220 protein-coding genes, 3 pseudogenes and 2 riboswitches (2 of these 225 cut by a window edge) are annotated in these 230,686 nt (G+C 45.0%); of the genes and pseudogenes, 178 read left to right on the top strand and 45 right to left on the bottom strand.

The features are described from left to right. The 4 genes from D8877_RS02340 to D8877_RS02325 form a co-directional block, all read left to right on the top strand. Nucleotides 1–458 carry the final stretch of a C69 family dipeptidase gene (locus D8877_RS02340; protein ID WP_125341125.1) on the top strand. It extends 961 nt beyond the left edge of the window, so the window shows 458 of its 1,419 coding nt (coding positions 962–1,419); its start codon lies beyond the left edge, outside the window; it ends in the stop codon at nucleotides 456–458. A 50-nt stretch (nucleotides 459–508) separates the two neighbouring features. Next, nucleotides 509–1,468, top strand: a complete 960-nt coding sequence (locus D8877_RS02335; RefSeq protein ID WP_260468640.1) for a hypothetical protein — start codon at nucleotides 509–511, stop codon at nucleotides 1,466–1,468. A 110-nt stretch (nucleotides 1,469–1,578) separates the two neighbouring features. Beyond that, nucleotides 1,579–1,893, top strand: coding sequence for a thioredoxin (gene trxA, locus D8877_RS02330; protein WP_002898369.1), 315 nt, complete (start codon nucleotides 1,579–1,581; stop codon nucleotides 1,891–1,893). Between the two features lie 166 nt (nucleotides 1,894–2,059). After that, nucleotides 2,060–2,152, top strand: a riboswitch (glycine riboswitch). Between the two features lie 85 nt (nucleotides 2,153–2,237). Next, nucleotides 2,238–3,575 carry an alanine/glycine:cation symporter family protein gene (locus tag D8877_RS02325; RefSeq protein ID WP_125341124.1) on the top strand — a complete coding sequence of 446 codons (1,338 nt, stop codon included), beginning with the start codon at nucleotides 2,238–2,240 and terminating at the stop codon, nucleotides 3,573–3,575. A gap of 64 nt (nucleotides 3,576–3,639) precedes the next feature. Here D8877_RS02325 and sstT read toward each other — a convergent pair whose 3' ends face one another. Then, nucleotides 3,640–4,539: a serine/threonine transporter SstT gene (gene sstT, locus D8877_RS02320; RefSeq protein ID WP_125352331.1), complete on the bottom strand. Its 900-nt coding sequence runs from the start codon at nucleotides 4,537–4,539 to the stop codon at nucleotides 3,640–3,642. A 146-nt stretch (nucleotides 4,540–4,685) separates the two neighbouring features. On the opposite strand from sstT, the gene D8877_RS02315 reads away from it, so the two are divergent. The 4 genes from D8877_RS02315 to D8877_RS02300 all read left to right on the top strand — a co-directional run bounded on the left by D8877_RS02315 (nucleotide 4,686) and on the right by D8877_RS02300 (nucleotide 7,710). Next, nucleotides 4,686–5,549: a mechanosensitive ion channel family protein gene (locus tag D8877_RS02315; RefSeq protein WP_002896584.1), complete on the top strand. Its 864-nt coding sequence runs from the start codon at nucleotides 4,686–4,688 to the stop codon at nucleotides 5,547–5,549. A gap of 21 nt (nucleotides 5,550–5,570) precedes the next feature. Further along, nucleotides 5,571–6,200, top strand: a complete 630-nt coding sequence (locus D8877_RS02310) for a DUF4352 domain-containing protein (RefSeq protein ID WP_125352329.1) — start codon at nucleotides 5,571–5,573, stop codon at nucleotides 6,198–6,200. Between the two features lie 174 nt (nucleotides 6,201–6,374). Beyond that, nucleotides 6,375–7,277: a DUF2268 domain-containing putative Zn-dependent protease gene (locus D8877_RS02305; protein WP_125352327.1), complete on the top strand. Its 903-nt coding sequence runs from the start codon at nucleotides 6,375–6,377 to the stop codon at nucleotides 7,275–7,277. A gap of 64 nt (nucleotides 7,278–7,341) precedes the next feature. Continuing rightward, on the top strand, nucleotides 7,342–7,710 hold the full coding sequence (locus tag D8877_RS02300) for an EXLDI protein (protein WP_002929172.1): 369 nt from the start codon (nucleotides 7,342–7,344) through the stop codon (nucleotides 7,708–7,710). Nucleotides 7,711–7,760: 50 nt separating this feature from the next. Here D8877_RS02300 and D8877_RS02295 read toward each other — a convergent pair. The 3 genes and pseudogenes from D8877_RS02295 to gdhA form a co-directional block, all read right to left on the bottom strand. Beyond that, nucleotides 7,761–7,910, bottom strand: a pseudogene (locus tag D8877_RS02295) (NADP oxidoreductase); the annotation flags it as partial. Between the two features lie 15 nt (nucleotides 7,911–7,925). After that, entirely contained in the window at nucleotides 7,926–8,411 is a 486-nt protein-coding gene (locus D8877_RS02290; RefSeq protein WP_125352343.1) for a GNAT family N-acetyltransferase, read from the bottom strand. A gap of 31 nt (nucleotides 8,412–8,442) precedes the next feature. Continuing rightward, nucleotides 8,443–9,789 carry an NADP-specific glutamate dehydrogenase gene (gdhA, locus tag D8877_RS02285; RefSeq protein WP_125352323.1) on the bottom strand — a complete coding sequence of 449 codons (1,347 nt, stop codon included), beginning with the start codon at nucleotides 9,787–9,789 and terminating at the stop codon, nucleotides 8,443–8,445. A 352-nt stretch (nucleotides 9,790–10,141) separates the two neighbouring features. Here gdhA and D8877_RS02280 point away from each other — a divergent pair, with 352 nt between their 5' ends. The 11 genes and pseudogenes from D8877_RS02280 to D8877_RS02230 all read left to right on the top strand — a co-directional run bounded on the left by D8877_RS02280 (nucleotide 10,142) and on the right by D8877_RS02230 (nucleotide 21,672). Next, on the top strand, nucleotides 10,142–11,080 hold the full coding sequence (locus D8877_RS02280; protein ID WP_125352321.1) for a dihydroorotate oxidase: 939 nt from the start codon (nucleotides 10,142–10,144) through the stop codon (nucleotides 11,078–11,080). 164 nt (nucleotides 11,081–11,244) lie between these two features. Beyond that, entirely contained in the window at nucleotides 11,245–11,634 is a 390-nt protein-coding gene (locus tag D8877_RS02275; protein ID WP_125352319.1) for a DUF1310 family protein, read from the top strand. 255 nt (nucleotides 11,635–11,889) lie between these two features. After that, nucleotides 11,890–12,825 (top strand): peptide-methionine (R)-S-oxide reductase MsrB, encoded by a 936-nt coding sequence (msrB, locus tag D8877_RS02270; RefSeq protein WP_125352317.1) that lies wholly within the window; start codon nucleotides 11,890–11,892, stop codon nucleotides 12,823–12,825. Between the two features lie 158 nt (nucleotides 12,826–12,983). Next, nucleotides 12,984–13,823 (top strand): MetQ/NlpA family ABC transporter substrate-binding protein, encoded by an 840-nt coding sequence (locus D8877_RS02265; protein WP_376739358.1) that lies wholly within the window; start codon nucleotides 12,984–12,986, stop codon nucleotides 13,821–13,823. 154 nt (nucleotides 13,824–13,977) lie between these two features. Then, entirely contained in the window at nucleotides 13,978–15,006 is a 1,029-nt protein-coding gene (locus tag D8877_RS02260; protein ID WP_260468639.1) for a methionine ABC transporter ATP-binding protein, read from the top strand. After that, on the top strand, nucleotides 14,996–15,706 hold the full coding sequence (locus D8877_RS02255; protein WP_002910662.1) for a methionine ABC transporter permease: 711 nt from the start codon (nucleotides 14,996–14,998) through the stop codon (nucleotides 15,704–15,706). Before D8877_RS02260 ends, D8877_RS02255 begins: the two co-directional genes overlap by 11 nt. Before the next feature lie 166 nt (nucleotides 15,707–15,872). Beyond that, on the top strand, nucleotides 15,873–17,507 hold the full coding sequence (locus tag D8877_RS02250; RefSeq protein WP_125352313.1) for a hypothetical protein: 1,635 nt from the start codon (nucleotides 15,873–15,875) through the stop codon (nucleotides 17,505–17,507). A 186-nt stretch (nucleotides 17,508–17,693) separates the two neighbouring features. Beyond that, complete coding sequence (locus D8877_RS02245; protein WP_125352311.1) at nucleotides 17,694–18,965, top strand: TRZ/ATZ family protein; 1,272 nt, start codon at nucleotides 17,694–17,696, stop codon at nucleotides 18,963–18,965. Between the two features lie 214 nt (nucleotides 18,966–19,179). Then, a complete protein-coding gene (locus D8877_RS02240) occupies nucleotides 19,180–20,562 on the top strand; it encodes a CapA family protein (RefSeq protein WP_125352309.1) in 1,383 nt (460 codons plus the stop codon). A 174-nt stretch (nucleotides 20,563–20,736) separates the two neighbouring features. Further along, a pseudogene (locus D8877_RS12495) lies at nucleotides 20,737–20,934 on the top strand (RhtB family transporter). Between the two features lie 66 nt (nucleotides 20,935–21,000). After that, complete coding sequence (locus tag D8877_RS02230; RefSeq protein WP_125341230.1) at nucleotides 21,001–21,672, top strand: hypothetical protein; 672 nt, start codon at nucleotides 21,001–21,003, stop codon at nucleotides 21,670–21,672. Nucleotides 21,673–21,788: 116 nt separating this feature from the next. Here the strand turns inward: D8877_RS02230 and D8877_RS02225 are convergent, their stop codons facing one another. Continuing rightward, complete coding sequence (locus D8877_RS02225) at nucleotides 21,789–22,661, bottom strand: AraC family transcriptional regulator (protein ID WP_002932053.1); 873 nt, start codon at nucleotides 22,659–22,661, stop codon at nucleotides 21,789–21,791. A 105-nt stretch (nucleotides 22,662–22,766) separates the two neighbouring features. Between D8877_RS02225 and D8877_RS02220 the strand changes: the two genes are divergently transcribed. Together D8877_RS02220 and D8877_RS02215 are read left to right on the top strand one after the other, a co-directional pair. Then, nucleotides 22,767–24,212, top strand: a complete 1,446-nt coding sequence (locus D8877_RS02220) for a glycoside hydrolase family 1 protein (RefSeq protein WP_312023221.1) — start codon at nucleotides 22,767–22,769, stop codon at nucleotides 24,210–24,212. A gap of 275 nt (nucleotides 24,213–24,487) precedes the next feature. Further along, the gene (locus tag D8877_RS02215) at nucleotides 24,488–26,617 is read left to right on the top strand and encodes a transglutaminase domain-containing protein (protein WP_032909599.1); all 2,130 of its coding nucleotides are present in this window, start codon (nucleotides 24,488–24,490) and stop codon (nucleotides 26,615–26,617) included. A gap of 107 nt (nucleotides 26,618–26,724) precedes the next feature. On the opposite strand, the gene D8877_RS02210 is transcribed toward D8877_RS02215, so the two are convergent. The 3 genes from D8877_RS02210 to D8877_RS02195 all read right to left on the bottom strand — a co-directional run bounded on the left by D8877_RS02210 (nucleotide 26,725) and on the right by D8877_RS02195 (nucleotide 30,544). Then, a complete protein-coding gene (locus D8877_RS02210; RefSeq protein ID WP_125352307.1) occupies nucleotides 26,725–28,449 on the bottom strand; it encodes an ABC transporter permease/substrate binding protein in 1,725 nt (574 codons plus the stop codon). A 14-nt stretch (nucleotides 28,450–28,463) separates the two neighbouring features. Beyond that, on the bottom strand, nucleotides 28,464–29,654 hold the full coding sequence (locus tag D8877_RS02205; protein ID WP_125352305.1) for a quaternary amine ABC transporter ATP-binding protein: 1,191 nt from the start codon (nucleotides 29,652–29,654) through the stop codon (nucleotides 28,464–28,466). A 248-nt stretch (nucleotides 29,655–29,902) separates the two neighbouring features. Continuing rightward, nucleotides 29,903–30,544 carry a GntR family transcriptional regulator gene (locus D8877_RS02195; protein WP_125352301.1) on the bottom strand — a complete coding sequence of 214 codons (642 nt, stop codon included), beginning with the start codon at nucleotides 30,542–30,544 and terminating at the stop codon, nucleotides 29,903–29,905. A 180-nt stretch (nucleotides 30,545–30,724) separates the two neighbouring features. Here D8877_RS02195 and D8877_RS02190 point away from each other — a divergent pair, with 180 nt between their 5' ends. From D8877_RS02190 to D8877_RS02160, 7 genes are all read left to right on the top strand, one after another. Next, nucleotides 30,725–32,419, top strand: a complete 1,695-nt coding sequence (locus D8877_RS02190) for a MutS-related protein (protein WP_125352299.1) — start codon at nucleotides 30,725–30,727, stop codon at nucleotides 32,417–32,419. Continuing rightward, the gene (locus tag D8877_RS02185) at nucleotides 32,397–33,254 is read left to right on the top strand and encodes a Cof-type HAD-IIB family hydrolase (RefSeq protein WP_185760142.1); all 858 of its coding nucleotides are present in this window, start codon (nucleotides 32,397–32,399) and stop codon (nucleotides 33,252–33,254) included. Before D8877_RS02190 ends, D8877_RS02185 begins: the two co-directional genes overlap by 23 nt. After that, a complete protein-coding gene (locus D8877_RS02180; RefSeq protein WP_125352295.1) occupies nucleotides 33,254–33,886 on the top strand; it encodes an SGNH/GDSL hydrolase family protein in 633 nt (210 codons plus the stop codon). The genes D8877_RS02185 and D8877_RS02180 overlap by 1 nt, the downstream gene beginning before the upstream one ends. Before the next feature lie 313 nt (nucleotides 33,887–34,199). Beyond that, nucleotides 34,200–35,975, top strand: a complete 1,776-nt coding sequence (gene spxB / locus D8877_RS02175) for a pyruvate oxidase (protein ID WP_125352293.1) — start codon at nucleotides 34,200–34,202, stop codon at nucleotides 35,973–35,975. Between the two features lie 110 nt (nucleotides 35,976–36,085). After that, a complete protein-coding gene (locus D8877_RS02170; protein ID WP_125352291.1) occupies nucleotides 36,086–36,433 on the top strand; it encodes a VOC family protein in 348 nt (115 codons plus the stop codon). A 60-nt stretch (nucleotides 36,434–36,493) separates the two neighbouring features. Continuing rightward, nucleotides 36,494–37,735, top strand: coding sequence for a DUF3592 domain-containing protein (locus D8877_RS02165; RefSeq protein WP_125352289.1), 1,242 nt, complete (start codon nucleotides 36,494–36,496; stop codon nucleotides 37,733–37,735). 229 nt (nucleotides 37,736–37,964) lie between these two features. Continuing rightward, nucleotides 37,965–39,404: a 6-phospho-beta-glucosidase gene (locus D8877_RS02160; RefSeq protein ID WP_125352287.1), complete on the top strand. Its 1,440-nt coding sequence runs from the start codon at nucleotides 37,965–37,967 to the stop codon at nucleotides 39,402–39,404. Nucleotides 39,405–39,476: 72 nt separating this feature from the next. On the opposite strand, the gene D8877_RS02155 is transcribed toward D8877_RS02160, so the two are convergent. The 4 genes from D8877_RS02155 to D8877_RS02140 all read right to left on the bottom strand — a co-directional run bounded on the left by D8877_RS02155 (nucleotide 39,477) and on the right by D8877_RS02140 (nucleotide 42,636). Continuing rightward, a complete protein-coding gene (locus tag D8877_RS02155) occupies nucleotides 39,477–40,424 on the bottom strand; it encodes an alpha/beta fold hydrolase (RefSeq protein ID WP_125352285.1) in 948 nt (315 codons plus the stop codon). Nucleotides 40,425–40,466: 42 nt separating this feature from the next. Continuing rightward, nucleotides 40,467–41,030 (bottom strand): hypothetical protein, encoded by a 564-nt coding sequence (locus tag D8877_RS02150; protein WP_125341094.1) that lies wholly within the window; start codon nucleotides 41,028–41,030, stop codon nucleotides 40,467–40,469. After that, the gene (locus D8877_RS02145; RefSeq protein WP_125341093.1) at nucleotides 41,027–41,626 is read right to left on the bottom strand and encodes a TetR/AcrR family transcriptional regulator; all 600 of its coding nucleotides are present in this window, start codon (nucleotides 41,624–41,626) and stop codon (nucleotides 41,027–41,029) included. Before D8877_RS02145 ends, D8877_RS02150 begins: the two co-directional genes overlap by 4 nt. 344 nt (nucleotides 41,627–41,970) lie before the next feature. Further along, nucleotides 41,971–42,636, bottom strand: a complete 666-nt coding sequence (locus D8877_RS02140; protein WP_125341092.1) for an HXXEE domain-containing protein — start codon at nucleotides 42,634–42,636, stop codon at nucleotides 41,971–41,973. 95 nt (nucleotides 42,637–42,731) lie between these two features. Here D8877_RS02140 and D8877_RS02135 point away from each other — a divergent pair, with 95 nt between their 5' ends. Further along, entirely contained in the window at nucleotides 42,732–43,292 is a 561-nt protein-coding gene (locus D8877_RS02135) for a TetR/AcrR family transcriptional regulator (protein WP_208447622.1), read from the top strand. A gap of 213 nt (nucleotides 43,293–43,505) precedes the next feature. Here D8877_RS02135 and D8877_RS02130 read toward each other — a convergent pair whose 3' ends face one another. The 3 genes from D8877_RS02130 to D8877_RS02120 all read right to left on the bottom strand — a co-directional run bounded on the left by D8877_RS02130 (nucleotide 43,506) and on the right by D8877_RS02120 (nucleotide 47,997). Continuing rightward, complete coding sequence (locus tag D8877_RS02130; RefSeq protein WP_125341089.1) at nucleotides 43,506–45,284, bottom strand: serine hydrolase domain-containing protein; 1,779 nt, start codon at nucleotides 45,282–45,284, stop codon at nucleotides 43,506–43,508. Nucleotides 45,285–45,301: 17 nt separating this feature from the next. Then, nucleotides 45,302–47,083 (bottom strand): serine hydrolase domain-containing protein, encoded by a 1,782-nt coding sequence (locus D8877_RS02125; RefSeq protein ID WP_125341088.1) that lies wholly within the window; start codon nucleotides 47,081–47,083, stop codon nucleotides 45,302–45,304. A gap of 101 nt (nucleotides 47,084–47,184) precedes the next feature. Next, nucleotides 47,185–47,997: a CPBP family intramembrane glutamic endopeptidase gene (locus tag D8877_RS02120; RefSeq protein WP_125341086.1), complete on the bottom strand. Its 813-nt coding sequence runs from the start codon at nucleotides 47,995–47,997 to the stop codon at nucleotides 47,185–47,187. 427 nt (nucleotides 47,998–48,424) lie between these two features. Between D8877_RS02120 and D8877_RS02110 the strand changes: the two genes are divergently transcribed. The 4 genes from D8877_RS02110 (at nucleotide 48,425) to relB (ending at nucleotide 51,995) form a co-directional block, all read left to right on the top strand. Continuing rightward, nucleotides 48,425–49,105 (top strand): response regulator transcription factor, encoded by a 681-nt coding sequence (locus D8877_RS02110; protein WP_004188707.1) that lies wholly within the window; start codon nucleotides 48,425–48,427, stop codon nucleotides 49,103–49,105. 1 nt (nucleotide 49,106) lies between these two features. Next, entirely contained in the window at nucleotides 49,107–49,982 is an 876-nt protein-coding gene (locus tag D8877_RS02105; protein ID WP_125352281.1) for a sensor histidine kinase, read from the top strand. Nucleotides 49,983–50,437: 455 nt separating this feature from the next. Continuing rightward, nucleotides 50,438–51,268 carry a CPBP family intramembrane glutamic endopeptidase gene (locus tag D8877_RS02100; RefSeq protein WP_125336395.1) on the top strand — a complete coding sequence of 277 codons (831 nt, stop codon included), beginning with the start codon at nucleotides 50,438–50,440 and terminating at the stop codon, nucleotides 51,266–51,268. Between the two features lie 109 nt (nucleotides 51,269–51,377). After that, entirely contained in the window at nucleotides 51,378–51,995 is a 618-nt protein-coding gene (gene relB / locus D8877_RS02095; protein WP_125352279.1) for a type II toxin-antitoxin system RelB family anti-toxin, read from the top strand. Between the two features lie 88 nt (nucleotides 51,996–52,083). On the opposite strand, the gene D8877_RS02090 is transcribed toward relB, so the two are convergent. From D8877_RS02090 to pabB, 9 genes are all read right to left on the bottom strand, one after another. After that, nucleotides 52,084–52,806: a lantibiotic ABC transporter permease gene (locus D8877_RS02090; RefSeq protein ID WP_125352277.1), complete on the bottom strand. Its 723-nt coding sequence runs from the start codon at nucleotides 52,804–52,806 to the stop codon at nucleotides 52,084–52,086. After that, entirely contained in the window at nucleotides 52,799–53,731 is a 933-nt protein-coding gene (locus D8877_RS02085; RefSeq protein ID WP_002910625.1) for an ABC transporter ATP-binding protein, read from the bottom strand. Before D8877_RS02085 ends, D8877_RS02090 begins: the two co-directional genes overlap by 8 nt. Nucleotides 53,732–53,876: 145 nt before the next feature. After that, entirely contained in the window at nucleotides 53,877–54,572 is a 696-nt protein-coding gene (locus D8877_RS02080; RefSeq protein ID WP_002910624.1) for an ABC transporter permease, read from the bottom strand. A gap of 11 nt (nucleotides 54,573–54,583) precedes the next feature. Continuing rightward, nucleotides 54,584–55,492, bottom strand: a complete 909-nt coding sequence (locus D8877_RS02075) for an ATP-binding cassette domain-containing protein (protein WP_125352275.1) — start codon at nucleotides 55,490–55,492, stop codon at nucleotides 54,584–54,586. 144 nt (nucleotides 55,493–55,636) lie between these two features. Continuing rightward, on the bottom strand, nucleotides 55,637–56,329 hold the full coding sequence (locus tag D8877_RS02070) for an ABC transporter permease (protein ID WP_125352273.1): 693 nt from the start codon (nucleotides 56,327–56,329) through the stop codon (nucleotides 55,637–55,639). A 37-nt stretch (nucleotides 56,330–56,366) separates the two neighbouring features. Further along, a complete protein-coding gene (locus D8877_RS02065) occupies nucleotides 56,367–57,119 on the bottom strand; it encodes an ABC transporter permease (protein WP_125352271.1) in 753 nt (250 codons plus the stop codon). A gap of 16 nt (nucleotides 57,120–57,135) precedes the next feature. After that, entirely contained in the window at nucleotides 57,136–58,044 is a 909-nt protein-coding gene (locus D8877_RS02060) for an ABC transporter ATP-binding protein (protein ID WP_002910618.1), read from the bottom strand. 133 nt (nucleotides 58,045–58,177) lie between these two features. Then, nucleotides 58,178–58,792 carry an alpha/beta fold hydrolase gene (locus tag D8877_RS02055; protein WP_002910617.1) on the bottom strand — a complete coding sequence of 205 codons (615 nt, stop codon included), beginning with the start codon at nucleotides 58,790–58,792 and terminating at the stop codon, nucleotides 58,178–58,180. Nucleotide 58,793: 1 nt separating this feature from the next. Then, nucleotides 58,794–60,524, bottom strand: a complete 1,731-nt coding sequence (pabB, locus tag D8877_RS02050; RefSeq protein ID WP_125352269.1) for an aminodeoxychorismate synthase component I — start codon at nucleotides 60,522–60,524, stop codon at nucleotides 58,794–58,796. 131 nt (nucleotides 60,525–60,655) lie between these two features. On the opposite strand from pabB, the gene D8877_RS02045 reads away from it, so the two are divergent. The 7 genes from D8877_RS02045 to D8877_RS02015 all read left to right on the top strand — a co-directional run bounded on the left by D8877_RS02045 (nucleotide 60,656) and on the right by D8877_RS02015 (nucleotide 70,028). Next, nucleotides 60,656–61,027, top strand: a complete 372-nt coding sequence (locus D8877_RS02045; RefSeq protein WP_002910615.1) for a hypothetical protein — start codon at nucleotides 60,656–60,658, stop codon at nucleotides 61,025–61,027. 76 nt (nucleotides 61,028–61,103) lie between these two features. Next, nucleotides 61,104–62,201: an AI-2E family transporter gene (locus D8877_RS02040; protein WP_125352267.1), complete on the top strand. Its 1,098-nt coding sequence runs from the start codon at nucleotides 61,104–61,106 to the stop codon at nucleotides 62,199–62,201. A gap of 38 nt (nucleotides 62,202–62,239) precedes the next feature. Next, nucleotides 62,240–63,223, top strand: coding sequence for a hypothetical protein (locus tag D8877_RS02035; protein WP_125352265.1), 984 nt, complete (start codon nucleotides 62,240–62,242; stop codon nucleotides 63,221–63,223). A 244-nt stretch (nucleotides 63,224–63,467) separates the two neighbouring features. Further along, nucleotides 63,468–65,720, top strand: coding sequence for a 5-methyltetrahydropteroyltriglutamate--homocysteine S-methyltransferase (metE, locus tag D8877_RS02030; protein ID WP_125352263.1), 2,253 nt, complete (start codon nucleotides 63,468–63,470; stop codon nucleotides 65,718–65,720). Between the two features lie 137 nt (nucleotides 65,721–65,857). Further along, nucleotides 65,858–66,736, top strand: a complete 879-nt coding sequence (metF, locus tag D8877_RS02025) for a methylenetetrahydrofolate reductase [NAD(P)H] (RefSeq protein ID WP_125352261.1) — start codon at nucleotides 65,858–65,860, stop codon at nucleotides 66,734–66,736. 1 nt (nucleotide 66,737) lies between these two features. Continuing rightward, on the top strand, nucleotides 66,738–67,682 hold the full coding sequence (locus D8877_RS02020) for an AraC family transcriptional regulator (protein ID WP_164549607.1): 945 nt from the start codon (nucleotides 66,738–66,740) through the stop codon (nucleotides 67,680–67,682). A 108-nt stretch (nucleotides 67,683–67,790) separates the two neighbouring features. Continuing rightward, nucleotides 67,791–70,028, top strand: coding sequence for an alpha-galactosidase (locus D8877_RS02015; RefSeq protein WP_125352259.1), 2,238 nt, complete (start codon nucleotides 67,791–67,793; stop codon nucleotides 70,026–70,028). Between the two features lie 49 nt (nucleotides 70,029–70,077). Here D8877_RS02015 and D8877_RS02010 read toward each other — a convergent pair whose 3' ends face one another. From D8877_RS02010 to D8877_RS01995, 4 genes are all read right to left on the bottom strand, one after another. Continuing rightward, entirely contained in the window at nucleotides 70,078–70,551 is a 474-nt protein-coding gene (locus D8877_RS02010; RefSeq protein ID WP_185760141.1) for a hypothetical protein, read from the bottom strand. Further along, entirely contained in the window at nucleotides 70,532–71,443 is a 912-nt protein-coding gene (locus tag D8877_RS02005; RefSeq protein ID WP_125352255.1) for a phosphodiester glycosidase family protein, read from the bottom strand. The genes D8877_RS02010 and D8877_RS02005 overlap by 20 nt, the downstream gene beginning before the upstream one ends. After that, on the bottom strand, nucleotides 71,440–72,489 hold the full coding sequence (locus D8877_RS02000) for a bifunctional glycosyltransferase family 2/GtrA family protein (RefSeq protein ID WP_125352253.1): 1,050 nt from the start codon (nucleotides 72,487–72,489) through the stop codon (nucleotides 71,440–71,442). The genes D8877_RS02005 and D8877_RS02000 overlap by 4 nt, the downstream gene beginning before the upstream one ends. Nucleotides 72,490–72,782: 293 nt before the next feature. Next, nucleotides 72,783–73,604, bottom strand: a complete 822-nt coding sequence (locus D8877_RS01995) for a PrsW family intramembrane metalloprotease (RefSeq protein ID WP_002907231.1) — start codon at nucleotides 73,602–73,604, stop codon at nucleotides 72,783–72,785. 160 nt (nucleotides 73,605–73,764) lie between these two features. Between D8877_RS01995 and D8877_RS01990 the strand changes: the two genes are divergently transcribed. Further along, nucleotides 73,765–76,821, top strand: a complete 3,057-nt coding sequence (locus D8877_RS01990) for an ATP-binding protein (RefSeq protein ID WP_125352251.1) — start codon at nucleotides 73,765–73,767, stop codon at nucleotides 76,819–76,821. 61 nt (nucleotides 76,822–76,882) lie between these two features. On the opposite strand, the gene hutG is transcribed toward D8877_RS01990, so the two are convergent. The 8 genes from hutG to hutU all read right to left on the bottom strand — a co-directional run bounded on the left by hutG (nucleotide 76,883) and on the right by hutU (nucleotide 87,032). Beyond that, nucleotides 76,883–77,872, bottom strand: a complete 990-nt coding sequence (hutG, locus tag D8877_RS01985) for a formimidoylglutamase (protein ID WP_125336415.1) — start codon at nucleotides 77,870–77,872, stop codon at nucleotides 76,883–76,885. A gap of 142 nt (nucleotides 77,873–78,014) precedes the next feature. Beyond that, nucleotides 78,015–79,556 (bottom strand): histidine ammonia-lyase, encoded by a 1,542-nt coding sequence (gene hutH / locus D8877_RS01980; protein WP_032909643.1) that lies wholly within the window; start codon nucleotides 79,554–79,556, stop codon nucleotides 78,015–78,017. A 5-nt stretch (nucleotides 79,557–79,561) separates the two neighbouring features. Beyond that, nucleotides 79,562–80,914: an APC family permease gene (locus tag D8877_RS01975; RefSeq protein WP_002898305.1), complete on the bottom strand. Its 1,353-nt coding sequence runs from the start codon at nucleotides 80,912–80,914 to the stop codon at nucleotides 79,562–79,564. A 75-nt stretch (nucleotides 80,915–80,989) separates the two neighbouring features. Beyond that, nucleotides 80,990–81,589, bottom strand: coding sequence for a HutD/Ves family protein (locus D8877_RS01970; RefSeq protein WP_011836508.1), 600 nt, complete (start codon nucleotides 81,587–81,589; stop codon nucleotides 80,990–80,992). Nucleotides 81,590–81,601: 12 nt separating this feature from the next. Next, nucleotides 81,602–83,275 carry a formate--tetrahydrofolate ligase gene (locus D8877_RS01965; RefSeq protein ID WP_032909767.1) on the bottom strand — a complete coding sequence of 558 codons (1,674 nt, stop codon included), beginning with the start codon at nucleotides 83,273–83,275 and terminating at the stop codon, nucleotides 81,602–81,604. A gap of 66 nt (nucleotides 83,276–83,341) precedes the next feature. Continuing rightward, entirely contained in the window at nucleotides 83,342–83,968 is a 627-nt protein-coding gene (locus D8877_RS01960) for a cyclodeaminase/cyclohydrolase family protein (RefSeq protein WP_125352249.1), read from the bottom strand. Nucleotides 83,969–83,982: 14 nt separating this feature from the next. Next, a complete protein-coding gene (gene ftcD / locus D8877_RS01955; protein WP_002903832.1) occupies nucleotides 83,983–84,882 on the bottom strand; it encodes a glutamate formimidoyltransferase in 900 nt (299 codons plus the stop codon). A 119-nt stretch (nucleotides 84,883–85,001) separates the two neighbouring features. Beyond that, nucleotides 85,002–87,032: a urocanate hydratase gene (gene hutU / locus D8877_RS01950; protein WP_002907221.1), complete on the bottom strand. Its 2,031-nt coding sequence runs from the start codon at nucleotides 87,030–87,032 to the stop codon at nucleotides 85,002–85,004. 199 nt (nucleotides 87,033–87,231) lie between these two features. Here hutU and hutI point away from each other — a divergent pair, with 199 nt between their 5' ends. The 8 genes from hutI (at nucleotide 87,232) to D8877_RS01910 (ending at nucleotide 93,059) form a co-directional block, all read left to right on the top strand. Continuing rightward, complete coding sequence (gene hutI / locus D8877_RS01945) at nucleotides 87,232–88,497, top strand: imidazolonepropionase (protein WP_002907220.1); 1,266 nt, start codon at nucleotides 87,232–87,234, stop codon at nucleotides 88,495–88,497. A gap of 178 nt (nucleotides 88,498–88,675) precedes the next feature. Beyond that, nucleotides 88,676–88,966: a 30S ribosomal protein S6 gene (rpsF, locus tag D8877_RS01940; RefSeq protein ID WP_002896497.1), complete on the top strand. Its 291-nt coding sequence runs from the start codon at nucleotides 88,676–88,678 to the stop codon at nucleotides 88,964–88,966. Between the two features lie 11 nt (nucleotides 88,967–88,977). Beyond that, nucleotides 88,978–89,472, top strand: coding sequence for a single-stranded DNA-binding protein (locus D8877_RS01935; protein ID WP_002896496.1), 495 nt, complete (start codon nucleotides 88,978–88,980; stop codon nucleotides 89,470–89,472). A gap of 36 nt (nucleotides 89,473–89,508) precedes the next feature. Continuing rightward, on the top strand, nucleotides 89,509–89,748 hold the full coding sequence (rpsR, locus tag D8877_RS01930) for a 30S ribosomal protein S18 (RefSeq protein ID WP_000068664.1): 240 nt from the start codon (nucleotides 89,509–89,511) through the stop codon (nucleotides 89,746–89,748). 53 nt (nucleotides 89,749–89,801) lie between these two features. Further along, nucleotides 89,802–90,458: a TetR/AcrR family transcriptional regulator gene (locus D8877_RS01925; protein ID WP_002907217.1), complete on the top strand. Its 657-nt coding sequence runs from the start codon at nucleotides 89,802–89,804 to the stop codon at nucleotides 90,456–90,458. 141 nt (nucleotides 90,459–90,599) lie between these two features. Next, on the top strand, nucleotides 90,600–91,313 hold the full coding sequence (locus D8877_RS01920) for an ABC transporter ATP-binding protein (protein WP_002907216.1): 714 nt from the start codon (nucleotides 90,600–90,602) through the stop codon (nucleotides 91,311–91,313). Then, nucleotides 91,240–92,850 (top strand): permease-like membrane multi-spanning protein, encoded by a 1,611-nt coding sequence (locus D8877_RS01915; protein WP_125336417.1) that lies wholly within the window; start codon nucleotides 91,240–91,242, stop codon nucleotides 92,848–92,850. The genes D8877_RS01920 and D8877_RS01915 overlap by 74 nt, the downstream gene beginning before the upstream one ends. Beyond that, nucleotides 92,850–93,059 carry a DUF1648 domain-containing protein gene (locus D8877_RS01910; protein WP_125336418.1) on the top strand — a complete coding sequence of 70 codons (210 nt, stop codon included), beginning with the start codon at nucleotides 92,850–92,852 and terminating at the stop codon, nucleotides 93,057–93,059. The genes D8877_RS01915 and D8877_RS01910 overlap by 1 nt, the downstream gene beginning before the upstream one ends. 17 nt (nucleotides 93,060–93,076) lie before the next feature. Here the strand turns inward: D8877_RS01910 and D8877_RS01905 are convergent, their stop codons facing one another. Together D8877_RS01905 and D8877_RS01900 are read right to left on the bottom strand one after the other, a co-directional pair. Then, on the bottom strand, nucleotides 93,077–93,751 hold the full coding sequence (locus D8877_RS01905) for a DUF1129 domain-containing protein (RefSeq protein WP_125336419.1): 675 nt from the start codon (nucleotides 93,749–93,751) through the stop codon (nucleotides 93,077–93,079). A gap of 18 nt (nucleotides 93,752–93,769) precedes the next feature. Continuing rightward, entirely contained in the window at nucleotides 93,770–94,714 is a 945-nt protein-coding gene (locus D8877_RS01900; RefSeq protein WP_125336420.1) for a magnesium transporter CorA family protein, read from the bottom strand. A 127-nt stretch (nucleotides 94,715–94,841) separates the two neighbouring features. On the opposite strand from D8877_RS01900, the gene uvrA reads away from it, so the two are divergent. The 8 genes from uvrA to D8877_RS01860 all read left to right on the top strand — a co-directional run bounded on the left by uvrA (nucleotide 94,842) and on the right by D8877_RS01860 (nucleotide 106,475). After that, complete coding sequence (gene uvrA / locus D8877_RS01895; RefSeq protein ID WP_125336421.1) at nucleotides 94,842–97,673, top strand: excinuclease ABC subunit UvrA; 2,832 nt, start codon at nucleotides 94,842–94,844, stop codon at nucleotides 97,671–97,673. A 151-nt stretch (nucleotides 97,674–97,824) separates the two neighbouring features. Then, nucleotides 97,825–98,886, top strand: coding sequence for a M24 family metallopeptidase (locus D8877_RS01890; protein WP_125352247.1), 1,062 nt, complete (start codon nucleotides 97,825–97,827; stop codon nucleotides 98,884–98,886). Between the two features lie 54 nt (nucleotides 98,887–98,940). Further along, on the top strand, nucleotides 98,941–99,912 hold the full coding sequence (locus tag D8877_RS12530) for a TIM44-like domain-containing protein (protein WP_125340408.1): 972 nt from the start codon (nucleotides 98,941–98,943) through the stop codon (nucleotides 99,910–99,912). An 8-nt stretch (nucleotides 99,913–99,920) separates the two neighbouring features. Next, a complete protein-coding gene (locus tag D8877_RS01880) occupies nucleotides 99,921–101,024 on the top strand; it encodes an SPFH domain-containing protein (protein ID WP_125340409.1) in 1,104 nt (367 codons plus the stop codon). 139 nt (nucleotides 101,025–101,163) lie between these two features. Beyond that, nucleotides 101,164–101,724 (top strand): elongation factor P, encoded by a 561-nt coding sequence (efp, locus tag D8877_RS01875; protein WP_002910568.1) that lies wholly within the window; start codon nucleotides 101,164–101,166, stop codon nucleotides 101,722–101,724. A 19-nt stretch (nucleotides 101,725–101,743) separates the two neighbouring features. After that, complete coding sequence (locus D8877_RS01870; RefSeq protein WP_002896484.1) at nucleotides 101,744–102,133, top strand: Asp23/Gls24 family envelope stress response protein; 390 nt, start codon at nucleotides 101,744–101,746, stop codon at nucleotides 102,131–102,133. After that, nucleotides 102,126–102,557, top strand: a complete 432-nt coding sequence (gene nusB / locus D8877_RS01865) for a transcription antitermination factor NusB (RefSeq protein ID WP_185756505.1) — start codon at nucleotides 102,126–102,128, stop codon at nucleotides 102,555–102,557. Before D8877_RS01870 ends, nusB begins: the two co-directional genes overlap by 8 nt. Nucleotides 102,558–102,776: 219 nt before the next feature. Further along, the gene (locus D8877_RS01860; RefSeq protein WP_125352245.1) at nucleotides 102,777–106,475 is read left to right on the top strand and encodes a pullulanase; all 3,699 of its coding nucleotides are present in this window, start codon (nucleotides 102,777–102,779) and stop codon (nucleotides 106,473–106,475) included. A gap of 95 nt (nucleotides 106,476–106,570) precedes the next feature. On the opposite strand, the gene D8877_RS01855 is transcribed toward D8877_RS01860, so the two are convergent. Both D8877_RS01855 and D8877_RS01850 read right to left on the bottom strand, forming a co-directional pair. Next, on the bottom strand, nucleotides 106,571–107,536 hold the full coding sequence (locus tag D8877_RS01855) for a LacI family DNA-binding transcriptional regulator (protein ID WP_002910565.1): 966 nt from the start codon (nucleotides 107,534–107,536) through the stop codon (nucleotides 106,571–106,573). Further along, complete coding sequence (locus D8877_RS01850) at nucleotides 107,517–108,971, bottom strand: sucrose-6-phosphate hydrolase (protein WP_125340413.1); 1,455 nt, start codon at nucleotides 108,969–108,971, stop codon at nucleotides 107,517–107,519. Before D8877_RS01850 ends, D8877_RS01855 begins: the two co-directional genes overlap by 20 nt. Before the next feature lie 196 nt (nucleotides 108,972–109,167). Between D8877_RS01850 and D8877_RS01840 the strand changes: the two genes are divergently transcribed. The 49 genes from D8877_RS01840 (at nucleotide 109,168) to D8877_RS01600 (ending at nucleotide 154,949) form a co-directional block, all read left to right on the top strand. Then, nucleotides 109,168–111,105: a sucrose-specific PTS transporter subunit IIBC gene (locus D8877_RS01840; RefSeq protein ID WP_125340414.1), complete on the top strand. Its 1,938-nt coding sequence runs from the start codon at nucleotides 109,168–109,170 to the stop codon at nucleotides 111,103–111,105. A gap of 157 nt (nucleotides 111,106–111,262) precedes the next feature. Continuing rightward, nucleotides 111,263–112,162, top strand: coding sequence for a fructokinase ScrK (gene scrK / locus D8877_RS01835; RefSeq protein ID WP_125340415.1), 900 nt, complete (start codon nucleotides 111,263–111,265; stop codon nucleotides 112,160–112,162). 46 nt (nucleotides 112,163–112,208) lie between these two features. Continuing rightward, nucleotides 112,209–112,619, top strand: coding sequence for a peptide deformylase (locus D8877_RS01830; RefSeq protein ID WP_125340416.1), 411 nt, complete (start codon nucleotides 112,209–112,211; stop codon nucleotides 112,617–112,619). A gap of 78 nt (nucleotides 112,620–112,697) precedes the next feature. Beyond that, complete coding sequence (locus D8877_RS01825) at nucleotides 112,698–113,033, top strand: hypothetical protein (protein WP_002907198.1); 336 nt, start codon at nucleotides 112,698–112,700, stop codon at nucleotides 113,031–113,033. A 174-nt stretch (nucleotides 113,034–113,207) separates the two neighbouring features. Further along, nucleotides 113,208–113,666 carry a MarR family winged helix-turn-helix transcriptional regulator gene (locus D8877_RS01820; protein WP_002913878.1) on the top strand — a complete coding sequence of 153 codons (459 nt, stop codon included), beginning with the start codon at nucleotides 113,208–113,210 and terminating at the stop codon, nucleotides 113,664–113,666. Then, the gene (locus D8877_RS01815) at nucleotides 113,659–115,425 is read left to right on the top strand and encodes an ABC transporter ATP-binding protein (protein ID WP_125352243.1); all 1,767 of its coding nucleotides are present in this window, start codon (nucleotides 113,659–113,661) and stop codon (nucleotides 115,423–115,425) included. Before D8877_RS01820 ends, D8877_RS01815 begins: the two co-directional genes overlap by 8 nt. After that, complete coding sequence (locus D8877_RS01810; protein WP_125352241.1) at nucleotides 115,415–117,172, top strand: ABC transporter ATP-binding protein; 1,758 nt, start codon at nucleotides 115,415–115,417, stop codon at nucleotides 117,170–117,172. Before D8877_RS01815 ends, D8877_RS01810 begins: the two co-directional genes overlap by 11 nt. A 297-nt stretch (nucleotides 117,173–117,469) precedes the next feature. Next, nucleotides 117,470–118,828, top strand: a complete 1,359-nt coding sequence (locus D8877_RS01805; RefSeq protein WP_125352239.1) for a cobyrinic acid a,c-diamide synthase CobB — start codon at nucleotides 117,470–117,472, stop codon at nucleotides 118,826–118,828. A 1-nt stretch (nucleotide 118,829) separates the two neighbouring features. Next, nucleotides 118,830–119,780: an adenosylcobinamide-phosphate synthase CbiB gene (gene cbiB / locus D8877_RS01800; protein ID WP_125352236.1), complete on the top strand. Its 951-nt coding sequence runs from the start codon at nucleotides 118,830–118,832 to the stop codon at nucleotides 119,778–119,780. 9 nt (nucleotides 119,781–119,789) lie between these two features. Continuing rightward, a complete protein-coding gene (locus D8877_RS01795) occupies nucleotides 119,790–120,488 on the top strand; it encodes a cobalt-precorrin-8 methylmutase (RefSeq protein WP_125352234.1) in 699 nt (232 codons plus the stop codon). Then, nucleotides 120,489–121,193, top strand: coding sequence for a cobalt-precorrin-8 methylmutase (locus D8877_RS01790; protein ID WP_125352232.1), 705 nt, complete (start codon nucleotides 120,489–120,491; stop codon nucleotides 121,191–121,193). Then, complete coding sequence (gene cbiD, locus D8877_RS01785; RefSeq protein WP_125352230.1) at nucleotides 121,193–122,320, top strand: cobalt-precorrin-5B (C(1))-methyltransferase CbiD; 1,128 nt, start codon at nucleotides 121,193–121,195, stop codon at nucleotides 122,318–122,320. The genes D8877_RS01790 and cbiD overlap by 1 nt, the downstream gene beginning before the upstream one ends. Next, nucleotides 122,311–122,943: a cobalt-precorrin-7 (C(5))-methyltransferase gene (locus D8877_RS01780; protein ID WP_125352228.1), complete on the top strand. Its 633-nt coding sequence runs from the start codon at nucleotides 122,311–122,313 to the stop codon at nucleotides 122,941–122,943. Before cbiD ends, D8877_RS01780 begins: the two co-directional genes overlap by 10 nt. Next, nucleotides 122,915–123,484, top strand: coding sequence for a decarboxylating cobalt-precorrin-6B (C(15))-methyltransferase (locus D8877_RS01775; RefSeq protein ID WP_004188187.1), 570 nt, complete (start codon nucleotides 122,915–122,917; stop codon nucleotides 123,482–123,484). The genes D8877_RS01780 and D8877_RS01775 overlap by 29 nt, the downstream gene beginning before the upstream one ends. Beyond that, the gene (locus tag D8877_RS01770; protein WP_002896463.1) at nucleotides 123,484–124,257 is read left to right on the top strand and encodes a cobalt-precorrin-4 methyltransferase; all 774 of its coding nucleotides are present in this window, start codon (nucleotides 123,484–123,486) and stop codon (nucleotides 124,255–124,257) included. The genes D8877_RS01775 and D8877_RS01770 overlap by 1 nt, the downstream gene beginning before the upstream one ends. Continuing rightward, entirely contained in the window at nucleotides 124,247–125,308 is a 1,062-nt protein-coding gene (gene cbiG, locus D8877_RS01765; protein WP_185760140.1) for a cobalt-precorrin 5A hydrolase, read from the top strand. Before D8877_RS01770 ends, cbiG begins: the two co-directional genes overlap by 11 nt. A gap of 76 nt (nucleotides 125,309–125,384) precedes the next feature. Further along, complete coding sequence (gene cobJ, locus D8877_RS01760; RefSeq protein WP_125352225.1) at nucleotides 125,385–126,110, top strand: precorrin-3B C(17)-methyltransferase; 726 nt, start codon at nucleotides 125,385–125,387, stop codon at nucleotides 126,108–126,110. Next, a complete protein-coding gene (cobK, locus tag D8877_RS01755; protein ID WP_002925783.1) occupies nucleotides 126,107–126,856 on the top strand; it encodes a precorrin-6A reductase in 750 nt (249 codons plus the stop codon). Before cobJ ends, cobK begins: the two co-directional genes overlap by 4 nt. A gap of 18 nt (nucleotides 126,857–126,874) precedes the next feature. Then, entirely contained in the window at nucleotides 126,875–128,314 is a 1,440-nt protein-coding gene (cobA, locus tag D8877_RS01750; protein WP_002925781.1) for a uroporphyrinogen-III C-methyltransferase, read from the top strand. 13 nt (nucleotides 128,315–128,327) lie between these two features. Then, nucleotides 128,328–129,092 (top strand): sirohydrochlorin cobaltochelatase, encoded by a 765-nt coding sequence (locus D8877_RS01745; RefSeq protein ID WP_125352223.1) that lies wholly within the window; start codon nucleotides 128,328–128,330, stop codon nucleotides 129,090–129,092. Nucleotides 129,093–129,101: 9 nt separating this feature from the next. After that, the gene (locus tag D8877_RS01740; RefSeq protein WP_125340424.1) at nucleotides 129,102–129,803 is read left to right on the top strand and encodes a cobalt-factor II C(20)-methyltransferase; all 702 of its coding nucleotides are present in this window, start codon (nucleotides 129,102–129,104) and stop codon (nucleotides 129,801–129,803) included. Between the two features lie 69 nt (nucleotides 129,804–129,872). Then, nucleotides 129,873–130,607 carry an energy-coupling factor ABC transporter permease gene (locus D8877_RS01735; RefSeq protein ID WP_002901131.1) on the top strand — a complete coding sequence of 245 codons (735 nt, stop codon included), beginning with the start codon at nucleotides 129,873–129,875 and terminating at the stop codon, nucleotides 130,605–130,607. Next, nucleotides 130,604–130,909 carry an energy-coupling factor ABC transporter substrate-binding protein gene (locus D8877_RS01730; protein WP_002896451.1) on the top strand — a complete coding sequence of 102 codons (306 nt, stop codon included), beginning with the start codon at nucleotides 130,604–130,606 and terminating at the stop codon, nucleotides 130,907–130,909. The genes D8877_RS01735 and D8877_RS01730 overlap by 4 nt, the downstream gene beginning before the upstream one ends. Before the next feature lie 116 nt (nucleotides 130,910–131,025). After that, nucleotides 131,026–131,700 (top strand): CbiQ family ECF transporter T component, encoded by a 675-nt coding sequence (locus D8877_RS01725; RefSeq protein WP_002932250.1) that lies wholly within the window; start codon nucleotides 131,026–131,028, stop codon nucleotides 131,698–131,700. Between the two features lie 62 nt (nucleotides 131,701–131,762). Next, nucleotides 131,763–132,578 (top strand): energy-coupling factor ABC transporter ATP-binding protein, encoded by an 816-nt coding sequence (locus tag D8877_RS01720; RefSeq protein ID WP_002896446.1) that lies wholly within the window; start codon nucleotides 131,763–131,765, stop codon nucleotides 132,576–132,578. Next, nucleotides 132,563–134,062: a cobyric acid synthase gene (locus D8877_RS01715; RefSeq protein ID WP_125352221.1), complete on the top strand. Its 1,500-nt coding sequence runs from the start codon at nucleotides 132,563–132,565 to the stop codon at nucleotides 134,060–134,062. The genes D8877_RS01720 and D8877_RS01715 overlap by 16 nt, the downstream gene beginning before the upstream one ends. Beyond that, a complete protein-coding gene (locus tag D8877_RS01710) occupies nucleotides 134,059–134,634 on the top strand; it encodes a cob(I)yrinic acid a,c-diamide adenosyltransferase (protein ID WP_002898252.1) in 576 nt (191 codons plus the stop codon). Before D8877_RS01715 ends, D8877_RS01710 begins: the two co-directional genes overlap by 4 nt. Before the next feature lie 11 nt (nucleotides 134,635–134,645). After that, nucleotides 134,646–135,077: a precorrin-2 dehydrogenase/sirohydrochlorin ferrochelatase family protein gene (locus D8877_RS01705; protein ID WP_002903866.1), complete on the top strand. Its 432-nt coding sequence runs from the start codon at nucleotides 134,646–134,648 to the stop codon at nucleotides 135,075–135,077. Between the two features lie 15 nt (nucleotides 135,078–135,092). After that, the gene (gene hemA / locus D8877_RS01700; protein ID WP_125340426.1) at nucleotides 135,093–136,346 is read left to right on the top strand and encodes a glutamyl-tRNA reductase; all 1,254 of its coding nucleotides are present in this window, start codon (nucleotides 135,093–135,095) and stop codon (nucleotides 136,344–136,346) included. Next, the gene (gene hemC / locus D8877_RS01695; protein WP_125340427.1) at nucleotides 136,333–137,253 is read left to right on the top strand and encodes a hydroxymethylbilane synthase; all 921 of its coding nucleotides are present in this window, start codon (nucleotides 136,333–136,335) and stop codon (nucleotides 137,251–137,253) included. The genes hemA and hemC overlap by 14 nt, the downstream gene beginning before the upstream one ends. After that, nucleotides 137,238–137,963: a uroporphyrinogen-III synthase gene (locus D8877_RS01690; RefSeq protein WP_125340428.1), complete on the top strand. Its 726-nt coding sequence runs from the start codon at nucleotides 137,238–137,240 to the stop codon at nucleotides 137,961–137,963. Before hemC ends, D8877_RS01690 begins: the two co-directional genes overlap by 16 nt. Next, nucleotides 137,950–138,921: a porphobilinogen synthase gene (gene hemB / locus D8877_RS01685; RefSeq protein ID WP_125340429.1), complete on the top strand. Its 972-nt coding sequence runs from the start codon at nucleotides 137,950–137,952 to the stop codon at nucleotides 138,919–138,921. The genes D8877_RS01690 and hemB overlap by 14 nt, the downstream gene beginning before the upstream one ends. A gap of 43 nt (nucleotides 138,922–138,964) precedes the next feature. After that, on the top strand, nucleotides 138,965–140,263 hold the full coding sequence (gene hemL, locus D8877_RS01680) for a glutamate-1-semialdehyde 2,1-aminomutase (RefSeq protein WP_125340430.1): 1,299 nt from the start codon (nucleotides 138,965–138,967) through the stop codon (nucleotides 140,261–140,263). Then, a complete protein-coding gene (cobU, locus tag D8877_RS01675; protein ID WP_125340431.1) occupies nucleotides 140,256–140,840 on the top strand; it encodes a bifunctional adenosylcobinamide kinase/adenosylcobinamide-phosphate guanylyltransferase in 585 nt (194 codons plus the stop codon). The genes hemL and cobU overlap by 8 nt, the downstream gene beginning before the upstream one ends. Continuing rightward, nucleotides 140,837–141,565 (top strand): adenosylcobinamide-GDP ribazoletransferase, encoded by a 729-nt coding sequence (cobS, locus tag D8877_RS01670; protein ID WP_125340432.1) that lies wholly within the window; start codon nucleotides 140,837–140,839, stop codon nucleotides 141,563–141,565. Before cobU ends, cobS begins: the two co-directional genes overlap by 4 nt. Continuing rightward, entirely contained in the window at nucleotides 141,562–142,134 is a 573-nt protein-coding gene (locus D8877_RS01665; protein WP_125340433.1) for a histidine phosphatase family protein, read from the top strand. Before cobS ends, D8877_RS01665 begins: the two co-directional genes overlap by 4 nt. A gap of 55 nt (nucleotides 142,135–142,189) precedes the next feature. Then, nucleotides 142,190–143,293, top strand: a complete 1,104-nt coding sequence (locus tag D8877_RS01660) for an NADH-dependent flavin oxidoreductase (RefSeq protein ID WP_125352219.1) — start codon at nucleotides 142,190–142,192, stop codon at nucleotides 143,291–143,293. A 115-nt stretch (nucleotides 143,294–143,408) separates the two neighbouring features. Beyond that, nucleotides 143,409–145,004 (top strand): ABC transporter substrate-binding protein, encoded by a 1,596-nt coding sequence (locus D8877_RS01655; RefSeq protein ID WP_185760027.1) that lies wholly within the window; start codon nucleotides 143,409–143,411, stop codon nucleotides 145,002–145,004. A gap of 3 nt (nucleotides 145,005–145,007) precedes the next feature. After that, nucleotides 145,008–145,790, top strand: coding sequence for an ATP-binding cassette domain-containing protein (locus tag D8877_RS01650; RefSeq protein WP_125352216.1), 783 nt, complete (start codon nucleotides 145,008–145,010; stop codon nucleotides 145,788–145,790). After that, nucleotides 145,787–146,557 carry an ABC transporter ATP-binding protein gene (locus D8877_RS01645; RefSeq protein ID WP_125352214.1) on the top strand — a complete coding sequence of 257 codons (771 nt, stop codon included), beginning with the start codon at nucleotides 145,787–145,789 and terminating at the stop codon, nucleotides 146,555–146,557. Before D8877_RS01650 ends, D8877_RS01645 begins: the two co-directional genes overlap by 4 nt. Further along, on the top strand, nucleotides 146,547–147,530 hold the full coding sequence (locus tag D8877_RS01640) for a M14 family metallopeptidase (protein ID WP_125352212.1): 984 nt from the start codon (nucleotides 146,547–146,549) through the stop codon (nucleotides 147,528–147,530). The genes D8877_RS01645 and D8877_RS01640 overlap by 11 nt, the downstream gene beginning before the upstream one ends. After that, on the top strand, nucleotides 147,523–148,518 hold the full coding sequence (locus tag D8877_RS01635) for an ABC transporter permease (RefSeq protein WP_111676356.1): 996 nt from the start codon (nucleotides 147,523–147,525) through the stop codon (nucleotides 148,516–148,518). Before D8877_RS01640 ends, D8877_RS01635 begins: the two co-directional genes overlap by 8 nt. Then, entirely contained in the window at nucleotides 148,511–149,320 is an 810-nt protein-coding gene (locus tag D8877_RS01630; protein ID WP_125352210.1) for an ABC transporter permease, read from the top strand. Before D8877_RS01635 ends, D8877_RS01630 begins: the two co-directional genes overlap by 8 nt. Nucleotides 149,321–149,405: 85 nt before the next feature. Then, nucleotides 149,406–151,013 (top strand): nickel ABC transporter substrate-binding protein, encoded by a 1,608-nt coding sequence (nikA, locus tag D8877_RS01625; protein ID WP_125352208.1) that lies wholly within the window; start codon nucleotides 149,406–149,408, stop codon nucleotides 151,011–151,013. Nucleotides 151,014–151,104: 91 nt separating this feature from the next. Continuing rightward, on the top strand, nucleotides 151,105–152,046 hold the full coding sequence (locus D8877_RS01620) for an ABC transporter permease (protein ID WP_125352207.1): 942 nt from the start codon (nucleotides 151,105–151,107) through the stop codon (nucleotides 152,044–152,046). Further along, nucleotides 152,039–152,845: an ABC transporter permease gene (locus D8877_RS01615; RefSeq protein ID WP_125352205.1), complete on the top strand. Its 807-nt coding sequence runs from the start codon at nucleotides 152,039–152,041 to the stop codon at nucleotides 152,843–152,845. Before D8877_RS01620 ends, D8877_RS01615 begins: the two co-directional genes overlap by 8 nt. Next, nucleotides 152,833–153,624 (top strand): ATP-binding cassette domain-containing protein, encoded by a 792-nt coding sequence (locus D8877_RS01610; protein ID WP_125352203.1) that lies wholly within the window; start codon nucleotides 152,833–152,835, stop codon nucleotides 153,622–153,624. The genes D8877_RS01615 and D8877_RS01610 overlap by 13 nt, the downstream gene beginning before the upstream one ends. Then, complete coding sequence (locus tag D8877_RS01605) at nucleotides 153,611–154,321, top strand: ABC transporter ATP-binding protein (protein WP_125352200.1); 711 nt, start codon at nucleotides 153,611–153,613, stop codon at nucleotides 154,319–154,321. Before D8877_RS01610 ends, D8877_RS01605 begins: the two co-directional genes overlap by 14 nt. 52 nt (nucleotides 154,322–154,373) lie before the next feature. Further along, nucleotides 154,374–154,949: a flavin reductase family protein gene (locus D8877_RS01600; protein WP_002901082.1), complete on the top strand. Its 576-nt coding sequence runs from the start codon at nucleotides 154,374–154,376 to the stop codon at nucleotides 154,947–154,949. A gap of 33 nt (nucleotides 154,950–154,982) precedes the next feature. Here the strand turns inward: D8877_RS01600 and queG are convergent, their stop codons facing one another. Beyond that, on the bottom strand, nucleotides 154,983–156,125 hold the full coding sequence (gene queG, locus D8877_RS01595; RefSeq protein ID WP_002907153.1) for a tRNA epoxyqueuosine(34) reductase QueG: 1,143 nt from the start codon (nucleotides 156,123–156,125) through the stop codon (nucleotides 154,983–154,985). A gap of 183 nt (nucleotides 156,126–156,308) precedes the next feature. On the opposite strand from queG, the gene D8877_RS01590 reads away from it, so the two are divergent. From D8877_RS01590 to recG, 40 genes are all read left to right on the top strand, one after another. Continuing rightward, nucleotides 156,309–156,965, top strand: coding sequence for a lantibiotic ABC transporter permease (locus D8877_RS01590; protein ID WP_161543461.1), 657 nt, complete (start codon nucleotides 156,309–156,311; stop codon nucleotides 156,963–156,965). A gap of 303 nt (nucleotides 156,966–157,268) precedes the next feature. Then, nucleotides 157,269–158,585, top strand: coding sequence for an HAD family hydrolase (locus tag D8877_RS01585; protein WP_125352196.1), 1,317 nt, complete (start codon nucleotides 157,269–157,271; stop codon nucleotides 158,583–158,585). Between the two features lie 39 nt (nucleotides 158,586–158,624). Then, nucleotides 158,625–159,059, top strand: coding sequence for a EutP/PduV family microcompartment system protein (locus D8877_RS01580; protein ID WP_011836561.1), 435 nt, complete (start codon nucleotides 158,625–158,627; stop codon nucleotides 159,057–159,059). A gap of 64 nt (nucleotides 159,060–159,123) precedes the next feature. Next, entirely contained in the window at nucleotides 159,124–160,218 is a 1,095-nt protein-coding gene (cobD, locus tag D8877_RS01575) for a threonine-phosphate decarboxylase CobD (RefSeq protein ID WP_002896402.1), read from the top strand. Next, a complete protein-coding gene (locus tag D8877_RS01570) occupies nucleotides 160,211–161,077 on the top strand; it encodes a GHMP family kinase ATP-binding protein (protein WP_002903895.1) in 867 nt (288 codons plus the stop codon). Before cobD ends, D8877_RS01570 begins: the two co-directional genes overlap by 8 nt. Nucleotide 161,078: 1 nt before the next feature. Then, on the top strand, nucleotides 161,079–162,146 hold the full coding sequence (gene cobT / locus D8877_RS01565) for a nicotinate-nucleotide--dimethylbenzimidazole phosphoribosyltransferase (RefSeq protein ID WP_185760139.1): 1,068 nt from the start codon (nucleotides 161,079–161,081) through the stop codon (nucleotides 162,144–162,146). A gap of 12 nt (nucleotides 162,147–162,158) precedes the next feature. After that, nucleotides 162,159–162,758, top strand: coding sequence for a cob(I)yrinic acid a,c-diamide adenosyltransferase (locus D8877_RS01560; RefSeq protein ID WP_002896396.1), 600 nt, complete (start codon nucleotides 162,159–162,161; stop codon nucleotides 162,756–162,758). A 260-nt stretch (nucleotides 162,759–163,018) separates the two neighbouring features. Next, nucleotides 163,019–163,167, bottom strand: a riboswitch (adenosylcobalamin (AdoCbl) riboswitch). A 310-nt stretch (nucleotides 163,168–163,477) separates the two neighbouring features. Then, nucleotides 163,478–164,620 (top strand): 1-propanol dehydrogenase PduQ, encoded by a 1,143-nt coding sequence (locus D8877_RS01555; RefSeq protein WP_002903897.1) that lies wholly within the window; start codon nucleotides 163,478–163,480, stop codon nucleotides 164,618–164,620. Between the two features lie 96 nt (nucleotides 164,621–164,716). Beyond that, nucleotides 164,717–165,061: a BMC domain-containing protein gene (locus D8877_RS01550; RefSeq protein ID WP_002898216.1), complete on the top strand. Its 345-nt coding sequence runs from the start codon at nucleotides 164,717–164,719 to the stop codon at nucleotides 165,059–165,061. A 24-nt stretch (nucleotides 165,062–165,085) separates the two neighbouring features. Beyond that, the gene (locus D8877_RS01545) at nucleotides 165,086–165,661 is read left to right on the top strand and encodes an ANTAR domain-containing response regulator (RefSeq protein ID WP_002910490.1); all 576 of its coding nucleotides are present in this window, start codon (nucleotides 165,086–165,088) and stop codon (nucleotides 165,659–165,661) included. After that, nucleotides 165,661–167,097 (top strand): sensor histidine kinase, encoded by a 1,437-nt coding sequence (locus D8877_RS01540; protein ID WP_125352192.1) that lies wholly within the window; start codon nucleotides 165,661–165,663, stop codon nucleotides 167,095–167,097. The genes D8877_RS01545 and D8877_RS01540 overlap by 1 nt, the downstream gene beginning before the upstream one ends. Nucleotides 167,098–167,210: 113 nt before the next feature. Beyond that, nucleotides 167,211–168,644 carry an ethanolamine ammonia-lyase reactivating factor EutA gene (eutA, locus tag D8877_RS01535; protein WP_111676323.1) on the top strand — a complete coding sequence of 478 codons (1,434 nt, stop codon included), beginning with the start codon at nucleotides 167,211–167,213 and terminating at the stop codon, nucleotides 168,642–168,644. Nucleotides 168,645–168,675: 31 nt separating this feature from the next. Beyond that, nucleotides 168,676–170,046, top strand: a complete 1,371-nt coding sequence (locus D8877_RS01530) for an ethanolamine ammonia-lyase subunit EutB (RefSeq protein WP_002903902.1) — start codon at nucleotides 168,676–168,678, stop codon at nucleotides 170,044–170,046. A gap of 16 nt (nucleotides 170,047–170,062) precedes the next feature. Then, nucleotides 170,063–170,983 carry an ethanolamine ammonia-lyase subunit EutC gene (gene eutC, locus D8877_RS01525; RefSeq protein ID WP_004192040.1) on the top strand — a complete coding sequence of 307 codons (921 nt, stop codon included), beginning with the start codon at nucleotides 170,063–170,065 and terminating at the stop codon, nucleotides 170,981–170,983. 15 nt (nucleotides 170,984–170,998) lie between these two features. Next, nucleotides 170,999–171,652, top strand: coding sequence for an ethanolamine utilization microcompartment protein EutL (eutL, locus tag D8877_RS01520; protein WP_032913438.1), 654 nt, complete (start codon nucleotides 170,999–171,001; stop codon nucleotides 171,650–171,652). A 15-nt stretch (nucleotides 171,653–171,667) separates the two neighbouring features. Then, nucleotides 171,668–172,231 (top strand): BMC domain-containing protein, encoded by a 564-nt coding sequence (locus D8877_RS01515; RefSeq protein WP_125352190.1) that lies wholly within the window; start codon nucleotides 171,668–171,670, stop codon nucleotides 172,229–172,231. A 6-nt stretch (nucleotides 172,232–172,237) separates the two neighbouring features. After that, nucleotides 172,238–173,716: an acetaldehyde dehydrogenase (acetylating) gene (locus D8877_RS01510; RefSeq protein ID WP_125352188.1), complete on the top strand. Its 1,479-nt coding sequence runs from the start codon at nucleotides 172,238–172,240 to the stop codon at nucleotides 173,714–173,716. Between the two features lie 34 nt (nucleotides 173,717–173,750). After that, a complete protein-coding gene (pduA, locus tag D8877_RS01505) occupies nucleotides 173,751–174,032 on the top strand; it encodes a propanediol utilization microcompartment protein PduA (RefSeq protein WP_125352186.1) in 282 nt (93 codons plus the stop codon). Nucleotides 174,033–174,087: 55 nt separating this feature from the next. Beyond that, complete coding sequence (gene pduA, locus D8877_RS01500; protein ID WP_002896373.1) at nucleotides 174,088–174,363, top strand: propanediol utilization microcompartment protein PduA; 276 nt, start codon at nucleotides 174,088–174,090, stop codon at nucleotides 174,361–174,363. Nucleotides 174,364–174,559: 196 nt separating this feature from the next. Continuing rightward, on the top strand, nucleotides 174,560–175,201 hold the full coding sequence (locus D8877_RS01495; protein WP_125352184.1) for a hypothetical protein: 642 nt from the start codon (nucleotides 174,560–174,562) through the stop codon (nucleotides 175,199–175,201). Nucleotides 175,202–175,224: 23 nt separating this feature from the next. Then, nucleotides 175,225–175,851: an ethanolamine utilization phosphate acetyltransferase EutD gene (eutD, locus tag D8877_RS01490; RefSeq protein ID WP_002896361.1), complete on the top strand. Its 627-nt coding sequence runs from the start codon at nucleotides 175,225–175,227 to the stop codon at nucleotides 175,849–175,851. A gap of 31 nt (nucleotides 175,852–175,882) precedes the next feature. Next, entirely contained in the window at nucleotides 175,883–176,530 is a 648-nt protein-coding gene (locus D8877_RS01485) for an ethanolamine utilization protein (protein ID WP_002910475.1), read from the top strand. Nucleotides 176,531–176,544: 14 nt separating this feature from the next. Further along, complete coding sequence (locus D8877_RS01480; RefSeq protein WP_011836570.1) at nucleotides 176,545–176,826, top strand: EutN/CcmL family microcompartment protein; 282 nt, start codon at nucleotides 176,545–176,547, stop codon at nucleotides 176,824–176,826. 16 nt (nucleotides 176,827–176,842) lie between these two features. Further along, complete coding sequence (locus tag D8877_RS01475; RefSeq protein WP_125352182.1) at nucleotides 176,843–177,937, top strand: ethanolamine utilization protein EutH; 1,095 nt, start codon at nucleotides 176,843–176,845, stop codon at nucleotides 177,935–177,937. 17 nt (nucleotides 177,938–177,954) lie between these two features. Further along, nucleotides 177,955–178,404, top strand: a complete 450-nt coding sequence (locus tag D8877_RS01470) for a EutQ-related cupin domain-containing protein (protein WP_002898196.1) — start codon at nucleotides 177,955–177,957, stop codon at nucleotides 178,402–178,404. Between the two features lie 413 nt (nucleotides 178,405–178,817). Then, entirely contained in the window at nucleotides 178,818–179,549 is a 732-nt protein-coding gene (gene pduB, locus D8877_RS01465) for a propanediol utilization microcompartment protein PduB (RefSeq protein WP_260468642.1), read from the top strand. 21 nt (nucleotides 179,550–179,570) lie between these two features. After that, nucleotides 179,571–181,232 (top strand): propanediol/glycerol family dehydratase large subunit, encoded by a 1,662-nt coding sequence (locus tag D8877_RS01460; RefSeq protein ID WP_125352178.1) that lies wholly within the window; start codon nucleotides 179,571–179,573, stop codon nucleotides 181,230–181,232. 11 nt (nucleotides 181,233–181,243) lie between these two features. Further along, nucleotides 181,244–181,912 (top strand): propanediol/glycerol family dehydratase medium subunit, encoded by a 669-nt coding sequence (locus tag D8877_RS01455; protein ID WP_125352176.1) that lies wholly within the window; start codon nucleotides 181,244–181,246, stop codon nucleotides 181,910–181,912. A 30-nt stretch (nucleotides 181,913–181,942) separates the two neighbouring features. Beyond that, complete coding sequence (locus D8877_RS01450) at nucleotides 181,943–182,458, top strand: diol dehydratase small subunit (protein WP_125352174.1); 516 nt, start codon at nucleotides 181,943–181,945, stop codon at nucleotides 182,456–182,458. 98 nt (nucleotides 182,459–182,556) lie between these two features. Then, entirely contained in the window at nucleotides 182,557–184,413 is a 1,857-nt protein-coding gene (locus tag D8877_RS01445) for a diol dehydratase reactivase subunit alpha (RefSeq protein WP_125352172.1), read from the top strand. Next, nucleotides 184,394–184,774: a glycerol dehydratase reactivase beta/small subunit family protein gene (locus D8877_RS01440; RefSeq protein ID WP_002896342.1), complete on the top strand. Its 381-nt coding sequence runs from the start codon at nucleotides 184,394–184,396 to the stop codon at nucleotides 184,772–184,774. The genes D8877_RS01445 and D8877_RS01440 overlap by 20 nt, the downstream gene beginning before the upstream one ends. Nucleotides 184,775–184,832: 58 nt before the next feature. Further along, the gene (locus D8877_RS01435) at nucleotides 184,833–185,366 is read left to right on the top strand and encodes a GlcG/HbpS family heme-binding protein (RefSeq protein WP_125352170.1); all 534 of its coding nucleotides are present in this window, start codon (nucleotides 184,833–184,835) and stop codon (nucleotides 185,364–185,366) included. Nucleotides 185,367–185,554: 188 nt separating this feature from the next. Beyond that, nucleotides 185,555–186,268, top strand: coding sequence for an MIP/aquaporin family protein (locus D8877_RS01430; protein WP_125352167.1), 714 nt, complete (start codon nucleotides 185,555–185,557; stop codon nucleotides 186,266–186,268). 133 nt (nucleotides 186,269–186,401) lie between these two features. Further along, a complete protein-coding gene (locus D8877_RS01425) occupies nucleotides 186,402–187,601 on the top strand; it encodes an acetate/propionate family kinase (protein ID WP_125340464.1) in 1,200 nt (399 codons plus the stop codon). Nucleotides 187,602–187,891: 290 nt separating this feature from the next. Next, complete coding sequence (gene secA, locus D8877_RS01420) at nucleotides 187,892–190,411, top strand: preprotein translocase subunit SecA (protein WP_125340466.1); 2,520 nt, start codon at nucleotides 187,892–187,894, stop codon at nucleotides 190,409–190,411. Nucleotides 190,412–190,432: 21 nt separating this feature from the next. After that, on the top strand, nucleotides 190,433–191,464 hold the full coding sequence (locus D8877_RS01415; protein WP_125340468.1) for a 3-deoxy-7-phosphoheptulonate synthase: 1,032 nt from the start codon (nucleotides 190,433–190,435) through the stop codon (nucleotides 191,462–191,464). A gap of 1 nt (nucleotide 191,465) precedes the next feature. After that, complete coding sequence (locus tag D8877_RS01410) at nucleotides 191,466–192,497, top strand: 3-deoxy-7-phosphoheptulonate synthase (protein WP_125340470.1); 1,032 nt, start codon at nucleotides 191,466–191,468, stop codon at nucleotides 192,495–192,497. A gap of 107 nt (nucleotides 192,498–192,604) precedes the next feature. Then, nucleotides 192,605–192,967 (top strand): holo-ACP synthase, encoded by a 363-nt coding sequence (acpS, locus tag D8877_RS01405; RefSeq protein ID WP_125340472.1) that lies wholly within the window; start codon nucleotides 192,605–192,607, stop codon nucleotides 192,965–192,967. Then, nucleotides 192,957–194,063 (top strand): alanine racemase, encoded by a 1,107-nt coding sequence (gene alr, locus D8877_RS01400; RefSeq protein WP_312023220.1) that lies wholly within the window; start codon nucleotides 192,957–192,959, stop codon nucleotides 194,061–194,063. Before acpS ends, alr begins: the two co-directional genes overlap by 11 nt. A 102-nt stretch (nucleotides 194,064–194,165) precedes the next feature. After that, a complete protein-coding gene (gene recG, locus D8877_RS01395) occupies nucleotides 194,166–196,181 on the top strand; it encodes an ATP-dependent DNA helicase RecG (protein WP_049544245.1) in 2,016 nt (671 codons plus the stop codon). A 713-nt stretch (nucleotides 196,182–196,894) separates the two neighbouring features. Here recG and D8877_RS01390 read toward each other — a convergent pair. Continuing rightward, nucleotides 196,895–197,857, bottom strand: a complete 963-nt coding sequence (locus tag D8877_RS01390; protein ID WP_002901048.1) for an asparaginase — start codon at nucleotides 197,855–197,857, stop codon at nucleotides 196,895–196,897. A gap of 180 nt (nucleotides 197,858–198,037) precedes the next feature. Here D8877_RS01390 and D8877_RS01385 point away from each other — a divergent pair, with 180 nt between their 5' ends. After that, nucleotides 198,038–199,429: a Cof-type HAD-IIB family hydrolase gene (locus D8877_RS01385; protein ID WP_032912072.1), complete on the top strand. Its 1,392-nt coding sequence runs from the start codon at nucleotides 198,038–198,040 to the stop codon at nucleotides 199,427–199,429. 21 nt (nucleotides 199,430–199,450) lie between these two features. On the opposite strand, the gene D8877_RS01380 is transcribed toward D8877_RS01385, so the two are convergent. After that, nucleotides 199,451–199,903 (bottom strand): universal stress protein, encoded by a 453-nt coding sequence (locus tag D8877_RS01380; RefSeq protein ID WP_002911873.1) that lies wholly within the window; start codon nucleotides 199,901–199,903, stop codon nucleotides 199,451–199,453. Nucleotides 199,904–200,246: 343 nt separating this feature from the next. Here D8877_RS01380 and D8877_RS01370 point away from each other — a divergent pair, with 343 nt between their 5' ends. From D8877_RS01370 to D8877_RS12375, 11 genes and pseudogenes are all read left to right on the top strand, one after another. Beyond that, nucleotides 200,247–201,461, top strand: coding sequence for a pyridoxal phosphate-dependent aminotransferase (locus D8877_RS01370; RefSeq protein ID WP_009659361.1), 1,215 nt, complete (start codon nucleotides 200,247–200,249; stop codon nucleotides 201,459–201,461). A 321-nt stretch (nucleotides 201,462–201,782) separates the two neighbouring features. Further along, on the top strand, nucleotides 201,783–204,368 hold the full coding sequence (locus D8877_RS01365) for an SEC10/PgrA surface exclusion domain-containing protein (RefSeq protein WP_080555587.1): 2,586 nt from the start codon (nucleotides 201,783–201,785) through the stop codon (nucleotides 204,366–204,368). Between the two features lie 201 nt (nucleotides 204,369–204,569). Next, a complete protein-coding gene (gene codY / locus D8877_RS01360; protein WP_002896308.1) occupies nucleotides 204,570–205,358 on the top strand; it encodes a GTP-sensing pleiotropic transcriptional regulator CodY in 789 nt (262 codons plus the stop codon). Next, the gene (locus D8877_RS01355) at nucleotides 205,358–205,915 is read left to right on the top strand and encodes a cysteine hydrolase family protein (protein ID WP_002911884.1); all 558 of its coding nucleotides are present in this window, start codon (nucleotides 205,358–205,360) and stop codon (nucleotides 205,913–205,915) included. The genes codY and D8877_RS01355 overlap by 1 nt, the downstream gene beginning before the upstream one ends. Before the next feature lie 311 nt (nucleotides 205,916–206,226). After that, the gene (gene aspS / locus D8877_RS01350; protein WP_002911886.1) at nucleotides 206,227–207,963 is read left to right on the top strand and encodes an aspartate--tRNA ligase; all 1,737 of its coding nucleotides are present in this window, start codon (nucleotides 206,227–206,229) and stop codon (nucleotides 207,961–207,963) included. Nucleotides 207,964–208,166: 203 nt separating this feature from the next. After that, nucleotides 208,167–208,469, top strand: coding sequence for an Asp-tRNA(Asn)/Glu-tRNA(Gln) amidotransferase subunit GatC (gatC, locus tag D8877_RS01345; protein ID WP_002896305.1), 303 nt, complete (start codon nucleotides 208,167–208,169; stop codon nucleotides 208,467–208,469). Further along, nucleotides 208,469–209,935 (top strand): Asp-tRNA(Asn)/Glu-tRNA(Gln) amidotransferase subunit GatA, encoded by a 1,467-nt coding sequence (gene gatA / locus D8877_RS01340; RefSeq protein ID WP_002911890.1) that lies wholly within the window; start codon nucleotides 208,469–208,471, stop codon nucleotides 209,933–209,935. The genes gatC and gatA overlap by 1 nt, the downstream gene beginning before the upstream one ends. Beyond that, on the top strand, nucleotides 209,935–211,368 hold the full coding sequence (gene gatB / locus D8877_RS01335; RefSeq protein ID WP_002903948.1) for an Asp-tRNA(Asn)/Glu-tRNA(Gln) amidotransferase subunit GatB: 1,434 nt from the start codon (nucleotides 209,935–209,937) through the stop codon (nucleotides 211,366–211,368). Before gatA ends, gatB begins: the two co-directional genes overlap by 1 nt. A 92-nt stretch (nucleotides 211,369–211,460) precedes the next feature. Then, a complete protein-coding gene (locus tag D8877_RS01330) occupies nucleotides 211,461–211,817 on the top strand; it encodes a hypothetical protein (protein ID WP_125352163.1) in 357 nt (118 codons plus the stop codon). A gap of 121 nt (nucleotides 211,818–211,938) precedes the next feature. Then, nucleotides 211,939–212,985: a 2,3-butanediol dehydrogenase gene (locus D8877_RS01325; RefSeq protein WP_125352161.1), complete on the top strand. Its 1,047-nt coding sequence runs from the start codon at nucleotides 211,939–211,941 to the stop codon at nucleotides 212,983–212,985. A 107-nt stretch (nucleotides 212,986–213,092) separates the two neighbouring features. Next, nucleotides 213,093–213,342, top strand: a pseudogene (locus D8877_RS12375) (EamA family transporter); the annotation flags it as partial. 65 nt (nucleotides 213,343–213,407) lie between these two features. Here the strand turns inward: D8877_RS12375 and D8877_RS01315 are convergent. Next, the gene (locus D8877_RS01315) at nucleotides 213,408–214,034 is read right to left on the bottom strand and encodes a TVP38/TMEM64 family protein (RefSeq protein WP_002907112.1); all 627 of its coding nucleotides are present in this window, start codon (nucleotides 214,032–214,034) and stop codon (nucleotides 213,408–213,410) included. Nucleotides 214,035–214,168: 134 nt separating this feature from the next. Here D8877_RS01315 and D8877_RS01310 point away from each other — a divergent pair, with 134 nt between their 5' ends. The 10 genes from D8877_RS01310 (at nucleotide 214,169) to D8877_RS01265 (ending at nucleotide 221,270) form a co-directional block, all read left to right on the top strand. Continuing rightward, nucleotides 214,169–214,696, top strand: a complete 528-nt coding sequence (locus tag D8877_RS01310) for a YqeG family HAD IIIA-type phosphatase (protein ID WP_185760138.1) — start codon at nucleotides 214,169–214,171, stop codon at nucleotides 214,694–214,696. Nucleotides 214,697–214,698: 2 nt separating this feature from the next. Further along, nucleotides 214,699–215,805: a ribosome biogenesis GTPase YqeH gene (gene yqeH, locus D8877_RS01305; RefSeq protein ID WP_125352158.1), complete on the top strand. Its 1,107-nt coding sequence runs from the start codon at nucleotides 214,699–214,701 to the stop codon at nucleotides 215,803–215,805. Between the two features lie 107 nt (nucleotides 215,806–215,912). Then, the gene (gene yhbY / locus D8877_RS01300; RefSeq protein ID WP_002896287.1) at nucleotides 215,913–216,224 is read left to right on the top strand and encodes a ribosome assembly RNA-binding protein YhbY; all 312 of its coding nucleotides are present in this window, start codon (nucleotides 215,913–215,915) and stop codon (nucleotides 216,222–216,224) included. A 28-nt stretch (nucleotides 216,225–216,252) separates the two neighbouring features. Further along, nucleotides 216,253–216,885 carry a nicotinate-nucleotide adenylyltransferase gene (locus D8877_RS01295; protein WP_125340502.1) on the top strand — a complete coding sequence of 211 codons (633 nt, stop codon included), beginning with the start codon at nucleotides 216,253–216,255 and terminating at the stop codon, nucleotides 216,883–216,885. After that, nucleotides 216,882–217,481 (top strand): bis(5'-nucleosyl)-tetraphosphatase (symmetrical) YqeK, encoded by a 600-nt coding sequence (gene yqeK, locus D8877_RS01290; RefSeq protein WP_125340504.1) that lies wholly within the window; start codon nucleotides 216,882–216,884, stop codon nucleotides 217,479–217,481. Before D8877_RS01295 ends, yqeK begins: the two co-directional genes overlap by 4 nt. Further along, nucleotides 217,478–217,981, top strand: coding sequence for a cysteine hydrolase family protein (locus tag D8877_RS01285; protein ID WP_125340507.1), 504 nt, complete (start codon nucleotides 217,478–217,480; stop codon nucleotides 217,979–217,981). Before yqeK ends, D8877_RS01285 begins: the two co-directional genes overlap by 4 nt. Nucleotides 217,982–217,990: 9 nt before the next feature. Further along, the gene (gene rsfS / locus D8877_RS01280) at nucleotides 217,991–218,356 is read left to right on the top strand and encodes a ribosome silencing factor (RefSeq protein ID WP_002898109.1); all 366 of its coding nucleotides are present in this window, start codon (nucleotides 217,991–217,993) and stop codon (nucleotides 218,354–218,356) included. 74 nt (nucleotides 218,357–218,430) lie between these two features. Then, on the top strand, nucleotides 218,431–219,165 hold the full coding sequence (locus tag D8877_RS01275; protein WP_125340509.1) for a class I SAM-dependent DNA methyltransferase: 735 nt from the start codon (nucleotides 218,431–218,433) through the stop codon (nucleotides 219,163–219,165). A gap of 1 nt (nucleotide 219,166) precedes the next feature. Beyond that, on the top strand, nucleotides 219,167–220,261 hold the full coding sequence (locus D8877_RS01270) for a nucleotidyltransferase (RefSeq protein WP_125352156.1): 1,095 nt from the start codon (nucleotides 219,167–219,169) through the stop codon (nucleotides 220,259–220,261). 205 nt (nucleotides 220,262–220,466) lie between these two features. Then, complete coding sequence (locus D8877_RS01265) at nucleotides 220,467–221,270, top strand: DUF6612 family protein (protein WP_002911901.1); 804 nt, start codon at nucleotides 220,467–220,469, stop codon at nucleotides 221,268–221,270. Nucleotides 221,271–221,349: 79 nt separating this feature from the next. On the opposite strand, the gene D8877_RS12260 is transcribed toward D8877_RS01265, so the two are convergent. Then, a complete protein-coding gene (locus D8877_RS12260) occupies nucleotides 221,350–221,502 on the bottom strand; it encodes a hypothetical protein (RefSeq protein WP_002901012.1) in 153 nt (50 codons plus the stop codon). Here D8877_RS12260 and D8877_RS01260 point away from each other — a divergent pair. The 10 genes from D8877_RS01260 to fsa form a co-directional block, all read left to right on the top strand. Beyond that, on the top strand, nucleotides 221,501–221,866 hold the full coding sequence (locus D8877_RS01260; RefSeq protein WP_002901011.1) for a hypothetical protein: 366 nt from the start codon (nucleotides 221,501–221,503) through the stop codon (nucleotides 221,864–221,866). The two genes, D8877_RS12260 and D8877_RS01260, sit on opposite strands and share 2 nt — an antisense overlap. 268 nt (nucleotides 221,867–222,134) lie before the next feature. Beyond that, on the top strand, nucleotides 222,135–222,851 hold the full coding sequence (locus D8877_RS01255) for a YebC/PmpR family DNA-binding transcriptional regulator (RefSeq protein ID WP_002901009.1): 717 nt from the start codon (nucleotides 222,135–222,137) through the stop codon (nucleotides 222,849–222,851). A 123-nt stretch (nucleotides 222,852–222,974) separates the two neighbouring features. Further along, nucleotides 222,975–224,081, top strand: coding sequence for a DUF4352 domain-containing protein (locus tag D8877_RS01250; protein WP_185760137.1), 1,107 nt, complete (start codon nucleotides 222,975–222,977; stop codon nucleotides 224,079–224,081). A 112-nt stretch (nucleotides 224,082–224,193) separates the two neighbouring features. Next, complete coding sequence (locus D8877_RS01245) at nucleotides 224,194–225,339, top strand: M20 peptidase aminoacylase family protein (protein WP_125340519.1); 1,146 nt, start codon at nucleotides 224,194–224,196, stop codon at nucleotides 225,337–225,339. A 115-nt stretch (nucleotides 225,340–225,454) separates the two neighbouring features. Continuing rightward, entirely contained in the window at nucleotides 225,455–226,282 is an 828-nt protein-coding gene (locus D8877_RS01240; protein ID WP_125340521.1) for an amino acid ABC transporter substrate-binding protein, read from the top strand. A gap of 117 nt (nucleotides 226,283–226,399) precedes the next feature. Further along, nucleotides 226,400–227,782 (top strand): M20/M25/M40 family metallo-hydrolase, encoded by a 1,383-nt coding sequence (locus D8877_RS01235; protein WP_125340523.1) that lies wholly within the window; start codon nucleotides 226,400–226,402, stop codon nucleotides 227,780–227,782. A gap of 16 nt (nucleotides 227,783–227,798) precedes the next feature. Further along, nucleotides 227,799–228,392: an MptD family putative ECF transporter S component gene (locus tag D8877_RS01230; RefSeq protein WP_125340525.1), complete on the top strand. Its 594-nt coding sequence runs from the start codon at nucleotides 227,799–227,801 to the stop codon at nucleotides 228,390–228,392. 31 nt (nucleotides 228,393–228,423) lie between these two features. Then, complete coding sequence (locus D8877_RS01225; RefSeq protein ID WP_125340527.1) at nucleotides 228,424–229,269, top strand: SAM hydrolase/SAM-dependent halogenase family protein; 846 nt, start codon at nucleotides 228,424–228,426, stop codon at nucleotides 229,267–229,269. Between the two features lie 11 nt (nucleotides 229,270–229,280). After that, the gene (locus D8877_RS01220; RefSeq protein ID WP_125340529.1) at nucleotides 229,281–229,823 is read left to right on the top strand and encodes an ECF-type riboflavin transporter substrate-binding protein; all 543 of its coding nucleotides are present in this window, start codon (nucleotides 229,281–229,283) and stop codon (nucleotides 229,821–229,823) included. Nucleotides 229,824–230,520: 697 nt separating this feature from the next. Continuing rightward, nucleotides 230,521–230,686: the 5' end (the start) of a fructose-6-phosphate aldolase gene (gene fsa / locus D8877_RS01215; RefSeq protein WP_125340531.1), read on the top strand. Its footprint extends 479 nt past the window's final position; 166 of the gene's 645 nt are visible here — the first part of the coding sequence; it begins with the start codon at nucleotides 230,521–230,523; its stop codon lies beyond the right edge, outside the window.

Genomic DNA, 230,686 nt, shown 5'->3' with positions numbered 1-230,686 from the left:
TCAATCGGACCAGTCAGACAGCCATCTTGCAGCTGCGCCCTAATCAACCGCAGGAAACGACTGGGATCCAATGGCTATCCTACGGCTCCATGCCTTACAATACAGCCGTTCCTTTCTTTACTCAAGTCTCGACAACGCCAGATTACTTTGCCAACACGACAGACAAGGTTTCGACGGATTCTTTCTACTGGGCTAATCGACTCATTGCTGGGTTGGCTGATGCTCATTTTAGCAGTCATGTCGGAGACTTGGATGATTATCAGGAAAAGACCATGGCCTGGGGTAATGAAATGATTGGTCGGGTAGACCGAGCTCTGGCCAAGGGCGAGGATGTGGACTTTGAAGCTGAAAATCAAGCCATGAGCGACAAGGTGCAAGAAGCGACAGACCAACTCTTGGAGAAAGTTCTCTTGGATGCCAGCAATCTCATGACCAACCATTTCTCACTGAGTGATTGATAGGCATTGGTTGTTAAACTATGATGTTGTTCTAGAGGGAAAGGTTTATTATGGAAGAACTATTTAAACAATTGCTAACTCCTGCTATTATTACAGCTTTTACAGCACTAATTTCAGGAATATATGCATACTTTCAAAAGAAAAAAGAAGAATACAGAAAATATGTCTACGAAAATAAGCAAGAGGATTTTAAAAAACTAACAGTCTATGCTGAAGAAATTGCAGAACTTAGTCCAGAAAGTTCTGAGAAGATCAAGAAACTCTTATTTAAAATTTCTCAAAGGATAAACCCTTATGGCCGAAGGATTAAAACATTTGGATTATATCAATGGGTAAGAGATGATGGTTATATTTGGTTTAAAATAGATGATATTGGTAAGAAAATAAAGGAAGGGGGCGTTGAGTCTGAGGATTTAGAAGAATTAGCACATCGTATACAAGTGTCGAAGAGACTATTAGATGTGAAAATAGAGAAAGATGTCTCGTCAATTAGTAGTTCGCAACTTTGGTTCTATTTTTTACAGTACTCTATGTTGCTGCTTCAATTTTTATTAGGCTATTTTCTATTTCAACAATGGTCTAATACAAGTGATGAAAATCTGATAACGTCCATCCTTATTCTATCATACTGCTTACTTATTTCTATTTTCATTCTCCTAATTCTTCCAGAACGAATAGTTGGTAGTGGAGATAATGATAAAAAAATGATTATGTTGGAATATCTATTAATTCCTGCTGTTGATGCTTGGAGTATTGTAACTCTTTCTAGTGATAGAATTAATTTTGTAAAAAGTATTTCTTTGAGCGTAGTATTATTTTTATTATTTTCGTTTATAATTTTGCTGATTGTGGTTTTGAAATCTACAATCTTTGGAAAAAGTGAAGTTGGAAAAGTTTCCACAATATATAAATTTGAATATGCTTCTTTACAGTCTACCAAAGAAAAAGGAGTGTGGAAAAGTTTTATAGAAAATAACAAATTTTGTAAAAAGGGAAATAGGGTGGAATAAGATATAAACAGGAATTTCAATCTATATGTAGTGGCCGTAGCAAATATTTTTCTTTCTCTTGCTTTTGGTGTAAAATGTTATCAAAAGTAAGCTATTAAAGGAGAAGATTTATGGTAGCAGCAGTTACAGATGCAACATTCGCAGAAGAAACAAAAGACGGATTGGTTCTGATTGATTTTTGGGCAACTTGGTGTGGTCCATGCCGCATGCAGGCGCCTATCTTGGAGCAGTTGGCAGGGGAAGTTCATGAGGACGAATTAAAAATCCTTAAAATGGATGTGGATGAAAATCCAAATACTGCCCGCGAATTTGGCATTATGTCCATTCCGACCCTTTTGTTCAAGAAAGACGGTCAAGTCGTTAAGCAAGTCGCAGGTGTTCATACCAAAGACCAGCTCAAGGCTATTATCGCCGAATTAAGCTAAGCAAGAAGCCTCTGGGCTTCTTTTTTGTATCAAAAAACGTTTACATCCTTAAAAATTTTCACAAAATATTGACAAAAGGCGAATGTTCTTTTAGAATAATAGAAAATTAATAATCAACACCGAACGAAGTTTTTCAGAAAGAGGCGGGCGCTTCTGACTGTGAAATGGACGGAACTCTGGAGAGACCAGGAATGGCACCGAAGGGGCAAGGCGGTTTAGAACCGCTCAAACTCTCAGGTAAAAGGACAGAGCTAAGAGGCAGGGATTTCCCTACTCCAGCACATCCAGAGTACATGTTTTGCATGTGCTCTTTCTTTTTCTCGGTGTGAAAAGGAGCTTATATCATGTTGGAAATATTGAATCGTCTGGATTCTTTTGTTTGGGGTCCGCCCCTGCTCATTTTGCTGGTTGGTACCGGTATCTATCTCAGTCTGCGTCTGGGCTTGCTGCAGATTTTTCGACTTCCGCGTGCCTTTCGGCTAATCTTTGTATCGGACGAGGAGCATCAGGGCGATGTCTCGAGCTTTGCGGCTCTCTGTACGGCTCTGGCCGCGACTGTGGGAACGGGAAATATCATTGGAGTGGCAACTGCCATTAAAACCGGTGGACCGGGGGCACTCTTCTGGATGTGGGTGGCTGCTTTCTTTGGAATGGCGACGAAGTATGCCGAAGGCCTCTTGGCTATCAAGTACCGCCGCAAGGATGCTCATGGTGCTATGGCGGGCGGTCCCATGCACTATATCTTACTAGGGATGGGCGAGAAGTGGCGCCCGCTGGCCATCTTTTTCGCGATAGCTGGTATCTTGGTGGCTCTCTTGGGGATTGGGACCTTTACGCAGGTCAATTCCATCACAGAGGCCATGCAGAATACCATTCAGCTGCCTCCAGCTGTGACAGCTTCTATCTTGGCTATTTTGGTGGCTCTGGTTGTTTTCAGCGGCATCCAGTCTATTGCCCGAGTATCGACCAAGGTTGTGCCCTTTATGGCAGCTATTTATATTCTGGGGACTGTGACTGTCTTAGCGGTTAATCTCGATCGTCTGCTGCCGACTCTCCAGCTGGTCTTTAGCTCAGCATTTAGCCAGACGGCTGCTGTCGGCGGTTTTGCCGGTGCAACCATTCAGATGGCAATTCAAAACGGGGTCGCGCGTGGAGTTTTCTCCAATGAATCTGGTTTGGGGTCAGCGCCCATTGCAGCGGCGGCAGCTCGGACTAAGGAACCGGTAGAACAAGGCTTGATTTCCATGACCGGAACCTTTATCGACACCCTGATTATCTGTAGTCTGACAGGCTTGACGATTTTAATCACAGGAGTCTGGGATGGCAATCTCAACGGCGTGTCCTTGACTCAGGCAGCCTTTGCGAGTGTTTTTGCTAATTTTGGTCCGGTCTTGCTTTCAGTCTTTCTAGTTCTGTTTGCCTTTACGACTATCTTGGGCTGGAATTACTATGGTGAACGCTGTTTTGAATTTCTCTTTGGGGTGCGCTATATCCGCGTTTATCGCCTGCTATTTGTCCTGATGATTGTACTCGGTGGTTTTGTAGGTCTAGAGGCGGTCTGGATTCTTGCAGATATTGTCAACGCCCTCATGGCTTTGCCAAATTTAATCGCTCTTCTGGTGCTTTCTCCTATTGTTATCAGTGAAACGAATAAATATTTTGACAAGCATCGAAAGAACTAATTTTTGCACATAAAAAAGCCTCTAGCTTTCCGTAATGATGGAAGTCTAGAGGTTTTTGTTGAAATTAATAGCGTTTTTCTTTCGGCCAGCTGCTCATCTCGGCCACAGCTGTAAAGAGAACGTCAGTAGAAGAGTTGAGGGCTGTCTCGCAGGAGTCCTGAATGACACCGATAACGAAGCCGACGCTGACTACCTGCATGGCCAAATCATTGGAAATTCCAAAGAGGCTGCAAGCGACCGGAATGAGCAGGAGAGAACCGCCAGCTACGCTGGAGGCCCCGCAGGCAGAAGTTGCCGCTACAATACTGAGAACTAGAGCCGTTCCAAAGTCAACCCGGATACCCAGCGTGTTGACAGCAGCCAAGGTCAGGGTGTTTATAGTGATGGCAGCTCCTGCCATGTTGATAGTGGCTCCCAGAGGAATAGAGACCGAGTAGGTCTCTGGATTGAGCCCCAGATCCCGACAGAGTTTCATATTGACGGGGATGTTTGCCGCAGAGCTGCGCGTGAAAAAGACAGTCACACCACTGACTCGCAAGCAGCGCCAGACCAAGGGATAGGGATTGTCCACCAGCTGAAGCAGAAGATTGCTGAGGACTTGTCCGATTCCATCTGGCGGAGAAACCTTTTGGGAGGACGAAGCCAACTCTATACTAATGGGAAAGAAGAAGTTGACTAGAACCGCTACCAAGGCCGCCGCAAAGGTTCCCAGAAGATAGAGCAAGATGACAGTTTTCATATTGCTCTTTTGCCCTTTCTGCTGTTGAGACAGGGCATTTGCCACCAGAGCAAAGACGAGGAGCGGAGCGATGGCCTTGAGGCCGCCAACGAAGATTTGGCCTAGAAGTCTGATGGCCTGTGCTTGGGGGAAGATGACAGCCAGCAGGACACCAATGCCAATACCGATGGAAATCCGCTTGATTAGATTGGTTTTATTCCAAATGGTGATGAAGCGATGGAGCATGTAAGTTCCTTTCTTGTCTTAGATACTTATTTTATTATACGATAGAAAGGGGGGGGTGAAAGCAACGCTAGGTCGGACTAACCATTCTATGTCCGCGCTGATTGGTCTTTGTGGTATAATGGTAGTAATCTTTTTGGAGGTAGCCTATGTCTAAGACCGGAAATGTCTTTTCCCGCTATATCCAGCAGTTTGACTGGAGCAAGATTGCAGATGACCTCTTTTCCAAGCTGGTCTCTTTACTTCTGCTTTTTATCTTATTTTACATCGTTAAGAAAATCCTGCATTTGTCAGTGACCAAGATCATTGCTCCCTCTCTCAAGCTATCCAAACAGGATGTAGCCAGACAGAAAACCATTACTCGTCTGATTGAGAATCTGCTTAATTATGTCTTGTATTTTCTCTTAATTTACTGGGTTTTATCTATCTTGGGACTGCCGGTTTCCAGCCTTTTAGCTGGTGCCGGAATTGCCGGGGTGGCCATCGGAATGGGAGCCCAGGGCTTCCTGTCGGATCTGGTCAATGGCTTCTTTATTCTTCTCGAGCGACAGTTAGATGTCGGTGACAATGTCCGCCTGACTAACGGTCCTATCAACATCGCTGGAACAGTAATCAGTGTCGGGATTCGGACGACGCAGGTACGGGACGCGGACGGAACGCTTCATTTTGTACCCAACCGCAATATCATGGTTGTCAGTAATCTTTCCCGTGGAGATATGCGGGTTCTGATTGATATCCCCATTTATGCCCAGACGGATTTGGACGAGATTTACCGCATTATTGCCAAGGTCAATGAAGAAGCAGTGCCAGAACATCCAGAGATTCTTAAAGAGCCGAATATCTTGGGGCCGCAGATGGCTTCAAATGGTCAGTTTAACTTCCGTATCAGCATGATAGTGCAGGGAGGCATGCAGATTTCTATTTACCATATTTTCTACCGTCTTTACCATGAGGCGCTTTTGCGAGAGGGGATTGAGCTTCCGACGCTTGGCCCTCTTTCAAAAGGCAAGTAATTATTGATTAGAAAGGTCCATATGAATCAGCGAATTCAGCAGGAGATTGTCAGTGAGGACAATCTTGTTTACCGTTTAAAACGTCCTCTCCACAAGCAGGGGCTCTTTTGGGCAGCTCTGGTGTCTGGTATTATCATCTTTCTTCTGGCCTTGCTCAGCATTCTCCTCGTCATCACCACGATTGGCCTTATGGAGGAAAATGACCATCTCAAGTCTCTCACGGGCTACCATAACTCACCTCTTGATTCCTATTCCAGTCATGCTTTTGAGAAAACAGTTGAATTTTCCAGCGGACTCAAGGTGACAGTTCATTCGGCAGTGGAAGATAGCAAGAGAGCTATGAGCGATGAGTCAACAGGAGTAGCTGTCGTTGCGACTATCACGGTTGAAAATACTTCTAAAAAGCCCATTCTGGTCAGTCCTTATGACTTTGGACTTTATGACAAGAAGGAGAATGTCTATATTTTGGACGGCTCAACCTTTGACAATACACAAATCGGCACCAATCTGGCGCCAGGCAAGTCTATACGCTTTGACTTGGTATTTGACGGGGAAGGCGGCGATGAGGATACCTATACCGTGACCTACGAAAATGCTAAGTGGCAAAAGGAGAAAAGCAAGCCAAAGCAAGAGAAAAAGAAGGAGCAATAGGGAAAATTATCCCATTACTCTAATGTCTTTGCTATTTTCCGCACCCAGATTTGAAAGTGGAGGCATCAAATTGAATAGATAAAAGAAGATTTGAGGCAAAAGTTTCAAATCTTTTTCTTGACCCTGACCTTAGAGGAGGGTGTATACTGGTGAAAATTAGAAAAGGAGATTACCATGAAAATCAATATGATTCGTTCGGATAAAGTTTATCAAGAGATGCTAGAGCTGCCTTTAGAAAAGAGAGAAGGCTGTTTTCGGGCTAATATTTTAGCACCTTTTGCAACAAAATATCAAACGCAACACATTCCTCTGAAAGCGAAGTATCCCGGAGGCTTTGATGCTCTTTTCCTACTTGGCTTTATGAATCAGCTACCCGGCACTCTGTCAGAAAAGGATAGACCGGCTATTGATGCTCTGAGCTCTGATCAACTCTGGCAAAATTGTCAAGATACCATCAAGAGGAGTATCGGTCTTTTTGAGCAAGCTGGCTATGATTTAGAGGTTGAGGATTACTATTTTACTATTTTGTTAGGCAATCCAGAAAAGCCCATGTTACAGATCAATAAGGGTTACAGCGGAGATGGAGGAATTCCAGGCTACCTCATGCTTAGTCTGCTGCCAAATGACTATACTTTACCACGTGTGCAGGCGGCGTTAGCCCACGAGTGCAACCATAATGTCCGCTTCCAATTTATCAAATGGAACCAGCAGACGACACTAGCAGACTGGGTAGTTAGTGAAGGATTGGCAGAGTCTTTTGCTGCTGAGCTCTATGGCAAAGATCTCATTGGGCCTTGGGTTACTTCAACCAGTCCAGAGCAGTTAGAAGAGATTAAGCCCATCATCTCCAGTCAGCTTCAGCTAACGGGGATGGCGGAAATGGCTCCTTACCTCTATGGTGATGAAATTGCAGAGATACAGGGTCAAATACCGGTTGGTATGCCTTATGCTGCGGGCTATGCTTATGGCTATCATCTGATACAAGCTTATCTGAAAAAGACTGGCAAGAGCATTACTGAGGCTACGGTGTCACCGACAGAAGAAATTTTAGAAGCGACTAAAGACTTTTGGAAATGACACATTTTTGCTTGAAAATCTACCAGAACCTGATATAATGTAGGTGATTTCTGGAGGTATCAGTATGCATTACAAAAGAATTGAGTTAAAAGTCACAAATCAAGGTATCCATGAGCGCAAGATTTTTCAGGGTGTTAAGATTTTCAGCCGCAGCAAGCTGTCCAAAGATCAGAAAAGCATTCTGACGCAGAAGATTTACCTGACACCGAAGCAAAACATTGTTTACTATCAACGGACAGATGTCAACTATGACCAGAACTGGCATCATAAGAAGGATTATTATGAACTAGCTTATGGTCAGTTGGACAGAGAGACTGTTTTTAAGGTTTGCCAAGATTTTGACGAACTAAGTCCTTTCCTGGAGAATAAGCTGTTAGAGAAGCTAAAAGAAAAGCAGGTAGCAGGCAAATTTTTTGAAAAATTAGATATATAAAAATCCGGCTGCTTTGATAAGCAGTCGGATTTATTCTAGTTTGATAGTTCTTAGACAATACCTTGGGGAATCATAGCATTTGCTACGTTTTCGAAGGCAGCGATATTAGAACCAGCCAGATAGTCTTTACTAAGTCCGTAAGTTTCAACGGTAGTTTTATCTGTGTTGGGGATGCTGGTCATGATGTTCTTGAGACAGCCAGAGTATACTGACATCTATTCATCTGATAAGAGGGATTTTATCATCCAGATATTCATAGCTGGGTGGCCAGCAGCGTTAGAAATTGGTTGTTGCAGTGATGTAAAACCATAGTGTTGATAGACGGCCACGGCCGTAGCAAGTTCAGTAGTGGTTTCTAGATAAAGCTGTTCATAACCTGCTAGGCGGGCTTCTTGGAATATCTGCTTTATCAGCCGACTGGAATAACCTTTGCCACGACTGTTTTTAGTGACATACAGTTTTTGTAATTCAGCAATTTTATCAGACACAGGTGCAAAGCCACCGCAGCCAACGAGATGACCTTCATCTTCCATAACAAAGTAAGCTGCCCTCTCTTGATGTTGATAATAGTCGGCCAAATGATCTAGATGAGAATCAAAGTAGACAGTTCCTGGTTTGTCAAGTCCGAATTCTTCTAGGCTGGCTCGAATGAGCTGCGCTACAGCTGGATTGTCTCTCACTTCCATTGGCCGTAAGTTCATCATTTGTCCTCCGATAGGATGTATCAACTAGTTAAACAATACCTTGCGCAATCATAGCATTGGCTACGTTTTCGAAGGCAGCAATGTTAGCACCAGCCAGGTAGTCTTTGCCAAGTCCGTAAGTTTCAGCGGTAGTCTTAGCTGTGTTGAAGATGTTTGTCATGATATCCTTGAGACGGCCGTCAACTTCTTCGCGAGTCCATGACAGACGAAGGCTGTTTTGGCTCATTTCCAGAGCAGATACAGCTACACCACCAGCATTAGCTGCTTTAGCAGGTCCGTAGAAGATACCATTTTCTTTGTAGACTGCGATAGCATCCAGGTCACTCGGCATGTTGGCACCTTCAGATACACAGATAACGCCTTGAGCAACCAAACGTTTAGCTGCGTCACCATTGATTTCATTTTGTGTCGCACATGGCAGAGCGATGTCATATTTCTCAGCGTAAGTCCAGACAGAACCTTCATGGTAAGTAGCAGTTGCTTTTTCAGCAGCATATTCTGTCAAGCGAGCGCGGCGTTTTTCTTTAACATCAACCAAAAGATCAAAGTCAATACCGTTTTCATCGATAACATAACCGTTTGAGTCAGAAACAGAGATAACAGTTGCACCAAGCTCAGTTGCTTTTTGAAGAGCGTATTGGGCTACGTTACCAGAACCGGAAATAACCACCTTCTTGCCAGCAAAGCTTTGACCATTAGCTTTAAGCATTTCTTCGGTGTAGTAAACCAAGCCATAACCAGTAGCTTCTGGACGAATCAAGCTGCCGCCAAATCCAAGGGGTTTACCAGTCAAGACACCAGCGTCGAATTGGTTAAGGCGTTTGTATTGACCATAGAGATAGCCGATTTCACGTCCACCGACACCAATATCACCAGCTGGAACGTCAAGAGACGGGCCGATGTGCTTTTGCAATTCTGTCATAAAGCTTTGGCAGAAGCGCATCACTTCAGCATCAGTCTTACCTTTTGGATCAAAGTCAGATCCGCCTTTACCACCGCCGATTGGCAGGCCAGTCAATACATTTTTAAAGATTTGCTCAAATCCGAGGAATTTCAAGATACCTTGGTTTACAGTTGGGTGGAAACGAAGTCCGCCTTTATAAGGACCAACTGCTGAGTTAAATTGTACGCGGTAACCACGGTTGACTTGTACGTTACCTTCGCGGTCTACCCAAGGAACACGGAAGCTGATCACGCGCTCAGGCTCAGTAATACGCGCTAGGATGTTTTCTTCGATGTATTCTGGGTGTTTTTCAAAAACGGGCTCCAAAGTATTGAGAAACTCTTCAACAGCTTGGAGGAATTCTGCCTCGTGTCCGTTGCGGGCTTTTACGGTCTCGAAAGTGCTTTGGATATATTCTTTAGCAGTTGTCATCTGTCATTCTCCTTTAAATAAAATAGTAAACCATCCTGTCGAAAGCTGCTTGCAACTTATGTGACGAGGATGTGTTTAAATTTTTAAAACAGGCATCTTTTAGATGTCATATTTTATTACATGGAACATTATAGCAGACTTTTTTTCTCTTGTAAAGAAAAAAGTTGAATTTTCTAAAAATTCCTACAATTTGTTTTCTGAAATATTCCAGAAAATAGCTGAGCGAACTGGATGTTTTCCGAACGTTAGTCAGGAATTGCTGGTTTAAAAAACGAAAAAGCGGAGTTTGGTGATATAATAGAGGAAATGAGCTAAAGGCACTCGCCTTCAGAAGAAAAAGGAGCGTTTTACTATGGTTTCGACATCTACACAGATTGCTGGTTTTGCATTTGACAACTGCCTGATGAATGCAGCTGGGGTTGCCTGCATGACAAAAGAGGAACTGGAGGAAGTCAAAGATTCTGCTGCGGGAACATTTGTGACCAAGACGGCGACACTGGAATTTCGTCAGGGAAACCCAGAACCGCGCTATCAGGATGTTCCGCTGGGGTCTATCAACTCCATGGGCCTGCCCAACAATGGTTTGGACTACTATCTTGACTACCTGCTGGAACTCCAGGAAAGCGAAGCAAATCGGACTTTCTTCCTCTCTTTGGTCGGTATGTCGCCAGAAGAAACCCACACTATTCTTAAGAAAGTGCAGGCAAGTGACTTTAAAGGCATTACTGAGCTCAATCTCTCCTGTCCCAATGTCCCTGGCAAGCCACAGATTGCCTATGACTTTGAAACGACGGAAAAAATCTTGGCAGAGGCTTTTGCTTATTTCACCAAGCCGCTGGGTATCAAGCTGCCTCCTTATTTTGACATCGTGCATTTTGATCAAGCCGCTACGATTTTTAACAAATATCCGCTCAAGTTTGTCAATTGTGTAAACTCAATCGGAAACGGCCTTTACATAGAAGATGAGTCAGTGGTCATTCGTCCGAAAAATGGTTTTGGAGGTATCGGAGGTCAGTATATCAAGCCGACTGCTCTGGCCAATGTCCATGCCTTTTACCAACGTCTGAAACCGGAAATCCAAATCATTGGAACTGGTGGTGTCCTGACGGGGCGCGATGCCTTTGAGCATATCCTCTGTGGTGCCAGTATGGTGCAAGTAGGAACAACCCTTCATAAAGAAGGAGTGGCCGCCTTCGAGCGCATTACCGCAGAACTCAAGGTTATTATGGAAGAAAAAGGCTATGAAAGCTTAGAAGATTTTCGAGGAAAATTGAAGTATATTGAGGAGTAATTAAAATACGGCTGTTTCAGATTGAAGAAATCTCCATATTAGAAGACTTTTAAGGCAACGGTAATATCTGAGAACTACTGACCTCCACCTTTTAAAGGATACCCTAAAACTGTGTTATACTACAAATAAAATAAATTGATAAGATATTTGAAGGGGAAATTACGATGAATAAAACATTCTTATGGAGTGGGCTTAGTATTCTAGTAGTTACGGGACTGATTATCATAGGATTTAGTATGTATCAAAACCAGAAGAAGCAAAAGATGATACGCATTGCGACTAGTAGAGAAGCAAGGAAGGTTTATGAAGAACATATGAGAGCGAATGATCCTAATGCTCTAACAAGAGAAGGAGTTATTCAATCTTATGAAATTGATACTGAGACATTAGAATATAATCCGATGGGAGGTCTGATGGTTCGATTGTATTTTAATAACAATAAAGAATTAGACTTTCATTTTGGATTGATAAAAAATGACAATGGAGACTATGAAACATATGGATATACCGTATCTCCTAAATTATCAGCTTTGTTAAAGGAAAATGTTAAATGAGCAAAAAATATGTAAATGAATAAAATCTTCAGACGGCTATGACTGAATATAACGATAATTCTCTTAATGGTGAAGTAAAAGATCAATATGGCTAAAAAAATGAGACCGGTTGTCGGCGAGCAAAAAAATAAATATGATGAGATTCTGCCTGTATAATAGTAGTTATAGTCAGTAGCAGAAATCATTTTTGAGTTGAATCACTATAAAATTTACTCCTTTTATGAGAAAATAGTCGCAAAGAAATGAGGTGTTATTATGGCTGAAATTTATTTAGCAGGTGGATGCTTCTGGGGATTGGAAGAGTACTTTTCTCGCATTGAGGGTGTGGAGGAAACGACAGTGGGATATGCCAATGGACAGGTGGAATCAACCAACTACCAGCTGATTCACCAGACGAATCATGCAGAGACGGTTCATCTAGTCTATGACGAAAAGCGGGTTAGCCTGCGGGAAATCCTGCTCTATTATTTCCGAGTCATTGATCCTCTGTCAGTCAATAAGCAGGGAAATGATGTAGGACGTCAGTATCGGACGGGCGTTTACTATACCAATCAAGCCGATAAGACAGTCATTGAGCAGGTCTTTGCTGAACAGGAAAAACAACTGGGACAAAAGATTGCTGTTGAGCTAGAACCTTTGCGCCATTATGTTCTAGCTGAGGACTATCATCAGGATTATCTCAAGAAAAATCCTGGTGGCTACTGCCATATCAATGTCAATGATGCCTATCAGCCCTTGGTCGATCCAGGCCAATACGAGAAGCCTACAGATGTGGAACTAAAAGAGCAGCTGACGGAAGAGCAGTATCAGGTGACCCAGTATAGTGCGACAGAGCGCCCTTTCCATAATGCCTACAATGCCACTTTTGAAGAAGGAATTTATGTAGATGTGACGACTGGTGAGCCCCTCTTTTTTGCTGGAGACAAGTTTGAATCTGGCTGCGGCTGGCCTAGCTTTAGCCGGCCGATTGCCAGAGATGTTCTAAAATACTATGAAGACAAGAGTCATGGCATGGAGCGGATTGAAGTGCGCAGCCGTTCTGGTAATGCCCATCTGGGCCATGTCTTCACTGACGGTCCAGAAGCAGCAGGCGGCTTGCGCTACTGTATCAACTCAGCAGCTCTGCGATTTATTCCAAAAGAGAAAATGGAAGCAGAAGGATACGGCTATCTGCTGACCTTCATGCAGTAAAAGGGTATAAAATCAACTCAAATGCTTCAAACAGTCATATAATTTTTTTATCACGGCGATAAATTATTTATATAAGCCAAGTCTCCTTTAACATGGTAAAATGAGAAGTAATCTTATAAAATAGAAGATTTAGAATTTTATCCATTAAAGGAGAATAAATGATGAATTTGAAAAAAATCTTTTCAGTAGGCTTAGTTGGCCTTGCAGCCTTGGGTTTGGCAGCTTGCGGCGGAGGTGCAAAAAATAAAGATGCTGCTAGTGATGATAAAAAAATCTTGGTAGTTGCTTCGCCAGCACCTCATGCTGAGATTTTGGAAGCGGCTAAACCGATTTTGAAAAAAGAGGGCTATGATTTAGAAGTTAAAATTGTCAATGATTATGTGACACCTAATAAACTAGTCTTTGATGGTGACGCAGATGCAAACTTCTTCCAGCATACTCCCTACTTGGATAAATTTAACAAAGAGAATAATGAAAATTTGGTAAGTGTGGGGAATGTTCATATTGAGCCAATGGCGTTATATTCTAAGAAATACAAGTCTATCAAAGATTTGCCAAACGATGCTGTAGTATATGCTTCAACCAATCCTGCTGAAGTAGGTCGCTTTATTGATCTTTTTGTCAAAAATGGTTTGATGAAGATTAAAGATGGGGTAGATCCAGTCGATGCTCAGTTGAAAGATATTGTTGAAAATCCAAAGAATATCCAGATCAAAACAGAGATTGCTCCAGAATTGTTGGTACAAACCTATAACAATGATGAAGGAGATGCAGTTATTATCAACTCAAACTTTGCTATTGATGCGAAGCTTTCTCCAGTCAAGGACTCTATTGCTCTTGAGGATAGTGAATCACCATATGCAAATTTGATTGCTGTTAGACCAGCTGACAAAGATTCCGAAAAAATCAAAGCGTTGATTAAGGTATTGCAAGGTGATGAGATTCAAAAATTCATCAAGGATAAATACAAGGACGGATCAGTTATTCCAGCAAAATAATGAGATATAAAAGACGAACGCTTGGAGGCGACTCTGACTTACATCAAGCACAGATTTCCTCCTAAGTTCGTTTTTTTCATAGAATAAGCTATTTTATCCACTCTATGTAAGAAAATGAATGATTGCGCATCATGAAAAAATGAAAGGACTAATAATGATTCGTATTGAGAATGTATCTAAGTATTACCATACCAAGCAAGGTTTGGTAAAGGCTGTTGATGATGTTTCACTAGATATCCAAACAGGTGAGATTTATGGGATTATAGGCTTTTCTGGCGCAGGAAAGAGCACTTTAGTTCGCTTGCTGAATGGTCTTGAAACGGTTAGCAAAGGTACTGTAACCATTAACGATAAAAATATTAGCAGCCTGAAACGGAAAGACTTGTTAGAAGCACGTAAAAAGATTGCGATGATTTTCCAGCATTTCAATTTGCTCTGGTCTCGAACAGTGGAGCAAAACATTGCCTTTCCGCTGGAAGTTGCGGGAGTTCCTAAGGATGATCGTCTTAAACGTGTCAATGAGTTGATCGAGTTAGTAGGTTTAAAAGGGCGAGAAAAATCATATCCAGCTCAATTATCTGGTGGTCAGAAACAGCGTGTAGGGATCGCTCGTGCATTAGCTAATAACCCAGAAGTTCTTCTTTGTGATGAGGCAACGAGTGCATTAGATCCTAAAACAACCGATGATATACTGAGACTTCTAGTGGATATCAATAAGAAACTTGGACTGACTATTATTATGATTACCCATGAGATGCATGTGGTCAGTCAGATTTGCCATAAGGTTGCCGTTATGGAGAATGGGCGTGTAGTCGAAGAAGGGCAAGTCATTGATGTCTTTAAGAATCCTCAGCAGGAAATCACCAAACAGTTTGTCGGAGAAGAATTTGCGGAAGATGACCTGACACATGTCTATCATCATCTAGAAAAATCGCTAAAATCTGGAACTCTGGTTCGCATCCAATATCTGGGAGATAAGACAGCAGAAGGCATGCTTTCGAACGTTATTCGGGATTTGGATGCTACGATTACGATTCTGCAAGCCAAAGTCAATGTAACCCAAAAAGGCCCGTTGGGCTCCATGGTTATTGTGGTCGAAGAAAATGAAGAAAAGACACACGAAGTTCTGGATCGTTTCCGTCAGGCTGGTGTCAGTGTGGAGGTGTTAGATAATGTTCGCTAGTGTAGAACAAAGAGGGTTCTTGGCTCTCCTGAACGAAATGTTGAGTTTTAAAAATGTTGTTTGGGAAAATTTAATTGTTGCTATTCAAGAGACCTTGTATATGACTCTGGTATCAACATTTTATGTCTTTGTTATAGGATTGATTTTAGGATTATTTCTCTATCTTACAGGTCCTAACAAAGTTCTAGCCAACAGGTTTGTTAATTTTTTACTGGCAGGGATCATTAACGTATTTCGTTCCATTCCTTTTATCATCCTTTTGGTTTTATTGATTCCTTTTACTCGTTCAATCATGGGAACAATTATTGGTCCGGAAGGCGCCATTCCAACTCTAGTTATCAGCGCGGCTCCATTTTATGCTCGCTTAGTTTCTATTGCTCTAAATGAAATACCGTCTGGTGTCATTGAGGCTGCAGAATCTATGGGAGCTAATACTTTTCAGGTCATTTGGAAAGTGCTAATACCAGAATCTTTACCTGCACTTGTTTCTGGTATTACTGTAACTGCTATTGCTCTAGTAGGATCAACTGCTATTGCTGGGGTAATTGGTGCAGGCGGTCTTGGTAACCTTGCTTATCAAGTTGGTTTTACTCGGAATATGCAAGATGTTATTTTTGTATCAACAGTTTGTATTTTGATATTGGTATTTATTATTCAAATTCTTGGTGACTTCGTTACTAAGAAAGTTGATAAACGTTAAGTTGGTTTTGGAGAGCTCCATATGGGGCTCTTTTTAATGCCGTAATTGTATTAAAAGACTTGCGCAATTAGATTAGGCTTGTTATAATAGCTAAAATCTCCTAGTGAGGAGATAGGATTTTGATAAACAATGCACCAGACTTAGTACGACTAGAGAAGGGGATAGAATGACAGAGAAAATTAAAAAGTTTGTAGGTAACTTGTGGGCTTTTATTAAAAAGCATGGTCTCATTTCAGCACTTGTTTTGATTATAGGAATCTTGATTTTGGCCAATATTTATTCTGGTGACAAGCATCCGCAAAATCAGAATCATTTAGTTGGTGAAAGTACAACAATGAACCCTGGTGAAAAAGGCTATTTTCTGAAATCTAAGATTGAGAATTTGTCTTTTATTTATCAAGGAAATCTTCTCTACGGATTTGTTCTCAAAGGCGAGGACTACTGGGTTACGGATGATGATGTTATTGAAGTGGAAATTTCCTTGAAGAACTATGTTAGTCAAGAATCTTTTCAGAAAGATGATTCTGATAAATTTAAGTTAACCATTCACCGTATGGACGAAGAGCTAGATGGTGAGACAGGCAAACATAAGACAATTCAGGTAGATGTGTTTGAAGACTTTGCTGAAGAAGATGAGAATCTCCTACCTGTTGGAATTGATCGTAGGATTTATACAGAAACTTCAAGTGCTAACGGCTACGTTTCCCATCACCTCTTAATTCATGCAATAAATCGGAAAACAGGAGAAGAATCAGATTGGCTCTATGGTGTTGATATTCCTGGACTTTTGACAGATGTCTCAGATGGTAAATCAAGCTATAAATCTTATAGTCTAGCAACTACTTCCGACTTGTTACCTATGTTTTCTAACAGTATAGAATCTCCTTATAAATTTTCTTCTAATCATATTGTAGGGTTACTAAATTATGAAGCAGGGACTTCTGAATACAATTCAAAAACGAAAAAGACAGAATATATTAGTGCCCTGGCTAGAGCTTTGAAGGAACAACCAGATAGGCTTGATAATTTGCGCTTAACACAGCAATTCCCGAAAGCAACGGAAAATTTGAAAAAGGGTGGTAAATTTTATTGGATCAATACCAACCTTTCAGGAATGACTTACCTGACTCGTTTGCTAGCACCTATTGAACAGGATAATATTTTGGAAGGCTGGCAAGTCCCGGCAAATCAAACTCGTGATCTACAAAGTCATACAGTAGGGAGTTACAGTGATTATGTAAATCTTGCCTATGATGAAGGAAATTTTTCAATAGGAGTGAAAAATGAATTAGCACCTTTTATTGGACAGAATAGAGCTGATGAAACTGCTTTTTATTGGCAAATCAAAAAAGGGAACTTATCTATAGTAGATTCCCCATATAAAGTTGGAGAACTCTATTATTCTCGCTGGGTTAAGTATCTATGGGCGTCCAATACATTGGGAAAAGCTATCTACGCGGATGACGAAGAATATACCGAAAAAGAGATAAATAATCTGGAAGCAACTTTCGCTGCTCGCCAGAAGGGAGAACTGGCAGCAGAATCACCGGTTGTAGTAGCGATTCACAGTTATGGTTATAAGTCATCAGGTTTGAAGGTAGATTATACTAGTAACCAACTGGAGCGGATTAAGAAATTAACTGCTGAAGGTCCAAATCAAAATATTTATTTTGTTTTTGTAACAGCAGCTAATTCAAGCAATCTATCTCAATCTCAAGCAATTCTTGATTTGGCCAAGGAACAGCCTCAAAAACTGATTGCAACTAAGTTTGATGATCAAATTATTGCTAATAACATTTAATCCAAGGCGGATTCATCTCTCTTGGGGGACCAGAATATTCTCTTTATGGATGGGGAGTCTGAATATTTAGTCTACAATCCAGTCAATACACCTGTTTATGATCTCCAAAAAGAAGCAAACCGTCAGCTTATTGATAAAGTAAATAAGGTAAATTAGAATTTTGATTTAAAATGGAAAGGAGTTGAAATGAAAGCTTATACAAATGTCAATCTGGTGACCTGTGACAGCGCATTTCATGTTTACCGGGACGGGCTGCTAGTGGTTGAGGACGACCGCATTGCCTACTGCGGTCCCTATGATGAAAACTGGCTAGGAAAATGCAGTGAAACAGTGGATTATGAAGATGCTTGGATCATGCCAGGGCTGGTCAACTGTCATACTCACTCGGCCATGACCTTGCTGCGCGGGATTCGTGATGACAGCAATCTGCATGAATGGCTGGAGGACTATATCTGGCCAGCAGAAAGTCAATTCACAGCGGATCTAACGACCCAGGCTGTCCAGCTGGCTCTAGCTGAAATGTTACAGTCAGGAACAACGACTTTTAACGACATGTATAATCCTCAGGGAGTGGATGTTGACCGGATTTATCAGACTGTGCGGCAGTCTGGTATGCGTTGCTATTTCTCACCAACACTCTTTAGCTCAGAGTCGGAAACAGCAGAAGAGACTCTGGCACGTACTCGGGCCATTATTGAGAAAATCCGCTTCTATGATGATGAAGATTTTCAGGTTATGGTGGCGCCTCACTCGCCCTATGCCTGTGACGAAGATCTGCTAAAGGGTAGTCTTGAGCTAGCGCGTGAGCTGGATTTGAAGCTTCATATCCATGTGGCGGAGACACAGGAAGAAAATAAAATCATTCTGGAGCGCTATGGTAAACGGCCTCTGGCTTTCTTAAAAGACCTAGGCTACTTGGATCAGCCAGCAATTTTTGCTCACGGAGTTGAATTGAATCCGTCAGAGATTGCGGATTTAGCGGCTTCACCAGTCAGCATCGCCCACAATCCTATCAGCAACCTCAAGCTGGCTTCTGGAGTAGCTCCGGTGACGGACTTATTAGCCGCTGGAGTGACCGTTGGCTTAGCGACAGACTCTGTCGCTTCCAATAATAATCTGGATATGTTTGAAGAAGGTCGGACAGCTGCTCTCCTTCAGAAGATGCGGGCAGGCGATGCGACCCAGTTTACAATTGAGCAGGCTTTAAAAGCTTTGACCATTGAAGGAGCCAAAGCTCTGGGATTAGAGAAGAAAATCGGCAGTCTGGAAATGGGCAAACAAGCCGATTTCATTGTCATTCAACCTAAGGGACGACTTCACCTCTATCCTTTGGAAAATATGCTATCGCACCTAGTGTACGCAGTCAAAGGCAGCGATGTTCAGGATGTCTACATTGCAGGGCGACAGGTTGTCCGAGACGGCCAAGTGCTGACCGTTGATGTAGGAAGTTTGGGGTAAGAATGAAAGCCGATTTTCAGCTCGTTGATCAGCTCTTAGAATTGAAAAAATAGAAAATGAAGCAGGAGAATGGGAGAGATTGCCGCAATTTGAAGATTGTAGCATGCTTCTCCCTCCTCTGCTTTTTGCTTTCCTTTTCTTTTGGCAGTAAAAATAGTACAATATAGTAAAGATTGATGCGTTATTATCAAGCAAGAAAAAGCGGAGAGATGTGATGGATAAAAAAAATCTTTGGGAGAAAATTCAGACTTTTTTTCAGGAACTTTGGAAAAAGATATCGGGTTTTGCTGTGGAGTATACTCTCCTGACAGATGCCTACCAAGCTTGGCGGGGTTGGATTAAGAAGTTGCCGCTTTCTCTTCCTAAGTTCTTTAAAAAACAGCTTAGCAATCGCCAGTTTGTCGGTGCGCTTTTGACAGTTGTTGGGATGTCAGCCGGATTAATTCTGCTGTCGGAGCATGTGCAGGATTTCACCTTTCTGTCTCCTAGTAAGAAAGAGCAGCAGTCGGATTCCTCTCAGAATCAAACGGTTCGTATCATGGCGACTGGGGATTTGCTTTATCACGACGGCCTTTATCTGAGCGCCCAGAAAGAAGATGGAACTTATGATTTTTCTGAGAATTTCCAATATGCTAAGGAATGGCTTCGGCAGGGAGATTTGGTCTTAGGGGACTTTGAAGGCACGATTCGGCCGGACTATCCCTTGAATGGCTATCCACTTTTTAATGCTCCAGAAGCCGTAGTTCCAGCAATCAAGGATGCTGGCTATCAGGTGATGGACCTGGCTCATAATCACATTTTAGACTCTGGCTTAGAGGGAGTTTTCACTACAGCTCAGGCTTTTGAAAAAGAGGGAATCACTCCCATCGGTGTTTATCCGCATGAAAAACGCAGTCAGGCACCGATTTTGATAAAGGAAGTCAAAGGCATTAAGATTGCACTGCTGGCTTACTCCTATGGCTACAATGGAATGGAAGGGCTTCTCAGTCAGGAAGACTATGATAATCGCCTGTCCGATCTGGATGAAGAAAAGATGCGGGCGGAGATTGAACGGGCAGAAAAGGAAGCTGACATCACAGTCGTCATGCCTCAGATGGGGATAGAGTACCAGCTGGAGCCAACAGAGGAGCAGATGACCCTCTACCATAAAATGGTTGACTGGGGAGCAGATATCGTCTTTGGAGGCCATCCTCATGTGGTTCAGCCGGCGGAGATTTTAGAGAAAGACGGCCAGAAGAAGCTGATTATGTATTCTATGGGGAATTTTATTTCCAATCAGCGCATCGAAACCATGGAGGAAATTGAAAATGCTCATTGGACTGAGCGCGGAGTGCTGATGGATGTTACCATTGAAAAGACAGCATCAGGCACGCTGATAAAAAGTGCTCAGGCTCATCCGAGCTGGGTCAGCCGAGTTGAAAAGGGCGCTACTTCGGCAGACGGTCTACCTTTATACACTTACCAGACCTGGATTTTGGACGACTTTGTCGAAGGTGGCAAGTATCGAGACAAACTGGATCAAGAAACCAGAGCACGGATTGATACCGCCTATCAGGAAATGAATTCTCATGTTGGACTGAATTGGCCGGGGCAATAAATTGCTTGAATATGATTTTAGCCAGATTGGATTTACCAATCTGGCTTTTGCTGTTTTGAAATTTAAGATTTTGTTATAATTAAAAAGGATTATAGAACTGTTAATGAATGAAACTGACCGCTTTCGAGCTCGTCTATTATGTTATTGGAAAGAAAATGAAATGTATTTTGGTTTGTGGTTGCTTTTGTATCTTATACCTATGTTTATCTTGTTTTTGTTGCTAGTGTGCTCCCTGGTCTTGTTGATTTTCTGCCTGTTTCTGAGAAGAAATCTCTTTAAGGAAAAGCAGGGGCGCAATTTGCTGCTAGCTATCTTTTGGCTGGGACTCTTCAATCTTCTGCTGAACTTGCTAGTATAGAAATGATTGGATGATAGGAACTAGCTTTATCCTTGTTGGTTGAAACTAAATATTGATTGAAAATTAAAGAAAGGCGAAATATGAATTTTTTTGAACAACTTTTTCTTTTAATAGACTTTTTAATTCACTTTTTACCACTCTTATTTATCTTTGTTGTTTTTATCGTTTCATGGATAGTTTATATCTGTATAAAGAAACCTTTCTACAAAAGCATTTATGGGAAAGTGATTAGTCTACTCTTTTTGGGAACCTTGATTTGGAATCTGGTTTATTTTGGCGGAGAAGATCATGGTGGCTCTTACCAATTAGTAAAATTAAAGCCAGGTGAAGCTGTTTATGTAAAGATTAAAAAGCCTTATCTTGACCTAATAAAGGGTTCAGGAGTCAGTGTTTTAAAATTTAAAGATAAAACAGATGGGAAAATTAGAATATACGATTCTTATTTGAGAGAGCAGATAGGTGAAAATGAGTATATCTATGATGCAGAAAAAAAGTCTGTTCACTACTATAATGAAAAGGATGGGGGGATAACAATCCCAAACGAACAGGCTTTATCCGATTTAGGTGTTGAGTTTAACGAAAACTATAGCATTGATGTCAACTTTACCCAAAATAGAACGTTTGTTTTTAGTGTAAGCGACAGTGATCAAGATATCACTGTCCAAAACGAATCAGATAAACCCATATCTTTTTATGTCAAAGCCTATCACAGAGTCTATGGCTCAGAAGGCAGGGACCGAGATCTAGAATAATATCTTACAAACATGTTGCTGTTTCTATCCTTCTTATAATATTAGCATTACAAAAAACGAATACCCTCAGCATATTTTGTCAGCAGGTATTCGTTTTTATTTTCTATTTTAGAGCTTCATTTCTTCCGATACTGGCTTGGTGTCATTTGGTAGTATTTTTTGAACTGGCGGTTGAAGTTGGACAGGTTATTAAAGCCAGCCTGGCTGGAGATTTCCAGTACAGAGAGATTGGAGTGCTGCAGGAGTTCGGCTGCCTTGCGAAGGCGGAATTGAATCAGGTACTCAATGCAGGAAACGCCCAGATGCTTCTTGAAGAAGTTCATGAAATGGGTGGAGCTGTAGCCACAGATGCCAGCCAATTGGTCAATATTCAGGTCTTCTTGGTAATGGGCATTGATGTAGTCAATGATGGAGCGAATCTTTTCTTCCTTGCGATAGCCTTCTGGTGACAGGTCTTTGGAAATGACATAGCCGTTCTCAAAGAGCAGGTAGAAGAGCTGGTTGAGCTGGGCTTTGAGCTGAAATTCGTAGTGAGATTTGCGGAAATAGCCTGTTTCCATAGCTGCTAAGAGGCACTGGCGAATCTCCGCATAGGCTGTATCATTGGGCTTGATCACATGAGTCAAGTCCAGCTGACCATTGTAGAGGGGCTGCAGATAGTTGATGCTGGCCTGATCCATGGCAGAGTAGCCCATCAGATCCAGATGGAAATTAATAGCGTCCATATAATGGCGCTCGTCGTTGATGGGGTGGATGGAGTGCAGGGCATTGGGGCGAATCAGGATAATATCACCTTTTTCACTGTTAAAGTAGTCGTCGTCAATATGAAATTGTGCTTTTCCTTCATGGACATAAATCATTTCAACATCGGTATGCCAGTGGAAAAGAATATCTGGATGACCATTCTCAGTGATGGTGCGGGTCAGAGAATAAGGGGTTCCTTGGTTTTTAAAAACGGTATTTTTATGTAGTTGGCCTAAATCAATCATGGGGACACTCTTTCATAGAATAGTACAATTTATTAAGATAATTGTGTTAGAAAATATGTTTGACAACTATTATAATATAAATATAAAAAAAACGAAAGCGAGAAAATGCAAATGGGTAAATTTCCGCAGAATTTCCTCTGGGGCGGTGCAACTGCAGCCAACCAGTATGAAGGCGCCTATAATCTGGATGGAAAAGGCCTGTCTGTTCAGGATGTGACTCCAAAAGGCGGAGTGCCAGCCAAGCCAGGTGACCGCAATCCTTTGATTACCGATGGTCCGACACCAGATAATCTCAAGCTGGAAGGGATTGATTTCTACCATCGCTACAAGGAGGACATTGCCCTCTTTGCAGAGATGGGCTTCAAGGTCTACCGAACTTCTATTGCCTGGTCTCGGATTTTTCCAAATGGAGACGAGCTGGAGCCCAATGAAGCTGGTCTGCAATTCTACGACAATCTCTTTGACGAGCTGGCCAAATATGGCATTGAGCCGCTGATTACCCTGTCTCACTATGAAACGCCCCTGCATTTAGCGCGTCAGTACAATGGCTGGGCCAACCGTGATTTGATTGGCTTCTACGAGCGCTATGTTCGCACGGTTTTTACCCGCTACAGGGACAAGGTCAAGTATTGGCTGACCTTTAATGAAATCAACTCTGTTCTCCATGCGCCCTTTATGAGTGGCGGCATTGCCACGCCAGCTGAAGAGTTATCCAAGCAGGACCTCTATCAAGCGGTCCATCATGAGCTGGTGGCGTCTGCCTTAGCAACGAAGATTGGTCATGAGATCAATCCTGATTTTAAGATTGGCTGTATGGTTCTCGCCATGCCGGCCTATCCCATGACACCTAAACCTGAAGATGTTCTGGCAGCTCGGGAATTTGAAAATCAAAACTACCTCTTCTCTGATATCCATGCGCGTGGAAAATATCCAGCCTATATCAATCGTTTCTTCAAGGAGAATGGGATTGAGATTCAGTTTGCGCCGGGAGACAAAGAGCTTTTGGCTGAAAATACTGTAGACTTTATTTCCTTCTCCTACTACATGAGTGTGGTTGCGGCCCATGATCCGGAAAATTATTCTTCCGGCCGAGGCAATCTTTTAGGTGGTATTATGAATCCTCATCTGGCTAGCTCAGAATGGGGCTGGCAGATTGACCCAGTCGGTCTGCGCTTGGTGCTAAATAGCTTTTATGATCGCTATCAGTTGCCTCTCTTTATCGTGGAAAATGGTCTCGGTGCCAAGGATGTCTTGGTGGATGGTCCAAATGGCCCAACGGTTGAAGATGACTACCGTATTGATTATCTTAAACAGCATTTGCAGCAGGTTGGAGAAGCGCTGGAAGATGGCGTAGAACTGCTAGGTTACACGACTTGGGGCTGTATTGACCTGGTCTCAGCCAGCACGGCAGAACTCAGTAAGCGTTACGGCTTTATCTACGTTGACCGCAACGATGATGGTAGCGGAACTCTAGCCCGCTATAAGAAAAAATCTTTTGATTGGTACAAAGAAGTCATTGCGACGAATGGAGATAGTCTCTATCAGGATTGAATGACTTAAATCAAAATAAAATGGCTCCTTATAAAATAAACCAAGTCCTATCTGGCTTGGTTTTTCTATGTTTTAAGGAGGTAATTGGCTGAAGCCTCTTGATTTTAAAAGCAAGAGGAGAAAATGCAGTAGTTTGAGGGAAGCTGTCTCTATAAAAAAATTAAGAGTTTATTCGCAAAATTGCAGATATTTGAATCCGTTTACAAAAAAACAAAGACACCTCAAATAAAATATGGTATAATATATTAAGAATATTTACTTCAGGAGGGAAAATCATGAGTAGGAAAATCCGTTTCATTTCTCTGCTTACTCTATTGATTTGTTTTCTGATGGGCTGCAGTCTTTTTCAAAAGAACGGTGGAGGTCCGGGAGAGCAAGGCAGCCAATTTTCGGAAAGTGTTCGTAAGCTGAGAGAAAAATACAGCAAAAATACTCCTTATGATGTCCAAGAAAAGGTCATTCAGATCAAGGAAAATGAGCCTATTACATTTCCGACAGAGGTACAAAAGCCTAACGATTTTGAGACACTGCCACATGAAGGACAGACTGAGTTGATTTCTTCCTTTGAAATTTATGGAGACAGCAACTTACGAGCTATTTTAGGGGGTGACTTTAAGATGAATGATAAGCGGCAGATAGTGATTGAGCCAGCTTATCATTTCTCTGCGACTAGAGTGGAGGCAAATGGAGAGCATACGGAATATGGTCTAGCCAAGCAAGGTGAGAGCTGGGGTGTTTTTGATACGCTCTATTTGCTGCAACGGGATGATGAGCGAACAGGTAAAAAACTTAAAAAGCCAAAACTTTGGATCGTTAAGATAGATAAGAAAGGGCGCGACAAGCTAGCTCTGAAAACCAAGAGCAGTCTGCTCGGAGATGGACGCTTGCAGCTGGAATGGACGGAAGTACCGGGAGCGGACTCTTATTCCATTATAAAAAGAGAGTATGTGACCATGCCTGGCAGTGATGCTAAGACAGGTCTTTATAACTATAAAGAGGTCGATCGGGTCACTTCGACAGTGTATCGGACAGATTTGCCTACTCACTATGATAGCCGCAACGGCGGCCGTTCTGGTGATGATCCAATTCTTGCCAGACAACGGTTGCTGCAGGCTTACGACCAGGATTACAGTAAGAAAACAGTTGAGAAAAAGCCTTATGAACTCCTTGTTGTTCCCCTCAAAGACAAAGAAGCTTTAGGAACTATCAGCAATCCTATCTCATCTGATAGCTTTGCGAAATTGATGCCGAATCAAATCGATTTTCGGACTTTTTCTGACCAGGTTTCCGCTCTGCGGCAGAAGGGAAATATTCCTGAAGAAGCACCACTGCAGATGATGGATGGCCAGATTCAGAACTTTCCAATCGTCTATGAAAAAATTGAAAAAGAAGGCCGGGATGTCAGATGTTTGGTCTCTATCAAGGGCATGCCTACTGTCAAAACGGACTTTTTCATTGAACAGGCCAGTGTAGAAGAAGTGCAGCCTGTTGTAGATAAGCATAATGAAAAGGTCAATAAAGAGGAAAGCAAGTCGGGTGTTTCAGAGAAATATATCAGCGTAGAGCAGGCTGACTTGGATCTCAAGGGTAAAACAGTCGTTCATGATGTTAGTGATATTGAGGAAAGAGTGGCAGCCAGAAGTGCAGCGCAGGAATATTTTGCCAAGGCTCTTTTGTCCGATGCAGAATATGTTGATTACAGTGAGTTTCCGGAGCTGAGTGAAGGAGATGTCAGTGAATTGCTTCACGATGTTTTAGAGCAAAATCCAGTCATTCAGCAGGGAGTGGTTCCTGCCATTGATGCTAAGCAACATGTGGTAAGTTTTAAATACGATGCTGATGAAACTGCCAAATATAAGAAGGCCCGCAAAAAAGTCAAAGAGATTGTCAAAGACATCATCAAAGACCAGATGAGCGACCGAGAAAAGATTGAGGCAATTAATCAGTATATGATTGAGCATATTAGCTATGATAAGGCTGCTTACCAAGGCTTTTTGAATTACAAAACATCTATTGAGAATAAAGAATCAGAAGAGGCTATTTCAAAAGCGTTTAAAGATATGCAAGACGGTATTCGCAAGTATGAATCTAGTTTTGATATTACTGGTCCGCTATTTGAGGGTAAGGGAGTCTGTCAAGCTTATGCTGTAACCTTCCAGGCTCTTGCTCAGGAAGCTGGTCTCGAAACCATGTATGTGAGTGGAAATACAGATGATTTTGACCCGCATGCTTGGAACTTCGCAAAAGTAGATGGTCAGTGGCTGGCCTTAGATGTTACCTGGAATGACTCTGATGGAGATAGCGCTAAAAAAGAAAACGAATACTTGCTATTGGCCATGGATAATCCACTCTACGCACAGAGCCACTATGCCTTTGACAGATACGAAGATGCTATTAAAGAATGATGATCCAAATAGAAGCAATCTTTAAAAGATGCCTAAGTCTTGTAAGGCAAGGAAGAAGCCAATCAAAAACCCTGAGATAACAGTATCTCAGGGTTTTTTCTATGCTTTTATTTCTTCCAACTTTCGACTTCTTTCTGGTGGTTTTTGATCCACTCTTTGGCTGCGGCTTCTGGTGAGCTGCCTTCGTTAATCTTAAGCATGACTTCTTCCATGTCCTTTTGGGTCCAGTTGAAGTTGTCTAGGACCTTATTGACTTCTGGTAAGTCCTTGTCTAGATTTTTCCGAGTCATAGTGTGGATAGCTTCCTTGCCACCCATAGTTCCCTTAGGATCCTTGAGGTATTTGAGGTCGTATTTGGAGAACATCCAGTGAGGTGACCAACCAGTTACGATGATATCTTCTTTATTCTTAATAGCTTGATCCAGAGCAGTGGTCATGGCTCCTGTTGAGGAAGAAGAAAGATTCCAGCCACTGAGATTGCTGTATTCTTGCATAGTCTTCTCAGTGGCGGTCATGATACCAGCGCCGGGCTCAATACCTGTGATAGTTTTCTTGGCTTGGTCTGACAGGTCTTCGATAGAATCAGCGTCCATATAGCTTGGTACGACTAGCCCTGTCTTAACGCCCTCAAGGTTTGGCCCCAAGTCTACTAGTTTGTCCTTGTACTCTTCATAGAGAGCAGCGTGGGTGGTCGGCAACCAGGCAGAAACCATGGCATCTGCTTCGCTATTAGCAACGGACTTCCACATAACGGCATTGTCCAGCGGTGTGATGGTGACATCGTAACCCATTTCCTTGAGAGCTTCCGCTACGACATTGGTTGAGGCAACTTCGGAGTCCCATTCAACATAGGCAAGGTTGACCTTTTCTTTTTTGCTTTGCTGAAGCTTGGTCACTTGATTTCCGACAAAGGCTGTCAGGATGACAGCAGCCAGAGCAGACCAGAGCATAATCTTGTTGCGTTTTTCCTTGGCAGTGACCGGTGATTTTTTAGCCAGAGGCTGGTTGAGCTTCTGGGTCAGGCGGTCAATGATAATGGCCAGGATAACCAGAGATACCCCATTGACAAATCCGGAACCGATGTCGGCATGCTGGAGGGCAGAGAGAACGCCGCGGCCCAGTCCTGGCGCCCCAATCATAGAGGCGGTAACGACCATAGACAGAGCCAGCATGATGGTCTGATTGACCCCGGCTAGGATGGTGTTTTTAGCCAGAGGCAGCTCAACTTTGAAGAGTTTCTGCTTGCCTGTGCCCCCGAAGGAGTCTGATGCTTCAATCAGCTCGGTCGGAATCTGACGAATGGCTAGATTGGTAAAGCGGACAGTCGGTGGCAGGGCAAAGATGACAGAGGCAAAGACTCCAGGCACCATACCAATACCGAAGAAGGCCACGGCCGGTATCAGGTAGACAAAGGCCGGCATGGTCTGCATAAAGTCCAGCAAGGGCTTGATAACGGCTTCGACACGGTTGCTCTTAGCCATCCAAATCCCCAGTGGAATACCGATGATAATGGAAATGGCACTGGAGACGATGACCAAGGTCACAGTGTTCATGAGATTTTCCCAGAGGCCTTGGTTGTAAACAAAGAGCAGGCCCAGGAAGGTGAGCAGGGGCAGCCCCAGCTTACGCTTGGAAATCAAATAGGTAAAGATAGTGATGACTGCGATAAAGAGCAGGGGCGGAATGAAGAGCAGGGTATCTGTCATTCCATTCATGATGGCATTTCCGATAGCCTGAAGGACCGAGAAAAGTCCGGAGAAGGTATCGGTTACCCAGTTAGTAAAGGCCTCAACCCATTGAGAAACGGGGATTGGCTGTTGTAAAATATTCAAAATGCGAACCTCCCTTATTCTTCAGATTCAGTAGTATTGGCCAAGGCTTCGATGACTCGACCTTTGATAATAACGCCGACTAATTTGTCCTTATCATCTACAACGGCCAGAGGCGCTGGTGAATCGTAAATCAGCGGGAAAATATCGGTAATTAGGGTTTCCTGAGTGATTTTGCGGACATTCTTATCAATCACTTCAGCCAGTGCTTGATGCTCCTTACGGGCATCGCGGGCGGATTCGGCAGTCAGACTTCCCTTGAGGTGGCGCTTCCTATCCACAGCCAGCAGCATACTGACCTCTTCTTTTTTCATCCGATTAAGAGCCACGGTTGGTCCGTCGATGTCAATGTTGGTGGTCAGTGGCGTTGTCATGATATTCTGGGCGGTCAGGACCTTAGAGCGGTCCACATCCTCAACGAACTCTCGAACGAAGTCGTTGGCTGGATTGGTCAGGATTTCCTCACCAGTTCCAATTTGCATAATCTGACCGTCAGCCATGATGGCAATGCGGTCACCGATACGCAGGGCCTCATTGAGATCGTGGGTGATAAAGATAATGGTACGCTCATGCTCTGCCTGCAGATCCAGCAGTTCATCCTGCATTTCGCGTCGGATGAGAGGGTCTAGAGCTGAGAAGGCCTCGTCCATGAGCAGAATGTCAGGATTGTTGGCCAAAGCTCGAGCTAGGCCGACCCGCTGCTGCATTCCACCAGAGAGCTGATCAGGGTATTGATCCTTGAAGGACAGGAGACCGGCATTGTCCAGAGCTTGTTCAGCTAGGCGCGTGCGCTCCTCTTTATCAACACCTCGGACTTCCAAGCCGAACTCAGTATTTTCTAGAATAGTCCGATGCGGGAAGAGTCCGAAGTTCTGGAAGACCATGTTGAGCTTGTGGCGCCGAACCTCACGCAGCTCCTCTTCGTTCATCTTAGCCACATCTTGGCCGTCGATGTAAATGTCGCCTGATGTCGGGTCAATCAATCGGTTGAGCAGGCGGATAAGGGTTGACTTCCCACTACCGGACAGTCCCATGATGACAAAAATTTCTCCGGTCTGAACCTCAAAGTTTACATCGTAAACTCCGACAGTAGCACCGGTTTTTTCTAAAATTTCCGTTTTGCTTTTGGCTTGCTGGACCATTTCTAGTGCCTGCTTTTGCCTTTTGCCGAAAATTTTAGTCAAATGTTTTACTTCTAGTTTATTCAACGTATTTCTCCTTTTGCACAAGTGACTACATGTTTGTTTTGATAAGTTGTCACTTAAAAGACCATCACAGTATAACATCGTGTGGTCACTTTGTCAAACCCAAAAGACTGTCAGGCCGGCCTTTTTCGGCTATTATAAAAAAGGGAGGGTGATTTTCTGGAATATTTTTGAAAGCCGCAAAAACCTTGTCAGACAGCGGATTTGCCTGTCTATTCTGTTTTTTAGACAAAGAAAAAACAAGCGCTGTTTCACTTGTTTGTTTCAATTTCATTAAAAAATAAATTATGCATCAAACCGACTGATAATTCGTTGCCAACAAAGTAGATGGTATTGCCGGCTTCCAGCTTGGTATACGGACCAGGCGAGATTAGGAGTTGGTCGCCCTGCTGGACTGCGACAATGGTAGCGCCAGTCGAGTGCCAGATATTGAGTTCATTGATAGATTTTCCTAGGTTGATGGCGTCTGTTGAGAGCTGGAGCTCGTAGGGATTGAAAGGGAAGCGCTGCTGGACATCTTTAGTTCGACTGAGAAGCTGATTAAGGAGTTGGGAAAAGTTGGCAAATTCTTCCTCTTGGCGCTGGATGCTCTGGTGAAGCTTGCTTTTGAGGTCCTGCAGAGAGTTGACATCTTTATAAGTCTCGAGAAACTGCTGAGCTTTTTCCTTGGAGGAAATGAAGGCTCCACTGCCATGGCGGACTTCCATGATTTCCAGATCTACTAGCACATTGATAGCCTTGCGGGCTGTCTCAGGGGAGACATTGAAGTTGCTGGCTAGGGTAGAGCGGGCATAGATCTTGCTGCCGATGGGATATTTGCCGTCAACGATTCGCTCGGCAATGGCGACGGCAATCTGCTGGTAGCGTGGGAATGCGACTTCTTTTTTGCTCATGAGGACCTCCAATTTTACGACAGGAATATAGCTATGATTATAATATAAAACTGGAAGATTGAAAAGTGTCCTTCGTAAAATCGACTGTCTTATTCGCCTCTTCTCGCCTTTCTTTTTACTTTTTTAAGTAGTATAATATGTCTAAAAGTTAGAGGTCTTCTGGAAAGGGTGAGGGCATTTATGTCGCAATTTATCGTGGTATTACTGGGCTTTTTGGCGGTGCTAGTGCTTGTCATAGTCTTCGCTATTCGGAGAAAGATTCGCTTTAAGAAGCGTTTAGCTGCTGCTTGGGGAAGTCGTGAGCGGGTGGATTGCCGGCCAGACAGTGAGTCCAGTCTATATGAGTCCTTTTTGTTAGACGAAGAAGCTGGAACCTATGATAGTCTGGTGGACGACCAGACTTGGGGAGATTTGGACTTTTTTGATGTTTTTCAGGATATTGATACAGCATCCCAATCCAGTCTAGGTTCAGAGTACCTTTACAGCAAACTCCGCCTGTTGCATTTCGAGGCAGATCAGGAATTTGATGATTTGCAGGCATATTTAGCCCAACATCCAGAGGTGCGCATTCAGCTGCAGTTGCTTTTTTCTGAGATTGGCAAGAAAAACCACAATCAAGCCAAGAAACTAATCTATAAACCAGCTCAGGCTAATCACAGGGGAAGTTTTTACCTGCTTTTGGCTGGGATTCCGCTAGTTTCCCCTTTACTCTATTTTATCAATCCTAGTCTGGGATATATAATTCCCATCATCAGCATGGCCTTTAATATCGTTTACTCCATGGCCACGCGCTGGTCTCTCGAGATGAAGTTGGATAGCATGGGCTATCTGGTACGGATCTTCTATATTGGTGAAAAGATCGCCCGCCTGCCCTTGCCCCAGCAAGCTGCTCTGAAAGAAGCGGTGGCTTCTTTTAGCCGAACACGGCTTTTTGGAGAAGTCTTTCGGCCCCAGTCGGGTGCCTCTGAGTTGGAGATTTTCTATCTCTATATCAACTCCGTCTTGCTGATACCTCAGTTAGCTCAGGCCTATATCTCCAATCGTCTGGTCAAGGCCAATCAACAGGCTAGGCAAGTGCTGGAGATTCTAGGTCGCTTAGAGGCAGCGATTGCTGTACTTAACTACAAGGAAAGCCTGCCAATTTATACGAAGCCTAGCTTTACAAGCTCAGCTGGGATGAAAGGCAAGGGTCTCTATCACCCACTCTTAGAGCGGCCTGTCAGCAATGATTTGGACTTTTCTAAGAATATGATGATTAGTGGCGATAATGCTTCTGGGAAATCGACTTACCTGAGAATAGCAGCTATCAATGCTATCTTGGCTCAGGGGCTAGGCTTTGCCTGCGCAGAGAGCTTAACCTTGCAGCATGGTCATGTCTTGAGCTCAATGGATGTGACCGATGATATTGGCTCTGGGGATAGTTACTTTATCGCTGAGAGCAGGGCTATTGAGCGCATGATAGATTCCTTGGAAGAAGAGGGCTTGCACTACTTTTTCATTGATGAGCTTTTTAAGGGAACCAATACTGTTGAGCGGATTGGTGCAGGACTGGCAATCATTGATTGGCTAGCCCAGAAGCCCTGTCTTTATATGATTTCGAGCCATGATGTGGAGTTGGTAGCAGCCTCTGGTCAGCTCAATGCTCAATATCACTTTGACAGTCAATATATAGCAGGAGAGATTGTCTTTGACTATAAGATTAAGCAAGGCAGCGCTTTGACCAAGAATGCGGTTAATACACTAGAGAGCCTGAACTATCCAGAAGAGATTACGGATACAGCTAGGGAGATTATCACAGCCTACGAAGCCAGCGGCAACTGGAGCTTGCTGGAAAAGGGGCGGTCCAAATTGGATGATAAAGATAGGAATGGATAAAAAGATGACTGTAAAGATGATAGCGACAGACATGGATGGAACCTTGCTAGACGGACAGGGCCAGCTGGATTTGCCGCGTCTGGCTACTATTTTAGAGGAGCTGGAGAAGAGAGACATTCGCTTTGTGGTGGCTACTGGTAATGAAATTCTACGAATGCGTCTGCTATTGGGAGATTTGGTAGAACGAATGACCTTGGTAGTCGCCAACGGAGCCCGGATTTTTGAAAAGAACCAGCTAAGCATGAGTAGCTTCTGGGAACCTGGATTGATTAGGGATGCGCTGGCTTACTTTGCTGGGCGTGAAAGGGAGCTTCAGCTGGTTGTGACCTCCGAAAGAGGCGGCTTTGTCCAGGAAGGGACAGAGTTTCCCTTGATTGAAAAAGTCATGACCAAGGAAATGGCTCAGCTTTTCTATAAGCGTATGAATTTTGTTCCTAGTCTTCAGGATTATCCCTTTGATAAGGTATTGAAAATGAGTATGATGGTAGAAGAGGCTGCAGCAGCAGAGCATGCTCGTCTGATTAATCAGCATTTTGCAGGCCGATTGAGCGCTGTGGCCAGCGGTTATGGAGCCATTGACATCCTCCAAGATGGGATGCACAAGGCTTGGGGCTTGCAGCAGCTGATGGCTAAGTGGCAGATTCAAAGCTCGGAAATCATGGCTTTTGGCGATAGTGAAAATGATGTAGAAATGCTTGAATTAGCTGGTATTTCTTACGCTATGGAGAATGGCGATGAGCGGGTCAAAAAGGTAGCAGATTACCTAGCGCCGGCCAATACAGAAGCCGGTGTTCTACAGGTGATTGAGCAATACTTAGAAGAGGAAAAAGAATAATGGCAGTACAATTATTAGAAGAATGGCTTCTCAAGGAGCAGGCAAAATTGCAGCAAAACTACAGAGAGCTCAATCAACTCTCTGTCAAGGAGCCAGATATCATCTTTATCGGAGACTCCATCGTGGAATACTATCCGCTCCAGGAGCTCTTGCAGACGGATAAAAGACTAGTCAACCGGGGCATTCGGGGCTATAAGACTGATTTGCTTTTAGAAAACCTAGATGCCCATCTCTTTGGTCAGGCTTTGGATAAGGTCTTTATCCTGATAGGTACCAACGATATTGGCAAGGAGATGCCTCAGACAGAAACGCTGGCCAATTTAGAAGCCATTATTCAGGAGATTTCTCGTGATTATCCTCTGGCTCAGATCCAGTTGCTGTCTGTCCTTCCCGTCAATGAAGCTCCGGCCTACAAGAGCACGGTCTATGTCCGCAGCAATGAAAAGATTCAGGCCCTCAATCAAGCCTATCGCCAGCTGGCTAGCGCCTACATGAATGTCCAGTTTATTGATCTCTACGATGCTTTTCTGGACGAGGGAGGCCAGCTGCGCCCAGACTACACAAGGGACGGCCTCCATCTGACCATTGCTGGCTATGCAGCCCTGTCCAAGGCTTTGCAGGAATATTTGTAGTTTCTTCGAAAAAATACAGCTCTGTTTTTCCAGAACAGAGCTTTTTTATTTTCCTTTACTTACAAAGTTTTTCTGTGAATGATGCTTGATTTCAAAGGGATTATGAAAATTATTATAAAACACATTGGACTTTGTGAAAAAATTTAGGGCTTTGTGTTATGTAATAGTTCTATATCATCTTTGAGCATATTCTTATACAAGAGCGGAAAAACATGATAAATTGATAGAGTAAAGTTTCTTGAAGCGTTTTCATTCACAAGTGGAAATGTTTTCAATAACTGAAAATTTATTTTATTGAAGGGGAGTTATTATTATGACTCAAGGAAAAATTACTGCATCAGCAGCAATGCTCAACGTATTGAAAACATGGGGCGTAGACACCATCTACGGTATCCCATCAGGAACACTCAGCTCACTCATGGATGCTTTGGCTGAAGACAAAGATATCCGTTTCTTGCAAGTTCGACACGAAGAAACTGGTGCTCTTGCTGCGGTGATGCAAGCTAAATTCGGCGGCTCAATCGGGGTTGCAGTTGGTTCAGGTGGTCCAGGTGCGACTCACTTGATTAACGGTGTTTACGATGCAGCTATGGATAACACTCCATTCCTTGCTATCCTTGGATCACGTCCAGTTAACGAACTCAACATGGATGCCTTCCAAGAATTGAACCAAAACCCAATGTACAACGGTATCGCTGTATACAACAAACGTGTCGCTTATGCTGAGCAATTGCCAAAAGTAATTGACGAAGCTTGCCGTGCTGCAGTTTCTAAAAAAGGTCCAGCTGTTGTTGAAATTCCAGTAAACTTCGGTTTCCAAGAAATCGACGAAAACTCATACTATGGTTCAGGTTCTTACGAGCGCTCATTCATCGCTCCTGCCTTGAACGAAGTTGAAATTGACAAAGCAGTTGAAATCTTGAACAATGCTGAACGCCCAGTTATCTACGCTGGATTTGGTGGTGTTAAAGCTGGTGAAGTGATTACTGAATTGTCACGTAAAATCAAAGCACCAATCATCACAACTGGTAAAAACTTTGAAGCCTTTGAATGGAACTATGAAGGTTTGACAGGTTCTGCTTACCGTGTTGGTTGGAAACCAGCCAACGAAGTGGTCTTTGAAGCAGACACAGTTCTTTTCCTTGGTTCAAACTTCCCATTTGCTGAAGTTTACGAAGCCTTCAAGAACACTGAAAAATTCATCCAAGTTGACATCGACCCATACAAACTTGGTAAACGTCATGCCCTTGATGCTTCTATCCTTGGTGACGCAGGCCAAGCAGCTAAAGCAATCCTTGACAAAGTAAACCCAGTTGAATCAACTCCATGGTGGCGTGCAAACGTTAAGAACAACCAAAACTGGCGTGATTACATGAACAAACTCGAAGGTAAAACTGAGGGTGAGTTGCAGTTGTACCAAGTTTACAATGCAGTTAACAAATACGCTGACCAAGACGCTATCTACTCAATTGACGTAGGTAACACAACTCAAACATCTACTCGTCACCTTCACATGACACCTAAGAACATGTGGCGTACATCTCCACTCTTTGCGACAATGGGGATCGCCCTTCCTGGTGGTATCGCTGCTAAGAAAGACAATCCAGATCGCCAAGTATGGAACATCATGGGTGACGGTGCATTTAACATGTGCTACCCAGACGTCATTACAAATGTTCAATACGACCTTCCAGTTATTAACCTTGTCTTCTCAAATGCTGAGTACGGCTTCATCAAGAACAAATACGAAGATACAAACAAACACTTGTTTGGTGTAGACTTCACTAACGCTGACTACGCGAAAATCGCTGAAGCTCAAGGAGCTGTTGGATTTACAGTAGACCGCATCGAAGACATTGACGCAGTCGTTGCAGAAGCTGTAAAACTCAACAAAGAAGGTAAGACTGTTGTCATCGATGCCCGCATCACGCAACACCGTCCGCTTCCAGTAGAAGTACTTGAACTCGATCCAAAACTTCACTCAGAAGAAGCGATCAAAGCCTTCAAGGAAAAATACGAAGCAGAAGAACTCGTACCATTCCGCCTCTTCTTGGAAGAAGAAGGTTTGCAATCACGCGCAATTAAATAATTCCTCTTGTTGAAAATCAAGTGTAAACTTTGTAGACTTTATTCTTTGATTTTCTTAGAGTGGAACTTGAAAAGATCGGAGTAATCCGGTCTTTTTCTGGAGGATAGTAAATGAATTTAAATCAATTAGATATTATTGTTTCAAATGTTCCCCAAGTCTGTGCTGACTTGGAGCGTATTTTGGATAAAAAGACAGACTATGTTGACGACAGTTTTGCACAGTTCACGATTGGCAGTCACTGTCTCATGTTGTCCCAAAATCATTTGATTCCTTTGGAAAATTTCCAGACAGGAATCATTCTTCATATCGAGATTGAGGATGTAGACCAGAACTACCAGCGGTTGAAAGAGCTTGGTGCTGAGATTTTACACGGCCCAGCTGTAACTGATTGGGGTACGGAATCGCTGCTAGTTAAAGGCCCTGCTGGTCTAGTGATTGATTTTTATCGAATGAAATAGGTCTGTTTAACATAGAAAAAAAAGGCTAAAAATCCCTGACCTATGGTATAATAGGATGATATGACAAAAGACAATACTAGTTCAAACAAATTATACAAACTACTCTTAGCTTTATTAGGCTGTGTCTTGGGGCTATCGTTTCTGTTCATGATGCTGAAAGATGTCTCGTCCACTAACTGGTACAAGAGTCGATTTCAGGGGTGGCAGACCATAACGGCTGAGGTGAGCGGGTTTACGACCAGTCCGGAAAAACGATCTACACCCGCTTACTACCCTATTTATCACTACATTGTTGATGGCCAAACCTACCAGGGATTTTCAGACCTCTATCAAGATGAAGTGCCTAAGTCTGGGGAAACCATTAGCATTCTCTATAATCCCAAGTCGCCTGAGCAGAGCCAATATAAGAATGACATCCCAATCCCTGTCCTTGTACTCATGCCATTGCTGGGATTCTTATTATTTATGACATTGGCTGTCCTCTCTCTCTATCAGGCCTTTAATCCCCCACAGGGGCCAAAGTCGCAACCCAAGGCTGCAAAAAGCATCAGCATTGTTGAGGGAACGGTCCGTAAAAAGAATCCCATTGTGACCTTTGTTAGCCTAAGCATGGTTATGATAGTCCTTACTTATATTTGTATTACTGAAACAGGGCAATTCAAAGTTGTATTTTATGGTTGGAAAACTACATCCGCTCAAGTCCTTGACTATGATGTGTATGAAACTGGAGGAAGAAGAGGAGGAGGTGGTGGAGGATTAAGTCTTTATAGTAGCATCTACCAATATCAAGTAGACGGCGTGGCTTATGAAGGCCATTCTGTTCTCGGTAGATTTACACAACCCAAAATTCAAAGTCAAATCTCTATTGCCTATAACCCTGAGTATCCCTATCAGAGTGCTTCTAGTGAAAACCATCATTTCTTTTATATAGTCTTCTTGCCTGGCTTTAGTCTATTGCTAGTCGGCAAGATTCTCTCTCTAATCATTGCTGCTTGGATAAAGAAGGCTAGACTCGCTCAAGCCAGAAGACTAGGGCCTGTCTATGACGGTTATATTATCGATGTTATTCCCGCTGAACAGTTTAGAGAGTATAATCCGTTGCATGAGATTTGGCTTGAATTTGATATTAACCAAGTGCCCTATCAAACCAGCATTTGCCTGCCCTTAAGAGAGCATCATTTTATCTCTTACAGCCAGAATCCTAGACCTATCCCAGTCTATGTGGATCCTCATGATGATAGCCAGTTCCTGATAGATGACAATGATATCTATGCCATCACAAATCAAATACAGATTAGTTAATTCCCCTCCTAATTCCAGCTCCCTCATCATTGACTAGCAACTGGACGTCCTACCGTCTTGACCTCCTTTGAGGTGCCTCCACATGAGCTGAAGAGTATCGGGAATGCTGAACCTCACAGACACCATAGAACTTGGAATAGTATCAATTTTCCGTAGGATGTTAGAAGTTTATTTGCTGATTGTTTATTATAATATAAGAAAAACGTTTAATTGATAAGGAGGCAAAAAGATGACTGAAAAACTGACTTTTCCAGATGGTTTCTTGTGGGGTGGAGCGACAGCTGCCAACCAGTGCGAGGGCGCTTATGATGCGGATGGTCGCGGGCTGGCCAATGTAGATGTGGTGCCGATTGGTGAGGACCGTTTGGCCATCATCACGGGTAAGAAAAAGATGTTTGACTTTGCGGAAGGCTATTTCTACCCAGCCAAGGAAGCTATTGACATGTACCATCGCTTTAAGGAGGACATTGCCCTTTTTGGCGAGATGGGTTTTAAGACCTATCGTCTGTCCATTGCTTGGAGCCGGATTTTCCCTAAGGGGGATGAGCTGGAGCCCAATGAAGCTGGCTTGAAATTTTACGAAGACCTCTTTAAGGAATGCCACAAGTACGGCATTGAGCCCTTGGTGACCATTACTCACTTTGACTGTCCCATGCACTTGATTGAGCAATATGGTGGTTGGCGGAGTCGTCTCATGCTTGAATTTTACGAGCGTCTCTGCCGCACTCTCTTTACTCGCTACAAGGGCTTGGTCAAGTACTGGCTGACCTTCAATGAGATTAACATGATCCTCCATGCACCATTTATGGGGGCGGGGCTCTGCTTTGAAGAAGGCGAAAATGAAGAGCAGGTCAAATACCAAGCAGCCCATCATGAGCTGGTCGCGTCAGCCATTGCCACCAAGCTGGCTCATGAGATTGATCCGGAAAATAAGGTCGGCTGTATGTTAGCGGCGGGTCAAAATTATCCTAATACCTGTCATCCACGCGATATATGGGCTGGTATGGAGGAAGACAGGAAAAACTATTTCTTCATCGACGTGCAGGCGCGTGGAGAATATCCTAACTATGCCAAGAAAGCTTGGGAGCGCGAGGGTATCACTGTCGAGATGACAGAAGAAGACCTGCAGCTGCTCAAGGAGCATACGGTGGACTTCATTTCCTTCTCATACTACTCTAGCCGGGTAGCTTCGGGAGATCCTAAGGTTAATGAGCTGACCGAGGGCAATATCTTTGCTTCTCTCAAAAACCCTTATTTGGAAGCTTCTGAGTGGGGCTGGCAGATTGATCCGCTGGGCTTGCGCATTACGCTAAATACCATCTGGGATCGCTATCAAAAGCCCATGTTTATTGTGGAAAATGGTCTGGGTGCAGTGGATACTCCGGATGAAAATGGCTATGTGGCTGATGACTACCGGATTGACTACTTGGCGGCCCATGTCAAGGCCATGCGTGAAGCCATCAATGAGGACGGCGTGGTGCTTTGGGGCTACACGACCTGGGGCTGTATCGACCTAGTATCAGCCGGCACTGGCGAGATGAAGAAGCGCTATGGCTTTATCTACGTGGACCGGGACAATGAAGGAAAGGGAACACTCAAACGTTCCAAGAAAAAATCCTTTGACTGGTACAAGGAAGTCATCGCGACTAACGGAGAATCTGTGAAATAGAAAAAAGGCTGAGATATGAATGTCTCAGCTTTTTTCAAGGATGTATTTTTATTAAATATTTTACAAGATTCATTAATTCAAGAATTCTTTTATTTGCTGGGCGATTTCCTCTGGCTTTTCATCATGGATATAGTGGGAGCCTTCTAATGTCACAAGTTTGGCTTGGGCATTCTGCGCGGCAAACTCTTCCTCTAACTTGGGAGCTTCTCCGCCTTTCTGGACAGCCGCAAAGATAAGAGTCGGAATCTGAGGCACGGGTTCTTTGTTAATCGTTTCAACATTTTTCTTCCGATTCTTGACTTCGTTCATGACCGCCTGGGTGACTGACCGCTGGTGGAACAAGGCTTTAAAGACAGCTTTTTCCTGATCATTGAGAGCCCCAGACTTTATGGCTGGGCTGCTATTTTCATCAAAGAAAATCGGTAGGCGGGCTAAGCCTAACATTCTCCCCAGCTGGATAGTCTGATAAGAACCATAAAATTTCTGCTGGTCGGCCACCTCTGTATGAGGCATGGTCATATCCAGCCCGATAATAGTTTCTACTTCTTCTGGGTAATGATTGGCCCAGTGAATCATTTCTAAACCAGCAATCGAATGCGGAACCAAAACATAGGGACCGGATATCTTAGCAGCTTTGAGGGCCTTACGTGTCTGCTCCACTTGTCTATCCAATGAGCGGTCATCGTTTCCATCATCGCTGTAACCATAGCCTAGACGTTCTACCACGACGATGCGATAATCATCCTCCAGCTTGGAATAAAGAGCCTTGAAATCCAGAACCGGAGCATTGGTGCCTAGACCTGCTAGAAAAACCAAGGTCTTCTTGCCCTTGCCGGCAGTGTAGACATTAAGCTTCTTACCCTCTACCTCGACTAGCTGGCCAATCGGCTTCTCAATGAGTTTGCTTTCCTGAGCTATTTGAAAGCGGTGATAGAGAAAGATAGCCAATAAGGCCAGAGCTAAGAGTCCTACCAGCCAAGTGATTGTTTTAAGGATAAATATAAAGATTCTTTTCAACATAGGGATTCCTTTCTGTTCATCGTATTTTAGACTCGCATACTTTTATTTATAATCTTTACTCCAAGCGGTCATATCGTGATTTACACTAAAAGCGAATAGAAGTTTAATCAGGTAAAGTGATAAAAGAGCTGTCATACTGATTGGCAATTTACTGTAACTAATAAGAAGAATGCAACCCAACCCCGCCATAGAAGCACCAGTTAATGCTTGCTCCCTGCAATCTTTCAGTAGTTCGCTAACAAACAGAGCGCCTATCATCGCACCAAGCCAGACCATAGTACAGGTTAGTAAAGATTGATTAAAAAGTAGAGCTAGAAGTAAGGGCTGAATATGAATCAGGAGGAAAATACATCGTCGTTTTACAGACTCCCGATAATAATGATTAGTCCCTTGAGATAAATTAGCGATCACTCCTCCGCTGATATCTACAGATAAGAGGCAAAAAGTGATGATTTGCCATAATGGCCAATTCTGATCTGGCAAGGAAAGACGCCAGAGTAATCCAGTTACCAGAAAAGAGAAGGTCATCGTGATAACTATGGTCATCAGACTTGTTTTCCGTCCAAATAGTTCCTGTAAAAACTTAGGTGTGCAAATATCTCTCAATATTTTTTTCCTCCCTGCCCCATGATAAATTCTATCTGTTCCAATCCTTTTTCCATTAAAAGTGATGATGGCATATCCGTATAAAGATATCGGATTACCAAAAGCCCTAAACTGTTATAAAGTATTTCCAGCAGGAGGTCGATTGGGTAGTTTTCTGGCAGTAGATGGGCCTTGCTTTCCAAGTAAGTCTTAATTGATTGAAGATATTGGCTGTCAAGATACAGCAAATTGCTCAAATATTGACTTGAATCAGTATCAGAGGTGAGGATTTGAAAAATGCTCTGCCAGTCGGACTTTTCAACTTCAGTTATAGTGCCAACATCAGATATAATCTGCTTTTTAATACTTGCCACAAGCTCTGTATAAGTCTCAGCATTTTCATCAAATTTTGTAGTCAACTTAAACTGCTTCTGGATAACTATTTCAATAAAAATTTGCCCCTTGCTTTTAAAATAATTATATAGAGTTCCAGTAGCTATATCACAGACTTCTGCAATCTCTCGCATAGAAACTGCTCCAAAGCCCTTAGAGCGAAACAACTCCCCTGCCACTTCTAAAATAGCTTGACGATTTTTTTCTTTTTTACTTACTTTCATTTTTAAATCCCTTTTTAATATGAATGTGTTCATTTTATGAACTTGTTCATATTATAGTAAATAAAAGATAAAAAATCAAGAAAAAACTAAATACAATTTAGTGGTCAAAAAATAGAAAGCCAGAGAGACTGGTCAGGTGTGTCTATATTATTGTTTCTGTCGCGACAGAGTTGGAAATAGCAGCTAACAAACATTAGATATGTCTGATTGAGTCGCAAGGCCAAACTTAAAATAGCAGAATAAAACTAGGTCACTTTTTGATTTTCGGTGAGTATTAGTCGCTCAGTTATGCCTTCGACTTCTCATAGAATTTTTAAAGAAGATTATGAAATAGGGAAGGGAATTCAGATTTTTTCTCTTGCAATATATTTTTCATAATAACGATTGCTATCAAAAGGATAAGGGGTCTCTTTTGATTTGAACAGTTGCTCAGGGATAAGAACGACACTACTTACAAGAACTGTTCCACTGATAATAGCTAAAATGATTATTGACAAGCTGGGGAGATTTGTAGGATACTGGTTCAGAACATAGTAGAGAGCATGAAGCGTAAAGACAACCGCTGTCGCAAAACCTGGGTTATAAATGGTTCTTTTTCCTACTGTACGAAAACGTCGGTACATACTGAACCCAAAAATCAGGTGGCCAATCATTTCAAAAAAGCAAAAGATAAGATTCCAGATGACAATGATCTGATTGACACCGTAGAAGAGACAGACAATACCAATTAATTCAGCTAACATGATAGTCAGCATATCAGAAAATTGATTCATAGGATAGCGATCGGGCTGTTGAGAGCGCCGAAGCATGTTGTAGTTATAATGAAAACCGCCAGGAAATCTCCATTCCTCTAGACAGTGTAAAGGGAGCATGACATAGATTATAGCGACAAATCTGCTTCCAGCATCTAGTGTAGTCCAATGTGTGATAAGATATAAGAGAATACCGATTCCCATAACAAAAAGAATGGGAATCCAGATTTTTAACCAAACAGAAATCAGTTTGGACATAACAATACCTCATTTGTATAAGATAAGTCTAGTATAGACAAAATCTGCCATGAATGATACCAACAATTTTGCCCAAAGTGTCCGAAAGGAAAGTCATGAGTTTGTTATTTGCATTAGAAGAAACCAGAGAATTTTTTATGGAAGCTTTTCTCAAGGCTTTACGCGAAAAGCCTTTAAATAAAATATCAGTAAAAGAACTTTGTCAAAGGACGGGTTATAATAGGTCGACATTTTACTACTATTTTGAGGATGTTTATGATCTCAGGAAGCAAGTGGAAACCAATTTGATTCACTCTATCATTTCTGAAATCAGTCTGCAACCAAATCTGACAGACGAGAAATTTATAAAATCGTTGATTACTGTTCATAAAGTCTATGGTGAAATAATCGTATTTCTAAACAGAGATTCTTCCTTTTATGAATCTTACAAACAAGCCTTGCAACCTCATTTGCTGGCATTTTTAAAAGTTGAAAAACTAAATACAGAATTAGACTTGATTTTTGATTTTGTAATGGGAGGGATTTTCGCGCTGCTAGAAAAATATGCCAGACAGGATATTCCCTTAACAGTTGAGGAACTAACCCTCTTTATTCAAGAACAAATTAACAAATTATCAGTTTGGCATTCATACTCAAATAATGAAAATTCACACTAGGCAGGAATAACTTGAGTATGAATCAAAAAACGTATGACATGTTACTATTTGATAGCTAAGCATATGTTTTCTCTTTCTCGCCTATCTATTCTGTCAACCTGACACTGCTTCTCTACATCTTTCCCTCGTACCTCTAAGCAGCTAATATGGAGGACATCATATTTTTCCAAAAAGCCAAAGCCCACCTTCCCAAAGGAAGGCAGGCAACTTATATCACAGCACCCACCACTGGTAAAGAGACCAGTAAAGGATATTAGCGACCACTGCCAAAGCAGATAGACTGGTCATGAACGTCAGGAAGAGACGGCCCTTGCTGAGCTTTTTCCTGGATTTTCTGAACAGCGGCAGCAGAGCAGTAGCGGTTAGCAGGAGCCCCAAGGCAGCAAAGAGCATGTAGCGCCAATGAGCTAGAGAATCAAGGTCATCTGACATCAAAGGTATCATAATCATTAGTAGGTTTAGGGGAACAGCCAGAATACCAAGAGAAGTCAGTAGATTCCAGACCTTCCAAGTGCGGTCTGTGCGCTCAACCGTTTTTCGGGAAATCAAGCGATAAGCTCCTAATAAAAGGCTGATAATGAGCGTTCCAAAACTATAGACAATTCCAAGGATGCCTAATCCTAAGATGATATAGTCCTTATAGAAGTCAAAAGCAGAGATTTTCTCATAGTCCACCACAGCGACGGGGATTGTAATCTTTCCCTTGCTCTTATAGATGGTCCAAAAATTGGTACTCAAGATTCGGTTTTGAGCAGGATTGTCAATCTTTTCTATTGAGGGCATCATGAGTCTTAGAAAGGACAAGGGACCATGGAGATAGGTGCGCGGAGAACGGTAGTAGCCTGGTTTAAACTGCTTTTGAGTCTCTTCGTCAGCTGTTTTGCGTCTTCCGAAAACCAGTTCGGGCATTTGGTAGTTGTAATTCTCTTCCATGCTTTGATTGGTCATGACTATGTAGCCGATGCCACTTTCCAAGTCTAGCATGAGACGAGAGCTGAAACCATCAGTATTGCCGCCGTGGCCAATGATGCTGACTCCGTATTCGTTGATCCAAAAACCGTGGGCATTACGGGCTATGTTTGTACCTGGATAAGTCGAAGTGGGATTGTAGAGGGTATTCCAAGTTTCTGGACGTTCAAAGAGAGCCTTGCGCCCCAGCAGAGCCTGAGCAAATTTCTGTAAATCCTCCAAGGTACCGGCTGCTTGGCCAATTGAGTAGAGACCATATTCATAAAAAGCTGTCCCTAGTGAATTTCCCTTTGTATCATAGGCCTTAGACTCTTGGCGTTTTTTCTGAACATAGGGATTATCAGATAAGTCCGGTAGGAGAGCTGTCTTGTCCATGCCAAGCGGCTGGAAGATATGCTCGTGGGTATAGTCAGCAAAGGTCTGGCCGGAAATCCGTTCGACAATCAGAGAAGCGAGCCCAGCACCATAGTTAGAATAAGAGGTTACTGTTCCAGGTTCAAAGGATTGGACAGGCTGGAGCATGCGTAGATTTTCCTCTATATTTTTGTCACCTTTTGTGTAAGACAGAGATTCATCAAATCCCGTCTGATGATTCATGAGATCCAGCATCGTGATAGCTTTGTCAAAGTGCAGATTTTTAAGAAAATTCTCTGGCAGGTAGGTCTTGATATCTTCCTCTAGGTCAATCTTTCCTTGTTCCCAGAGTTGCATGACAGCTATCCAGACGGTCAGCTTGGTCACAGAGCCCCAATCAAAGACGCTGCTGTTGTCAGCTTTAATGCCTTTTTCTTTATCCATATAACCGAAGTTGCCTTGGTAAATGGTGCTATCCTTGTCAAATACTGCTGTTTCCATAGCGGCAGTCGTCTTTTCATGCTCCTTGGCATAGTCTTGGATTTTCTGGCCAACTTGGTTGCGGTCAATGCCAGATGGGAGTTTCTGCTCTTCAGCCAGTGCGGTAATTGTTCGAAAGAGTCCTAAAGTCAGAAAAGTTAAAAGGATTAGGGAAAATGTTTTTTTCATAGCTGGCTCCTTTCATATTAGAATACCCACCACTGATAGAGGGACCAATAGAGGATATTAGCGGTCACTGCTAAGGCAGATAGACTAGTCATGGCCGTCAGGAAGAGGCGGCCTTTGCTGAGCTTTTCTCTGGACTTTCTGAAGAGAGGTAACAGAGCGGCTGCGGTTAGCAGGAGTCCCAAAGCAGCAAAGAGCATGTAGCGCCACTGAGCGATTTCGCTGAAATCTCCTGAAGTTGCTGACATGAATAGCAGAAAGAGATTGATTGGGACAGCCAAAATACCAACAGCTGTTAGGAGGTTCCAGACCTTCCAAGTGCGGTCTGGCTGGTCTTGTTTCTTGCGAAAGATAAGCCGATAGACTCCTAGAAGCGGGCTGATGATGAGCAGGCCGAGGGCGTAGATGATACCAAGTCCGGCAAAGCCTAGAACAACATAGTCTTTAAAGAAATCAAAGTCAGAGACTTTCTCATAGTCTGCGACAGCCACTGCGATACGGGTCTTGCCTTGGCTCTGATAAATGGTCCAGAAGTTGTTTGGCAATCGCTGATCGTCAGATGGTTCCTGTAAGTAGTCTGCGGAGGCTGGAATCATTTTAAAGATAGCCAGAGGCCCTTGATTAAAGTTACGCAGAGTGCGATAATAGCCTGGACTGAACTGCTCTTTGGTTTCCTTGCTGGCCGTTTTGCGCGGTCCAAAGACGAGCTCTGGCATTTGGAAATTATAATTTTGCTCTGTACCTTGATTGGTCATGACGACATAGCCGATACCGTGTTCCAAGTCCAAGATTATCCGTGAAGTAGCGCCAGCTGTATTTCCGCCGTGGCCTAACACAGTAGTACCGTATTCGTTGGCCCAAAAGCCATGAGCATTGCGGATGATATCCGTGTCAGGATAGGTGGAACTGGCAGTATAGAGGGTGTTCCAGGTCTCTGGGCGCTCAAAGAGCGTCTTGCGAGCCAGCAGGGCTTGGGCGAACTTCTCCAAGTCTTTCAAGGTGCCAGTAGCCGCTCCGATAGGATAGATGCTAGTGATGAAATGGTCCTTGCTCAGTAAGTTTCCTTTAGTGTCGTAACCTTTGGTTTCTTGATGCTTTTTCTGAACGTAGGAATTGTCTGATAGATCCGGCAAAATAGCCGTTTTATCCATGCCCAGTGGTTGGAAAATATGCTCATGGGCATAGTCGGCAAAAGTCTGACCAGAGATCCGCTCGACAATCAGAGCAGCCAAGCCAGCACCGTAATTTGAATAAGCTGTGACTGTACCGGGTTCAAAAGACTGAATAGGTTGTTGTTCTTTAAGGATTTCTTCGATACTTTTATCTTCTTGTAGGTACATGGTTACCTCATCGAATCCTGCCTGATGACTCATCAGATCCAACATGGTGATAGGTTTGTCATAGCGGAGATTCTTAAGAAAGCCCTCTGGCAGATAGGTGCGGATGTCTTCTTCTAGGTTAATCTTACCTTGCTCCCAGAGCTGCATGACAGAGACCCAGATGGTTAATTTGGTTACGGAGCCCCATTCAAAAACGCTATCATCATCAGCCTTAATGCCTTTTTCCTTATCCATGTATCCAAAGTTGCCTTGATAAATGGTACCATTCTTGTCAAAGATAGCAGTTTCCATGCCAGCTGTTGTTTTTTCATGTTCCTTGACATAGTCTTGGATTTTCTGGCTGATCAGGTCACGTTCGATACCAGATGGCAGCTTTTGAGACTCCTCAGCCGATGCAGTAATTGGCCGGAAGAGTCCTAGAGTTATAATCGTTAGAAGCGTTAGAATAAATGTTTTTTTCATAGCATTTCCTTTCTGTTCAACTTAAGTATTCACATAAGCTGAGTTCAGATAGTCGGCGCAGTCTCCTTTTAATTTAGAATTAGGTTATTCTTATTTTTTTATCATGCGTTTTTCTCTTCCTTATCCGCCCGATACCAGAGATAAATACTGTAAAGGGTCAGAATACCCAAGCCGCCAAGGTAAATGAGGGAGTTAACCTGAGAGAAATCAAACTTATCAGCTAGGTTGATGCCGACAAACGTTGCTATCAGAATATCTAGTAGGGCATGGAAAATCATACAGGCAAGGACAGATTTCGTCTTCTTATGCAGTGCAGCAAACCAGATGGACTGGACTATACTTACAATGATAAAGACTAGAAAGGGATCCTGACTTCGATCATAAAAGCGGTCATAAAACCAGAGAGGAATATGCCAGCAAGCCCAAGCTAGTCCGGTTATCGAGGAGGCGATAAACATAGAGAACTTCTTTTCCAAAGCCGGCTGCAGAAAGCCTCGCCAGCCAGGCTCTTCCATGCCACCAGCCAAGGTCATAAGGTAGATAAAGGATCCAATAAATGAAAGCAGAGCTCCGTCTACTAGCTTGCCTCCGGAAGCTAATGCAAAAGTCACAGCCAGACCTCCACTGAAGAATAGGAGATAGAGCCAAGTCCCTTTCTTGCTTGAGAAGATAAAGGAACAGATGGCTTTGAAGCCTTTTATTTTCAGCACGATTAGGCTTGCTATCACCGGTCCGAACATACTGAAACTCGTTAGGAGGCCTTCCAGAGCCAGATAGAGTATAGGTGGATTTTCCGGCCAGAGATTTTTGAGAATGATAGCTAGCAACATAAATCCCCAAGTCCAGCCGAAGTTCCAGGCTAGGAACGGCCAGACTAGTTTTGGTTGTGGTTCTATTCTTGTTTTATTAGTCATAGGATTTTCTCCTTTAAATGGTTTGATTTTTGTACTCTGATAAGGTCATTGATTTTTTGCTTCGTTTAGCTGTACTCTGTATAAAAGACGGCATTTGCACTTCAGCTCTTGTTGAAAAATCCTTGACCTTAAGCTTGATAAAAGAATCAGTCAAATCAATTTTTTCATGCGAGTCTCCTTTTTCTTTAGCCCTCAAGGGCGAAAGTGATACTTCTAAAAATGATTTTGCAAAAAATTTTAAACATATTAAGCCTCCTTTTTATAGCACATACATTTCTTATTTCTTTCTATTTTAAAGTCCGATTCTCAAATATCCTTCAAGTAATTCTAAAATATTTCTAAAGTTTTTCGAATAGTCCATCTTTTATTGACTTAGCCTCTTATCCTTGCTACACTAGTGATAGGAAATTTCTGGAGGCGAGTGTTTATGGCTCATATTTTACTCATCGAAGACAATAGTGATATTCATGAAATTCTAAAAGAACTTTTTCAGAAGGAACACACGGTTTATTCTGCCTATTCGGGGACAGAGGGCATTTCGCTGTTTGAGCGGGAGGAGATTGATTTGGTCCTTTTGGATATCATGCTGCCGGGGAAGAATGGCGATGAAGTGTTGAGGGAAATTCGCAGCAGCAATGCTACGGTGCCAGTGGTTATGCTGACAGCCCTTGGTGAGAAAGCGCTGGTTAGCCAGTACCTGCTGAATGGTGCTAATGATTATATCGTCAAACCTTTCAATCTGGATGAGGTTTTTGCCCGTATCACCGTGCAGCTGCGCAGCCAGCAGACTTTGGCTGGCGAAGAAGAAGGCCAGTCCTTTAAAAATATTCGTCTGCTCAAGGCTACCTTTGAGGCGGCCTGCGGTGAGAAAAGCGTCCGTCTGAGCAAGAAAGAATATCATATCCTCCAGCTCTTGCTTCGTCATCCCAAGAAGATCTACACCAAGGAAGAGCTCTTTGAGCAGGTCTGGGAAGAGAGCTATCTGCCTGGGGATAATACCCTGAATACTCACCTCAGCAACCTACGTAAGAAACTGGCTCAGTTGGACCCAACAGAGGAATACATAGAGACTGTTTGGGGACTGGGTGTCCGGCTCAAGGAGGACTGATATGTTGGTGTTAGTCATTTTATTTGCCCTTATCAGTCTGTTTCTGGCTATTGGTTTCATACGCTATCATCTGGCGGTCAAGGATGTGGCACAGCAGATTCGTCGGAAGCGACAGACAGGGAGCCAGAATCGTCTGGCTCCTGCTGCTCATGCCCCCAGTATTTTGGAGTTGACAGAGGAAGCAGAGTTGCTCTTTCGGGAGCTAGATAAGACGACCTTTGTTGTCCAGCAGGAAAAGAAGACGCTGGATATGGCTATCAGTAATATTGCCCATGATATCCGCACCCCTCTGACCATTGCTAGCGGCTATACCCAGCAGCTGCTGAAGGATGATAGTCAGGAAAGTCAGCAGTTAATCAAAATTGCAGATAGTCTGGGAATGGTATCCAAACGGCTGGAAGCCTTGATGGAGTACCGCCGGCTGATGGAGGGGGCCATAAGGGCCAATGTCCAGCCGACAGATATATCTCAGCTGGTAACCCAGCAGCTTTTTACCTATTATGACGCCTTCCAGAAAGCCCAGATTGACTTGCAGGTAGAGTTAGCTGAAGGTCTAGAGTTAGAGACAGACCCAGAAATTCTTGAGCGTATTGTCCAAAATATGATAAGCAATGTCCTCAAGCACGGTCGTAAGGCCGCTAGCATTTCGCTGAAAAAAGACGGCGAGCACTGTATCTTTACCGTCAAAAATATCGTCCAGCAGCCTATCCAATATCTGGATAAGCTGACCAATCGCTTTTACTCAGAAAATCTATCCAGCAGCGAGGAGTCTTCAGGGCTGGGGCTCTACATCACCCAGCAGTTAGTCGAAATCCTAGGCGGAGACTTGACAATGAAAGCCGAGGACGACTGGTTTGAACTAGCTGTGACTTTGTAAAAAAGACTTGAAAAAGCAAAATAAGGAAGGCTCAGCTCTATCAGCTAGTCTCAAAATCCGCTCAAAAAACCTAAGCTAATTTTTGAATTGGCGGAGGTTTGTTTTTAGATTAAGTCGAAGAAAGGCATGATAAAGATGCCTTTTTGTTTTGTGATTTGAAAAGCAAGTCATATCAGCGAGGTCATTTTAACAGTCAAAGTGAAAAATCAGCCAACTGCTCTAAACCCTTGATATAACTGACTTGCAACTGACAGTTGACAATGATTCCAAGTTCAATCACTCAAAAAGCAACTAGATTTTTTCTTTATTCCAAGTCCAGTCGCTAGAAAGGCAACTGGTTTTTTTGTTAATCTGAAAGCAGAAGCCAAGTTTTTGATTTCGGAATGAACGAGTCGCTGTCTTTGAAGATTTGGATTAAAAACTTGAGTTTAATTATATTATAAGGAGGTATTCTCATGAATACAGAAACAACTATCAAACCACAACCAAAACTAATTTTGCCGTTTCTGGCTTGGAACTTCGGCTGGACATGGGGATTCTGGCTGCTGGACATCATCCTCAAAAAACTTTGGCCAGACAGTCCACCTACAGCCTATCTTGCTCTTGAAGCTATTCTAAATGGTATTGCTATGTTTGGGCCTATGCTGGCTAGCCTGATCGTACTGAAAAAGAAAGGCTTCAAGGCCATTTGCTCCTATCTCTTTTCAGGCAAGAAAGAGACCTGGCTCTACTTGCTAATCTATGGTGGCGGTCTGACCGCCTTCTATGCTCTAGCTTCTGGCGGCAAGCTGGTAGATGGCGCTTTAGTAAGATTTCCTTGGTTTTTTATCTATTGTATTGTCCTATCGGGCGGGATTGAAGAATTTGGCTGGCGCGGCTTCCTACAGCCAGCCTTAGAGAAAAAGTTTTCTTTCTTTGTCTCTACCTTGATGACCGGTATTATTTGGGCCATCTGGCATATCCCTCTCTGGTTTTACGATCGCTTTTATGATCGAAGCCAGGATCTGTTCTCAGTTTTTATCATTTTCAGTATCCTTCTATCTTTTTGGCTTGCAGCTCTGTATAAGAAGACCCAGTCTGTCCTTGCTTGTAACATCTTTCATGCACTCTCCAACACTCTCATCCCGACTTTTGTTGGAATAGCTCAAGCTAACAATTTGGATTTCTCTCAAGTTAATCCCTTCTTTTACTTTGGAGGTGTGATTCTCCTGACACTTTATAGTATCTATCTCTGGTATCGGACGGATAGGGAGGAAAAAGCTCTTCCATCTAAAGAAGAAGTCTAGCATTTTATGAAGAGGTGACAATCAGACTTTGCAGTCTCTCCGCCTTGTGCTATAATAAGTGTCAATGAAAGAAAGTATAAAAAATAAGAAAGAATAGGTAAAACAATCCATGAATCTATCAGACAGAATCCAGTACCTGCGGAAAGCGCGGGGCATTTCGCAGGAGGGGCTAGCCGACCAACTCGGTGTGTCCAGACAGGCAGTTTCCAAGTGGGAGAGCGAGCAGAGTATGCCTGATTTGGATAAGATCATTTCCATGAGTGACTATTTTGCGGTGACCACAGACTATCTGCTCAAGGGAATTGAGCCTGTAGTACAGAAAGAGGAAGAGCAGTCAATCAAGCACAGGAGAATAGCCAGCAATATTTGCTATCAGCTCTCTCTTGGCTTTATCGGTCTGGGCATCATCCTCTCCATTATCCTAGCTGATTTTCTCAAGATCAGTATCTTGCTAACGCCGGTGCTGATCGTTCAGGGAGTAGGGCTGCTGGTGTGGGGAACGGGCCGCAATCTATCCGAGGTAAGACCTTCTTTTCAGGTTAAGCTGGCCTTGATTTTATTCTTGCTCTTTGTTCCCCTTGGATTTCTATCTAATATTCTTTTTCCTATGGGCAAGATCTTTCCATATCCGACCAGTCTGGCAGCCAGTCTTACCTTTGTCACTTTCTACCTTATCCTAGGAGTCTGCATCAGTCTGTTCTTGAAAAAGCAAGATTGGAAGCAGTGAAAGAAAGCCGATAAAGAGGGCTAGACCAGAAAGGGTGAAATCCGCTCAAAAAAACTCAGCTAATTTAGTGATTAGCTGAGTTTTTATTTTACAAATCTCTCTTTTTCAGTGTAGCCAGTCCTGCTAAGCTAAAGACCGTGATCAGACTGAGAGCAAAGATAGCTGTTTTGATGATGACACTTGGTATTGAAGCGTCTCCGTAGACGAACTCCATCTTGATAGCCTTGAACCATTCATTATTGGCATCAACCATTTGACTAGGGAGGCCGAGTAAGATGTAGGTCATGATATAGGTGATAAAGACGACACTATAGTTTCGAGTCAAGTAGAGGACAAAGCTGGTAATGCAGTACCAAGCATAGGTACAGATGACCTGCATGACAAAGAGTATTGCGAATTGTCCCCAGAAATTAGCTGGCAGGGTTGCCATATTACCGCCGGTTCGGACAAATTCGATGACAATACCTAAAATGTAGAGCAGTATGAACTGCATAGGCAGTAAGCTACCGATAACCAGTGCTTTAGAGAAGTAATACTGGGTCCGAGTCTTGCCTGTAGTCAGGTTATTGTGATAAAGTTTGTCATTGAGATCAACACCGAGAAGCAAGCTAGTCATGACATTGCAGGCAATAAAGAGCATGCCGCTGTTGTAGGAGACGACATCTATGGCAAAAAAGATACCGTTGTCGGAACTGACAACTTTGGAAGTGAAAATGGCGAGGAGAATTCCAAAGATGCAGAAAGCCTGCACTCCCCAGAATCCTACGGAGCGGAAGAGACGGTAGTAATCCGCCTTGATACTATTAAACATGAGTGTTTCCTCCTTGTTGGTTGATTAAGTCTGTAAAGTATTTTTCTAAGTCTTTGTGGGCGTAGTAGATTTCCCCGATTGGGATGTCGGCTAGGACTAGTTCCTTGGCAATCTTGCGAATTTCTTGTACCTTACCAGAAATATGCAGCTCATCTTCCTTGTTGGTCGGTCTGAGCTGGTAGCCGAGCTTGTCTTGCACTAAATGGGCAGCTTGCTTGATATTATCCGTTTTGAGGATGATATAGTCGCCGCTTTCTCGGTTAAATTCTTCCTTAGACAGCTCCTTGATGAAATGCCCTTGATTGATAAAGCCAAAGCGAGTTGCTACTAGATAAAGCTCGGACAGGATATGGCTGGAAATGATGATGGTGATGCCTAGTTCTTGATTGAGGCGCTTGACCATTTCTCTAAATTCCTGAATCCCAACTGGATCTAAACCATTTATGGGCTCATCCAGAATGAGCAAGTCGGGACGCCCCAAAATGGCAATGGCAATGCCCAACCGCTGTTTCATCCCCAGAGAGAAATTACGGAATTTCTTCTTTCCAGTATCGGTCAGGCCGACATATTGCAGGGTTTCTTTGATGACTTTGTCAGCATTTGGAATGCCCCGATCGGTACAGTAGTAGCGCAGATTTTCATAGGCCGACATGTGGGCATGAGCTACAGGGGATTCGATGACAGATCCAGTATGGCTGAGGGCTCTGGTCCATTCTTGTTGGTTCTGAGAGCCCAGGACAGATACGGTCCCTCCGCTAGGATAGATGACTTGAGTGATGATTTTGATCAGAGTGGTCTTACCAGCACCGTTTTTTCCGATGAGACCGTAGATCTCTCCTTTCTTGATGGAAAGACTGACATCTTTCAGAGCATATTGATCACCGTATTTTTTAGTGAGTCCTTTCACTTCTAAAACATTTTGCATGATGTTTCTCCTTTAATTACTTTGTTTATACTTTTAGTATACAAACTAAATTTCAAATATTTCTCAAGAAATTCTAAAATATTTCTAAAGAAATTTAAAATTGAAAAGATTAAAATGAGCCAGTCGAGAACCAGCTCATTGTTTACTATAAATCCTTTTTGTGGAAAGTATAAAGACTTGCTGCGGTGAAGACTGTTTCTAAAACCAAGGCAATTAGAACAATTCTTAAGGTTACACCGCTACTTTGAAGCGTCTCAAAATCAAAGCTCATGGTGAAATGCTGCAGCCATAGAGATTTTGGATAAAATTGAGCAAGAGCTCCGGTTAAAGATGCGCAGAAAAGGTAACCTCCCAGGGCAGCAATCATAGATTTACTCAGATAAAGAATAAAGGAGATAATAGCTGTCCAAGCAATGACAGTCAGGCACTGCACAAAGAATAGAAGAATAAACTGAAGCAGGAAGGTGGCGGATAAATCACCAATACCGTTTAGAATGGCTGCTAGGATAAAGTTGATGCTATAATAGAGAGTCAACTGCAGGAACGTTACGCAGACCATGACTAGGGCTTTAGAGACGAAGAAACTAGTACGGGAAACGCCGCTGGTTAATGTATTCTTGTAAAGTTGCTTGTTCAGATCTGTCCCGATGACGACCATAGAGAGGATAATGATGATAAAAGTATTATTACCGATAGCGTTGGACACCGCTTGTATAAGCTGGACGGCATTTAATTTGCCAAAGACTGCGCTCAAGGTCGTCAGTAGAAAGATGAATTCGGTAATCCAAACAGCCTTGGAACGAAAGAAGCGGTAAAAATCTGCTTGAAAAGTATGTAACATGGTTTTTCTCCTTACTGGACTAAATCTGTAAAGTATTTTTCTAAATCTTTGTGAGCTGCATAGATACCATTGACATGAATGTTGGATAGGACCAACTCCCTGTTGATGTCATTTAGTTCCTGTTCTTGGGCAACAATGTGCAGTTCGTCAGGCTTATCAGCATCCTTGAGCTGGTAGTGGAGCTTGCCTTGGATGAGATTGGCAGCCTGCTCTCTATCGCTGGTCTTGAGGACGATATAATCTTCACTGGCTCGGTCAAAGTCATCTTTGGTGAATTCTGCGACAAGCCGTCCTTGGTCAATCACTCCAAACTTGGTGGCTACCAGATAAAGCTCGGACAAGATGTGGCTGGAAATGATAAAAGTGATTCCCAATTCTTGGTTGAGCCGCTGAATCATCAGTCTAAATTCCTTGATGCCAAGAGGATCTAGGCCGTTGATGGGCTCGTCTAGAATCATGAGTTCAGGCTTGCTGATAAGTGCAATAGCGATCCCCAAGCGCTGCTTCATTCCTAGCGAAAAGTTTCGGAATTTCTTTTTACCAGTATTGCTCAATCCGACATAGGCCAGGGTTTCCTTGATGAGCTGGTCGGGCTGGGCAATCTGGTGGACCTTGCAGTAGTAGTTGAGGTTTTGATAAGCAGTCATCTGATTGTAAGCGACTGGTGTTTCGATGACAGTACCTATCTTGCGCAGGGCTTCATTCCATTCCTTAGAGTTCTGCGAACCAAAGACAGAAACGGTTCCGCTGTTGGCATGAATGAGCCGGCTAATGGTCTTGAGAAGAGTGGTTTTGCCAGCTCCGTTCTTGCCAATCAGTCCATAAATATCGCCTTTCTGGATCGAAAGACTCACATGATCAAGGGCATATTGCTGGCCATATTGTTTGGTAACTTGCTTTACTTCTAAAACAGTTTGCATGGTATATTCTCGCTTTCTTAGGTTTGATTTTAGTATACAAGCTAGACTTCAAATATTTCTCAAGAAATTCTAAAATATTTCTAAAGAAATGCAGAACCAGCCCGAAATCAATAAAAAAGCAGCCAAAGGGCTGACTGCTTAGATTTATAAGTCTCTGTGCTGAAAGGCTTGGTAACCACCTAAGAGAGAACCAGCTAGGATAAAGAGTAAGAATAGTTCAGAATTTATCTGAGGGAAAACGATGACGAGGCTAGACTGAAGCATAATCAGGGCGAAAAAGACGAGATAGCTGACCAGGGTGGAGCGGGTCAGGTAGAGGAGACAGGTAACTACGGAACTGCAGGTCATAATAAAGAGAAAGGAGCGAAAGAAAGATAAGGAAAAGCTCCAGAAAAAGTTCTTTGGCATAGTCCCAAGTCCATGGAAGAGGCTTCCAAAGATAAAGGCTACAGCAAAAGCTGTTATTAGTTGAAAGATGATAATTATGACAAGAAGAGCTATTTTGGATAAGTAAAATTCTTTCCGAGAAACCCCGCCAGCTAATATATTGTTGTATAATTTTCTAGTCAGGTCACGACCTAACAGAAAGATAATGAGCACAAGGACAGTAATCATGACAAAGGGCAGGAAATCTTTAGCAAGCTGCCCGAGAGCTTCAAATCCTGTCCAACCTTGGATGACTATTTCTTCTGGATCAGAAGACGTAGAGATATAAAAATTAAAGTTGCTTTCACCAAGAGAGCTGATGAAAATGAGAAAAAAGAGCAGCCCTTCTATTAGCCAAAAAGGTTTGGAGCGGACAAGCTGATAGAGTTCCGCCTGAATAGTATGTAACATGAAATCTCCTCTGAATGATTAAGATTGTTCCTGCTTTTTATAAATCTTTCTTTTTGAAAACCATCAGCCCGCCACCTAGAAAGAGCAGGGTGACCGTTACCACTGTCAGGATAGCCTTGATAACAGCTCCGCCATCTGCTGCCATATTTGTGTTAAATCGCAGGGTCAGACAGATTAGCCATTCATTATCCGGATAAAAGATGAGGGGAATAGTCAGTAAAGTACCGCCAAGGAAATAGGTCAGAAAGCTAGATATAATCGAGTGGCTGGCATAGAGCACAAAAGAAATGATGGCAATCCATGTAATCGTGCTGAGAAATTGAACGAAGAGAGCAGCTCCTAGCTGAGGCAAAAAAGAGCTGGGGGCACTTCCAATTCCGTTGGACAGACTAGCAGTCACAAAGGAGATAGATAAAATCAGCAGGAAGTGAAAGGCTGCGATGCTAACACAAACAAAGAACTTAGAAAAATAATAGCTGAGCTTAGAGATGCCGTAGCTCAGACAGTTTTTATAAAGTTTCCGAGACAGGTCCACTCCAAGGACCATACCGATACCAATGATGGTGAAAAAGAGCAGACTGTCTGTTTTGCCTGCAAAATAGTCCAGAGCTTGAAGGCCGGTTAGTTTTCCTAGAGATTGACTAGCAGCCTCATTTCTGGAGATATTTGCTCCAAAATGAATATTTGCCTGGAAGAAGGTTGCTGATAAAATCACACAGAAAAACTCAGTAATCCAAAAGCCTTTTGAACGCATGAGCCGGTAAAAATCGGCTCGAATGAAATCCATCATGATAAGCCTCCCTTTGTCATTTGACCAAGTCTGTAAAGAAGTTTTCTAGGTTTTGTCGTGCATAGTAAATCTCCTGCACCGGTATATCTGCGACCGCAAGTTCCTTGACAATCTTGCTAATCTCATGAGAATGGGTGAAGATATGAATCTCGTCAGAAGCATTGACCACCTTGATGCGATGCATGAGCTGGTCGTGAATCAGCCGGCTGGCTTCTTCTAACTGTGACGTTTTAAGCACGATATAGTCTTCACTCTGTTCTTCAAACTCCGCCTTGGAAATCTCGCGAATCAGCCGTCCCTCCTCGATAATGCCGAACCGAGTACCCACCAAGTAAAGTTCAGACAGGATATGGCTGGAGATGATAAAGGTCATGCCAAACTCCTCGTTGAGTCGCTGCACCAGCTGGCGGAATTCCTTGATGCCGACTGGATCCAGGCCATTGATAGGTTCGTCCAGTATCATCAGGTCAGGTCTGGTAAGAAGCGCGATAGCTAGACCCAGCCGCTGTTTCATTCCGAGTGAGAAGTCGCGGAATTTCTTCTTGCCGGTATCTGTCAAGTCCACGTATTCCAAGGTTTCACGGATGACCTTATCCGCATGGGGAATATGGCGGAGCTTACAGTAGTAGCTGAGATTTTCATAGGCTGTCAGGTGGTTGTGAGCGACCGGTGTTTCGATGACCGATCCGACCCGTTTGAGGCTCTGCGTCCATTCTTGATAGTTCTGAGAGCCAAAGAGGGAGACATTGCCACTGCTTGCTTCCAAGAGCTGGGTGATGACCTTAATCAGAGTGGTCTTTCCGGCCCCGTTCTTGCCAATCAAACCGTAAATATCTCCTTTTTTTATCGTCAGACTCACATCGGTCAGAGCGTACTGCCGGCCGAATTTTTTGCTGACTTGCTGTAAAACCAAAACATTTTCCATGATTAAGTCTCCTTTTCATGAGCTTAGGAGAGAAAACTCCTCTTCTTATTAATTAGTATATCGCCAAACCTTCAAATATTTATAAAGAATTTCTCAAATATTTCTAAAGTTTTTGGTTTGTCATGTAAAAGGGTCAGAACTCATCTAGGAATTTCTCTATTATTTGAGCAAATGCTTCGGGCGCTTGGCTATTCAGAGTATGGCCGCCCTTTTCTATAATGCAAAGCTGAGAATTTTTCAGCAGCTTGTTAAGTTTGTAGGCAGCTTTTAGATTGGGCTTGTCTTTGCTGCCGCAAACAAGCAGGCTGGGGAGCTTGATTTTCTTTACCTTATCAGTAAGATTTACCTTACGCAGTTCGGTCAAAATCCGCAGCATCTGGCCTTTATCCGCCCCTTGCTTGGTGAAGACGCTTTTGGGCATCAGTTTAAAGACGAGAATCTGCAGTCTGTAGAGAAAATTATCTGCTAAATTGTATTGAGTCCCGGATAAAATCAAGCCCTTTAGATGAGGAAGAGTTTGGTCAGAAAGGTCCAGTGCCAGCAGGCCACCGAGTGACAAACCGACTAAGATAAAAGGCTGTTCTTCAGCTTGAAGGTGCTGGAGGGTTGCTTGTCGAATGTCTTGGTAACTTTCATTGCCCTTCAGAAAAAGAGCCAGCGACTCCGTTGGGACATTGGCTAGGGCTTCTTGAACTTTCTTCCAAGAATGCGCATCTTGCCCCAGTCCGTGCAGAAAGATAACTTTCATATCAGAGCTCTCCCTTATCAATCTCCAGCTCGTACAGTCCCCTGACTGCGTTGCAGGCGTAGATTTTCTCAGCCTGAGCTAGGTCAGCCAGAGTTAAAACTTTCTCAGTAGCTTGACCCTTATCTAATAACTGCTGGCGGTAGATGCCCTTGAGCAGGCCCAGTTCAGCTGGAGGCGTGTAGAGCCTGCCGTCTAGTTCCAGCAGCAGATTGCCGATAGAGGTTTCCAGCAGCTGGCCTTGGGCATTGTAGTAAATCTGTTCTTGCTGCTCCAAGGTTAGATGAGGACGATGACTGGTTTTGAAATAGGTAAAAGGCTGGGCTAGATTGGCTGTTTGCTCGACCAGTTTTGCCTTTATGAAAGTCTTTGTCAGAGGTAGTAGAGGAGCCGTTTCTAGCCCAATACTGCCGTCTTTTTTAAGAGCTATACGTAGCCTATAATCTTTTTCTTTGTCTAGCTGAGTGCATGTTTCTTCTAGCTCTTGCTCTAGTTTGTCTTGGTCAAAAGGATAGGCGAAGTAGCTAGCTGCTTCCGTCAGTCTTTGCAGGTGTTGGACTTGTAAAGTCAGTTTTCCATCCGTTATTTTTCCAGTAGAAATCAGGTCGAATCGCGGATTCTTTCGATAGAGGACGGCAGATTTTTGCTGGGTTTCGATGTATTCAGATTTCCAGGTGCTGTCCCAAGTGATGCCGCCGCCAACGCCATAGATGGCTTTCCTTCCCTCCAGCTGAATGGTGCGGATGGCGACGTTAAAAATCCGTCTCTGGTCTGGCAGACAGATACCGACTGTACCGCAGTAGACCCCGCGGGCAGCTTTTTCTGTCGCCTTGATGATTGCCATGGTCGAAATCTTAGGTGCGCCTGTGATGGATCCGCAAGGAAAGAGCGCTCTGAAAAGCTCTGCCAGTCCGACTCCCTCATGCAGTAGGGTTTTAATGGTAGAGGTCATCTGCCAGACTGTAGAGTATTGCTCGACGTTGCAGAGACGCTCAACCCGCTCGCTGCCCGTCTGAGAAATGCGGTTCATATCATTGCGTAGCAGATCGACAATCATCATATTTTCTGCTCGGTTTTTAGAATCCTGAGCCAGCCATGCAGCCTGCTCTCTATCCTGATCTAAGGTCAGTCCCCGATTGGTGGTTCCTTTCATAGGACGAGTTGTCAGTTGACCTCGGTGCTCCTCGAAAAAGAGCTCGGGGCTGATGGACAAGATGGCGGTTTCGTCATGCTCTACATAGGCATTGTAGGCCGCATTTTGCTCAACGACCAGCCTATTGTAAATAGCCAAGCTATCCTCAGGATTGAGCTCCGCGCACAGTTGCACCGTGTAGTTGACTTGATAGGTATCGCCCTGGCGGATATGATGATGAATGGTCTCGATAGCCTTCTGGTACTCTTGATCAGAAGTCAGCCCCTGCCAAGCTGCTGGCATTTCCACTTCCTCATAGGTCAAGGGAATGGCAGCCTCCTCAGCCTTATCGTGGATAGTAAAGTAGAGGAGGTATTCCTTCTGGAGCGGGGCCGCATGAACTTGGAACTTTTTCTCGAAGGCTGGAGCTGCTTCATAGCTGACATAGCCGACAGCATAGTATCCTTTCTCCTGCCAACCCTCAATCTCTGCCAAAAGTTCCTCCACTTGGTCAAGACGGCGAGTCTTTAGCTCCTTGATGGGATTCGTAAAAATCAGGCGTTGGCCCAACTGCTTAAAATCAATAATCGTTTTCTTGTGCATAAAGTTATTTTATCATAAGATAATTTGAATGAAAACGGATTTATCGGATGAAACAGCCATTCTTTGATAATGGTTGACAGATTAGAAAGTAGCTAGGTATACTATGTTAAAAAAGAAAGAATGAGATTTATATGAAGTCAAATAAATTGTTATTGGTAAATGGGGTTGCGAGTATTATAGCGGGAATTCTTATCATGTATTTTTCTTTACAAAGATCGAGTTTTGAGTTTGTTGATTTGATTGGTAGCTTCATTGAAAATTACATATGGGCACTTCTGATTCTGCTAATTAATGTTTTCTTGTTGATACTTTCCTTAGCTGGTATGTCTCATTATAGTGGGGACTCTAGGGTCAATAAGATGAATCATCAGATGCTGCTTTTTGCATCTATCATGGGATTTATTCCTTTTCTAGCTATCTTTGCAGGCCTTTTGTCTATAGGAGCTGGGGTCCTCTATCTTCAAGATTTTCAAAAAATTAAAAGTGAAGACAAAGCTGACTAACCCATTTCCTCCTGCTCGAAAGCCCTCGAAAATTATGATAAAATAAGGAAATGATAAAACCTTAAAAGGAAGCCTTATGAAAAAAATAAATGAATCCTATAAACTAATCATGTTTGCGGCGCTCGCTCTGGCTCTGGTTCTCTATATCGGGAATATCTGGTCTGGTTTGCAGAGTTTGACTTCGGTTTTTTCGCCTATTATACTGGGTGGAGTCCTAGCCTTTATCTTTAATGTCCCAATGAAAAAACTGGAAGACCTCTTGGACAAATGCCGAGTCCCTCAGAAGTTGCAGCGCGGTTTGGCCTTAGTTTTAGAGGTGCTGATTTTAGTTCTCATTATGACAGGGATTGTTTCTATTGTCGTGCCGACTCTGACCACAGCGGTCAATCAGCTGAGCGAAACAATCGGCAAGGTAGCGCCTCAGGTAGCCAAGTGGCTGCAGCAGTCTGGCTTGCTTTCCTCTAGCCAGCTGAAAGATTTGACCAAGCAGCTGCAAAACAGTGATATTGTCAACCGAGCCATCTATCTTCTGGGCAGTCTGACGGGTAATATCTCTGCTATTTTTGGCAATTTCTTCTCGGTCATCATGTCTATTTTTCTCATGTTTGCCTTCTTGAGCAGCAAGGAGCATTTGCAGACAATCACTAGTCGTCTCCTTCAGGTTATGCTTCCGGAGAAGGCTGTCAAACGCCTATCCTATGTCGGTTCTGTCATTGTTGAGACCTATGATAAGTTTCTGATGGGGCAGATGATTGAGGCTGTCATTGTCGGTGTTTTAGTCTTTATCGCCTACTCTCTGACAGGCCTGCCTTATGCGGCCTTGACAGGAGTTCTGGCTGGAGTGCTCTCTTTCATTCCCTACATCGGGCCTTTCTCAGCTTGTGCTCTAGGTGCTATCTTTATCTTCACCGACAGCCCTTGGAAAGCCCTCCTTTCTATCGCAGTCTTTCAGGGAGTGCAGCTGATTGAGGGTAATGTTATCTATCCGCGCGTGGTCGGCCAGTCCGTCGGTCTCCCAACTCTCTTTACCCTAGCTGCCGCCCTGATTGGGGGCAACCTCTTTGGATTGGTCGGCATGATTTTCTTCACCCCTATATTCGCAGTTATCTACCGCTTGGTTAGAGAGTTTGTTGTGGAGAAGGAGGAGAGGAATGAAAGTGGAGAAGTTGCCTAATGACTTAGACGATAAATTTGCAAAATAGGAGCTTAATTATGAAATGGAGCAAAACAAAGATTTTTATTACATTGTTAGTATTAGCGGGTTTATCTTTGGTATCTTGGACTCTCTATCGTTACTATAATGAACAATACTATAGGCAGTACAGCCAGTATACTGGTAAAGCTGAAATTGATGATTATGAAATCATTGCGGATGGTGCAGGCGCTATTGTCCATTGGACTTCAACGACTCCGGACGAAGACAAAAAAATGGAAGAGTTTGGGAGTTACGGATTTGTACAAAATACTCGTGTAGGTTCTCGATATATATTGCGTCAGAATATGAAATTAAAAGATACTCCTTATTATTTACAGGAGCGGCCAATTGATGGAGCTTACTGGACTTTGAGTATTTACCAAGTTAAGGGCATGAAGCTTGAGGAGGAGACGGAGTTGGATCTTTACAAGGTGGTAGAAGATTACAATGTGGATTATATACCAGCAGAGCTAGGGGATATTTATACTTGGAAAGGACAGGAATATTTAAAGATTCAGATACGGGATTTAAAGAATTATCAAAATACTAAACCACTTTTTCTTAATTTGCAAAATAAGAAGATTGAGGAAAATGAAATTCTAGCTCAAGACTTTAACAGAAAGTTGGGAGTAACAACATTAACATCTTGGGATGATAAAGCTAATGGTATTAAAACTGTTCCTGTTGGTGGGGAGTTCTCGATAGATAAAGCTTTTTTGGAACAGACTCAGTTTGAGAAGAGCTCAAAGCCCTATAAGCTCTTAGAAAAAAGAAAAGCGACTGTATTTATTTTAAATTCTAAAAATAGCGCAGTGCAATTTGAGCGTGAGGCAACCGTCTACAGCTTATTTATGCCGTCTACAGTGAATGTATATGAAGCTGTAAACATTCCCCTAGAACTGTCTGTCGACAGTCAGGAGCATATCGTCAACTCCAAAGAAGAGTTTGACAGATACTATGATATTGAAAAAGCTAAAAAGCTGTATCATGAAACAGAGTAAACAAGACAAGATATTATGGAAACCAACGAGATTTTATTCTCGCTGGTTTTTCTTTTTCCAAGGTCATAATTTCTACCTATAGCAAACAATAATTTCAGTCAATAGTGTTGTTAAAATAGGGATTTTGGATTGGTTGATGAGGTTCGTTATAGTTTTAGGCTATATCAAACTCTGGGAAATTCCAATTATACAGAGGGGGGATTTTCTGATAAGATAAAATCAAGAAAAATTTTGGAGGACGTTTATGTCAACGACTATTATTGGTTTCCCTCGTTTGGGCGAATTCCGCGAATTGAAATTTACAACTGAAAAATACTTTAGACATGAAATCTCAGCAGAAGAGCTTCTGGCTGTGGCCAAAGAGTTGCGTGCTAAACACTGGAATATTGTCAAGGAAAAGGGGATTTCAGAGATTCCGTCAAATGACTTTTCTCACTATGACAATGTGCTGGATGCGGCCTTTCTCTTTAATGTGGTGCCGTCATCTGTGCAAGGGTTGGAGTTGACTGACTTGGAGCGGTATTTTGCCTTGGCTCGTGGTTATCAGGGCGAAAAAGGGGATGTCCGCGCCCTTCCGATGAAGAAATGGTTCAACACGAATTACCACTATATCGTTCCTAAATTTGAAAAAGAAACCCAAGTCAAACTGGCTGGGCATAAGATTTTTGATGAATTTGCAGAAGCGAAAGAGTTGGGCTTGGTAACCCGTCCAGTTGTGGTTGGTCCATTCACTCTCCTGCAAGTATCTGACTTTGAAGACGGTGTAGCGCCGGCTGACTTTGTCGATGCCCTGGCTGCAGCTTATCAAGAAGTCTTTGCCAAATTAGCAGAGCTAGGTGCAGAGCGTATCCAGTTGGATGAGCCAAGTCTGGTCAAAGATCTGTCAGTAGAAGAAAAAGCTCTCTTCTTGGACCTTTATAAGAAGCTTCTGGCAGATAAGAAAGGCTTGGAAGTCTTGATTCAAACCTACTTTGGTGACGTTCGTGACATCTATGCAGACCTTGTAGAGTTGCCAGTAGATGCGATTGGTCTGGACTTTGTAGAAGGCAAGAAAACTCTTGAACTTGTCAAAGGTGGCTTCCCAGCTGATAAGACTCTTTATGCAGGGATTGTCAACGGTAAAAATATTTGGCGCAACAACTATGAAAAGAGCCTGGCAGTGCTTGAGCAAATCCCAGCTGAAAATCTTGTTTTGACAAGCTCATGCTCACTTCTCCATGTGCCATTTACAACGGCTAATGAAGAATTTGAACCAGCAATCTTGAACCACTTTGCCTTTGCGGTGGAAAAATTGGATGAAATCCGTGATTTGGATGCTATCCGCAATGGCGGTGGTGCAGAAACACTTGCTGCTAACAAAGCTCTCTTTGCAGCAGAGCGTGTTGGGCAAAATGCAGAGCTGGCTGCTCGGATCGCTGGCTTGACGGATGCGGACTACACTCGCCTGCCGGTCTTTGCAGAGCGTGAGGAAATTCAGCACAAGGCGCTCAATCTGCCACCATTGCCAACTACGACAATTGGTTCCTTCCCTCAAACCAAGGAAGTTCGTGCCAAACGCTTGGCTTTCCGCAAGGGTGAGCTGTCAGCAGAAGACTATGACAAGTTCTTGGCTGAGCAGATCGATGATTGGATCAAATGGCAGGAAGAAGTTGGCTTTGATGTGCTGGTGCATGGTGAGTTCGAGCGTAATGACATGGTTGAGTACTTCGGTCAAAACCTGTCAGGTTACCTCTTCTCTAAGAATGGTTGGGTACAATCATACGGTATGCGTGGGGTGAAACCACCAATCATCTGGGGTGATGTGACTCGTCTCAACCCAATCACTGTTAAATGGTCTAGCTATGCGCAAAGCCGTACAGACAAACCTGTTAAGGGCATGTTGACTGGACCTGTTACCATCCTCAACTGGTCATTCCCACGGGAAGACATCTCTATCAAGGATTCTACCCTTCAAATCGCTCTTGCCATCAAGGATGAAGTGCTTGACCTTGAAGCTGCAGGCGTGAAGATTATCCAAATCGACGAGGCTGCTCTTCGTGAGAAATTGCCACTCCGTCGCAGCGACTGGTACGAAGATTACCTTGACTGGGCAATTCCAGCCTTCCGTCTAGTACACTCAACAGTAGCGCCAGATACGCAAATCCACACTCATATGTGTTACTCAGAATTTACCGATATCATCCCTGCTATCGACAACATGGATGCGGACGTTATTTCCTTTGAAGCCAGCCGTTCAAACCTTGAAATCTTGGACGAGCTTAAAGCGAAAAACTTCCAAACAGAAGTGGGACCTGGGGTTTACGATATCCACTCTCCTCGTGTGCCAAATGAAGGGGAAATTGACCATACGATCGAAGCTATCTTGGCTAAGGTGCCAAGCAGCAAGGTCTGGATCAACCCTGACTGTGGTCTTAAAACTCGTGGTATCCCAGAAACCAAGGCTAGCTTGGTACGCTTAGTAGAAGCAGCCAAAGCAGCTAGACAACATTTGCAATAATCCTCCTGGAACCTCAAAAGTTGATCTTGATGGAGGATACCCCAAAAATTGAAGCAGAGCTGACAATCCTGCAGGAACTGTTCTTCTAGGATTGTCCTCAGCTATCGCTACCATCATTGAAAGGAACTTTTTGTTATATGGTTCGTCGTCATACACCTAGTCTCTCATTTGAAGTATTTCCTCCCAATCCGGCAGTAGGCAATGATAAGATTTTTCAGGCATTGAGAGAGATGCAAGATCTGGCTCCTCACTTTATTAGTGTGACAGCCAGCAATAATAAGTTTGACATTGAGGAGACGACGGTTCGTTTGACTGAGTTCATCGCCAATGATCTCAAGATTCCGACCATTGCTCACCTGCCTGCGGTCTATCTGACCAAGGACATGGTGTCTAATATCTTGCAGTCTTTGGATCGGGTTGGTGTCCATCAGATTTTGGCTTTGCGAGGGGATATTTTTCCAGATGCAGCGCCTAAGGATGATTTTACCTATGCGACTGACTTGATCGAATACATCAAGACAGAAGCGCCGCACTTTAACATCATCGGAGCTTGCTATCCAGAGGGTCATCCAGATTCGCCTAATCAGATTTCAGATATTCAAAATCTCAAGAAAAAGGTGGATGCTGGCTGTTCTAGTCTGGTGACCCAGCTTTTCTTTGACAATGAGCGCTTTTATGATTTTCAGGACAAGTGTATTTTAGCCGGTATTGAAGTGCCTATCCATGCTGGGATTATGCCGATTCTCAATCGTAATCAGGCTCTGCGCCTGCTCAAGACCTGCGAGAATATCAAGCTGCCAAGAAAATTCCGGGCTATTCTGGATAAGTACGAACATGACCCAGAGTCTCTGAGAGCAGCAGGTCTGGCTTATGCTGTGGACCAAATTGTTGACTTGGTGACCCAGGATGTGGCGGGCATACACCTTTACACTATGAATAATGCTGCAACAGCCTACCATATCTATAAGGCTACTCATGCTCTCTTTAATCATAATCCATCTGTACAATCTTTTTAAGATGAATGAAGAAACCACTAATCAGATTCAGTTGCTGTTTAGTGGTTTTTGTTTTATAATAAGGATAAAAATTTTATCCAAATCTAAGGAGGAGCTGATGGAGCATTCGCTGACCTTGGTTAAGTCTATGCAGTTTGGCCAAGAAGATTGTTTTTTTGCCTTCTGTGGTTATTCAAAAACGGAAGCCCATCATAGCTTTGGGCCGGCTGTTCGGGATGTTTATGTCATTCATATCGTACTGGAGGGACGGGGGACTTACTCCGTTGGCAATCAGCGCTATGATTTGCAGGAAGGGCAGGGCTTTGTGGTGCCACCGGGTCAGTCGGTCTTTTATCAGGCTGATGGAGAAGAGCCATGGTCTTATGTCTGGATGGGACTGGGTGGGCACCTCTTGCCTCGTTATCTACAGGCTCTGGGACTACAGTCTGGCCAATGGTCTTTTGAGTTGCCTTCTTTGCAGGAATTTAAGGCCTTGGTCTTTGAAAGTCTGGCCTATGAGGGCAGCGGAATAACAGCTGAACTAGCTCTGCAAAGGCAAGTTTATCGCTTTCTAGAGCTCTTGTCCCAACGTCTTAAGCAGACATCTTTAATCACGGAAAGTCGTCGAGTCAATCCTTATGTCCAGCAGGTCTTGGAACTGCTGAGCAGTCATCTGCCAGAAAGTCTATCTGTACAGGAGTTGGCGCAGAAATTGGCTCTGCATCCTTCCTACCTATCTCGGCTTTTCAAGGATGAAGTAGGCAAGGGGATTAAGGAGTACAGTAATGATTTGCGGCTCAATATGGCAGCTGATTTGCTGACGAGCAGCCAGCTTTCGGTGGAAGAGATTGCCAGTAAGACAGGCTTTGCTGGAACACAGAGCTTTTCAAAAGCCTTCAAAAAGGCGCGTGGCCAGTCGCCCTTGAATTTTCGCAAGGCTAGCTCTCATCTGGGACAGGAGCTGTAAAAAGTCACATTTGGATAAATAATACTAGAAAGAAAGGCTTACCAAAAGGGGTGGCCTTTTTTATAATGAAAGGGGAAGCGTGATTGCAGAATGTGAAAGGAGAAGGTCATGAATAAGGCGAGTATTTTGTTTAAGGAAGAGTGCAGGCAATTTCATCTGACTAACGACGAGGTTTCTTATATCTTTCGGGTTTCGGAGGATGGTAAACTCTTGCAGCTATACTACGGAGCGGCGGTTCCGGAGCGGGATTATTCTTATCTGGTGGAGCTGCAGCATCGGCCCATGACAACCTATCGGAAAGAAGGGGATTTACGCTATTCTTTGGAGCATGTACGGCAGGAATTTCCAGAATACGGCACGACAGACTTTCGCCATCCCGCTATCTGTCTGCGGCAGGAAAATGGCTCGCGTATTACTGACTTTGTCTATGTCAGTCATCAGATGGTAGATGGTAAGCCAGCTTTAGAGGGGCTGCCCGCTACTTATACAGAGACTCAAATGGAGGCTAAGACTCTTATTCTAACCCTGCGAGATGCGGTGACAGAAGTTGAAGTTCAGCTGTTTTATACGATTTTTGCTGATTGGCCGGTTATCGCTCGCTCCAGCAAAGTACTTAATCAAGGCAGGGAAACCTGCTATTTGGAATCCCTAGCTAGTCTGTCGCTGGATCTGCCAGATGCTGACTATGACTGGCTGCAGCTATCAGGAGCATGGGCCCGGGAACGCCATATCAAGGAGCGTCCGCTTCAGCAGGGGATTCAGTCCATTGAGTCAACCCGCGGTATTTCCAGTCCTCATCATAATCCCTTTGTAGCTCTTAAGCGACCGGAAACGACTGAATTTTCAGGCCCAGTGCTAGGAGCGGCCTTGGTGTACTCAGGCAATTTTCTCATTCAGGCTGAGGTGGACACCTATGATGTGACCCGGTTGCAGATAGGCATCAATCCTTTTTGCTTTGAGTGGAAGCTGGCTGCGGGCCAGTCTTTTACCAGTCCAGAAGCTCTGCTGGTTTACTCTGAGCGGGGCCTCAACGGCATGAGTCAAGTTTTTCATCAGCTATTTCGTCGACGCCTAGCTAGGGGTTACTGGCGCGAGCGATCTCGTCCTATTCTCATCAATAATTGGGAAGCTACCTATTTTGACTTTAGTGAGAATCAGCTGCTGGATCTTGCTGAAAAGGCTCAGGAAGTAGGGGTGGAGCTTTTTGTGCTAGATGACGGCTGGTTTGGCCAGCGGACTAATGACCGAGCTGGGCTGGGGGATTGGTTTGCCAATCCAGACAGGCTGCCGCGGGGTCTGGGCTCGCTAGCAGAGCAAATTCACGGTTTGGGCATGCAGTTTGGTCTTTGGTTTGAGCCGGAAATGGTCAATAAGGACAGCCAACTCTACCGAACTCATCCTGACTGGCTGCTGGCAGTGCCAGATAGACAGCCCCACCATGGTCGGAACCAGTTTGTTTTGGACTATTCTCGGCCGGAAGTAGTGGATGAGATTTTTGAGCGTCTATCAGCGGTTATCGAGGAAGCGCAGCTGGATTATATCAAATGGGATATGAATCGCCCTCTGACGGATGTCTTCTCAGCTGCCTGGCCAGCCAATCAGCAAGGAGAGATTTTTCACCGCTATGTCTTGGGTGTTTATGACTTGTATGAGCGTTTAATCAGTCGCTATCCGAGACTGTTATTTGAGTCCTGCTCTTCAGGTGGAGGCCGCTTTGATCCAGGTATGCTCTATTATGCTCCTCAGGCTTGGACTAGTGATGATTCGGATGCTATCGAGCGCTTGAAGATCCAGTACGGGACCAGTCTTCTCTATCCGCTTTCGTCTATGGGAGCCCATGTCTCCATCGTGCCCAATCACCAGACCAACCGTCTGACTCCGTTGAAGACGCGGGGGAATGTCGCCTTTTTCGGTTCCTTTGGCTATGAGCTGGATCTTAATCAGCTAAGCCCAGAGGAATTGACTGAAGTCAGGGAACAGATAGCTTTTTACAAGAGCCATCGAGAGCTGATTCATAATGGAACTTTTTATCGACTGCAGTCGCCATTTAAGGGTGATAGGCAGACAGCTTGGATGCTTGTCAGTCAGGATCAGAACACTGCACTTTTAGGCACTTTCAAGGTCCTCAATCAAGTCAATCGCTCTCATCAGCGTTTGCAACTGAAAGGACTGGCTGCGGATAAGGTCTATCAGCTGGAGGGGCGTACCTATACTGGGGCCGAGCTTATGCGAGTTGGGCTGGTCACCACGGACGCTTCCAGCGGTCAGCTTCTGGAGGATTCTGAGCAAGAGCCAAGCTATGACTTTGATTCTAAACTCTGGCTGTTTGAAGCAGAGGATGAGTAGATAAGATGGGAAATAAATCATAACCACCCGTCTAACGGGTGGTTATGATTTATACTTGACTGTAGGTTTCACGACGACTTATTTTTGAATCTTCTTTTTTGCTGTGTATTGGCTGTGCTTGGCATTCTTTATTCCACTCACTTCGAGTAAAGACCATGGAGAGTAGTGCCAGAGCCGTAAAGGCAGCTCCTACGTACCAGTAGGGCATATCCAGCGTCGTGGAGCGGCCAGATAGATTGACGATGCCACGGAAGAGCATGCCGGTTGTCATAATGGCTACAGCCGAGTTCCAGAGGTTGAGGCTGAGCCGAGAGAGGTTAGGGATGACCTTCATGAAGAGCAGGAGGAGGATGCCACCCACTAGAGGAATGGCAAAGAGATAGTGCATGTGGCTAGATGTTTCGCCGAAACTGAAGGATTCATAGATTCTGCTGAAAGCAAAGAAGAAAATCGTTAATAGTGCGTAGATAAGGGCTGTTTTTCTAAAACGTTTTTTGCTGGGATTAGTAACCGATGTAGACAATATCACTCACCGACCTTTCTGAGATAGTATTTCCGTTGGTTGTAGGTTTGTTAATGACCTGACCGTTAAAGTAAAGTGTAGAGGATCCGCCGCCATCAAGGTTATAGGCGGTCTTGACACCGTAAGATTTCATGATTTCTGCCATCTGGTAGAGGGAAAGTCCTTCGCTTTCTGAGGTGCGTCCGTCTGAAACGATGATGATGTAGTGGTTTTCATCAATGATACCGATAGCTGTCCGTGGATTGGAAGACATGGACTGGCCGACTTCAGAGTTGGTATCAACGACAATCTCACCATTTTCTACAAGGGATGGGCCGAAGGCCAAGAGATTGACCACACCGTCTTTGACCAGCTGATCGGCAGAGACTTGGTCTTCATAGATAATCTTGAAGGAGCCGTCTTTGTAAATAGCTAAATCACCATTGCTGGAGTCTTCTCGGACGGTATCGCGGTAGACGATGCCATTGCGGATGACATAGCCAGTTGTATTGGCTCCGTAGTAGTCGCCGTTAACCGCTAGGATAGCATTGTTGTTGGCGGCCGTTTCCGAGGTTTTTGCTGTGACATTGTTTCCGTAGGTGTCTTGGGCAAAGGCTGTTTTCAGATATTCTGATGAGCTGACGGTCACATCAGCGACGTAGACTTGGGTGTTGCTGACGGTCTTTTCAGTCAGCGTGACCGAGATGTTGTCGTCTGAATAGCTGGTATCCGTCACTGTTGCTGTTTCCGCAGCCTTGCTGGCAGCCTCGGTATTGGACGACGAACTTGCGCTTGAAACCGTGGAAATGGTCTCTGCGATGACGAAGGTTTTCAGCATGGAGTAGCTGAAGGAAGCTGTCAGAAGCAGCCCGAAAATGGAGGCATAGGCATAGCGTTTCTTTAAAAATTTCATGATGCGGTGTGTGTCCTTTCCTTAAAAATAAATCTCTTTTGGACCATCCAAGAGACGGTGAAGAGTAAGATGCCGACGATGATTTTGACAATCAGAAGATTGAGACCAAAGACAGCATAGAAGAGGCGAATCAGCAGTGTATCTAGGATAAAGAGCACTACAGCTAGGCTGAAATAGCCAGTTCCTGTCTTGAGTATACTGTCGTCGTTCTTAAAGACTAGCCTTTTATTGGTCGAATAGTTAAATATTGAGCTGGTCACGCGGGCAATCCCATTTGCGAGAAGAATTCTCAGGCTGGTCGGCACAGCAGCTAAAAACAAGAGAGCCAGTGCGTAGACGATGTAGTCTACGACGAAGCTGCTGAGAGAAGTCAGGGCAAATTTGAATATATTTTTATAAATCATGAGCCCATCCCGAATCGGTCGGAAGTGCGAGCCTTGATTGTCATTGATATAGACCGTCTCAATGGGCACTTCCAAAATGGGATATTCCTTGCTGGCTTCTAAGAGCATGTTCATTTCATACTCATAGCGCTGCCCCTCTACCTTTAGCATAAATGGAATCATGTTGGTCGTAAAGGCTCGCAAGCCTGTCTGAGTATCGGAGACACCCACGCCAGTCTGAAGCTTGAAGAGAGCCCGAGTCAGACTATTACCGAAGCGGCTGCGTAGGGGCACCTTGCCAGTAAAGGCGCGTGCTCCCAGAATCAGCCGATTGGGATTTTCAGAAACCTTGACCGCTACGCGGAAAATATCCCAGACCTTGTGCTGGCCATCCGCATCTGCTGTTACCACCGTTCCATAGATCTTTAGTGCTTGGATAAAGGTAAAAGCAGTCTTCAGCGCTTGCCCCTTGCCTTGATTGACCTGATGACGGAGCACAGTCGCGTACTGCTCTGCCTGCTCAAAGACTATCTGGCATTTGGAAGAGCTGCCGTCATCGATAACAATGATATGAAAATCACCTTTATGGTGAATTTTTTTTATCAGCTTAATAAGATTATAATCAGGCTCATAGGCCGGAATCACTAGAAAATCCATATCCATACCTCTTTCTTAGATGATTTGTAGAAAGTATACAGACTGCGGCTTAAAGATTCCTAATATAAGTTAGTTTTAAGAAAATGTTAACATTTCTTTAAGGAAAGAGCATGGAAAGAAGAGGATTAGAGGTGGTTTTGCACAATGAATGTTAGAGTATGACAAAGGGATTATGTAGATATCTCTAAAAATAGGTCATTCCGATTTTTGCAATTGCTTGGTATGTCTTAAATGTAGAATGTTAAAAAATATTCCTGAATACCCCCAAAAAAAACGACCCTAACGGTCGTTTTTTTGCATCATTCCACTTCCAATTCTTCTTGGTCAATTTTATGAGCTGTTCGGTAGGCTTGGTAAAAGATAAAGACAGCCAGAGCAGTCATAGCTGGTACGATGATTGGGATATCCGTTTCGATAGCAGTCAGCGGTGAGTTCCAGAAGAAGTGGAGAACGAAGGCTGCTAGGAAGTAGAGGAGCCCCACTCGGAAATAATTTTTCTGAGTTTTGGCATAGCGTAGCATGAGAGCTAGACCGAGAGTGGTTAGGGCGGTGTAGAGCCAGTGAGAGGCGACGCCGCCAGTGATACGGCCTAGGATACCAGAGATAGTGAAGGAGAAGCCTTCGGGCAGGTCAGAGAGGATATAAGAGAAGTCCTCGCTAATCTGAAAGCCCATGCCGGCCGTTATACCCAGCATCAAGAAGGATTTGAGCTTTTTGACGGGGACTAGATAGACAGCGAAGGCAACTGCCAACAGCTTGAGTGGTTCTTCAACCAGCGGAGCTGCGATGGCATTTTCTAGGTCACTGAGCAGAGTATTTGGGAAGCTGGTGCTGACCCATTCGTGGATATAGGTGTTGGCCAAGCCAGAGGTCCAGCCTGAAATGAAAAGGCCGCCTAGCAGAGCTATCCCAAGGCTAAGTGCAGGCGTCTGCCATTTTTTACCCAGTTGGCGAATCAAGAGTAGGGCAGGGACGATATAGAGCAGAGCCAAGAGGGCTGACAGTCCGACAATTCCATAGGAAGTACCTGACATACTGCCAGTGGTATAGGCTTGTGTCTCGTATTCTAAGCCAATCGCGCTCAGAAGGAGAAAAATGAAAAGAACAATATTTTTCTTCATAAGTAACTTTCTAAAATTTTATTTTCATCCTAGTATAACAAAAAAATCCTAAATAAAACCAATTTAAAAACTGGAAATTAAGGGTTAGTATAATACTTTACTTGCCAAACTGTCTCTTTTTGTTTATATTAGTTCTATAAGGTTTCTTGGAGGCGTTTGCATGTCGAAAAATCTGTTGAGGTTGAAATTGCTGGGAAGTCCGAGTGTCTTTCTCAATCAGGAGGAAGTCTTTTTTCCTTTTGCCAAAATCAATGCTCTGCTTTACTATCTTTACATCAATGGAGCAGTCAATCGGGAGGAGATTGCAGGAATCCTCTGGGAAAACAAGGATAATCAGACCGCCAAAAAGAATTTGCGCAATACCATTTATCAAGCTAACAAGTTACTAGGTGGGGAATGGATTGTCGCTCCCAACCGGACTGTGCTGTCGCTTAATCCCGAGTGTATGATTGAAAGTGATGTAGAACGCTTCACGGATCATCCTGCGGAGCATCTGTCGCTCTATCAGGGGGATTTTCTGCAGGGCTTCTATCTCAAGGACAGTGAGGCCTTTGATTACTGGGTGTCTAAGATGCGGACGCGATATGAGCAGCTTTATATCCAAGCCTGCTACCAACAGCTGGAAACAGAAAAAGACCAGCTGGATTTGGAAGAGGCTGAGCGGAATTTGCGCCGCTTGATCAGCATTGATGAGTTTGATGAGAAGAACTACCATCTGCTCATGAAGCTCTATCAGGATAATGATCGGCCTGGTAAGGTGATTGAGACTTATTATAAATTGGTCAATATTTTGGATAAGGAACTGGGCATTAGTCCTACGGAACCTATCCAGCAACTATATCATGAGGTGCTTGCCAAGGACCGGAGCGAGCGCAAGACTAAGCAGTTTCTGCGCAATACGGACCACTTTTTCGGGCGGGTTGATGAAATCAAGCGCTTGGAATCTTACTTTTCTAAGGTGATAGAGACTCAGGAGGCGCGTGCTCTTGTCCTAGTCGGTGGTACTGGTATCGGAAAGCGGACAGTGACTCGTCAAGTACTGGCCAATCAGACCAAGTATTTCCAGATTGTCATGGCTGAGTGCTTTAAGGAAGAGATGAAGGCAGAGCTGCAGCCTTGGCGTGGCTTGCTGGACGGCCTGGGCGACTTGGTTATTCAGCACCAGATTCTTTCTATCAGCCAGTGGCAGGTCATTTTGGAGAGTTATTTTCCTATTTTGACAGGCGGCACTTCTGGTCGTCAGTTGGATGCGGACAAGCTGGCTCAGTTTGTGGTGGATATTCTGCAGAAGATTTCTAAGAAAAAAGCTTTGATAATCTTAATTGAGGACTGTCACTGGATGGATGAGGCCAGCGTTGCTGTCTTGGAGCAAGTTATGAATCATTTGACCGGCTATCCTGTGGCCTTTGTGCTGACCAAGCATCTGAGCACCCCTTCTTATTTGGAACATTTTTTCAATCACCTGCTGGTTCGCAATAAGCTAGGCTTTATTGAGCTGCAGCCGCTGAATTTTAAGGATAGTGCAGCTTACTTGCAAGCCCAGACAGGTCAGTTAGCCATACCTGAAGAAGGCTTTGAGGATATTTATCGGGTCAGTCAAGGCATCCCTTTCTTCCTATCGGAATACGCTGAGCAGCTCCTGCGAGGCGAGAAGTTTCATCCGCTGACCCCGGCCATCAAGGCTAAGCTGTCTCTGAAGCTGGATTACCTGAGCAGTCAAGAGGAGGAGTTGGTGGACTGTCTGGCTTGCTTTAGGGGTCCTGCATCGGTTTCGCTCTTAGCCAGGCTATTAGGCCTGCCGATGGAAGAAGTGGTCGAAATCACTGAGGAGTTTGGACAGAAGGAGCTCTTGATAGAAGAGGAGCAGGGCGAGGAATTGGTAGTGTGGTTCAGCCAGGAGCTTCTGAGAATCTACGCCTATGAGCGTTTATCGCTTGCCAAGAAGCGAATGCTGCATCACCAGATTGCCCAAGGTATGGAAGACCAGCTGGGAGACTCTCTCTATCATGCCCAGCTGCTCAATGAAATCGCCTATCACTACAAGCTGTCCAAGCAGCCGATTAAGTCTCTGGAGTACGAGCTGCATTATCTCGAGGCTACTCTGAAGTTTCATCACGAGCTCTTTCCGATTTACTCGCGGGAGTTTGGCTTTATTGAAAAGACGGATGATAGCAATCAGTCAGCGGTTTTAGACCAGTTTGACCGTATCCGTCGGGAGATAGAGGGCTTAGAGAGAAAACACCAGAATCACAAGGATTTTCAGCTATTGGTTCTCCGCTTTCTCTATCTAGAAGGGCGCTATGCTATCCGGACTGGGAATTACCAGCAGGGGATGGACAATATCCAGCAGGTGATTGCTTCGGCCAAGGAGCTGCAGCAGATGGATTTTCTCCTAGAAGGCTATCGGCAGATGATTTACTACTGTATCCAGACGGAGAATATCCCTGAGATGCGCTACTATACGGAGCTGGCTCTGGATGCTTCGGTCCAGGCCAACAATCACGAGGCCATTGCTATCAACCTCCGACTCAAGGGGCTCTATCATCTCATGATTGGAGATGAGGAGCAGTCGCTTCACCATCTCTACCAGTCTATCGACTGTTTCAGCTTGACGGCTTCGCTGCGTTCCAAGTACTCGATTCAGATTGCAGCGGCTCTAGACTACTTGGCGGAGATTGAGCAGATTCGCGGGAATTTCACGGCATCTCTGGCTCATCAAAAAGAGGCCATTAAGCTGACGGAAAATAAAACAGCAGAGCCTTCGATTTTTGCTTTCTATATCGGCTTGGGTATGACTTACTATCAGATGAAAGATTATGAGCAGGCGGAGCGGATTTTCCTCAAGGCGAAAACAGCCTTGAAATCTCTCAGCTTCCCTTGGAAAGAGACCCAGTTGGAAGTGTATTTGGCCTTGATTGGCTGTGAGAAGAGAGATTACCAGCCTGTGCTTGATCTGCTGCGGAAAAAGGATAGTCTCATCAGTCGCTACGGAAATCCGCGGGACAAGGGGCTGATCTACTATCTGATGGCTGTGATTAAGTATCGTCTGCTGACTGGCAGTTTGCAGAATGCAGACTTTGAAGACTTGCTGAATCAGGACTTTGAGACCTACTATGAAACGGCCAAAAGCCAGCTCAATCCCTACCGGGATCGTCATCAGCTAAAGGAATTAGAAAACTTATGCCAAGGCTTATCTCAGGCATTAAACACAAAATAAGAGAGGATGAAAGCAATATTCATCCTCTTTTGATGTTTCTAATGAAGTTTTTAAATGCCTATCAGTCATGTGCTTGTGCCCAGACTTGGGTCAGGTAAAAGACAAAGCTGGCTGCCAGATTAGCTGTATGGTTGTCTATATCGTGAGGTGGAGAGACTTCGACAATGTCAAAGCCGATCAGCTTGCCTGAGGCAGCGATGTGCTGGAAGACCAGAACCGCTAGATTGGGATCCACACCGAGCGACTGAATGGCACTGACACCAGGCGCTGCACCAGCTGCAAAGCAGTCAATATCAATGGTCAAATAGACCTGCTCCTTGCCGGCCAAAAAGGTATCGACCACCTTACAGACTTCCTTGTAACCCATTTGGTACATATCCATTCCAGTCAGAAACTGGATAGCCTTGGATTTTGCCACAAAGTCAAAGAGAAAGAGATTGTTATTATGCTCCTGAATCCCTAGGATAAGGTAGTTAAAGGCCTGCTTCTGAGCCAGAGTGTCATCGAACATCTGGCGAAAACCGGTTCCGGAGTTAGGACCAGTCTGGTCATAGGGACGCAAATCAAAGTGGGCATCCATATTGATAACGGCCAAGTCTTGGTCAGATGCTAGTGACGACTTAAGTCCCAGATAGTGGCCGTAGGCTGTTTCGTGGCCGCCTCCCAGAACGATAGGCCGGAGATTGAGCTCTCGCAGGCGTTTGACTGCTCGAGCCAAGCTTTGCTGCAGCTGCTCCAGAGAGCGGTTAGGCCCGTCAATATCGCCAACATCAAAGACGCGGACGTTTCTACCAAGATGCCAAGGAAGCTTGGCCAGCTGAGTTCGGATAGCTTGTGGTCCTTCGACAGCCCCCACTCGGCCGTGGTTGATATAAACCCCTTTGTCACTCTTGAAGCCAATCAAAGCAAAGTTGACGCCGTCAAAGGGTCTTAAGTTAGGGTCGTTTAAGTCCAAAAACTCAATAACCATCCCCCATTTGGCAGCATATAAATCATCATCCAGTCTCTTATGATAATAGCTGTTATCTAGCTGATAGTAATCTTCTAACATGATTTTATCCTTTTCCATAACGATACTTGCGACTTTATTATAAGAGTTTCCGCCAAGCCTGTCAATGGCTTTTGGCGGGAAAAGAAGCCCAGCTGAACGAGAGCGGGCTTCTTATGTTAGCTTTTTTACAGAGTCACCAGCTTTAGAACTGAATGCTCAAGTCCACAGCCTTTTCAACGGCTGCTAGGAATTTTTCGTTTTCAATCAGCTCAGAAGCCTTGTTGAGTTCCTCATAGATTTCGATATCCTTGTCAAACTCGATAAAGCGGACATGCTGACGGAAGAGGTCGTAGGCCGGCTTGGTTCCTTTACCAAGTTCATGGTTTTCTGGTTTCAGATCCAGAGCTTGGCAGGCTGCCATAATTTCTGTTGCCACGATGCGGCGAGAATTCTTGAGAATCTCAGCTGCCTTGCGTGCTGCAGTAGTTCCCATGCTGACAAAGTCTTCTTGGTTTTCACAAGATGGGATAGAGTCTACGCTGGCTGGATGAGATAGAACCTTGTTTTCAGAAGCAAGCGAAGCACAAGCATACTGGGTAATCATAAAGCCAGAGTTGAGTCCTGGGTGTTTGACCAAGAAGGATGGAAGCTTGCTCAGTTGACTGTTGACCAGACGTTCTACACGGCGCTCGGATACATTTCCGATTTCAGAAATAGCGATGCCGAGGAAGTCGAATGGCTGTGCCATTGGTTCACCGTGGAAGTTACCGCCTGAGATAACATGGCCTTCCTTGGTGATGATAGGGTTGTCTGTAACGGAGTTGATTTCAATCTCAACCTTGGTTTTCACATAAGCGATAGAGTCCTTGCTGGCACCGTGAATCTGCGGAATACAACGCAGGGTGTAAGGGTCTTGGACCCGTTGTTGAGTGGCTACGGTCGTATTTCCACTGCCTTCCAGAAGGTTGCGGATATTGCGGGCTGTAGCCAGCTGTCCGCTCTGAGGTCGAATAGTGTGTAAGTCTTCTTCAAATGGACTGGTAATACCATTGTGGACTTCCATGGAAAGAGCACCAGCGACATCTGATAATTTAAGAAGCTGGATGGCATCGTAGGTAGCCAGAGCTCCGATACCTGTCAGGACAGTCGTTCCGTTAATCAGCGCCAGCCCTTCCTTAGCTGCTAGAGCAATTTTCTCGATACCAGCCTTGGCCAAAGCTTCTTGTCCAGAGAGCAATTCACCTTGATAGTAAGCACGGCCCAGTCCTAGCATAGGCAGAACCATGTGAGCCAGTGGTGCCAAGTCACCAGAAGCTCCCAAAGAGCCTTTTTCTGGAATGTAAGGGACAACGCCTTTATTGAGCAATTCCAGGAGCTTTTCGACGGTAGAGAGACGAATACCAGAATAACCTTTGACCAAGGAATTAATCCGGATTAGCATAATCGCACGGACTGCATCTTCAGGCAGGGGATCACCGTAGCCTGAGGAGTGCGTCCGAATTAGGTTTTCTTGCAGTTGAGTCGTATCTTCTGGTGAAATGCTGACATTGCAGAGAGAGCCGAATCCGGTTGTAACACCGTATACGACCCGCTTTTCGCGGACGATGTCATCCACGATTTTGCGGGAAGCTTCTACAGCTTTCTTAGCTTCTTGGTCGATTTCGCAAATGGCTCCATGACGAGCTACTGCGATGACGTCTTCTAAAGTAAGGTGTTCGCCATCCAAATTGATTACATGTGTCATAAGATTCATTCTCCTTCTTGTTCAAGAACTTTATTTTTACAAATCAGTACTATATAGATAAAGTATACTGCACTGGCGATAAGGACACCGATGAGGCCGTAGACATAGTTCATTGGGTTTTCACCCCAAATCATGACGAGGCTGACTAGAACCGCCAAAATTGGAATTACTGGACCAAATGGAACGCGGAAGACCACTTTCTTATCTGGATATTTCTTTCTTAATACTAGTACAGCTAGAGCAGTTGGGATGTATTGGAAGAAGCGGAAGACCACACTGAGAGCTGCTAATTCTTCAAATTTACCAGAGAAGAGCAGGACGATAGCCAGAATTCCTGAAATAATAATGGCAACTATAGGGGCATTTTTAGAGTTGGTTTCTGCAATTTTCTTAGGAAGCAGACCTTCATTTGCGATAGCTGCACCATAACGTGGAACCATGATAGATTCCCCGATGTTAAGTCCAGCAATAGAAATCAGCGCTCCGATAGAAACAATCCATGCTCCAACAGGGCCAATCATTTCGACAAAGGCGTCTTGTACAGAAGCATCTGTTTGCAGGATACGGCTGCCTAACATGGCGATAGTTCCTGCGATAATCAGCATATAGAGAACAGAGACAATACTGATAGAGCCCAAAATAGCTCGAGGTACATTCTTTTCCGGATTGCGCATTTCACCAGCAACGATAGACATGGTTTCAAATCCGATAAATCCGTAGAAGATATAAATGGCTGTACTAGAGATAGCTTTCATGATATCTACGCCAGGTTCTAGCTGAAGAAACGGAGTGAAGTTTCCTTTGTCAATTCCTCCTTTGATGAAGAAAATCGCACATAGACTGAAAGCGACAATTGGGATGAGCTTGGCTACGGTTGCGGTCAAGGTGAACATTTTGGAAGTCTTAAGACCTGATATATTCATTAGACTGAGCAAAATAATCAGGCTCACACTGAGCAGAAGTTCATAGGGGGCAAAGGATTTAAAAGTAATGACAAAAAGTCTCGCAAATCCTGCTGCCATAGCAGACCAAGCGATGATGGTAACTGCCCAGCCTAGGAAGCCAACATTAAATCCGACAAAGTCTCCAAAGGCCGCTTTGGAATATTGGAAAGCTCCGCCGTTTTTATTAAAATAACCAGCAGTTTCTGCCAAGCAGACGGCTAAGAGAATAACGAGGAGGGCAGTTCCAAGCATGACAGCTAGAGAGGCAGGACCAAGTCCTTTATAAATCTTTTGCGGTAGGAGGAAAATCCCTGATCCGATAACGGCATTGATACCGTAGAGAGTTGCACCGGAAAAGCTGAATTTCGCTTTTTCCTGTTCTTGTTCTTGTGCAGTGAGTTTAGTTGCATCCATAATAATGTTTCTCCTTTAGAGATATGGGATCCTTTCCAAGTAAAGATAGAATGGTGACAAGGCATCATGGTATCTTTACTTAGTAGGGATGTGGGTCAAACCAGCCCATATAGAAAGGGGCGTTCCCTTTGGCTGGTTACTCGAAAACATTATATGCAGCTCAGTTTCCTGAGTCTCTTTTTCCACTATCAGAAGCTGCTCTGCCTCTAGGTTAAGCACTGGCAGGGTTGTTACCGTCACCGTCAGATCCTCTAAGGCATAGATAAATTGAATTTCGTCATCTTGGCTAAGCTCTTGCCCATTCGAGATGGCAATCATCTGTCCCTGATAATGGTCGCTGTAGATTAAGTTAAAGTCGGTACAAGTCCCACGACTTGTGATAGAATCACTCCCTTCAAAGACATAGGGAGTAAAGGGAGCTAGAACCGTTTCCTCCTGCCGGCTGGCATTGTGGAGATGAAGTGTGTGGTCCAGGCTCATGAGAATGCGGTGAAAGCCGCTGAGGTCAGAAAACTGACTTTCAGCCAACTCCACAGTCGCTGTCGATAGCCGATAGTCAAAGTCCCGCTTGCCATAGTGGCCAGTTGGCGGGGAAAGATAAAGCTGTTTTGTCTTTCCTCCCGACCAATCGGAAACTTGAAAATCATTTACTCTTAAAAGGGTTACATTTGTCATTTTTGGTATTTATTAGAACAAACCGCTGATATTGCCGTCTTTGTCAACATCAATCTTTTCGCTGGCTGGTACCTTAGGCAATCCTGGCATGGTCATGATCGCACCAGTCAGAGCAACGATGAAGCCTGCACCAGCAGAAACTTTGAGCTGGCTGATAGTCACGACAAAGTCTTTAGGTGCGCCTAGTTTCTTAGCATCGTCTGAGAAGGAGTATTGAGTCTTAGCCATACAGATAGGATAGTTGGAGAAGCCCAGCTCTTCCAGTTGTTTGAGCTCACGTTTAGCAGCAGGAGTCAGGCGAACGCCCTTGCCTCCATAGACCTTAGTAACAATTTTGTTCAGCTTGGTCTCAATGGAGTCCTCTTCATTATATACAAATTGGAAGTGATTGTCTCCTTCGGCCAGTTCTACGACTTTTTCAGCCAACTCTTTACCACCGGCTCCGCCATTCGCCCAGACGTCGGAAATCACGACGTCAACGCCGCGTTTTTGGCAGGCATCATAAACTGCTTGCAGTTCTGCTTCAGTGTCCAGCGGGAATTTATTGATGGCAACGACTGCTGGCAATCCATAAACATCTTGAATGTTTTCCAGATGTTTTTCCAAGTTTGGCAGACCATCTACAACGGCTTGGACATTTTCTTCAGCCAGATCACTCTTAGCCACACCGCCGTGCATCTTGAGAGCACGGATGGTAGCAACCAGAACTACAGCCGCTGGACGAAGACCAGATGTACGACACTTGATATCAATGAATTTTTCAGCACCGAGGTCAGCACCAAAACCAGCTTCTGTGACTGCATAGTCGGCATATTTGAGAGCTAGCTTGGTAGCTAGGACACTGTTACAGCCATGAGCAATGTTGGCAAAAGGTCCACCGTGAATCAAGGCTGGTGTGTGTTCCAGTGTTTGAACCAAGTTTGGATGGATGGCGTCTTTGAGCACAGCAGCCATAGCGCCACCAGCTTTCAAGTCCTTGGCAGTTACTGGCTTACCTTCAAAGCTGTAGCCAATGATGATTTTTTCCAAACGGTTCTTGAGGTCAGTGATATTTTCTGACAGACAGAGAATAGCCATAACCTCAGAAGCAACTGTAATGTCAAAACCATCTTCACGTGGAACACCGTTGACTTTACCTTGCAAGCCGTCTACGATGTGGCGCAGTTGCCGGTCATTCATATCCACTGCCCGCTTCCAAGTGATGCGGCGAGAGTCAATGCCTAAGGCATTTCCATGATGGATGTGGTTATCAATGAGGGCTGCCAATAGGTTGTTGGCAACACCGATGGCATGAAAGTCACCAGTGAAGTGGAGGTTGATGTCTTCCATGGGTACAACTTGAGCGTGCCCACCGCCAGCAGCTCCGCCCTTGATACCAAAGACAGGTCCGAGAGAAGGCTCCCGCAGAGCGATAACGGCTTTTTTACCGATAGCAGCCAAAGCATCGACCAATCCGACAGAAGTCGTGGTCTTGCCTTCTCCAGCTGGTGTCGGAGAAATAGCTGTCACGAGAATCAGTTTACCGTCTGGTTTGTCTTTGAGGGCTTCCAGTTGGCCGGCACTGATTTTTGCCTTGTAATTTCCATAAAGAGACAAGGCGTCTTCAGCAATTCCAAGCTTTTCTGCAACCTCTTTGATGGGCTTCATTTGAACCGAATTCGCAATTTCAATATCTGATAAAACCATATTGTTACCTCTTGAGAAGAGGAAGTCCATTCATGGGAAAGAGCAGACTTCTCTTCCGTTTATCTATTAGACAACTTTCAAAATTTCTTGATAAATTTCATCGGCTAGGGCGCAGCCTTTTTGCAGGAGGTCTTCACCCTTGCTGCGGTAGTCTGCGACGAATGCTTCATCCTTGACACCTGACAGATTGATGAGGACATTGAGCCAAGCCCCTTGCAGACCAGCCTTAAGGTTGAGAGCTGCTACACCCAGGTCGCTGGCAGCATTGGTATTGGACTTGCCAACAGCCTTTTGAGTTGTTTGCAGGGCAGTCAAGATGTCTTCCATCATGCCATAAGGTGACTTGGTTGCTTCCTTTAGGGCTTGTTGCATCGCTTCTCGACGGGCAGCCTTGTCTTCGTCTGTTTCCTTAGGCATATCAAAGACGGCAGAGACTAGATTGAAGGCATCAGTGTCCTTGTCAATAGCTGCGAGCAGGCTTTCTTGGAGGCGGGCGCTTTCTGCGTGCACTTGAGCAATTTCTGCTTCAAATTCTGCGTATTTTTTCTTGCCAAGGGTCAATTCACAAACCATCTTGGTCAGGGAAATACCGTTCGCTGCGGAAAGAGCAGCGGCAGAGCCGCCTCCTGGTGCAGGAGCATCTGAGCCTAGGACTTGGGCAAATTCTGTCAAGCTTAAATCTACTAATTTCATAGGTTTCTGTCCTCCTAGCCCAGCAAATGGTTTTCCAGAACTTGCTTGCCGTAGTCAAAGTCTTCAATTTGCAGATAGTATTCTGCTGCGTCAATCAAAGCCTTGGCTGGTGCCAAACCGATGACCTCTGAGCCGAGGATTCCAACTCCATAGCGTTTAGCTTCAAAGCGAACTGTTTCAAAGACGCGATAGAGTGGGAATTTTTCCAGATTGACCATGTTGATAGAAACCTGAGCAATGTTGCGGTCTTCCAGCATAACGCCGATAGCTTTACAGTACTTGTAACCACCGCTTGATCCACGGATAATTTTGGCAATATTGTTGGCAATTTCTAGATTGTCTGTATCCAAGTTGATATTGTAGGCGATGAGCGGCATTCTAGCTCCGACAGCAGTGACACCAGCAGTTGGGTGAATCTTTCTTTCACCGTAGTCAGGTGCCCAGTCAGGTTCCAAGAGTTTTTCAGGCATGCCTTCAAATTGTCCTTTACGAACCTTAGCCAAGTTCTTACGCTCTGGACGAGTCGCAGCATCTTCATAGAGGAAGATAGGAATACCGAGCTCACGATTGATCCGCTCAGATACGGTCTTCGCAATTTCTACGCATTCCTCACTTGTGATGTCCTTGATCGGTACAAAAGGCAGGACATCAGTTGCGCCCATACGAGGGTGTTCACCCTGGTGTTTGGTCAAGTCAATATTTTCAGAAGCGTATTTGACCAAACGAAAGGCAACTTCCTGAATGTTTTGATCATCACCGACCAAGGTAAAGACGCTGCGGTTGTGGCTGGCATCAGAAGAGTGGTCCAAAAGTGTTACGCCTGGCACGCTCTTAGCTACTTCCACTAGACCGTCAATGACCGCTTGGTTGCGGCCTTCAGAAAAGTTAGGAATACATTCAACAATTTTTGCCATAAGATATTACCTCGTGATATCAATAATTTTAATTTATAATATAAACTTAATAAAGCAGAACCTCCTCCTGAGCTAGACTGATACCCAGCTCAGGTCGGAAGTTGGGGGACAAGTTTTTCCTATTCGAACAACTTTTTAACAGATTCTTTGACTAAATCTTCGTCAGTTAAGTATGGAATGGTAATGTGGTCTGTTCCTTGGTGGAGGCGGTTGTACTCGATAGCTGTCTCAATAGCATGCTCATTGCGAGCCCAGTTACGACGTGCAACTCCGCCGATCGTATCCCAAGCGATAGCAGATTTGATGATTTCATCAATACGTTCACTACCGTCTAAAACCAAGCCAAAGCCACCGTTGATTGCTTTACCGATACCAGTTCCGCCACCGTTGTGGAGAGCTACTAGACTCATACCGCGAGCTGCGTTACCAGCGTAACATTGCACAGCCATGTCGCAGGTAACATTAGAACCGTCCTTGATATTAGAAGTTTCACGGAATGGAGAGTCAGTACCAGATACGTCGTGGTGGTCACGGCCGATCATGACAGGACCAATCTTGCCTTCGCGCACTAATTCATTGAACTTGAGGGCGATATTGACGCGTCCCATACAGTCTTGGTAGAGAATCCGAGCCTGAGTTCCAACAACCAGCTGGTTCTTTTCTGCATCGCGGATCCAGTTGTAGTTGTCGCGGTCTTGGTAGCGGCGGTTAGGGTCGATCACTTCCATAGCTGCATGGTCAGTAGCGACCAGGTCTTCGTGCTTACCGCTCAGACATACCCAACGGAAAGGACCATAACCATAGTCAAAGAGCATTGGACCCATGATATCTTCTACATAGGATGGCCAGATGAAGCCGTCTTTGTCGTCAAAGCCGTTCTTAGAAATTTCCTTGATGCCAGAGTCATAGACTGCCTTCATAAAGGCATTGCCGTAGTCAAAGAAGTAGGTACCGTTGCTAGTCAGGGTCTTGATTGCCTTGAAGTGACGTTCCAATGTTTCGTCAACCAACTTAGCAAAGGTTTCCTTGTCTTCAGCCAGGAGGCGAGTCCGCTCTTCAAAGCTGATACCAGCTGGACAGTAGCCGCCGTCATAGACATTGTGGCAAGAAGTTTGGTCAGACAGCAGATCTACATGGATATTGTTCTCGTTGACATATTCTAAGAGATCTACAATGTTACCATGATAGGCAATGGAAGTTGATTCACCAGTTTCCAGAGCTTTTTGAGCCAAGTCGATAGCTTCTTTCGGACTTTCGGCTAATTGACTAATCCAGCCTTGGGAGTGACGAGTTTCAATCCGGGATTGGTCTACTTCAGCTACGATTGCCACAGCTTTAGCAATTTCGGCCGCTTTCCCTTGAGCTCCACTCATGCCACCCAGACCAGAAGAGATGAAGAGTTTGCCAGTTAGATCACCATCGTCAGCCACACCCAGTTTCAAGCGTCCAGCATTGAGGAGGGTGTTGAAAGTACCATGGACGATACCTTGAGGGCCGATGTACATCCAACCACCGGCTGTCATTTGACCATAGTTGGTTACACCCATTTCTTCTGCAATTTCCCAGTCCTTCATGTTGTCGTATTCACCGACCAAGAGGCCATTGGTGATAATAACGCGCGGAGCTTCTGGTTTAGATTTGAAAAGTCCAAGTGGATGGCCAGATTCTACAACCAAGGTTTGATGGTCGGTCATGATTTCCAAGTATTTCTTGATCAGGTTGTACTGCATCCAGTTAGCGCAGACAGATCCAGTTTCCCCGTAAGTAACCAATTCATAAGGATAAAGGGCGATTTCAAAGCTCAGGTTGTTGTCAATCATAACCTGCATAGCTTTGGCCGCAGTACAGCTCCCTTTATATTCATCAATTGGTTTACCGTAGATGCGTTCTTTTGGACGCCAGCGGTAGCCATAAATCCGTCCGCGAGTTTTCAGTTCTTCTAAGAATTCTGGAATTACTTCCTCATGGAATCTCTTTGGAATATAGCGAAGGGCATTTTTAAGCGCAATTTCGGTTTGAGCTTGAGTCAAACGGAAGCCCCGGTCAGGTGCTCGACGGATGCCTTCTTGGAAAACTGTTTTTTCAGGCAGTACATCGTCTAATTTGACGGTCATTGCTGCTGCAATTTCATTTTCGCTAAAGTATGACATGAAAAATCCTCCTTTTAGTCAAGTGTAAAATATCTTTCTCCTACATTCTATAAGACTCCCGTCCATAAAGAGTCAAGAAAATGAGAAAAGCAGTAAAAAAAGTGGGGCTCCTATCTTTTACAAGCTTTTGACTATAATTTGACGATAGTGTATTATGATGAAAAGCAAATATGTCGGAAAATGAAATGGAGGAACAAGCATGACTGCTGATTTACTATTAACTCACTTTAATCAAGTCTTCTGTCCCAAGGACCTCGGACATCCCCTTTTTGGCGAGGAGATGAAGGAAGCTCAGGTTTTGGAAGACGGCTACATTGCAGTCAAAGACGGCAAAATCCTAGCAGTCGGCAGCGGAGAGCCGGATGCCAGTCTGGTCGGACCAGATACTAAGATTCAGTCTTATGAGGGCAAGATTGCCACACCTGGCTTGATTGACTGCCACACTCACTTGGTCTACGGTGGCAGCCGGGAGCATGAATTTGCTAAGAAATTAGCTGGTGTCCCTTATCTGGAAATTCTTGCCCAAGGCGGTGGTATTCTCAGTACAGTCCGGGCGACACGAGAAGCTTCTTTTGACACTCTCTATGATAAGTCTAAGAGACTGCTGGACTATATGCTGCTGCATGGGGTAACAACAGTTGAGGCTAAGAGCGGCTATGGTTTGGACTGGGAAACAGAGAAGCGCCAGCTAGATGTCGTTGGGGCTCTGGACCGTGACCACGAGATTGATCTCGTTTCTACCTTTATGGCTGCCCACGCCGTTCCACCAGAATATAAGGGACGCTCTCAGGAATATCTGGAGCTTATCGTCGAGGAAATGCTGCCTCGGGTAAAGGCAGAAAATCTAGCTGAATTCTGTGATATTTTCTGTGAAAAAGGCGTCTTTACAGCTGACGAGTCACGCTACTTACTTTCTAAGGCAAAGGAGATGGGCTTCAAGCTTCGTATCCATGCTGATGAAATCGAGTCTATCGGCGGGGTAGATGTAGCGGCTGAGCTAGGAGCAACCAGTGCAGAGCACTTGATGATGGCGACCGATGAGGGCATTCGCAAGATGGCAGAAGCCAAGGTTATCGGTAATCTCCTGCCGGCAACTACCTTCAGTCTGATGGAAGATACCTATGCACCAGCCCGTAAGATGCTGGAAGCTGGTATGGCTATCACTCTGACTACCGACAGCAATCCAGGCTCTTGTCCGACAGCTAATCTGCAGTTCGTCATGCAGCTGGGCTGCTTTATGATGCGTCTGACGCCAGTAGAAGTTCTCAACGCTGTAACCATCAATGCGGCCTACTCAGTTAACCGTCAAGATAAGATTGGCAGCTTTGATACTGGTAAGCAGGCGGACATTACCATTCTAGACGCTAAGAATATTGACTACCCACTTTATTTCTTTGCGACCAACCTGACCCATCAGGTCTACAAGGCTGGAAAACTGGTCGTTGACCAAGGAAGAATTGTCTAGCCTCTCTAAAAACGAATCGTATTTTTCGGACTCTCTCTGGTGACAGGGAGAGTTTTTTTTATATCAAAACTTTCCCTTGCCATTCTGCCGCAAGTCTGCTATAATAGTTATTTGTGAGCAAACCTCACTTACCCCTTGCAAAGTCTCGGGGTCATTAGACCAAAAGGAGGAAAAATCAATGGCTAAATACGAAATTCTTTATATTATTCGTCCAAACATTGAAGAAGAAGCTAAAAACGCTTTGGTAGCACGCTTTGACTCTATCTTGACTGACAACGGTGCAACTGTTGTTGAATCAAAAGATTGGGAAAAACGTCGTCTTGCATACGAAATCCAAGATTTCCGTGAAGGACTTTACCACATCGTTAACGTTGAAGCAAACGACGATGCAGCTCTTAAAGAGTTTGACCGTCTTTCAAAAATCAACGCTGACATTCTTCGTCACATGATCGTCAAACTTGACGCTTAAGAAGGTAGACTATGATTAATAACGTTGTACTGGTGGGTCGCATGACCCGTGATGCCGAGCTTCGCTATACTCCGCAGAACCAAGCGGTCGCAACATTTACTCTGGCTGTCAATCGCAACTTTAAAAATCAAAGTGGCGAGCGAGAAGCAGACTTTATCAATGTTGTTATCTGGCGTCAGCAGGCAGAAAATCTTGCAAATTGGGCTAAAAAAGGAGCCCTGATCGGAATTACAGGCCGTATTCAAACGCGTAACTACGAGAATCAGCAAGGCCAGCGTGTCTATGTCACAGAAGTTGTTGCGGACAATTTCCAACTCTTGGAAAGTCGCTCTAATCGTGAAGGTCAGTCATCTGGCGGTTACGGTGGGAACAGCTTCGGCGGCAGCTCTGCTCCAAGTTATGGCAGTGCAGACTCGTCTAACCAAGTACCGAACTTTTCTCGTGATGAGAGCCCATTTGGCAATTCTAACCCGATGGATATCTCAGACGACGATCTACCTTTCTAAGGACCGAATCTAACTATAATATAAAGGAGAAAACACATGGCTCAACAACGTCGTGGCGGATTCAAACGCCGTAAAAAAGTTGATTACATCGCAGCGAACAAAATTGAATATGTTGATTACAAAGATACTGAGCTTCTTAGCCGTTTCGTTTCAGAACGTGGGAAAATCCTTCCTCGTCGTGTAACAGGAACTTCAGCTAAAAACCAACGTAAAGTAACAACAGCTATCAAACGCGCTCGCGTAATGGCTTTGATGCCTTTCGTAAATGAAGACTAATTAGATTAACAGCAGGCTCTAGCTTGCTGTTTTTTTATTTTGTCATTGACAAAATGTCAGTGGAGTGCTATACTGACCACAAGGAGGCAGAAATCATGCGTGATGTCAAGGAAGTAGAGGTGCGGCGGGCGGAGATTATGTCTGCAGCCTTGCAGCTCTTTGCCCAAAAGGGCTATCTAAAGACAAGGACTCAAGACATTATTGATAAGCTTGGAATTTCTCGAGGCCTGCTTTACTATCATTTTAAGGATAAGGAAGATATTCTCTATTGTCTGATTGAAAAGAACTCTGAGCCCTTGCTGAGAAAGCTAGAAAAAATCAGCTATCAGCCAAATGTCGGAGCCAAGGAAAAAATCAGAACTTTTATTGAGGCGACCCTTATCCCAGAGGAGAGCAGAACACAGGAAAATCAAGTCTTGCAGGAAACCGTCAATTTAGAAACAAATCGCTATGTCTTGGATCGCTTTTATCATAGACTCTGTGAGCGGATGATTGTTTTCTTTACTCATATCTTGGAGGAAGGTCAGAAATCTGGAGATTTTCATTTGAAATATCCGCATGAAACGGCTTCTTTTCTCATGACTGCCTACGTCTTTGTGTCCAATGATATCAAGATGAGTCAGGAAAAACCAGAGACTTTGCAGAATTATCTCACCAGCTTCCAGGCAATCTTAGAAAGAAGCTTAGGATTAGAGGAATCTATTTTTTAGAATAATCGGCAGTTTTCTGCCTTTTATTTAGAAGTGGAACTGACAAAATGTCAGTTCGAGACTTCAATCTTTTAATCCTGATATTTAAAAAATTTTAGGCTAACACTGACAAAATGTCAGTTTGAATAAAAGGAGAAATTCATGTTAAAAATAGAACATTTAACAAAAGTATATAGCAACGGTAAGAAGGCAGTGGATGATCTTAGTCTGATGGTGGAGCCTGGGGATATTTATGGCTTCATCGGCGCAAACGGAGCAGGTAAAACATCTACCATTAAGTCGGTTGTTGGGATTCATGATTTTGATAAAGGAGAGATTTATATCTGTGGGCACTCTATCAGTAAGGAGCCCTTGCTTTGTAAGAAAAAGATGGCGTTTCTACCGGATAACCCAGACCTTTATAAAAATCTGACTGCAAGGCAGTTTTTGGACTTTGTAGCAGATATTTATAGAGTCTCTATGGAAAAGAGGCAAGCGGCTATAGAAAAGTATTCTAAAATGTTTGAGTTGAATACTTCTTTGGATCAGTTGATATCAGCTTATTCACATGGAATGAAGCAGCGATTGGCACTAATAGCGGCCCTCTTGCATGAGCCAGAATTACTGATTTTAGATGAACCTTTTGTCGGTTTAGATCCGAAAGGCGCATATTATTTTAAGCAGATCATGAGAGAGTTAGCCGATCAAGGGCATGCGATTTTCTTTTCTACTCACGTTTTAGAGGTTGCGGAAGAACTCTGCAATAAGGTGGCTATTCTGCAAAAGGGACATTTGGTGGCTAATGGAAGGACCTCTGAAGTTAAGGGGGCATCCAGTTTGGAACAAGTATTTATGGAGTTACAGGAAGATGACTAATATTCTTTTGCTTTTAAAAGTACAATTATACAGCACATTTTCGCTTAATGATTTAAGGAAAGGACGAAGGTTGGGCAAGTATTTTAAGCTTGGCCTGCTCTTCTTGCTTGTTTTTCTATTTTCAGGCTATAACCTTTTGACGGCTTTGAGTTTAGTCAAGTTGGGGCAGGCAAATTTGATTCCAGCCTATATGATTGCCTTGGTTAGTTTTATTATTTTCTTTTTTAGTCTGATGCAGTCAAATGGCATCTTGTTTGACCAAGAGGAACTTGACAGGCTCATCGTATTACCGCTCAGTATTAGAGATATTGTCTGTGAGAAATATGCTTTTCTTTATCTTTTGAACAGTGTGTTTGCCGTCCTTCTCATGCTCCCAGCAGGCCTCGTTTGGTTTGGTTATGGTGCGTCCTTGTTGGAGTTGCTTCTTTATCTGCTTTTAATGGGATTTGTTCCTCTTTTACCTCTCTGTTTAGCATCTTTACTTGGCTTGTGCGTTGCCTACATAGCCTCAAAGGTCACTCATAAAAATCTAGTTGCCTTCCTTTTTTCTCTCCTCTTGCTTTTGGGGCTGGCAACAGGCAGTCTGTGGGCTATGAGAGCTGGACTGTCAGCGGAAAATGTTGGTCTCTTGCTTACCAAGCAGCTGACTTCTCTCTATCCTCCGGCAAGCTTGTTTTTTAACCCTCAGCATTTTTTGTGGGCTAGCCTTCTGTTGATGCTTATATCTTTTGCGCTGACAGGGCTTTTTCTAAGGTATTTAAGTAGAAATTATTTAAAAATAAATCAGATGATAACAGGGGTGAAGTCAGAAAGCAAAGTCTATAGAAGCCGGCAGAAGTCTCCCTTTATGGCTCTTTATAGGAGAGAAATTTCGAATTTTATGAGTTCCTATCTTTATATGCTCAATAGTGGACTGGGAACCATTTTAATCATCGTTTTAGCCATCTCGCTTTGTTTTATGACTCCTGATGTCCTCTTTTCTTCGATTGGACTCAGAGATAGCCGAGAATTTTTACCCCTATTACTGGCTGGCTGTCTCAGTATTTCCAATCCTGCAGCTGTCAGTATTTCCTTGGAGGGGGAAGAGATTTGGCTGCTTCAGACACTCCCGGTTTCTATGAGGCAGATAATGATGGCAAAGCTGGCCTTGACGGTGTCCTTACACTTCACAGCCTTGCTGCTGGGCTTGCCTGTTCTGGTTTGGCGTTTCTCGCTAGGAGGCTTGCAAGTAGTGGATTTGGTCCTTGTTTCACTGGCTTATTCTCTATTTACAGCTCTTCAGGGACTTGTGGTCAATTTTCATTATCCTAAGTTCATCTGGGACAATGAAATGATTGTTATTAAGCAAAGTTTTTCGACTATCTTGTCTGGAGGAATTGGCATCTTGGTTCTTGTGTTCCCTCTTTGTTTATCCTTACTATTTGGTATGGACTTGGAGATTTCGCTGCGAATCTCAGCTCTTGGACTTTTTCTCTTGGCAGCTGTTCTTTATAGGCATTTAATAAAACAAGGATATTTTAAGGAGGTCCATGGCTAATGAAAAAGAAAGATTTATTCGTTTTGTTTCTCTTAGCAGTAACCTTATTTCTGATTATCTGCCTGCTGCCAGAGCAGGTTCCCATTCATTTTAACAGCGCAGGAAAGGCGGACATTGTTGTCAATCGCTTTTGCTTGATTCTCAGTTTGCCCATTCCCTACTCTCTTTATTGGAAATATTTTCGAAACAAATCAAAAAGAGGTCACTGACCTCTTTTTGTGTGATATTAATATCTCGTCGGTCCCATAGTCGCGCTCTTGATGTTGAAGCGTTTTTTGAGATAGAAGCGCAGGGCTAGGGTAATAGCGCCGACAATAGCAACTACGATATTGGACAGGCGGGGATTGAGGAATTCAGGTAGGAGACTAGTCAGGACGATGGACATGCTCCAGAGGAGAATAGCCGCTGCCATGGTAAGGATAGACTTGAGCAGTTTAGGGCGCTGGCTACGGTCCTTATCTGGTCCGTAGAAACGGTAGATAAAGTGGTAGAGAGCATAGAAAGAAAGGCCACCGACGATGCTTCCGAGTACGAGAGTCGTCAGTCCATAGACAGATGGCTGAGAGGAAGCCAGATTGACGATAGAGGTCAGGAGGGTAAAGAAACCAAAGATAAAGAGGACAGAGTCCAGCATCATCCATTTAGGATCGTCATTTTCCTTTGGATTCTCGGCATCATAGCGCTCTTTTGCGGTCAAAGAAGCTGCCCAAGTAGTCGGGGCTCCGTAGAGGCCGCGGGCAGTGATTCCCTTGGTTTGATTTTCCAGGATTTCCGGCAGAATGCCTTCTAAGATGTTCTGGATTTCCTGGTCGGATTTGCCGTCTTGTAAAAGCTGGTTAGTCGCGATATGGATAAATTCTTTGTTTTTTTTGCTGAGTTTGTCGAGGGATACTTGTGACATAGGCGTTCTTTCTAATGGTTAAAATAGTTTTTTGTGCATGAGATAAGCCATAACCGAAGCACTCATGGCAAAGGCGATGAACATAATAATCCAGAAGGCATGTGGTTCACCGTTGAGAGGCAGTTCGTTATTTTTGAAGTTCATCCCATAGGCTGAGAAAATCATGGTCGGGATAGACATGACAATGGTCACCAGAGCCAAGGCTTTCATGATATTGTTCTGGTTATTAGAAATGATAGAGGCAAAGGTCTCCGTCATACTGTGGAGGATGTTGCCGTAGATATCAGCCATTTCAATGGCCTGCTGGGTCTCAATCAAGGTGTCTTCCAGCAAGTCCTCGTCTTCCAGATATTTCTTGATATTGCTAGTGGAGCTGGTCAGCTTCTTAATCACTCGCTCATTTGTCTTAAGGGAGGCCTTGAAATAGACGATGGTCTTTTCCAACTCCATGAGCTCAATCAGTTCTTCATTTCGTGTGGACTTGTGCAGTTGGCTTTCAATCTGCTCACTCTTGCGGTCAATGGAGCGCAGAGCTGTCAGATATAGCTCAGCATTGTGGTAGAGAATCTGAAAGATAAAACGTGACTTCATAAAAGTATAGAAGTTACGCAAGCGCCGATGAATGAAGATATCCAGCAGAGGTAATTTTTCCAAACAAGTGGTAATAATAGCCTCTTCCGTGATGATAATACCAAGGGGAATCGTGACATAGTAAGTCTGGTTATTCCGCTCCTCTGTGATGGGCACGTCAACGATGATCAGCGTGTACTCATCCTCTATCGTAACCCGAGACATTTCTTCCGCATCGAGCGGCGCTCGCAGGTCTGCAATGTCAATACCAAAGGCGTTGGCGATTTCAATTGATTCACTCTGGGAAGGGTTGACAAGATTGATCCAGGTGCCCGATTCGAGCGAATCAATCTCTTTGAATTCTGTCGTAGTAGATAAAAAGACTTGCTTCATAATCATTTTCCTTTCCAGAGTTTTTTTGCATACCGTACTATTATACTACAAATTCGGGCTTTTGGGGCAAAAGTTTGCAGAAAAATTTGTTATAATGGAGAAGGTTTATAAGTGAAACGAGGTCAAGATGCAAGATAAAATTGTGATTCATGGAGCGCGAGCTCATAATTTAAAAAATATTGATGTAGAAATCCCGAGGGATAAGCTGGTTGTGGTGACTGGTCTGTCTGGTTCAGGCAAGTCCAGTCTGGCTTTTGATACCCTCTATGCTGAGGGGCAGCGCCGCTATGTGGAGAGTCTGTCGGCCTATGCTCGGCAGTTTTTGGGCAATATGGAAAAGCCGGATGTGGATTCGATTGATGGTCTCAGCCCAGCTATTTCCATCGACCAGAAGACGACCAGTAAAAATCCCCGCTCAACAGTAGGAACTGCTACCGAAATCAATGACTACCTGCGCCTACTCTATGCTCGTGTTGGGACGCCATACTGTATCAACGGTCATGGGGCTATTACAGCTTCGTCTGTTGAGCAGATTGTTGACAAGGTTTTAGAATTGCCAGAGCGGCAGCGGCTGCAGATTTTAGCGCCGGTCATCCGCAAGAAAAAAGGCCAGCATAAGACCGTTTTTGATAAGATTCAGAAGGACGGCTATGTCCGTGTGCGCGTGGATGGCGATATTTACGATGTGACGGAAGTGCCAGAGCTTTCTAAGAGCAAGCAGCATGATATTGAGGTCGTGGTAGACCGAATTGTTATCAAGGAAGGGGTGCGCAGCCGCCTCTTTGACTCGGTCGAAGCAGCTCTGCGGATTGCTGAGGGCTATGTGGTGATTGACACTATGGACGGTCAAGAGCTGCTCTTTTCTGAGCATTATGCCTGTCCAGTCTGTGGCTTTACGGTGCCAGAGCTAGAGCCACGTCTCTTCTCTTTCAATGCGCCTTTTGGCTCCTGTCCGGACTGTGATGGTCTGGGGGTTAAGCTGGAGGTGGATCTAGATGTGGTTGTGCCAGAAGCTGGCAAGACCTTACGCGAAGGAGCACTAGCGCCTTGGAATCCCATATCCTCCAACTACTATCCGCAGATGCTAGAACAGGCCATGGCAGCCTTTGGCATTGATATGGACAAGCCTTTTGAGGAGCTGACTGAGGAAGAAAAGCAGCTGATTTTCTTTGGCTCAGATGGACGAGAGTTCCATTTCCACTATGAAAATGAATTTGGCGGCGTGCGCGATATTGACATTCCTTTTGAGGGGGTTGTCACCAATATCAACCGTCGCTACCATGAGACCAATAGTGATTTTACTCGGACGCAGATGCGGGCTTATATGAATGAGCTGACTTGTGCGGCTTGTCATGGTTATCGACTCAGCCCTCAGGCCTTGTCTGTCAAGGTTGGCGGCGAAGACGGCTTGCATATCGGTGAGATTTCAGACTTGTCCATTGCTGATCATTTGCTTCAGTTGGACAAGCTTAGCTTGACTGACAATGAAGCTACGATTGCGCAGCCTATTCTTAAAGAAATTCATGACCGCCTGACCTTCCTCAATAACGTTGGTCTTAATTACCTGACTTTGTCTCGCTCGGCTGGGACTCTATCAGGAGGTGAGAGTCAGCGGATTCGCTTGGCGACTCAGATTGGTTCTAACTTGAGTGGCGTCCTCTATATCCTGGACGAGCCCTCTATTGGCTTGCACCAGCGTGACAATGACCGTCTGATTGCCAGCCTCAAGAAGATGCGCGACCTAGGAAATACCCTCATTGTGGTTGAGCATGATGAGGACACCATGCGGGAGGCTGACTGGTTGATTGATGTGGGACCAGGAGCCGGTGTTTTTGGCGGTGAAATCGTCGCAGCTGGTACTCCTACGCAAGTGGCCAAGAGCAAGAAATCTATCACTGGCCAATACCTGTCAGGTAAGCGCGAAATCCCAGTGCCATTGGACCGCCGTGTAGGCAATGGCCGCTTTATTGAAGTGACAGGAGCTCAGGAAAATAACTTGCAGAATATCACGGCCAGATTCCCCTTGGGCAAATTTATCGCTGTGACAGGAGTTTCTGGATCCGGCAAGTCAACGCTGGTCAACTCTATCCTTAAAAAAGCCATCGCCCAAAAACTCAACCGCAACTCTGCTAAGCCAGGTAAGTTCAAGAAAATCAGCGGCATTGAGCACGTGGATCGACTGATTGATATCGACCAAAGTCCGATTGGCCGGACACCGCGCTCTAATCCAGCTACTTATACTGGAGTCTTTGACGATATTCGCGATCTGTTTGCCAAGACCAATGAAGCTAAGATTCGCGGCTACAAGAAGGGGCGTTTCAGCTTTAATGTCAAGGGCGGTCGCTGTGAGGCCTGCTCGGGTGATGGGATTATCAAGATTGAAATGCACTTCCTACCTGACGTCTATGTGGCCTGTGAGGTCTGCCACGGTACCCGTTATAATAGCGAGACTCTAGAGGTTCACTACAAGGAGAAGAATATCGCTCAGGTTCTGGACATGACGGTCAATGATGCGGTAGAGTTCTTCCAGCATATTCCCAAGATTGCCCGCAAACTTCAGACTATCAAGGATGTGGGACTAGGCTATGTGACTCTGGGGCAGCCAGCCACCACTTTGTCAGGTGGTGAAGCCCAGCGGATGAAGCTAGCCAGCGAGCTTCACAAGCGCTCTACTGGTAAGTCCTTCTATATCTTGGATGAGCCGACCACGGGTCTGCATTCTGAAGATATTGCCAAGCTCCTTCAAGTGCTATCACGCTTTGTGGACGATGGCAATACAGTACTCGTTATCGAGCACAATTTGGATGTTATCAAGACAGCTGACCATATCATTGATTTGGGACCGGAAGGCGGTGTCGGTGGCGGTACGATTATTGCGACGGGGACACCGGAAGAAGTCGCAGCTAATCCAGCCAGCTATACCGGGCAATACTTGAAAGGCAAGCTGCACGTGAAATAATTTATCAAATCCCTGTTTGATATTAAGAACAGGGATTTTTCGTGTCGGAGAATGCTCGTCAGATTTACGCCTTAGATAGGACTTGTAAAAAAATGTCCTATTTGACTTGTTTTTTGATATAATAAGTTTAGTTATTTCATGGAGGTGCCTCATGTTATCAAGAGTTGAAAAGTTTGAAGCAGCATTGGCTCAGACAGAATGCGATGCTGTTTTAGTAACCAATCTAAAAAATATTTACTATCTGACTGGTTTCAGCGGGACAGAAGCGACGGTTTTCATCAGCAAAACACGACGGATTTTCCTAACGGATGCACGCTATACGCTGATTGCCAAGGGAGTAGTCCAAGGTTTTGATATTGTGGAATCGCGCGACGCGGTTGGAGAGATTGTCAAGATTATTGCGGATGACAAGCTGCAAAAAATCGGTTTTGAGGATGAGATTTCCTATGCTTACTTCAAAATGTTGGAAAGTGTCTTCTCTGCCTACGAGTTGGTTCCCATGACGGGCTTTATTGAAAATCTGCGCATGATTAAAGATGAGCAAGAAATCGCGACTATTCGCAAGGCCTGTCAGATTTCGGATCAAGCTTTTCTAGATGTGCTGGATTTTATCAAGCCTGGTGAGACGACAGAACTGGCGGTTATGAACTTTTTAGATGCCCGTATGCGCCAGTTAGGTGCTTCAGGTGCCTCTTTTGATTTTATCATTGCTTCGGGCTACCGCTCTGCTATGCCTCATGGTGTGGCTAGTGACAAGGTCATTCAAAAGGGAGAAACCCTGACCATGGACTTTGGTTGCTACTACAACCACTATGTCAGCGATATGACGCGGACTGTTCATGTGGGACAGGTGACGGACGAGGAGCGGGAGATTTATGATATTGTTCTGCGCAGCAATCAAGCTCTCATAGATGCAGCCAAGGCTGGTCTTAGCCGGATTGATTTTGACCGGATTCCGCGCCAGATTATTAACGATGCTGGCTACGGTCCTTATTTTAGCCATGGGATTGGCCACGGTATCGGCTTGGATATCCATGAAATTCCTTACTTTGGCAAGTCAGAAGAGCCGATTGAGGCGGGCATGGTCCTGACTGATGAGCCAGGTATCTATCTGGATGGCAAATACGGCGTCCGCATCGAAGATGATCTTCTCATCACAGAAACAGGCTGCGAAGTCCTAACTCTTGCGCCGAAAGAGTTGATTGTTATATAAAATGAATATTGTATTCTTACCCCTATTATTTTTTATAAGGATGAAAAGAGGATTATGAAAAAAAGTACTTTAGCGTTTGTTGCAAGTCTTCTTGCTTTACTATTGGTTTTAGCTCCTACAGTTGATGCTGGTGTGGGTAATTCTAAGAGTGGCGGAAGCAGAAAATCTGGAGGGAGCAATCGGTCTGGAAGAAGTAGCTGGTCAGGAGGAAGCAATCGATCAGGAAGAAGTAGTTGGTCGGGAGGAACGAGTAGTTACAGTTCGAGCTCAGAGTCTGGGGCAGGATTAGGATCTTCTGGGGCTCTAGGTGTCGTTGCTATTGTTGCGGTTGGCGGTATATTTTTTAAGATTGTGAAGGGAATGGGTGGTGATATCTATTCAAGCAATGACGTGGAAATGACCACAGAAGAGAGAGTAGGAAGACAGATTCAGAATAATCAAGAAGCAATTAGAGAACTGAAAAGATTGGATCCTTACTTTGATGAAGAAAGTTTCTTGTCTCAAGCGAAAGCTGTCTACCTTCACCTTCAGTCTGCTTGGACAGAAAAAGATTGGGCTTCTGTTCGTAATTTAGAAAGTCCGAGTTTATATGAGCAACACCGAACGCAGTTACAGGAACATATTCGAGCCAAAACGACCAATGTCTTGGAACGGGTGTGTGTAGAAGATTCTAAAATTAAAGACTTTTATCCAAATCCACAAGGTCATGATAGATTAGAAGTCATCCTTTCATCTACTATGAGAGACTATATTAAAGATGATGAAACAGGTCGGATTATTGAAGGTGATCCAAGCAAAGAATTGTTTACAGTTTATCGAATGAACTTCATTCGTGTGCATGGAGCTCAGACCGAAGGAATTGCGAAAGACGATGTATCCAGCGATCATTGTCCTAATTGTGGGGCGCCGCTGACGATTGATTCTGGTAGTAAGTGCGAGTATTGTCAGGCTTCCTTGATTCGAACCGCTCAAGACTGGGTTCTGGATACTTATGATGTTGTTGATGAAATTGAATTTTATAAATAGGAGTAATTATGGGATTTATTAAAGCAGCCCTTTCTGGGGGTATTAGTAGTTTTCGTGATAGTCAATTTAAAGAAGCAGTGTTTTTGCCTGAATCTGTTCCAGAAACGGCACTAGCAATCAAAGGGAGAATTTTGACCAAAGATCCAGATGGTCAATCTCGTCATGGCAATCAGAATACAGGGCTTTTAACGGATGGCTCGCTAGTTATTGTTCCACAAGGATATGTGGCTCTATTGGTCAACAATGGAAGCTTCTTGGGAGAAGTTTTAGAACCGGGAAGTCATGAATGGCAGGCTGGAGACAACACTTGGTTATTAGAAAAAGAGGGTATCAAGGGAACTTGGGAGAACTTTAAGCATCGCTTCTCCTTTGGTGGTCAAGTTGTAACCCAGCAAGAAATCATTTATTTCCGAACTCAGCCTTTTACAGGGAATAAATTTGGCACACAAAATCCAGTTGAGTACTTTAGCGAACGCTATCAACAGCTGTTAAGTATTCGTTTTTATGGTCTGTATGATGTGAAAATTGCGGATCCTGTTCTCTTTTATATTAGTTCTGTAAGTCGTCAGATTACAGCGGAACAGCCATTTACCTTGCAAGATGTAGCACAAGGGACTTTGCGACAAAACCTGCCGCCAAAGATTGCGGTAGCAATTGCAAAGTATACTGCTGAGAACCAAGTGGATATCTATAGCCTTAATGCTAATCAAGAAGTCTTTAATGAAGTAGCAAAACAAGAGGTTAATCAGACTTGGGTGAGCTTATATGGCTTGGAAGTAACCAATGTCCTCCTTGAAGACTTAAGCTATGATGAAGATAGCATGGTGACTGTTCGCAAGCTTGATAGTGAATTAGCGGCTATGAAATACAATACGATTGAGATTGAAGAACGCAGGGCGCGTAATGAAGCCTTGGTTGCTGCGGCTAAAAACGAAGGCGGAAACGGAATGAATCTTTTGATGGGCATGAATGTTGGACAAGCTCTAGGTGGAGAACTTCAGCAACAAGCATCTTCTTCTCAAGGTAAAGCAAAAACGTTTTATATTGAGGTGGATGGCAAGTATGTCCATGTCAAGAAAGATGAAGATGGAAATATCGTTCCAGTAGACTGAGGTAAGTGTACGGTTTGGTATGGAGATTAAGTCTGAAAATTTAGTAGCTGCAACCAATTGGAGTTGATTGTTATTTGAGAATTATCAGGCTTTATGATAGAATAAGTAGAAATATAATTTTAAAAAGAGGTAATATAGAATGATTGAAGCAAGTAAGCTGAAAGCTGGAATGACCTTCGAAACAGCTGATGGAAAACTCATCCGCGTTTTGGAAGCAAGTCACCACAAACCAGGTAAGGGAAATACGATTATGCGGATGAAACTGCGCGATGTTCGTACTGGCTCTACCTTCGATACCAGCTACCGTCCAGAAGAAAAATTTGAACAAGCCATTATTGAAACTGTTCCAGCTCAATACTTGTACAAAATGGATGACACTGCTTATTTCATGAATACTGAGACTTATGACCAATATGAAATTCCAGTAGTCAATGTAGAAGAAGAATTGAAATTCATCCTTGAAAACTCTGATGTGAAAATCCAGTTCTACGGAACAGAAGTGATTGGTGTGACAGTACCGACAACAGTTGAATTGGTCGTGACAGATACTCAGCCATCTATTAAGGGAGCTACTGTTACCGGATCTGGTAAGCCAGCGACACTTGAGACAGGTCTTGTTGTCAACGTACCAGACTTCATCGAAGTTGGACAAAAATTAATCATCAACACTGCAGAAGGAACTTACGTTTCTCGCGCATAATATAGAAGAGGTAATAACTATGGCAGCTGAACAATTAGGTGAAATCGTCATTGCGCCACGTGTTTTGGAAAAAATCATTGCCATTGCAACGGCAAAGGTAGAAGGTGTTTATTCCTTCGCAAATAAGAGTATGTCAGACAGTCTTTCTATGCGCTCACTCGGTCGTGGAGTATCGCTCCATACAGATGAGACAGGTGATGTGACTGTAGATATCTACCTGTATTTGGAATACGGTGTCAGCGTTCCAACTGTTGCAGTAGCAATCCAGAAGGCTGTAAAAAGCGCAGTTTTTGATATGGCTGAGGTAGAGCTGTCTGCTGTCAATATCCATGTGGCAGGCATTGTTCCAGAAAAGGCACCGAAGCCAGACTTGAAAGATCTATTTGATGAGGACTTCCTCAATGACTGATATACTGTTGGAATCCAGAAGAGGTCTGCGCCAGCGGGCTTTTCAGGCCCTGATGAGCCTAGAGTATGAAGGGGATCTTGTAGAAGCTTGTCGCTTTGCTTATTCGTATGATAAGGACGAAGATGCTGACAATGCAGTGGAAGCTGATATTCCAGCCTTCTTGCTCAATCTGGTCTCCGGTGTGGTCCAGTCCAAGGACGACTTGGACAAGAAAATTGCCCAGCACCTCAAAAAGGGCTGGACAGTAGATCGTCTGACGTTGGTCGAAAAAAATATCCTGCGTCTGGGGATCTTTGAGATTACGGAGTTTGATACCCCACAGCTGGTAGCAGTCAACGAAGCCATTGAGCTTTCCAAGCAATTCTCTGACGAAAAGTCCAGTAAGTTCATCAATGGGATTTTGAGTCAATTTATCGTTGAATAAAATGAAGGTCGAGACAAGTGTCTTGACCTTTTTGTTTACTAGAAATTAGAGATTAAATCAGAAATAATTCATCAAAATCTGCTCAGAGAGCATGAAGTATCTGAGTGAGAAAAACTCTTATTGAAAGCCTTTACAACTTAAAAAAGAATCGGTATAATAAATACAGAAAACGTTTGCATAGATGTTCTCTATAAGAAAAAATAAAGGAGTTTTCTGTTTATGAAAAATAACTATCACCTACAGTCTCAGATGGGCGAAAAGCGTCATTATTTTGGCATCCGTCGCTTAAAAGTAGGAGTAGCCTCTGTTGTCATTGCCTCAGGTTTCCTACTGGGAAATGCCCAATTAGTCCAAGCGGATGAAACGAGCACATCGGTCAGCCCAGCAACAGAAGCAGTCTATGATGCAAATGCAGCAGCCCAACCTAATTCAGCAAATGAAGAAAAAACTGGAGAGGCAGATAGTTCAGGAGCGGGGGCTTCAGAGCAGGCTGCTCCAACTGGTGTGCTAGCAGATCAAGCTCCAGCTAGTGCAGGTTCAGAAGCAGTTGGTCAAGAAGCTGCAAATCCAAGTGAAAAAGACAAGCAAGAACCCGTTAGTCAGCCGCAAGCTTCCGCGAAAGATGCTATCGCAGAAGGCAATATTCGCTTTCATTTCAAAACCCTGCCTTCACAAAATCTAGACAGCTTGGGCTTGTGGACTTGGGATGATGTTGAGATGCCTTCTAGCCAAAAGGGAGCTTGGCCGACCGGAGCGACTAGCTTTGCGACTGCTAAAGAAGATGACTACGGCTATTATCTTGATGTCAAGATGGCCGAAAAACGAAGCAAAATCAGCCTTTTAATCAATAATACAGCTGGGCAAAATATTACAGGTGATAAGACAGTTGAACTGCTCAGCCCGCAGATGAATGAGGTTTGGTTTGACACAGACTATCAACCTCATACTTATGAGCCTTTGAAAAAAGGGATGGTTCGAATCAACTACTATCGTACAGATGGCCAGTATGATAAGAAGTCACTCTGGCTCTGGGGAGATGTCCAAAATCCAAGCAAGAATTGGCCTGATGGAGTGGATTTTGAAAATACTGGGAAATACGGTCGCTATGTAGATGTTCCTTTGAAAGATGCTGCTAAGATGATTGGCTTTTTGCTTCTAGACGAAAGCAAATCAGGAGATGATGTGAAGATTCAAAATCAGGATTATAATTTCGCTAACTTGGAGAAAAACAGCCAAATTTTCTTGCGTGATGCGGATCCGACAGTTTATACAAACCCTTACTTTGTCAATGATATTCGCATGACGGGAGCCCAGCATATTGGCTTGACCGAGATTGAAGCCAGCTTTTCTACCTTAGAAAATGCTAAAAAGGAGGACATTTTAAAGAACTTAAAGATTACGGACAAAGATGGCAATGAAGTTGCTGTTAAAGGTGTAGTTCTGGATTCTAAGACCAAAAGTGCCAAATTCATTGGTGATTTTAACCAAGCTCAGTCACCTTATCTTATCAAATATGGCAATGATCAATTCAAAACCAGCATGAACTGGCAGCTGAAGGATAGTATTTATAAGTATGATGGTGAATTGGGAGCGCGTGTTTCTCAAGCGGGCAAACAAGTGGACCTAACTTTCTGGTCACCAAGTGCGGACCAAGTCGATTTGGTAGTTTATGACAAAGAAGATCAGAATAAGGTTGTTGGTCGCCTGGCTATGCAGAGAGGAGAGTCTGGCACATGGACCAGCAGCTTGACACCTGAGAGCGGCCTAGGTATTTCAGACTATCGAGGGTATTTCTATCATTATGAGATTACTCGCGGTGGCAAAAAAGTTCTTGTGCTGGATCCCTATGCCAAGTCTTTAGCCGCTTGGAACAGTGAAGATGCGGACAAGGGGGATGCCTACAAGATTGCCAAGGCAGCTTTTGTAGATCCAAGTGAATATGGACCGAAAGACCTGACCTATGCTAATATTCCGAACTTTAAGAAGCGGGAGGATGCCTTGATTTATGAGGCACATGTTCGTGATTTTACTTCAGATCCAGCTATTTCAAAAGATTTGAAATCTCAATTTGGAACTTTCTCAGCTTTCATTGAGAAATTAGATTATTTGAAAGACTTGGGAGTGACCCACGTTCAGCTCTTGCCAGTTCTCAGTTATTATTTTGTAAATGAGCTGAAAAATGCTGAGCGAATGGACAAGTACGCTTCCAGCAACAGCAACTATAACTGGGGCTATGATCCGCAAAACTACTTCTCGCTGACAGGTATGTACTCCAGCGCGCCGACAAATCCAGCCAAGCGCATTGAGGAATTCAAAAACCTTGTCGACGAAATTCATAAGCGCGGCATGGGCGTTATCCTAGATGTGGTCTATAATCATACGGCTAAGACCTCTATCTTTGAAGATTTGGAGCCCAATTACTACCACTTTATGGATGCGGATGGCACACCGAGATCCAGCTTTGGCGGTGGGCGCTTGGGTACTACTCACTATATGAGCAGACGGGTCTTGGTGGATTCGATCAAGTACCTGACAGAGCAGTACAAGGTAGATGGTTTCCGCTTTGATATGATGGGGGATCACGATGCTGAGTCCATCCAAAAAGCCTTTGAAGAAGCCAAGAAGCTCAACCCAAATCTCATTATGCTAGGTGAGGGCTGGAAGACCTATACAGGTGATGAAAATAAAGCTGTCCAGCCTGCTGACCAATCTTGGATGAAGTCAACAGACACGGTAGCGGTCTTCTCAGATGATATTCGCAACACCTTGAAATCAGGTTATCCAAATGAGGGAACACCAGCCTTTATCACTGGTGGCAAGCGTAGTGTGGAAAATGTCTTCAAAAACATCAAAGCGCAGCCAACCAATTTTGAGGCGGATAGACCGGGGGATGTGATCCAATACATCGCCGCTCATGATAATCTGACGCTCTTTGATATCATTGCCCAGTCGATCAAGAAAGATCCGGCACTAGCTGCCAATTATCAGGAGATTCATCGCCGCCTGCGTCTGGGAAATCTGATGATTCTGACTTCGCAAGGGACACCATTTATCCACTCTGGTCAAGAGTACGGCCGGACCAAGCAATTCCGTGATCCTGCCTATAAATATCCTGTCTCAGAAGACAAGGTTCCAAACAAAGCGCATTTGTTGACTAATGAGGACGGCACGCCGTTTGACTATCCGTATTTCATTCATGATTCTTATGATTCGAGCGACGCGGTCAACCACTTTGACTGGACCAAGGCGACTGATTCAGAGAAGTTCCCTGAAAATGCCAAGAGTCGTGCCTATATGAAAGGCTTGATTGCCTTGCGGAAATCAACGGATGCCTTTACCCGCAGCTCCAAAGATGAAGTGGAGCAAAATGTGACCCTCATCACCCAGCCTGGTACGGATGGTATTGAGAAAGAAGACCTTGTACTCGGCTACCAAGTAGTTGCGTCAAATGGCGATATTTATGCAGTCTTTGTCAATGCGGACACCAAGGAACGACAATTCAACTTTGGTGAAGCCTACAAGCATCTAGCAGGTGCAGAAGTTGTGGCAGATGGCAATATGGCAGGAGTGACAGCCATTTCTGATCCAGCAGGTGTCACCAGAAACAGCAACGGTTTAGCTCTAGCTCCGCTGACAGCGACTATTTTGCGACTTCGAAAAGCGAACCCCGATCAGGAAGAAAAATCCCAAGATCCAACAACTCAAGAAGAGCAACTGTTTGCCCCTTCTGTAGCCAATGTTCAGCCTCAGGCTTTATCCTTGGATGCGCAAAAACCTCTGGCTTCAGAAATAAAAGAAGCGAATAACCAAACAGAAAAAACCTTGCCAAAAACGGGAACAAGCACTTCCCTGCTGGCACTTTTAGGTGGCTTCCTTGCTTTCCTGGCCGGTTTGTTAACCTTTAGAAAGAAAGAGTAATAATTGATTATTGCCCTGTGAGAAATTTTTTAGACTATGGCTAAATAAAGACGACTTCCAATAATGGATGTCGTCTTTGCTTGCTTATATCTGTGTTAAACACTCTTACCAGGCAAGAGGCTGACTGGCAGAAAATAGCCAGTCGTTTGGACTTCTTGACCGGCAATTTTTTTGAGGAGTAGGTCTACAGAGAGACGGGCGATATCTTTCAGTGGCTGCTTGATCGTTGCTAGCTGCGGGTAGTAGTTCTCCACAAAGTAGGTGCCATCGTAGCCGATGATTTTCAAATCTTCAGGAATCTGGATGTCCAGCTCCTGAGCGACCTTCATAATTAAAATGGCTGTCAGATCGTCTGATGTAAAAATGCCATCAGGTTTGGTCTGAGTCAGAATTTGCTTAATTTCCATTTCCTTTCGGACGGGAGAAAAATCACTGGAAACATTGATAATCGGTGCGTCCGGCAGGACGGAAGCAAAGCCAGCATGGCGCAGGCCGGTTGGTGAGTTGGAATTGTCATTACCGGTTATCATGATGATGTTTTGAGCTCCAGCCTTGATTAAGGTCTGAGCCGCTAGCACTCCGCCACCATAGTTGTCTGAGGAAACAACTGGGATATCCGGTGAGAGATTCCGGTCAAAGGCAATGATTGGAGCAGTCACGCGATTGTAGTCCTCGATGCCTAGATTGTGGCTGCCAGAAATGATGCCGTCCACCTGATTGGCTTCCAACATCTCAAGGTATTCGCGCTCCTTGTCAGAGTCATGCTCACTATTGCAGATGATGGTTTTATAGCCTTGTTTAAAGAGCTCATGCTCCAACTTGTCAATCAATTCTGCATAAAAGACATTGCTGATATTAGGAAAAATGAGTCCAATTAGCTTGGCCGATTTTCCTTGGAGGCTGCGCGCCAGATTGTTAGGCTTGTAAGCCAACTCTCGCATGGCTGCCTCAACCTTAGAAATCGTTTTATCAGATAAGTAGCCTTTTCTGTTGATGACGCGGGAAACAGTTGTGGGGCTGACTCCTGCAAGTTTTGCTACATCAGTTAGCTTTGCGACCATAATCTAATTCATAGTAAGTACCGGTTGGATTGCCCTTGGTAATGGCAATACCTGTTTGGTCTTCTTCTGGGAAGACACGGCCGGAAAATACTTTCTCTCCTTTATTGATGAAAATTTCAAAAATTGATTTATCTATAAATATACTAGCATTTGTAGCTTCTTTGTCAATATTGCAGCTTCGGCTGGTTCCAAAGTCCAGAGAGAATGGCTCACCCGCTTGACTGCGGTCAACGGTCACTTGACCAGCCTTGAGGTCAAAGTTGATTCGCAGGCCTTTGCCTTCCTTGTCCGCAAAGAGGACGATTTCATGCTCGGTGTCTGCAGCGAGATTCAGTTCTAGTTCGTAGCTGTTCTTGCTTTCTGCCAAAGCAGCGAAAGGCTGTTCTTCTGCTCGTAAATTCTTGATAGCAGGCACTGGATACTGGTAGAGCTTGCCGTCTTTCAGGGTCAATTCCTTGACAAGAGAGAGGGTTCCCTGATGGTCGAAGCGGTCAGATGGGTATTCCACATCAGGCAAGCCTAGCCAGCTTACAGCCAGTGCGCGACCGTCAGGTGCATTAAAGGCTTGGGTCGCGTAGCAGTCGAAGCCGTAGTCCAGATTTTGGATAGGGCTAGGATCAATCATAGCAGCTTTTTTTGTGTCAAACGATTGACCTATTTTATACATATTTGGATAAATGTTGTCATAATCCAGTACGTCCTTAGACAAACCTTGAGGGCAATAGAGCAGGACTGGTTGGTCGTTGATAAAGACTAGGTTTGGACACTCCATCATATAGGCTGTCTTGTCATTGGCGAAGTCTAAATCGCTGACGACTTCCCAGTTGGTATAGTCGTTATCAATAGCCTTGTAAAGCTTGACATAGCCTTGTTTGTCTAGATTTTGCCCACCGACAATGGCATAGAATTGCCCTTTGTAGTTGAAAATCTGCGGATCGCGGAAGTGGTCGGTCGCTTCAGCAGGCTGCTCAATCAAGACCTTGTCAATTTTTTCCAGCTTACCTGATTTATCTAACAAGGCACCGATTTGATAAGGATGGCGCATCCAATTCTCATCACGAACATTGCCAGTGTAGAAGAGAAAGAGCTTGTCGTCAAACTGCATGGCAGAGCCAGAGTAGGCGCCGTGGCTGTCCAGAGCAGTATCTGGCAGCACCCGAATACCAGTTTCTGTGAAGTGAACTAGGTCATCGCTTTCCAACTGTACCCAGCACTTGAGCCCATGAGCTGCTCCGAAAGGAAAGTTTTGGTAGAAAACCACCCACTTGCCGTCAAAATAAGAAAAGCCATTGGGGTCATTGAGCAGACCTGTCTGAGGCTCCACATGGTAGTTAGCCCGCCAAGGAGATTTAGCGATGTTTTCTTTGATGTGCTGTAGCTCTTCCTGAGTCCAGTCTTCATAGCGTTTGTAGCGTTTTTCAGTCGTCCAAGCCAATCTTTTGTCCTCCGAATCATATTATTTCTTATTACTATAGTAAACGTTTTCTGTCGAAAAATCAACATTTAACAGTAAAAAAATATTTTTTCTGTAAAACGCTTGACATATTTTTGAATCATGGTAAAATAATATTCGTAAAGATGATAAAATCGCTTTCAAAAAGTTAAAAATATTTATAAGGAGATTTTTGCAAATGGATTATTCAAAAGTTGCAAAACAGGTCATTGAGGCTGTTGGAAAAGATAATCTTGTGGCAGCAGCACATTGTGCAACTAGATTGCGCCTCGTGTTGAAAGATGACAGTATTATTAATCAAAAAGCATTGGACGATAATGCTGATGTTAAAGGGACTTTTAAAACAGATGGTCAATATCAGGTTATCATTGGTCCTGGTGATGTAAACTTTGTTTACGCTGAGATTATAAAAGAAACTGGTCTTAAAGAAGTTTCAACTGATGATTTGAAGCAGATTGCTGCTAGTGGAAAGAGATTTAATCCTATTATGGCTTTGATTAAACTCTTGTCCGATATTTTTGTACCTATTATTCCAGCCTTAGTTGCAGGCGGTCTTTTGATGGCTCTTCGTAATTTCCTAACCTCAAAAGGATTGTTTGGGCCTCAATCAATTGAACAAATGGTTCCAGCTATTAAGGGCCTGTCAGCAATGATACAGCTTATGTCTGCGGCACCATTCATGTTCCTGCCAATTCTTGTTGGTATCTCAGCCGCAAAGCGCTTTGGAGCTAACCAGTTCCTAGGTGCTGCAATCGGTATGATTATGACGACACCGGATCTTGGAGGGGCTGAAAAATTTTGGGATATTTTTGGTTATCATGTAACACAAACAAGTTATGTTTACCAAGTAATTCCGGTTCTAGCTGCTGTATGGATCTTGGCTCATCTTGAAAAATTCTTCCACAAGAAATTGCCGTCAGCTGTTGATTTCACCTTCACACCATTGCTATCAGTTATGATTACAGGATTCTTGACGTTTACTGTCGTAGGTCCAGTGATGTTATTGGTATCTAACGGTATTACAGATGCCATCGTTTGGCTCTACAATACAACAAGCTTTATTGGCATGAGCGTCTTTGGTGGAACCTACTCATTAATCGTAATGACTGGTCTTCACCAATCTTTCCCAGCTATCGAAACGCAATTGCTTTCAGCTTGGAGAAATGGTAGCGGTCATGGTGACTTTATCTTTGTTGTCGCATCTATGGCCAACGTTGCTCAAGGTGCAGCTACATTTGCAATTTTTTTCTTAACTAAGAATGCTAAAACTAAAGGTCTTGCATCATCTGCAGGTGTCTCAGCCCTCTTGGGTATTACAGAGCCAGCTCTCTTTGGTGTAAACTTGAAATATAAATTCCCATTCTTCTGTGCCCTTATCGGGTCAGCAGTAGGAGCTCTCTTTGCAGGTCTTCTCCAAGTCGTTGCTGTGTCTCTTGGTTCGGCAGGTTTCCTTGGATTCCTTTCAATTGATGCTAAGTCCATTCCATTCTATTTCTTATGTGAAGTTATTGCTTTTGCGATTGCCTTTGCTTTGACTTATTTCTACGGTAAGACAAAAGCGGCAGATGTCTTTGCAGCAGAAGCTGTTGCCGCAACAGCTGATGAAGCAGCAGGAGCAGAAGTAGCTAATGACACAGTTGCTGAAGAAACAAACGCCCTCCAAGATGAAACAATTATTTCTCCAATTGTTGGTCAGGCAGTAGCTTTGAGCGATGTTAATGATCCTGTTTTCTCTAGCGGAGCGATGGGACGAGGAATTGCTATCAAGCCTAGCCAAGGTGTGGTTTATGCACCGGCTGATGCAGAAGTTACGATTGCATTCGCGACTGGTCATGCATATGGTCTCAAAACTTCTAATGGTGCTGAAATTCTGATTCACGTCGGAATTGATACAGTATCTATGGGCGGCGAAGGTTTTGACCAAAAGGTTGCTCAAGGCGACAAGGTCAAAGCTGGCGATGTTTTGGGAACATTTGAAGCTGAGAAAATTGCAGCCGCTGGTCTGGATGATACGACTATGGTCATCGTTACAAACACTGCTGACTACGCTTCTGTGACTCCAGTAGCAGAAGGAGCTCTTGCTAAAGGCGACGCAGTTATTGAAGTGAAAGCCTAATGGAATTTAGAAAACGAACAAAAGTTGATTTGTTCGTTTTTTCTAATAACATGAGTCTATCTATAAGAGTGTACCAAGGAAAGTTTTTGGCAAGAAGTCTGCAAGAGATATGCTATAATGAATAGAGTAGAAATCAAATGTTAAAAGAGGATTTATAATGACAAAATTGTATGGAAGTTTGGAAGCGGGTGGCACTAAGTTTGTCTGTGCTGTAGGCGATGAACGGTTTGAAGTTGTTGAAAAGACACAGTTTCCAACGACCACGCCTATTGAAACGCTAGACAAGACGATTGAGTTCTTTTCTCGTTTCGACAATCTAGCTGGTCTGGCTGTTGGATCTTTCGGGCCAATTGATATTGATCCGAACTCAAAGACTTACGGCTTTATTACGACTACTCCTAAGCCGCACTGGGCTAATGTGGACATTGTTGGCGCTTTGCGCCGGACCCTCAATGTTCCTATTTACTTCACGACGGATGTCAATAGCTCAGCATATGGTGAAGTAGTAGCCCGCAACAATGCTGGCGGCCGTATTGAAAATCTGGTCTATTATACGATTGGAACAGGAATCGGTGCTGGCGCTATCCAGCGAGGCGAATTTGTAGGGGGGACAGGTCACCCAGAGATGGGACACTATTATGTAGCTAAGCACCCTATGGATGTGGAAAAAGAGTTCAATGGCGTTTGTCCTTTCCACAATGGCTGTTTGGAAGGATTGGCGGCTGGTCCAAGCTTAGAGGCGCGGACCGGAGTTCGTGGGGAAAATATTAAACTCAATAGTTCCGTCTGGGATATTCAAGCTTACTATATCGCTCAGGCGGCTATTCAGGCGACAGTGACTTTCCGTCCAGATGTCATCGTTTTCGGTGGCGGTGTTATGGCTCAGCAGCACATGCTGGATCGGGTTCGTGAGAAATTCACAGTTCTTCTGAATGGCTATTTGCCAGTACCCGATGTTCGTGACTATATCGTGACACCGGCTGTGGCTGGAAATGGCTCCGCAACACTGGGGAATTTTGTACTGGCTAAAGAAGTTAGCGAGCGCCACTCAAAATAAGTTTATAGGGTCTGATTTATCAGGCCCTTCTCTATGAGGAAAAATAATGGAAAAACCAATTGTCAAAGATATTTTCTTCCTGCAGCAGCCATCAGAGCAGGCTAGTAGAGAAGACCTTTATCTGGCTCAAGATTTGCAGGATACTCTGCAGGCCAATCGAGAAAACTGTCTAGGGCTCGCAGCCAATATGATTGGCGTACCTAAGCGAGTCATTATCTTTCTATATGGTTTGGTGCCGGTAGTCATGTTTAATCCGGTGCTGCGCTCTAAGTCAGGCCCTTATCAGACAGAAGAGGGCTGCCTGTCCTTGCTTGGAAGCCGTCCCACTCAACGCTATCAGGAAATCACAGTCGATTATCTGGATAAAAATTGGCAGCAGCAGACCATGACTTTGAAAGGCCTGCCTGCCCAAATCTGCCAGCATGAATTGGATCATTTGGAAGGGATTATCATTTAGAAAAATTTGACAAAATTGCAAAAAATGTCTAAAATTAGAGATAATTAGCAGAATAATATTGAAGGAGGCAAGATGTAAATGAAAACAAAAACTTTAGCACTGATAAGCGGTCTGGTTGGTTTGATTGGAGGGACTATTTTGCTGCTCTCGAATATCTTTTTTGTTCCTTTTTCAGCCCTACTAGGTGATTCTGGCCTGAATTTACTGGGAGCGGTGATTAAATTGGCAGCTCTGGGCTTGGGAATTACTTCCTTGGCTTATTACAAAGGTCAAATGCGTTTCAGTGTCGCAGCGGGCGTCCTCCTTATCGTCGGAAGCAGCAACATCGCGCCCATTCCATTTATAGGCTGGATTGCAGGCATTCTCCTTATCATTGGAGGGTCTCTATTCCTCGCTTCTTCTTCAAAATTTTAATGCGGGACCAATCAATTTTTAGGCTGTTTGTCAGTTTGAAAGGAAGGGTGAAGAAATTTTCTTCGCTTTTTTTCTTGTTGAAAAAATAGTTCTCATGGAAACTTTTTTCTTGACTTTCTTTTTTCTTGTGTTAAAATAGTTCTCACGAAAACTATTTTTACAAAGGATACAGGTATGGATAAGCCTTTACTGGAATTGAAGCGTTTTGGACGAAAGATTCATCTCATAGCGGAAAAGCTTGCCAAGGAGCAAGGGATTGAGTCCATGGCTGGGCCTCAGGGGCAGGTCTTGCATATTGTCGCCTGTCGTATGGAAGAGGGGAAGGATACCCTTATCAAGGATATTGAGCAGGAGTTGGATATTTCCAAATCGGTGGCCTCTAACTTAATGAAAAGGATGGAGAAGAATGGCTTTATCAAGCTGGAAATGGGCAAGACAGACAAGCGGGCTAAATATATCCGTCTCACTCCGCAGTCGCAGGAAAGAATGAAAAAAATCCGTGACTTTTTTGATGAAATGAACCTTTCTATTTTGAATGGTGTTTCTGAGCAGGAACTGCTGATTTTTTCTCAAGTCATGGCCAAGTTTTATCAGAATATCGAAAGTTTAGAAAATGGAGGGAAAGATGTTTAAGTTATTTAAACGGCTGACGGCAAGGGAAGTGAGCATGATTGTTCTCAGTGTGCTCTTCACCTTCCTAACGGTATATTTGGAATTAGAAGTTCCGACTTATATTTCAACAATTACAGAGCTATTGCAAACGCCAGGGACTGGTTTAGCAGATTTGTGGGAGCCAGGCCTGAAAATGATCGGCCTGTCTTTTGCTAGCTTGTTGTCAGCTATTGTGGTTGGCTTTTTTGCCGCTCGTATAGCAGCTAGCTTTACCCAGAGTTTGCGGAGCGATATTTTCAACCGTGTGCTAGACTATTCGCAGACGGAGATTAAGAAATTTTCGATTCCTAGTTTGCTAACTCGGACAACGAATGACATTACTCAGGTGCAAACTTTAATTACCATGGGACTGCAGGTGGTGACCAGGGGACCGATTATGGCGATTTGGGCTATGACCAAGATTATCGGTAAGTCCGAGAACTGGCTGACAGCAGTGCTTATTGCTGTTATAGTGAATATCCTGCTGACAGTAGTTTTGGTTACATTGGCCTTTCCTAAGCAATCAGTGGCGCAGCGTTTGGTCGATAAGCTAAATAGCGTCACTAGAGAGAGTCTGACTGGGATTCGCGTGGTCCGGGCTTACAATGCTGAGGATTATCAGGATGAGAAGTTTGCGGCGGCCAATGATGAAGTAACCCGACTCAATCTTTTCATCGGTCGTCTGATGGCCATGATGAATCCAGTTATGATGGGGATTTCCAGCGGCTTGACACTGGCGATTTACTGGATTGGTGCTTATTTGATCCAGGAGGCTGGGCTGCAGGAGCGTCTCCCACTCTTCAGTGATATGGTCGTCTTTATGTCCTATGCTATGCAGATTGTGATTGGGTTCTTGCTTATGGGTGCTCTCTTCATTGTCCTGCCTCGGACCATTGTATCGGCTGGCCGGATTAATGAAGTACTGGACCTGCATTCTTCTATCACCAGTTCGAAACAGCCTAAGGCAGCAGCGGATAGCAAGGGAGAAGTGATCTTTCGAGATGTGTCCTTCCGCTATTCCAAGAATTCAGAAGCAGTCATTGAGCATGTTAGCTTTACAGCGCAGGCTGGTGATACCGTGGCCTTTATCGGTTCAACTGGTTCAGGGAAATCCACGCTAGTCAATCTCATTCCTCGTTTCTACGATGTAACTGAAGGAGAGATTCTGGTAGATGGTGTCAATATTCAGGATTACCAGCTGGAAGACTTGCATAATAAGGTCGGCTACATCCCGCAAAAGGCGGTGCTTTTCTCTGGCGATATCGAGAGCAATCTGGACTTGGGTCAAAGCAAAGAAAGCCCGCTGGATGAGCAGAAAATGTGGGAGGCTCTTGACCTTGCACAGGCTAAGCCCTTTGTCCAAGAGAAGGAAAAGGGGCTGAAAGCTGAAGTGGCTCAAAGCGGAACCAACTTCTCTGGTGGCCAGCGTCAGCGTTTGGCTATTGCCAGAGCATTGGCTCGTAAGCCAGAAATCCTCATCTTTGATGATTCTTTCTCAGCGCTGGACTATAAGACAGACCGCATTTTGCGCAAAGAACTGGCTGAGCGGACGCAGGATATGACCAAGCTAATCGTAGCGCAGCGGATTTCTACTATCATGGATGCGGATCAAATCTTGGTCTTGGATGCTGGTAAGGTGGTCGGTCAAGGTACCCACCGAGAGCTTTTGGCCAGCAACGAAGTCTATCAAGAAATTGCCTACTCACAACTATCCAAGGAGGAATTAGAAAATGGAAAATAAGAAGCCTTCATTATTTAGCCAGATACGGCCTTATCTCAAAGGCTTCCAGCTTCCTCTTGCTTTGGCATTTGTGGGAGCTGTCTTGTCAAACATTATTACAGTCTATGGGCCAAATAAACTAAAAGAAATTACCAATCTTATCTCTGAAGGTTTGGCTACCAGCATTGATTTAAAAGCTGTGTCTGAGATTGCACTTCTGCTGACCGTGCTCTATGCAGTCGGAGCCTTGCTCAACTACGGCCAGTCCTTTATCATCAGTACGGTTATCCAGTATTTCTCTAAGCGACTGCGGACGGCCATTGCAGAGAAGATTAATAAGCTGCCGCTGGGCTATTTCGATGGTCATTCTCAGGGGGATACTCTGTCGCGCGTGACCAATGATGTAGATACGGTCGGCCAATCCCTCAACCAGAGTCTAGGTAACGTTATCTCTGCCAGCCTGCTCTTGGTGGCTGTGGTTTTGACCATGTTCTTTATGAACTGGATCTTGGCCTTAGTAACCATCTTGGCTACTATATTAGGCTTTGTCTTTGTCGGTCTCATCATGGGCAAGTCTCAGGGCTATTTCACCGCCCAGCAAAACGATCTGGCTGCGGTAAACGGTTATGTGGAGGAGATGTACTCCGGTCATAATGTCGTTACCAGCTATAATGCTATTGAGCAGTCAAAGGAGCGCTTTGCAGTTCTCAATCATAATCTCTATAACAGTATTTGGAAGTCTCAATTTATCTCTGGCATGATGATGCCGCTCATGTTCTTTACAGGTAATTTCGCCTATGTGCTGGTTATTTTGGTCGGTGCTGCTCTGGCGATTAATGGCTCTATTAGTATCGGAATTATTGTCGCCTTTATGGTTTATGTGCGGACCTTCTCTCAGCCTTTGTCACAGATTGCGCAAGGAATCACTGTCTTGCAGCAGGCTGGTGCAGCACTGGTTCGTGTCCTTGAATTTCTGGCTGAGCCTGAGATGGAAGACGACCAGCATAAAGAGCAGCAGCTTACTGCTGTCAAGGGAGATGTTGCCTTTGAAGATGTCTTCTTTGGCTACAAGCCAGACCAGACGATTATTCATGATTTCTCAGCCCGGGCCAAAGCTGGACAGAAGATTGCCATTGTCGGCCCGACGGGTGCTGGTAAGACGACCATCGTTAATCTGCTCATGAAGTTCTATGAAATTAATAAAGGGCGTATCAGCATTGATGGTATAGATATTAAGGATATGAAACGCTCCGAGGTTCACGATGCCTTTTCAATGGTCTTGCAGGATACCTGGCTCTTTGAAGGAACTATTCGAGAAAACTTGATTTACAATCAGGAGCATGTCACGGATGAAGCAGTTGTTGCCGCAGCGAAGGCGGTCGGTGTTCATCACTTTATCATGACTCTGCCGCAGGGCTATGATACGGTGCTGGATGATACGGTCAACTTATCAGTTGGTCAGAAGCAGCTGTTGACAATCGCTCGTGCTCTGCTGAAAGACGCACCGCTCTTGATCTTGGATGAAGCAACTTCGTCAGTCGATACGCGGACGGAGGAGCTGATTCAAAAGGCCATGGACAAACTCATGGAGGGTCGGACTTCCTTTGTCATTGCTCACCGCCTGTCTACTATCCGTAATGCGGATCTTATCTTGGTCATGCGCGATGGAAATATCATCGAGCAGGGCAACCATGATGAACTCATGGATCAGAATGGCTTCTATGCGGATCTCTATAATAGTCAGTTTGTCGAGGAAGATGCAGGTTGATGCTCAAATAAAACATCAGGAATGTTCGTTTTTCTGATGTTTTTTTAAATTTAACAGAATTGTAAAAAATGCTCAGTTTTCAGTGAAGACGCTCTAAAATCCTGACTTTTTTCGCAGATGCTCTATTAAAAACTTGACAGCTTTTATGCTTTATATTAAAATAAATTTAATATAAGAACTGAAAGCGAACACAACGGGGTGTTTGCTCTACATATAAGTGAGCAACGGTGCTACAAAAAATAAAAATTCCTTATTTTTTTGTAGTACTTTTTTTATCAGCAAATCTGGAGTAAAGTAATGAAGCAATTTATGCTGGCTGGTGTTTCCAGCGGTGTCGGAAAGACAACAGTTACCCTAGGGATTTTGAAAGCTCTGGCAGACAGAGGTTATCAGGTCCAGCCTTATAAGGTAGGACCTGATTATATTGATACAGCTTATCATAGTCGGATTACCAAGCGGCCTTCACGGAATGTGGACAGCTTTATGATACCGGACAATCAGAGTCTGGCTTGGTCCTACTACAAATGGCATGGAGATGCAGATGTGGCAGTAGTCGAAGGAGTCATGGGGCTCTTTGATGGTCTGGGAACGGACAAAGACTGTGCGTCTTCTGCTTCTGTTGCTAAAAAGTTGGGCATTCCGGTTGTCTTGATTATTGATGGTAAGGCAACATCCACCTCGGCGGCAGCCATGGTCCATGGCTTTGCGACTTTTGATCCGGACTTGGATATTGCTGGGGTCATTATCAATCGGGTGGCTTCACAGAACCATTATGAACTCATCAAGGGCGCCATTGAGCGTTATACTGATGTAGAAGTGCTGGGCTATCTCCCTAAAAATGCGACAGCAGAGCTGCCATCGCGCCATCTGGGTCTAATCCCTGACGTAGAAATGGAAGATCTGGACCGTCGATTTGAGGAGTTGGGAGCGGCAGCAGCCAAGCATATAAATCTAGACAGGCTGCTGAAAAAGGCAGAACTGCCCGATAAGCGGATGACAAACCCTTTTCATATCCATAATGATCAGCCCTTGACTTTGGCTTATGCTTTGGATGATGCTTTCCACTTTTACTACGAAGATAATCTAGACTTTCTAAGAGACCTCAATGTCCAGCTAGTGCCTTTCAGCCCTCTGAAAGATAAGGAACTGCCAGCTGCAGATGCTTATTATTTTGGCGGCGGTTTTCCAGAAGTCTACGCTCAGGAGCTGATGGTAAATGCTGACTTTCGGGCTTCGGTTAAGAAAGCTCACGAGCAGGGCCGGCCAATCTACGCAGAATGCGGCGGCCTCATGTATCTGGGAGAGCTGCTGGAAGTAGAGGGTCAGGTCTATGAAATGGTCGGTATTTTCAAGGGCAAGAGCCTGATGACCCCCGGCCTGAAAAGCTTTGGCTACTGCCAAGCAGAAACGCAGGTAGACAGTCTTTTTGGTCCTAAAGGTACAGAGGTCAGGGGACATGAGTTTCACCATTCAGTCTTTGAGACGGAGGAAGATACGGTCCTCAAGCTAGAGAAGGCCAGAGACGGTCAGGTCGTAGCTGCCTGGACAGGCGGTTATCAAAAGGGCCGGACCTTTGCCAGCTACTTGCATGTTCATTTTTATCAGGACGAGCAGCTGCTAGCCAACTGGCTGAACTATATCAAAGAGGCGAACTGATATGACACTCATTGCAATTTTTTTGGCCGTCTTGCTGGACTGGCTGATTGGCGACCCCTATAGCTGGCCTCATCCAGTCAAGTGGATGGGTTCCTATATTTATCTATGCATGCGCTTGCAGGAGAAAAGGCAGTTTTCGCCCTATCTATTTGGCTTTTTCCTCTGGTTAACAACAGTTGGACTGGCGCTGGGAGTCAGCTACGGGTTGCTTTGGTTGGCTGGTCTGGTTCATCCTGTCCTCTACTGGATCGTCTGGATCTATCTGGCCTATGCCAGTCTGGCGGCTAAAAGTCTGGCTTTTGAGGCCCAAAAGGTTTACCATAGGCTCAAGTTTGGCACTTTGGAAGAAGCTAGAAAGCAAGTTGGTATGATTGTCGGCCGTGAAACTTCCCAGCTGACACCAGAGGAAATCAGCAAGGCGACGATTGAGACGGTGGCTGAAAATACCAGTGACGGGGTTATCGGACCTCTGCTCTGCCTCTTTTTAGGCGGCCCCATTCTAGCTATGACATATAAGGCCATCAACACCTTGGACTCTATGGTGGGCTATAAGACGGAGAAATACCGCAAAATCGGTCTCATATCTGCCAAGATGGATGATCTGGCCAATCTGATTCCTGCGCGTTTGACTTGGCTTTTCTTGATTCTCAGCAGTCAGATTTTACTGCTGGATGTCAAAGGAGCCCTGCGGATTGGCTGGCGGGATCGCTACCAGCATGCTAGTCCCAACAGTGCTTTTTCAGAGGCAGTTGTGGCTGGGGCTTTGGGGATTCAGCTGGGCGGACCGCATGTCTATCACGGAGAGCTGATTGAGAAGCCGACTATTGGAGAGGCTTCCAGATCGGTTGAGGCAGATGATATTCAGACGGCTATCTCTCTGCTTTATACAAGTACCATGACAGGTTTAATCTTGTTCACTCTTTTTTATTTAGTAAAGCAAGCATATTTATAGGAGTATACTATGACATATATCCAAAATCCTTCCTCTATCGAGGAAAAGAGCTTTCAAATTATTCAGTCTATGATTACTGAAAAAGATCCTGATTATGTCTTCCATTCGGAAATGGAAGAATCCATTATCAAGAGGGCTATCCATACGACGGGAGATTTCGATTATCTCTACACCATGCGCTTTGAGCATGATGTCCTTAAAAAAATAGAAGAAGTAATCAGAGCTGAGGGGACTATCCTGCTAGACTCCAATATCTCTCTCAATGGGATTAACAAGCGCGTACTTGACCAGCTGGGTGTGAGCTATCGTTGTTTGATAAGCGATGAAGAAGTGGTTGCGCTGGCCAAGGAAAAGCAGATTACCAGAGCTATGGCAGCAGTTGAGATAGCAGCTAAGATTGAAGGTCCTAAAGTATTTGCCTTCGGTGGTGCTCCTACGGCTTTATCTTATCTGATTGAGCTAGCAGAGCAGGGATTGGTAGAAGTTGATGCAGTGATTGGGGTTCCAGTCGGCTTTATCAATGTCGAAGAGTCAAAAGAAGAACTGCTTCAGTCAGGTCTTCCGGCCCTTGTCAATCTCGGCAGAAAAGGCGGCAGCACGATTGTAGTAGCCATTATCAATGCCATTATCTACCAGCTGAGAGAAGTGGTGACGGATGACTATGTCCGCTACTCTACACCATCCAGTAAAGAAGGAGGAAAGAACTAGATGTCCTATCTAAAAGCAGCGCACAAGATTGAAGAAGCTAGTTTCAGCAAGATTCAGGAAATTATTGACCAAGAGCATCCAGATATTCATTTTTCGGATCCTTTTGAAGAGGCAGTGCTCAAGCGGGTTGTCTTTACCAGTGCAGACTTTGACTACCTCTACAATATCAAGTTTTCCAATCAGGTTATTGAGAAAATCCTCTACGTCCTCCGAAACAAGGGTACCATTTTTACGGATACAACCATGGTCTTGGGCGGTTTTAATAAGAAATTGCTGGATGACCTAGGTGTTTCCTACCGTTGTCTGGTCAATGAGCCGGCAGTCTTTCAGGAAGCTAAGGAAAAGGGAATTACTCGCTCCATGGCTGCTGTAGAATATGCAGCTAAAGTGGACGGTCCAAAACTTTTTGTCTTTGGGAATGCTCCAACGTCCATCTTCAAGGTTTTGGATATGGTCGAAGAGGGAAGCTTGCAGCCGGATGCGGTTGTCGGGGTTCCAGTCGGCTTTGTCGGAGCGGCAGAATCCAAGTTCAAACTCCATGAAAGTTCTGTGCCTTCTGTTGCGGCATTGGGGCAAAAGGGCGGCAGTACCATCGCAGCAGCTGTGGTCAATGCCATTCTCTACCAGCTCAAGCTAGGCACTACGGACTATGAGCGTTACAGTGTTTCAGATAAAAAGCAGGCTCCGGAGAAAGGAGAGGGCTAATGATGGATGAATACGCTTATGTCAATGGAAAGAAATTAAGAAAAGGTTTTACAACTGGTACTTGTGCGACGGCAGCGACTGTTGCAGCCTTGAGCATGATCTTAAATCAGGAAAGAGAAGAAAAGGTCACTGTGCATACGGCTTCAGGCGTGGAAGTGACCATGGATGTTCACAATCCTTCCTTTGGACCAGAAGAAGCGACAGCGGCCATTGAAAAAGATGGCGGTGATGATGCGGATGCGACACACGGTCTCTTGATTTATTCGACCGTGACCCTTTTACCAGATCAGACGGAAATCGAGATTGACGGAGGTCAGGGCGTCGGGCGCGTGACCGAGAAGGGGCTGGCTTGCGATGTCGGCATGGCAGCTATCAATCCAACTCCTAGACGGATGATTGAGCAGCATGTCCGTGAGATTATCGGTCCCAACTGTGGAGCACGGGTTATCATTTCCGTTCCTGGCGGCGAAGAAACGGCCAAGCTGACCTACAATTCCAGACTAGGTATTGTAGGTGGCATTTCAATTTTGGGAACGACAGGGATTGTCAATCCAATGTCCGAGGACAGCTGGAAAGCGTCCATCACGATTGAACTGACCATGCTCTATAATCAAGGACATCGCTCAGTCGTCTTGGTACCGGGGAATTATGGTGAAGATTTTGCGACCAACAGCATTGGGATTCCAGCTGGGCGCATCGTCAATATGAGTAACTTTGTCGGACATGTCCTCAAAGAAGTGCAGCGCATCGGCTTTACCAAGGTTTTGATGATCGGTCACATGGGCAAGTTTGTCAAAGTAGCTGCTGGGATTTTCTCTACCCACAGCAAGGACTCGGATGCCCGTATGGAAACGCTGGTGGCTAATCTGGCCCTGATGGGGGCGCCTATTGAGCTGCTGGAAAAGGTGGATAAGTGCTTGACGACCGAGGCAGCTGGGACAGCCATTAAAGAATTTTCTTATGAGGGTGTCTATCAGGTCTTGGCGGATAAGATCAAGGCTAGAAGTGAGCGTCTGCTCCGCTATCGTAAGCCAGAAGTCAGTATTGAGGTGGTCGTCTTTGGGACTGAGGAAGGCTATTTGGCATCAACCCAGCCTTTAGAGCAGATAAAGGAGGAATGGACATGATTTATGTTATCGGAATTGGTCCGGGAGATCCGAGCTATGGTCTTCTGGGACAGGAAGCCTATTTTGAAAAGGCTGACCGCATTTTGGGAAGTGAACGCCATCTGGAAATTTTACCGCCGGCTTATAAGGATAAGGGCCTAGTCCCTCCTAAAAAATTAGCTGCGCTGGCAGAATTGCTGGAGAGCTTTGGTGAGGATGAGGAAATTTTATATCTGGCCTCAGGCGACCCGCTAATTTACGGTTTGGGCAAATGGCTGTCAGAGAAGTTCAAGGGGCGCGTGGTCATCTCGCCGGGAATCAGTGCCATGCAGTATCTGGCCAGTAGGATTGCTCTGCCGATGAACGATGCTTATCTGACGAGTAGCCATGCTAAGGTGCCTAACTTTGACTTGATTATGAGTCTGTCAAAAGTCTTTATGGTGACCGATCAGAAAGTTGGCCCCTACGAGATTGCTCAAGAGGCTGTTAAAAGAGGCTTGGATAAGGTAATAGTTATCGGCGAGCAGCTGAGTTATGAAGATGAGCGCATTACTATTCTGCCTGCGAGTGAGGTAGAAGACAGAGAATATGAAATGAATGTGGTGGTAGTATTAGATGAGGGATTCGGAATTTATCAGGGCTAAAGTCCCTATGACTAAGGAAGAAGTCAGAGCCATCAGTTTGGATAAGTTGGAGCTGCATCGAGCTAAGCGCATGCTGGATGTCGGATCTGGAACTGGCAGTGTCACGATTCAGGCAGCTCGAACCTATCCAGAACTGGAAGTGGTAGCAGTGGAGCGCAATGAAGACGCGGTGGCCTTGACTCAGGAGAATATCCAGCACTTTGGCTGCCACAATGTCCGTCTCCATCAAGGCCTGGCTCCGATTGAGCTGGAAGGTAGTTTTGATGCCATTTTTGTTGGAGGAACTGGAGGCAATATGCAGGAGATTTTTGACTGGTGTGCCCAGCTCATGGAGCCGGGCGGTCGGCTGGTCTTGAACTTTATCCTGCTGGAGAATGCTCTGGAAGCAGCTCAAATAGCGGAGCAGATGGACTGGGAGGATCTAGAGATTGTATCAGTTCAGGCTAGTCGCTGGACAGGTATAGGCAAGGGGCACTATTTCAAGCCTCAGAATCCGACTATTATCGTTTCCTGTAAGAAAAAAGAAAGAGAGGCTAATTGATGTCCAAAGTACATTTTGTTGGAGCAGGCCCAGGTGATGTGGAGCTGATTACGCTAAAAGGTTACAAGCAGCTGTCTGAGGCTGATGTGGTCATTTACGCGGGATCCTTGGTCAATCCAGACCTGCTGAACTACTGTAAAGAAGGGGCTGAGATTCACGACAGCGCTAGCATGCACTTGATGGAAATCATCGATGTCATGGAGGCTGGAGTCAAGGCTGGTAAAGATGTAGTTCGCCTGCAGACGGGAGATTTCTCCATTTATGGCTCCATTCGAGAGCAGATCGAAGAGATGAAGAAGCGCGACATAGAGTTTGACTGTACGCCGGGCGTCAGTTCTTTTCTGGGAGCTGCTTCCAGTATCGGGGCAGAGTATACCGTGCCAGAGGTTTCTCAAAGCCTCATCATCACTCGGATGGCTGGCCGGACGCCTGTGCCAGATCGGGAATCCCTGAAAAGCTATGCTCAGCATCGGACCTCTATGGCCATCTTCCTGTCCGTTCAAGGCATTGAAAAGGTTGTCAGCGAGCTAATCGAGGGTGGCTATCCTCCAGAAACGCCTGTAGCAGTCATTTACAAGGCGACTTGGCCGGATGAAAAGAAGGTCTTTGGCGATTTGACTAACATTGCTGAGAAAGTCAAGGAAGCTAAGATTAGAAAGACAGCTTTGATTTTGGTCGGTGACTTTTTAGGTCAGGAATTCTACTATTCCAAGCTCTACCATGCAGATTTTCAGCATGAGTTCAGACGGGGGAAGAGCAGCCATGCCAAGTAATTCTCAACCTCGCTACGCAATTGCAACAGTGACAGCGGTCGGCAAGGACTTGGCTCTGACCCTGCGAGAAAAGTTGGGCAAGGAAATTCCTATCTATACGACGCCTCGCTTGGCAGATGACAGGGTCATTGCCATCGAAGGACGTGTGATTGAGGCGCTTGGTCAGCTCTTTCAGGAAGTGGATGTCCTCATTTGTATCATGGCTATCGGGGCAGTTGTGCGAGCTATTGCTCCGGTCTTGAAAGACAAAGCGACTGACCCAGCAGTGGTTGTCATGGATGAGAAAGCGACCAATGTCATCAGCCTGCTGAGCGGACATCTAGGCGGAGCCAATCAAGTGACGCTAGACATCGCAGAATTGCTCGGTTCCAATCCTGTTATCACGACAGCGACAGATGTGCAGAATGTAACAGCTCTGGACAATCTGGCCCAATCAGTCAATGGCTGGCGACCGGAATTGAGAGAGTTCATCAAACCTTTCAACAGCTATCTAGGCAGCGGCCGAAAAGTCTATTTCTATCAGGAAAAGGATTGGGTTACCGATCTTCGCGGTCTGACTCTGGTGGATGAGGAAGAACTTGCGGCTGTTCTCAAGGGAACAGACCCGCTGATTCTGCTGACTACAGAAAAAAAGGACATTCAAAGAGACAATCTGGCTCTCATCTATCCTCAACCCTATATCTTAGGAGTTGGAGCGAGAAAGGATGTGTCTCCTGCTGTCTTCCGAGAGGGCTTTGAGGAATTTTGTCAGCAGCAGGGCATTTCTGCCAGTGAGATTTCCAAAATCGTCAGCATTGATGTCAAGAAGGACGAAGCAGCTATTTTGGCCTTGGCTGAGGAATTGGGCTGTCCCTTTGAGACCTTTAGCAAGGAGGAGCTGTCTGTCGTAGCAGACCGCTATCCTCAGTCAGAATTTGTCAAAAAGACAGTCGGAGTCGGCAGTGTCGCCTTGGCCAGCGCAGATTTGGCCAGTCAGGGTCAAGTCCTGACAGAGCGCTTTGCCAAGAACGGCTGTACCTATGCGCTTGCAAAAGCAATAACCAAAAAGTAAATCAAAAAGAGCAGACGGTCTTATGAACCAACTGCCCTTATAAAATTTTATCATACCCATAAAGGAGAAAAAATATATGCTATACGTTATCGGATTAGGCCCAGGTAAAGAAGAATTGATGTCACAAGAAGCATTGGCTGCTATAGCCGATTGTGAAATTATCGTCGGCTACTCGACTTATATGCGGTTGATTCTTGATTTGGTCAAGGACAAGGAGCTCGTAGCGAATGGTATGCGTCAGGAAATCGACCGTTGTCAAAAGGCTATTGATTTGGCTAGAGAGACTGGCAAAAATGTCGGAGTTGTTTCCAGTGGAGATGCCGGAGTCTATGGAATGGCTGGCTTGATTTTAGAATTGCTGGGAGATGCCAATGATGTAGAAGTTAAGGTTGTTCCAGGTATTACAGCTAGTCTGGGTGCCGCTGCTGCTATGGGAGCTCCTCTTATGAATGACTTCTGTCATATCAGTCTGAGTGACTTGATGACTCCTTGGGAAATGATTGAGAAGCGTCTACATGCCGCAGCTCAAGGTGACTTTGTAGTCTGCCTCTATAACCCTCGGAGTAAAGGACGTCCAGACCATCTGACAAAAGCACTTTCTATCATGTCTGAGTACAAATCAGAGGATACGATTGTCGGTATCGGTAAGGACATTGGCCGTAAGGATGAGGAAATCATCTTGACGACTATCAAAGACTTGGATGAAACTTTGGTAGATATGACGACAATCGTTATCGTTGGTAACAAAGAAACTTATGTTAAAAACGGACGCATGATCACACCTCGAGGATATACTTTATGATGAAATTACTGCTGGGAGGGACATCTGACAGCACCGCTATTTTAGAAGTGCTTGACCGCTTGAAGATTGATGTGACCAGTTCTGTTGTCACAGACTACGGCCGGCACTTGGCTTCCAAATTCGGCCAGCCGGTCATTCAGGGCCGGCTGACAGCCGAGGACATGGTTGCCTTTATCAAAGAGAATGATGTGGATGAAATCATTGATGCAACCCATCCTTTTGCGGACATTGTGTCCAAGGAAGCCATTCGGGCGGCAGAGATGGCTGGTGTATCTTACCTGCGCTTTGAGCGTCAGGCGACCTTGGATTTGAGCGGAGCCATCGTGGTGCATTCGACCCAAGAAGCGATTGATGAGATTGCCAAGCGCGGCTACAAGACTGTTTATCTAGGAACAGGCAGCAAGACCCTGCCGCTCTTTGTCAATGGGCTGCCAGAGCAGCGGATTGTTGTTCGCGTTCTGCCGACTTCGGAAGTGCTTCTGGCTTGTGAGCAGCTGGGACTGGTAGCGGATCAGATTGATGCGATTAAGGCTCCATTTTCCAAAGAGTGCAATAAAGAGCTCTTGCTGCGCTCGGGAGCAGATGTCTTTGTTTCCAAGGAGAGCGGTACCGTCGGTGGTATTCGTGAAAAGATTGATGGCTGTCAAGAGCTGGGGATGGACTGCATTATCATCTCTCGGCCAATTGTGGCCTATCCACAGATGGTTTCTAACTTAGAAGAATTAGAGGCTTATCTGACAAAATAGCTAATAAAAGGAGAAAAAATGTCCGGTTTAGTAACATTACTGGGAGCAGGTCCAGGCGATGCGGAGTTGTTGACCCTCAAAGGCAAGAGACGGCTTCAAGAAGCAGATGTCTTGGTCTTTGACCGCTTGGTCAATCAGGAGCTCTTTCGGCATCTAAAGTCTGACTGCGAAAAGATAGATGTCGGTAAAAAGCCAGGCCAGCCCTGCATCCGACAGGAAGAGATTGAAAAGATTCTTATCGAAAAAGCCCGTCAGGGCAAGCGGGTAGTCCGCCTCAAGAGCGGTGATCCCTATATCTTTGGTCGAGGCGGAGAAGAAGGAGTCAAGCTGGTGGAAGCTGGCGTGGACTTTGAAGTGGTGCCAGGTATCACCTCTGCTGTGGCTGGTCTGACCTATGCAGGGATTCCTATGACTTATCGGGATGTAGCGACTAGCTTTCATGTTTTTACAGCCCATCTCAAGGATGAGACAGAGATGCTCAATTGGGAAGCAATTTCTGAGCTCAAAGGAACCCTGCTCTTCCTCATGGGCATGAAAAATCTGCCTACCATTGTCCAAGAGCTAACGGCTAGAGGCTATGGCAAGGACAAGCCAGCCGCCATCGTTGAATGGGGAACCCATCCTCAGCAGCGCTCGGTGGACGGAACCTTGGGTAACATAGTAGAACTAGCAGAAGCTGAGGACTTTAAGGCACCGAGTGTCATCGTAGTAGGTGATGTCGTAGCCTATAGACAGCAGCTGAATTTCCATGAGAATCTGCCGCTTTTCGGTCGGAAAACCCTTATCCAACAGTCAGAGACTGGCAGACTTCCTCGCTTGCTCAAGGATGCTGGAGCTGCGCTGACCACTTTCCCAGCTCGAGATTTGGTTGAAGAGTTAGAATTGCCTCTGCCGGATTTGGAGCAGGTAGATGGCCTCCTCTTTGCAGATATGCAGAGCTGGCCGCTCTTCTTGAAAGCCCTACGCAAGGCAGGCAAAGATTTGCGCAGTCTGCCGCACATCCGCTTTGCAGCTATTGGTCATCATACGGCTAAATCTATCGAAGCGAGCGGGATTGTGCTGGATCGGATGACGCCTCAGCAGTCGGATGCGGATTTTGCAGCTACTCTTGAAAAAGAAGGCGGCAACTGGTATATTCTGACAGCTGAGCATAAGAAAGCCAGTCTGGCAGAACTCTATTCGCTGCCGATTATTGCTAGTCACAGACTGGCCTTTGACAGTCAGATTAGCAGTGACAATTGGTCAGAGATTGAAGTTGTCTGTCTTCCGAACTCTGCTGCGGCCATGAACTTTGTCGCAGCCAGTCAAGAAGCTGGATATGACTGGAAGGATGTTCCAATCGTTGTCATGGGTGCCAGCACGCGGGCTGTTTTAGAAGAAGCAGGCTTTAGCAAGATTGTTGAGACAGATGAAGCGACCATTGCTTCCATCATTGACAAATGTCGGGAAATTCTCTGAAAGGATACAGGTCATGAGTAAAGCTATAGTAGTAGTCAGTTTCGGAACGACCTATCCCGAGACCAGACGAAAAACAATCGAGGCTTGCGAGCAGGCCATTCAGGAACATTTTCCAGACTATCCGGTCCACCGAGCTTTTACCTCCAATGTCGTTAGACGGCGGATTAAGAAGCAGGAAGGTCTAGATATTCCTACGGTCAAAGAGGTTTTGGAGCAGCTCTTGGAAGCGGGTACTGAAGAGGTCTATATCCAGCCTCTCCATGTCATTTTGGGCAGCGAGTATGAGAAGATTCTTGCCCAAGCCAAAGAGTTTGAATCAGCTTTTAAAAAGCTGGTCGTTGCCAAGCCTCTGCTCAACAGCCAGGAAGACTATGAGGCTGTCAAGGATATTCTGCTGGAACGGTATGGCCAGGGGCAAGATGCAGCAACAGTTTTGATGGGCCACGGCAGCCAGCATTATGCTTTTACAGCTTATGCAGCCTTGGATCATATGCTGAAGGGAAGCTCAGTCTATGTCGGTTGTGTAGAGAGCTATCCTCCAGTTGAGCTGATTGAGCAGGAACTGAAGAAAGAGGGCGTCCGAGAAGTGCATCTGGCACCTTTCATGCTGGTAGCGGGCGACCATGCGACCAATGATATGAGCTCAGATGAGGAAGGTTCTTGGTATCACTTCTTCAAGGAGAAGGGATATGAGGTCAAGGCCCATCTGGTCGGCCTGGGCGAATACCCTGAGGTTCAGCAGCTCTACATCCAGCATTTAGAAGAAATCATCGAATAGGAGGAAGGAATGGCGAAATTTTACGGAATTGGTGTGGGACCGGGTGATAGCGAGCTAGTAACTGTCAAGGCCAGTCGGCTTTTGGAAGACTTAGATATTCTCTATACACCAGAGGCTAAGAAGGGAAGCAAGAGCTTTGCATTAGGCATTGCGGAGCCCTATCTGAAAGAGCATCTGGAAATCAAGCAGCGGCATTTCCCTATGGTCCGTTCCAATTCGACCAAAGAAGTCCAGTGGCAGGCCATCTCTGCTGAAATCGCAGAGGATGTCAAGTCTGGCAAGAATGTCGGCTTTGTCACATTGGGAGACCCCATGGTCTACAGCACTTACAGCTATCTGCTGGCTCTGTTGGAAAAGGAAATCGACTGTCAGACCATCCCTGGCATTACCTCTTTTTGCAGCATGGCTTCTGAGCTAGGTCAGCCCCTGACCATGGATGAGGAGTCTCTGGCGGTCATGCCGGCTACGGCTTCTGCTGAGAAGATTGAGGCGGCGCTTGAGCTACATGACTCGATTGTGATCATGAAGGTAGCCAATCACCTGGATACAGTCCTGCCTCTGCTTGAAAAGATCGGTCTCTTGCAGCAGACTTTTATGGTTAGCAACTCTTCGACGGATAAGCAGCAGACTCTGCTGGGCCTTGAAGGAATCACATTAGAAACCAAGCTGCCTTATTTTACTACCTTCCTCGTGAAAAAGAAGATTTTTTAAAATCAGAGTCTATGTTCAAGGATGAAGATTCATTCTTGTGAGCTCAGGCTCTTAGAAAAGGAAAAAAACATGAAACTATTAAAAAATAAAAAAGTAACTTTTGTTGCCCTGCTGGCTATTTTGGCGGTACTGAGTACCCAGTCTGTGTCAGCTATGCATATCATGGAAGGCTATCTTCCGCTCTTTTGGTGTATCTTCTGGTTCGCCGTATTCCTGCCTTTCTTTGTAGTCGGCTTGATGCGCATCAAGAAAATTGTTGCAGAGGATCCAAATTCCAAGACTATGCTGGCCTTGTCCGGTGCCTTTATCTTTATCCTGTCTTCTTTGAAGATTCCGTCTGTTACAGGATCTAGTTCGCATCCGACCGGGGTTGGTCTGGGGACAGCTATGTTTGGCCCATCCGTTATCAGCGTTTTGGGAACCATTTGCTTGCTCTTCCAAGCCCTTCTCTTGGCTCACGGCGGCTTGACAACTCTGGGTGCCAATGCATTCTCAATGGCAGTGGTTGGTCCATTTGTTGGTTATTTCGTTTACAAGTTTGCTAAATCCATCAAGCTTTCTACACCGGTTTCAATCTTTATCTGTGCTGTGATTGCGGACTTGGCGACTTATGCGACAACTTCTATCCAGCTCGGTTTGGTCTTCCCTGATGCTAACAGTGGCTTTGTTGGTTCTGCACTGAAATTCATGGGTGTCTTCTTGACTACTCAAATCCCAATCGCTATCGTAGAAGGATTGCTGACAGTTGTCCTCTATAACTTAATCTCAGAAAATGTCAAAGAAAGAGCAGGTCTGTTCAAATGAAAAAATACAAGAATATCATCTTAATCTTGGCTGCAGTAGCAGTCACTCTAGCTGCCTTTATCTTTGCACCTAAGGGTGTGGAATACAGTGGAACAGATGACGCTGCTGAAAAAACCATTAGCTCTATCCAAAAGGACTATGAGCCTTGGTTTTCACCAATTTTTGAGCCAGCAGGTCCGGAAGTAGAAAGTCTGCTCTTCACCCTGCAAGGCAGTATCGGAGCGGGTATCATCTTCTATGTCATTGGCTACCACAAAGGGAAAAAGCAAGGCCAACAAAAGGAAAACTCTGAACATAAATAAAAGCCTTCAACAGTATGAGAGAGCTCTGGTTCTTGATAGCGATTCAGCTTGTTTGGGACTGGAGCTGCTCTGTACTGGGGGCATGGTAAAAACAAAGCTAGAAAGGAGACCTCCACTTGTTTGCGATTGATAAATACGCCTATCAAAATCGGCTGAAAAATCTGCCGGTTGCTTATAAATTTGTCATCTATCTGCTCTTGTTAGCTGCCAGCTTTTCTGGTGTCAGGAGTCTGCAGCTAGGACTTATCGTCTTGGTGGCGCCTCTGACTTGCTATGTGGCTCGGCTTCCGTGGCTGCGCTATCTGAAGTGGTATCTGCATGCCAGTATCTTTATCCTGATTAGTCTCTTGACCTTTGTCTTGACCTATCAGAACAGTCAGGAGCAGCTCTTGCTGGCCTTGCCTTTAGGTCAGGGCTATCTGGGCATTAGCCAATCTTCTGTTCAGCAGACCATTTTTATCCTCTTGCGCATCTATTCATCTTTGGTTTCGACTTATTTCTTTGTCCTGACGGTGCCTTTTGCTCAGATGCTGCGGCTTTTTAAAGCCATGCATGTGCCACGGGTACTGCTAGACTTGATTGTCCTCATGTATCGCTTTATTTTCCTGGTCTTCTATGAGTTTGTGACCATTCGGGATACCTTGGACTTGAAATTCTCCTTTTACAATAAAAGGAAGCAACACCAAGCTTGGGGCAGATTAGCCAATACTCTTTTTGTTAAATTGCTAGATGATAATCAGCATTTAAATGAAGTACTGACGCTAAGATTTGATGCAGAGCACAGTGAATAATGAAAGCGCATTTACAATAAGACTGCTTTTATACTATAATGGAAAGTAGATAGGAAACATAGATGTTACAAGTAAAGAATATTTCTTTTTCGTATGACGAAAATCCAACGCTGCACGATATTTCTATGGACTTCGAAGAGGGCCGGATTACTGGCATTCTGGGAGTCAACGGTTCAGGTAAGTCTACCATCATGAAAATCATCACCCGACTGCTCCAACCGCAGAAGGGCAGTGTTTTATATGATGGTCAGCCTGTAGGCGACTCTAAGAAGGCCTTGTTCCAGTATCGGCAGCATGTCAATATGGTCTTTCAGAATCCAGAGCAGCAGCTCTTTTATACCATTGTGAAGGACGATATTGGCATGGCCTTGGAAAACTTAGGCTATGAAGAAGACGAGATAACCAGCAGAGTGGCGACGGCTTTAGAGATGATGGACATTTCTCATCTGCAGGACAGACCGCTGCAGTATCTGAGCTATGGCCAGAAAAAGCGGGTGGCTATTGCTGGCATGCTGGCCCTGCAGCCCAAGTATCTGCTGCTTGATGAGCCTACGGCAGGATTGGATCCCAAAGGGCGGGACCAGATGGCAGCGACCATGAAAAAGCTGGTCCAGGCTGGGACCAACATCATCGTATCCAGCCATGACATGGATCTGATGTATGACTGCTGTGACTATGCCTACCTGCTGCAGAAGGGGCATTTGATTGCGGAGGGCAGCAAGTTTGATTTCTTCCAGCAGGGAAATCTGCTAGTAGAGGCAGGCTTGGCTGTGCCTTGGATTGTCAAGCTTCATCAGACTATCCAGACGCCACTGGCAGAAAATGAAGCTGCTTTCTTTGAGCAGCTAGGAGGAAATGTAAAATGGTCAAATCATTGATGGTACAGGGAACTGCCTCAGATGCTGGGAAGAGCATTATTGCGGCAGGGCTCTGCCGGATTTTCAAGCAGGATGGCCTAGAAGTGGTGCCTTTTAAGTCGCAGAATATGGCACTTAATTCCTTTATCACCAAAAAAGGAGATGAAATGGGCCGGGCTCAGGTCGTTCAGGCTGAGGCAGCTGGCAAAGAGCCGGATGTCCGCATGAATCCAGTCCTGCTCAAACCGACCTCTGACCGCAAGTCCCAGGTCGTCTTTTTAGGTCGGGTACTGCGGGATATGGATGCTGTCGAATACCATGAATACAAGCAGCAGCTCCTGCCTAAGATTAAGGAGGTCTATGAGGAGCTGGGCGCTGAGAATGATATTATCATTATTGAGGGAGCAGGCAGTCCAGCTGAAATCAATCTCAATGACCGAGACATTGTCAATATGGGCATGGCCAAGCTGGTTGATGCGCCAGTGATTTTAGTGGCGGATATTGATAAGGGAGGCGTCTTCGCCTCTATCTACGGAACGATTGAGCTCATGCCATCTGAGGATCGCAAGCGAATCAAGGGTGTTATTATCAATAAATTCCGTGGCGATGTGGCCCTGCTGCAGTCCGGTATTGATATGATTGAGGAGCTGACCCAGGTGCCGGTTATCGGAGTCGTGCCTTATGCCCAGCTGGATATTGACAGCGAAGACAGTGTGGCATTGGTGCAGAAGAGCCGGCGCTTTGATAGCAGAAAGAGTCTGGATATCGCAGTTGTCAGCCTCAAGCGCCTGTCCAACTTTACGGATTTTCACAGTCTGGAAATCCAGCCGGATGTTTCTGTCCGCTATGTCCAGCCTGGTGATGCGATTGGTCGACCGGACCTCTTGATTCTGCCGGGCAGTAAAAACACCATTGAAGACATGAACTATCTGCGCGACTCTGGTCTTGAAGCCGAGATTCTCGAGTGTCTGGAGCAGGGCGTGCGAATCTTTGGAATCTGCGGTGGCTATCAGCTGCTGGGGCAGAAGATTAGCGATCCGCTGCACCTTGAGTCCGATTTAGAAGAGACTAGAGGTCTGGGAATTTTAGAGACAGAGACGGTGCTTCAGCCGGTCAAGAGGACGACGCAGGTCAGAGCCCTGCATGAGGGGCAAGAACTAGAAGGCTACGAGATTCACATGGGGGAAACCCAGCTGGCGGATAGCCTTGAGCCATTTTCCATCATCAAGGAACAAAATGGTGAGGCGACCGAGCGTCTGGATGGAGCAGTGGGTTATGGCGGTCAGGTGCAAGGAACCTACCTTCATGGGGTCTTTGACAATCTAGAATGGACTCGCCAGTACCTGAATGAACTTCGTCTGGCTAAGGGCTTAGAACCGCTAGAGGACCAGCTTGTCAGTATCAAAGACTTTAAAGACAGAGAGTATGATAAGTTGGCAGACGTCCTGCGCAAGTCTTTGGACATGGAGCAGATTTATCAAATCATCAACAGAGAAGAGAAATGAGAATTTATACGAAATACGGAGACAAGGGCTTTACACGGCTCTACGGTGGGGACCGAGTATCCAAGACCCATATTCGGGTCGAAGCTTATGGAACGATGGATGAGTTATGCTCTCATCTAGGCTATGTCGTATCTGAGATGCGCGACTATCCTATCTTGGATGACCTGCGTTTGGAATGCGAGGAAATCCAGCAGCACCTCTTTGACTGTGGCAGCGACTTGGCTACGCCGCGGGAGTTACGCCCCTACAAGCAAGAGCCAGCCAATGTCAGCTGGCTGGAGGAGCGGATGGACGAGTATATGCATATTCCTCCGAAAATCGACCGCTTTATCATCCCGGGCGGCCATCGGATTGCGAGTCTCCTGCATGTGGCCCGCACCATGACCAGACGCTTAGAGCGACGCATGGTAGCTGTTATAGAGGCAGAAGAAGCGGTCAATGAGATAGGCTTGATCTATATCAACCGTCTGTCGGATTACTTTTTTGTGCTGGCTCGATTGGTCAATGACCGCCTAGAGGAGCCAGATACAGTCTACAAACGCAGCGCGAAAATCTTTCGGGAAAAGAAATAGGAGAAGCTAGCATGTATCCAGTCATGATTAATATCAGAGAGAAGAAAGTCGTGGTAGTGGGAGGCGGCAAGGTCGCAGCGCGGAAGATTAAGACCCTGCTGGCTGAGCAGGCTGCTGTGACAGTGGTCAGTCCGACTCTGCATGCTGACATTCCGCAGGCGGAGGTCCAATGGCTAGCTAGACCCTACCAGACAGGTGATTTGGAAGGCGCGAAACTGGTCTTTGCCTGTACAGATCAGGCGGAGGTCAACCGCCAGATTATGGAGGATGCGGCACCCAGTCAGCTGGTAAACAATACGGGCGATAAGACCTTTTCTGACTTCTACAATGTAGCCATTGCGAGAAAGAAGGACGTATCTGTTATGATTTCGACCAACGGCCTCTCGCCCAGCCGTTCCAAGGAGATTCGCAAGAAGATAGAAGCAATTTTAGACCAACTTTAAAAGAAGGAAAGAAGCATGCACCTATTATATGTGGGTTTGACCCATCGGGAAACGCCGCTGACAATTTTGGAAAAAGCCCATTTTTCAGATCAGGAGGGGCTCAAAGCTCTGAAGCTCCTGAAAAGAGAAAAAAGTATCTTGGAAAATATCATCTTGTCCACCTGCAATCGGACCGAGCTCTATCTGGTGGTGGACCAGCTGCACACTGGCCGCTACTATTCCAAGCATTTTTTGGCGGACTGGTTTCAGATTCCTGTCAAGGAGCTAGAAGAATATTTAGTCTTTCGTGAGGGGGATGAGGCCTTGCGGCATCTGCTGCGGGTCTCTATCGGATTGGAATCCAAGATTGTCGGTGAAAGTCAGGTCTTGGGCCAGCTCAAGCAGGCTTTCCTGACAGCGCAAGATGCTGGTACGACTGGAATTGTCCTCAATCAGGCTTTCAAGCAGGCGCTGACCTTTGCCAAGCGCATGCATGATACTTATCGAATCAATGACCGGCCCATTTCTATCGGTCTGACCGCCATCCAAGAATTGGACCGAATGGGGCTGGATTACAGCACTAAAAAGGTAGCTCTTATCGGTCTGGGAGAGATTGGTCAGTTGGTGACTAAGTATGCTCTGCAGCGGCCATTCGAATCAGTCATGCTGCTCAATCGGACAGTCAGCAAGGCCCAGCCTTTTCTGACAGAGGACAGGGTATCTGCCCATGGCTGGGATGAGTTGGAGGCAGTGCTGGCGGATGCGGATGTGGTCTTTTCAGCTGTTAAAACGGAAGAATATATTATCTTTCCCTCCATGCTTAAGGCGGATGCGGTCGTGTTTGACCTCTGTCTGCCTCGTTCCTGCCATCCAGGCTCATCTCTGAAGCTCTATAATATCGAAAATCTGACCAATCAACTGGAGCAATACAAAGCGGAACGGCAGGAGATTGCCGGTCGGATTGCTTTGGAGATTGATGAGGAGCTGGTCAAGTTTGCTGACTGGCGTCAGCAACTGGGCATTATTCCTCTGATTCAGGAAATCAGGGATAAGGCTTTGGAAGCTCAAGCTTCGGCCATGGAAAGCCTTAATCGTAAGTTTCCGGATTTGACCGAGCGGGAGCAAAAGCAGATTTCCAAGCACATGAAGAGTATCATCAACCAAGTCTTGAAGGAGCCAATCTTGCAGCTCAAAGAGCTGTCAGTCGGAGAGCATTCAGACTATGACATTGCCTTGATTGCCAAGATATTTGGCTTGCACAGAGAAAGGGGAAAAGATGAAGGTCATTAAGGTAGGAACCCGCAAGAGTAAGCTGGCCATGACCCAGACCCAACAGTTAGTAGACCAGCTCAAGGCGCTCCATCCAGAGCGGGATTTTGTCCTCGTTCCCTATACCACAAAAGGAGATCGCTTGACCCACGTCAGCCTCCAGGAAATTGGCGGCAAGGGAGTCTTTGTCAAGGAAATTGAGCGGGCTCTCTTGGCTGGTGAGATTGATATGGCAGTCCATAGTCTCAAGGATATGCCGGCTAAACTAGCTGAGGGCTGTGCACTCGGTGCGATTAGTCAGCGAGAAGATGTCCGGGATTGCTTGATTTTCCGTCAAGCTGGCCAGACGCTGGCTGACCTGCCTAAGGGCGCTCTTATAGGAACCAGCAGCATTCGCCGACAGGTTCAGCTGCAGGCTCAGAGACCGGATTTGGCTTTCAAGCCACTTCGGGGCAACATTGATACACGCATCAAGAAGCTGGAAGAAGGCGAGTACGACGCGATTGTCTTGGCTATGGCTGGACTTAAACGCTTGGGCTGGCTGGACCAAAGCCATCTTCACATGCAGCCTTTAGAGACCAGTCTTTGTCTGCCAGCTATTTCTCAGGGCGCTTTGGCAGTGGAATGCCGGGAAGAGGATGAGGAACTGCGGCAATTGTTGGCAACTGTTCAGGATGAGAAGACAGCTGCTGAAGTGGCAGTTGAACGGGCAGTTTTGGCTCAGATGAATGCAGACTGCACCTTCCCTATCGCTGCTTTTGCCCAGAAAAACGGTCAAAACTATCTACTAGAGGCCATGTTGGCCAAGGAGGACGGCCAATGTGTCTTTGTCAGCCTGCAGGGGCAGGATGGCCAGCAATTGGCAGAGCAGGCTGTGCGCCAGTTAGCCGATAAGGGAGCAGTAGGAATGCCATGGTTAAAAAAATAATCTTTACCAGAGAGCAGGCGCCAGACTCTACTTGGCTAGAAAAGATCAGACGGGCTGGGTTTGAGACGCATCATGTCCCTCTCATTCGCTGTCAGTCTTTACCTTTGCCTGAAGCTGTCCAAGCAGTTCTTCCAGAAGCCGACTGGGTCTTTTTTACCAGTGCTGTCGCAGTAGAGGCTTTCAGTCCCTATCTGAAAGCGGACTACCAGATTGCGACCATTGGGCCGCAGACCAGTCAGGCGCTGGACAAGCTAGGCCGAGCCTGTGATTTTCAGGCCAGCAGCCACTATGGTCTTGACTTTATTCAAGAGTGGCTGGATTTGGCTCTGCCGACGCAGAAGATCTTGCTGCCCCAGAGTAGCTTGTCCAATCCCAGTTTGGCTGAGAAATTAAAAGAAGCAGGTCATGATGTCTGGGCTTGGCCTATGTACGAAACGACCTCAAACCCTGTTGGTCAGGCTCAGCTCGAGACCTATCTGTCCCAGGAGGATGTGATTTGGACCTTTGCCAGTCCATCGGCTTGGCAGAGTTTTTGTGCTATTAAGCCCTATCTAGCATCCAGCCATCAGATTGCAGTGATTGGTCAGACAACGGCTCAGGCGGTTAAGGAGTCTGGCTATGGGGTAGACTACCAGCCCCAGAGTCCTTCTGTTGAGGAAATGGTCAAGGAAATAATCAAGAAAGAAGAGAAGAAGCATGGAATTTTATAGACATCGCAGACTGAGGAGAAGCAGCGGTCTGCGGCAGCTGGTTCGAGAAACCAAGCTGTCTGTGGATGATTTTATCCAACCCTTGTTTGTCAAGGAAGGCTTGACTGAAAAGGAAGAAGTAGCCTCCATGCCGGGAGTTTATCAGTTCTCCCTCGAGGATTTGCTGCCAGAAGTTCAGGAATGTGTGGACTTGGGCATTCGGGCTTTTATCGTCTTTGGCATTCCGTCAGAAAAGGACGAAATAGGCAGTCAGGCTTCAGCTGAAAATGGCATTGTGCAGGAAGCTATCTGTCTGATCAAGAAGCATTTCCGTGAGACAGTCGTCATTGCAGACACCTGTCTCTGTGAGTTTACCAGTCACGGCCATTGCGGTATTTTGCGAGGGGAAGAAGTGGACAATGATCTGTCTCTGACTAGACTGACAGAAGTCGCTGTCAGCCAAGCCAGGGCTGGAGCAGATGTCATTGCGCCTTCCAATGCCATGGACGGTTTTGTGGCGGCTATCCGTCAGGGGCTTGATGCGGCTGGCTTTGAAGACATTCCCATCATGTCCTATGCGATTAAGTTTGCCTCTAGCTTTTATGGACCTTTCCGAGATGCAGGTGAGAGTGCTCCGGCCTTTGGCGATCGCAAGACCTATCAGATGGATCCAGCCAATCGCTTGGAGGCTTTGAGAGAAGCCAAGAGTGATGAGGAGCAGGGAGCAGATTTTCTCATGGTTAAGCCAGCTCTGGCCTTTCTGGATATCCTCAGAGAGCTGCGGCAGGAAACCCGGCTGCCTCTGGTGACCTATAATGTCAGTGGAGAATACGCTATGGTCAAGGCAGCAGCTCAGCAGGGCTGGATCAATGAAAAAGCCATAGTTATGGAAACCTTGACCAGTATGAAGCGGGCTGGTGCAGACTTGATTATCACTTATTTTGCCAAGGATGCAGCTGGCTATCTGAAAGAAGGATAGAGACTGCGGAAAATCAGCAGTTTTCTAGATAAGGAGGACGAACTTGAAGAGAGAACATTCCAACCAATATTTTGCAGAGGCTCAAAAGCTCTTTCCAGGCGGGGTTAATAGTCCTGTCCGGGCTTTTAAGGCTGTGGGTGGCCACCCGCTTTTTATCGAAAAAGCAAGCGGAGCCTATCTGCATGATGTCGATGGCAACCGCTATATTGACTACGTCCTGTCTTGGGGACCTATGATTTTGGGGCATGCTCCTAAGGATGTGTTACCAGCAGTTGAGGAAGCTATTTGGGAGGGAACCAGCTTTGGTGCTCCTAGTCCCAGAGAGATTGCCCTTGGCCAGCTGGTGCAGGAGCGCCTGCCTTTCATGGAAAGAATGCGGATGGTCAATTCGGGAACGGAAGCGACCATGAGCGCCATTCGGGTAGCGCGTGGGGTGACCAAGCGCTCTAAAATTGTCAAATTTATCGGCTGCTATCACGGCCACAGCGATTCCTTTTTGGTTCAGGCTGGTTCAGGCTTGGCCAGCTTTGGGATTGCTGATTCTGCCGGAGTCATCGCTCAGGTAGCTGGGGAAACTCTGGCCTTGCCATACAATGACAAAGATGCTCTCAAGGCTTGCTTTGAAAAGTACGGAGATGACATTGCCTGTGTCATTTTAGAAGCAGTTGCTGGCAATATGGGCTTGATTCCAGCGGATGCGGACTTTATCAGTACTATTCGCTCCCTCACTCAGGAATACGGCTCTCTCTTCATCGTGGATGAGGTTATGAGTGGTTTCCGAGCTCATTATCAGGGGGCAGTTGGCCTCTATCAGACAGAGCCGGATCTGGTCTGCTTGGGCAAGGTTATCGGTGGCGGCTTCCCAGTCGCAGCCTTTGGCGGCAAGGCCATCTATATGGATCAGGTAGCGCCTCTAGGCAGTATCTATCAGGCTGGTACCTTGTCGGGCAATCCAGTCGCCATGACGGCTGGTTATGAAACCCTGAAACAGCTGACACCTGAACTCTTTGCTGAGATTGAAGAGAAAACAAGCTACCTCTGTGATGGCTTACGAAATCTTGCTGACAAGTACAGTATTGATCTGCAAGTCGTATCAAAAGGTACCATGTTTGGCTTCTTCTTCAGCCAGAAGCTGGTCCGCAATTTTGAGGATTCTAAGGCGGCTGACCATGCTCAGTTTGCGCGACTGCACGGTCTCTTGCTGGAGCAGGGCATTTATCTAGCGCCATCTCAGTATGAAACCAACTTTATGTCCAGTGCCCATACTAGAGCGGATCTAGACCAGACCTTGGCGGCCTTTGAGCGGGCATTTCAAGCAATGAAAGAAGAAGCAAATGGCTAAGATTGTGTTAGTGACAGGCGGTGCCAGAAGCGGTAAGTCGGCTTTTGCGGAGGATCAGTTAGCTGACCGAGAGGAAGTCTGCTATATTGCGACCGGCCTGCCCCGAGGAGAAGATCCAGAATGGCAGGAGCGGATTCGGCTGCACCAAGAACGCCGGCCGGCTTCCTGGACGACTCAAGAGCAGTATGCAGGGCTGGCCGACTGGCTGCAAGAGCAGTCGCATCCAGTTTACCTGCTGGACTGTGCCACCCTTCTGACCAGCAATCGCCTCTTTGATTTGATTGCTCAGCATTTTCCAGACAAGCTGGAGCTGACCGAGGAACACTTTCTCAGTCGGCAGGAGCAGTCTTTCCTGCTGCAGCTCTTGGAAGAAGAATGGCAAGAGCTTTTATCTACAATCCGTCAGACTGATGCTGAGTGCTGGATTGTAACGGACGAGGTTGGTCTGGGCATTGTCCCAGAGACCAGACTAGGACGCTTCTTCCGTGATGTGCAGGGCAAGATCAACCAACTGATTGCAAAGGAGGCGAGTGAGGCTTATCTAGTCATCTGCGGCCTCGCTCAGCAGTTGAAATGATAAAGGCATTGATTATCTATACCCAATTTTTTAGCCGGATTGTGATTCCAAAGGCAGTGGATATCTCCTACTTGCGACGGGGACTTCCTTTTCTGACCCTCTTTGGCCTCTTGCTGGGTTTGATTTCAGGTGGATTTTATTTCCTGACGAGCCTAGTTCTGCCTGGAATGGTCGCTTGGGTTCTGACCCTTGCTTTCGATGTTCTGCTGACAGGTGGTTTTCACTTGGACGCCTTGGCGGATACGGCAGACGGTCTCTTCTCCTCCCGTAAGAAAGAGCGGATGCTAGAGATTATGAAGGACAGCCGGATTGGCAGCAATGGCGTTCTGGCGCTCATTCTCTACTATGCTCTGATGCTGGTTCTCTACTCTTATCTGCCAGAGCCTCGCTGGTTTATCGTGGCTAGTCTGTCCATGATTGGCAAGGCCGGTCTGAGCCTACAGCTTTACCGGATGACCTATGCCAGAGAAGGCGGTGGCTCAGGAAATTTCTTCAGTGGCAGCAAGACTAGTCATATCCTGCTTGCCCAGCTTTTGCCTTTGCTCTTATCTCTGCTGGTTTTCAGCTGGAGAGGCCTTCTGGCTTACGGCTTGGTAGTTCTAGGGGCAATCGGCTATCGTCGGTTCGTTTATAATAAAATTGACGGCCACACAGGCGATACGCTAGGAGCCTATGTCGAAATTGCCCAGCTCCTCTATCTCTTAGGATTGGTGGTATTAGGATGAAAAGATGGTATCTGATGCGGCATGGTCAGACAGACTACAACCGCAGACGCTGTTTCTACGGCAGCCATGATGTCTCTATCAACCAGCAAGGCCAAAAAGATGCCAAGCAGCTGCACCTTCTGATGCAGGAGCACCCAGTTGATGTGATTTACACCAGTTGTCTCAAGAGGACGCAGGAAACAGCCCAGCTGGCTTTTCCAGACAGGCAAGTACAGGCCATAGCCGACTTTGACGAGCGGGGCTTCGGGCGATGGGAAGGCTTGACAGCAGATGAGATTCAGGCAGCCTTTCCAGAAGTCTGGCAGGCCTGGCTGGAGGCCCCCTTTGAGGTCACGCCTCCTGAGGCAGAAGTGTTCGCTGATTTTCAGACCAGAGTCTGGGCAGCAACGGACCGCCTGCTAGATAGTGCTGATGAGTCAATCGCTCTAGTGGCTCATTTGGGCGTCCTTCGCTTGATTTACCAGTATTTGGTTGACCCAGAGGCTGTTTTTTGGAACATTGATGTCCCCCAAGGACGAGTGCTGCTCTTGGAAGAGCAGGACCAGACTTGGCAGGCTACTTTACTCTAAGGATTTATTATTTAAAAACAAACAACAGGATTTATCTTGGGAAAGAGGTGACCAGATGAATACACAGATTCAGGATAAATTTACTTTTAAAAATGGTCAGACCATGCGCAATCGCGTTGTATTGGCTCCTATGACTATCTGCGCTAGTGAGCCGGGTGGCTATGTATCTCAGGCAGATATTGATTTTTTTGCCCGCCGGTCTAGGTCGGTTGGTATGGTCATTACTGGCAGTACCTATGTCCATCCTCTGGGAAAGTCCTTTGCGGAGAGCTTCAGCGGCGCCGAGGACGATAAGATAGAGGGGCTTAGCCGTCTGGCTAAGGCCATCAAGGACCAAGGGGCTTTAGCTATTGTGCAGCTTTATCATGGTGGTCGTATGGTTCTGCCTGATTTGATTGACGGTCAGCCAGTAGCACCCAGTGCTGTCAAGGCTCCGCGCGATTATCTGGCAGAGCCGAGGGCGCTCAAGAACGCTGAAGTGGAGCAGGTGATAGAGGACTTTCTGTCAGCTATCAGACGAGCCATTCAGGCTGGCTTTGACGGAGTCGAGCTTCATGGAGCCAATACCTATCTGATCCAGCAGTTTGTCTCTCCTCATTCAAATGTCCGTCAGGACAAGTGGGGCGGCAGCCTTAACAACCGCCTGCGCTTTCCAAAGACCTTGCTGAAAAGAGCTAAGCAACTAGTCAAAGAAGAGGCCGACCGCCCCTTCCTGATTGGCTACCGCTTTTCTCCAGAAGAGATTGAAGAGCCAGGTATCCAGCTTTATGACACCCTGCAGTTGCTGGAGCAGCTCATCTATCATCAAGTGGACTATCTACATATTTCGACCTCTGATGTCTGGCGCTCGTCTATCAGAGATTCTCAGGACTCAGAGCCAGTGATTCAGAAAATTATCAAAAAAATTAATGGTAGAGTACCCCTTATTGGTGTCGGTCAGATAAAGACCAAGCAGGATGCCCAGCTAGTATTGGATGCGGGGATTCCGCTCTTTGCCCTCGGCAAGGCCCTGCTCCTAGACCCAGACTGGGCTGAAAAGGTTGTCTCCGGCCGAGAGGAAGAAGTCATCCGAACTTATCGCGATGAGTTGCAGGCTGATTTGGCTCTTCCAACTGCCTTTGTCGAAGATGCCCGAAGCTATCTGGAAGGAAAAGATTAAGACATACCAGCCAGAAGGAGGACAAATAATGAGCAATCATTTGTTTTTCACTCGTCTGCTCTCTCATCTTCAGGACATAGAACCACCTTAGACAGAGAGCGAAGCGTATTTAGATTTGACTAGGACAGAACGTCTAAAAGTAGTTTACAAAATAGAAAAGGAATTTGAATATTTTATGAAATATTTTAAAAAAATAATGGTTTTAGCCTTGGCAGGCCTAGCCCTAGCTTCCTGTGTAAACCCTAGCAAAACCAGCGAGTCTGCTAGCGATGGTGACAGCAAGACTGTAACTATCGGCTATACTCAATTTCCAGAAAATATTGACCCAGCAGCGGAATACAATGGCTGGTTCACGGTCCGTTACGGAGTGGGAGAAACCCTCTTTAAGATGGACGACAAACTTGAGGTGAAACCTTGGTTGGCTGAGAAAATCGAAGCAGTATCAGACCTAGAGTGGAAAATTACCCTCAAGGATAAGGTTGTCTTCCAAAATGGTGAAAAAATGACCGGTGAAAAGGTCAAAGCTTCTCTAGAACGCCTGGTTGAGAAGAGTGAGCGGGCAGCTGCCGATCTGAGCATTGACAGCATATCTGCAGAGGGTCAAACTGTGACCATCAAGACAAAGGCTGTGCAGCCGATCATGGCTAATCTCTTGGCAGAGCCCTACTCCGCTATTGTGGATACGACTGGCAAGAGCGCATCTGATAAGGCTCCTGTCGGAACTGGACCTTACATGGTGACCAAGTACACTCCTGAGAGCGGAGCAGAGCTCAAGGCTTATGACGACTACTGGGATGGCAAGCCCAAAGTTGCTAATCTGAAGATTAAATACTTCTCTGATCCGACAGCTATTTCTGCAGCCCTCAAGTCTAAGGAAGTCGATGCCGTCTATGGTCTGCCTTATGCAAATCTAAGTACTTATGCTTCCGATAAGAACTACAAAATTTCTGAAGTAGAAGGTTCCCGCTACCTAGCTTACTATTATAACTTCGAAAATCCTTACGTAGCAGATGACAAGTTCCGTCAGGCTTTAGATACCTTGGTAGACAAGAAGACCTACTCTGAATCCCTCTTTAAAGGCTCAGCTGTGCCAGCTGTTGGACCTTTCCCTACAGGCTTTGCCTTTGCCCTGCAAAAGAGCGTCCATGAATTTAACGTAGACAAGGCTAAGAAACTCTTGGATGAAGCTGGCTACAAGGATACTGACGGCGATGGCTACCGTGAAAAAGACGGTCAAAAAGTCAGCATTGAGCTGCTGTCCTTCACTCGTCTGCCTGAAATGCCGCTGGCTGTAGAAGCAAGCCAACAACAGCTTAAGGAAGTCGGAATTGAAGCGACTATTAAGAAAGTTGAAGTCAGTGCCGTTGCCAGTGAAAAGGACTATGCCTTCACGCCTTACGCAGTAGTAGCAGCTCCTATTGGTGATCCGTATGCCTTCTTCAACAGCGCTGTTAAGACAAACGGAGCAGCTAATATCGGTCACTACAGCAACCCAGAAGCAGACAAGAAAATCGAAGAGCTGGCGACTGAAACGGATCCAGCTAAGCGCAATCAGCTCAGCAAGGAAATCCAAGAAATCATGGATAAGGACTACGGCTTTACCATTATCGGCTTCTTCAAGGTCGCTCTGGTAATGGACAAGTCCGTCTCTGGTTTGGAATCCCATCCAACAGACTACTATCACGTCAGCAACAAACTATCAAAGGAATAAAGCATGCTGGAAATGAAAGATCTGCTGGTGCAGTCAGCAGATAAAGTCATTCTCGATCGGGTCTCCCTCTCTCTTGCAGAGGGGGAGTCCCTTTCGATTGTGGGCGAGAGTGGCAGTGGCAAGTCTACCCTGCTCAAGATGCTGCTGGGCCTCCCTCTTAGGGGGCTGACAGTGACAGAGGGCAGTATTACCTTTGAGGGGCAGGAAATTCAGCCCCATGACCACCGCATTTATCTGCCTTTTGTGGGCCGAGAAGTGGCCTGGATTAGTCAGCATGCCAGTCTCAGCTTCAATAACCGCCGTAAGATCAAAAAGCATTATCAGGACTTGGTGAAAAATCAGGGCCAGAAAGCAGCAAATCTCCGTCCCTTGGAAGAATGCCTAGAGATGGTGGGGCTGCTGCCTGAAAAAGTCGTCAATAAGTATCCTTTCGAGCTCAGTGGCGGTATGATGCAGCTGGTCGGTGTAGCGCTAGCTCTAGCCAGCAGGCCCAAACTATTGCTGGCTGATGAGCCGACTAGCGCTCTGGATGTCCTGTCGAAAATGAAGCTGCTTAATCTCTTGAGCCAGCTTCATCAAGAGGAAAACATGGCCATTCTCTTTGTCACACATGATATCAGCGTAGCTGAGCATCTGGCGCAAAAGGTAGTGGTCATGAAGGAAGGACAGATTGTCGAAAGCGGTCCAGCCCATCAAGTTCTCCGCCATCCTGAGCAGGCCTACACCCAGAAATTGCTGAAGGCTGTGCCCAAGCTGGCAGAGTTTAGAGAAGGGGAGCAGCTATGAGTCAAGTATTGGTCGGTCGCCAGCTGACCTACGAGTATGGTCAGATTGGTAATCGGAGAATTGGTGTCTTTGATATTGATATTAGCTTGGAAAAGGGACGAGCTATGGGGCTGGTCGGAGAGTCAGGATCTGGCAAGAGTACCATTGCCAATCTTATCTGTCGCTTTTTAAAGCCAGATCAAGGGGAGCTGACTCTACTAGGCAAGCCAGTCTCTGCCTACAAGGATAGGGAATACTATGCTCGGGTCCAGTACATTGCCCAGCAGCCCCAGTCGACCTTTCATCCCAAGCGCAGCATTCAGCAGAGCCTAGAAGAGGTCTGTCGAAACTTTTCTTTCTATCAGCAGCCGTCTGATAGGAAGCAAGTCATCCATGACTTGCTGAGATCGGTTGGTCTGACACCTGAGCTTGCTCAGAGGCTGCCACACCAGCTGAGCGGAGGAGAATGTCAGCGGGCAGCTATTGCCCGTGCCTTGCTGATTAATCCCGATGTGCTCATCTGCGATGAAATCACCAGTGCTCTGGATGTGACCGTTCAGTATGAAGTCATGCAGCTGCTGGCAGACATCAAGGAGCGCTCGCAGACCTCCTTTCTCTTCATCTCTCATGACATCGCACTGGTCAGCAATTTTGCGGAAGATTTGGTCGTCCTCAAGGACGGAATCGTGCAGGAAAAGGGCAGCATGCGAGAGGTCGTCTCTGCTCCCAAGAGTGACTATACCAAGCTCTTGCTCAGTCAGTACAGGGAGGATAAAGATGAGGATTAAGCAAGAACTAGACTCTATGGCCCCCTGCAGCAGCTACCAAGGTAGTCTGTCCATCACGGATAATCTGGCTATCCAGTACACTCTGCTCAAAGGACAGGCCTCCCAGCCCTTGCTGACTATCTGTGCGGCAGTCCATGGCTGCGAGTATGTCGGTGTCAAGGCACTGATGGATTTGGCGCATGAGTGGGACTTTAACTTTCAGGGCTCTGTCCTCCTCCTGCATGCAGTCAATATCAGTGGCTTCTGGGCTCGGGAGACGACGCTTGTACCTGAGGATGGCCTTAATCTAAACAGGATTTTTCAAGACCAGGAGCCAGCTTCCAGCCTCAGCTATCAGATTCGGTCTGTGATTGAGAGTCAGGTCTTTAGCGTCAGTGATTTCCTGATTGACCTGCACAGTGGCAATCGGGAAGAACTGCTGACACCGCATGGTTACTACTCTCTACGGGCCAATCCCGAGGTGGTCGAAAAGTCCTATCAGATGCTGCAGGCTTCTGGGACACCGATTATCTACCAATCTCAGGACTGTGGCAATCTTTATCACGCTGCCTCGGTAGATTATGGACTGCCTAGTATCCTGCTGGAGCGGGGAGAAAACGGCACCTGTCTGCCAGAGGATGTACTGGCCATGAAAGAGTCAGTCAAGCAAGTCGCCCGCTATCTTTTTGAAGGGACCATGCCCTATTATAAGCAGGCGCCACTGATCTTTGACGACAGCTACTATCTGACCTGTCAGAGGTCGGGCTGCTGGATGTGCTTTGTTCGGCCTAATCAAACAGTACAGGCTGGTCAGGTCATCGGCGAAATCTGTGATATTTATGGCAATATTTTAGAAAAGGTGACTGCCAAGGAAGACGGTCTGGTCCTCTACCAGAAGGCGACCTTGGTCGTCCACCAAGGCGAAGTGCTGCTGGCCGTAGCCAGCAAGAAGCCTGAAAGCTACCAGACATCTGAAAGGGAGGCGCATGATTAAATTTATTATCAAAACTATTCTGCAATTCGTCCTCATCCTGCTCTGCGTCAGCTTTATCTCCTTTTTACTGGTTTATCTAGCACCGGGAGATCCGGCTGAGAGCATTCTCAACGCTCAGGGTATTCCTTTTACCAAGGAACTGCTGGAAATCAAGCGGGCAGAGATGGGTCTGAATGGCAGCTTTATGGAGCAATATCTGGCCTGGCTGGGCAGGATTGTCCATGGCGACTTTGGTGTGACCTATAATTCCGGAGCTTCGGTCTGGGAGCAGCTGATTTTCTATTTTCCCAATACAGTCTACCTAGCTTTTTATACCCTGCTAGCGACTCTGGGAATTTCCCTGCCGACAGCTCTCTACACATCCTACCATGCTGGAAAGCCGGTTGACCGCTTCTTGATGGCAGGTCTGGCTTTTCTGAATGCCATTCCTAGCTTTGTTATGGGGATTATCCTGATTCTGATCTTTTCTGTTCAGCTGCACTGGCTTCCCATTCAGGCAACGGCTAATGAGCTGGGTCTAGTCTTGCCAGTCATGACACTGGCCATGATCATGTCCACTCGCTATATCCCACAGCTGCGGACTGCTTTGATTGAAGTGCTGCATTCGCCAGAAGTCGAAGGTGCGCGTGGTCGGGGGATTCGAGAGGGGCATATCCTGTTGCATGACGTGATTTACAATGTTCTGCCCTTTCTTCTGACCTTGGTCAGCCTTTCTCTGGGCTCGCTCTTGGGCGGTGTGGCTATTATTGAGCATCTCTTTTCCTGGCCGGGCATCGGCAAGATGCTGATAGGAGTCGTCGCCAAGCGGGATTATCCCCTCATTCAGGGGGCGGTCCTCTTTATCACAGCGGGAGTCTTGACTGTAAATCTAGTCTTTCAGCTGCTTACGATTTGGCTCAATCCTCGCGTCCGACTGGCTCAGGAAAATCCCAAACTGCTGCCGCGCACGAAGAAATTAAAAGCAAGCAAGGAGGGTTCGTATGGATAAGAAAATCAATCGAAAACTCCTGGCCTTGGGCGGCCTCATCGTCCTGGCTCTGATCCTATCCTCCTTGGCCCCTCATCTCTTGGGTGATAGTTTAACCAAGGTCAATTTGGGCCAAGCCCTGCAAGGGCCGAGCAGCAGTGAGTGGTTCGGAACGGACGCTCTAGGACGGTCTGTCTTTGCGCGTGCAGTGAGCGGAGGTGCGGAAACAGTCCTGCCAGCCCTGATGATTCTGATGCTAATTGCGACGGTAGGCTCCTTTATTGGGGTAACCAGCGCCTTCATCGGCGGGAAATTCGACCAGTTCATCTTGCTGGTTATCACGGCTTTTCAGTCTTTCCCATCTATCATTCTGGTCATTGCTATCGTCAGTATCTTGGGCATCGGTCTCCAGCAAACCCTCATCGCTATCTGCTTGACGGCCTGGACCAAGTATGCCTACCTGATGCGCTCCATGACCCTGCAGCTGAAAAATGAACCCTATATCCAGTCCTCGAAAATGTATGGCAATAGTTTTTGGACAAGCCTGAAAAACTATTATTTCCCCAGTCTTTTTCCTCAGATTCTGACAACCATGAGCTTTGATATTAGCACCATTATCATGGAAATCGCTGGCCTCAGCTTTGTCGGTCTGGGAGCTCAGGCACCATCGCCTGAGTGGGGAGCCATGATTAATGACGGCCGGATTTACATTCAGGAAGCCCCTTGGATTGTGGTCTTCCCTTGTATCTTACTGATTCTGACCATTCTCCTCTTTACCAAGTTCGGAGATGCTCTCAACAGCAAGTACAATCGCATGAGTTGATCATCAAAAAAATATAAACTGCAGCCTCTATCTCTTGGGACTGAAATCATAAAAAATATGAATACAAGAAAGTGATTCAATAAAAATGAGAAAAAAACTATTTTTATTAGTTGTCCTCTTGCTGCCTTTATTCTTGGTAGCCTGCCAGCAAAACTCAAATTCTTCCAAACAAGCCAATGAGAAAGACAAACTCACTATGGGCTGGGGAGAAGACTTTGGGGATGTCAATCCTCACCGCTACAATCCAGACCAATTTGTCATTCAGGATATGGTCTATGAAGGCCTAGTCCGCTACGGTGACAATGGGAAAATCGAGCCAGCCTTGGCTGAAAGCTGGGATATCAGCGAAGATGGTAAAACCTATACCTTCAAGCTGAGAAAAGCAAAATTCTCAGACGACTCTGACTTTAACGCAGAAAATGTCAAACGAAATTTCGATACCGTCTTTTCAGAGGAAAATAAGAAAAACCACACGTGGTTTGACTTCACCAACCAGCTGGAAAGCTATCGAGTTGTAGATGAGCATACTTTTGAGATTAAGCTCAAACAAGCCTACAGTGCGACTCTCTATGATTTATCAATGATTCGTCCGATCCGCTTCATAGCTGATGCTGCTTTCCCTGACGGAGATGATACGACTAAGGACAACCTCAAGAAGCCAATCGGAACAGGTCAATGGGTTGTCAAAGATAAGAAGCCAAACGAGTACATCACCTTTACCCGTAACGAAAATTACTGGGGTGAAAAGCCTAAACTGAAAGAAGTAACAGTCAAGATTATTCCAGATCCACAAACCCGTGCTCTTGAGTTTGAGTCTGGCAATGTTGACTTGATCTATGGAAATGGCGTTATCGGTTTGGATAACTTTGCTAAGTATGCCAAGGATGATAAGTACACGACAGACGTATCTCAGCCAATGTCCAGCCGCCTCATGCTCTTGAATGCCAAGCAGGAAATCTTCAAAGACAAGACTGTCCGTCAGGCTATGAACCATGCGGTTGATAAAAAGTCTATCGCGAAAGACATTTTCCGCGGAACAGAAACACCAGCTGATACCATCTTCTCTAAGTCTACACCACACTCTGATGCCAATCTGACTCCCTATGAATACGATATCGAGCTGGCTGAAAAGATGCTGGATCAAGCAGGCTGGAAGAAAGGCTCTGACGGTATCCGCGAAAAAGATGGCAAGAAATTGAGTCTGAATGTTCCTTATATCTCGTCTAAGGCGACAGACAAGGACTTGGTTGAGTACTTCCAAGGCGAATGGAAGAAGATCGGAATCGATGTTCAGCTCAAAGCGATGGAAGAAGATGACTATTGGGAAAATATTAAGACGGGCGACTTTGATTTGATGCTGACCTTCTCTTGGGGAGCACCTTGGGATCCGCATGCTTGGATGACTGCCCTGACTTCACCAGCTGACCATGGCCACCCAGAAAATGTTTCCCTAGAAGCTCTGCCATCTAAGCCAGAAATTGATAAAATTATCAAGGCGACTCTGGTCGAACCAGACGAGGCAAAAGTCGATGAAGGCTATAAGAAAGTCCTCACCATGCTCCATGATGAAGCTATCTATATTCCAATCACTTACCAATCCGTTGTTTCCGTCTACCGCAAGGGAGAACTCGAGGGCATGCGCTTTGCTCCAGAAGAAAATGCTTTCCCACTGCGCTATATTGAGAAAAAATAAAAACTGGCTTCATAACTGCAAATTTTAATATAAAGGGAGTAGTGCTGCTAAGTTGAAAAGCTTATCAGCCGCCCCTTTTCTTTTAAGGACTATGAAAAAAGATTTATTTAAAAAAATAGTTTCTTTCTTGGCTGCCCTATTGATGATATCAGTATTGACCTTTCTCTTGGCCAAGCTATCCTCAGCTGATCAAGCAGAAAATTATTTAAGGGTATCTAAGATTCAAGTGACTCCTCAATCTTTGGAAAAAGCCAGAGATTATCTGGGCCTCAATCAACCTTGGCCCCAGCAGTATCTAGGTTGGCTGACAAAGGCGCTTCGTGGGGATTTTGGGACGTCTTATCTATTAAAGGTTCCTGTCCTGCCCTTGGTGCTGGAGCGTTTCCAGTCGACTCTTTCTCTGGGCTTGACATCCTTTGCGCTTATTTTGTTTACGTCCATTCCTTTGGGGATTTTTAGTGCAGTCTACAAGGGTTCTCTCTTTGATAAGGTCACTCGCTTTCTATCCTTTTCCAGCGTTTCCATGCCCAGCTTTTGGCTAGGCTACATGCTGATTGTGATTTTTGCTGTTCAGCTGAGGTGGCTGCCAGTTTCGGGCAAGCAGGACCTTAGCAGCTTGATTCTTCCTAGTCTGACCCTCAGTATGTCATTGATTGGCCAATATACCGCTTTGATCCGCAAGGCCGTGCTGGAGCAGATGAACAGTGTTCATGTCGAAAATGCCCTCCTGCGCGGAGTCAGTAAGTTCTTCCTGGTCAAGAATCATCTCTTGAGAAATTCACTGCCAGCTATTGCGACAGGCCTGAGCCTGACCTTGGTCTATCTTCTGACAGGATCCTTAATTGTCGAAGAAGTCTTCTCTTGGAATGGTGTCGGTTCCCTCTTTGTAGATGCGCTGCAGTCTGTGGATCTGCCCATTATCCAGTGCTGTATGCTTTTATTTGGCCTATTATTCTTGGGAAATAACATTCTAACCCAGCAGCTGCCGCTCTGGATAGACCCTAGAGTCGGAAAAAGGAGGAGCAATGTCTAAACGATTTATTTTTTCAAGTGTCATTTTGCTAGTCCTCTTTATCTGCGCTCTCTTTGCTCCCTATCTATCGAGTTTCGACCCCCAGCAAGTAGAGATCTCAAACAAACTAATGGCACCTGACGCTGTTCATCTGCTGGGAACCGATCAGCTGGGCAGAGATGTCTTGTCTCGTCTGCTGCACGGGGCTCGTTATTCCCTCTTTTTATCTTTGACTATCAGTCTGCTGGAAGTGGTCATCGGTGTAACAGTCGGCTTGCTGATCGGATGGTACCAAGGAAAGGCTGAAGCGACCTTCTTATGGTTTGCAAATGTTATTTCCGCCTTTCCTAGCTTCCTGCTATCGCTAGCTACTGTTGGGATATTGGGACAGGGAATGACCAATATGATTTTAGCCATTGTCATCATAGAGTGGGTTTACTATGCTCGGGTGACGGCCAATCTGGTCAAGAGTACCAAGGAGGAAGCCTATGTCATTTCTGCCCAGACCATGGGACTCTCTCAGATTCATATCCTCAAAACCCATATCCTGCCCTTTATCTACAAGCCCATTTTGATTATTGTGCTGATGAATATTGGGAATATCATTCTCATGATTTCTGGCTTTTCCTTTCTGGGAATCGGTGTCCAGCCTAACATTACCGAGTGGGGCATGATGCTGCATGATGCTAGAAGCCATTTTCAAACGGCAACTTGGATGATGCTGGCGCCCGGACTAGCTATCTTTCTGACTGTGGTCGCCTTTAATCTATTTGCTGAATGCTTTGAAGAGAAAGGCTGGAAACAGACATGGAAAAAATAGCAGTAAAGCAACTGACAGCCCAGATTGAGGGAAAGACCATACTGCAGGACATCAGCTTTGAAGTGGAGGCGGGTCAATCTATGGTCATTATTGGAGAGAGTGGTTCTGGCAAAACCCTCTTAACCAAGATATTGATTGGCCAGTTGCCTTCATCCTTGAGCATGCAAGGTGAAGTTCACTATGGCTCCATGTCTCTAGAGCGCAATTCTCTCAAGGACTGGCAGCAGCTGCGGGGGAGACGAGTGGCCTATATGTCTCAAAATCCGATGGCTATGTTCAATCCTTTTCAGACCATTCAAAGTCATTTTTGGGAAACCCTGCGCAGCCATAGCAAGATTTCAAAGAGCGCTTGTCTGACTAAGGCAGTAGCTTCTATGAAAGAAGTCAGACTGGGAGAGCCGGAAGAGCTTTTGAAGAAATATCCTTTTGAGCTCAGCGGCGGTATGCTGCAGCGGGTCATGCTGGCTATCTTGCTTTGCCTGGAGCCAGAGACCATCATTTTGGACGAGCCTACTTCGGCGCTGGATATCCATAATCGCGAGCAGATTATTCTCATCTTAAAGGAGCAGTTGGCTAAAGGCAAGACCCTCATCACAGTGACCCATGATTATCATTTGGCGCGGGAGCTGGGAGGCAAGATGCTTGTCATGTATCAGGGGGCTATCATGGAGGAAGGGCCGGTTGCTAAGCTCCTCGAAAGTCCTTCGCAGACCTATAGCCAAGACCTTATCTTAGGAAATCCATACGAACGGTTGGTGAGACAAGATGCTGGAATGTAGACATGTTTTTAAAAAATTCGATGGCAAAATGGTTGTCAAAGACTGTAACTTCTCCGTCCAGAAAGGTGAAATGATCGGTCTGATGGGCGAGAGCGGCAGTGGTAAGAGTACACTGGCTAAATTGCTGATTGGTCTAGAAAAGCCCAGTCAAGGCCAGGTCTTACTGGATGGCCAGCCCTACTCAGTCAAAAAGTCTGGCGTGAGAATTTTGCTGGTTTTTCAGGACTCACTCCATTCGGTCAATCCGCATTTTACAGTCGAGCAGGTCTTGACAGAGGCCCTGCCAAAAAATGTGGCTAGAGAAGAGGTAGAAGCCATTCTAGAAGACGTCGGTCTGGATAAAAGCTATCTGAATCAGCTAGCACGCCAGCTCAGTGGCGGCCAACTTCAACGGATTTGTATCGCCCGCGGCTTACTCTTAAAGCCAGATGTTCTCATCTTTGATGAGGCTCTGAGCGGTCTGGATCCCATTGTTCAGGGAAGGTTGTTACGCCTCCTATATGATTTGTGGGAGAAATACCAGCTGACTTATCTTTTCATCTCGCATGATTTCAAGCTGAGCTACGCTCTCTGCCATCGGATTTTGGTCATGGCAGACGGGGAAATTGTTGATGAGATAAAGGACTTTGAGCTGCCTATCCAAGCTCATCACCCCGTGACAAAAAAGTTGATAGGCGACAAGGGAAATTTCAACTGACGAATATCTTAACTAGCTAATCTATTTTAAAATTAAACATAAAGGAACCTATATGAAACGTACTTTTGAAACGAGAAAACTTTACTTCGGCTTTCCAGTCTTCTTTTTAGGCTATAAGGACGATGTGCACGGCTATAATATTTCGACCTCAAGCTCGGTTTATTCCTTGGGCAGTATGATGGTTATTGCCATGCGTACCAAGGGGAATGCCATTACAGAGATTACCAAGCACCAGCAGTTCACAGTCAATGTCCCAGAGAAGGATTTGACCAAAGAGTCTGAAATTGCTGGCTTCAACAGCCGCAAGGACAAGTTTGCCCTGACTGGTCTTAGCTACACAATCGGCGAGACTGTGGATGCTCCGCTGGTAGACCAATGCCCTGTATCCATTGAGTGTCAGGTGCTGGATATGGTCGAATGCGGTGCCTTGACCAATGTCATCGCCCGTGTCACTCGGCGCGTGGTTGATGAGGATTTGATTGATGAGAATGATGCTTTCCGTAGTGACCGTTTTTCTCCTATCAGCTACATGGGAGACGGAGATGGCCGGCTTTACCGCTATTTCAGCGACGAGTCAGTCAAGATGGGCTCCATCATTAAAGAAATCCGCAAACAAGAAGAAAAATAAAGAAACCGCTGAGATTCATACTATCTCAGCGGTTTAGTTTTCTATCAAAAGTTTTTCTTCTAGGCCAAATTTCTCTAGAAAACGGTCTTGCTCTTCTTGGATTTGCGGGGTCGGATTTTTGATGCCCATGACCAGTTCTATCATCTCCGGATGGACCTCACGCACCAGCTGACACAGAGCCCAGATAGCTGTAGCGACATGAATGGGATTTTGCCCCTTGTCGATAATTTCCAGCATTTTAGGAATGGCAGAGCGGTCATTGGCATTTGCCAGAGCGATAATGGCATTGCGCTGCAGGATATTTTTCCCCCGCCAGCTGCCGGCCACATGACCGAATTTCTCTTTAAACTGACCGTTGGAAAGCTCCAAGAAAGGCAGGAGTTCTGGATGAGAAAGGTCGGGGTCAATCTCTGTCGCCAGAGGATTGTCCAAGCCTTTATTGTAAGGGCAGCAAATTTGGCAGATATCACAGCCATAGATGACAGTCTTAATCTTCTTGCGAAATTCCAGATCCATGACGCCCTTGTCCTGAGTCTGAAAGGACAGACAGCGCTTGGCATTCATGCTGCCATCGCCAATCAAGCAGGAAGTAGGACAGGCTGTCACGCAGCGATTGCAGTCTCCGCATCCGTAGTCGACGGGCTGATCGGGCTCGATGTCCAGATTGGTGATGAGCTCTCCTAAAAACATATAGGAGCCAAATTCCTTGGAGATGACCAAGCCGTTCTTGCCGATAAAGCCGATTCCTGCTCTCTGGGCTACGGCGGTATCGACCAAGGCGCCCGTGTCCACCATGCCCTTGTATTCAAAGTCAGCGGTCAGCTCTTCGATTCCCTTGGCAAGCCGGTCCAGCTTGTCCTGCAGGACATAGTGGTAGTCTAATCCCCAGCTGTTGGGGGTGAATTTGCCCCGCTTGTAGGCCGTTTTCTGAGGCTGCTGCTTGAGCTTGTGGGGGTAAGCGACTGCGATAGAGATAATGGTCTTGGCTGAGGCTAGACTGAGCTTGGGCTTGATCCGCTCCTCGATGTTTTTATGTTCAAATCCTGAATTTCGCCCTTCGTCTACAGCCAAGCGCAGCGATTTCTCCAGATAGTCGAAATCATCCGCTGTCGTAAAGCCAATCTTAGAAATCCCAATTTCTTTTGCTAAGTTAATAATTTCTTCTTTGATGTTCATCCTTACTATTATAGCGGAAAAATGCCAACTTGGCGAATGATTAATAAAGGGAACTATCCTATAGAACTATACCTATAGTTTTATAAGACTTCCTTAGCCTATATACTGTATGATATAATGAAATGTGGAATTTTTTTATAGAAAGTTCCGCAAAGTTTAGGGGAAATTTTATAAAGTTAAACAATGGGAGTTTACAAAATGAAAAAGAGATATTATGAATTTTTGAATGTTCTTGTTACGGATTGTAATCCAATCAGAAACTTAGATTTTTATAAGGCTGGTTTAGTTGAGTTATTTTTCATCTCACTGGTATTTATCGTTTCTATTTTCTTACGCGGGGAGATGCATCATCTGAGCATGATAGTCATGAATTTTACTATTGTTCACACGCTTATCTTGTTCCTGGCCTTTTTACTCTTCCAAAAGTTTTTTGATATTAAAGCCTTGCAGCTCATTCCGACCAGCTCTTACCTATTTCTTCATTTTGAATTGCTTTTTTGGGGCTCCATCTTTTTTGGTGAGAACCACTTAGCATTTTTTATGATTTTTATCATACTCAGCTTGTCTTATCAGTTGATTAATTTGCTCTATCAGATAGTTATCGTTTCAAAATTGAGATATTTTGAACAGAAACAAAAGATCAATATTTTGCAGATTCACGCCATCGTCCTGTGCTGCTTGTCAGCTGCAGTAGCAGTCATCACTCGCTTGTTTATGCTGTCAGGACTCTATATGATTATTGCCTTGGTAGGTTTGAGCATCGCATTGACGCCCTTGTATCTATTGGGCTATGCACAAGTTTTCACAGGCTGGAGAAATCAAGTGCCCGAAAAATGGTAGAATTAAAGGGGATTGTCTGTCTAGTCTTGAATACGTTAGGTTTCCTCTAACACATTGATTGAGAAGATTAGAGTATATGCATTTTAATCAGTAAGGCAGAGAAATAATTTCCCTGCCTTTATTTTTTTACAAATCTGAAAGCGCTTCATTGACAAAGTCTGTCAGATAGTTTATAATATAATAACAGTATAGAAAATGGCAAGGAAGCCTGATTTGATCGCAATGAAGCGAGTGTTTCAGAATCAAAGGGGTTTTCTATGCCATTTTTTTGCGCACTATTATTTTTTATGGAGGATTGTTTCTATGCGGACAAAAGGAATTGTGCTGCTTTGTAGTTTGGCTTTGCTTCTGGGAGCTTGTCAAGCGGGGAATAACAAGACGACGACGGAGTCATCCTCGGCTAAGACAGAGACAACGGATAAGGACAAGGCTAAGACTTTGGATAAGGGCGTTTGGGAAGACAAGCTTTATGCCCGCCTGACTAAGCTCATCAAGGAGAATGGGAACACCAGCTCTAGCTATGATAAAAATAAAAAACCTTATGCCGTCTTTGACTGGGACAATACGACAGTCATTAATGACATCGGTGAAGCAACCTTTACCTATCAAATTGAAAATCTGGCCTTCAAGATGACGCCAGAAGAATTTGACCAAGCAGTGCGGACCAATATACCGAGCGACGATTTCGTTGAGGATTACCATAACAAAGATGGTGAGCCAGTAAACATTGACAAGATTGCAGCTGACTTGCTTTCTGACTACACGGTTATTTACAATAGCTATAAGGGAATGCAAGGAGACAAGTCTCTGGAAGAAGTCAAAAAGACTGACGAATACCAAGACTTTGCTTCTAAACTCCGCTATCTTTACGAAGCGATTGGTGACACCTTCAGTTCGGATATTAGCTATCCATGGGTGACCTACCTCTATGCAGGTATGACTTCTGAAGAAGTTCAAGCCCTATCTGAAAAGTCTATTGACCAGGCTCTTGAGGACAAGCTGACTTCTGAAACTTGGGAAAGTCCAGAAGGCTTGAAAGGTGAGTCAGGCCAAATCACTGTGACCTTCAAGCGAGGTGTTCGCTCAGTCAAGGAAATGCAAAATCTCTACAAGACTCTGATGGCTAACGGCATTGATGTCTATATCTGCTCAGCGTCTTATATCGATGTGATTATCCCTTATGCTAGCAATTCTAAGTATGGCTACAATATTCCTAAAGAAAATGTCACTGCTATGCGCCTGAAAAAGGATGATCAGGGAGTGATTCAGCCAGAATACGATACCAATTATGCTCAGACTCAAGGTGAGGGCAAGACAGAAACCATCAAGAAGCTGATTGCTGTCAATCATGACAATCAAGAACCAATCCTGATTGCCGGCGACAGTAATGGCGACTATGCTATGCTCAAGGACTTCCCTAAACTGCAAATGGGTATCATCTTCAATCTTTTGAGAGATCCTAGCAAGGGAATCGGTCTTTTGCAAACTAAGGCAATTGAAACTTACGGCCAGGAAGATGCCCTTTACTATCTGCAAGGCCGCGATGAAAATAAAGGTGTACTGCTCGATGGCAGGGAAACTATCAAACTAGATAGTAAGGAAGCCCAGCTAAGCAGATAGCAGGCAGTTCCCTGTCATAGAGAGGAATGGATGCAAAATATGAAAAAAATCATGTTTGTCGGTCCGGTCGGAGTGGGTAAGACAACCCTGACTCAGCGACTGAAAGGCTTGGAGCTAAGCTACTTTAAGACTCAGGCTATTGAGTTCTATGATGCCATCATTGATACGCCCGGAGAATTTCTCCAGCATCGTAAGTATTATAATGCTCTGAACGTGACGGCAACGGAGGCTGATGTGATTGGTCTCTTGGTGGCGGCTTCCAATCAGATGCAGACCTTTCCTCAAGGCTTTTCTTCCCTATTCAATAAAGAAGTGATTGGCATTGTCACCAAGATTGATATGGCCGATAAGGAAGAGCAGATTGAAAAAGCACGGCGACAGCTGAAAGCGGCTGGAGCTAAGGAAATTTTTGAAATATCAGCGACGGAAAACGAAGGAATTGACCGTCTCCAGGCTTATCTGGAGGCAGACTAAGGACGAAAAAGCCGAATATGGTATACTAGATTCTAACAAGGAAACGAGGAAGGAATGTCTATTTATGAAAGTAGAGCACGGTGGAAATGCGGCAGCTTTGGCTGAGGAATTTGGTTTTTCTCTAGAAGACTGTCTGGATTTCAGTGCCAATATCAACCCTTTGGGGATTTCTCCGCGGCTGAGGGCTTGTCTGACCGAGTCCATTGATTGGCTGGTTCATTATCCAGACATCAGCTACAGTCGCTCCAGAGAGCTTTTGGCACATCATCATGGACTAGAAAAGGACAAGGTCCTGTTGGCAAATGGTGCGGTAGAAGTCTTTTATGAGCTGGCCCGCTTCCTGCGTCCAAAAACTGTCCTGACTTTGAGCCCTACTTTCATGGAATATGAAAAAGCCTTTTCGCAAGTGCAGGCTAAGGTGGAGCGCTTTAGCCTCCCTTCTCCATCCTATGAGTGGAATCTAGCTGATATGATGCCGGCCTTGGATTCACTAACTGCTGGAGACGCTGTACTCATCTGCAATCCTAATAATCCGACGGGTACCTTGATTCGGCGTACTGAGCTAGAAAAGCTAGCTGAGGACCTGCAGGAGCGGCAAATCTTTTTGATACTGGATGAGGCTTTTATGGACTTTCTGGACGATGAGGAGGACTATAGCTTCGTCTCACGTCTGGCCACCTATCCAAATGCAGTAGTGGTGCGGTCTCTGACCAAGTTTTATGCTATTCCCGGTCTGAGACTGGGCTATGCTCTCAGCTGTCATCCAACTTGCTTTGATGAGATAGAGGGGAGCCGCGCTCCTTGGTCGGTCAATGCTATGGCGGATCACGCCCTGCCTGTCCTTTTGGAAGATCAGGCCTATCAGCAAGCTACCAAGCAGTGGCTTCGAGTAGAAAGAGATTTCCTTTTTCAAGGACTAACTGCATTTTCACAGATTCGGCCGGTCAAGCCTAGTGTCAATTATATCTTCTTTGAGTATCTAGGTCGGCTGGACCTGCGTCAGGAGCTTCGGCAGAGAAAGATTTTTATCCGTTCCTGTCAAAATTATCATGATCTGTCAGAACGGCATTACCGCATAGCCATCCGCAGCCATCAGGAAAATGAACAGCTTCTGGCTTGTCTGACAGAAGTCTTAGCGAAAGAGGCTCCTTATGACTAAGGTAATGGTTTCCTGTCCAGGTTCCTGCGGTGAATTATTTCAAGGTTTAGTTGGAGAGCAGGAAGTCCTGCTCTCCTATGGGATTGAGAAGAGCAGTCGAGTGAGATCGGACGGAGCTTCGTCTCTCGCAAGGCAAGACCAAGGTGAAAAGGTAAGGCGAGCTTTGGAGCTCCTGCCTGAGTCCAATGCTTTCTCTTTTGTTCAGGAGTCCGACCTGCCTATCAGCAAGGGCTATTCTAGCAGCACAGCAGATATGGTTAGCTGCCTGCAGGCAGCTGCTCTGGGGCAGAAGCAGCCTCTAAGAGCAGCAGATTTAACTCGTCTCTGTGCCAAGATTGAGCCTACTGACTCGGTGGCTTTTGAGAACTGGACGGTCATTAATCCCCTGACTGGTCAAGTGGTCTGGCAGACAGACTGGCAACCGGAGCTCTATGTTTATATCTTGGAGCCTGTGGAGATGGTGACTACCCTTGACTTGGTTCGGATGAAGGACAGTCCTAGCTATCCGGCTGAGGAGTCCAAACGCTTGCTTCCTCTCTTTCAGGAGGCTTGTCAGGAGAAGAGTCTGGAAAAGATTGGCCATTTAGCGAGTTATAGTGCTTTGTTGAATAACCAACGGCTGCCCAAGCCCTATCTGGAAGAATTACTGAATTTGGTAAAAAAATACCAATGCTTAGGGCTCAATGTTGCCCATAGTGGCACATTGGTTGGTCTGCTGCTGAGCAGGGAACAGCTAGAAAACTTGCCTCAATTGGAGGCTGAACTAGCTCGCTCAGCCAGTGGGGCTTATTATCAGACTCGGACCTTGAGCAGGATTATTTTTGAAGGGGTGCAGCCGGTCAGGGAGGAGACAGACTAGTTTGAAAGACTTAGAAAAAATTATTGAGCAGATTCTTCCGATAGACAAAGACAAGCTTCAAGAAGGCCGGCGCTACTGTGATCAGCTAGGAAAGCCGCCAGGCTCCTTAGGGAAGCTCGAGACCATCTATGCTCGCTTGCATGCCATGTTTTCTGGTCCCATTGATTTAGAGAAGAAGATTGTTCTCGTCTACGTGGCAGATAATGGCATTGTGGCTGAAGGCGTTTCTGCCAATCCTCAAGAAACGACCTATACTGTTGCTCGCAATATTCTAGTAGGGAAATCAGGCTTGTGTGCCATTTCAGAACATGCTGGTTCAGACATCTGCCTGGTAGACATTGGCTGCAAGAAGGATATCTTTGAGGAAAATAAGGACAAGGTCTGTCATGGGACGCGTAACATGCTCAAGGAGCAGGCCATGACTCGCGAGCAGGCTATAGCGGCAATTCTAGTCGGCTACAAGAAGACAGAGGCCTTGATCAAAGACGGCTATCGTCTCTTTGGAACTGGAGAAATGGGGATTGGCAACACCACCACCTCGGCTGCTGTCATTGCGGCAGTTCTCGGTCTTAAAGCAGAAGACGTCACAGGCTATGGAGCTGGTCTGACTCAGGATATGAAAACTCATAAAACTGCCGTTATCCAGCAGTGTTTGGATCGTCACGCTCCTTATGGAGATATTCTGGATCTGACCGCTAAGCTTGGTGGGCTAGATATGCTGGCTATGGCAGGCACTCATCTCGCCTGTGCCAGCTATCAGCTGCCATGTGTAGTGGACGGTCTTATTTCTCTGACGGGGCTGCTGATTGCCCATCAGCTGACTCCTCATGTCTTGGACTATACCTTTGCTTCCCATGCTTCGACGGAGCCTGCTTACAAACTGGTCAGTGACTTTCTAGGACTGGAGCCTATGCTTTTGCTGGATATGCGGCTAGGTGAAGGCTCGGGCTGTCCTTTGGCTTTCTTTCTGCTGGAAAATGCTGTCTATACCATGGAGCACATGCCAACCTTTGCTGAAGGCAGCTTGAGAGAAGAAGATTATGTTGATATTCGCAAAAATGTGACTTAAAGGAGGAAAAATATGCAACTCTATACAAAAACAGGTGACAAGGGCTTGACCAAGCTAGTTGGCGGCCAAAGTGTCGCCAAGGATGCAGAACGAGTTAATGCTTACGGAACCATTGATGAGCTTAACTCTTGGATTGGTTATACCATTACCAAGCTGGACAAGGATGATAAGCTGAGAGATGAGCTGCTCCAGCTGCAGCATTATCTCTTTGACTGTGGTTCAGACCTCTCTACACCAAAGGGAGTTTACCCTTATAAGGTCGATCAGCAACTGATTGACTGGATTGAGGAGAGGATTGATACCTACGCAGAAATTCCACCGGCTCTGGAAAGATTTATCCTGCCAGGCGGTGACGAGATTGCTTCCATGATTCATGTGGCTCGGACCATTGCAAGACGGGCAGAGCGTCATATCGTAGGGGCTATGTGGACTACAGAAATTAACAATAATGTCCTGATTTTTGTCAACCGTCTATCAGATTACTTCTTTGCCTTGGCTCGAGTAATCAACTTTACTAAAAATCAAGAAGACATCGCCTATGAAAGAGGTGCTAAGGTCTTCCACAATATCACCAAGGCGGATGTTGAGCGTTGGGCAAGCAAACGCCAGTGACAAAAAGAAACAGAAAAAGTTCTGTCTTTCCAAATTGACTCTTACTGAGTCTTGGAAGGACAGAACTTATTTTGATATTCTAAAAAAGAAAGCCGCCTATACATCATCGTATCTTCATGCTAAGCTTCGTTGATTAGCACTAGCTTTCCAATTATTGACTCTGCTCCTTTGCAGAAAGACAAGTGAAACCTCATCTTTAGAAAATTAACGTACTTAAACGTAGAGTCAATAATGGAAACTAAGCTAAAATGTTTGTTCCAAACTGACATCACTACCTTACATCGAGGCATGAAATCTACTAAAATTTAAGAATAAAGACCTGACTTAAAGCTGAAAAGCTTATCACAGTGGCGGGACCGCGCTGGATTTGCACCAGACTTCCATATCCTTAAAAGTACTAAAATCAATTTCCTAGTAACTAGATTGTAACACCTTTCACAGGGAATTACAAGGAAAATGAACTAAATTTTAATAAAAATTTAATTCTTCAAATAAACTTGGCTTTGCAAGGGGATGCGGCACTAAAAATTTCTTATATTAATGACTTTTTCATTGCCTTGAAAGCGCTTTTGTGTTATAATTCAATATAGTACAAAGGGGTACTGAAGATAAATAAGCAATGAAGCTATATGAAAATGCTGTGACGTGTGTAGGGGAGCAGTCTTATTTTCATATAGTTTCTTTTTGTTTAAAAATAGATACAACAGAAAGGAGAAAAGATGTATAAGATTTCCTATAAGACTGAATTGCATGTGGGCAAGGGCGCTCTGCAGCAATTAAGCCATTATAAAAACGAGCATATTTTAGTCGTTGCCGATCCTTTTTTGAAGACATCTGGCACGCTGGATGCCATTTTAGCCAACTTTGATGACAGCAATGACATTGTTGTTTTCACAGACATTGTGCCTGATCCGCCAATCGAAACGGTTGTGGCTGGTATCAAGAGTGCAGGAGACAAGCCAATCAGCATTGTGCTTTCTATTGGCGGAGGCTCTGCCATTGATGCTTCCAAGGCTATGTATTATTTTGCCAAGAAACAGGGTGCCTTCTCAGAGGCCATTCTCATCGCCATTCCGACGACAAGCGGAACTGGATCTGAAGTAACGTCCTTTTCTGTCATCACGGATGCAGAGAGAGGTACCAAATATCCTTTAGTGACCAAAGAAATCCTTCCGGATGTAGCTATCTTAGATGCGGATTTGGTTCTGTCACTTCCTGGTAACATCACGGCTGACACTGGAATGGATGTACTGACCCATGCCATTGAAGCTTATGTATCGACCAAGGCTACGGACTTCTCTGATGCCTTGGCTGAAAAGGCAATCAAGCTAGTCTTTGAATACCTACCTAAAGCCTACAAAAATGGTCAGGATGTAGAAGCGCGTGAAAAGATGCATGCAGCATCCACTCTGGCTGGTATGGCCTTTAACACAGCTTCTTTGGGTATCAATCACAGTCTGGCACATGCGGCAGGAGCTAAGTTTCATGTGCCTCATGGTCGTTTAAACAGTATTTTAATGCCCCATGTCATTCAATATAATGCTGGTATCGAATTCAACAACCGGAACCGGCAGGCGATAGACAAGACTGTAGCAAGCCGCTATCAGGATATTGCCAAACTACTGGGATGCAGTGCTTCAAGCCCTGTATCAGGAGTAAGACAGCTGGTTGAAGCCATCAAGAAACTGCAAAGAAAGCTGGAGATGCCAACTTCTCTAAGAGAATATGGTGTGAAAGCAGATGCTTTTGCTCAGTACAAGGTAGAAATTTCAGAAGCTGCTCTACATGATGGCTGTACTCCGACTAACCCTCGCGTCCCTACGGCAGAAGAACTGCTTAAAGTATTAGAGAAAGCGTTTTAATCCTCTGAATTGCTGTTATGCCAAAATTATTGTATAATGTTTAAGAGCATGCAGTACACTTCTGAAGGTTTAAAATCATGAAGAAGGTTTACTAAATTGGAAGAAAAACAAAGAATGATACAGGAATACGTTCCTGGGAAACAAGTGACCTTGGCGCACCTTATCGCCAATCCTGATGAAGTCATTTTTGAAAAATTAGGATTGCAGGCAGAAATCAAGGATGCGATTGGAATCTTGACGATCACTCCGAGTGAAGCGGCTATCATTGCGGTTGATATTGCGACCAAGGCTGCGGATGTTCAAGTTGGTTTTGTGGATCGTTTCAGCGGCTCTGTCGTGATGACAGGTGACGTTTCTTCTGTTGAGGCAGCTCTCATTGCCGTTTTACAAGGTCTGGAAGAGATTTTGGGCTTCTCCAGCACTGTCGTAACACGGACATAAAAAATCAAACTGTCGAGGGGAAGTATGAAAGGCAGAATACTAATTGTTGATGATGATCCAATTGTAAGATTAGATATCCGAAATATATTAGAGGCAGCTGATTATGAAGTGGTGGCTGAGGCATCCGATGGCTTTGAGGCTATTGATTTGTGTCAGAAATATCGTTGTGACTTGGTCATGATGGACATCAAGCTTCCGCTTCTGGATGGCCTGACAGCGGGTAAAAAGATACTCGAAGACGCTTTAGCCTACAGTGTGATTCTACTGTCAGCCTACAGCGATGAACACTATGTTCAAAAAGCTAAAACCAATGGGATTAGTGCTTACTTGGTTAAACCTTTGGATGCCAAGTCCTTGATTCCAATGGTAGAGATCTGCATTGAGAAGGGCCGCCAGCTTCAGCAGATGTCCAATGAAATGGTCAAACTGTCTAAAAAAATAGACGATCGGATTGTGATTGAAAAGGCTAAAGGCTTGCTGATGGCTCGTGATCATTTGTCAGAGCCAGAAGCTTTCAAGCGCATTCGGACAATTAGTATGCAAAAGAGAGTGCCGATGATTGAGATTGCCAAATTGCTGGTGCTCCAAGATGATGTGTAATGATGTATAAAGATAAGATAAAGCAGCTTTGTCGGGAACAGACAAATTTGGATGAGGCTGATATCGAGCATCTTGTCCAACAGGCTGACGAATTATTGAAAAACTCAGCTTATGCTAATGAAGATGTCTTCATTGACGTAAAGAATATCTTTTCGGAACATGCCATTGTCATCTTTCACAAAAAACCGGAAAGCAAGCTCAGCTTGTACGAAAACTCGGTCGTAGGTGCTATGGCTTATCTGGAAAATGAGCCAGGTGTTATCCGAACCTTGGAGACGGGCGCTCCCTCGATTGGGCTTTCGGCCAGATCGCAGGAGGGCTTAGCCATTCACCAGACGGTCTTTCCGATAGTGAGAGAAGAGCGCGTCATCGGAACGCTGATTATCGAAAAAAATGCTCCTCAGACTTTACCGGACCACTTTTCTTTGGATAAAGAGGACGACGGTTTTGGGTTGCGAAGCACTCCTGAGATTTCAGCGCAAGAGCAGTTTGTTTTATTTGATCATATTGACGAAGCTTGTCTGGTCTTTGACCAGCAGGGCTATCTCAAGTATTTCAATCAAGCAGCTGCCGATTCTTATCGCCATAAGCTGGGCTATATGGACTCGATTGAGGGAATGCACTACAGCAATCTGGTCTTAGACAGTCTGACTTTTGAAGAAATCCAGCAACTGGGACCGCAAGCCCCTCAAGAAAAACCTCACCAAGTTGAGGTACATTATGGAACATATTGCTTTTTGGTCAAACGCTATTTGCTGGCTGAAAGTGAAAATGTGGTCATGATCTGTAAGGATATTACAGACATCAAGGAAAAGGAAGCGCAGCTCTTAACCCATACAACTACCATTCGTGAAATGAACCATCGGGTAAAGAATAACTTGCAAACCGTTGTTTCCTTGCTGCGACTACAGGCTCAGCAAAGTTTAGGAGCAGACACCAAAAAAGCTCTTAATGACAGTATGAATCGTGTGCTCTCTATAGCGGCGACCCACGAACTCCTGTCTTCTCAGCAGGATGACAGCATTCAGATTGAGCATCTGCTGAAGAGAGTTATCGATAATGTTCAGCGCTGTTTTTCCGGGCATAGGGAAATAACCCTGACCTACAGCCTGGAACCGGAACTCTGTCTCGACAGCAGCCGAGCCACTTCACTGGCGCTAATCGTCAATGAATTACTGCAGAACAGCTATGAACATGCTTTTAAGGACAAAAAAAATCCAGAAAAACCGCAAATCCGTTTGCAGGTTGGATTTAAAAATGATATAATAACTTTAAAAGTACTGGATAATGGTAGCGGTTACAATCGAGAGCACACCTTTGAAAATCATCTGGGTCTACTCTTGGTGGAGCGTTTTGTCCAAGGAAAGTTGTTTGGAACCTTGTCTATCCACTCAGACTGTGAGGGGACGACAACGACCATTCGTTTTAAAAAATAAATACTACCAGACTAACAATGATGTCAGTCGAAAAAAGCAATGACGCTTGAAGAATGTAAATGAACTCCGTTTGTTTGCATTGCTTTGAGCGTCTTTTTTTGGAGGTTTTTAGTATGTCAGATAAAATTTTGAGTGTGGGGCTCGATATCGGGACAGCCACTACACAGCTGATCTTGTCAGAGCTTACCATCGAGAATATTGCTTCTGTGTTTACTATTCCTCGTGTCTATATTACAGATAAAAAAGTTCTTTATAAAAGTGAAATTATCTTCACACCAATTTCGGATCAACTTTTGATCGAGGTGGATAAGATCAAAAACTTTGTTCTGAATGAGTATGCGAAAGCAGGCATTCAGAAAAAAGATATTCAGATGGGGGCAGTCATCATTACTGGTGAGACGGCTCGCAAGGAAAATGCCAGTCAGGTGCTTCAAGCACTGAGTGGCTATGCTGGTGACTTTGTCGTTGCGACGGCCGGTCCAGACCTTGAGAGCATCATTGCTGGTAAAGGGGCCTGCAGCCATCAGTATTCTCAAGAGCATCATACATCAGTAGTCAATATTGATATTGGTGGGGGGACTTCCAATCTGGCAGTCTTCCGAGAAGGAGATGTGATTGATACAGGGTGTTTTGATATCGGAGGTCGGCTGATAAAGATGGATCCGCAGACCCAGCGGATTAGCTATATTGCTCCAAAACTGCAGACTATCATTGCAGAGCAGGGGCTTCAGCTGGCAGTTGGTGAAACGGTCCATCGAGCTGATTTGGATCGACTGATTCAAGAAATGGTCTCCGTATTAGAACAGTCTGTAGGAATTGACAATCACAGTCCTTACTATGAGCTCCTACAGACCAACCACGGTCTCAAGTTGAACTATGATCTCCACTGCGTATCTTTCTCTGGTGGTGTAGCTGATGGAATATACTTGGAAACGACCTCGGCGGATGATTTCCGCTATGGGGATATCGGTATCTTGCTAGGCAGGGCGCTGAGCAAATCCAAGATTTTTGATCAAAAGAAAGTCATCCAGTCAGCTGAGACCATCCGGGCAACCGTTGTTGGAGCGGGCAGCCATACGACCGATGTCAGCGGCAGCACCATTACCTACATCTCCGATATCCTTCCTATTAAGAACATTCCAGTTCTCAAGCTGGCAGCTTCTGATGAGCATGAGGACAAGGAGGGGCTGCAGCAGATTATCAAGGACAAGGTGGCCTGGTTCACACTGGAAAATGAAGTCCAGCAGGTGGCTTTGGCAATCAATGGAGAAAAAAGCCCAAGCTTCGCCCGGGTTTTGGAATACGCAGAGGCTATTGTCAAGGGAATGAGAGAAAGCATTGAAAAGAAAATTCCGTTGCTAGTGGTGGTCAGAGAAGATATGGCCAAGGTTCTAGGTCAATGTCTCTTTGCTCAGTTGCCTAAGGATTATCCATTTGTCTGCATTGACTCAGTGGATGTTCAAAATGGCGACTATATCGATATTGGTAATCCAGTCATTGAAGGATCGGTCTTACCGATTGTCGTGAAAACATTGGTGTTTAATTAAACTTTTATTTACACAAAGGAGGAAGTAATCCATGATTTTGAAAACAAAATTGTTTGGTCGGCTTTACGAATTTAAATCCGTAAAAGAAGTGCTGGCCAAAGCCAATGAGTACAAATCCGGGGATCAGCTAGCCGGAGTAGCAGCAGAATCTGCCGAAGAGCGTGTCGCTGCTAAGGTTGTACTAGCTCAGCTAAAACTGTCTGATTTGTTCAATAATCCGGTAGTGCCTTATGAAGAAGATGAGGTAACACGGATTATCATCGACGACGTCAATCTTCGTACTTACGAAAAGATTAAGAACTGGACAGTAGAAGAGCTGCGTGAATGGATCTTGGATAACAAGACTAAGAACGTAGATATTCAGTGGCTGTCTCGTGGGTTGACTTCTGAAATGGTAGCAGCAGTTGCTAAGTTGATGACCAACTTGGACTTGATTGTAGCTGCCAATAAGATTGTCATTACCAAACATGCCAATACAACGATTGGTATGCCGGGAACCTTCTCTTCTCGTCTTCAACCAAACCATACCACAGATGATCCAGACGGTATCATGGCTTCTACTATGGAAGGTTTTGCTTATGGATGTGGGGATGCTCTCTTAGGATTGAACCCAGTGGATGACTCAGTAGAAAGTACCAAACGTGTCTTGCATAAGTTTAACGACTTCATCGAAGAGTACAAGATTCCAACTCAGCACTGTGTGCTGGCTCACGTTACTACTCAGATCGAAGCCATGAATCAAGGTGCTCCGACAGGATTGGTCTTCCAATCTATCGCCGGATCTGAAAAAGGAAATGAAGCTTTTGGTTTTGATGCTAAAATCATTCAAGAAGCTTGGGATACAGCTCTGAAAGTGGGAACAGCTGCTGGACCGAATGTCATGTACTTTGAAACAGGTCAAGGTTCTGAACTTTCATCTGATGCTCACCATGGAGCAGACCAAGTGACTATGGAAGCTCGTTGTTATGGTTTTGCTAAACGCTTCGATCCATTCTTGGTAAATACCGTTGTTGGATTCATCGGACCTGAGTATCTCTACGATTCTAAGCAGGTTATCCGTGCTGGTTTGGAAGACCACTTCATGGGCAAACTGACTGGTATCTCAATGGGTTGTGATATCTGCTACACTAATCACATGAAGGCTGACCAAAACGACGCTGAAAATCTCTTGGTTCTTCTCGGAGCAGCTAATGTTAACTACATCATGGCGATTCCTCACGGTGATGATATAATGCTCAACTATCAAACAACTGGTTACCATGAAACAGCGACTATGCGTTCTCTCCTCAACAAACGTCCGATTAAGGAATTTGAAGAGTGGATGGAAAAGATGGGCTTGATGGAAGATGGTCACCTGACAGAAATCGGCGGAGACGGATCCATCTTTATGAAATCAAATTAGCAAGGAGGAAATCATTGTGGATGAATTGCAATTAAAAGAAATGATTCGCTCATTGTTAAATGAGATGGGCGGCGACTCAGCTGTTAAAGAAACAGCAGCGACTGACCAGAACAAAGCTGAAAAACCTGCGGTTTCTCTGCAGGAAGAAGTCAAACAAGACACTTCAGTGATTGAAGATGGCATTATTCCGGATATAACAGAAGTAGACATTCAGGAACAGTTCTTGGTTCCGAATGCCATCAATGAAGAAGCCTACAGGAAGATTAAGAAATTTACTCCGGCACGTCTGGGCTTATGGCGGGCAGGTGATCGCTACAAGACACAAAGTGTTTTGCGTTTCCGTGCAGACCATGCGGCAGCTCAGGATGCGGTCTTCTCCTATGTATCAGATGACTTTGTCAAGGAAATGGGCTTCATTCCTGTACAGACCAAGGCAGCAACTAAGGATGAGTACCTGACACGTCCAGATTTTGGCCGGGTCTTCCCAGAAGATCAGCAGGCTATTATCAAGGAAAAATGCAAACCTAATGCCAAAGTTCAGATTGTCGTTGGTGATGGTCTTAGCTCATCAGCTATCGAGGCTAATGTCAAAGACTTCCTGCCAGCTCTGAAGCAAGGTTTGAAAATGTTCGGACTGGACTTTGGTGAAGTGCTCTTTATCAAGCATGCTCGGGTTGCGGCTATGGACCAAATCGCAGAGCTGACTGGTGCAGAAGTTATTTGTATGCTGGTTGGTGAGCGTCCAGGTCTGGTAACAGCTGAGTCCATGAGTGCTTATCTGGCTTACAAGCCAACAGTTGGTATGCCGGAAGCGAAACGGACCGTTGTTTCCAATATTCATAAAGGCGGAACACCAGCCGTTGAAGCTGGAGCCTATGTAGCAGAAATCATTAAGAAGATTCTTGATAATAAGAAATCAGGAATTGATTTGAAATAATAGGAGGTAGTGGCTTTGAAAAATGATCGATTAGGTGCAAGTGTATTAAGTGCCCTTCTGATTTCAAACGTGGATGCAGGTTTGGCAGCTTCTTTGGAGCTTAAACCACATCACAGAAGCCTGGGAATTATCACTTCTGACTGTGATGATGTCACTTATGTAGCCTTGGATGAAGCAACCAAGGCAGCAGATGTCGAAGTAGTCTATGCTCGCAGTATGTACGCTGGTGCAGGCAACGCTTCAACTAAGCTGGCTGGTGAAGTCATCGGTATCTTGGCTGGTCCAAACCCAGAAGAAGTTCGCAGCGGTCTGGATGTAGCAGTCTATGAAATCGAAAATGGGGCTAGCTTCTACAGTGCCAATGATGATGACAGCATTCCTTATTTTGCTCATTGTATCTCTCGTGCGGGCTCTTACCTGTCAGAGGGAGCTAATGCAGAAGAAGGAACAGCAATTGCTTATTTGATTGCTCCACCGGGTGAAGCTATGGTGGCACTGGATGCAGCTTTGAAAGCGGCAGATGTGCAGGTTGGCGCCTTCTATGGACCACCGAGCGAAACCAACTTTGCCGGCGGCCTTCTGGTCGGATCACAGTCAGCATGCCGAGCTGCCTGCGACGCATTTGCGAATGCAGTTATCGCAGTAGCAAATGATCCTAAAAGTTATTGATTAGGAGTTGATTAAATGGCAGATAGAGCACTAGGTTTAATTGAAGTAAAAGGTTATCTAGGTGCTGTAGTTGCGGCAGATGCGGCTTTGAAGGCTGCCAATGTATCATTGCTTAATATTGAAACGGTCAAAGCTGGTTTGAATACGGTTCAATTGATAGGCGATGTCAGTGCAGTCCGCTCAGCGGTTGATGCGGCAGTTGAGTTGGTACAGGATAAACCTTACTATCTGGCCAGCCATGTAATTTCTAGGTTGGATAACCAGACAGACCTTCTCTTTGTACCAAAGAGAAACAGTAAAACAGCTAAAAAAGAGATTGCTTCTACGGCGGAAACAATCCCTTCAGAAAAAATCGAAGAAAAGCCTCAGCCTGTAAAGGAAACTAAGGCTGAACCAGCAGAGAAGCTTGAAGGAGAGACAAGGACCTACACCAGAGAAAAACTGGAAAAACTAAAAGTCGTCGAACTACGCAGCCTTGCCTATCATCAAGAAGGTATCCGTCTCAGCAAGAAAGAAATCAAATTTGCCAACAAGAAACTTCTCGTTGAGACTTTGATGGAAACAATAGGAGAGGAGTAATTGCGGATGTTTTTAGAAGATAAAGATTTGGTATCGATTCAGGAAGTAAGGAATTTGATTCGGGATGCAAAGAAAGCCCAAGCAGAACTTGCTAAAATGAGCCAAGAACAAATTGATACCATTGTAAAAGTAGTAGCGAAAGCTTGTTATGATGAGCGTGAACGCCTAGCTAAGATGGCAGCTCAGGAAACAGGCTTTGGCCGCTGGGAAGACAAGGTGTTGAAAAATGCTCTTGCTTCCAAAGGTATTCTTGAAGAAATCAAGGATATGAAAACTGTTGGGGTTCTTCGCGAAGACAAGGAAAAGAAAGTCTTGGAAGTTGGGGTTCCAGTCGGTGTCATTGCTGGCTTGATTCCATCAACCAACCCGACATCAACGGTTATGTATAAGGCTTTGATCGCCTTGAAGGCAGGAAACAGTATCGTCTTCTCTCCTCACCCAAATGCTCTTAAGTGTATTGAGGAAACGGTGGAAATCATCAAGAAAGCTGCTAAATCAGCTGGATGTCCGGATGGAGCCATCAGTGCGATTCATCGGGTATCCATCGCAGCTACCAATGAGTTGATGCGACACAAGGATACAAATCTCATTTTGGCGACTGGCGGAAATGCCATGGTCAAAGCAGCATACTCATCTGGTACACCAGCAATCGGTGTAGGTCCTGGTAATGGTCCAGCCTTCATCGAAAGAACAGCAGATGTGCCAAAAGCAGTTCGTCAGATTTTGGATTCTAAAACCTTTGACAATGGTGTGATTTGTGCATCTGAGCAGTCGATCATCGTTGAAGAAGATATGAAGGAAAAGGTTGTAGCAGAGTTCAAGAAACAAGGTGCTTACTTTGTTCCAGCAGAAGATGCTAAGAAACTGGGCTCCTTCATTATCCAGCCGAGTGGTGCGATGAATCCGAAGATGGTTGGTAAAACACCTCAGGTGATTGCTGAGTTAGCTGGTATTTCAGTTCCAGCTGATGCTCGGGTCTTGATTGCAGAAGAAACAGGCGTCGGCAAGCAGTATCCATATTCTATGGAAAAACTGGCTCCAGTCTTAGGCTTCTACACTGTCAAGGACTGGTTGGAAGCTTGTGAGCTGAGCATTAAGATCTTGCATCACGAAGGTGCAGGCCACACTCTTGCTATTCACAGTCAAAACGAAGAAATTATTCGTGAATTTGCACTGAAAAAACCAGTATCTCGCCTGCTGATCAATACGCCAGCAGCTCTGGGTGGTGTCGGTGCAACGACTGGTCTCTTCCCAGCCTTTACTTTGGGTTGTGGAGCTGTGGGTGGCAGCGCGACATCTGATAATGTCAGCCCGCTCAATCTCTTCAATATCCGTCGTGTAGCTTACGGAACAGCTGAACTGTCAGACCTGCGACAAGCAGAAAATATGGCAGTGGAAGAACCAAAAGCAGTAGCAGTTGACGGATCAAACGAAGAAGAACTGGTAACCTTGTTGGTTCAACGCGTATTGGAAAAACTAAAATAGTCAATATTAAACATTATAATTGGAGGATACAATCATGGCAATCACAAATGCATTAGGAATGGTAGAAACAAGAGGACTTGTCGGTGCAATCGAAGCAGCTGATGCAATGGTCAAAGCGGCTAACGTAACTTTAGTTGGTAAAGAACAAGTCGGCGCTGGATTGGTAACAGTCTTGGTTCGTGGTGATGTCGGCGCAGTCAAAGCAGCGACAGATGCTGGAGCAGCTGCAGCTGAAAACGTTGGTGAATTGATTTCAGTTCACGTAATCCCACGTCCACATGCTGAAGTAGAAGTAATCTTGCCTCATCAAGAATAAGATTACAGACTTTCGGATAAAATTAAAAACAAGAAAATAATTGGAGGAAATAAACATGGCAAACGCAAATGCATTAGGAATGGTAGAAACAAAAGGACTCGTCGGCGCAATCGAAGCAGCTGATGCAATGGTCAAAGCCGCTAACGTAACTTTGATTGGTAAAGAACAAGTCGGTGCTGGTTTGGTAACTGTAATGGTTCGTGGTGATGTCGGCGCAGTCAAAGCTGCAACAGATGCTGGAGCAGCTGCAGCTGAAAATGTTGGTGAATTGATTTCAGTTCACGTAATTCCACGTCCACATGCTGAAGTGGAAGTCATTCTGCCCAAATAATCTGGGGCAGATAAATATTTGCTGAAAGGGCTTGTATTGTAGTTTTCAGGCTTGATACAGGCCTCTGATGCAAATAGAATACTCAGTGAAAATGAAGCTTATGAGCAGTAGCTCGATACTAGACAGAAATGTTGATTTTCAGAGAGTATCAGATTGATTTTCACAGAGTATCAACGGAGTAGAAGGATGTGAATACATGTCAGTTTTTACAGAAGCTAAGATTAGAAAGCTTTATAGAGAATCCGTTCTCGCTGATAACGGTGTCTTTGAATTAAACAAAGATGAAAAACTGACGCCAGCAGCCAGAGGTTTTCTCAATGATCACCATATTCGAATCATTTCTTCAGGTCAGACCAAAGGGAAAACAGGCTCAGCTGCTGATGCTATCAGGGTGCCGATTACAAACCTTGAGGACTCTGCTGTGTATCCACGACTATTTAGACTGACTAAACTTTATACTTGCTTTTTGAAGAACCAGAGAGAATTGCATCAGGCTTTTCAGGATGAAAAGTGTGAGCAAGTTGGCCAACTATTGAACATAGTAGAACAAATCGTTGGTCAGCATATTCTGGATGATATTTCTGATTACCAGACAGACCTGCCTAGCAATGCAGAATTGCAGGCCATTCGGGTCAGTCGACAGCTCGATCAAGAAACGGTTATGATGAGTTATCAAGAACCGACTTGGCAGCTGAATTGCTATGAAACATATATCGAAACGACCCTCCTGCGCAAAGAATTGGAGCAGGCTGCTGATGGTGACAGAGATCAATTTGCTTGTAAGGTTTCTCAATTATTAAAATCAATTGAAGTCTTGCTCTGGTTGATAGCAAGCTAATAACAAGAGAAAGAAGAACAGCAATGACTTTAGAAAATTTGGTAAATAAAGTAATTGATAAAGTTCAGGAAGAATTGCAGGGGTCATTTGAGGTAGAAGCGAGCGGACGTCATGTCCATTTGAGTCAGGAAGATTTGGAAGCCTTGTTTGGTCCCAACTATCAATTAACAAAAGCAAAAGACCTATCACAGCCAGGCCAGTTCGCTAGTCAAGAAAGGCTGACAGTTGTCGGTCCAAAAGGCGCTTTTCACAATGTGGTTATTCTGGGACCTGTTCGCAAACATTCTCAGGTAGAAGTTTCTCTGACCGACTGTTTGCAGCTGGGCACCAAGGCTCCCATTCGCGAAAGCGGCGATATCGAAGGAACACCGGGCGTCATTTTGGCTCATGGAGACAAGGCAGTTTGTCTGGATAAGGGCCTGATTGTAGCTAAGCGTCATGTTCATATGACACCGGAAGATGCTGAACGTCTGAATGTAAAAAATCATGAGATTGTACAAGTCAGAGTAGAAGGTGCTCGTCCGCTGATATTTGATGATGTAGTCATCCGTGTTAGTCCTAAATTTGCGACTTATATGCATATTGACTACGATGAAGCTAATGCCTGTGGTTTCAAAAAAGGAACACGCGGACGGATTATTAAAAAATAAGTCGTATGAGCAAATAAAAGGTAGGTAAAGAATGGAAAATCTAGATCATTTAGTAGATTTGATTACAGACCGCCTGATGGAAAAGTTGAAGAAAAAGCCTCAGAAACCTTCAGTATACGTCATTGGAGGCGATAAGATTCCTGACTTATTAGAAGGGGAAGGCTTTCAAGTTGTAAAAGATTCTTGCACAGCAGAGATTGTTGTTGTTGAGTCACTTGGTTTTGATGCTTTTCTAAGACTCTCATCCCTTTGCCCTTTAGCGGTGGAGGAAGCAGTCATTTTAAAGAGTCTTTTGAAAGGCAAAAAAGTCCTCGTATCAGACAACGCCTTTGCTATTCAACAGTACAAGCAATCTTCTAAAGTGTACTTGTATCAGGAACTGCAGGGACAGCGAGAAAAGCTTATTCGCTACGGTCTGCAATTTTATAAAGAAGGCCAACTCTTAGCACTCCTAGAAAGCGATCAGGCTGAAGAGCCTCGCCCGGAAGTGAAACGGGCGGTGGCAGAAGAAGTCAGCCAGAAGACTAAGGCGCCAGGCAAGCCAGTTTTGCTGACAGAGAAGAGGCTGAGAGAGATGGGCTTACCTGAAAGCGGAAGCTTTAAAATAGAAAAAGGAATGATTGTGACAGCCTTGGCGAGAGATTATCTAAAACGTCAAAAAATAGAAATCATAGAATAAAGGAGTGGGTAAAGATGTTTGTTGGTAAAGTAAAAGGAAGCCTTTGGGCGACTAGAAAAGACGAAAATTTAAATGGTTTGAAATTTTTAGTGGTCGAACGGCAGCTAAATGAACATCAAAGTGACCCAGCTCTGCTTATTGTGGCCGACTGCATCGGTGCAGGCGAAGGAGACCAAGTAATGGTAACCACTGGCAGTTCTGCCCGTATGAGCCTGAATAAGGTAAATATACCTGTGGATATGGTTGTTGTGGCTATCATTGACAAGGTTGACTATCACAGTGATGAAGAATATTAGAAACTAAGGTAATGTTATGAGTATCAATGAAATTATCATTTATATCATGGTTCTATTCATGCTGATCGGTGCAGTGGATAAATGTATCGGTGGCAAACTAGGACTAAGTGAAAAATTTGAAGAAGGAATCATGGCTATGGGAGCTTTGGCTCTGTCTATGGCTGGGATTATGGTAATCGCTCCCCTCTTGGCGGATGTCTTGAAACCAATTGTCGTGCCTTTGTATGGCTTGGTGGGCGCTGACCCGTCTATCTTTGCGACAACCTTCATTGCCAATGATATGGGAGGAGCTCCTCTGGCTCTCAGTCTGGCTCAGGATCCAGCAGTAGGAAATTTTGCTGCCTTTGTGCTGGGCTCTATGATGGGACCAACCATCGTCTTTACGATTCCAGTTGCCTTGGGTATTATCGAAAAAGATGATCGTCCGTTTTTGGCTCGCGGAATCTTATACGGTTTGGTAACTGTTCCGATTGGCTGTCTTCTCGGAGGATTTTTCGTACCAGGTCTGCCTTTTGGAACCTTGATTGTCAATCTTATTCCGATTATCATTGTATCAGCTCTGATTTTCGTAGGATTGCTTTTGGCACCTAATGCTATGATCAAAGGTTTTGAAGTGTTTGGTCAGATTATTGTTATCTTGGCAACGCTTGGTTTGGCTTTTGGTGCAGCGCAGCTTCTGACTGGAAATGAATGGCTCATCAGTCTCTATCCAAAAGGTGCTGAAACACTGAAGGAAGCCTTTGAAGTTGTTGGAACGATTGCCGTAACCTTGGCTGGAGCCTTTGGTCTGGTAGCTGTCTTTACCAAGGTAGCCAACAAACCGCTTTCTGCTATCGGAAAATCCCTAGGAATGAACGAAGTTGGTGCAGCTGGTTTGGTAGCTTCTCTGGCTAATAACATTGCCATGTTCCAGATGATGAAGGATATGGACAAACGCGGTAAGATTATCAACGTAGCCTTTGCCGTATCTGCTTCCTTTGTTATCGGAGATCACCTAGGCTTCACAGCTGGTCAAAAACCGGAAATGATTGTGCCGATGATGATTGGTAAATTTGTCGGCGGTATCACAGCGGTATTACTGGCTTTCTTCTTAACGAAGAAGGAAGCTTAGACTTGGAGGTATGAAGTATGGCAGATATTAATCGTTCTGACCTAGAAACATTGGTTCGTAAGATTTTATTGGAAGAATTAGCCACTAAAGATGGTGGGAAAAAAGTCAGCAAGGCAGGCGTAGCTTCTATCGCCCTGCCTGGTCTGGATGTTCGTCCAGAAGATCGCTTGGATACAGGTGATTCGAGCCATCAAGTTTATACACGAGACTTGCTGACCTTAGACGAAAGCCCAAGATTGGGCTTAGGTCTGATGACCATGGAAAAGACAACTTTCCCTTGGCATCTGGACTATGATGAAGTGGACTATGTTATTGAAGGGCGTCTTGATATTATCGTTGGTGACGAAGTCATGACAGCTGGCCCTGGCGAAGTACTCTTTATCCCTAAAGGCAGCGACATTCAGTTCTCTGTCAGAGATAAGGCCCGCTTTATCTATGTCACCTATCCGGCTGACTGGCAAGGCTAGTTTGTCGGAAGATTCAACTATCAGATTTACTAGAATGGCAGGACAGCGGCCTGCTGTCCTGCCATTCTGTAATAATGGAAAATAAAAAAACAGATAAAAGATGAGCAACCCTGCGAAAAGTTTATCATCTGTTATCTGTCTCTGCGATTGTTATTTCTGAAGGGAAAGGCCTGTCAAGTATATTTCTTGTAGGCTTAGCTTGGCATTCCTAAAAAAGTTGGTTAGGCTTTTTTGGAGAACGCGGAAAAATCTTCCTTTTTAAAAAACAACCATACTCATTTTAACAGAAAACCTTAGAATAATCTATTCTTTTGACCCAAAAAAAGTTAAAAAAAGGAATCAGAAAGAGGTGTATAGTTATGGTGCTCCTCTTATCTGATTTCCCTATTCCCTAAAATTGTAAGCGCTTCAAAATATATGTCAGCGAAAGGAGCTGTCTTATGGAAAACAAATGCAATATTACAGAATTTGTCGGTATTAATCCGATAGGCGATACAATTGGACTTGTCATTGCCAATGTGGATCAGCAGGTGCTGGATGCTATGAAGCTAGAAAAGAGCTATCGCTCAATTGGTGTAGTCGGTGCTCGTACCGGTGCGGGTCCTCATATTATGGCCGCAGATGAAGCGGTCAAAGCAACCAATACAGAAATTGTTAAAATCGAACTGCCTCGTGATACTAAGGGTGGTGCTGGGCACGGAAGTTTGATTATCTTCGGTGGTGAGGATGTATCAGATGTCAGACGAGCTGTGGAAGTAACCTTGAAGGAAGTGGATCGAACCTTCGGTGATGTTTATGCTAATGATGCAGGGCATATTGAACTCCAGTATACTGCGCGTGCTAGCTATGCTTGTCAGACTGCCTTTGGTGCTGAATACGGTCGTGCCTTTGGCTTGATTGTCGGAGCACCTGCAGCTATTGGTGTTGTTATGGCGGATACAGCTGTTAAGGCTGCTAATGTTACTGTTGTCGGCTATGCTTCTCCAGGAAATGGTGGTACCAGCCACTCAAACGAAGCTATCCTCTTTATCAGTGGGGATTCTGGAGCAGTTAGACAATCAGTTATCTCAGCGCGTGAAGTTGGACTGGCACTTTTAGGCAGTATGGGTGACGAGCCAACCAACTCACAGCCATCTTACATTTAAGAGTGAGAGGGAGGAAACGGTATGAGATCCAAACGTTTTGAAGTATTAAGCGAACGCCCTATCAACCAAGATGGATTTGTAAAAGAATGGGTTGAAGAAGGTTTAGTGGCTATGGAAAGCCCCAATGATCCTAAACCCAGTATCAAGATTCAAAATGGGAAAGTGGTTGAGTTAGACGGCAAACCAAAAGAAGAATTTGACCTGATTGACCAGTTCATTGCCAACTACGGGATTGACTTGAGCCGGGCTGAAGAAGTTATTCAGATGGACTCACGAGAGATTGCCAATAAAATATTGACACCGAGTGTACCTCGTACAGAAATCATCAAGCTGACCAAGGCCATGACTCCAGCTAAAATCATTGAAGTAGTCAATCAGATGAATGTCGTGGAAATCATGATGTGTCTGCAAAAGATGCGGACCCGTAAGCAAACAGCTACTCAAGCCCACGTCACTAATGTCAATGATAATCCAGTGCAGATTGCAGCAGATGCAGCTGAAGGAGCTCTGCGTGGTTTTGCAGAGCAAGAAACAACGGTTGCCGTAGTGCGTTATGCTCCTTTCAATGCCCTGTCTCTGATGATTGGCTCACAAGTAGGCCGTCCTGGGGTGCTGACTCAGTGTTCCTTGGAAGAAGCAACAGAACTAGAATTTGGGATGCGTGGCTTTACAGCCTATGCTGAGACCATCTCTGTTTATGGTACAGAAGATGTTTTCACCGATGGAGATGATACACCTTGGTCCAAGGCCTTTCTGGCTTCAGCCTATGCCTCTCGTGGACTCAAGATGCGCTTCACTTCCGGTACAGGGTCTGAAGTGCAGATGGGACAAGCCGAAGGCAAGTCCATGCTCTATCTGGAAGCTCGCTGTCTCTATGTAACAAAAGCAGCTGGGGTTCAAGGAACTCAGAATGGATCAGTAAGCTGTATCGGTATTCCAGCAGCTGTTCCGAGTGGTATTCGAGCAGTCGTTGCTGAAAACTTGATTGCCAGCATGCTGGATTTGGAATGTGCTTCATCAAATGACCAAACCTTTACTCACTCAGACTTACGTCGCTCTGTTCGGACTTTGATGCAGTTTGCGCCAGGTACAGACTTTATCAACTCTGGCTACTCTGCTACACCAAACTATGACAATATGTTTGCCGGCTCTAACTGGGATGCGGAAGACTTTGACGACTACAATGTCCTGCAACGTGACCTGCGGGTAGACGGTGGTCTTCGTCCTGTACGTGAAGAGGAAGTTGTCAAGGTTCGGAACAAGGCAGCACGCGTTATGCAAGCTCTTTTCAAAGGCTTGGGCCTGCCGCCGATTACCGACGAAGAAGTCGAAGCAGCGACCTATGCTCATGGCTCTAAAGATATGCCAGAGCGGGATAAGGTTGAAGACATCAAGGCTGCTCAAGGTATTCTGGAACGCGGCGTTCAAGGGGCTGATTTGATCAAAGCCTTGGCTAATAATGGCTTCCCAGAAGTTGCCAATGAGTTGCTCAATTTGTTCAAGCAACGTGTAGCAGGGGATTTCCTGCAAACATCTGCTATCTTTGATCGGGATTGGAATGTTATTTCAGCGGTGAATTCACCGAATGACTATGTTGGTGTCGGTACAGGCCATCGTCTGGTCGGCGAAGAATGGGAAAAAGTCAAAGACATTCCTAAAGCGATTGACCCGCGTGATGTATAGGAGGAGCTAAGATGACAGAGATAAATGAAACTTTACTGCGCTCCATTATTGCAGAAGTGATGAAAGAGATGAGCGCCAATACCAACGAAACAGCTGCTGCAACAAGCGAAAAGCCTGTCACAAAGCCTGTGTCCAATGAAAAAGCTGTCATCCGTACAGTTGGTGTGGCTAAGCCTAGCCAGTCAACGGATGAAGTCGTTATTGCAGTTGGACCTGCCTTTGGAGAACAGCAGGTGAAGACGATGGTGGACATTCCTCATACGGAAGTGTTGCGTCAGCTGGTGGCTGGTATTGAAGAAGAAGGGCTCAAGGCTCGTATTGTCAAGGTCTATCGTTCTTCTGACGTTGCTTTTGTAGCGGTAGAAGGAGACCACTTGTCTGGTTCTGGCATTTCTATCGGTGTTCAGTCTAAGGGAACAACGGTTATTCACCAACGTGATTTGCCACCGCTCAGTAATCTGGAACTTTTCCCGCAGGCACCTTTGTTAACTCCTGAAACCTATCGTTTGATTGGTAAAAATGCTGCTAAGTATGCTAAGGGTGAAACACCAAATCCGGTGCCAACCCTTAACGACCAAATGGCTCGTCCTAAGTACCAGGCCTACTCAGCCTTGCTGCATATCAAGGAAACGAAACTGGTTAAAAGAGGAAAACCAGCTGATGAATGTCAGGTGATTTGATGCATATGATGTCTACAAGGAGAAATCAGAATGAGTGAATCAGTAGAAACATTAGTAAAACAAATATTAGCCGAGCTAAGCGATAGCGGCTCAGCTAGTCAAGGAGCAACCAGTCGTCCTGTCAGTTCTGATGAAGCGACAGCGGCTGATTATCCTATTTCTAAAAAACACCCAGACTGGATAAAGGTTGGTCAGGATAAGAAATTCGAAGATATTACACTGGAAAATATCTTGTCTGGCTATGTAAAAGCAGAGGATTTGCGGATTAAGCCGGAGATTTTGATCAAGCAAGGTGAAATTGCTAAGAATGCCGGCCGCGAAGCAATCCAGTATAACTTTTCTCGGGCTGCGGAACTGACCAAGGTTCCGGATGCGCGTGTACTGGAAATCTACAATGCCCTGCGCCCGTACCGGTCTTCCAAACAGGAATTATTGGACATTGCCAATGAATTGGAAAACCAATATGGAGCTGTTATCTGTGCGGGCTTTGTCAGAGAAGCTGCTGAAAATTATGAGCGCCGCAAGAAGTTGAAAGGCGACAACTAATCCGGTTTTATCAAGGCTATTTTGGGTTTGAAAAAAGATTGTTGTCACTGCTTTTATAAATGCTGCTCAAATAGCCTAATCTTGGTGGAGGTGAAAATGTGAAACGAATCATTGGAGTAGACATAGGAAATTCTTCGACCGAGTCTGCTTTAGCTGAAGTGCAAGATGATGGAAGCATTCACTTTCTTGCCTCAGCCATTGCGGATACAACAGGCATCAAGGGGACCAAGGAAAATGTCCACGGGATTTATCAATCTTTGAGAAAATTGATGGAGCAAACACCGCTTGAGTTGGGGCAAGTTGATTTGATTCGGATCAATGAAGCGACGCCTGTTATCGGCGATGTTGCCATGGAAACTATCACAGAGACGGTCATTACTGAGTCTACCATGATAGGTCATAATCCCCGTACTCCTGGCGGTCTGGGATTGGGGATTGGACTGACAGTGGATATTCTCGACTTGGTTCATCATCCGATTGATGGGAAATACATCGTAGTAGTGCCGAAGGTCATTGATTTTGACTTGGTTGCCCAGCTGATCAATGCCTATCTAGCCAAGGGCTATCAGATTACTGCTGCCATTCTGCAGGCGGATGATGGGGTCCTGGTCAACAACCGCATTAGCCAGAAGATTCCAATCGTGGATGAGATTCTCTTTATCGACAAGGTTCCTTTGGGAATGCAAGCTGCTGTTGAAGTGGTAGAGCAAGGAAAGGTGATTTCCCAATTATCCAATCCCTATGGCATTGCGACGGTCTTCGGCTTGAGCGCAGAAGAGACGAAAAGCATCGTTCCCATTGCCCGTGCCCTCATTGGCAACCGCTCGGCTGTCGTAATTAAGACACCAGCAGGTGATGTTCAGGCTAGGACGATTCCAGCAGGCAGTATCCAAATTATCGGCAAGGAGCATACCTTAAAGGTGGATATTTCCAAGGGTGCCGATGAGATTATGGAGAAAATCGTCTATGCTGGTGAGATTAGCAATGTTGTTGGAGAAGCGGGAACCAATGTTGGAGGCATGCTGGAGAAGGTGCGCCAAACCATGGCTGACCTGACCGAGAAAGAGCCTTCCGACATTTATATCCGTGACTTACTGGCCGTCAATACTTTTGCTCCGATTTCTGTGCGCGGAGGTGTGGCAGGAGAATTTTCTATGGAGCAGGCTGTCGGTATCGCCTCTATGGTAAATTCCGACAAGCTGCAAATGTCCATCATTGCCCAAGAAGTCGAACGTGAGCTGGGTATCACTGTAGAAATCGGTGGAGCAGAAGCTGAATCAGCTATCCTCGGGGCCCTGACTACACCAGGGACGGATCGCCCCTTGGCTATTTTGGACTTGGGAGCAGGCTCGACAGATGCTTCCATTATTGATAGCAGGGGTCAAATCTTGGCTGTCCATCTAGCCGGTGCCGGTGATATGGTAACCATGCTGATCAACTCGGAGTTGGGACTGGAAAATCATCATCTGGCAGAGGACATCAAACGATATCCTCTGGCTAAGGTAGAAAGTCTTTTCCATATCCGGCATGAAGACGGCACTGTTCAATTTTTTGACAAACCTCTGTCTGGAGATTTGTTTGCCAGGGTCGTCATCGTCAAGGAAAATGATGAATTTGTTCCTATTGATGACGGAGACTACTCTATCGAGAAAATCAAACTCGTTCGGCAGTCAGCCAAGGAAAGAGTCTTTGTTATCAATGCGGTTCGGGCTCTCAAGCGTGTCAGCCCTACTCAGAATATTCGAGACATTCCTTTCGTTGTCATCGTAGGTGGATCAGCTTTGGACTTTGAAATACCTCAGCTAGTGACCGAAGCCCTCTCTCAGCATGCCATTGTAGCTGGTCGAGGCAATGTGCGTGGCTTGGTGGGACCTCGAAATGCAGTAGCGACCGGACTGATTTTGACCTATGTCAGAGAGAAATGGGGGGTCGACTATGGAATTAGCTTATACTAGAAAGCCCACCATTAGGTTTATTGCTACGGACGATGCTCCTGCGGATAAGGTGGCACAAATCGGCTACGGTATCGAAGAGGAAGGTATCCCATTTAGTCTGGTCAGCCCAGATGAACTTAGCGATCCTGTGTCGCTAGCGCATGTGGCTGCAACTCAATCCCAGCTTTTAGTAGGGATTGCCTGTGACGGGCGAGACGCAGTCCTCCATTATCGTAACTTGCCGCTTGAAAAATTTATCTATCGTATCAAAGATTATTCCGCTATACCAGACCATGTCTTGCGCCTGTTTGGCTCAAATGCAGCGCGGTTGGTCAAGGGAGTCCCGTTTAAAAAATCTGACCTGTTAGAAGCATCTTTTTGACTTGTTCCGATCGATTCAAAAAGATGGCCGAGCTAACTACTGAAAAGAGGTGAAATGGATGGCTAGAGATAGAGAGAAAGACGAGCTCAGCAGTCCAGAACTATCAAGCTGGGAAGGAAACTCAGAATTGCAAGACAACATTATCCAAAAAGTCCTTGCTAGATGCCAAACCTTACTGGATAAAGAGCCTGTTCTTTTCACAAATATCTATCAGGATGCCTGGGAATTGGTAACAAGGGCCAGACGCAAGGCTGAAGAGCTAGGACTAGCCGTCGTGATAACGGTGGTTGATTCAGCAGCACAAGTCGTGATGACCTATCGTATGGAAGATGCCTTGTTAGTGAGTAACGATATGGCTTATAAGAAAGCTTACACAGCTGTTGGCATGAGGATGCAGTCCAAGGATCTAGCACCTTTAACTCAGCCTGGCCAGTGGCTCTATCAGCTGGAAACGATGACTGACAATAAGGTTGTTAGTTTAGCTGGTGGCATTCCTATTTATTGCCAGTCAGAAATGATTGGCGGTATCGGCGTCAGCGGAGGAAGTTCTGAAGAAGACCAGTCCATTGCTGAGTATGCTGTGGGACTGTAGAGAAGCAAGCTAGCTAATTAAATAATATCAGAGGAGAGAATACCACTTGCAATCCATGCTTTGGTGCTAGGGATTTTCTCCTATTTTACGAGCACATTTCTCTTATGCTTTCTTATCCTCTATATTGCCCTGTAGAAGCAATATAGAGGAGAGAGTATAAAGTATTTCGAAATGAAGGAGTATGGAGTATGGAAAAATATCTAGGTGAATTTTTAGGCACCATGGTTCTGATGGTTTTTGGGAATGGAATCGGAGCGTCTATCAGTCTTAATAAGAGTATCGCAAAAGGTTTCTCTCCCAATTGGTTTACCGTTGTATTTGGTTGGGGCCTGGCAGTGACCTTGGGTGTCTATACGGCAGGATTTTATAATACTGGCGGTCACCTTAACCCAGCTGTCACCATTGCTTTTGCGGTGGGTGGCATCTTCCCATGGGAGCAAGTGGTGGGCTATATCATCGCTCAGATTCTAGGGGCCTTTGTCGGAGCGGCTATTGTGGTGCTCTTCTATTATCCCCATTTCAAAGAAACCAAGGCAGAAGAAGGCAACTCAGTTGGCGTATTTGCTACTGGACCAGCCATCCAGAATCCAGCATTTAATCTGCTTAGCGAAATCGTTGCGACTTTCTTCTTCATCTTTGCACTTTTGATGATAACGCACGGCGAAATCACGCCTGGACTCACTCCACTCTTAGTTGGCTTCCTCATTATGGCGGTCGGCTTGTCTTTGGGTTCGACGACAGGTTTTGCCCTCAACCCAGCCCGGGACTTCGGTCCGCGCCTTGCTTATGCCCTCTTGCCAGTTCCGAATAAAGGAGATGCAAACTGGGCTTATGCTTGGGTGCCAATTGTAGGACCGACTATCGGCGCTGTCTTGGCTGTCTTGGCAGTCAATGCTATGTAATATACAAAATAGTAAATAAGCTAGCCGACCATTTGAAGCTAGCTTATTTATCTAACAAGCAGCAATGGGAAGTTTCAGTTTTCAAAAAACGTTATTTGAAAAAATCACTGTTTTCATTGCTCAGGAGAAAAATATGTCTAAAAAAATTTTTGCGATTAATGCGGGCAGTTCGTCATTAAAATTTCAACTGCTCAGTATGCCTGATGAAAGCCTTTTGGTGAAAGGAATTTTTGAAAAGATTGGCTTAAAGGAAGGTATTTTTAAGATTGAATTTGAAGGTCAAAAAGAAAAGGAACTGCTGGCCATTCCTTCACATCAATTTGCCGTTGATTACTTGCTTGACTTTCTTTTGGAGCGGAAGCTGATTGCATCTCTGGACGAGATAGATGGAGTCGGTCATCGTGTAGCCCATGGCGGAGAATCCTTTGATGATTCTGCTTTGATAGACGAGCAAGTGCTATCCATCATTGAGAAGCTGTCCTTCCTAGCTCCTAGCCATAACCCTGTCAACTTGGTAGGGATTCGAGCTTTCCAAAAGGCCTTGCCGGAGACAGGACAAGTGGCTGTGTTTGATACAGCCTTTCATCAAAGCCTCTCAGAAGCTTATTATCTTTATCCTCTTTCCTGGGATTACTATCATAAATACGGTTTGAGAAAGTATGGTTTCCACGGAACAAGTCACAAGTATATTGCTCAAAAAGTAAAGGAAATTTGGGAAGGGCAAGGAGAAACTGCAGAGCATTTGAAGATTATCAATTGCCATTTGGGCAATGGTGCTAGTATCTGCGCCATTAAAAATGGTCAGTCTGTCAATACTTCGATGGGATTCACCCCTTTAGCTGGCCTGATGATGGGCTCCCGCTCAGGTGATATTGACCCTATGATTCTTCCTTTTTTGCTGGAACAGGAAAAATTATCAGCCCAGCAATTAAGCGATGTCCTCAATAAAGAATCTGGTCTGCTAGCAATCTCCCAGCTCAGCAATGATTTAAGAGATGTTCTGGAAGCTTGTGACAGAGGCGATGAAAAAGCTAGTCTAGCAGTCAATATGTTTGTCAACCGCATCGCTCAGACTATTGCAAGCTACATCACAGATTTAGATGGCCTGGATGCCTTGGTTTTCACTGCTGGAATCGGGGAGAATTCAGCCTTGATTCGCAGCTTAGTCGTTCAAAAACTCAATTGCTTAGGACTTTCTTTAAATCAGGCAGCTAATGAGCAAGGTCAGCTCTTTATTCAAAATTCTCAGTCGCAGGCTAAAATTCTCATTCTTCCAACAAACGAAGAACTGATGATTGCCCAAGATACCATGCGCTTGTTGGAATTTAAGTAGCCAAAAGAGGGGTAGAATGTTCAAGGAGTGATAGATCTTATCAGGAACAGCTTTCTTTATTAAGAAGAAAAAGAAGACTAATTTATCCTTGCATCATTCGTATTTGAAAAGACAGAGCAAGACCTCTGCCTTTTCTTTTTTAGCTTAGATATCTTGCCATCTTCCAGTTCTGTAAGCACAGTCTGATGGAGTTTTTTTGCTTTTTTCATTCTTGAAAGATATAGGAAAACATGCTATAATGAAAAGAACATTCTAAAAATCAGAAAGATTATTATATAGTAAGGAAAAAAATGGCGAATATTTTAAAGACTATCATTGAAAATGATAAAGGTGAATTAAGAAAATTAGAAAAAATGGCTGACAAGGTCTTGGCTTATGAAGACGAAATGGCAGCCTTGTCTGATGAAGAACTTCAGGCAAAAACAGAAGAATTCAAGAAACGCTATGCTGATGGCGAAAGTTTAGATCAGCTCTTATTTGAAGCTTTTGCGGTTGTCCGTGAAGGAGCTAAGCGAGTGTTGGGTCTTTTCCCTTATAAGGTACAGGTTATGGGAGGGATCGTTCTCCATCATGGTGACGTTCCAGAGATGCGTACCGGTGAAGGAAAAACCTTGACTGCGACAATGCCAGTTTACTTAAATGCCCTTGCAGGTAAAGGAGTACACGTTGTCACAGTTAATGAATACCTGACTGAGCGTGACGCGACCGAAATGGGTGAACTCTACTCTTGGCTGGGCCTTTCTGTCGGTATCAATCTGGCAGCTAAGTCTCCATCTGAGAAGAAAGAAGCGTACGCCTGCGACATTACCTATTCAACCAATGCTGAAATCGGCTTTGACTACCTGCGTGATAACATGGTAGTCCGCGCTGAAAACATGGTACAGCGCCCACTCAACTATGCCTTGGTCGATGAGGTGGACTCAATCTTGATTGACGAAGCTCGGACACCATTGATTGTATCCGGACCGGTTTCTTCAGATACCAACCAGCTTTATCATATGGCTGACCACTATGTCAAATCACTGGATAAGGACGACTACATCATCGATGTTCAGTCTAAGACGATTGGTCTGTCTGACTCAGGTATTGACAAGGCGGAAAGCTATTTCAAGCTGGACAATCTCTACGATATTGAAAATGTTGCCCTGACTCACTTTATCGACAATGCTCTGCGAGCTAATTACATCATGCTCCTTGACATTGACTATGTGGTCAGTGAAGATCAGGAAATTCTGATTGTCGATCAGTTTACCGGTCGGACAATGGAGGGACGTCGTTACTCTGACGGTCTCCACCAAGCGATTGAAGCCAAAGAAGGTGTGCCGATTCAGGAAGAAACAAAAACTTCTGCTTCCATCACTTATCAGAATCTTTTCCGTATGTATAAGAAACTGTCTGGTATGACAGGTACAGCTAAGACAGAGGAAGAAGAGTTCCGCGAAACATACAACATTCGTGTTATTCCAATTCCAACCAACCGTCCGGTAGCACGTATTGACCATTCTGACCTGCTCTACCCAAGTATTGATTCTAAGTTCAAGGCAGTTGTTCAGGATGTTAAAGAGCGTCATGAAAAAGGCCAGCCAGTTCTGGTTGGTACCGTTGCGGTTGAAACCAGTGATTATATTTCTAAGAAATTGGTAGAAGCTGGGGTTCCTCACGAAGTCCTCAATGCGAAAAACCACTATAAAGAAGCACAAATTATCATGAACGCCGGTCAACGTGGGGCGGTTACCATTGCGACCAATATGGCTGGACGGGGAACCGACATCAAGTTGGGTGAAGGTGTTCGCGAACTGGGTGGCCTCTGCGTTATTGGTACAGAACGCCATGAAAGTCGCCGGATTGACAATCAGCTGCGCGGACGTTCAGGACGTCAGGGCGATCCAGGCGAGTCACAGTTCTACCTGTCACTGGAAGATGAGCTTATGCGCCGCTTTGGTTCAGAGCGCATTAAAGCCCTGCTGGATCGAATGAACCTTAGTGACGAAGATTCTGTTATCAAGTCTGGCATGCTGACCCGTCAGGTAGAGGCAGCTCAGAAGCGTGTCGAAGGAAATAACTACGATACGCGGAAACAAGTCTTGCAGTATGATGACGTGATGCGTGAGCAGCGGGAAATTATCTATGCTGAGCGCCACGATGTCATTACTGCTGACCGTGACCTCAGTCCTGAAATCCATGCTATGATTAAACGGACTATCAACCGTATCGTTGATGGCAGCAGCCACTCTGATCAGGATGATAAGATTGAAGCAATTTTAAACTTTGCTAAGTATAACTTAGTTTCAGAAGATTCTATTTCAGACAGCGATTTGGAAGGCAAGTCTGACCAAGAAATCAAAGATTATCTGTTTGAACGTGCATTGGAAGTCTATGACAGTCAGATTGCTAAGCTGCGAGACGAAGAAGCAGTGCGTGAATTCCAGAAGGTCTTGATTCTGCGCGTGGTGGACAGCAAGTGGACTGACCATATCGACGCCCTTGACCAGTTGCGCAATGCTGTTGGACTACGTGGTTATGCACAAAATAACCCAGTTGTCGAATATCAAGCAGAAAGCTTCCGTATGTTCAACGACATGATTGGCTCCATCGAGTTTGACGTGACTCGTCTGATGATGAAAGCGCAGATTCATGAGCAAGAGCGTCCACGGACAGAGCGGGCTATCAGTACAACAGCTACCCGCAATATCTCTGCTAAGGCGCCAAATATGCCTGAGAATACAGACTTGTCTAACGTAAAGAGAAATGACCCTTGTCCATGTGGTTCTGGCAAGAAGTTCAAGAACTGCCACGGCCGCAAAAAGTAAAACATAAAAGAAGGAGAATAGATGACCTTTAAAGCAACTAGTCAACCCATTGATGTGGCAGAAGTTCGCCAACTCGCTAAGCTAGAAGGCGAAATGTTAGCTCGCAAGGAAAAGCGTGACCGAGAGTTGGAAGCAATTCTGCGTGGTCAAGATGACCGCATTCTCTTGGTTATCGGTCCCTGCTCTTCAGATAACGAAGAAGCGGTGCTAGAGTATGCCAAGCGTCTATCTGCTCTCCAAGAAGAAGTAAAAGACCGCATTTTCATGGTCATGCGGGTTTATACTGCCAAGCCTCGGACGAACGGAGATGGTTACAAAGGGCTTATTCATCAGCCCAATGCGACTGCCGCTCCAAGTCTGATTAACGGCATCAAGGCAGTCCGCAATCTGCACTATCGGGTTATTTCCGAGACAGGCATGACCACAGCTGATGAGATGCTCTATCCAGAAAATCTGCCTCTGGTAGATGATTTGATTTCTTACATGGCTGTAGGAGCTCGCTCGGTCGAAGACCAGCAACATCGCTTTGTAGCTAGTGGAGCGGATCTGCCGACTGGCTTGAAAAATCCGACTTCTGGTAATCTCAATGTCATGTTTAACGGTATCTATGCAGCTCAGAACAAGCAGAGTTTCCTATTCGCTGGTAAGGAAGTAGAAACCTCTGGCAATCCTTTGGCGCATGCCATCTTGCGCGGTGCCCTGAACGAATATGGCAAGAATATTCCTAACTACTATTATGATAACCTGCTGGATACCATTGCCCAGTATGAAAAAATGGGCTTAGAAAATCCCTTTATCATCATTGACACCAATCATGATAACTCTGGTAAGCAGTATCTGGAACAGGTTCGTATCGTTCGCCAGACTCTGATTAACCGGGACTGGAATGAAAAGATTAAGGCTATAGTACGTGGCTTTATGATCGAGTCTTATCTGGAAGACGGTCGTCAGGACGAACCAGAAGTCTTTGGCAAGTCCATTACTGATCCTTGTCTGGGCTGGACAAATACAGAACAGCTGGTTCGTGAAATTTATGATACATTAGGAAAATAGTATGGCATTTATCGAAAAAGGTCAGAAGATTGACATTGAGCAGATTAAGTCCAGAACCAGACTGACTGGTCAGGCCTTGACTCATAAAAACAAGCGAGACCAAGAACTAGCTGAGATTCTCAGTGGGGAAGATGAGCGTATTCTCTTGGTGATTGGCCCTTGTTCGTCGGACAATGAAGAGGCTGTGCTGGAGTATGCCCGCCGTTTGTCAGAGCTGCAGAAGAAGGTCGCAGATAAGATTTTTATCGTCATGCGGGTCTATACTGCTAAGCCGCGGACCAATGGGGATGGCTATAAGGGCTTGGTTCATCAGCCTGATACTTCTAAAGCGCCTAGCCTTATCAATGGTTTGCAGGCAGTTCGTCAGCTCCACTACCGCGTCATTACAGAGACTGGTCTGACGACGGCGGATGAGATGCTCTATCCGTCAAATCTTGTGCTGGTAGATGACTTGGTTAGCTATCATGCTGTGGGTGCCCGCTCAGTTGAAGACCAGGAGCATCGTTTTGTGGCGTCAGGTATTGACGCTCCGGTCGGCATGAAAAATCCAACTTCTGGCAATCTAGGGGTTATGTTTAACGCTGTCTATGCTGCACAAAATAAGCAGACTTTCCTTTTTCATGGCCAGGAAGTAGAAACATCTGGAAATCCTTTGGCTCACGTTATTCTGCGTGGGGCTACCAATGAATACGGTAAGAACATTCCAAATTTCTACTATGAAAATATGCTGGATGCCATTTTCTACTATGAAAAGATGGGCTTGGAGAATCCTTTCATCGTTATCGATACCAATCATGATAACTCTGGCAAGCAGTATCTGGATCAGATTAGGATTGTGCGTCAGACCTTGCTTAATCGGGATTGGAACGAAAAGATTAAGAGAGCGGTTCGTGGTTTTATGATTGAGTCTTATCTGGAGGACGGCCGGCAAAATGAGCCGGAAGTCTTTGGTAAATCCATCACCGATCCTTGCCTGGGCTGGGACAATACTGTTCAGCTCATTGAAGAAATTTACAACACTTTAGATAAATAAGGAAAATTGAAAGGGACAGTCTTGACCTGTAAAGAGGACTAACTGTCGGGTGAAGACGAACTCAGCTGGCGGCCCAGCTGAGTTTTGTCGCCTTTTCAGAGAATGATATGATAAAAGGACACGGAATTGACATAGAAGAACTGGCTGCTATTGAGCGAGCCTATCTGAAAAATACCCGCTTTGCAAAGAAAGTCTTGACAAAGGCGGAGTTTTCTCGTTTTGAGGAGTTATCTGGCAAACGAAAAATTGAATTTCTGGCTGGTCGTTGGGCTGCCAAGGAGGCTTTTTCTAAAGCTTGGGGAACCGGTATCGGTAAGCTTAGGTTTCAGGATTTGGAGATTTTAAACGACCGTCAGGGAGCACCTTATTTCAGCCGGTCACCTTTTACTGGCAAGGTTTGGATTTCGATCAGCCATGCTGCTGGGCTAGTTACGGCCAGCGTTATTTTGGAGGAAAATGATGAAAGCTAGTCTGCATAGACCCAGCAAGGCAGTGATTGATTTAGCTGCTATTGCTTTTAATATTAGACAATTGAGTGCCCATCTGCCTCAGACGACAGAGAAGTGGGCTGTCGTTAAAGCCAATGCTTATGGCCACGGATCTATTGAGGTTTCTAAGCACATTGACCCCCTCGTAGATGGATTTTGTGTGTCTAATATTGATGAAGCCTTGGAGCTGCGCTCAGCTGGTATTGGAAAAAAAATTCTGGTGCTAGGAGTGTCAGATTTGGCTGCGCTTCCGCTGGCTAGAAATGAAAAGGTATCTCTGACCGTAGCCAGTTTAGAATGGCTGGATCTAGCTTTAGATGCTGAAGAAGACTTGACTGGATTGAATTTTCATATCAAGATTGACTCTGGTATGGGGCGGATTGGTTTTCGAGATAGTCAGGAAGCTCAGGAGGCAATCCATCGCTTGCAGGCTGCTGGGGCTGTCGCGGAGGGAATTTTTACCCACTTTGCAACGGCAGATGAAGCGGAGCACCAAAAGTTTGAAGCCCAGCTGACTCGTTTTCATCAGATTTTATCTGAGCTGGACAGTGTGCCTCCTCTCGTTCATGCTAGTAATTCCGCCACCTCTCTCTGGCACAGCGAGACCGTTCTAAATGCCGTTCGGCTAGGTGACATCATCTATGGTCTCAACCCCAGCGGAAGAGTCTTGGAACTTCCTTATGAATTCAAGCCAGCTCTGTCGCTGGTCTCAGAATTGGTGCATGTCAAGGAAGTAGAGGCTGGAGCAGATGTTGGCTATGGAGCCACCTACACTAGCCAGTCTCAAGAGTGGATTGGCACCATTCCTTTGGGTTATGCAGATGGCTGGACACGCGATATGCAGGGCTTTGATGTCTTGATTGATGGTCAGCGCTGCCCTATTGTTGGCCGCGTTTCCATGGACCAAATTACAGTGCGCCTGCCTCAGTCTTATCCCCTTGGCACGCCGGTTGTGTTGATTGGAAATAGCGGAGCGGAGACCATTACGGTGACAGATGTGGCAGAAAAGCGTGGCACCATTAACTATGAGGTGGTTTGCTTGATTAGCGACCGTGTACCGAGGGTCTACAAAGACTAAGAAGATTAATGCAGACCGCTTGAAGTACTTGATAATTTTCTAGCTTGATCCGCCTGTCTGTGATTTTAGATCCGCAGCAGTATCAGAACTGAAAGAGGAATTATGAATTTACACCAACCTTTGACGGTTCTGCCTGGTGTGGGACCGAAATCAGCAGAAAAATTTGCCAAGCTGGGTCTAGGGACCTTGCAGGATTTGCTGCTTTATTTTCCTTTTCGTTATGAGGATTTTAAGAGTAAGAATGTCCTAGACTTGGAGGATGGAGAAAAGGCGGTTGTTTCTGGTCAGGTCGTAACCCCGGCTAATGTCCAGTATTATGGCTACAAACGCAATCGCCTGCGCTTTACCATCAAGCAAGGGGAAGTCGCTCTGGCAGTTAATTTCTTTAACCAGCCTTATCTGGCGGACAAGATTGAAGTGGGAGCCAATATAGCCGTCTTTGGCAAGTGGGACAAAGCCAAAGCCAGTCTGACTGGTATGAAACTGCTGGCTCAGGTAGAGGACGACTTGCAGCCTGTCTATCGGCTGGCTCAGGGAATTAGTCAGGCCAGTCTGGTCAAGCTGATTAAGACTGCCTTTGACCAAGGTTTGGACTTGCTCTTAGAGGAAAATCTGCCCCAGCCCCTGCTGGAACGCTACCAGCTAGTGAGCAGAGTGGAGGCTGTGCGGGCTATGCATTTTCCAAAGGACTTGGCGGACTACAAGCAGGCTCTTCGGCGGGTTAAATTTGAAGAACTCTTTTATTTCCAAATGCAGCTGCAGGTCTTAAAGAGAGAAACAAAGGCTGTCAGCAATGGATTGAAGATTGATTGGCGGTCGGATGCTGTAGCCGAGAAAAAGCAGAGCTTACCTTTTGAGCTGACTTCGGCTCAGGAGCGCAGTCTGACAGAGATTTTGCAGGATTTGCGGTCGCCTGGGCACATGAATCGTCTGCTGCAGGGTGATGTGGGAAGCGGAAAGACAGTAGTCGCTGGTCTGGCTATGTATGCTGTTTATACAGCAGGCTATCAGTCCGCTCTGATGGTTCCGACAGAAATTTTGGCTGAGCAGCATTTTGACAGCCTAGCTCAGCTTTTTCCAGAATTGAAGCTAGCCCTGCTAACTGGGGGAATGAAAGCAGCTGAACGCCGGGAAACTTTGGCAGCGATTGAAAAAGGTCAGGTGGACATGATTGTCGGAACCCATGCCCTTATTCAGGAAGGAGTTCGTTACCATGCATTGGGGTTGGTCATTATTGACGAGCAGCATCGCTTTGGGGTGGAGCAGCGCCGGATTTTACGGGAAAAGGGAGACAATCCTGATGTCCTCATGATGACGGCGACGCCTATTCCCAGAACCCTTGCTATCACAGCATTTGGTGATATGGATGTGTCTATTATTGACCAGATGCCGGCGGGACGCAAGCCTATCATCACCCGCTGGGTCAAGCATGAGCAGCTGGAAGTCGTCCTCGACTGGCTGAAAAAAGAGCTCCACAAGGGTGCTCAGGTCTATTTTATTTCTCCCTTGATTGAGGAGTCAGAAGCTTTGGATCTTAAGAATGCCATTGCCCTAGAAGAAGAATTGACAGCCTATTTTGGTCGGCAGGGCCAAGTGGCTCTGCTTCATGGCAAGATGAAGAGCGAGGAAAAAGAGGCGATTATGCAGGACTTCAAGGAAGGACGGACTGATATTCTGGTCTCTACCACGGTCATTGAGGTCGGAGTCAACGTCCCTAATGCTACGGTGATGGTCATCATGGATGCGGACCGCTTCGGACTCAGCCAGCTTCATCAGCTGAGAGGCCGTGTCGGCCGAGGTAATAAGCAGTCTTATGCCGTCCTTGTTGCCAATCCTAAGACGGAGTCGGGCAAGCGCCGCATGAAAATCATGACTGAGACGACCGACGGTTTCCTGCTGGCTGAGGAGGATCTGAAAATGCGAGGCTCTGGAGAAATCTTTGGTACTCGGCAGTCTGGTATACCAGAGTTTCAAGTGGCAGACATCGTAGAAGATTATCCGATTTTAGAAGAAGCCAGAAAGGTTGCCAGCCAGATTACAGCTGATCCGAACTGGCGGACAGATTCTAATTGGCACTTGATTGCTCTTCATTTGGACAAGCGAGATTACCTAGATTAAAGGTTCTTTGAATTAAGTTTCCTGCAAGATATTTATAAGTAGGCTTTAAGTTTGAGGGATTATACTATTGTCAAATCAAAGAAAGAGGTAGGACCAATGACAAAGTAAACATCCCTTAAAATCCTATAACCAAAGCTTGAAGACAAGAAGACTTGCGAGGTATGAGCCACTCAAAGAATAAGAATAATTTAGAATTTTTTCATCATAAATCTCCTAACAAATCACAAACTTCACCCAATCGGTGAAGTTTTTTGTATTTAATTGAAAAGACTTGTTCGTTTCAAATAGTAGATAGGGATTGCTGCCGGATTTCTTTGACTATAAGCTTTCCCTAAGAAATCTATAAGAGATTCTTAAGTTTAGGGCTGTATCCTTATATCCAAGTAAGAACAAAAAGATTAGATACCAAACTTGAAGCTAAACACTCCAAGAGTTTCGTTTTTGCTCTTAAAGAATGAATGATAAGCGAGGTAAAAGCTATGAAAGTTACAATCAAAGTCCACTATCCGAAGACATTTAAGCAAGCTCAGAAAATGAAGGTGACCTATGGTAAGTGATTATATTTTTGAAATTCTAGAGTCTCTGTTTGAGGTTATCTTCTAAGTCCAGCGATTCAATGAAGTTTTCCCAGTGTTAGAATATGAATGAGTCAAAAAAGTGCTAAGCAACCTTAGCACTTTTTGATTTAAAGAAAATAAATAGGGATTTTTTTCTCAGCCTTCCATATAATCTCGTAGTTCTTGACCTTTGAGTCCAGCATTCAGGGCGATGAGCAGTTTGATTCTGGCTTTTTGAGCATTGAGCTCTTTGACAAAGAAGATGCCAGCCTGGTGTAGCTGAACGCCGCCACCTTCATAAGCATAGACAGGCTCAGCAATTCCGTTGAAGCAGCGAGAGACCAGAGCAACTGGCAAGCCGTCAGCTATCATATAAGCCAGTTTGTCAGCTACTTCCTTGGGGAGGTTGCCAGCACCGAATGCCTCTATGATGAGGCCGTCTATCTTGTCTAAATCCAGCATGTCCAGAAGCTCTGTCTTCATACCAGCATAAGCTGAAATGATGGGCACCAGACCAGAGATGCTGTTTAAGTCAAAGCGGACCCGAGGCTCCGCTGTCTTAAAATAGAGAATTTCCTGCTTCATAATCAAGCCAAGCGGTCCGTGAGTCGGCGTCTGGAAGGTGCTGACATTGGTCGTGTGGGTTTTGGTTACATACTTGGCAGCATGTGCCTCGTCATTCATAACGACAAGTACGCCTTTATCACTAGCTTTTTCATCGCTAGCCACCCGTAGGGCTGTCAGGTAGTTATAGACTCCGTCACTCCCCAGCTCATTGGAACTGCGCATAGCTCCGGTCAGAACGACCGGAATCTTCGGCAGCTGCATAGTATCTAGAAAGTAAGCTGTCTCTTCTAAAGTATCTGTCCCATGAGTAATGACCACTCCGTCAAATTGGTCAGCACTGGCTTTGATTTTCTGGTAGAGCTTGAGCATGTGCTGGGGCGTGATATGAGGACTGGGAATATTAAAAAAGTCAATGACTTCCGTCTCTATCCCCTCAAGCGGAACGGTCACATGGTTCATAGGGTTATCAGCATTGGTAACGACAGCCCCAGAGCCGTCAGCCTGCATGGAAATGGTTCCTCCTGTATGCAGGACCAAGATTTTCTTTGTCATAAATCCTTTTTCTCCTTGTACTCATAATGCAGAGTTGAAAAACTACATTATATTTTCATAGAGTTTTCAATTCTATTGCATAGATTTTACTCCAGCTTTTCTTTTCTGAAATTCATGTGATTGTGTGTCGTTTTTGTGTTATAATTTATTGTATCATAAAAGGAAAGAATGAGAAAATCAATGGAAGTAAAGGCCGTCTTTTTTGATATTGATGGGACACTGGTCAATGACAGTCGAACGGTTTTGAAATCTACAGAAAAGGCTATTCAGAGTTTAAAGGAGCAAGGAATATTAGTCGGTTTGGCAACAGGCCGTGGTCCTTTCTTTGTCAAACCTTTTATGGAGCAATTGGACTTAGACTTTGCTGTGACCTATAATGGCCAGTATATTTTTTCAAGAGATAGAGTGATTTCTGCCAGTCCTATTGACAAGCAGAGTTTACGGGATTTAATCGCCTATGCTAAGAAGCATCGGAAAGAGATTTCCTTGGGAACGGCTGAGGCTATGCTGGGCTCCAAGATTATGTCCTTCGGCATGAGCCCTTTCTCCCAGTGGACTAGCCGCTTCATCCCTAAGCGAATGGCGCGAACAGTCAGTCACGGTTTTAATAAAGTCATCAGCAAGGCCTTGCCCCAGCATGAAAAGGATCTTCTACAGCTGATACAAGAGCCGATTTACCAAGCATTGATTTTGGCCAGCCCGGAAGAAAGCCGTAAGATTGAAGCAGACTTTCCTGATTTGAAATTTACTCGCAGCAGCCCCTATGCGGTCGATATTATCAATAAAGACACGTCTAAGCTAGAGGGGATTCGCCGAGTCGGTAAGGAATACGGTTTTGACATTCATCAGGTCATGGCCTTCGGTGATTCTGACAATGACTTGGAAATGCTATCGGGAGTTGGCCTCTCCATTGCTATGGGAAATGGAACCAGCTCGGTCAAGGAAGTGGCCAAGCATACGACTAGCAGCAATAGTCAGGATGGGATTCACAGGGCTTTGGAGCATTTTGGTATCCTAGCGAGGGAAAAGGTCTTTACCAGCAGCGACCATCACTTTAATAAGGTTAAAGAGTTCCATAGTGTTATGGATGAAAGCACTCAGGAAGAGCCAATTGCTTGGTCGCCTCAGGACGCTCGCTATCGGGCAGGCTTCAAGCTGGAAGAGCTGGTCGAGTTTCTGCGAGCAGCTAGTAACTCAGAGGAAGACTTTGATAGCTCTGTAGCCTATCTCCATCAGGCCCTTGACAAGGCTGCCGACAAGGTTCGCTCCAAGAGTCAGGCTGAGGTTTCTCTAGTCGGTCAGGTGGATGCCTTGATTGATACTCTATACTTCACTTATGGCAGTTTTGTCCTGATGGGAGTGGATCCAGAGCAGCTGTTCGATATTGTCCATCGGGCTAATATGGGCAAAATTTTCCCAGATGGAAAAGCTCACTTTGACCCCGTTACCCATAAAATTCTCAAACCAGATGATTGGGAAGAAAAATACGCTCCCGAAGGAGCTATCAAAGAAGAACTGGAACGACAGATTCAGGCCTACCAGCGTACCTTAGAGCAGAAAGAAGAAAACTAGAGCAGTTACCTGCTCTAGTTTTTATAAAGTTTTTTCTGGATCTCTGACCACGAGTAAATCAACTTTGGCGTGGCGCAGGATATATTCGGAGGAAGAACCGACTAGCAGCCGTTCAAAGGCATTGAGACCGGTAGCACCGACCATAATCAAATCTACCTTGTGCTCTTCTGGGATATCTGTTGCCAAAATAGTCTTGGGATTGCCCATCTCAATGACAATGTCAACATACTTGATACCGGATTTTTGAGCCTTTTCTTTCAACTCAGCTGTCAGCTTTTTGGCATCTTCCTGCAAGTCCTCGTAGACATCTGCATCAAAGGTTGAGACACTTTGCAAAGCCCGGGTGTCAATGACGTGGGCGATAGTGAGACGAGAGCCGTTTCGGAGAGCTACGTTAACACCTTTTTCAAAAGCTAGTTCGGATTCGTGAGAACCATCCACAGCAACCATAATGTTTTCATATTTCTGAGTCATAGAGCTACCTCCTCTAAAATGGTCGGCAAAGGACGTCGCATCATTCACAGAATGATTGGGCTGACCAAAAATCAATCAGTCCATAACGTCCGAGTGATTTACAACTATTTTCTTGTTTCTATTGTAATCCTTTTCAGAAAAAAAGTAAAGATAAAATGGAAATGCTGTCAGGAAATTGCAAGCTGAGAAAGAGTCCGTTGCTTTGAGGGATTAGAAAAGGAATGGGGCTCTTTATCTTATCAATCGCTTCATAATTGGATGAAAAGTGAGTTTATTTTTTGTTGTCAATCGCTTTTTCTGGTGGTATAATGATAACATTCTGATGAATAGAGGAAAAATAAGAATGAAAGAATTTGACAAGTCCAGCAAGCTGGAACATGTTGCCTATGATATTCGCGGTCCGGTTTTGGATGAAGCTATGCGCATGCGGGCCAACGGTGAAAAGATTCTCCGCCTCAATACAGGAAATCCGGCTGAATTTGGTTTTACCGCTCCTGATGAGGTCATTCATGATTTGATTATGAATGCGCGTGACAGTGAGGGCTACTCTGACTCCAAGGGGATTTTTTCAGCCCGTAAGGCTATTATGCAGTACTGCCAGCTTAAGAATTTTCCTAATGTAGATATTGATGATATTTATCTGGGAAATGGCGTCAGCGAGCTGATTGTTATGTCCATGCAGGGCTTGCTTGATGACGGGGACGAGGTGCTGGTGCCGATGCCAGACTATCCACTCTGGACGGCTGCAGTCAGTCTGGCTGGTGGGAATGCTGTTCACTATGTTTGTGATGAGCAGGCAGAATGGTATCCAGATATTGACGATATCAAGTCAAAAATCACATCTAATACCAAGGCTATCATTATCATCAACCCTAACAATCCAACGGGAGCACTTTATCCTAAGGAACTGCTGCTGGAGATTGTGGAAATTGCTCGCCAAAATAATCTCATTATCTTTGCGGATGAAATCTACGACCGCATGGTGATGGACGGCAATGTCCATACGTCTGTGGCTAGTCTGGCTCCTGATATCTTCTGTGTCAGTATGAATGGTCTTTCTAAGTCGCACCGAATCGCAGGCTTCCGTGTTGGCTGGATGGTGCTATCTGGGCCTAAGCATCATGTTAAGGGTTATATCGAAGGGTTAAACATGCTCTCCAACATGCGCCTGTGCTCTAATGTCTTGGCTCAACAAGTCGTCCAAACCTCACTTGGCGGTCATCAATCTGTGGATGAACTGCTGTTGCCAGGTGGTCGTATCTATGAGCAGCGTAATTTCATCTATCAGGCTATTCAGGATATTCCAGGACTGTCAGCTGTAAAACCTAAAGCTGGTCTCTATATTTTCCCGAAAATTGACCGGAACATGTATCACATCGACGACGATGAGCAGTTTGTGCTCAATTTCCTCAAGCAGGAAAAAGTCCTTCTCGTCCATGGACGAGGTTTTAACTGGAAGGATCCAGATCATTTCCGCATCGTTTATCTGCCTCGAGTAGATGAGCTAGCTCAAATCCAAGAAAAAATGACGCGCTTCTTGCGCCAATATCGCCGTTAATAAGCGGATGTTATAAAAAGGCTGGAAAATATTCCGGCCTTTTTATAACTTATTTTACATATTTTTTAGTCCAATGGTTGTCTTTGAATTGCAAAAATAAAAAAATTAAGATGCTCTGGAAATTGAATTTGAGGTCGATTGGTAAAAATTATAGGTGCTTTTACCGACATTTTTTAGGATTTTGTCCAACATTTTTTATATATCTGTCCAAAAATGCTTAAAAAAATGTGTTAGCGTCTTCCTTCCAGAAGACAAACATGGTAGAATGTGTTTGTCAATGTTTTTAACAATGATGAAAAAGTGGAGGAGATTATATTGACAATGAAAAAGACACTTAGTGCTTTTTCTGTCAGTGCAGCGGCATTGTCTTTGGTGCTCGCAGAAGGAGTTCAGGCTGATCAATTAGTTGATAATCAGTCTTATTCTGATGCGCCCGTTAGTCAAAGCCAACCACAGGCAGAAAACACACAGAAGGATGAATCTGTTTCGAAAGAACAGGTAGACGCTGCTCAGGCTCTTGTACAAGAAGCCGACAGCAATGTTGCACAAGGGAAAGCTGATTTGGCTCAGGCTCAGGCAAATACTGCTGCGGCTCAAAGTCAGGTCGAGCAAGCACAAGCTGAAGCTAACCGGGCACAGGAGGCAGCTGATAAAGCTGGTCCGGAAGCTATTGAAACAGCTAAGCAAGAAGAGAGCAATCAAAAAGCTCAAGTGGACAGCAATAAGTCAGAACTGGCTAAAGCTGACCAAGCAACCAAGACGGCTGAAGCTGAGCGCGATGCTCAGGCAGCCAAGACTAAAGAAGCTCAAGAGCAAGCGAAAACTCAAGAAGGACGACTTGCTAAAGCGCAAAATGACGTGAAGGAAGCTCAGGCCAACCTAAGCGGTGAAGCTACAGCTAAGGCAGAAAAGAATGTGAAAGCAGCCCAAGATAAGGTGGCAGCTGACCAGTCTGCTGTTGAAACAGCTCAAGCAAAAGTAGCTACAGCTCGTCAGACTGACAGTCAGAAGCAGGCTGAGGTTGCAAAAGCTCAGACCAACCAGACTCAGGCTAAGACGGCTCGTGATGCTTCTCAGAAGAACTTGCAGGAAAAAACTGCTGCAGCTGAGAAGACTCAGTCAGACTTGAACCAAGCTCAACAGGCTTTGAAAAAGGCTCAAGCTGGAACGATTACTACTGAAGCTTCTAGCAATAAAAACCGTGTGTCTATGACTCCGGAATACATTGCAGCCTTGAGAGAGCTAGTTGCACCGAATTTATCAGAGCAAAAAACTAATGAGATTCAAAAGAGACTTGCTGCACTGAATGCCAGTGCTAAGGCTCTCAATCGTTATGTGGCTGATCCTACAGATAGCAAAGCTTTGATTGATACCAACAATATTCCACAGAATGTTCGTCAGGAACTTTCACAGTTTGCTTCAGAACTCATCAACCAGCTGCGTGTTCAGATGGGAACAGGTGAAGTAGTTGTGACACCGTCTTCAATTGATTTCGCTGATAAAGTGGCAACAGAATACCGCAAAGACAACTGGAACTGGGATTTGATGGAGGAATACCATCACGATGCTCGAGGAATTAACCGCGTAGCGCGTGAATATGGTTTGATGACCACAAGTGCTGAGCAGGAGAGCAAAGGTCTCCAGTACTATGAAAACGCTTATATCTGGAGAGAAAATGCTAGTCAAATGAGTGTGGCTGAAATGAAGAGACGGGTCTATGATTCTGTTGTTGAATTCATGTTTAATGGCTACGAATGGCTGCATGCTACATCTATCTCTGGTCTCAATACTGGTCGCCAGAAAAACTATCTGGGAGTTGATTTCTCAATGGAAGGCGACATCACTATGGCTCATTTCACCATGGTGTCAGAAGATCAAGTCAAATATGCTAGCAAAAAGAACTTCAATGCCAGCCCTATTACAGGAAAAGCTCCAACAGCAAAAGTAGATCCGCAAGAAGTAGCCAAGGCTCAAACAGCCTATGATGCTGCCTTCAAGGCCAATCAACTGGCTCTGGCATCTAAGGGAGTTGCCCAATCTACTTATAATCGGAGAGCTGCAGCTTTAGAGCAAGCCAATCAGCAACTTGCTCAGGCGCAAGCTCAAGCAGGTGAGTCAGCAACTGCTCAGGCTCAAGCAGCTCTTGCAGCAGTTCAAGAGAAGTTGGCAGCTGATCAAGCAGCTTTGGCAGCAGCACAAGCGGCTCTGCAAAACTCAAACTTGGATGACAAGACTAAAGCGGACAAATTAACTCAGGCTCAAGAAGCTCTGACTGCTGTTCAAGCAACAGTTGCCGCAGCTCAAGAAGCTCTAAAAACTGAATCAGATAAGTTGGCTCAGCTAGAAGCAGCTTTGAATGCAGCAAAAGAAAGAAAGACTAACCTTGAAAATGCTCTTACAGCAGCTGAAGCAGCCTTGCAAACAGCTAAAGAGTCATTGTCAAATCTTGAAAATGCAGAAGAAAACTTGGAACAAGCTAAAAGCAAGTTAGCTGTAGCTCAGGCAGCTTACCAAGCGGCTCTTACAGCTCAAACAGATCAAGAAGCAAAGGTGGCAGTTTTAACTGCAGTTCAAGCACAAGCTAAGGCGACATACGACTTGCTAGCTCAAACTTATGCAGAACAAAATAAGGAAGAAGATATTCGCTATTACCAGTCTGTTTTGGCTCATACAGAGGAGCGCTTCGCTCGCTATCCGCTTACTGGACAAGTAGGAGATCCTCAGCATACAGCTCTTGGAACTACTGGAGATGCTGGAAGTGCTAGCCCTGTAAATCATAAACAGGCAGCTGCTTCAGGTCATGTCTTACCTAAGACAGGGGAACATTCTTCTTGGCTTATTCTAGCAGGCCAAATGCTTCTGCTCATGGCTATGAAATTGTTCTACAAGAAACGTTTTCTTGATTAGAAAGAACAAAAGTAATCAAAAACAGTCAAATTCTTGACTGTTTTTTGTTTAATATAACTTGACATATCAAGACATATACCTGAAAAATTCTTTATTTTATAGAATTGTATGTAATTGTTTTTCAATAAAAAATTTTCAGATAATTATTGAAATTTCACTGCTTTTATGTTACAATGAAGCTAATAAATATGAGGTAAAAATATGGCCGATTTACTAGAAAAAACACGAAAAATTACGTCTATTCTGAAGCGCTCGGAAGAGCAGATGCAGGAAGATTTGCCCTATAATGCTATTACGCGTCAGTTGGCTGATATTATCCACTGCAATGCCTGCATTATCAATAGCAAGGGACGTCTTCTAGGCTATTTCATGCGCTACAAGACCAATAATGACCGTGTAGAAGCTTTTTTCCAAGATAAGAATTTCCCAGAGGAGTATGTCCAAGAAGCCAATCTGGTTTATGAAACGGAAGCTAATCTGCCGGTGACGCATGATTTGACGATTTTCCCAGTGGAGACCAAGGATGATTTTCCAGATGGCCTGACTACCATTGCTCCCATTCATGTTTCAGGTATTCGTTTGGGTTCATTGATTATCTGGCGCAATGACAAGGAATTTGCGGACGATGATCTGATTTTGGTTGAGATTGCCAGCACAGTGGTTGGTATCCAGCTGCTTAACTTCCAGCGGGAAGAGGATGAAAAAAATATCCGCCGCCGGACGGCAGTGACCATGGCAGTCAATACTCTGTCTTACTCAGAACTGAGAGCTGTTTCAGCAATTTTGGGAGAGCTCAATGGCAATGAAGGCCAGCTGACAGCATCTGTCATTGCTGACCGTATCGGGATTACCCGCTCAGTGATTGTTAATGCCTTGCGCAAGCTGGAAAGTGCTGGGATTATTGAAAGCCGCTCACTGGGAATGAAGGGAACTTATCTGAAAGTTCTGATTCCAGATGTCTTTGATGAAATTAAAAAGAGGGACTACTAATGGCTAAAGCACTGATTTCCATTGATTATACAGTTGATTTTGTCGCAGATGAGGGCAAGTTGACAGCAGGAGCGCCAGCACAGGCAATTTCTGAAGCCATTGCTCAAGTGACTAAGGCAGCTTTTGACAGAGGCGATTATATCTTCTTTGCTATTGATGCCCATGATGAGAATGATGCCTTTCACCCAGAAAGCAAGCTGTTTCCGCCTCACAATATCAAAGGAACTAGCGGTCGCAATCTTTATGGTCCTTTGGCTGATTTTTATGACAAGCATCAAGCAGACTCTCGGGTCTTTTGGATGGATAAGCGTCATTATTCTGCCTTTTCTGGCACGGATTTAGATATTCGATTGCGGGAAAGAAAGGTAGATACAGTTATTTTGACAGGAGTCTTGACGGATATTTGCGTCCTGCATACAGCAATTGATGCCTATAATCTTGGTTATCAGATTCAGGTGGTAGAGCCAGCTGTGGCTTCTCTGTCAGAGGAAAATCACAAATTTGCCTTAAACCACTTGCAAAATGTTCTGGGTTCGACTATAATAGATACAATTTAAAAGTAAAAGAGAAGCAGAGTAGGCTTGCTGACTTGCACAGAGAGTGCTGATGGCTGAGAGCAGCACCAAGAAAGCAAAAGCCGAAGAACATGTTTCGTAATCTTTTGTGTGATTAAGCACAAACGTCGCTCACGTTACGAGTTCAGAGGCTGCCTTTTAGGGCGGCGAATAACAGTGGTACCACGGCTTTCGTCTGTTTTAGAGACGGAAGCTTTTTATTTTGCAGTAGGTCCAGTGAAGACGATGGGGAAATATAGCTAATATCCTGAACAGCAGGGTGGAGCTACGAATTGATTTGAGAGGGAAAGAACATGAAAGAAATTTTTATCGGAAATTATGGTTTAGAGCAGGTCGGACAGACCATGACCGCAACTGGCTGGGTGGCCAATATCCGCAATCACGGCAAGCTAGCCTTTATTGAATTGCGGGACCGCGAAGGCTTGCTTCAGGTCTTCGTTGGCGGTGAAATCGAAGATTTTGCTAAGCTGGAAGACATTGGTAAAGAGGATGTCATTGCAGTGACTGGGCAAGTAGTTCAGCGGGAAGAGCGCTTTGTCAACAAGGCTATTAAGTCTGGTCAGGTTGAGCTAAGGGCTGAGAAGATTGAGGTCATTGCTAGCAGCAAGGCCCTGCCTTTTGAGCTGGACCAGCATGCCCATACTGGGGAAGACCTGCGTCAGAAATACCGCTATCTGGACTTGCGCCGTGAGAAGATGACACATAACCTCAAACTTCGTCACCAGGTCACATCAACCATTCGGGAATATTTGAATGATTTGGACTTTTTGGAAGTGGAGACACCTTATCTGACCAAATCAACTCCTGAAGGTGCTAGAGATTTCTTAGTTCCTAGTCGGGTCTTTAAAAATCAATTCTACGCGCTGCCTCAGAGCCCACAGATGCTCAAGCAGTTATTGATGGGCGCTGGACTCGAGCGCTATTATCAGATTGTTCGTTGTTTCCGTGACGAAGACCTGCGGGGAGACCGTCAGCCAGAGTTTACCCAGGTGGACTTAGAGCTGAGTTTTGCCAGCGAGGAAGAAATCCGAGCTCTGGTTGAAGCCATGCTCAAGGCTGTTGTCAAGAAAACTCATAGTTTAGAACTGACAGAAGCTTTTCCGACTATCAGCTATGAAGAGGCTATGAGCCGCTTTGGTTCTGATAAACCGGATACGCGCTTTGGTCTGGAGCTAAAGACTTTGACGGATTTGTGTCAGTCCAATGACTCGCTGCTCATCAAGAAAGCCTTGGATAATCAAGAAAAGGTGATGGGGATCTGTGTGCCAGATGCGGCTAGTGCTTTTAGCAAGAAACAGCTGAGTCACTACTATCAGGAAATGAAGGAATTTGGTTGCAGTCGTTTTGCCAATCTAAAGGTTGAAAATGGCCAGTTGGTTGGAGATTTGGCTAGTACCTTTGAGGCTGAGAGTCAGGATTTACTAGCACGTTTTGAGGCCAAGGATGGAGATTTGATTCTGCTAGTCATGGCTAAGAAGCGTCGGGCTCAGGAAGCTTTGGGACATCTGCGTATAGAAGTCGCAAAAGCTTTAGATTTGATTGACCCGAGTCTGCTTCATTTCCTCTGGGTTGTGGATTGGCCGCTGCTGGAGTGGAATGAAGACCAAAATCGCTATCAAGCCATGCACCATCCTTTCACACAGGGGATTTTTGAAGATAGACAGGAGCCAGACCAATTCCGCAGCCATGCCTACGACATCGTCTTGAATGGCTATGAAATTGGCGGTGGGAGTCTGCGGATTCATGACCGGAAGGCTCAGGAAGCTATGTTTGAGCTTTTAGGCATGAGCCGAGAAGACTATGAACGGGACTTTGGTTTCTTCCTGGAAGCCTTAGAATACGGCTTCCCACCACACGGCGGCTTGGCTCTGGGCTTAGATCGCTTGGTTATGATTTTGGCTGGGGAAGAAAATATCCGCCAAGTCATCGCCTTTCCGAAAAATGGTACTGGCTTTGATCCTATGCTGGAAAGTCCAAGTTTGGTGGATCTAAGACAGCTCAAAGAACTGCATTTGGAATTGAAGAATTAGCCTGAAATATGGTAAAATGAAATGATGCGAATTCCTGAAGAATGGCAGGAAGAAGCTGAAGAAAAGAGCTAGCGGATGGCAAATAAATGAGCGTCCCTAGCTTGTCAAAGTAAAGGTGAGCTGAAGCTTGGAAATAAAGATATCATCTAGAAATTCTTATTTTCAGTCGCTAAAGCTCACATATCTTATGAAAGGAATCAGAGATGAAGATTACTCAAGAAGAAGTAAGTCACGTAGCAAAGTTGTCAAAACTGGCTTTTTCACCAGAAGAAACTGCTGAGTTTGCGACGACATTAACCAAGATTGTCGACATGGTCGAATTGCTCAATGAAGTGGACACGGAGGGTGTGCCTTTCACTTCTAATGTAGCTGCTAATATCAACTATATGCGAGAAGATGTGGCTCAGCCAGGTTGGAACCGGGAAGAGCTTTTCCAAAATGTACCTGAAAAAGAGCGGGGCTACATCAAAGTGCCTGCCATCCTAGATGACGGAGGAGATGCCTAATGACTTTTAATCACAAGACTATTGAAGAGTTGCATGATTTGCTGGTCAAGAAAGAAATTTCTGCGGTAGAGTTAACTCAGGCAACTTTGGCAGACATCAAAGAACGTGAAGCGGCTGTGGATAGCTTCATTACTGTCAGCGAAGAGGAGGCTTTGGCTCAGGCTGCGGCTCTGGATGCTAAGGGCATTGATGCGGACAATCTTATGAGCGGAATTCCGCTGGCAGTCAAGGATAATATCTCAACCAAGGGGATTTTGACGACGGCTGCTTCTAAGATACTCTACAATTATAAACCAATTTTCGATGCGACCAGCGTAGAGAAGCTTTACGGTAAGGACATGATTATCGTCGGGAAGACCAACATGGACGAGTTCGCCATGGGTGGTTCCAGCGAAAACTCTTACTTTAAGACGACTAAGAATGCTTGGGACAGCAGCAAGGTTCCTGGTGGCTCATCTGGTGGTTCAGCGACAGCTGTTGCTTCTGGTCAGGTTCGTCTATCACTGGGTTCAGATACGGGTGGTTCTATTCGCCAGCCCGCTTCCTTTAACGGCGTAGTCGGCCTCAAGCCAACCTACGGCCGGGTTTCCCGTTTTGGTCTCATTGCTTTTGGTTCTTCTTTAGACCAGATTGGGCCTTTCTCTCAGACAGTTAAGGAAAATGCTCAACTTCTGAATGTTATTTCTGGTAATGATCCTAAGGATTCGACATCATCACAAGAGGAAGTGCCAGACTTTACCAGCAAGATTGGCCAAGACATCAAGGGTATGAAGATTGCCCTGCCTAAGGAATACATGGGTGAGGGAATTGACAGCAAGGTCAAGGAAACGATTCTGGCAGCAGCCAAGCACTTGGAAAGTCTAGGAGCTATCGTTGAAGAAGTTAGCCTGCCTCACAGCAAGTACGGCGTGGCAGTCTACTATATTATTGCTTCTTCTGAAGCCAGTTCTAACCTGCAGCGTTTTGACGGTATTCGCTATGGCTACCGTGCAGAAGGCATTGAAAATCTAGAAGATGTCTATGTCAAATCTCGCAGCGAAGGCTTTGGTGAAGAAGTGAAACGCCGTATCATGCTGGGAACTTTCAGTCTGTCATCTGGTTACTACGATGCTTACTTCAAGAAAGCTGGTCAGGTTCGGACCTTGATTATGCAGGATTTTGCCAAGGTTTTTGAGAAATATGATTTGATTTTAGGTCCAACTGCACCAACGGTAGCTTATGACTTGGGCAGTCAAAACCAAGATCCAGTGGCTATGTATCTGGCTGACCTTTTGACCATTCCAGTCAATCTGGCTGGCCTGCCTGGTATTTCAATTCCAGCTGGCTTTGCAGATGGCCTTCCTGTCGGCTTGCAGCTGATTGGGAACCACTTTAATGAAGCGACCATCTATCAGGTAGCCGCAGCATTTGAAGCGACGACTGACTACCACAAACAGCAGCCAGTTATCTTTGGAGGTGAAAAATAATGAACTTTGAAACAGTTATCGGACTGGAAGTCCATGTTGAATTGAAGACCAATTCAAAAATTTTCTCACCAGCTCCAGCTCACTTCGGTGAAGATCCTAATGCCAACACCAATATCATCGACTGGTCCTTCCCAGGTGTTCTGCCTGTTATGAACAAGGGTGTCATTGACTATGGTATCAAGGCTGCTCTGGCCTTGAACATGGATATTCACCAGAAGATGCACTTTGATCGCAAGAATTACTTCTATCCGGACAATCCAAAAGCCTATCAAATTTCTCAGTTTGATGAGCCAATTGGCTACAATGGCTGGATTGAAATTGAGCTAGAAGATGGCACGACCAAGAAAATCCGTATCGAGCGGGCTCACTTGGAAGAAGATGCTGGAAAGAATACCCACGGTAGTGACGGCTACTCTTATGTGGACCTCAACCGCCAAGGGGTGCCGCTGATTGAGATTGTGTCTGAAGCGGATATGCGTAGTCCAGAAGAGGCCTATGCCTATCTGACTGCTCTCAAGGAAATCATCCAGTACACGGGCATTTCTGATGTCAAGATGGAAGAGGGCTCCATGCGGGTTGATGCCAATATTTCCATCCGTCCTTACGGCCAGGAAGAATTTGGTACCAAGACTGAGCTGAAAAACCTTAACTCTTTCAACTTTGTCCGTAAGGGTTTGGCATTTGAGGAAAAACGCCAAGCAGAAATCCTACGTAGCGGTGGTCAAATCCGTCAGGAAACCCGTCGTTACGATGAAGCAACTGGCGAAACCCTGCTCATGCGGGTTAAGGAAGGTTCAGCGGACTACCGTTACTTCCCAGAGCCTGATCTGCCTATCTTTGAGATTGAGGATGCTTGGATTGAGCAAGTGCGTAGCAGTCTGCCAGCCTTTCCAAAAGAACGCCGGGAAAAGTATGTGGGCGATTACGGTCTGTCTGACTACGATGCCAAGCAGCTGACAGCGACCAAGGCTGTGTCAGACTTCTTTGAAGCAGCTCTTGCAGCAGGCGGTGACGCCAAGGCTGTCTCTAACTGGCTCCAAGGGGAAGTGGCTCAATACCTCAATGCCGAAGGCAAGACCATCTCTGAGATTGAGCTTACACCTGAGAACCTGACTGAGATGATTGCTCTGATTGCAGACGGAACGATCTCCTCTAAGATCGCTAAGAAGGTCTTTGTTCATCTGGCTAAAAATGGTGGCTCTGCCAAAGAGTATGTACAGAAAGCCGGCCTGATTCAAATCTCAGACCCTGCGCAGCTTCTGCCAATCATCCAAGAAGTATTTGCAAACAACGAAAAAGCTATCAATGACTATAAGGGCGGCAATAAGAATGCGGCCAAGTCCCTGATTGGCCAGCTCATGAAGGCTACTAAGGGCCAAGCCAACCCACAAGTAGCACAAAAACTGCTCAATGAAGAGTTGGAGAAATTATAGAAATAAGTAGAAAACCAGTCGTGAGGCTGGTTTTTTATCTTTTCTTTAGCCATCAGTTGTGTTAAAATAATTAAAAAAACAAAGGAGTCTTTATGTCAGAAATTAAAATCAAACGCGAGACAGGTTTTGTAGGGATTATTGGTAAGTTTCCAGTCTTTATCGATGGTCAGAAAGTTGGCGCAATCAAAAACGGAGAAGAGGCTGTTTTTCCAATCGCAGCTAATGAAGCAGAAGTCCGTGCTGGATCTGCTCCTATGAAAACCAAGCCAGTGACAGTTAAATCAGGGCAGACCTTGCTGATTGAAACAAATTTTACTAATTTTTCTATTTGTTTGGGAACTTTAGTAGTTGCTCTTCTATTTGGTGGATTGCTTCGTGCGATTCTCTTGATTCTTTATATTGTTTTAATGTTCCTTCTTCCTTTCTACTCAGCTAGAATTGCAGAATAAACTTGATACCAGCAGATGCTGGTTTTTTGTATGTTATTTTTTGAAAATGTAGCTAATCTTTTGACAAGATTTCTGAAAGGGTTTACAATAAAACTAACAAATTATAAAGCGAGGTATGTTTATGGCAAAAATGAATGCTGCGCGTTGGTATGGCGCTAAAGATGTTCGTATTGAAGAAGTGGATGTACCGGAAGTCAAACCACATCAGGTTAAAATTGCTGTCAAGTTCACAGGAATCTGCGGAACTGACTTGCATGAATATCTGGATGGACCGATTTTTATTCCGACAGAAACAGAGCATGTCTACTCTGGTCAGAAAGCGCCTGTGACCTTGGGACATGAATTTGCTGGAGAAATTGTTGAGGTCGGCAGTGCCGTGACACGGGTCAAGGTTGGCGATCGAGTAACAGTTGAGCCTATTTTGGCTAAGCATAATCTTGTCGGTGATTACAATCTGGACCCCGATCTAAACTTTGTCGGTTTGGCGGCAGACGGTGGTTTTGCCAAATACTGTGTTTTGGACGGTGACATTGTTCACAAAGTTCCAGACAGCCTTAGCTATGAGCAGGCAGCTTTGACAGAACCTGCTGCTGTGGCTGTTTACGCGGTCCGTCAGTCAGCTCTTAAGACGGGCGATACTGCGGTTGTCTTCGGTTTGGGGCCAATCGGGCTCTTGATTGTTGAGGCATTGCGGGCAGCCGGTGCCTCTAAGATTTATGGTGTCGAGTTATCTCCAGAACGCCAAGCCAAGGCAGAGGAGCTTGGGGCCATCATTGTGCGGCCAGAAGAAGGCGAAGACATGGTAGCTGCTATTCATCGTTTAACTGGTGGTGGGGCAGATGTGTCTTATGAAGTGACTGGAGTGCCGGTTGTGCTGGGGCAAGCTTTGGCTGCTGTTCACAAGGCAGGGGAATGTATGGTGGTTTCTATCTGGGAGCGAGAAGCCAGCGTTAATCCTAATGAATTTGCTATTCAAGAAAAAACGCTCAAGGGTATTATCGCCTATCGGCATATTTTCCCTAAGGTGCTGGAACTGATGGAGCAGGGTTATTTCTCTGCTGACAAGCTTGTGACCAAGAAGATTAAGCTAGAGGATATTGTGCAAGAAGGCTTTATCGAGCTGACTCAGGACAAGGCGCAGATCAAGATTTTGGTATCGCCAGAATAAAATCTTTGCTTAATCATGAGACGAAAATCAGTCAAAACTGGCTGATTTTTCTTTATGGTTTGTGCTGTAATAAGCAAAGATATAGAAAGAGGTTTGGAATGTCAAAAGTTTTGAAAGGGAACATCTTTTCCTACACGGTCTTTTTAAAGGGTACTTCCCTGATAGGTCCTGTCAAATCCAGTCTTCTAGCTTCCATTGATCCTATTTCAACGATCTTCTTTGCTTTTTCTGATGAATTAGCGTTTTTATGTCGTTGATCTGGTAGGGATTGTTATGATTTTAATAGCTGTTTTGCTCATTTCCTTAAAGATTTATGGCTGCAAAAAAAGAAAAAGTCCTGCAGACTCTCTTAGTTGAATCATTATATATGGGAGACAAAAAGGATAATTAAAAAAGGAGTTGACTCTTCAATCAACTTCTTTTTATTTGGAGACCATTTTCCAGAAAAAATCAATGATATAGGTCAATCCGTAGGTATAGATGACGAGAGTGATAGGCTTGCAGAGAAGGATAATCAACATGTACTTTTTGAAAGTCATCTTGGTCAGGGCCGCCAGCATGCAGAGAAAGTCGGCTGGACTGATGGGCCAAATCATCATGAAAATAAAGAAGCGCTCAAAGCGGTTGCCCTTATCCAGCCAGCCGATATATTTATCATAAGTACTCTTGCTGACGACAGACTGGACAAAAGCCGGACCGTAGGTACGAGCTAGGTAAAATATAATAGCGCAGCCAATGACGATACCGATATAGTTATAAATGGTGCCGATGATATGGCCGTAGATGAAAACGCCAGCGACAGAGGTCAGGGCGCCAGGGATAATGGGCACTACCGTCTGTAGAATCTGCAGGAAGATAAAGAGGGGTGGACCCCAGATACCTGCCTGCTGGATAAAGGCTGAGAGAGTTTCCTTGGACTGGAGAATACCTGCGAAATATGCCCAAAGACAAAAAGCCACCGTTCCTAGAGCACCAATGGCGGACGACCAGTTGATAATCTTTTGCAAAAGAGGGGAAACAGCTTGCATCTGCCTGTTTTTTTCTGCCATACAAACCTCCAGAACATTTATACTATCACCACTATAATATCATCTTTTTTCCTTTTTGTAACACTTGAGGCTGTAAGTGCCAAAAAGCCTATTTTATGCTATAATAATGAGAATACGAATTTTTGGAGAGAGATGTGGCGATTGAAGATTATATGCCGGACTTTGCGGTCGAGGCAGTTTACGATTTGACAGTAGAGAGTTTGAAAAGACAGGGTATCAAAGCGGTTTTGGTGGATTTGGATAATACCTTGATTGCTTGGAATAATCCTGATGGGACCCCAGAGATGAAGAAGTGGCTCCATGATTTGCGGGACGCGGGCATTCGGATTATTGTGGTGTCCAATAACAATCAAAAACGGGTCAAGCGGGCTATTGAAAAGTTTGATATTGACTATGTCTACTGGGCGATGAAACCCTTCACTTGGGGAATTGATCGGGCGCTCAAGCTTTTTCATTTTGAAAAAAAGGAAGTGGTCATGGTGGGCGACCAGCTCATGACGGATATTCGGGCAGCTCATCGGGCTGGGATTCGTTCGATTTTGGTCAAACCGCTGGTCGAGCACGACTCTATCAAAACCCAGATCAATCGGGCGCGTGAACGCCGTGTGCTTAAGAAAATTACTGAAAAATACGGCCCAATTCAATACAAAAAAGGAATTTAAGCATGGAAGAACTTCTCTGTATCGGCTGCGGAGCCCCTATTCAGACAGAAGATAAGGGCAAGCTAGGCTACACGCCCCAGTCAGCCCTAGAAAAAGGCTTGGAGACGGGTGAACTCTATTGTCAGCGCTGTTTCCGCTTGCGCCATTATAATGAAATCAGCGACGTCCAGCTGACGGATGATGACTTTCTGCGGCTTCTGCATGAGGTTGGAGATAGCGACGCCTTGGTCGTCAATGTTGTCGATATTTTTGACTTTAATGGATCGGTCATTCCTGGTCTGCCTCGCTTTGTCGCAGGAAATGATGTTCTCTTGGTCGGAAATAAAAAAGATATTTTGCCTAAGTCGGTCAAGGACTGCAAGGTGACCCAATGGCTGACGGAGCGGGCTCACGAAGAAGGCCTGCGTCCAGTCGATGTGGTCCTGACCTCTGCTCAGAACAAGCAGGCAATTAAGGACTTGATTGACAAGATTGAGTACTGCCGCAAGGGACGTGACGTTTATGTGGTTGGCGTGACCAATGTGGGCAAATCCACTTTGATTAACGCGATTATTCAGGAAATCACGGGCGATAAGGATATTATTACGACTTCGCGTTTCCCGGGTACAACTCTGGACAAAATCGAGATTCCTTTAGCGGACGGCAGTCATATCTATGATACGCCGGGCATTATCCATCGTCACCAGATGGCTCACTATCTTTCTGCTAAGAATCTCAAATACATCAGTCCTAAAAAGGAAATCAAGCCCAAAACTTATCAGCTCAATCCTGAGCAAACCCTATTTTTGGGTGGTTTAGGCCGCTTTGATTTTGTGGCAGGCGACAAGCAGGGCTTCACAGCGTATTTTGACAATGAGCTCAAGCTCCACCGAACCAAGTTGGAAGGCGCCAGTGGCTTTTATGACAAGCATGTCGGCAGTCTCTTGGTGCCGCCGGTTGGCAAGGAAAAGGAAGAATTTCCAGCCTTGGTCAAGCATGAATTTACTATCAAGGACAAGACGGATATCGTCTTTTCTGGTCTGGGTTGGATTCGCGTCAGTGGTCCTGCCCGAGTAACCGGATGGGCTCCAGAAGGTGTGGCGGTTGTCACTCGGAAAGCGATTATATAATACTCAAGAAACAAAGGGGAATAAATCTCCTTAAAATAAGGAAGGAAAAGGCTGTGAACAGTGATGAGACAAGCAAGTCCCAACTGACTCAAGCCTTATATAAGAACATGACACTAACATCAAAACAAAGAGCCTTTCTCAACAGTCAGGCACATAGTCTCAAACCTATCATTCAGATAGGGAAAAACGGGCTCAACGACCAAATCAAAACCAGCGTCCGTCAGGCACTGGATGCCAGAGAACTGATCAAGGTTACGCTCTTGCAAAATACGGATGAGAATATCCATGAGGTCGCGGAGATTCTGGAAGAAGAAATCGGAGTGGATACGGTGCAGAAGATTGGCCGGATCTTGATTCTCTACAAGCAGTCCAGCAAGAAGGAAAATCGCAAACTCTCTGTCAAAGTCAAGCAAATTTAAGGAAAAATTTCTGTGGAGATGTCAGCCTATGGCTATTGAATTACTGACCCCCTTTACCAAGGTGGAATTAGAACCAGAAGTTAAAGAAAAAAAACGCAAGCAGATTGGCATTTTAGGTGGGAATTTCAACCCTGTCCACAATGCTCATTTGGTCGTGGCGGATCAGGTCCGCCAACAGTTAGGCTTGGATCAGGTCTTGCTCATGCCAGAGTACGAGCCGCCGCATGTGGATAAGAAAGAGACCATTGATGAAAATCATCGGTTGAAAATGCTGGAGCTGGCTATCAAGGGCATTGCAGGACTAGGAATTGAGACCATTGAGTTGGAACGGAAGGGAATTTCTTACAGCTACGACACCATGAAGCTCTTGACAGAGCAACATCCCGATACGGACTATTACTTTATCATCGGTGCAGATATGGTGGACTATCTTCCTAAGTGGTACCGGATTGATGAGCTGGTTGAGCTGGTTCAGTTTGTCGGTGTTCAGAGGCCGCGCTACAAGGCTGGGACATCATACCCTGTTATCTGGGTGGATGTGCCCCTCATGGATATTTCCTCCAGTATGGTGCGGGATTTTCTGGCTCAGGGACGGACTCCTAATTTCCTGCTGCCGCAGCCAGTGCTAGACTATATCAAGAAAGAGGGGCTTTATCTATGACCTATGAAAGCTATATCAGTATGGGCCGTGAGGCCTTGCTGGCTAAGATGGAAACAGTCATGTCGGAGAAACGCCTGCGACATTGTCTAGGTGTGGAAAAGGCCGCCCGAGAATTAGCAGAGCGCTTCGGTCTTGATGTCGAAAAAGCGGGTCTGGCAGGACTCCTGCACGACTATGCTAAGAAGGTTTCGGATGAGGATTTCCTATCCTTGATTGACAAATATCAACTGGATCCTGACCTGAAAAAATGGGGCAATAATGTCTGGCATGGCATGGTGGGTATTTATAAGATTCAGGAAGATTTAGGCATCAAAGATGCTGAGGTTCTGCGAGCCATCGAGATTCATACAGTGGGCAGTGGCACCATGTCTGAGCTGGACAAGGTCGTCTATGTCGCCGACTATATCGAGCACAACCGGGACTTTCCGGGAGTGGACAAGGCCAGAGAGCTAGCTCAGCGGTCGCTCAATCAAGCCGTGGCATACGAAACAGCAAGAACAGTAGAGCATTTGGCTCACAAAGGAATGCCCATCTATCCGCAGACCTTGGAGACTTACAATGCCTTTGTAGGATATTTGAAGGAAATAGAAGAATGAAAACAGCTCTAATCATTATAGATGTACAAAATATCTTAGTGGAGACAGGTTTTCAGTCTGATAAAATGATGGATAAAATTTCCTTTCTGCAGCGTCAGGCTAGGAGTAAAGGTGTCGAAATTATCTACATTCAGCATATTGAAAATCCAGAAGATAGTGCATTGGAAGAATGGCAGTTGTCTTCTCTCTTGAATAGAAAGTCAGATGAAAAGGTTTTTCAGAAGAAGTATAATAGTATTTTTAAAGAGACAGGTTTGAAGGATTACTTGGATAAAGAAGATATTGGCCGTCTAGTTTTATGTGGAATGCAGACAGAATATTGTGTAGATGCATCAGTTAAAGTTGGATTCGAATTTGATTATAAACTTGTCATTCCAGAAGGTGCTTTTACAACTTTTGATGGAGAAGACGCTTCGGCAGAAAAAATAAATACTTTTTACCAAAAAATTTGGGACGGACGTTTTGCGGAAGTTCTAGATTACAAAAATATTTTTAATTAAAGAGGAACTATGAAAGAACAAGAATTATTGGAACTGGTCGTGAAAGCGGCCGATGAAAAGCGTGCAGAAGATATTGTGGCTTTGGACTTGCAAGGTCTGACTACTGTGACAGATTACTTTGTCATCGTCAGCTCGATGAACAGTCGTCAGCTGGATGCGGTAGCTGAAAATATCCGTGAGAAAGCTGCGGCGGCGGGTGTTTCTGCTGGTCATGTTGAGGGAGACGCAGCTGGTGGCTGGGTTCTCTTAGACTTAGGCGGCGTGGTCGTCCATGTCTTTTCTGAGGAAATGCGGGCGCATTACAATCTGGAAAAGTTATGGCATGAAGCAACTGGTGTGAATGTTGCAGCCTTATTGGAAGAAAAAAACAAGTGATTTTTTGCCCTTGGACAGAAAGCAGAATTCGGCTCAGTCAGCCTGCTGGCTGGGCTATTTTTGAAAGGAAAAGTATGGCAACTTATGAAACCTTCGCGTCGGTTTACGATGCGATTATGGATGATTCTTTGTATGAGAAGTGGACGGATTTCAGTCTGCGTCATTTTCCCAAGGATAAGAAAAGGCTGCTGGAGTTGGCCTGTGGTACGGGCATTCAGTCTATTTATTTTAAGCAGGCTGGTTTTGATGTAACGGGGTTGGACCTTAGTCAGGAAATGCTGGATTTGGCGGAGAAACGTAGCAGAGAGGCCGGTTTGGATATTCCCTTTATCCAGGGCAATATGCTGGATTTGAGTGGTGTTGGTCAGTTTGATTTGGTGACTTGCTATTCGGACTCGATTTGCTATATGGAAGACGAAGTCGATGTCGGTCAGGTCTTCACTCAAGTTTACCAGCATCTAAATGAGGGTGGTCGCTTTATCTTCGATGTGCACTCGATTTACCAGATTGACGAGGTTTTTCAAGGCTATTCCTATCATGAAAATGCTGAAACCTTTGCCATGGTATGGGATTCCTATGCGGACGAACCGCCTCATTCCATCGTGCATGAGCTGACCTTCTTTGTCCAAGACGAAGATGGGCGCTTCACGCGCCATGATGAGGTGCATGAGGAGCGGACCTATGAGATTCTGACCTATGATATCTTGCTGGAGCAGGCTGGTTTTAAGAATGTCAAGGTTTACGCGGACTTTGAGGACAAGGAGCCGACTGACAAGAGCGCTCGCTGGTTCTTTGTGGCGGAGAAATGAGATGACAGTAACTGGTATTATCGCAGAGTTTAATCCTTTTCATAATGGGCACAAATATCTGCTGGAGCAGGCTTCTGGTCTGAAAATTATCGCTATGAGTGGTAATTTTGTTCAGCGAGGGGAGCCGGCTATCGTGGACAAGTGGACTCGGGCACAGATGGCTTTGGAAGCTGGAGCGGATTTGGTCCTTGAGCTGCCTTTCTTGGTCAGCGTTCAGGCGGCAGACTTTTTCGCTAAGGGGGCAGTAGACATCTTAGAGAGACTGGGCATCGAACAGCTGACTTTTGGGACCGAGGAAGTGTTGGATTATGAGAGAATTTCCAAGGTCTATGGTGAAAAGTCAGAGCAGATGGAGGCTTATCTAGCTGGACTGCCTGATTCCCTATCCTATCCCCAGAAGACTCAGGCCATGTGGCAGGAGTTTTCAGGACTCAATTTTTCAGGCTCTACTCCCAATCATATCTTGGGCTTGGCTTATGCCAAGGCTGTGGCGGGAAAGGCTATAAAGCTGTGTCCGATTCAACGTCAGGGGGCTGGTTATCATTCCTTGTTAGCTAATGAGGAATTCGCCTCCGCAACTGCCCTTCGTCAGAATTTGGATCAGCCAGACTTTCTCAAAAAATTCACTCCAGCCTACCACTTGCTTGACATGGCACCCAAGGTGACCTGGGCAGACCTCTTTCCTTATCTCCGTTACCAGATAATGACAAGTCCGGATTTGACAGACTTTTATCAGGTCAACCAGGAGTTGGCCGTTAGGATTAGAGAGGCCTTGAAAAACAGTGAGACTATAGAAGAGTTGGTTGAGCAGGTGGCGACCAAGCGCTATACCAAGGCTCGGGTTCGGCGTCTACTGACCTATATTCTGGTCGGAGCTAGACGAGAAGAAGTTCCATCAGGAATCCATATTTTAGGCTTTTCCGAGCAGGGGCGCCAGCATTTATCCAAGTTTAAGGGAAATGTTGAATTGGTCAGTCGTATCGGCAAGGAGCCATGGGATGGTCTAACCCAGCAGGCTGATAAGGTCTATCAACTAGGCAACTCTGCACTTAGGGAACAGAATTTTGGACGGGTTCCGATTATGAAAGATAAGTAAGGCTGAATGTTCAGCCTTTTTGCTTTGTTTGCGACTGTAAATAAAAAATGGTATAATAAACAAATAAATTTGTTTTTGCTAAGGAGCATGATTTGCTTTTTAGCGGTTTGACTGTAGGTATGAAAGCTAGCATTCGGTCAATAAAACATTGCTGTGCTGATTGAATGCTTATCTTTCCTATCCATGTCTCAAAGGAGGAAGACTCATGAAATTCAAAAAGATTACCTTTATGGCACTTACAGCTTTACTGACGCTTAGTTTAGGTGCTTGTAGCTTGATTGGGCAGAAGCATTCTCAAAAGAATCAAGGTGGGACTGAGAATAGCTCCCGTGAGAGCCAGAAGAATACTTCTTCTGACGATATTGAAGAACTCTTGGAGAAAGCAGAAACTGCGAATGAAGATCTAACTTCAATGAAAATGAAGGTGAAATTATCTATCACTGTAGATGGTTCCAATAAAACTCAAACGATGAGCGGAGACCTTCTCTATGATAAAAGCACGGATGAACTGGCCAAGGGGCATTTAGTAATAGATGGAAAAGAGAGCGGTCAGGAGAGTTATCAAGAAGCGATTATGCCAGGTGGAGAGGATAAACTTTTGTATACTCGTTCTTCTAAAAATGGAACATGGACTAAGCAAGAAATGGGAAGCGGGGCAGATTATTATGTTCAGCCCGATTATTTCAAACTCATGGATGGCTTTTATCAAATGGCTGATGATGTCACTGTAAAGGAAAGCGGTGATGAATATGTCTTTAAATTAAGCAGTAAAAATGCTGACTTGCTGGGGCTCTTTGGTGAAGAATTCAAACTAGAGCTGACAGGTGTTACTCAGGCTGATATGGATAAAACGTTAGAAGTACGCTTGGATAAAAAGACCTTATTCTTAAAAGACTTTAAGCTAGGTCTATCTTATAAGGGTGAAGAAGGTAGTTTGGATGTTCAAACAGATACTCAATATTCTGACTGGAATAAGGTAGAGGAAGATGAGTTTAAAGCGCCTCAGTAAAGCATAAGCAAAACGATTAGCTGAGAAAGAAAGGAAAAGTCATGCCTTTATTATTTGCTTTTCGCTATCGTAGGGGACTCTATTTGACCATAGTCATCTTAGCATCTGTTTTTTTAGCCTTAGGCATCATTTTCGGCGCTTTAGCTTCCTTACTCTTGTTTTCAATTGATAAAGCCATGCCTGGATCAGGAATACGTTCGTTCAGTTTGCCTTTTATACTTGCTTTTTTCATGACTGCTGTAGTCGAAATCTTTGCAATAGTTCATGCGGGACGTAAGCTGAGTAAAAATTGCTTTGTTCTTGCGGGAACAGAGTGGGGCTTGACCGTGCGAGGCGCTTTCTTGAAAGAGCATAGCTTTGCTTGGAATCAGCTGGAAAGTGTCTTTTACCGGCCGGCTTGGGGCCGAACTTCTGACGGGCAGGTTTCTTTTCGACTGGGAGTCAGGCACTATCGGAGAGACTACCTATATGTCAAGCCTTATCATGGTAAGTCCGTCCGAGTAGATGTCACATTTTTGGATGGCAGAATAGAGGATGTTTTTGCCTGCTTAAGCAGGTGCAAACCGGATTTGCCTATTGTGAAAAATTATCAGTGATATTTTTGATGGATTTCGGTAAAGGACCGTTATGACAGGCCTGCCGGTTTCGGGAAATAGAATGTACCGTCCAGTTGCTCTTTTAGCGACTGGATTTTTTATGGAATTGAAAACAGAAATCAATTTTGTATCGATTTTAGCCTAGTAGAAGTTGAAGAAACCAACCAGAATCTTCTAGGAACAATCATTTTTTCTTAGTGATTTTTCTGATTCCCTGTGTTATAATAAGAAAGATTAAAAATGTAATTTATCAAAAGGAGAATCTCCAATGGGACGTAAATGGGCCAATATTGTGGCAAAGAAAACGGCCAAAGACGGCGCGAACTCAAAAGTATATGCTAAGTTTGGTGTGGAAATCTATGTAGCAGCTAAAAAAGGTGATCCAGATCCAGAGTCTAACACAGCTTTGAAATTCGTTATTGACCGAGCTAAGCAGGCTCAGGTGCCGAAGCATGTCATTGACAAGGCCATCGATAAAGCAAAAGGAAACACTGACGAAACCTTTACCGAAGGCCGCTATGAAGGATTTGGGCCAAACGGCTCTATGCTGATTGTCGATACTCTGACTTCAAATGTCAATCGAACTGCAGCCAATGTTCGTGCTGCTTTTGGTAAAAATGGCGGTAATATGGGAGCTAGCGGCTCTGTATCTTATCTTTTTGATAATAAAGGCGTGATTGTCTTTGCGGGTGACGATGCCGACAGCGTCTTTGAACAGCTGCTGGAAGCGGATGTGGATGTTGATGATGTTGAAGCAGAAGAAGGAAGCATCACTGTCTATACAGCGCCAACTGACCTTCACAAGGCTATCGTGGCTCTGCGTGAATCTGGCATTCAAGAATTCCAAGTAACCGAGCTGGAAATGATTCCTCAGTCTGAAGTAGAGTTGACTGGTGAGGACCTCGAAACCTTTGAAAAACTTTATAGCGTTTTAGAAGACGACGAAGATGTCCAAAAGATCTATACGAATGTAGATGGATTCTAAAGATACTTGACCTGTAGTTGGAGCTACAGGTTTTTCTGTGATGAGAAGCCTCAAACTGTATTTACCAGCGCAGCTAAGTATGGTGAAATAGAAAGGTCATATTATTAAGTTATTAAGGAGACAATGATGAAAAAAGTATTTCAATACACAACCTTGCTTTTAGCAGGAATGAGCTTAACTGCCTGTGCCTTGCTTCCGACTCCAAATCAGGATCTTACAAGTAAGCAAAGTCAGGAGAAGAAGGACAAGAAAGTAGCCAGCAATGGACAGGTAGATATCAAGATTAAGGAAGGCCAGTTTATTTTGCCAAGCAATGGGGCCGCTGATTCAAAATACTTAGCTTTGTCATTGGAAATTAAGAATAAAACAGATGAAAAAATCATGATTTCCTCTTCAGACATTGGCTTTTATGATTCAGAAGGTGAGAAAATCCAGCCGGTCGGAGTTTATGATGATGCAGAAAACTTTAAAATACTGAAATATGAAGATTTAGCTAAGGGAAAGACTCTTTCTGGTTATCTTGTATTTAAGGTTGAAAAGGATAAAAAATATGAGCTGCACTATGAGAAGAAAACTTATGATGCTGATGAGAAAACAGAAGAAATCAAGCTAAATGTTGATCCTTCGAGCTATCCTGATCAAATCGAAGATTCAAAGAAACTAGCTTCTGATTATCTGAATGCCGTTTTCTTAGGTGGAGACGCCAAAAGCAAAGACAAGGCAAAGTCATCCAAGGGCAAGGAAGATTTTGTCTTGGGCGGTAATTTGGAGCAAGATAAAAATGACTTTAGAGCAGCTTTTGCTGAAGACTTCAAACGTAAATTGCATGACTATCCCTTTACTGATAAGGAAGTCAATACCTTTATCGATGCCTATGTGGAAAATAATGCAAAACGCTCCGAAATTTCTTATACAGTAGCCCAGTACATGCCGAACGAGATAGTGATCAAGATTAAACCGAGAACGGTCAGTCTAAGTAAAACCATCCTGAACTACAGTAAAGAGTTTTCTGACAAGCATCGTTCTGAGTATGCGAATCTTTCGGAATTCTATAAAGCACAGGATAAGAATTATGCTGATGACATGATGGCTGGATTGGACTCACGGCCGCTTCTCACTCCAGAACGAGATTATCAGTTGAAATTTGTCAAAACTGATGGCAAATGGGTCTTGGAGCGTGATTTTTCTTATGAATCTATTGTCATCTCTTTTGAAGGTGATATATCATAATTCTAAAATTGGAGAGCTAATGATTGATTATTTGCTCTCTATTTTTGTGTCCTCGTCCAGCTTTGTGCTATACTGGATGGTAGCTAGGTGTATTCGAGTAAAGGAGTCTGCCATGAAAAAATTTTATGATAAACTGATGCAAACGCGGCATTATCTTCATCAGCATCCAGAGCTGTCTGGGCAGGAATTTGAGACGACGGCTTTCCTAAAAGGCTATTTGGAAGATTTGGAGATTAGGATTTTAGAATCCGGTCTGAAAACGGGCCTAGTTGCCGAGGTTGGCTCTGGCAAGCCTGTTATTGCCCTGAGAGCAGATATCGATGCTCTGCCCATTTTGGAGCGGACTGGTCTGCCTTACGCCAGTCAGAATGCAGGCGTCATGCACGCTTGCGGCCATGATTTTCATCAGACCAGCCTCTTGGGGGCAGCGGAGCTGCTCAAGTCTATGGAAGGAGATTTGAGAGGGACGGTTCGTCTGATTTTTCAGCCAGCTGAGGAAACTTCTCAGGGAGCCAGTCAGGTTCTTGCGACTGGTTTACTGGACGATGTGTCAGCTATTGTCGGCTTTCACAATATGCCCCAGCTTAAGGCGGGACAGCTGGCGCTTAAAGCTGGAGCCATGATGGCTGGGGTTGAGAAGTTCAAGGTTGAGGTAGAAGGAGTCAGCAGCCATGCGGCTAGGCCAGATCTGGGTGTTGATACAGTATTGACCTTAACCAGTATGATTCAAAATCTGCAGCCTCTAGTGGCCCGTACTGTGTCTCCTTTTGAAGCGGTTGTCTTATCTGTGACTCATATCGAAGCAGGAGCGACTTGGAATGTACTGCCGCAGTCGGGCTTTTTTGAAGGGACCATCCGCAGCTTCAATCCGACCTTGCAGCAGCGTTTCAAGGAAGACTTTATCCGAATTGTAGAGAATACAGCTGAGAATTTTGGAGCTCAGGTCAGGATTTCTTGGGACCATACTCCGCCAGTGACCTATAATGACCCCGATTTGGCCGAGCTGCTCTATGAGCACTCACAGAATCTGGCTGAGGTCCTACCAGCCAGTCCTTCCTCGGCTGGAGAAGATTTTGCCTTTTATCAGGAGAAGCTTCCGGGCGTTTTTGCCTTTATCGGCTCAAATGGGGCAGAAAATGCTCCTGACCTCCATCACGACAGCATGGTCATTGACGACGAAGCCTTCAAAGTTTCCGTTCCTTACTATGTCGAAAGTGCTCTCTTTCTCCTGCAACACTACAGGCAGAAAGTCTGGTGAATGACTGCCTCAAAGCTGATAAAGAAAAGCTATCACCTCCATAAAAAATATATAATGGTCAAGTTTCTCCTTATTTGATATGATAAAGAAAGACTTTTTAGGAGGAATTCGAAATATGAACCTGAAGAAAACCTTGAAATACTTCTCTCTGGCAGCCGTCAGTGTCTTGGCCATTGGTGCCTTGGTGGCTTGCTCATCATCAAGTGAGAAGAAAACAGAAAAAACAAAGGTAGAAGTCGGAACAGTGGGAACGACCAAACCATTTTCATACGAGGATAAAGACGGTAAACTGACTGGCTACGATATCGAAGTCCTTCGTGCTATTTTTAAGGACTCAGATAAGTATGAAGTCAATTTCAATAAGACCAAGTGGGCTTCTATTTTCTCAGGTCTGGACAGTGACCGTTACCAGATTGGTGCAAATAATATCAGCTATTCTGAAGAACGAGCTGACAAATATCTCTATGCTAGTCCATATGCGAAAAATCCAACAGTTTTAGTTGTCCGTAAGGGTGAGGGAATCAAATCGCTGGATGACATTGGCGGCAAGTCTACTGAGGTAGTTCAGGGGACTTCAACAGCTCAGCAACTAGAGGACTACAACAAGGAGCATAGCGACAAACCGACAAAAATCAATTATACGGATGGAACCATTCAGCAAATTTTAGCCAATCTCAATGACGGCCGTACGGACTATAAGATTTTTGAGCGCATAACTGTAGAGTCTATTATCAAAGACCAAGACTTGAAAAATTTGGAAGTGATTGAACTTCCAAGCGACCAGCAGCCTTATGTCTATCCGATTATTGCAAGCGGTCAGGAAGACTTGCAAAAATTTGTCAACAAGCGAATCAAAGAACTCTATGAGGATGGTACGCTTGAAAAATTATCACAAGAATTCTTTGGCGGCTCTTACCTGCCAGATGCAAAAGACATCAAGTAAGAAATCCCATCAAGTCCAGTCTGCAATTTGGTTGATTAGACTTTGAACCAAGAAATACGATAAGGGCGGGGAAGCTGATTTCCCCAGCCCTTTATCTGCTGTTAATAGGAGTAACGCATGCCTTTCTCAACTGAGACTGAACAAATCAAGAAATTTGAAAACGACGAGGTAGCCCAGCACTATTTTGAAGTGCTGCGGACCTTGATCTCTAAAAAATCGATCTTTGCCCAGCAGGTTGGTCTTCAGGAAGTAGCCAATTATTTAGGAGAGATTTTTACAGCTGCAGGTGCCAAGGTCATGATTGACGACAGCTATACTGCTCCATTTATTTTGGCGGAGTTTCTTTCTTCAAATCCTGCTGCTAAGACTATTATTTTCTACAACCACTACGATACAGTGCCGGCAGATAATGACCAGCCTTGGACCAATGATCCCTTTACACTGTCAGTTCATTACGGGGTCATGTATGGGCGAGGAGTGGATGATGACAAGGGGCACATTACTGCTCGTCTGACGGCCGTTCGCAAGTATATTCGAGAGCACGGGGATTTGCCAGTCAATATCATCTTTATGATGGAAGGGGCAGAAGAGTCCGCTTCGACAGACTTAGATAAATATCTGGCCAAGCATCGCAAACGCTTGCGAGGAGCGGATTTGCTGGTCTGGGAGCAAGGCAGTCGCAATAATCTAGGGCAGCTAGAAATCTCGGGCGGTAACAAGGGAATTGTTACCTTCGATATGACGGTCAAAAGTGCAGATGTAGATATTCATTCTAGCTTCGGCGGTGTTATCAATTCAGCTTCTTGGTATTTGCTCAATGCTTTATCCAGCTTGCGCAGTCCAGACGGCCGCATCTTAGTTGAAGGCATCTATGAGCAGGTTCAAGATCCAAATGAACGGGAGCTGGCCCTAATTGAGGAATATGCCCTGCGGACTCCTGAAGAGTTGAGTCAAGTCTATGGCTTGAAATTACCGGTTTTGCTGGACGAACGTAAGGAATTTCTCCGTCGCTTTTACTTTGAACCTTCGCTGAATATTGAAGGATTCGGATCAGGCTATCAAGGCCAAGGGGTCAAGACCATTTTACCTTCAGATGCCCAGGCTAAGATGGAGGTTCGTCTGGTGCCAGGACTGGAGCCAGAGGATGTGTTAGACAAGATTCGTCAGCAGCTGGACAAGAATGGCTATCCAGCGGTTAAGCTGACCTATACCTTAGGAGAGATGAGCTATCGCAGTGACATGAGTGCGCCTTCCATTCTCAATCTTATCGAGCTGGCTAAAGATTACTACCAAGAGGGCATCTCTGTTCTGCCGACTTCAGCTGGAACTGGTCCGATGCACACGGTTTATGAAGCCTTGGAGGTTCCTATGGCGGCGTTTGGACTTGGAAATGCTAATAGCCGAGACCATGGAGGAGATGAGAATGTGAAAATTGCTGACTACTATACGCACATAGAGCTCATTCAAGACTTGATTGGCAGTTATCGTCGAGCTGACTAGCGGGAAAGGAAGGCTTATGCTATACTCTATAAGAAAAGACAAACTGAAGCAGGCTGGCTTCTTTTACCTCTTTTATTTCCTAGCCATGATCTTAGGCGTCTTGGTTGGGCTTCTATTTGACCACTCCGGCAATATGTTTTACGCTCCAGCTTTTACAGCTTTCTTTGGCGGAGTTCTGTTCATCTTCTATACAGAGAAAATAAAGACCTTCGGTCTGATCAGCGGCTTAGGCTGTCTGCTAGGTTTCTTCTTTCTGCTCAGTCGACATGGCTTTGGAGCCTTTCTACCAGGTTTGATTTGTGGTGTTTTAGCGGATCTGATAGCTCGGTCAGGCAGCTATCAAAGGACTGTTAGAAGCTTGCTGTCTTTTATGGTTTTCAGCTTTAGCACAGCGGGTCCTATTTTCCTAATGTGGCTGGCGCCCAAGCAGTATGAAGCTAGTCTTCTTGCCAGAGGAAAGACTCAGGCTTATATCGAGCAAGTCATGCTTAAGCCAGAACCCAGCTTAGTCCTTTGGTTTGTAGCCAGCATTTTACTGGGCGCTTTACTTGGAGCCCTGTTAGGAAGGAAAATCCTTAAAGCGAGACTTTCCAAGTCAGCTTCGGTCTAAATACCATTGAAAATATAACTAAGGAGAAAATATGAACAATTTACTCGTACTCCAGTCGGATTTTGGTCTGGTAGATGGAGCTGTGTCAGCCATGATTGGAGTGGCGCTAGAAGAGTCGCCCACTCTGAAAATTCATCATCTGACTCACGATATCACCCCTTACAATATCTTTGAGGGAAGCTATCGTCTCTTTCAGACAGTTAATTACTGGCCGGCAGGAACGACCTTTGTGTCAGTAGTGGATCCGGGTGTGGGCTCCAAGCGTAAGAGTGTGGTAGCCAAGACTAAAAAAGGTCAGTACATCGTCACGCCTGACAATGGCACCCTGTCTTTCATCAAGAAGCATGTCGGCATTGAGGCCATTCGGGAAATTTCTGAAGTGGAAAATCGCCGCAAGGATACGGAGCATTCTTATACTTTCCACGGCCGTGATGTCTATGCCTATACAGGTGCTAAGCTAGCCAGCGGCCATATCAGCTTTGAAGAGGTTGGACCAGAACTCAAGGTCGAAGACATTGTCGAAATTCAGGTAGTCGAAACTACGCTTGCGGATACTTATGTCAGCGGAGCTATTGATATCCTGGATGTCCGCTTTGGCTCTCTTTGGACCTCTATCACGCGCGAAGAATTCTACACCTTAAAACCAGAATTTGGCGACCGCTTCGAGGTTACCATCTACAATAATGACATGCTGGTTTATCAAAACCAAGTAACCTATGGCAAGTCCTTTGCGGATGTCCGCATCGGTCAGCCTATCCTCTATATCAACTCCCTCTATCGGGTTGGCTTAGCGATTAACCAAGGTTCCTTTGCTAAGGCCTACAATGTTGGTGTCGGTGCCCAGTGGCATATTGAAATTAAGAGAATTGAAAATTAAGGAAGAAGAAAATGAAAAATAATACAATCAGAAACGTAGTCGCAACAGGAATTGGAGCAGCCCTATTCGTGGTCATCGGAATGATCAATATTCCAACGCCTGTACCCAATACCAGCATCCAGCTCCAATACCCTCTGCAAGCTCTTTTTAGCGTCATCTTTGGACCAATCGTCGGTTTCCTTATGGGCTTCATTGGCCATGCCATTAAAGACGCTATGAGCGGTGGCGGACTTTGGTGGTTCTGGATTGCCGGCAGCGGGGTCTTCGGTCTATTGGTTGGCTTCTTTAGAAAATTCTTCCAAGTGGAAGAAGGCAAATTTGAAGTCAAGGACATTATCCGCTTTAACTTGATTCAGTTTGGAGCCAATGCAATCGCTTGGATAATCGGCCCGATTGGTGACGTGATTGTGTCTGGTGAGCCGGTCAATAAGGTTATTGCTCAAAGTATTGTAGCAATTCTGGTGAATTCTGCGACAGTAGCAGTCATCGGAACTGTCCTTCTGACTGCCTATGCTCGCACTCGTACCCGCGCAGGAAGTCTGAAAAAAGATTAATCATAGTAATTTCTATCTAAGAATAGCTGCCTATACGACTGGGCGGCTTTTTTGCTAGTGGAGAATCATAGAGTTGTCAACTAGGAACTGGATAATTTAAGAAATTCATGACTTCCTAAAACTACTTATAATATAAAACGATATATTTAGACGAGCTAAAAAACAAGAGCAAATGTTATAACAGCTCTTGCAAATCTGAATTTTGCAGATTTTCCTAGCCTTTTTTTGAAAACGCTTTAAATTTGTACTATAATAGAGAACAGGAGTCAGTAAGTTCGTTGCCAACGAATCAAGATTAACCAAAGATTTGAATAGTTTAAAGTCCTTGGTTTCTTATGTGACTCAGCTAGTTCCAACGTGTTATTGATGATTGTGCCTCCAGTGTTTTAGCAGCAGAATCAGCTGCCCTGACGGCTGGATGTCTGGACCTCTAAGATATAGATATGGTTTGGGTAGAAAAGGTTTCAGTTGAGTTGGTTGTGACTTGCAATTTTTGCACTTCTTGATTCGTAAAAGAGAGCCCTTTTAATCTTTAGGCTCAGGGATCATCGAATTCCAATGTGTATTTTAGGTAAAATTGGTCAGTTTGGCTGGATGGCCTTTATGATGACCATTGTTGTATTTGTTCTACTTGTTGTGATGACAAGTGCTATTTTTAATAAAGGCTTCAATTAAGAAGCCTAGGAGGACATGTGGTATGAAATTTTTCTTAGATACAGCTGATGTGGTGGCTATCAAAGAGATTAATGAATTAGGGGTTGTGGATGGCGTAACAACTAACCCAACAATTATTTCACGTGAAGGCCGCGATTTTAAAACGGTTATTCAAGAAATCTGTGAGATTGTAAGTGGTCCTGTCAGTG

This window comes from Streptococcus sanguinis, from assembly GCF_003943735.1.
In the GTDB taxonomy this organism is placed as follows: domain Bacteria; phylum Bacillota; class Bacilli; order Lactobacillales; family Streptococcaceae; genus Streptococcus; species Streptococcus sanguinis_E.
The sequence above is the reverse complement of the archived record's forward strand: the minus strand, read 5'-3'. Positions and strand labels throughout refer to the sequence as shown.

Excerpts from the sequence above, each read along its gene's own strand:
- D8877_RS02335 (WP_260468640.1), top strand. The coding sequence starts at position 509 with ATGGAAGAACTATTTAAACAATTGCTAACTCCTGCTATTATTACAGCT.
- trxA (WP_002898369.1), top strand. The coding sequence starts at position 1,579 with ATGGTAGCAGCAGTTACAGATGCAACATTCGCAGAAGAAACAAAAGAC.
- D8877_RS02325 (WP_125341124.1), top strand. The coding sequence starts at position 2,238 with ATGTTGGAAATATTGAATCGTCTGGATTCTTTTGTTTGGGGTCCGCCC.
- sstT (WP_125352331.1), bottom strand. The coding sequence starts at position 4,539 with ATGCTCCATCGCTTCATCACCATTTGGAATAAAACCAATCTAATCAAG.
- D8877_RS02315 (WP_002896584.1), top strand. The coding sequence starts at position 4,686 with ATGTCTAAGACCGGAAATGTCTTTTCCCGCTATATCCAGCAGTTTGAC.
- D8877_RS02310 (WP_125352329.1), top strand. The coding sequence starts at position 5,571 with ATGAATCAGCGAATTCAGCAGGAGATTGTCAGTGAGGACAATCTTGTT.
- D8877_RS02305 (WP_125352327.1), top strand. The coding sequence starts at position 6,375 with ATGAAAATCAATATGATTCGTTCGGATAAAGTTTATCAAGAGATGCTA.
- D8877_RS02300 (WP_002929172.1), top strand. The coding sequence starts at position 7,342 with ATGCATTACAAAAGAATTGAGTTAAAAGTCACAAATCAAGGTATCCAT.
- D8877_RS02290 (WP_125352343.1), bottom strand. The coding sequence starts at position 8,411 with ATGAACTTACGGCCAATGGAAGTGAGAGACAATCCAGCTGTAGCGCAG.
- gdhA (WP_125352323.1), bottom strand. The coding sequence starts at position 9,789 with ATGACAACTGCTAAAGAATATATCCAAAGCACTTTCGAGACCGTAAAA.
- D8877_RS02280 (WP_125352321.1), top strand. The coding sequence starts at position 10,142 with ATGGTTTCGACATCTACACAGATTGCTGGTTTTGCATTTGACAACTGC.
- D8877_RS02275 (WP_125352319.1), top strand. The coding sequence starts at position 11,245 with ATGAATAAAACATTCTTATGGAGTGGGCTTAGTATTCTAGTAGTTACG.
- msrB (WP_125352317.1), top strand. The coding sequence starts at position 11,890 with ATGGCTGAAATTTATTTAGCAGGTGGATGCTTCTGGGGATTGGAAGAG.
- D8877_RS02265 (WP_376739358.1), top strand. The coding sequence starts at position 12,984 with ATGATGAATTTGAAAAAAATCTTTTCAGTAGGCTTAGTTGGCCTTGCA.
- D8877_RS02260 (WP_260468639.1), top strand. The coding sequence starts at position 13,978 with ATGATTCGTATTGAGAATGTATCTAAGTATTACCATACCAAGCAAGGT.
- D8877_RS02255 (WP_002910662.1), top strand. The coding sequence starts at position 14,996 with ATGTTCGCTAGTGTAGAACAAAGAGGGTTCTTGGCTCTCCTGAACGAA.
- D8877_RS02250 (WP_125352313.1), top strand. The coding sequence starts at position 15,873 with ATGACAGAGAAAATTAAAAAGTTTGTAGGTAACTTGTGGGCTTTTATT.
- D8877_RS02245 (WP_125352311.1), top strand. The coding sequence starts at position 17,694 with ATGAAAGCTTATACAAATGTCAATCTGGTGACCTGTGACAGCGCATTT.
- D8877_RS02240 (WP_125352309.1), top strand. The coding sequence starts at position 19,180 with ATGGATAAAAAAAATCTTTGGGAGAAAATTCAGACTTTTTTTCAGGAA.
- D8877_RS02230 (WP_125341230.1), top strand. The coding sequence starts at position 21,001 with ATGAATTTTTTTGAACAACTTTTTCTTTTAATAGACTTTTTAATTCAC.
- D8877_RS02225 (WP_002932053.1), bottom strand. The coding sequence starts at position 22,661 with ATGATTGATTTAGGCCAACTACATAAAAATACCGTTTTTAAAAACCAA.
- D8877_RS02220 (WP_312023221.1), top strand. The coding sequence starts at position 22,767 with ATGCAAATGGGTAAATTTCCGCAGAATTTCCTCTGGGGCGGTGCAACT.
- D8877_RS02215 (WP_032909599.1), top strand. The coding sequence starts at position 24,488 with ATGAGTAGGAAAATCCGTTTCATTTCTCTGCTTACTCTATTGATTTGT.
- D8877_RS02195 (WP_125352301.1), bottom strand. The coding sequence starts at position 30,544 with ATGAGCAAAAAAGAAGTCGCATTCCCACGCTACCAGCAGATTGCCGTC.
- D8877_RS02190 (WP_125352299.1), top strand. The coding sequence starts at position 30,725 with ATGTCGCAATTTATCGTGGTATTACTGGGCTTTTTGGCGGTGCTAGTG.
- D8877_RS02185 (WP_185760142.1), top strand. The coding sequence starts at position 32,397 with ATGATAAAGATAGGAATGGATAAAAAGATGACTGTAAAGATGATAGCG.
- D8877_RS02180 (WP_125352295.1), top strand. The coding sequence starts at position 33,254 with ATGGCAGTACAATTATTAGAAGAATGGCTTCTCAAGGAGCAGGCAAAA.
- spxB (WP_125352293.1), top strand. The coding sequence starts at position 34,200 with ATGACTCAAGGAAAAATTACTGCATCAGCAGCAATGCTCAACGTATTG.
- D8877_RS02170 (WP_125352291.1), top strand. The coding sequence starts at position 36,086 with ATGAATTTAAATCAATTAGATATTATTGTTTCAAATGTTCCCCAAGTC.
- D8877_RS02165 (WP_125352289.1), top strand. The coding sequence starts at position 36,494 with ATGACAAAAGACAATACTAGTTCAAACAAATTATACAAACTACTCTTA.
- D8877_RS02160 (WP_125352287.1), top strand. The coding sequence starts at position 37,965 with ATGACTGAAAAACTGACTTTTCCAGATGGTTTCTTGTGGGGTGGAGCG.
- D8877_RS02155 (WP_125352285.1), bottom strand. The coding sequence starts at position 40,424 with ATGTTGAAAAGAATCTTTATATTTATCCTTAAAACAATCACTTGGCTG.
- D8877_RS02145 (WP_125341093.1), bottom strand. The coding sequence starts at position 41,626 with ATGAAAGTAAGTAAAAAAGAAAAAAATCGTCAAGCTATTTTAGAAGTG.
- D8877_RS02140 (WP_125341092.1), bottom strand. The coding sequence starts at position 42,636 with ATGTCCAAACTGATTTCTGTTTGGTTAAAAATCTGGATTCCCATTCTT.
- D8877_RS02135 (WP_208447622.1), top strand. The coding sequence starts at position 42,732 with ATGAGTTTGTTATTTGCATTAGAAGAAACCAGAGAATTTTTTATGGAA.
- D8877_RS02130 (WP_125341089.1), bottom strand. The coding sequence starts at position 45,284 with ATGAAAAAAACATTTTCCCTAATCCTTTTAACTTTTCTGACTTTAGGA.
- D8877_RS02125 (WP_125341088.1), bottom strand. The coding sequence starts at position 47,083 with ATGAAAAAAACATTTATTCTAACGCTTCTAACGATTATAACTCTAGGA.
- D8877_RS02120 (WP_125341086.1), bottom strand. The coding sequence starts at position 47,997 with ATGACTAATAAAACAAGAATAGAACCACAACCAAAACTAGTCTGGCCG.
- D8877_RS02110 (WP_004188707.1), top strand. The coding sequence starts at position 48,425 with ATGGCTCATATTTTACTCATCGAAGACAATAGTGATATTCATGAAATT.
- D8877_RS02105 (WP_125352281.1), top strand. The coding sequence starts at position 49,107 with ATGTTGGTGTTAGTCATTTTATTTGCCCTTATCAGTCTGTTTCTGGCT.
- D8877_RS02100 (WP_125336395.1), top strand. The coding sequence starts at position 50,438 with ATGAATACAGAAACAACTATCAAACCACAACCAAAACTAATTTTGCCG.
- relB (WP_125352279.1), top strand. The coding sequence starts at position 51,378 with ATGAATCTATCAGACAGAATCCAGTACCTGCGGAAAGCGCGGGGCATT.
- D8877_RS02090 (WP_125352277.1), bottom strand. The coding sequence starts at position 52,806 with ATGTTTAATAGTATCAAGGCGGATTACTACCGTCTCTTCCGCTCCGTA.
- D8877_RS02085 (WP_002910625.1), bottom strand. The coding sequence starts at position 53,731 with ATGCAAAATGTTTTAGAAGTGAAAGGACTCACTAAAAAATACGGTGAT.
- D8877_RS02080 (WP_002910624.1), bottom strand. The coding sequence starts at position 54,572 with ATGTTACATACTTTTCAAGCAGATTTTTACCGCTTCTTTCGTTCCAAG.
- D8877_RS02075 (WP_125352275.1), bottom strand. The coding sequence starts at position 55,492 with ATGCAAACTGTTTTAGAAGTAAAGCAAGTTACCAAACAATATGGCCAG.
- D8877_RS02070 (WP_125352273.1), bottom strand. The coding sequence starts at position 56,329 with ATGTTACATACTATTCAGGCGGAACTCTATCAGCTTGTCCGCTCCAAA.
- D8877_RS02065 (WP_125352271.1), bottom strand. The coding sequence starts at position 57,119 with ATGATGGATTTCATTCGAGCCGATTTTTACCGGCTCATGCGTTCAAAA.
- D8877_RS02060 (WP_002910618.1), bottom strand. The coding sequence starts at position 58,044 with ATGGAAAATGTTTTGGTTTTACAGCAAGTCAGCAAAAAATTCGGCCGG.
- D8877_RS02055 (WP_002910617.1), bottom strand. The coding sequence starts at position 58,792 with ATGAAAGTTATCTTTCTGCACGGACTGGGGCAAGATGCGCATTCTTGG.
- pabB (WP_125352269.1), bottom strand. The coding sequence starts at position 60,524 with ATGCACAAGAAAACGATTATTGATTTTAAGCAGTTGGGCCAACGCCTG.
- D8877_RS02045 (WP_002910615.1), top strand. The coding sequence starts at position 60,656 with ATGAAGTCAAATAAATTGTTATTGGTAAATGGGGTTGCGAGTATTATA.
- D8877_RS02040 (WP_125352267.1), top strand. The coding sequence starts at position 61,104 with ATGAAAAAAATAAATGAATCCTATAAACTAATCATGTTTGCGGCGCTC.
- D8877_RS02035 (WP_125352265.1), top strand. The coding sequence starts at position 62,240 with ATGAAATGGAGCAAAACAAAGATTTTTATTACATTGTTAGTATTAGCG.
- metE (WP_125352263.1), top strand. The coding sequence starts at position 63,468 with ATGTCAACGACTATTATTGGTTTCCCTCGTTTGGGCGAATTCCGCGAA.
- metF (WP_125352261.1), top strand. The coding sequence starts at position 65,858 with ATGGTTCGTCGTCATACACCTAGTCTCTCATTTGAAGTATTTCCTCCC.
- D8877_RS02020 (WP_164549607.1), top strand. The coding sequence starts at position 66,738 with ATGAATGAAGAAACCACTAATCAGATTCAGTTGCTGTTTAGTGGTTTT.
- D8877_RS02015 (WP_125352259.1), top strand. The coding sequence starts at position 67,791 with ATGAATAAGGCGAGTATTTTGTTTAAGGAAGAGTGCAGGCAATTTCAT.
- D8877_RS02005 (WP_125352255.1), bottom strand. The coding sequence starts at position 71,443 with ATGAAATTTTTAAAGAAACGCTATGCCTATGCCTCCATTTTCGGGCTG.
- D8877_RS02000 (WP_125352253.1), bottom strand. The coding sequence starts at position 72,489 with ATGGATATGGATTTTCTAGTGATTCCGGCCTATGAGCCTGATTATAAT.
- D8877_RS01995 (WP_002907231.1), bottom strand. The coding sequence starts at position 73,604 with ATGAAGAAAAATATTGTTCTTTTCATTTTTCTCCTTCTGAGCGCGATT.
- D8877_RS01990 (WP_125352251.1), top strand. The coding sequence starts at position 73,765 with ATGTCGAAAAATCTGTTGAGGTTGAAATTGCTGGGAAGTCCGAGTGTC.
- hutG (WP_125336415.1), bottom strand. The coding sequence starts at position 77,872 with ATGTTAGAAGATTACTATCAGCTAGATAACAGCTATTATCATAAGAGA.
- hutH (WP_032909643.1), bottom strand. The coding sequence starts at position 79,556 with ATGACACATGTAATCAATTTGGATGGCGAACACCTTACTTTAGAAGAC.
- D8877_RS01975 (WP_002898305.1), bottom strand. The coding sequence starts at position 80,914 with ATGGATGCAACTAAACTCACTGCACAAGAACAAGAACAGGAAAAAGCG.
- D8877_RS01970 (WP_011836508.1), bottom strand. The coding sequence starts at position 81,589 with ATGACAAATGTAACCCTTTTAAGAGTAAATGATTTTCAAGTTTCCGAT.
- D8877_RS01965 (WP_032909767.1), bottom strand. The coding sequence starts at position 83,275 with ATGGTTTTATCAGATATTGAAATTGCGAATTCGGTTCAAATGAAGCCC.
- D8877_RS01960 (WP_125352249.1), bottom strand. The coding sequence starts at position 83,968 with ATGAAATTAGTAGATTTAAGCTTGACAGAATTTGCCCAAGTCCTAGGC.
- ftcD (WP_002903832.1), bottom strand. The coding sequence starts at position 84,882 with ATGGCAAAAATTGTTGAATGTATTCCTAACTTTTCTGAAGGCCGCAAC.
- hutU (WP_002907221.1), bottom strand. The coding sequence starts at position 87,032 with ATGTCATACTTTAGCGAAAATGAAATTGCAGCAGCAATGACCGTCAAA.
- hutI (WP_002907220.1), top strand. The coding sequence starts at position 87,232 with ATGACTGCTGATTTACTATTAACTCACTTTAATCAAGTCTTCTGTCCC.
- rpsF (WP_002896497.1), top strand. The coding sequence starts at position 88,676 with ATGGCTAAATACGAAATTCTTTATATTATTCGTCCAAACATTGAAGAA.
- D8877_RS01935 (WP_002896496.1), top strand. The coding sequence starts at position 88,978 with ATGATTAATAACGTTGTACTGGTGGGTCGCATGACCCGTGATGCCGAG.
- rpsR (WP_000068664.1), top strand. The coding sequence starts at position 89,509 with ATGGCTCAACAACGTCGTGGCGGATTCAAACGCCGTAAAAAAGTTGAT.
- D8877_RS01925 (WP_002907217.1), top strand. The coding sequence starts at position 89,802 with ATGTCAGTGGAGTGCTATACTGACCACAAGGAGGCAGAAATCATGCGT.
- D8877_RS01920 (WP_002907216.1), top strand. The coding sequence starts at position 90,600 with ATGTTAAAAATAGAACATTTAACAAAAGTATATAGCAACGGTAAGAAG.
- D8877_RS01915 (WP_125336417.1), top strand. The coding sequence starts at position 91,240 with ATGGAAGGACCTCTGAAGTTAAGGGGGCATCCAGTTTGGAACAAGTAT.
- D8877_RS01910 (WP_125336418.1), top strand. The coding sequence starts at position 92,850 with ATGAAAAAGAAAGATTTATTCGTTTTGTTTCTCTTAGCAGTAACCTTA.
- D8877_RS01905 (WP_125336419.1), bottom strand. The coding sequence starts at position 93,751 with ATGTCACAAGTATCCCTCGACAAACTCAGCAAAAAAAACAAAGAATTT.
- D8877_RS01900 (WP_125336420.1), bottom strand. The coding sequence starts at position 94,714 with ATGAAGCAAGTCTTTTTATCTACTACGACAGAATTCAAAGAGATTGAT.
- uvrA (WP_125336421.1), top strand. The coding sequence starts at position 94,842 with ATGCAAGATAAAATTGTGATTCATGGAGCGCGAGCTCATAATTTAAAA.
- D8877_RS01890 (WP_125352247.1), top strand. The coding sequence starts at position 97,825 with ATGTTATCAAGAGTTGAAAAGTTTGAAGCAGCATTGGCTCAGACAGAA.
- D8877_RS12530 (WP_125340408.1), top strand. The coding sequence starts at position 98,941 with ATGAAAAAAAGTACTTTAGCGTTTGTTGCAAGTCTTCTTGCTTTACTA.
- D8877_RS01880 (WP_125340409.1), top strand. The coding sequence starts at position 99,921 with ATGGGATTTATTAAAGCAGCCCTTTCTGGGGGTATTAGTAGTTTTCGT.
- efp (WP_002910568.1), top strand. The coding sequence starts at position 101,164 with ATGATTGAAGCAAGTAAGCTGAAAGCTGGAATGACCTTCGAAACAGCT.
- D8877_RS01870 (WP_002896484.1), top strand. The coding sequence starts at position 101,744 with ATGGCAGCTGAACAATTAGGTGAAATCGTCATTGCGCCACGTGTTTTG.
- nusB (WP_185756505.1), top strand. The coding sequence starts at position 102,126 with ATGACTGATATACTGTTGGAATCCAGAAGAGGTCTGCGCCAGCGGGCT.
- D8877_RS01860 (WP_125352245.1), top strand. The coding sequence starts at position 102,777 with ATGAAAAATAACTATCACCTACAGTCTCAGATGGGCGAAAAGCGTCAT.
- D8877_RS01855 (WP_002910565.1), bottom strand. The coding sequence starts at position 107,536 with ATGGTCGCAAAGCTAACTGATGTAGCAAAACTTGCAGGAGTCAGCCCC.
- D8877_RS01840 (WP_125340414.1), top strand. The coding sequence starts at position 109,168 with ATGGATTATTCAAAAGTTGCAAAACAGGTCATTGAGGCTGTTGGAAAA.
- scrK (WP_125340415.1), top strand. The coding sequence starts at position 111,263 with ATGACAAAATTGTATGGAAGTTTGGAAGCGGGTGGCACTAAGTTTGTC.
- D8877_RS01830 (WP_125340416.1), top strand. The coding sequence starts at position 112,209 with ATGGAAAAACCAATTGTCAAAGATATTTTCTTCCTGCAGCAGCCATCA.
- D8877_RS01825 (WP_002907198.1), top strand. The coding sequence starts at position 112,698 with ATGAAAACAAAAACTTTAGCACTGATAAGCGGTCTGGTTGGTTTGATT.
- D8877_RS01820 (WP_002913878.1), top strand. The coding sequence starts at position 113,208 with ATGGATAAGCCTTTACTGGAATTGAAGCGTTTTGGACGAAAGATTCAT.
- D8877_RS01815 (WP_125352243.1), top strand. The coding sequence starts at position 113,659 with ATGTTTAAGTTATTTAAACGGCTGACGGCAAGGGAAGTGAGCATGATT.
- D8877_RS01810 (WP_125352241.1), top strand. The coding sequence starts at position 115,415 with ATGGAAAATAAGAAGCCTTCATTATTTAGCCAGATACGGCCTTATCTC.
- D8877_RS01805 (WP_125352239.1), top strand. The coding sequence starts at position 117,470 with ATGAAGCAATTTATGCTGGCTGGTGTTTCCAGCGGTGTCGGAAAGACA.
- cbiB (WP_125352236.1), top strand. The coding sequence starts at position 118,830 with ATGACACTCATTGCAATTTTTTTGGCCGTCTTGCTGGACTGGCTGATT.
- D8877_RS01795 (WP_125352234.1), top strand. The coding sequence starts at position 119,790 with ATGACATATATCCAAAATCCTTCCTCTATCGAGGAAAAGAGCTTTCAA.
- D8877_RS01790 (WP_125352232.1), top strand. The coding sequence starts at position 120,489 with ATGTCCTATCTAAAAGCAGCGCACAAGATTGAAGAAGCTAGTTTCAGC.
- cbiD (WP_125352230.1), top strand. The coding sequence starts at position 121,193 with ATGATGGATGAATACGCTTATGTCAATGGAAAGAAATTAAGAAAAGGT.
- D8877_RS01780 (WP_125352228.1), top strand. The coding sequence starts at position 122,311 with ATGGACATGATTTATGTTATCGGAATTGGTCCGGGAGATCCGAGCTAT.
- D8877_RS01775 (WP_004188187.1), top strand. The coding sequence starts at position 122,915 with ATGAGGGATTCGGAATTTATCAGGGCTAAAGTCCCTATGACTAAGGAA.
- D8877_RS01770 (WP_002896463.1), top strand. The coding sequence starts at position 123,484 with ATGTCCAAAGTACATTTTGTTGGAGCAGGCCCAGGTGATGTGGAGCTG.
- cbiG (WP_185760140.1), top strand. The coding sequence starts at position 124,247 with ATGCCAAGTAATTCTCAACCTCGCTACGCAATTGCAACAGTGACAGCG.
- cobJ (WP_125352225.1), top strand. The coding sequence starts at position 125,385 with ATGCTATACGTTATCGGATTAGGCCCAGGTAAAGAAGAATTGATGTCA.
- cobK (WP_002925783.1), top strand. The coding sequence starts at position 126,107 with ATGATGAAATTACTGCTGGGAGGGACATCTGACAGCACCGCTATTTTA.
- cobA (WP_002925781.1), top strand. The coding sequence starts at position 126,875 with ATGTCCGGTTTAGTAACATTACTGGGAGCAGGTCCAGGCGATGCGGAG.
- D8877_RS01745 (WP_125352223.1), top strand. The coding sequence starts at position 128,328 with ATGAGTAAAGCTATAGTAGTAGTCAGTTTCGGAACGACCTATCCCGAG.
- D8877_RS01740 (WP_125340424.1), top strand. The coding sequence starts at position 129,102 with ATGGCGAAATTTTACGGAATTGGTGTGGGACCGGGTGATAGCGAGCTA.
- D8877_RS01735 (WP_002901131.1), top strand. The coding sequence starts at position 129,873 with ATGAAACTATTAAAAAATAAAAAAGTAACTTTTGTTGCCCTGCTGGCT.
- D8877_RS01730 (WP_002896451.1), top strand. The coding sequence starts at position 130,604 with ATGAAAAAATACAAGAATATCATCTTAATCTTGGCTGCAGTAGCAGTC.
- D8877_RS01720 (WP_002896446.1), top strand. The coding sequence starts at position 131,763 with ATGTTACAAGTAAAGAATATTTCTTTTTCGTATGACGAAAATCCAACG.
- D8877_RS01715 (WP_125352221.1), top strand. The coding sequence starts at position 132,563 with ATGGTCAAATCATTGATGGTACAGGGAACTGCCTCAGATGCTGGGAAG.
- D8877_RS01710 (WP_002898252.1), top strand. The coding sequence starts at position 134,059 with ATGAGAATTTATACGAAATACGGAGACAAGGGCTTTACACGGCTCTAC.
- D8877_RS01705 (WP_002903866.1), top strand. The coding sequence starts at position 134,646 with ATGTATCCAGTCATGATTAATATCAGAGAGAAGAAAGTCGTGGTAGTG.
- hemA (WP_125340426.1), top strand. The coding sequence starts at position 135,093 with ATGCACCTATTATATGTGGGTTTGACCCATCGGGAAACGCCGCTGACA.
- hemC (WP_125340427.1), top strand. The coding sequence starts at position 136,333 with ATGAAGGTCATTAAGGTAGGAACCCGCAAGAGTAAGCTGGCCATGACC.
- D8877_RS01690 (WP_125340428.1), top strand. The coding sequence starts at position 137,238 with ATGGTTAAAAAAATAATCTTTACCAGAGAGCAGGCGCCAGACTCTACT.
- hemB (WP_125340429.1), top strand. The coding sequence starts at position 137,950 with ATGGAATTTTATAGACATCGCAGACTGAGGAGAAGCAGCGGTCTGCGG.
- cobU (WP_125340431.1), top strand. The coding sequence starts at position 140,256 with ATGGCTAAGATTGTGTTAGTGACAGGCGGTGCCAGAAGCGGTAAGTCG.
- cobS (WP_125340432.1), top strand. The coding sequence starts at position 140,837 with ATGATAAAGGCATTGATTATCTATACCCAATTTTTTAGCCGGATTGTG.
- D8877_RS01665 (WP_125340433.1), top strand. The coding sequence starts at position 141,562 with ATGAAAAGATGGTATCTGATGCGGCATGGTCAGACAGACTACAACCGC.
- D8877_RS01660 (WP_125352219.1), top strand. The coding sequence starts at position 142,190 with ATGAATACACAGATTCAGGATAAATTTACTTTTAAAAATGGTCAGACC.
- D8877_RS01650 (WP_125352216.1), top strand. The coding sequence starts at position 145,008 with ATGCTGGAAATGAAAGATCTGCTGGTGCAGTCAGCAGATAAAGTCATT.
- D8877_RS01645 (WP_125352214.1), top strand. The coding sequence starts at position 145,787 with ATGAGTCAAGTATTGGTCGGTCGCCAGCTGACCTACGAGTATGGTCAG.
- D8877_RS01640 (WP_125352212.1), top strand. The coding sequence starts at position 146,547 with ATGAGGATTAAGCAAGAACTAGACTCTATGGCCCCCTGCAGCAGCTAC.
- D8877_RS01635 (WP_111676356.1), top strand. The coding sequence starts at position 147,523 with ATGATTAAATTTATTATCAAAACTATTCTGCAATTCGTCCTCATCCTG.
- D8877_RS01630 (WP_125352210.1), top strand. The coding sequence starts at position 148,511 with ATGGATAAGAAAATCAATCGAAAACTCCTGGCCTTGGGCGGCCTCATC.
- nikA (WP_125352208.1), top strand. The coding sequence starts at position 149,406 with ATGAGAAAAAAACTATTTTTATTAGTTGTCCTCTTGCTGCCTTTATTC.
- D8877_RS01620 (WP_125352207.1), top strand. The coding sequence starts at position 151,105 with ATGAAAAAAGATTTATTTAAAAAAATAGTTTCTTTCTTGGCTGCCCTA.
- D8877_RS01615 (WP_125352205.1), top strand. The coding sequence starts at position 152,039 with ATGTCTAAACGATTTATTTTTTCAAGTGTCATTTTGCTAGTCCTCTTT.
- D8877_RS01610 (WP_125352203.1), top strand. The coding sequence starts at position 152,833 with ATGGAAAAAATAGCAGTAAAGCAACTGACAGCCCAGATTGAGGGAAAG.
- D8877_RS01605 (WP_125352200.1), top strand. The coding sequence starts at position 153,611 with ATGCTGGAATGTAGACATGTTTTTAAAAAATTCGATGGCAAAATGGTT.
- D8877_RS01600 (WP_002901082.1), top strand. The coding sequence starts at position 154,374 with ATGAAACGTACTTTTGAAACGAGAAAACTTTACTTCGGCTTTCCAGTC.
- queG (WP_002907153.1), bottom strand. The coding sequence starts at position 156,125 with ATGAACATCAAAGAAGAAATTATTAACTTAGCAAAAGAAATTGGGATT.
- D8877_RS01590 (WP_161543461.1), top strand. The coding sequence starts at position 156,309 with ATGGGAGTTTACAAAATGAAAAAGAGATATTATGAATTTTTGAATGTT.
- D8877_RS01585 (WP_125352196.1), top strand. The coding sequence starts at position 157,269 with ATGCGGACAAAAGGAATTGTGCTGCTTTGTAGTTTGGCTTTGCTTCTG.
- D8877_RS01580 (WP_011836561.1), top strand. The coding sequence starts at position 158,625 with ATGAAAAAAATCATGTTTGTCGGTCCGGTCGGAGTGGGTAAGACAACC.
- cobD (WP_002896402.1), top strand. The coding sequence starts at position 159,124 with ATGAAAGTAGAGCACGGTGGAAATGCGGCAGCTTTGGCTGAGGAATTT.
- D8877_RS01570 (WP_002903895.1), top strand. The coding sequence starts at position 160,211 with ATGACTAAGGTAATGGTTTCCTGTCCAGGTTCCTGCGGTGAATTATTT.
- D8877_RS01560 (WP_002896396.1), top strand. The coding sequence starts at position 162,159 with ATGCAACTCTATACAAAAACAGGTGACAAGGGCTTGACCAAGCTAGTT.
- D8877_RS01555 (WP_002903897.1), top strand. The coding sequence starts at position 163,478 with ATGTATAAGATTTCCTATAAGACTGAATTGCATGTGGGCAAGGGCGCT.
- D8877_RS01545 (WP_002910490.1), top strand. The coding sequence starts at position 165,086 with ATGAAAGGCAGAATACTAATTGTTGATGATGATCCAATTGTAAGATTA.
- D8877_RS01540 (WP_125352192.1), top strand. The coding sequence starts at position 165,661 with ATGATGTATAAAGATAAGATAAAGCAGCTTTGTCGGGAACAGACAAAT.
- eutA (WP_111676323.1), top strand. The coding sequence starts at position 167,211 with ATGTCAGATAAAATTTTGAGTGTGGGGCTCGATATCGGGACAGCCACT.
- D8877_RS01530 (WP_002903902.1), top strand. The coding sequence starts at position 168,676 with ATGATTTTGAAAACAAAATTGTTTGGTCGGCTTTACGAATTTAAATCC.
- D8877_RS01515 (WP_125352190.1), top strand. The coding sequence starts at position 171,668 with ATGGCAGATAGAGCACTAGGTTTAATTGAAGTAAAAGGTTATCTAGGT.
- D8877_RS01510 (WP_125352188.1), top strand. The coding sequence starts at position 172,238 with ATGTTTTTAGAAGATAAAGATTTGGTATCGATTCAGGAAGTAAGGAAT.
- pduA (WP_125352186.1), top strand. The coding sequence starts at position 173,751 with ATGGCAATCACAAATGCATTAGGAATGGTAGAAACAAGAGGACTTGTC.
- pduA (WP_002896373.1), top strand. The coding sequence starts at position 174,088 with ATGGCAAACGCAAATGCATTAGGAATGGTAGAAACAAAAGGACTCGTC.
- D8877_RS01495 (WP_125352184.1), top strand. The coding sequence starts at position 174,560 with ATGTCAGTTTTTACAGAAGCTAAGATTAGAAAGCTTTATAGAGAATCC.
- eutD (WP_002896361.1), top strand. The coding sequence starts at position 175,225 with ATGACTTTAGAAAATTTGGTAAATAAAGTAATTGATAAAGTTCAGGAA.
- D8877_RS01485 (WP_002910475.1), top strand. The coding sequence starts at position 175,883 with ATGGAAAATCTAGATCATTTAGTAGATTTGATTACAGACCGCCTGATG.
- D8877_RS01480 (WP_011836570.1), top strand. The coding sequence starts at position 176,545 with ATGTTTGTTGGTAAAGTAAAAGGAAGCCTTTGGGCGACTAGAAAAGAC.
- D8877_RS01475 (WP_125352182.1), top strand. The coding sequence starts at position 176,843 with ATGAGTATCAATGAAATTATCATTTATATCATGGTTCTATTCATGCTG.
- D8877_RS01470 (WP_002898196.1), top strand. The coding sequence starts at position 177,955 with ATGGCAGATATTAATCGTTCTGACCTAGAAACATTGGTTCGTAAGATT.
- D8877_RS01460 (WP_125352178.1), top strand. The coding sequence starts at position 179,571 with ATGAGATCCAAACGTTTTGAAGTATTAAGCGAACGCCCTATCAACCAA.
- D8877_RS01455 (WP_125352176.1), top strand. The coding sequence starts at position 181,244 with ATGACAGAGATAAATGAAACTTTACTGCGCTCCATTATTGCAGAAGTG.
- D8877_RS01450 (WP_125352174.1), top strand. The coding sequence starts at position 181,943 with ATGAGTGAATCAGTAGAAACATTAGTAAAACAAATATTAGCCGAGCTA.
- D8877_RS01440 (WP_002896342.1), top strand. The coding sequence starts at position 184,394 with ATGGAATTAGCTTATACTAGAAAGCCCACCATTAGGTTTATTGCTACG.
- D8877_RS01435 (WP_125352170.1), top strand. The coding sequence starts at position 184,833 with ATGGCTAGAGATAGAGAGAAAGACGAGCTCAGCAGTCCAGAACTATCA.
- D8877_RS01430 (WP_125352167.1), top strand. The coding sequence starts at position 185,555 with ATGGAAAAATATCTAGGTGAATTTTTAGGCACCATGGTTCTGATGGTT.
- D8877_RS01425 (WP_125340464.1), top strand. The coding sequence starts at position 186,402 with ATGTCTAAAAAAATTTTTGCGATTAATGCGGGCAGTTCGTCATTAAAA.
- secA (WP_125340466.1), top strand. The coding sequence starts at position 187,892 with ATGGCGAATATTTTAAAGACTATCATTGAAAATGATAAAGGTGAATTA.
- D8877_RS01415 (WP_125340468.1), top strand. The coding sequence starts at position 190,433 with ATGACCTTTAAAGCAACTAGTCAACCCATTGATGTGGCAGAAGTTCGC.
- D8877_RS01410 (WP_125340470.1), top strand. The coding sequence starts at position 191,466 with ATGGCATTTATCGAAAAAGGTCAGAAGATTGACATTGAGCAGATTAAG.
- acpS (WP_125340472.1), top strand. The coding sequence starts at position 192,605 with ATGATAAAAGGACACGGAATTGACATAGAAGAACTGGCTGCTATTGAG.
- alr (WP_312023220.1), top strand. The coding sequence starts at position 192,957 with ATGAAAGCTAGTCTGCATAGACCCAGCAAGGCAGTGATTGATTTAGCT.
- recG (WP_049544245.1), top strand. The coding sequence starts at position 194,166 with ATGAATTTACACCAACCTTTGACGGTTCTGCCTGGTGTGGGACCGAAA.
- D8877_RS01390 (WP_002901048.1), bottom strand. The coding sequence starts at position 197,857 with ATGACAAAGAAAATCTTGGTCCTGCATACAGGAGGAACCATTTCCATG.
- D8877_RS01385 (WP_032912072.1), top strand. The coding sequence starts at position 198,038 with ATGGAAGTAAAGGCCGTCTTTTTTGATATTGATGGGACACTGGTCAAT.
- D8877_RS01380 (WP_002911873.1), bottom strand. The coding sequence starts at position 199,903 with ATGACTCAGAAATATGAAAACATTATGGTTGCTGTGGATGGTTCTCAC.
- D8877_RS01370 (WP_009659361.1), top strand. The coding sequence starts at position 200,247 with ATGAAAGAATTTGACAAGTCCAGCAAGCTGGAACATGTTGCCTATGAT.
- D8877_RS01365 (WP_080555587.1), top strand. The coding sequence starts at position 201,783 with ATGAAAAAGACACTTAGTGCTTTTTCTGTCAGTGCAGCGGCATTGTCT.
- codY (WP_002896308.1), top strand. The coding sequence starts at position 204,570 with ATGGCCGATTTACTAGAAAAAACACGAAAAATTACGTCTATTCTGAAG.
- D8877_RS01355 (WP_002911884.1), top strand. The coding sequence starts at position 205,358 with ATGGCTAAAGCACTGATTTCCATTGATTATACAGTTGATTTTGTCGCA.
- aspS (WP_002911886.1), top strand. The coding sequence starts at position 206,227 with ATGAAAGAAATTTTTATCGGAAATTATGGTTTAGAGCAGGTCGGACAG.
- gatC (WP_002896305.1), top strand. The coding sequence starts at position 208,167 with ATGAAGATTACTCAAGAAGAAGTAAGTCACGTAGCAAAGTTGTCAAAA.
- gatA (WP_002911890.1), top strand. The coding sequence starts at position 208,469 with ATGACTTTTAATCACAAGACTATTGAAGAGTTGCATGATTTGCTGGTC.
- gatB (WP_002903948.1), top strand. The coding sequence starts at position 209,935 with ATGAACTTTGAAACAGTTATCGGACTGGAAGTCCATGTTGAATTGAAG.
- D8877_RS01330 (WP_125352163.1), top strand. The coding sequence starts at position 211,461 with ATGTCAGAAATTAAAATCAAACGCGAGACAGGTTTTGTAGGGATTATT.
- D8877_RS01325 (WP_125352161.1), top strand. The coding sequence starts at position 211,939 with ATGGCAAAAATGAATGCTGCGCGTTGGTATGGCGCTAAAGATGTTCGT.
- D8877_RS01315 (WP_002907112.1), bottom strand. The coding sequence starts at position 214,034 with ATGGCAGAAAAAAACAGGCAGATGCAAGCTGTTTCCCCTCTTTTGCAA.
- yqeH (WP_125352158.1), top strand. The coding sequence starts at position 214,699 with ATGGAAGAACTTCTCTGTATCGGCTGCGGAGCCCCTATTCAGACAGAA.
- yhbY (WP_002896287.1), top strand. The coding sequence starts at position 215,913 with ATGACACTAACATCAAAACAAAGAGCCTTTCTCAACAGTCAGGCACAT.
- D8877_RS01295 (WP_125340502.1), top strand. The coding sequence starts at position 216,253 with ATGGCTATTGAATTACTGACCCCCTTTACCAAGGTGGAATTAGAACCA.
- yqeK (WP_125340504.1), top strand. The coding sequence starts at position 216,882 with ATGACCTATGAAAGCTATATCAGTATGGGCCGTGAGGCCTTGCTGGCT.
- D8877_RS01285 (WP_125340507.1), top strand. The coding sequence starts at position 217,478 with ATGAAAACAGCTCTAATCATTATAGATGTACAAAATATCTTAGTGGAG.
- rsfS (WP_002898109.1), top strand. The coding sequence starts at position 217,991 with ATGAAAGAACAAGAATTATTGGAACTGGTCGTGAAAGCGGCCGATGAA.
- D8877_RS01275 (WP_125340509.1), top strand. The coding sequence starts at position 218,431 with ATGGCAACTTATGAAACCTTCGCGTCGGTTTACGATGCGATTATGGAT.
- D8877_RS01270 (WP_125352156.1), top strand. The coding sequence starts at position 219,167 with ATGACAGTAACTGGTATTATCGCAGAGTTTAATCCTTTTCATAATGGG.
- D8877_RS01265 (WP_002911901.1), top strand. The coding sequence starts at position 220,467 with ATGAAATTCAAAAAGATTACCTTTATGGCACTTACAGCTTTACTGACG.
- D8877_RS01260 (WP_002901011.1), top strand. The coding sequence starts at position 221,501 with ATGACTGCTGTAGTCGAAATCTTTGCAATAGTTCATGCGGGACGTAAG.
- D8877_RS12260 (WP_002901012.1), bottom strand. The coding sequence starts at position 221,502 with ATGAAAAAAGCAAGTATAAAAGGCAAACTGAACGAACGTATTCCTGAT.
- D8877_RS01255 (WP_002901009.1), top strand. The coding sequence starts at position 222,135 with ATGGGACGTAAATGGGCCAATATTGTGGCAAAGAAAACGGCCAAAGAC.
- D8877_RS01250 (WP_185760137.1), top strand. The coding sequence starts at position 222,975 with ATGATGAAAAAAGTATTTCAATACACAACCTTGCTTTTAGCAGGAATG.
- D8877_RS01245 (WP_125340519.1), top strand. The coding sequence starts at position 224,194 with ATGAAAAAATTTTATGATAAACTGATGCAAACGCGGCATTATCTTCAT.
- D8877_RS01240 (WP_125340521.1), top strand. The coding sequence starts at position 225,455 with ATGAACCTGAAGAAAACCTTGAAATACTTCTCTCTGGCAGCCGTCAGT.
- D8877_RS01235 (WP_125340523.1), top strand. The coding sequence starts at position 226,400 with ATGCCTTTCTCAACTGAGACTGAACAAATCAAGAAATTTGAAAACGAC.
- D8877_RS01230 (WP_125340525.1), top strand. The coding sequence starts at position 227,799 with ATGCTATACTCTATAAGAAAAGACAAACTGAAGCAGGCTGGCTTCTTT.
- D8877_RS01225 (WP_125340527.1), top strand. The coding sequence starts at position 228,424 with ATGAACAATTTACTCGTACTCCAGTCGGATTTTGGTCTGGTAGATGGA.
- D8877_RS01220 (WP_125340529.1), top strand. The coding sequence starts at position 229,281 with ATGAAAAATAATACAATCAGAAACGTAGTCGCAACAGGAATTGGAGCA.